This window comes from Stenotrophomonas sp. YJH_SMC_119 (genome assembly GCF_059368315.1).
Genome location: NZ_JCAFRP010000001.1, coordinates 282,163 through 507,853 on the forward strand (window position 1 = coordinate 282,163; position 225,691 = coordinate 507,853).

Annotated in this window: 197 protein-coding genes, 1 tRNA gene and 1 riboswitch (2 of these 199 running past the window's edge); of the genes, 77 read left to right on the plus strand and 121 right to left on the minus strand. The window is 66.8% G+C overall.

Annotation, left to right across the window (positions count from 1 at the left end):
* Nucleotides 1-173, minus strand: partial view of an FtsH protease activity modulator HflK gene (gene hflK / locus AC5P6S_RS01325; protein WP_005414168.1) — the start only. It extends 961 nt beyond the left edge of the window; the window shows 173 of its 1,134 coding nt (coding positions 1-173); the start codon lies at nt 171-173; its stop codon lies beyond the left edge, outside the window.
* 153 nt (nt 174-326) lie between these two features.
* Here hflK and AC5P6S_RS01330 point away from each other — a divergent pair, with 153 nt between their 5' ends.
* Nucleotides 327-1,322: a YhdH/YhfP family quinone oxidoreductase gene (locus AC5P6S_RS01330; RefSeq protein ID WP_099527725.1), complete on the plus strand. Its 996-nt coding sequence runs from the start codon at nt 327-329 to the stop codon at nt 1,320-1,322.
* Between the two features lie 88 nt (nt 1,323-1,410).
* Nucleotides 1,411-1,782, plus strand: coding sequence for a twitching motility response regulator PilH (pilH, locus tag AC5P6S_RS01335; protein WP_005410644.1), 372 nt, complete (start codon nt 1,411-1,413; stop codon nt 1,780-1,782).
* Between the two features lie 88 nt (nt 1,783-1,870).
* On the opposite strand, the gene AC5P6S_RS01340 is transcribed toward pilH, so the two are convergent.
* The gene (locus AC5P6S_RS01340) at nt 1,871-2,764 is read right to left on the minus strand and encodes a DnaJ C-terminal domain-containing protein (RefSeq protein ID WP_005410645.1); all 894 of its coding nucleotides are present in this window, start codon (nt 2,762-2,764) and stop codon (nt 1,871-1,873) included.
* A gap of 259 nt (nt 2,765-3,023) precedes the next feature.
* Here AC5P6S_RS01340 and AC5P6S_RS01345 point away from each other — a divergent pair, with 259 nt between their 5' ends.
* Both AC5P6S_RS01345 and AC5P6S_RS01350 read left to right on the plus strand, forming a co-directional pair.
* On the plus strand, nt 3,024-3,506 hold the full coding sequence (locus AC5P6S_RS01345; RefSeq protein WP_012481002.1) for a peroxiredoxin: 483 nt from the start codon (nt 3,024-3,026) through the stop codon (nt 3,504-3,506).
* A 29-nt stretch (nt 3,507-3,535) separates the two neighbouring features.
* Nucleotides 3,536-4,111 carry a ferritin-like domain-containing protein gene (locus AC5P6S_RS01350; protein ID WP_005410647.1) on the plus strand — a complete coding sequence of 192 codons (576 nt, stop codon included), beginning with the start codon at nt 3,536-3,538 and terminating at the stop codon, nt 4,109-4,111.
* Between the two features lie 72 nt (nt 4,112-4,183).
* Here AC5P6S_RS01350 and pbpC read toward each other — a convergent pair whose 3' ends face one another.
* From pbpC to prpB, 9 genes are all read right to left on the minus strand, one after another.
* On the minus strand, nt 4,184-6,565 hold the full coding sequence (gene pbpC, locus AC5P6S_RS01355) for a penicillin-binding protein 1C (protein WP_049396064.1): 2,382 nt from the start codon (nt 6,563-6,565) through the stop codon (nt 4,184-4,186).
* Nucleotides 6,566-6,629: 64 nt separating this feature from the next.
* On the minus strand, nt 6,630-11,537 hold the full coding sequence (locus tag AC5P6S_RS01360) for an alpha-2-macroglobulin family protein (RefSeq protein WP_495204432.1): 4,908 nt from the start codon (nt 11,535-11,537) through the stop codon (nt 6,630-6,632).
* Between the two features lie 163 nt (nt 11,538-11,700).
* Nucleotides 11,701-13,161 carry a bifunctional 2-methylcitrate dehydratase/aconitate hydratase gene (locus tag AC5P6S_RS01365; protein ID WP_012481005.1) on the minus strand — a complete coding sequence of 487 codons (1,461 nt, stop codon included), beginning with the start codon at nt 13,159-13,161 and terminating at the stop codon, nt 11,701-11,703.
* A gap of 124 nt (nt 13,162-13,285) precedes the next feature.
* A complete protein-coding gene (gene prpF / locus AC5P6S_RS01370) occupies nt 13,286-14,464 on the minus strand; it encodes a 2-methylaconitate cis-trans isomerase PrpF (RefSeq protein ID WP_043034518.1) in 1,179 nt (392 codons plus the stop codon).
* Nucleotides 14,465-14,467: 3 nt separating this feature from the next.
* Nucleotides 14,468-14,830 carry a type II toxin-antitoxin system RelE/ParE family toxin gene (locus tag AC5P6S_RS01375; RefSeq protein WP_005414161.1) on the minus strand — a complete coding sequence of 121 codons (363 nt, stop codon included), beginning with the start codon at nt 14,828-14,830 and terminating at the stop codon, nt 14,468-14,470.
* Nucleotides 14,827-15,069 carry a type II toxin-antitoxin system ParD family antitoxin gene (locus AC5P6S_RS01380; protein WP_005410653.1) on the minus strand — a complete coding sequence of 81 codons (243 nt, stop codon included), beginning with the start codon at nt 15,067-15,069 and terminating at the stop codon, nt 14,827-14,829. Before AC5P6S_RS01380 ends, AC5P6S_RS01375 begins: the two co-directional genes overlap by 4 nt.
* Before the next feature lie 100 nt (nt 15,070-15,169).
* Nucleotides 15,170-17,788 (minus strand): Fe/S-dependent 2-methylisocitrate dehydratase AcnD, encoded by a 2,619-nt coding sequence (gene acnD, locus AC5P6S_RS01385; RefSeq protein ID WP_138970179.1) that lies wholly within the window; start codon nt 17,786-17,788, stop codon nt 15,170-15,172.
* Nucleotides 17,789-17,885: 97 nt separating this feature from the next.
* A complete protein-coding gene (gene prpC / locus AC5P6S_RS01390; RefSeq protein WP_005410655.1) occupies nt 17,886-19,043 on the minus strand; it encodes a bifunctional 2-methylcitrate synthase/citrate synthase in 1,158 nt (385 codons plus the stop codon).
* Nucleotides 19,044-19,079: 36 nt separating this feature from the next.
* Nucleotides 19,080-19,973, minus strand: coding sequence for a methylisocitrate lyase (gene prpB, locus AC5P6S_RS01395; RefSeq protein WP_049396079.1), 894 nt, complete (start codon nt 19,971-19,973; stop codon nt 19,080-19,082).
* A 154-nt stretch (nt 19,974-20,127) separates the two neighbouring features.
* Here prpB and prpR point away from each other — a divergent pair, with 154 nt between their 5' ends.
* Entirely contained in the window at nt 20,128-21,711 is a 1,584-nt protein-coding gene (gene prpR / locus AC5P6S_RS01400) for a propionate catabolism operon regulatory protein PrpR (RefSeq protein ID WP_049396067.1), read from the plus strand.
* Between the two features lie 55 nt (nt 21,712-21,766).
* Here prpR and AC5P6S_RS01405 read toward each other — a convergent pair whose 3' ends face one another.
* Together AC5P6S_RS01405 and pdxH are read right to left on the minus strand one after the other, a co-directional pair.
* Entirely contained in the window at nt 21,767-22,126 is a 360-nt protein-coding gene (locus AC5P6S_RS01405) for a YqfO family protein (RefSeq protein ID WP_049396068.1), read from the minus strand.
* Between the two features lie 9 nt (nt 22,127-22,135).
* Nucleotides 22,136-22,735 carry a pyridoxamine 5'-phosphate oxidase gene (pdxH, locus tag AC5P6S_RS01410; protein WP_495204433.1) on the minus strand — a complete coding sequence of 200 codons (600 nt, stop codon included), beginning with the start codon at nt 22,733-22,735 and terminating at the stop codon, nt 22,136-22,138.
* 40 nt (nt 22,736-22,775) lie between these two features.
* Between pdxH and AC5P6S_RS01415 the strand changes: the two genes are divergently transcribed.
* On the plus strand, nt 22,776-23,603 hold the full coding sequence (locus AC5P6S_RS01415) for a kinase (protein ID WP_495204434.1): 828 nt from the start codon (nt 22,776-22,778) through the stop codon (nt 23,601-23,603).
* Between the two features lie 6 nt (nt 23,604-23,609).
* Here AC5P6S_RS01415 and AC5P6S_RS01420 read toward each other — a convergent pair whose 3' ends face one another.
* A complete protein-coding gene (locus tag AC5P6S_RS01420) occupies nt 23,610-23,813 on the minus strand; it encodes a dodecin family protein (protein ID WP_005410663.1) in 204 nt (67 codons plus the stop codon).
* Between the two features lie 98 nt (nt 23,814-23,911).
* On the opposite strand from AC5P6S_RS01420, the gene AC5P6S_RS01425 reads away from it, so the two are divergent.
* From AC5P6S_RS01425 to mdtD, 5 genes are all read left to right on the plus strand, one after another.
* Nucleotides 23,912-24,454 (plus strand): shikimate kinase, encoded by a 543-nt coding sequence (locus AC5P6S_RS01425; protein WP_012481014.1) that lies wholly within the window; start codon nt 23,912-23,914, stop codon nt 24,452-24,454.
* Nucleotides 24,451-25,563: a 3-dehydroquinate synthase gene (aroB, locus tag AC5P6S_RS01430; RefSeq protein ID WP_043034513.1), complete on the plus strand. Its 1,113-nt coding sequence runs from the start codon at nt 24,451-24,453 to the stop codon at nt 25,561-25,563. Before AC5P6S_RS01425 ends, aroB begins: the two co-directional genes overlap by 4 nt.
* A 101-nt stretch (nt 25,564-25,664) precedes the next feature.
* Complete coding sequence (locus tag AC5P6S_RS01435) at nt 25,665-25,904, plus strand: WGR domain-containing protein (protein WP_005410666.1); 240 nt, start codon at nt 25,665-25,667, stop codon at nt 25,902-25,904.
* Nucleotides 25,905-25,930: 26 nt separating this feature from the next.
* Nucleotides 25,931-27,013: a uroporphyrinogen decarboxylase gene (hemE, locus tag AC5P6S_RS01440; protein ID WP_043034512.1), complete on the plus strand. Its 1,083-nt coding sequence runs from the start codon at nt 25,931-25,933 to the stop codon at nt 27,011-27,013.
* 92 nt (nt 27,014-27,105) lie between these two features.
* Nucleotides 27,106-28,515: a multidrug transporter subunit MdtD gene (mdtD, locus tag AC5P6S_RS01445; RefSeq protein ID WP_005410668.1), complete on the plus strand. Its 1,410-nt coding sequence runs from the start codon at nt 27,106-27,108 to the stop codon at nt 28,513-28,515.
* Nucleotides 28,516-29,030: 515 nt separating this feature from the next.
* Here mdtD and AC5P6S_RS01450 read toward each other — a convergent pair.
* Nucleotides 29,031-32,558, minus strand: a complete 3,528-nt coding sequence (locus AC5P6S_RS01450) for a hybrid sensor histidine kinase/response regulator (RefSeq protein ID WP_032966941.1) — start codon at nt 32,556-32,558, stop codon at nt 29,031-29,033.
* A gap of 94 nt (nt 32,559-32,652) precedes the next feature.
* Complete coding sequence (locus tag AC5P6S_RS01455; RefSeq protein WP_088611228.1) at nt 32,653-36,195, minus strand: sensor histidine kinase; 3,543 nt, start codon at nt 36,193-36,195, stop codon at nt 32,653-32,655.
* A gap of 165 nt (nt 36,196-36,360) precedes the next feature.
* Here AC5P6S_RS01455 and AC5P6S_RS01460 point away from each other — a divergent pair, with 165 nt between their 5' ends.
* Genes AC5P6S_RS01460 through AC5P6S_RS01470 form a run of 3 tightly spaced genes read left to right on the plus strand, consistent with a single transcriptional unit; the run spans nt 36,361 to nt 38,152 of the window.
* Nucleotides 36,361-36,993: a YceI family protein gene (locus AC5P6S_RS01460; protein WP_099562602.1), complete on the plus strand. Its 633-nt coding sequence runs from the start codon at nt 36,361-36,363 to the stop codon at nt 36,991-36,993.
* A gap of 10 nt (nt 36,994-37,003) precedes the next feature.
* The gene (locus AC5P6S_RS01465) at nt 37,004-37,576 is read left to right on the plus strand and encodes a cytochrome b (protein ID WP_049396075.1); all 573 of its coding nucleotides are present in this window, start codon (nt 37,004-37,006) and stop codon (nt 37,574-37,576) included.
* Between the two features lie 3 nt (nt 37,577-37,579).
* A complete protein-coding gene (locus AC5P6S_RS01470) occupies nt 37,580-38,152 on the plus strand; it encodes a YceI family protein (RefSeq protein WP_099562603.1) in 573 nt (190 codons plus the stop codon).
* A gap of 118 nt (nt 38,153-38,270) precedes the next feature.
* Here the strand turns inward: AC5P6S_RS01470 and AC5P6S_RS01475 are convergent, their stop codons facing one another.
* Nucleotides 38,271-38,501, minus strand: a complete 231-nt coding sequence (locus tag AC5P6S_RS01475) for a glutaredoxin family protein (RefSeq protein ID WP_005414144.1) — start codon at nt 38,499-38,501, stop codon at nt 38,271-38,273.
* Nucleotides 38,502-38,601: 100 nt separating this feature from the next.
* Between AC5P6S_RS01475 and AC5P6S_RS01480 the strand changes: the two genes are divergently transcribed.
* Complete coding sequence (locus tag AC5P6S_RS01480; RefSeq protein ID WP_005410675.1) at nt 38,602-39,984, plus strand: L-serine ammonia-lyase; 1,383 nt, start codon at nt 38,602-38,604, stop codon at nt 39,982-39,984.
* Nucleotides 39,985-40,201: 217 nt separating this feature from the next.
* Entirely contained in the window at nt 40,202-41,197 is a 996-nt protein-coding gene (locus AC5P6S_RS01485) for an alpha/beta fold hydrolase (protein WP_012481022.1), read from the plus strand.
* Nucleotides 41,198-41,304: 107 nt separating this feature from the next.
* On the opposite strand, the gene AC5P6S_RS01490 is transcribed toward AC5P6S_RS01485, so the two are convergent.
* From AC5P6S_RS01490 to metX, 3 genes are read right to left on the minus strand one after another with little or no spacing between them, the layout of a single operon-like run.
* A complete protein-coding gene (locus AC5P6S_RS01490) occupies nt 41,305-42,372 on the minus strand; it encodes a homoserine dehydrogenase family protein (protein WP_012481023.1) in 1,068 nt (355 codons plus the stop codon).
* Nucleotides 42,369-43,604 carry an O-succinylhomoserine (thiol)-lyase gene (locus AC5P6S_RS01495; RefSeq protein ID WP_005410678.1) on the minus strand — a complete coding sequence of 412 codons (1,236 nt, stop codon included), beginning with the start codon at nt 43,602-43,604 and terminating at the stop codon, nt 42,369-42,371. The genes AC5P6S_RS01490 and AC5P6S_RS01495 overlap by 4 nt, the downstream gene beginning before the upstream one ends.
* Entirely contained in the window at nt 43,601-44,632 is a 1,032-nt protein-coding gene (gene metX, locus AC5P6S_RS01500; protein ID WP_495204435.1) for a homoserine O-succinyltransferase MetX, read from the minus strand. The genes AC5P6S_RS01495 and metX overlap by 4 nt, the downstream gene beginning before the upstream one ends.
* A 77-nt stretch (nt 44,633-44,709) precedes the next feature.
* Nucleotides 44,710-44,828, minus strand: a riboswitch (SAM riboswitch).
* A gap of 148 nt (nt 44,829-44,976) precedes the next feature.
* Here metX and AC5P6S_RS01505 point away from each other — a divergent pair.
* The 4 genes from AC5P6S_RS01505 (at nt 44,977) to AC5P6S_RS01520 (ending at nt 50,385) form a co-directional block, all read left to right on the plus strand.
* Nucleotides 44,977-45,858 (plus strand): M23 family metallopeptidase, encoded by an 882-nt coding sequence (locus AC5P6S_RS01505; protein ID WP_012481024.1) that lies wholly within the window; start codon nt 44,977-44,979, stop codon nt 45,856-45,858.
* A gap of 66 nt (nt 45,859-45,924) precedes the next feature.
* Nucleotides 45,925-47,529: a peptide chain release factor 3 gene (locus AC5P6S_RS01510; RefSeq protein ID WP_005410681.1), complete on the plus strand. Its 1,605-nt coding sequence runs from the start codon at nt 45,925-45,927 to the stop codon at nt 47,527-47,529.
* Nucleotides 47,530-47,689: 160 nt separating this feature from the next.
* Nucleotides 47,690-48,328, plus strand: coding sequence for a PAQR family membrane homeostasis protein TrhA (trhA, locus tag AC5P6S_RS01515; RefSeq protein WP_005410682.1), 639 nt, complete (start codon nt 47,690-47,692; stop codon nt 48,326-48,328).
* 83 nt (nt 48,329-48,411) lie between these two features.
* Nucleotides 48,412-50,385 carry an AsmA family protein gene (locus AC5P6S_RS01520; protein ID WP_495204436.1) on the plus strand — a complete coding sequence of 658 codons (1,974 nt, stop codon included), beginning with the start codon at nt 48,412-48,414 and terminating at the stop codon, nt 50,383-50,385.
* Nucleotides 50,386-50,836: 451 nt separating this feature from the next.
* Here the strand turns inward: AC5P6S_RS01520 and AC5P6S_RS01525 are convergent, their stop codons facing one another.
* The 3 genes from AC5P6S_RS01525 to mtgA are packed head-to-tail and all read right to left on the minus strand — an operon-like array spanning nt 50,837 to nt 53,043.
* Nucleotides 50,837-51,268, minus strand: coding sequence for a CBS domain-containing protein (locus AC5P6S_RS01525; RefSeq protein WP_005414236.1), 432 nt, complete (start codon nt 51,266-51,268; stop codon nt 50,837-50,839).
* Nucleotides 51,228-52,247 carry a glycosyltransferase family 2 protein gene (locus AC5P6S_RS01530; RefSeq protein WP_005410685.1) on the minus strand — a complete coding sequence of 340 codons (1,020 nt, stop codon included), beginning with the start codon at nt 52,245-52,247 and terminating at the stop codon, nt 51,228-51,230. Before AC5P6S_RS01530 ends, AC5P6S_RS01525 begins: the two co-directional genes overlap by 41 nt.
* A gap of 46 nt (nt 52,248-52,293) precedes the next feature.
* Nucleotides 52,294-53,043, minus strand: coding sequence for a monofunctional biosynthetic peptidoglycan transglycosylase (mtgA, locus tag AC5P6S_RS01535; protein ID WP_005410686.1), 750 nt, complete (start codon nt 53,041-53,043; stop codon nt 52,294-52,296).
* 77 nt (nt 53,044-53,120) lie between these two features.
* On the opposite strand from mtgA, the gene hslO reads away from it, so the two are divergent.
* Nucleotides 53,121-54,014 (plus strand): Hsp33 family molecular chaperone HslO, encoded by an 894-nt coding sequence (gene hslO / locus AC5P6S_RS01540; protein WP_005410687.1) that lies wholly within the window; start codon nt 53,121-53,123, stop codon nt 54,012-54,014.
* A gap of 149 nt (nt 54,015-54,163) precedes the next feature.
* Nucleotides 54,164-54,976, plus strand: a complete 813-nt coding sequence (locus AC5P6S_RS01545) for an XOO1806 family protein (protein ID WP_171974399.1) — start codon at nt 54,164-54,166, stop codon at nt 54,974-54,976.
* A gap of 219 nt (nt 54,977-55,195) precedes the next feature.
* On the opposite strand, the gene AC5P6S_RS01550 is transcribed toward AC5P6S_RS01545, so the two are convergent.
* On the minus strand, nt 55,196-58,153 hold the full coding sequence (locus AC5P6S_RS01550; protein WP_099561700.1) for a TonB-dependent receptor domain-containing protein: 2,958 nt from the start codon (nt 58,151-58,153) through the stop codon (nt 55,196-55,198).
* A 230-nt stretch (nt 58,154-58,383) separates the two neighbouring features.
* Nucleotides 58,384-58,983, minus strand: a complete 600-nt coding sequence (locus AC5P6S_RS01555) for a TetR/AcrR family transcriptional regulator (protein ID WP_005410690.1) — start codon at nt 58,981-58,983, stop codon at nt 58,384-58,386.
* 141 nt (nt 58,984-59,124) lie between these two features.
* Here AC5P6S_RS01555 and AC5P6S_RS01560 point away from each other — a divergent pair, with 141 nt between their 5' ends.
* From AC5P6S_RS01560 to AC5P6S_RS01570, 3 genes are all read left to right on the plus strand, one after another.
* A complete protein-coding gene (locus tag AC5P6S_RS01560) occupies nt 59,125-60,042 on the plus strand; it encodes an alpha/beta fold hydrolase (RefSeq protein ID WP_005410691.1) in 918 nt (305 codons plus the stop codon).
* Nucleotides 60,039-62,516 (plus strand): acyl-CoA dehydrogenase, encoded by a 2,478-nt coding sequence (locus AC5P6S_RS01565; RefSeq protein WP_005410692.1) that lies wholly within the window; start codon nt 60,039-60,041, stop codon nt 62,514-62,516. Before AC5P6S_RS01560 ends, AC5P6S_RS01565 begins: the two co-directional genes overlap by 4 nt.
* A 76-nt stretch (nt 62,517-62,592) precedes the next feature.
* Complete coding sequence (locus AC5P6S_RS01570; RefSeq protein ID WP_414498538.1) at nt 62,593-63,060, plus strand: hotdog fold domain-containing protein; 468 nt, start codon at nt 62,593-62,595, stop codon at nt 63,058-63,060.
* Nucleotides 63,061-63,317: 257 nt separating this feature from the next.
* On the opposite strand, the gene AC5P6S_RS01575 is transcribed toward AC5P6S_RS01570, so the two are convergent.
* Together AC5P6S_RS01575 and AC5P6S_RS01580 are read right to left on the minus strand one after the other, a co-directional pair.
* Nucleotides 63,318-63,668, minus strand: coding sequence for a DUF1304 domain-containing protein (locus AC5P6S_RS01575; protein WP_099527759.1), 351 nt, complete (start codon nt 63,666-63,668; stop codon nt 63,318-63,320).
* A gap of 42 nt (nt 63,669-63,710) precedes the next feature.
* Nucleotides 63,711-65,000: an NTP/NDP exchange transporter gene (locus AC5P6S_RS01580; RefSeq protein WP_181453183.1), complete on the minus strand. Its 1,290-nt coding sequence runs from the start codon at nt 64,998-65,000 to the stop codon at nt 63,711-63,713.
* A gap of 324 nt (nt 65,001-65,324) precedes the next feature.
* Here AC5P6S_RS01580 and AC5P6S_RS01585 point away from each other — a divergent pair, with 324 nt between their 5' ends.
* Nucleotides 65,325-66,725, plus strand: a complete 1,401-nt coding sequence (locus tag AC5P6S_RS01585) for a serine hydrolase domain-containing protein (protein WP_005410697.1) — start codon at nt 65,325-65,327, stop codon at nt 66,723-66,725.
* A 99-nt stretch (nt 66,726-66,824) separates the two neighbouring features.
* Here the strand turns inward: AC5P6S_RS01585 and AC5P6S_RS01590 are convergent, their stop codons facing one another.
* Nucleotides 66,825-67,583: an SDR family NAD(P)-dependent oxidoreductase gene (locus AC5P6S_RS01590; protein WP_076739152.1), complete on the minus strand. Its 759-nt coding sequence runs from the start codon at nt 67,581-67,583 to the stop codon at nt 66,825-66,827.
* A gap of 114 nt (nt 67,584-67,697) precedes the next feature.
* Between AC5P6S_RS01590 and AC5P6S_RS01595 the strand changes: the two genes are divergently transcribed.
* Nucleotides 67,698-68,591, plus strand: coding sequence for a LysR substrate-binding domain-containing protein (locus tag AC5P6S_RS01595; protein ID WP_005414244.1), 894 nt, complete (start codon nt 67,698-67,700; stop codon nt 68,589-68,591).
* 119 nt (nt 68,592-68,710) lie between these two features.
* Here the strand turns inward: AC5P6S_RS01595 and AC5P6S_RS01600 are convergent, their stop codons facing one another.
* From AC5P6S_RS01600 to nudE, 10 genes are all read right to left on the minus strand, one after another.
* The gene (locus tag AC5P6S_RS01600; protein ID WP_005410700.1) at nt 68,711-69,217 is read right to left on the minus strand and encodes a hypothetical protein; all 507 of its coding nucleotides are present in this window, start codon (nt 69,215-69,217) and stop codon (nt 68,711-68,713) included.
* 774 nt (nt 69,218-69,991) lie between these two features.
* On the minus strand, nt 69,992-70,387 hold the full coding sequence (gcvH, locus tag AC5P6S_RS01605; protein ID WP_005410701.1) for a glycine cleavage system protein GcvH: 396 nt from the start codon (nt 70,385-70,387) through the stop codon (nt 69,992-69,994).
* 93 nt (nt 70,388-70,480) lie between these two features.
* Entirely contained in the window at nt 70,481-71,593 is a 1,113-nt protein-coding gene (gene gcvT / locus AC5P6S_RS01610; protein ID WP_024958146.1) for a glycine cleavage system aminomethyltransferase GcvT, read from the minus strand.
* Nucleotides 71,594-71,748: 155 nt separating this feature from the next.
* Nucleotides 71,749-72,189 (minus strand): NfeD family protein, encoded by a 441-nt coding sequence (locus tag AC5P6S_RS01615; protein ID WP_005410703.1) that lies wholly within the window; start codon nt 72,187-72,189, stop codon nt 71,749-71,751.
* Between the two features lies 1 nt (nt 72,190).
* Nucleotides 72,191-73,150, minus strand: coding sequence for an SPFH domain-containing protein (locus AC5P6S_RS01620; RefSeq protein ID WP_059035152.1), 960 nt, complete (start codon nt 73,148-73,150; stop codon nt 72,191-72,193).
* 66 nt (nt 73,151-73,216) lie between these two features.
* A complete protein-coding gene (locus tag AC5P6S_RS01625) occupies nt 73,217-73,519 on the minus strand; it encodes an Mpo1-like protein (protein ID WP_044570725.1) in 303 nt (100 codons plus the stop codon).
* A 125-nt stretch (nt 73,520-73,644) separates the two neighbouring features.
* The gene (locus AC5P6S_RS01630; protein ID WP_060380757.1) at nt 73,645-73,974 is read right to left on the minus strand and encodes a YnfA family protein; all 330 of its coding nucleotides are present in this window, start codon (nt 73,972-73,974) and stop codon (nt 73,645-73,647) included.
* The gene (mazG, locus tag AC5P6S_RS01635) at nt 73,971-74,810 is read right to left on the minus strand and encodes a nucleoside triphosphate pyrophosphohydrolase (protein ID WP_049450690.1); all 840 of its coding nucleotides are present in this window, start codon (nt 74,808-74,810) and stop codon (nt 73,971-73,973) included. The genes AC5P6S_RS01630 and mazG overlap by 4 nt, the downstream gene beginning before the upstream one ends.
* Nucleotides 74,811-74,823: 13 nt before the next feature.
* Nucleotides 74,824-75,627: a 3'(2'),5'-bisphosphate nucleotidase CysQ gene (gene cysQ, locus AC5P6S_RS01640; protein ID WP_005410708.1), complete on the minus strand. Its 804-nt coding sequence runs from the start codon at nt 75,625-75,627 to the stop codon at nt 74,824-74,826.
* The gene (nudE, locus tag AC5P6S_RS01645; protein WP_033833433.1) at nt 75,624-76,187 is read right to left on the minus strand and encodes an ADP compounds hydrolase NudE; all 564 of its coding nucleotides are present in this window, start codon (nt 76,185-76,187) and stop codon (nt 75,624-75,626) included. Before nudE ends, cysQ begins: the two co-directional genes overlap by 4 nt.
* A 77-nt stretch (nt 76,188-76,264) precedes the next feature.
* Here nudE and bioA point away from each other — a divergent pair, with 77 nt between their 5' ends.
* Entirely contained in the window at nt 76,265-77,656 is a 1,392-nt protein-coding gene (gene bioA / locus AC5P6S_RS01650) for an adenosylmethionine--8-amino-7-oxononanoate transaminase (protein WP_033833434.1), read from the plus strand.
* A complete protein-coding gene (locus tag AC5P6S_RS01655) occupies nt 77,647-78,384 on the plus strand; it encodes a 16S rRNA (uracil(1498)-N(3))-methyltransferase (RefSeq protein WP_005414248.1) in 738 nt (245 codons plus the stop codon). Before bioA ends, AC5P6S_RS01655 begins: the two co-directional genes overlap by 10 nt.
* A gap of 102 nt (nt 78,385-78,486) precedes the next feature.
* Here AC5P6S_RS01655 and AC5P6S_RS01660 read toward each other — a convergent pair whose 3' ends face one another.
* From AC5P6S_RS01660 to pilG, 7 genes are all read right to left on the minus strand, one after another.
* Nucleotides 78,487-78,951, minus strand: a complete 465-nt coding sequence (locus AC5P6S_RS01660) for a chemotaxis protein CheW (RefSeq protein ID WP_005410712.1) — start codon at nt 78,949-78,951, stop codon at nt 78,487-78,489.
* Nucleotides 78,948-80,273: a chemotaxis protein CheB gene (locus AC5P6S_RS01665; RefSeq protein WP_043034489.1), complete on the minus strand. Its 1,326-nt coding sequence runs from the start codon at nt 80,271-80,273 to the stop codon at nt 78,948-78,950. Before AC5P6S_RS01665 ends, AC5P6S_RS01660 begins: the two co-directional genes overlap by 4 nt.
* Nucleotides 80,260-86,937 carry an Hpt domain-containing protein gene (locus AC5P6S_RS01670; protein ID WP_495204437.1) on the minus strand — a complete coding sequence of 2,226 codons (6,678 nt, stop codon included), beginning with the start codon at nt 86,935-86,937 and terminating at the stop codon, nt 80,260-80,262. The genes AC5P6S_RS01665 and AC5P6S_RS01670 overlap by 14 nt, the downstream gene beginning before the upstream one ends.
* A 100-nt stretch (nt 86,938-87,037) precedes the next feature.
* The gene (locus AC5P6S_RS01675; RefSeq protein ID WP_005410715.1) at nt 87,038-89,074 is read right to left on the minus strand and encodes a methyl-accepting chemotaxis protein; all 2,037 of its coding nucleotides are present in this window, start codon (nt 89,072-89,074) and stop codon (nt 87,038-87,040) included.
* A 41-nt stretch (nt 89,075-89,115) separates the two neighbouring features.
* Complete coding sequence (locus tag AC5P6S_RS01680; protein ID WP_005410716.1) at nt 89,116-89,646, minus strand: chemotaxis protein CheW; 531 nt, start codon at nt 89,644-89,646, stop codon at nt 89,116-89,118.
* A complete protein-coding gene (locus AC5P6S_RS01685) occupies nt 89,646-90,008 on the minus strand; it encodes a response regulator (protein WP_005410717.1) in 363 nt (120 codons plus the stop codon). The genes AC5P6S_RS01680 and AC5P6S_RS01685 overlap by 1 nt, the downstream gene beginning before the upstream one ends.
* A gap of 18 nt (nt 90,009-90,026) precedes the next feature.
* Nucleotides 90,027-90,428 carry a twitching motility response regulator PilG gene (pilG, locus tag AC5P6S_RS01690; RefSeq protein WP_005418455.1) on the minus strand — a complete coding sequence of 134 codons (402 nt, stop codon included), beginning with the start codon at nt 90,426-90,428 and terminating at the stop codon, nt 90,027-90,029.
* A gap of 240 nt (nt 90,429-90,668) precedes the next feature.
* On the opposite strand from pilG, the gene gshB reads away from it, so the two are divergent.
* On the plus strand, nt 90,669-91,616 hold the full coding sequence (gene gshB, locus AC5P6S_RS01695) for a glutathione synthase (RefSeq protein WP_005410718.1): 948 nt from the start codon (nt 90,669-90,671) through the stop codon (nt 91,614-91,616).
* Entirely contained in the window at nt 91,616-92,500 is an 885-nt protein-coding gene (locus tag AC5P6S_RS01700; RefSeq protein WP_049459282.1) for an energy transducer TonB family protein, read from the plus strand. The genes gshB and AC5P6S_RS01700 overlap by 1 nt, the downstream gene beginning before the upstream one ends.
* A 295-nt stretch (nt 92,501-92,795) precedes the next feature.
* Here AC5P6S_RS01700 and tsaB read toward each other — a convergent pair whose 3' ends face one another.
* The 8 genes from tsaB to AC5P6S_RS01740 all read right to left on the minus strand — a co-directional run bounded on the left by tsaB (nt 92,796) and on the right by AC5P6S_RS01740 (nt 105,053).
* Nucleotides 92,796-93,509 carry a tRNA (adenosine(37)-N6)-threonylcarbamoyltransferase complex dimerization subunit type 1 TsaB gene (tsaB, locus tag AC5P6S_RS01705; RefSeq protein ID WP_012481047.1) on the minus strand — a complete coding sequence of 238 codons (714 nt, stop codon included), beginning with the start codon at nt 93,507-93,509 and terminating at the stop codon, nt 92,796-92,798.
* Between the two features lie 9 nt (nt 93,510-93,518).
* The gene (gene yoaA, locus AC5P6S_RS01710) at nt 93,519-95,567 is read right to left on the minus strand and encodes a DNA repair helicase YoaA (RefSeq protein ID WP_012481048.1); all 2,049 of its coding nucleotides are present in this window, start codon (nt 95,565-95,567) and stop codon (nt 93,519-93,521) included.
* Between the two features lie 592 nt (nt 95,568-96,159).
* Complete coding sequence (locus AC5P6S_RS01715) at nt 96,160-96,696, minus strand: hypothetical protein (protein WP_005414256.1); 537 nt, start codon at nt 96,694-96,696, stop codon at nt 96,160-96,162.
* Nucleotides 96,693-99,131, minus strand: a complete 2,439-nt coding sequence (gene mrcB / locus AC5P6S_RS01720; RefSeq protein ID WP_044571433.1) for a penicillin-binding protein 1B — start codon at nt 99,129-99,131, stop codon at nt 96,693-96,695. The genes AC5P6S_RS01715 and mrcB overlap by 4 nt, the downstream gene beginning before the upstream one ends.
* Before the next feature lie 84 nt (nt 99,132-99,215).
* A complete protein-coding gene (locus AC5P6S_RS01725; RefSeq protein ID WP_012481051.1) occupies nt 99,216-100,268 on the minus strand; it encodes a glycosyltransferase family 2 protein in 1,053 nt (350 codons plus the stop codon).
* A gap of 72 nt (nt 100,269-100,340) precedes the next feature.
* The gene (locus AC5P6S_RS01730) at nt 100,341-101,231 is read right to left on the minus strand and encodes an SDR family oxidoreductase (RefSeq protein ID WP_005414259.1); all 891 of its coding nucleotides are present in this window, start codon (nt 101,229-101,231) and stop codon (nt 100,341-100,343) included.
* Nucleotides 101,232-101,294: 63 nt separating this feature from the next.
* Complete coding sequence (locus AC5P6S_RS01735) at nt 101,295-102,866, minus strand: hypothetical protein (RefSeq protein ID WP_012481053.1); 1,572 nt, start codon at nt 102,864-102,866, stop codon at nt 101,295-101,297.
* A gap of 30 nt (nt 102,867-102,896) precedes the next feature.
* Nucleotides 102,897-105,053, minus strand: coding sequence for a bifunctional (p)ppGpp synthetase/guanosine-3',5'-bis(diphosphate) 3'-pyrophosphohydrolase (locus AC5P6S_RS01740; RefSeq protein WP_012481054.1), 2,157 nt, complete (start codon nt 105,051-105,053; stop codon nt 102,897-102,899).
* A 130-nt stretch (nt 105,054-105,183) separates the two neighbouring features.
* Between AC5P6S_RS01740 and AC5P6S_RS01745 the strand changes: the two genes are divergently transcribed.
* A complete protein-coding gene (locus AC5P6S_RS01745; protein ID WP_005410728.1) occupies nt 105,184-105,720 on the plus strand; it encodes a hypothetical protein in 537 nt (178 codons plus the stop codon).
* Nucleotides 105,721-105,793: 73 nt separating this feature from the next.
* On the opposite strand, the gene hrpA is transcribed toward AC5P6S_RS01745, so the two are convergent.
* Nucleotides 105,794-109,879, minus strand: coding sequence for an ATP-dependent RNA helicase HrpA (hrpA, locus tag AC5P6S_RS01750; RefSeq protein WP_495204438.1), 4,086 nt, complete (start codon nt 109,877-109,879; stop codon nt 105,794-105,796).
* 86 nt (nt 109,880-109,965) lie between these two features.
* On the opposite strand from hrpA, the gene AC5P6S_RS01755 reads away from it, so the two are divergent.
* The 6 genes from AC5P6S_RS01755 (at nt 109,966) to AC5P6S_RS01780 (ending at nt 116,888) form a co-directional block, all read left to right on the plus strand.
* The gene (locus tag AC5P6S_RS01755) at nt 109,966-110,514 is read left to right on the plus strand and encodes a Dps family protein (RefSeq protein ID WP_005410730.1); all 549 of its coding nucleotides are present in this window, start codon (nt 109,966-109,968) and stop codon (nt 110,512-110,514) included.
* A 530-nt stretch (nt 110,515-111,044) separates the two neighbouring features.
* Nucleotides 111,045-112,850 (plus strand): DNA helicase RecQ, encoded by a 1,806-nt coding sequence (gene recQ / locus AC5P6S_RS01760; protein WP_005410733.1) that lies wholly within the window; start codon nt 111,045-111,047, stop codon nt 112,848-112,850.
* A 154-nt stretch (nt 112,851-113,004) separates the two neighbouring features.
* Entirely contained in the window at nt 113,005-113,385 is a 381-nt protein-coding gene (locus tag AC5P6S_RS01765; RefSeq protein WP_044570737.1) for a CopL family metal-binding regulatory protein, read from the plus strand.
* A 75-nt stretch (nt 113,386-113,460) separates the two neighbouring features.
* The gene (locus AC5P6S_RS01770; protein ID WP_495204439.1) at nt 113,461-115,272 is read left to right on the plus strand and encodes a copper resistance system multicopper oxidase; all 1,812 of its coding nucleotides are present in this window, start codon (nt 113,461-113,463) and stop codon (nt 115,270-115,272) included.
* A complete protein-coding gene (locus AC5P6S_RS01775; RefSeq protein WP_495204440.1) occupies nt 115,269-116,294 on the plus strand; it encodes a copper resistance protein B in 1,026 nt (341 codons plus the stop codon). The genes AC5P6S_RS01770 and AC5P6S_RS01775 overlap by 4 nt, the downstream gene beginning before the upstream one ends.
* An 81-nt stretch (nt 116,295-116,375) precedes the next feature.
* Nucleotides 116,376-116,888 carry a GNAT family N-acetyltransferase gene (locus tag AC5P6S_RS01780; protein ID WP_043035097.1) on the plus strand — a complete coding sequence of 171 codons (513 nt, stop codon included), beginning with the start codon at nt 116,376-116,378 and terminating at the stop codon, nt 116,886-116,888.
* Between the two features lie 73 nt (nt 116,889-116,961).
* On the opposite strand, the gene AC5P6S_RS01785 is transcribed toward AC5P6S_RS01780, so the two are convergent.
* On the minus strand, nt 116,962-117,270 hold the full coding sequence (locus tag AC5P6S_RS01785) for a TFIIB-type zinc ribbon-containing protein (RefSeq protein ID WP_043035098.1): 309 nt from the start codon (nt 117,268-117,270) through the stop codon (nt 116,962-116,964).
* Nucleotides 117,271-117,419: 149 nt separating this feature from the next.
* Here AC5P6S_RS01785 and AC5P6S_RS01790 point away from each other — a divergent pair, with 149 nt between their 5' ends.
* Nucleotides 117,420-118,187 carry a CPBP family glutamic-type intramembrane protease gene (locus AC5P6S_RS01790; RefSeq protein ID WP_495204441.1) on the plus strand — a complete coding sequence of 256 codons (768 nt, stop codon included), beginning with the start codon at nt 117,420-117,422 and terminating at the stop codon, nt 118,185-118,187.
* 92 nt (nt 118,188-118,279) lie between these two features.
* On the plus strand, nt 118,280-118,702 hold the full coding sequence (locus tag AC5P6S_RS01795; RefSeq protein ID WP_005414268.1) for a response regulator: 423 nt from the start codon (nt 118,280-118,282) through the stop codon (nt 118,700-118,702).
* A gap of 8 nt (nt 118,703-118,710) precedes the next feature.
* On the opposite strand, the gene AC5P6S_RS01800 is transcribed toward AC5P6S_RS01795, so the two are convergent.
* Nucleotides 118,711-119,649: an alpha/beta hydrolase gene (locus tag AC5P6S_RS01800; protein ID WP_044570750.1), complete on the minus strand. Its 939-nt coding sequence runs from the start codon at nt 119,647-119,649 to the stop codon at nt 118,711-118,713.
* A gap of 82 nt (nt 119,650-119,731) precedes the next feature.
* Nucleotides 119,732-120,586: an alpha/beta hydrolase gene (locus tag AC5P6S_RS01805; RefSeq protein WP_049396254.1), complete on the minus strand. Its 855-nt coding sequence runs from the start codon at nt 120,584-120,586 to the stop codon at nt 119,732-119,734.
* 174 nt (nt 120,587-120,760) lie between these two features.
* Here AC5P6S_RS01805 and AC5P6S_RS01810 point away from each other — a divergent pair, with 174 nt between their 5' ends.
* Entirely contained in the window at nt 120,761-121,099 is a 339-nt protein-coding gene (locus AC5P6S_RS01810; protein WP_012481065.1) for a hypothetical protein, read from the plus strand.
* Between the two features lie 75 nt (nt 121,100-121,174).
* Here the strand turns inward: AC5P6S_RS01810 and AC5P6S_RS01815 are convergent.
* A tRNA-Lys gene (locus tag AC5P6S_RS01815) sits at nt 121,175-121,250 on the minus strand.
* A 178-nt stretch (nt 121,251-121,428) separates the two neighbouring features.
* Here AC5P6S_RS01815 and AC5P6S_RS01820 point away from each other — a divergent pair.
* Nucleotides 121,429-122,385, plus strand: coding sequence for a DUF2268 domain-containing putative Zn-dependent protease (locus tag AC5P6S_RS01820; protein ID WP_235643734.1), 957 nt, complete (start codon nt 121,429-121,431; stop codon nt 122,383-122,385).
* A gap of 187 nt (nt 122,386-122,572) precedes the next feature.
* On the opposite strand, the gene queC is transcribed toward AC5P6S_RS01820, so the two are convergent.
* The 18 genes from queC to aspS form a co-directional block, all read right to left on the minus strand.
* Nucleotides 122,573-123,238 carry a 7-cyano-7-deazaguanine synthase QueC gene (queC, locus tag AC5P6S_RS01825; protein ID WP_012481067.1) on the minus strand — a complete coding sequence of 222 codons (666 nt, stop codon included), beginning with the start codon at nt 123,236-123,238 and terminating at the stop codon, nt 122,573-122,575.
* A 78-nt stretch (nt 123,239-123,316) separates the two neighbouring features.
* Entirely contained in the window at nt 123,317-124,018 is a 702-nt protein-coding gene (gene queE, locus AC5P6S_RS01830; RefSeq protein WP_111117709.1) for a 7-carboxy-7-deazaguanine synthase QueE, read from the minus strand.
* A gap of 139 nt (nt 124,019-124,157) precedes the next feature.
* Nucleotides 124,158-124,976, minus strand: coding sequence for a tol-pal system protein YbgF (ybgF, locus tag AC5P6S_RS01835; protein ID WP_005414274.1), 819 nt, complete (start codon nt 124,974-124,976; stop codon nt 124,158-124,160).
* 3 nt (nt 124,977-124,979) lie between these two features.
* On the minus strand, nt 124,980-125,498 hold the full coding sequence (gene pal / locus AC5P6S_RS01840; RefSeq protein ID WP_005410748.1) for a peptidoglycan-associated lipoprotein Pal: 519 nt from the start codon (nt 125,496-125,498) through the stop codon (nt 124,980-124,982).
* 64 nt (nt 125,499-125,562) lie between these two features.
* On the minus strand, nt 125,563-126,882 hold the full coding sequence (tolB, locus tag AC5P6S_RS01845) for a Tol-Pal system beta propeller repeat protein TolB (protein WP_005418511.1): 1,320 nt from the start codon (nt 126,880-126,882) through the stop codon (nt 125,563-125,565).
* Nucleotides 126,883-127,165: 283 nt separating this feature from the next.
* On the minus strand, nt 127,166-128,221 hold the full coding sequence (gene tolA / locus AC5P6S_RS01850) for a cell envelope integrity protein TolA (protein WP_005410750.1): 1,056 nt from the start codon (nt 128,219-128,221) through the stop codon (nt 127,166-127,168).
* Nucleotides 128,211-128,639: a protein TolR gene (gene tolR, locus AC5P6S_RS01855; protein ID WP_005410751.1), complete on the minus strand. Its 429-nt coding sequence runs from the start codon at nt 128,637-128,639 to the stop codon at nt 128,211-128,213. Before tolR ends, tolA begins: the two co-directional genes overlap by 11 nt.
* A 24-nt stretch (nt 128,640-128,663) precedes the next feature.
* Complete coding sequence (gene tolQ / locus AC5P6S_RS01860; protein WP_005410752.1) at nt 128,664-129,443, minus strand: protein TolQ; 780 nt, start codon at nt 129,441-129,443, stop codon at nt 128,664-128,666.
* 10 nt (nt 129,444-129,453) lie between these two features.
* Nucleotides 129,454-129,885 carry a tol-pal system-associated acyl-CoA thioesterase gene (gene ybgC, locus AC5P6S_RS01865; RefSeq protein WP_012481069.1) on the minus strand — a complete coding sequence of 144 codons (432 nt, stop codon included), beginning with the start codon at nt 129,883-129,885 and terminating at the stop codon, nt 129,454-129,456.
* On the minus strand, nt 129,875-130,915 hold the full coding sequence (ruvB, locus tag AC5P6S_RS01870; RefSeq protein ID WP_005410754.1) for a Holliday junction branch migration DNA helicase RuvB: 1,041 nt from the start codon (nt 130,913-130,915) through the stop codon (nt 129,875-129,877). The genes ybgC and ruvB overlap by 11 nt, the downstream gene beginning before the upstream one ends.
* Before the next feature lie 383 nt (nt 130,916-131,298).
* Nucleotides 131,299-133,218, minus strand: coding sequence for a potassium transporter Kup (locus tag AC5P6S_RS01875; protein ID WP_062605804.1), 1,920 nt, complete (start codon nt 133,216-133,218; stop codon nt 131,299-131,301).
* 49 nt (nt 133,219-133,267) lie between these two features.
* Entirely contained in the window at nt 133,268-133,861 is a 594-nt protein-coding gene (gene ruvA, locus AC5P6S_RS01880) for a Holliday junction branch migration protein RuvA (protein WP_005410756.1), read from the minus strand.
* A gap of 13 nt (nt 133,862-133,874) precedes the next feature.
* Nucleotides 133,875-134,396, minus strand: a complete 522-nt coding sequence (gene ruvC / locus AC5P6S_RS01885; protein WP_005410757.1) for a crossover junction endodeoxyribonuclease RuvC — start codon at nt 134,394-134,396, stop codon at nt 133,875-133,877.
* 105 nt (nt 134,397-134,501) lie between these two features.
* Nucleotides 134,502-135,233 carry a YebC/PmpR family DNA-binding transcriptional regulator gene (locus AC5P6S_RS01890; protein WP_005410758.1) on the minus strand — a complete coding sequence of 244 codons (732 nt, stop codon included), beginning with the start codon at nt 135,231-135,233 and terminating at the stop codon, nt 134,502-134,504.
* A 209-nt stretch (nt 135,234-135,442) separates the two neighbouring features.
* Entirely contained in the window at nt 135,443-136,075 is a 633-nt protein-coding gene (locus tag AC5P6S_RS01895) for an esterase/lipase family protein (RefSeq protein ID WP_049396250.1), read from the minus strand.
* A 75-nt stretch (nt 136,076-136,150) separates the two neighbouring features.
* Nucleotides 136,151-136,672 (minus strand): GNAT family N-acetyltransferase, encoded by a 522-nt coding sequence (locus tag AC5P6S_RS01900; protein WP_005410760.1) that lies wholly within the window; start codon nt 136,670-136,672, stop codon nt 136,151-136,153.
* A gap of 31 nt (nt 136,673-136,703) precedes the next feature.
* Nucleotides 136,704-137,021: a hypothetical protein gene (locus tag AC5P6S_RS01905; RefSeq protein WP_005410761.1), complete on the minus strand. Its 318-nt coding sequence runs from the start codon at nt 137,019-137,021 to the stop codon at nt 136,704-136,706.
* 16 nt (nt 137,022-137,037) lie between these two features.
* Complete coding sequence (aspS, locus tag AC5P6S_RS01910) at nt 137,038-138,789, minus strand: aspartate--tRNA ligase (protein WP_005410762.1); 1,752 nt, start codon at nt 138,787-138,789, stop codon at nt 137,038-137,040.
* 158 nt (nt 138,790-138,947) lie between these two features.
* Here aspS and AC5P6S_RS01915 point away from each other — a divergent pair, with 158 nt between their 5' ends.
* Complete coding sequence (locus tag AC5P6S_RS01915) at nt 138,948-139,691, plus strand: DUF3011 domain-containing protein (protein WP_049403871.1); 744 nt, start codon at nt 138,948-138,950, stop codon at nt 139,689-139,691.
* Between the two features lie 49 nt (nt 139,692-139,740).
* Here the strand turns inward: AC5P6S_RS01915 and AC5P6S_RS01920 are convergent, their stop codons facing one another.
* From AC5P6S_RS01920 to blaL2, 3 genes are all read right to left on the minus strand, one after another.
* Complete coding sequence (locus AC5P6S_RS01920) at nt 139,741-140,382, minus strand: hypothetical protein (RefSeq protein ID WP_005410764.1); 642 nt, start codon at nt 140,380-140,382, stop codon at nt 139,741-139,743.
* 53 nt (nt 140,383-140,435) lie between these two features.
* Nucleotides 140,436-141,650 carry a cation:proton antiporter gene (locus AC5P6S_RS01925; RefSeq protein ID WP_005410765.1) on the minus strand — a complete coding sequence of 405 codons (1,215 nt, stop codon included), beginning with the start codon at nt 141,648-141,650 and terminating at the stop codon, nt 140,436-140,438.
* A gap of 84 nt (nt 141,651-141,734) precedes the next feature.
* Nucleotides 141,735-142,646 carry a L2 family extended-spectrum class A beta-lactamase gene (gene blaL2 / locus AC5P6S_RS01930; protein WP_005414283.1) on the minus strand — a complete coding sequence of 304 codons (912 nt, stop codon included), beginning with the start codon at nt 142,644-142,646 and terminating at the stop codon, nt 141,735-141,737.
* 175 nt (nt 142,647-142,821) lie between these two features.
* On the opposite strand from blaL2, the gene ampR reads away from it, so the two are divergent.
* Nucleotides 142,822-143,688, plus strand: coding sequence for a LysR family transcriptional regulator AmpR (gene ampR / locus AC5P6S_RS01935; RefSeq protein WP_005410767.1), 867 nt, complete (start codon nt 142,822-142,824; stop codon nt 143,686-143,688).
* 78 nt (nt 143,689-143,766) lie between these two features.
* Here the strand turns inward: ampR and AC5P6S_RS01940 are convergent, their stop codons facing one another.
* Nucleotides 143,767-145,632, minus strand: coding sequence for an ABC-F family ATP-binding cassette domain-containing protein (locus tag AC5P6S_RS01940; RefSeq protein WP_005410768.1), 1,866 nt, complete (start codon nt 145,630-145,632; stop codon nt 143,767-143,769).
* A 335-nt stretch (nt 145,633-145,967) separates the two neighbouring features.
* Here AC5P6S_RS01940 and AC5P6S_RS01945 point away from each other — a divergent pair, with 335 nt between their 5' ends.
* Nucleotides 145,968-148,355: a TonB-dependent receptor plug domain-containing protein gene (locus AC5P6S_RS01945; protein ID WP_099561917.1), complete on the plus strand. Its 2,388-nt coding sequence runs from the start codon at nt 145,968-145,970 to the stop codon at nt 148,353-148,355.
* Nucleotides 148,356-148,451: 96 nt separating this feature from the next.
* Here the strand turns inward: AC5P6S_RS01945 and AC5P6S_RS01950 are convergent, their stop codons facing one another.
* The 3 genes from AC5P6S_RS01950 to AC5P6S_RS01960 form a co-directional block, all read right to left on the minus strand.
* The gene (locus AC5P6S_RS01950; protein WP_239669127.1) at nt 148,452-149,303 is read right to left on the minus strand and encodes a hypothetical protein; all 852 of its coding nucleotides are present in this window, start codon (nt 149,301-149,303) and stop codon (nt 148,452-148,454) included.
* Between the two features lie 156 nt (nt 149,304-149,459).
* Nucleotides 149,460-149,957, minus strand: coding sequence for a hypothetical protein (locus tag AC5P6S_RS01955; protein ID WP_049396244.1), 498 nt, complete (start codon nt 149,955-149,957; stop codon nt 149,460-149,462).
* Between the two features lie 43 nt (nt 149,958-150,000).
* A complete protein-coding gene (locus AC5P6S_RS01960) occupies nt 150,001-150,516 on the minus strand; it encodes a hypothetical protein (RefSeq protein ID WP_049396243.1) in 516 nt (171 codons plus the stop codon).
* A gap of 483 nt (nt 150,517-150,999) precedes the next feature.
* Between AC5P6S_RS01960 and ybaL the strand changes: the two genes are divergently transcribed.
* Nucleotides 151,000-152,697 (plus strand): YbaL family putative K(+) efflux transporter, encoded by a 1,698-nt coding sequence (gene ybaL / locus AC5P6S_RS01965; RefSeq protein ID WP_005414286.1) that lies wholly within the window; start codon nt 151,000-151,002, stop codon nt 152,695-152,697.
* Between the two features lie 449 nt (nt 152,698-153,146).
* Here the strand turns inward: ybaL and AC5P6S_RS01970 are convergent, their stop codons facing one another.
* Nucleotides 153,147-154,433, minus strand: coding sequence for an O-acetylhomoserine aminocarboxypropyltransferase/cysteine synthase family protein (locus AC5P6S_RS01970; protein WP_049395423.1), 1,287 nt, complete (start codon nt 154,431-154,433; stop codon nt 153,147-153,149).
* 182 nt (nt 154,434-154,615) lie between these two features.
* Here AC5P6S_RS01970 and AC5P6S_RS01975 point away from each other — a divergent pair, with 182 nt between their 5' ends.
* The 3 genes from AC5P6S_RS01975 to AC5P6S_RS01985 all read left to right on the plus strand — a co-directional run bounded on the left by AC5P6S_RS01975 (nt 154,616) and on the right by AC5P6S_RS01985 (nt 157,580).
* Complete coding sequence (locus AC5P6S_RS01975; protein WP_005414287.1) at nt 154,616-155,353, plus strand: winged helix-turn-helix domain-containing protein; 738 nt, start codon at nt 154,616-154,618, stop codon at nt 155,351-155,353.
* Nucleotides 155,350-156,639: an ATP-binding protein gene (locus tag AC5P6S_RS01980; protein ID WP_049395425.1), complete on the plus strand. Its 1,290-nt coding sequence runs from the start codon at nt 155,350-155,352 to the stop codon at nt 156,637-156,639. The genes AC5P6S_RS01975 and AC5P6S_RS01980 overlap by 4 nt, the downstream gene beginning before the upstream one ends.
* A gap of 140 nt (nt 156,640-156,779) precedes the next feature.
* On the plus strand, nt 156,780-157,580 hold the full coding sequence (locus tag AC5P6S_RS01985; RefSeq protein ID WP_012481079.1) for a MipA/OmpV family protein: 801 nt from the start codon (nt 156,780-156,782) through the stop codon (nt 157,578-157,580).
* A 72-nt stretch (nt 157,581-157,652) separates the two neighbouring features.
* Here the strand turns inward: AC5P6S_RS01985 and clpB are convergent, their stop codons facing one another.
* Nucleotides 157,653-160,238 (minus strand): ATP-dependent chaperone ClpB, encoded by a 2,586-nt coding sequence (clpB, locus tag AC5P6S_RS01990; RefSeq protein ID WP_012481080.1) that lies wholly within the window; start codon nt 160,236-160,238, stop codon nt 157,653-157,655.
* Nucleotides 160,239-160,419: 181 nt separating this feature from the next.
* On the minus strand, nt 160,420-161,241 hold the full coding sequence (locus tag AC5P6S_RS01995; protein ID WP_495204442.1) for a DUF3014 domain-containing protein: 822 nt from the start codon (nt 161,239-161,241) through the stop codon (nt 160,420-160,422).
* A 170-nt stretch (nt 161,242-161,411) separates the two neighbouring features.
* Here AC5P6S_RS01995 and AC5P6S_RS02000 point away from each other — a divergent pair, with 170 nt between their 5' ends.
* On the plus strand, nt 161,412-162,122 hold the full coding sequence (locus AC5P6S_RS02000) for a glutathione S-transferase (protein WP_483723830.1): 711 nt from the start codon (nt 161,412-161,414) through the stop codon (nt 162,120-162,122).
* A 79-nt stretch (nt 162,123-162,201) separates the two neighbouring features.
* Here AC5P6S_RS02000 and AC5P6S_RS02005 read toward each other — a convergent pair whose 3' ends face one another.
* From AC5P6S_RS02005 to AC5P6S_RS02020, 4 genes are all read right to left on the minus strand, one after another.
* Nucleotides 162,202-163,806, minus strand: coding sequence for a SulP family inorganic anion transporter (locus AC5P6S_RS02005; RefSeq protein WP_483723831.1), 1,605 nt, complete (start codon nt 163,804-163,806; stop codon nt 162,202-162,204).
* Between the two features lie 750 nt (nt 163,807-164,556).
* The gene (locus tag AC5P6S_RS02010; RefSeq protein WP_005410779.1) at nt 164,557-166,275 is read right to left on the minus strand and encodes a thiamine pyrophosphate-dependent enzyme; all 1,719 of its coding nucleotides are present in this window, start codon (nt 166,273-166,275) and stop codon (nt 164,557-164,559) included.
* A gap of 129 nt (nt 166,276-166,404) precedes the next feature.
* Complete coding sequence (locus AC5P6S_RS02015) at nt 166,405-167,262, minus strand: SH3 domain-containing protein (protein ID WP_495204443.1); 858 nt, start codon at nt 167,260-167,262, stop codon at nt 166,405-166,407.
* Nucleotides 167,263-167,298: 36 nt separating this feature from the next.
* Nucleotides 167,299-167,781 carry a DUF3574 domain-containing protein gene (locus AC5P6S_RS02020; RefSeq protein WP_010481551.1) on the minus strand — a complete coding sequence of 161 codons (483 nt, stop codon included), beginning with the start codon at nt 167,779-167,781 and terminating at the stop codon, nt 167,299-167,301.
* 215 nt (nt 167,782-167,996) lie between these two features.
* On the opposite strand from AC5P6S_RS02020, the gene AC5P6S_RS02025 reads away from it, so the two are divergent.
* The 4 genes from AC5P6S_RS02025 (at nt 167,997) to otsA (ending at nt 174,609) form a co-directional block, all read left to right on the plus strand.
* On the plus strand, nt 167,997-170,432 hold the full coding sequence (locus AC5P6S_RS02025) for a TonB-dependent receptor plug domain-containing protein (RefSeq protein WP_049395384.1): 2,436 nt from the start codon (nt 167,997-167,999) through the stop codon (nt 170,430-170,432).
* A 236-nt stretch (nt 170,433-170,668) separates the two neighbouring features.
* Nucleotides 170,669-171,427 (plus strand): trehalose-phosphatase, encoded by a 759-nt coding sequence (otsB, locus tag AC5P6S_RS02030; protein WP_010481547.1) that lies wholly within the window; start codon nt 170,669-170,671, stop codon nt 171,425-171,427.
* A 39-nt stretch (nt 171,428-171,466) separates the two neighbouring features.
* Nucleotides 171,467-173,248: a glycoside hydrolase family 15 protein gene (locus AC5P6S_RS02035; RefSeq protein WP_029550881.1), complete on the plus strand. Its 1,782-nt coding sequence runs from the start codon at nt 171,467-171,469 to the stop codon at nt 173,246-173,248.
* Nucleotides 173,245-174,609 (plus strand): alpha,alpha-trehalose-phosphate synthase (UDP-forming), encoded by a 1,365-nt coding sequence (gene otsA / locus AC5P6S_RS02040; protein WP_049413347.1) that lies wholly within the window; start codon nt 173,245-173,247, stop codon nt 174,607-174,609. The genes AC5P6S_RS02035 and otsA overlap by 4 nt, the downstream gene beginning before the upstream one ends.
* Before the next feature lie 72 nt (nt 174,610-174,681).
* Here the strand turns inward: otsA and AC5P6S_RS02045 are convergent, their stop codons facing one another.
* Genes AC5P6S_RS02045 through rluD form a run of 4 tightly spaced genes read right to left on the minus strand, consistent with a single transcriptional unit; the run spans nt 174,682 to nt 177,380 of the window.
* Nucleotides 174,682-175,119, minus strand: coding sequence for a thiol-disulfide oxidoreductase DCC family protein (locus tag AC5P6S_RS02045; protein ID WP_005410786.1), 438 nt, complete (start codon nt 175,117-175,119; stop codon nt 174,682-174,684).
* On the minus strand, nt 175,094-175,618 hold the full coding sequence (locus AC5P6S_RS02050) for a DUF4166 domain-containing protein (protein ID WP_181501397.1): 525 nt from the start codon (nt 175,616-175,618) through the stop codon (nt 175,094-175,096). Before AC5P6S_RS02050 ends, AC5P6S_RS02045 begins: the two co-directional genes overlap by 26 nt.
* Before the next feature lie 2 nt (nt 175,619-175,620).
* Nucleotides 175,621-176,391: a peptidoglycan editing factor PgeF gene (gene pgeF / locus AC5P6S_RS02055; RefSeq protein ID WP_235643453.1), complete on the minus strand. Its 771-nt coding sequence runs from the start codon at nt 176,389-176,391 to the stop codon at nt 175,621-175,623.
* The gene (gene rluD, locus AC5P6S_RS02060) at nt 176,391-177,380 is read right to left on the minus strand and encodes a 23S rRNA pseudouridine(1911/1915/1917) synthase RluD (protein ID WP_099473431.1); all 990 of its coding nucleotides are present in this window, start codon (nt 177,378-177,380) and stop codon (nt 176,391-176,393) included. The genes pgeF and rluD overlap by 1 nt, the downstream gene beginning before the upstream one ends.
* A gap of 113 nt (nt 177,381-177,493) precedes the next feature.
* On the opposite strand from rluD, the gene AC5P6S_RS02065 reads away from it, so the two are divergent.
* Nucleotides 177,494-178,381, plus strand: coding sequence for an outer membrane protein assembly factor BamD (locus AC5P6S_RS02065; protein WP_024956778.1), 888 nt, complete (start codon nt 177,494-177,496; stop codon nt 178,379-178,381).
* A gap of 190 nt (nt 178,382-178,571) precedes the next feature.
* Complete coding sequence (locus AC5P6S_RS02070) at nt 178,572-179,774, plus strand: lipase family protein (protein ID WP_235643454.1); 1,203 nt, start codon at nt 178,572-178,574, stop codon at nt 179,772-179,774.
* A 141-nt stretch (nt 179,775-179,915) separates the two neighbouring features.
* Here the strand turns inward: AC5P6S_RS02070 and AC5P6S_RS02075 are convergent, their stop codons facing one another.
* The 3 genes from AC5P6S_RS02075 to sucC form a co-directional block, all read right to left on the minus strand.
* A complete protein-coding gene (locus tag AC5P6S_RS02075) occupies nt 179,916-181,550 on the minus strand; it encodes an NAD+ synthase (RefSeq protein ID WP_024956776.1) in 1,635 nt (544 codons plus the stop codon).
* A 241-nt stretch (nt 181,551-181,791) separates the two neighbouring features.
* Nucleotides 181,792-182,667, minus strand: coding sequence for a succinate--CoA ligase subunit alpha (gene sucD, locus AC5P6S_RS02080; protein ID WP_005410793.1), 876 nt, complete (start codon nt 182,665-182,667; stop codon nt 181,792-181,794).
* 21 nt (nt 182,668-182,688) lie between these two features.
* The gene (gene sucC, locus AC5P6S_RS02085) at nt 182,689-183,858 is read right to left on the minus strand and encodes an ADP-forming succinate--CoA ligase subunit beta (protein WP_004154430.1); all 1,170 of its coding nucleotides are present in this window, start codon (nt 183,856-183,858) and stop codon (nt 182,689-182,691) included.
* Between the two features lie 357 nt (nt 183,859-184,215).
* On the opposite strand from sucC, the gene AC5P6S_RS02090 reads away from it, so the two are divergent.
* Together AC5P6S_RS02090 and AC5P6S_RS02095 are read left to right on the plus strand one after the other, a co-directional pair.
* Nucleotides 184,216-185,829, plus strand: coding sequence for a sensor histidine kinase (locus AC5P6S_RS02090; protein WP_065183900.1), 1,614 nt, complete (start codon nt 184,216-184,218; stop codon nt 185,827-185,829).
* Nucleotides 185,830-185,889: 60 nt separating this feature from the next.
* Nucleotides 185,890-187,263, plus strand: coding sequence for a sigma-54-dependent transcriptional regulator (locus AC5P6S_RS02095; RefSeq protein ID WP_005410795.1), 1,374 nt, complete (start codon nt 185,890-185,892; stop codon nt 187,261-187,263).
* A gap of 125 nt (nt 187,264-187,388) precedes the next feature.
* Here the strand turns inward: AC5P6S_RS02095 and pilB are convergent, their stop codons facing one another.
* The 3 genes from pilB to AC5P6S_RS02110 all read right to left on the minus strand — a co-directional run bounded on the left by pilB (nt 187,389) and on the right by AC5P6S_RS02110 (nt 190,339).
* The gene (gene pilB, locus AC5P6S_RS02100; protein ID WP_005414305.1) at nt 187,389-189,122 is read right to left on the minus strand and encodes a type IV-A pilus assembly ATPase PilB; all 1,734 of its coding nucleotides are present in this window, start codon (nt 189,120-189,122) and stop codon (nt 187,389-187,391) included.
* Nucleotides 189,123-189,344: 222 nt separating this feature from the next.
* Nucleotides 189,345-189,752: a pilin gene (locus AC5P6S_RS02105; protein ID WP_109337808.1), complete on the minus strand. Its 408-nt coding sequence runs from the start codon at nt 189,750-189,752 to the stop codon at nt 189,345-189,347.
* A gap of 152 nt (nt 189,753-189,904) precedes the next feature.
* On the minus strand, nt 189,905-190,339 hold the full coding sequence (locus AC5P6S_RS02110; RefSeq protein ID WP_109337809.1) for a pilin: 435 nt from the start codon (nt 190,337-190,339) through the stop codon (nt 189,905-189,907).
* 353 nt (nt 190,340-190,692) lie between these two features.
* Here AC5P6S_RS02110 and AC5P6S_RS02115 point away from each other — a divergent pair, with 353 nt between their 5' ends.
* From AC5P6S_RS02115 to coaE, 3 genes are read left to right on the plus strand one after another with little or no spacing between them, the layout of a single operon-like run.
* Nucleotides 190,693-191,952, plus strand: coding sequence for a type II secretion system F family protein (locus AC5P6S_RS02115; protein WP_005410799.1), 1,260 nt, complete (start codon nt 190,693-190,695; stop codon nt 191,950-191,952).
* A gap of 7 nt (nt 191,953-191,959) precedes the next feature.
* Nucleotides 191,960-192,823, plus strand: coding sequence for a prepilin peptidase (locus tag AC5P6S_RS02120; RefSeq protein ID WP_005410800.1), 864 nt, complete (start codon nt 191,960-191,962; stop codon nt 192,821-192,823).
* An 11-nt stretch (nt 192,824-192,834) separates the two neighbouring features.
* Nucleotides 192,835-193,446 (plus strand): dephospho-CoA kinase, encoded by a 612-nt coding sequence (gene coaE, locus AC5P6S_RS02125; protein WP_049452340.1) that lies wholly within the window; start codon nt 192,835-192,837, stop codon nt 193,444-193,446.
* A gap of 192 nt (nt 193,447-193,638) precedes the next feature.
* Here the strand turns inward: coaE and AC5P6S_RS02130 are convergent, their stop codons facing one another.
* From AC5P6S_RS02130 to rimK, 6 genes are all read right to left on the minus strand, one after another.
* Nucleotides 193,639-194,025, minus strand: a complete 387-nt coding sequence (locus tag AC5P6S_RS02130; protein ID WP_005410802.1) for a hypothetical protein — start codon at nt 194,023-194,025, stop codon at nt 193,639-193,641.
* Between the two features lie 482 nt (nt 194,026-194,507).
* Complete coding sequence (locus tag AC5P6S_RS02135) at nt 194,508-195,836, minus strand: sensor histidine kinase (RefSeq protein ID WP_005410803.1); 1,329 nt, start codon at nt 195,834-195,836, stop codon at nt 194,508-194,510.
* A gap of 4 nt (nt 195,837-195,840) precedes the next feature.
* The gene (locus tag AC5P6S_RS02140) at nt 195,841-196,518 is read right to left on the minus strand and encodes a response regulator transcription factor (protein ID WP_005410804.1); all 678 of its coding nucleotides are present in this window, start codon (nt 196,516-196,518) and stop codon (nt 195,841-195,843) included.
* Nucleotides 196,519-196,526: 8 nt separating this feature from the next.
* Entirely contained in the window at nt 196,527-196,997 is a 471-nt protein-coding gene (locus AC5P6S_RS02145) for a hypothetical protein (RefSeq protein ID WP_005410805.1), read from the minus strand.
* Between the two features lie 89 nt (nt 196,998-197,086).
* Nucleotides 197,087-197,563 carry a hypothetical protein gene (locus tag AC5P6S_RS02150; protein ID WP_235643456.1) on the minus strand — a complete coding sequence of 159 codons (477 nt, stop codon included), beginning with the start codon at nt 197,561-197,563 and terminating at the stop codon, nt 197,087-197,089.
* 246 nt (nt 197,564-197,809) lie between these two features.
* Entirely contained in the window at nt 197,810-198,688 is an 879-nt protein-coding gene (gene rimK, locus AC5P6S_RS02155) for a 30S ribosomal protein S6--L-glutamate ligase (RefSeq protein ID WP_062605774.1), read from the minus strand.
* Nucleotides 198,689-198,817: 129 nt separating this feature from the next.
* Between rimK and AC5P6S_RS02160 the strand changes: the two genes are divergently transcribed.
* Nucleotides 198,818-199,255: an acyl-CoA thioesterase gene (locus AC5P6S_RS02160; RefSeq protein WP_005414313.1), complete on the plus strand. Its 438-nt coding sequence runs from the start codon at nt 198,818-198,820 to the stop codon at nt 199,253-199,255.
* Here the strand turns inward: AC5P6S_RS02160 and AC5P6S_RS02165 are convergent, their stop codons facing one another.
* The 11 genes from AC5P6S_RS02165 to AC5P6S_RS02215 all read right to left on the minus strand — a co-directional run bounded on the left by AC5P6S_RS02165 (nt 199,256) and on the right by AC5P6S_RS02215 (nt 209,259).
* A complete protein-coding gene (locus tag AC5P6S_RS02165) occupies nt 199,256-200,410 on the minus strand; it encodes a hypothetical protein (protein WP_065183906.1) in 1,155 nt (384 codons plus the stop codon).
* Nucleotides 200,411-200,484: 74 nt separating this feature from the next.
* Nucleotides 200,485-200,889: a DUF805 domain-containing protein gene (locus AC5P6S_RS02170; RefSeq protein ID WP_043034313.1), complete on the minus strand. Its 405-nt coding sequence runs from the start codon at nt 200,887-200,889 to the stop codon at nt 200,485-200,487.
* A 904-nt stretch (nt 200,890-201,793) separates the two neighbouring features.
* Nucleotides 201,794-202,657 carry a universal stress protein gene (locus tag AC5P6S_RS02175; protein ID WP_495204444.1) on the minus strand — a complete coding sequence of 288 codons (864 nt, stop codon included), beginning with the start codon at nt 202,655-202,657 and terminating at the stop codon, nt 201,794-201,796.
* A gap of 14 nt (nt 202,658-202,671) precedes the next feature.
* The gene (locus AC5P6S_RS02180) at nt 202,672-204,150 is read right to left on the minus strand and encodes a SulP family inorganic anion transporter (protein ID WP_025513230.1); all 1,479 of its coding nucleotides are present in this window, start codon (nt 204,148-204,150) and stop codon (nt 202,672-202,674) included.
* A 303-nt stretch (nt 204,151-204,453) separates the two neighbouring features.
* On the minus strand, nt 204,454-205,656 hold the full coding sequence (chrA, locus tag AC5P6S_RS02185) for a chromate efflux transporter (RefSeq protein ID WP_495204445.1): 1,203 nt from the start codon (nt 205,654-205,656) through the stop codon (nt 204,454-204,456).
* On the minus strand, nt 205,656-206,378 hold the full coding sequence (gene arsH, locus AC5P6S_RS02190) for an arsenical resistance protein ArsH (RefSeq protein WP_495204446.1): 723 nt from the start codon (nt 206,376-206,378) through the stop codon (nt 205,656-205,658). The genes chrA and arsH overlap by 1 nt, the downstream gene beginning before the upstream one ends.
* A complete protein-coding gene (gene arsC, locus AC5P6S_RS02195) occupies nt 206,371-206,793 on the minus strand; it encodes an arsenate reductase (glutaredoxin) (protein ID WP_227364569.1) in 423 nt (140 codons plus the stop codon). Before arsC ends, arsH begins: the two co-directional genes overlap by 8 nt.
* A 13-nt stretch (nt 206,794-206,806) precedes the next feature.
* Nucleotides 206,807-207,844 carry an ACR3 family arsenite efflux transporter gene (gene arsB / locus AC5P6S_RS02200; protein WP_495204482.1) on the minus strand — a complete coding sequence of 346 codons (1,038 nt, stop codon included), beginning with the start codon at nt 207,842-207,844 and terminating at the stop codon, nt 206,807-206,809.
* A 55-nt stretch (nt 207,845-207,899) separates the two neighbouring features.
* Nucleotides 207,900-208,397 (minus strand): arsenate reductase ArsC, encoded by a 498-nt coding sequence (locus AC5P6S_RS02205; protein WP_041104366.1) that lies wholly within the window; start codon nt 208,395-208,397, stop codon nt 207,900-207,902.
* Between the two features lie 4 nt (nt 208,398-208,401).
* Complete coding sequence (locus AC5P6S_RS02210; protein ID WP_032958199.1) at nt 208,402-208,725, minus strand: ArsR/SmtB family transcription factor; 324 nt, start codon at nt 208,723-208,725, stop codon at nt 208,402-208,404.
* A gap of 195 nt (nt 208,726-208,920) precedes the next feature.
* On the minus strand, nt 208,921-209,259 hold the full coding sequence (locus AC5P6S_RS02215; RefSeq protein ID WP_495204447.1) for a hypothetical protein: 339 nt from the start codon (nt 209,257-209,259) through the stop codon (nt 208,921-208,923).
* Here AC5P6S_RS02215 and tnpA point away from each other — a divergent pair.
* From tnpA to tnpC, 3 genes are all read left to right on the plus strand, one after another.
* Nucleotides 209,252-209,647 (plus strand): IS66-like element accessory protein TnpA, encoded by a 396-nt coding sequence (gene tnpA / locus AC5P6S_RS02220; RefSeq protein ID WP_006217728.1) that lies wholly within the window; start codon nt 209,252-209,254, stop codon nt 209,645-209,647. The genes AC5P6S_RS02215 and tnpA overlap by 8 nt on opposite strands.
* On the plus strand, nt 209,644-209,976 hold the full coding sequence (tnpB, locus tag AC5P6S_RS02225) for an IS66 family insertion sequence element accessory protein TnpB (RefSeq protein WP_003121550.1): 333 nt from the start codon (nt 209,644-209,646) through the stop codon (nt 209,974-209,976). Before tnpA ends, tnpB begins: the two co-directional genes overlap by 4 nt.
* Before the next feature lie 76 nt (nt 209,977-210,052).
* Entirely contained in the window at nt 210,053-211,603 is a 1,551-nt protein-coding gene (gene tnpC / locus AC5P6S_RS02230; RefSeq protein WP_031757192.1) for an IS66 family transposase, read from the plus strand.
* A 22-nt stretch (nt 211,604-211,625) separates the two neighbouring features.
* Here the strand turns inward: tnpC and cadR are convergent, their stop codons facing one another.
* Nucleotides 211,626-212,045 (minus strand): Cd(II)/Pb(II)-responsive transcriptional regulator, encoded by a 420-nt coding sequence (cadR, locus tag AC5P6S_RS02235; RefSeq protein ID WP_010791743.1) that lies wholly within the window; start codon nt 212,043-212,045, stop codon nt 211,626-211,628.
* A 55-nt stretch (nt 212,046-212,100) separates the two neighbouring features.
* On the opposite strand from cadR, the gene AC5P6S_RS02240 reads away from it, so the two are divergent.
* Nucleotides 212,101-213,201, plus strand: a complete 1,101-nt coding sequence (locus AC5P6S_RS02240) for a cation efflux transmembrane domain-containing protein (RefSeq protein WP_077446928.1) — start codon at nt 212,101-212,103, stop codon at nt 213,199-213,201.
* A 54-nt stretch (nt 213,202-213,255) separates the two neighbouring features.
* On the opposite strand, the gene AC5P6S_RS02245 is transcribed toward AC5P6S_RS02240, so the two are convergent.
* Both AC5P6S_RS02245 and AC5P6S_RS02250 read right to left on the minus strand, forming a co-directional pair.
* A complete protein-coding gene (locus AC5P6S_RS02245) occupies nt 213,256-213,459 on the minus strand; it encodes a hypothetical protein (RefSeq protein ID WP_495204448.1) in 204 nt (67 codons plus the stop codon).
* Nucleotides 213,456-214,112: a DUF1889 family protein gene (locus AC5P6S_RS02250; RefSeq protein WP_495204449.1), complete on the minus strand. Its 657-nt coding sequence runs from the start codon at nt 214,110-214,112 to the stop codon at nt 213,456-213,458. Before AC5P6S_RS02250 ends, AC5P6S_RS02245 begins: the two co-directional genes overlap by 4 nt.
* Nucleotides 214,113-214,627: 515 nt before the next feature.
* Between AC5P6S_RS02250 and AC5P6S_RS02255 the strand changes: the two genes are divergently transcribed.
* From AC5P6S_RS02255 to AC5P6S_RS02285, 7 genes are all read left to right on the plus strand, one after another.
* On the plus strand, nt 214,628-215,389 hold the full coding sequence (locus AC5P6S_RS02255; RefSeq protein ID WP_257671843.1) for a hypothetical protein: 762 nt from the start codon (nt 214,628-214,630) through the stop codon (nt 215,387-215,389).
* Nucleotides 215,390-215,499: 110 nt separating this feature from the next.
* On the plus strand, nt 215,500-215,718 hold the full coding sequence (locus AC5P6S_RS02260) for an AlpA family transcriptional regulator (protein WP_009461157.1): 219 nt from the start codon (nt 215,500-215,502) through the stop codon (nt 215,716-215,718).
* 41 nt (nt 215,719-215,759) lie between these two features.
* A complete protein-coding gene (locus AC5P6S_RS02265; RefSeq protein ID WP_257671844.1) occupies nt 215,760-216,626 on the plus strand; it encodes a ParA family protein in 867 nt (288 codons plus the stop codon).
* A complete protein-coding gene (locus AC5P6S_RS02270) occupies nt 216,610-216,858 on the plus strand; it encodes a type II toxin-antitoxin system HicA family toxin (RefSeq protein ID WP_257671845.1) in 249 nt (82 codons plus the stop codon). The genes AC5P6S_RS02265 and AC5P6S_RS02270 overlap by 17 nt, the downstream gene beginning before the upstream one ends.
* Nucleotides 216,851-218,488 (plus strand): ParB family protein, encoded by a 1,638-nt coding sequence (locus AC5P6S_RS02275; protein WP_032963678.1) that lies wholly within the window; start codon nt 216,851-216,853, stop codon nt 218,486-218,488. The genes AC5P6S_RS02270 and AC5P6S_RS02275 overlap by 8 nt, the downstream gene beginning before the upstream one ends.
* Before the next feature lie 17 nt (nt 218,489-218,505).
* Complete coding sequence (locus tag AC5P6S_RS02280; protein WP_029578160.1) at nt 218,506-219,066, plus strand: DUF2857 domain-containing protein; 561 nt, start codon at nt 218,506-218,508, stop codon at nt 219,064-219,066.
* Nucleotides 219,067-219,069: 3 nt separating this feature from the next.
* A complete protein-coding gene (locus AC5P6S_RS02285; RefSeq protein WP_134552249.1) occupies nt 219,070-220,263 on the plus strand; it encodes an STY4528 family pathogenicity island replication protein in 1,194 nt (397 codons plus the stop codon).
* 51 nt (nt 220,264-220,314) lie between these two features.
* On the opposite strand, the gene AC5P6S_RS02290 is transcribed toward AC5P6S_RS02285, so the two are convergent.
* Nucleotides 220,315-221,532 (minus strand): phospholipase D family protein, encoded by a 1,218-nt coding sequence (locus tag AC5P6S_RS02290; protein ID WP_150084313.1) that lies wholly within the window; start codon nt 221,530-221,532, stop codon nt 220,315-220,317.
* Nucleotides 221,533-221,769: 237 nt separating this feature from the next.
* On the opposite strand from AC5P6S_RS02290, the gene AC5P6S_RS02295 reads away from it, so the two are divergent.
* The 4 genes from AC5P6S_RS02295 to AC5P6S_RS02310 all read left to right on the plus strand — a co-directional run.
* Nucleotides 221,770-222,558 (plus strand): PFL_4669 family integrating conjugative element protein, encoded by a 789-nt coding sequence (locus AC5P6S_RS02295; RefSeq protein ID WP_320524265.1) that lies wholly within the window; start codon nt 221,770-221,772, stop codon nt 222,556-222,558.
* Nucleotides 222,555-223,103, plus strand: a complete 549-nt coding sequence (locus tag AC5P6S_RS02300; protein ID WP_124136598.1) for a DUF3158 family protein — start codon at nt 222,555-222,557, stop codon at nt 223,101-223,103. The genes AC5P6S_RS02295 and AC5P6S_RS02300 overlap by 4 nt, the downstream gene beginning before the upstream one ends.
* The gene (locus tag AC5P6S_RS02305) at nt 223,100-223,480 is read left to right on the plus strand and encodes a single-stranded DNA-binding protein (protein ID WP_134553408.1); all 381 of its coding nucleotides are present in this window, start codon (nt 223,100-223,102) and stop codon (nt 223,478-223,480) included. Before AC5P6S_RS02300 ends, AC5P6S_RS02305 begins: the two co-directional genes overlap by 4 nt.
* Nucleotides 223,481-223,774: 294 nt before the next feature.
* A protein-coding gene (locus AC5P6S_RS02310; protein WP_320524264.1) for a DNA topoisomerase III crosses the window boundary here: on the plus strand, nt 223,775-225,691 show its 5' portion. Its footprint extends 99 nt past the window's final position; only the first 1,917 of its 2,016 coding nucleotides appear in the window; its start codon is at nt 223,775-223,777; the stop codon falls past the right edge of the window.

Here is a 225,691-nt window from a genome sequence, read left to right on the forward strand (position 1 = left end):
ACCACGGCTGCCACCACCCAACGCACGATGCCGCCGTCGAACAGGTCCTTCAGCGGCCCGGGCAAACCGCCCCAGCCACCACCATTGCCACCGCCGCGTGACCCGAACGGCCCGCGTCGATTGTCCTCGGGGCCTTGTCCGCCCTTGTTGCCGCCGGGTGTATTCCAGGCCATGCACGCTCCATCAAGATTTGGGCTGCGGCGCGGGCCCTTCCCGCACCGCCAGCCGTGAAACCATCACCGATCATACAAGATGGGGCGGATCGGCAGGATCGAAAGGGGGGCAACGGGGTAAGGTGGCGTTTTCCTCGAAGTCAGGCAACGCCGATGGCCCCCACCACCCCGTTCACCGCCTTCCGCATCGAAAACGACGACGCCGGCTACCGCAGCGGCCTGGTCCGGCTCGGGGTCGACGACCTCAACCCCGGCCAGGTGCTGATCCGCGCCCACTGGTCCTCGGTCAACTACAAGGACGCGCTGGCCGGTACTGGAAAAGGGAAGATCCTGCGCCGCTTCCCGCTGGTGGGCGGCATCGATGTGGCCGGCACCGTGGTCGCCAGCACCGACCCGGACTGGCGTGAAGGCGACGCGGTGCTGGCCACCGGCTGCGGCCTCAGCGAGACCCGCGACGGCGGCTACAGCCAGTACGTGCGGCTGGAATCGCGCGCGGTGATCGCCCAGCCGGCCGGGCTGACCCCACGCGAGGCGATGGTGCTGGGCACCGCCGGCTTCACTGCGGCGCTGGCCCTGCTGCGCATGCAGGACAACCGCCAGACCCCGGAACTCGGCCCGCTGGCGGTCACCGGTGCCAGCGGCGGTGTCGGTGCGCTGGCGCTGTCCATCTTCAGCCGTGCCGGCTACAGCGTGCACGCGGTCAGCGGCAAGCCGGACCAGGCAGGATTCCTGCGCAGCATCGGCGCCACCGAGGTACTGCCGCGCGACGCGCTGGCCGACACCGGCGCGCTGCAGTCGGGCCGCTTCGGGGGTGGCCTCGATAATGCCGGAGGCGACATGCTGGCCAGCCTGCTGGCGCAGACCGTGCCCTACGGCAGCGTGGTCAGTGCCGGCCTGGCAGCCAGTCCGACGCTGGACATGACGGTGATGCCGTTCATCCTGCGCGGTGTCTCGCTGCTGGGCGTGTCCTCGGCCAATGCGCCACGCGGACTGCGTGAGGAAGTGTGGTCGCGGCTGGGGAGTGACTGGAAGCCGCAGCACCTGGACCGCATCTGCACCGCCGAAGTCGGCCTCGATGGCCTTCCTGCCGTATTCGAACGGATGCTGGCGGGCGGTTCGCTGGGTCGCACCGTGGTGCGGATCGACTGAACGTCGCAGGCAGGCGACGGACGGCAGACGTGGCCCTCCCGCCGGTAATGGGCCCGCACTACACTGCGGGCATTACATGGGGAACAACATGGCACGCATTCTGATCGTCGACGACTCACCGTCGCAGCTGTTGGGGATACAGCGCATCGTCGAGAAGCTCGGGCACCAGATCCTGACCGCCACCGATGGCGCCGCCGGGGTCGAAACCGCCAAGGCCGAGCTGCCCGACCTGGTCCTGATGGACGTGGTGATGCCCAACCTCAACGGCTTCCAGGCCACCCGTACCCTCGCCCGCGACGAGGCGACCCGGCATATCCCGGTGATCCTGGTGACCACCAAGGACCAGGACACCGACCGCATGTGGGGCATGCGCCAGGGCGCCAAGGCCTACATCACCAAGCCGTTCTCGGAGGACGAGCTGTCCGAGGTGCTGGAGCGCGTGTTCGCGGGCCAGGGCTGAGACGCGCGCGGTAGTGCCGGCCGCTGGCCGGCAACCACCCATCACCGTCCAGGGCAATGAAGTTGCCGGCCAGCGGCAGGCACTACCTTCAAATGGTCTCGCCGAACGCCTTGGCCAGATTGCGGTACGCCTTCTTCTGCGCCTCATCGGTCGCAGCCGGGGCCACGATCTCGATCTCGACGATCTGGTCGCCATCCGGGTTGCCCGGCAGGCCACGCCCGCGCAGGCGCAGCTTGCGGCCGGCATCGGAATCGGCCGGAATCTTCAACTCCACCGCGCCACCCAGGGTCGGCACGCTGATGCTGGTGCCCAGCGCGGCCTGCCACGGCGTGAGCGGCAGCGTATAGAGGATGTTGCGGCCATCGACCTCGAACTGCGGGTGGGCGGCGTATTCCACTTCCAGCAGCAGGTTGCCGCCATGGTTGCCCTGCCCTGCCAGGCGGATCACCTGGCCCGGGCGGATGCCCTTGGGCACGCGCACGTCCAGCTGCTTGCCGTTGACGGTGATGCGCAGGCTGTCGCCGCTGTAGGCCGCTTCCAGTGGCACCGACAGCTTGGCGCGGGTATCGCGGTTGGGCGCATGGCCCTGGCTGCTGAAGCCCGGACCGGCCCCCGCGCCCGCTCCACCGCGCTGGCGCGCGAACAGGCTTTCGAAGAAGTCGCTGAAGCCGCCGTTGGGGCCGCCGCCACCGAACACTTCCTCGAAATTGAAACCACCGGCGCCGCCGTAGTTCGGCGGCACATTGAACTCCTCGCCCGGGCGATAGCCCTGCGCGCGCAGCTGGTCGTAGGCCGCGCGCTTTTCCGGATCACGCAGCGCCTCGTAGGCCTCGTTGACCGCCTTGAACTTGTCTTCGGCCCCAGCCTCCTTGCTGACGTCCGGGTGGTACTTGCGTGCCAGCCGGCGGTAGGCGGTCTTGATCTCCGCCTCGCCCGCGCTCGGTTCCACCCCCAGGGTGGCGTAGTAATCCTTGAATTCCATCCAGCTACCTCGATTCGCTTCGGCCGCGCCGGTGGCGCCGCCCGGGTTCATTCTACGCGCCTGCGAGGCTACGCCGCCCCTCGTGCGGCCCCGGTGAGGCCGACTGATCCTGCGCAATGCGGCTGCCATCCCGGTGCGCCACGCTGTGGCTGGAAGCCCCTGCCACAAAGCCGGAAGATGGGGCCTGCACACCGGGTTTCCAATGTCTTGACGCCCCTGTCCCATCCGGCCCACTAGCCTGCCCCAGCAAGGAGTTCCCATGACCATCCATGTCGGTGACCGCATTCCGGAAGTGACCCTCAAGCGCATCCGCGAGGGCATTGAAACGCTTGATACGCATTCGTTGTTCGATGCGCGCAAGGTGGTGCTGTTCGCCGTGCCCGGCGCGTTCACTCCGACGTGCTCGGCGCGTCACCTTCCCGGCTACGTCGAGAAGTTCGAGGCCTTCCGCCAGCGCGGCATCAACGTCTACTGCATGGCCGTCAACGACCCGTTCGTGATGAAGGCCTGGGCCGCCGACCAGAGCGTGCCCGACGGCCTTCTGATGCTGTCCGACGGCAATGCCGAGCTGACCCGCGCCCTGGGTCTGGAGCTTGATGCGAGCGCGTCGGGCATGGGAATCCGCTCGCGTCGTTTTGCCCTGTACGTCGACGACGGCGTAGTTCGAGAGGCCTGGGTTGAACAGCCCGGCCAGTTCGAAGTGTCTTCGGCCGAGTACGTGCTGGAGCATCTCCCCACCTGATTCCCCACCGCAGAAGGAAACGGCCAGCCATGTCCAGCAAGCCAGCCAAAGCCAGCAAGCCCGCCGCAAACGTTCCTGGCATCAGCGATCGCGCAACCCTGCGCGAGCGCGCCCGCCGCAACCTCGAAGACGGCGCGATCACAGACAGCTACAGCGCTGACCGCGAGGTGGTGATCAAGCTGCTCAACGACGCACTGGCCACCGAGTACGTCTGCGTTCTGCGCTACTACCGGCACTACTTCATGGCCAAGGGCATGCTGGCCGACGCGGTCAAGGCCGAGTTCCTCGAGCATGCACAGCAGGAGCAGGCGCATGCCGGCAAGCTGGCCGAGCGCATCGTCCAGCTGGGCGGCGAGCCGGATCTCAACCCGGATACGCTGACCGCGCGTTCGCACGCCGAATACAAGGAAGGCAGCGACCTGCGCGACATGGTGCGCGAGAACCTGGTGGCCGAACGCATCGCCATCGACAGCTACCGCGAGATGATCAACTTCATCGGCGACCGCGATACCACCACCAAGCGCATCCTTGAAGAGATCCTGGCGCAGGAGGAAGAGCACGCCGACGAATTCGCCGACCTGCTGGATGGGTGGATCGGGGAATAGCGGCCCCGCATACGCCTTGGTAGATGCCCACCCTGGTGGGCGCATGCATCGCGTGCCAACCAAGGTTGGCACCTACCGCAGGACGTTGAACCTTACCTGTGTCCAAGCGCCATCGGCCGCCAGCGCGGTCAAGGTGTGCGCGCCCGGCTCGGCGAACTCGCGCTGCATCAGCTGCGCACCGCGCGTCTGTGCGATCCAGCGTCCATCGAGCAACCAGTCCACCGCCTGCTCGCTGCCCAGCGCGCGCAGCTGCAGGCGTACGCCATGTTCCGAATTCGGCGCGCGCGCCAGCGTGGCGCCATCGTTGAGCCCATCGATGTGCAGCGCAACGCTGGCCTCGCGGCCATCATCACGGCAGTCCGGCGACAGCGCCGGCAGCTGCGAGGCTTCGCGCGTGGCCTTGGACAGCCACGGCGACAGCAACGCTGGCCAGCGCGCGATCTCGCGCGCGACTTCTTCGTGCGGCAAGCGGCAATCGGCTGACACGCGCAGACCGGTACGCGCATCGGCAAGGTAGCGCTGCCGACCCGGTTGCCAGCGCCGTGCCTCGCGTTCGGGGAAGGTCGGTGGTGCCGCGCCTTCCAGCAGATAGGCTGGCATCAGCCGCTGGCAGAGCGCAGCAGGCAGGCCTTCGGCACGCTCACCGGTCGGCCAGCAGATGTCTTCCTGGCTGACGCTGGCCGGCATCGGCGCAGCGGCCGAGTCACCGCGCTGGCGCGGCAGGCTGTCCACCACCTCGAACATCAGCGGCAGCGCGGTCACCGCGCCGTACTGGCCCGGTAGCGGTGTGCCGTCCGGCCGGCCCACCCACACGCCCACGGTGTAATGGCGGGTGCTGCCGATCGCCCACGCATCGCGGTACCCGTAACTGGTGCCGGTCTTCCACGCCACGCGCGGGCGGCCACCGACATCGAACGTCCCGACGCTATACCCCGGCCGCGGATTCGATTCCAGCATCTCGCGCACGATCCAGCTGGCGCCGGGCGAAGCGAGGCGCCGCTCGATCATCGGTTCGTCATCGGTGTAGCGCACGCGCCCGGCGATGCCGTTGCGGTTGAGCGCTGCGAACGCACCGACCAGATCTTCCAGCCGCGCACCGGTGCCGCCCAGGATCAGCGACAGGTTGGGCGTGCTGCCCGGCGGGAAGCGCAGCTGGATGCCGGAGTGCGACAGGCGTGCGGCGAAGCGCGCCGGACCGACCCGCTGCAGCAGATCCACCGAGGGTACGTTGAGTGACAGCCGCAGCGCGCTGGAGGCGCCGATCGGTCCATTGAAGGCCATGTCGAAGTTGCCGGGGCGGTAGCTGCCGAAACTCTGCGGCGCATCGACCAGCAGGCTTTCCGAATGGATCAGGCCATCGTCCAGCGCCATTGCATACAGGAACGGCTTGAGCGTTGAGCCCGGCGAACGCCAGGCCTGCACCATGTCCACGTGGCCGAGCCGCTGGCGGTCACCGAACGCCAGCGTGCCGACATAGGCACGCGCCTGCAGGGTCTGGTTGTCGACCACCAGCAGGGCCGCCGAAGTGCGCTCGGGCAGCGTGGAAAAGTAGCTGGCCACGCGTTCTTCCAGGGTGCGCTGCAGGCCGATGTCGATACTGCTCTGGATGCGTGCCTGGCCCGGATGCGCCGAGTGCAGGCGCTGTGCCAGCAACGCGGCATGCAGCGGCGGCCGCAGCGAGCGTGCGACCACGTTCTCGATGCGCGCATCTTCCACTTCTTCCGCTGTCCACGCGCCCAGCTCGGCCATGCGTGACAGCACCTTGTCGCGTGCCTTCTGCGCCGCTTCCGGATGGCGGTCCGGGCGCAGCCGGCTCGGCGCCTGCGGCAGCACCGCCAGCAACGCGGCCTCGGCATGCGACAGCTGCGCCGCCGGCTTGCCCAGGTAGGCCCAGCTGGCCGCTTCCACGCCCTCGATGGTGCCGCCGTAGGGTGCGCGTTCCAGGTACAGGGCCAGGATCTGCTGCTTGCTCAGGTGCACTTCCAACTGCACCGCACGCAGCATCTGCTTGAGCTTGCCCCAGGGCGTGCGCGTATGCGGATCGAGGATGCGTGCGACCTGCATGGTCAAGGTCGAGCCACCGGACACGATGCGACCACCGCGCAGCAGCTGGCCACTGGCACGCAGGATCGCCAGCGGGTTGATGCCCGGATGGCGCCAGAACCAGCGGTCTTCGTAGGTCAGCAGCGCCTGCAGGTACAGCGGCGAGACGCTGTCGGTCGATGCCGGATAACGCCACACGCCCTCGGCATCGGCGAACGCACGCAGCGGCGTGCCATCGGCAGCCACCACCAGGGTGCTGGTATCGCGCTGCTTCGGCAGCGGCGGCGGGAAGGCGAAATCCAGCACCAGCAGCAGTGCCAGCGTGGCGGCCGTACCCCAGCGCAGCCACGGCCACAGCGGCTGCAGCCGGCGGCGCAGGGCCGCCCGCCGGGTCGTCATCGTGTTCGTCATTGCAGCGTGCCGCATTGGAGCTTGCCAGCTGGACGGGCCGCACCGTCGCGGCCCGTCCGCGCGGTCACGGCTGTACCACCGTGATCGTGGTCGGGTTGCTGCGGCCGACGCCGCGCAGCTGCGGCCGGTACATGTCCTCCACCAGCGGCGGCGGCACCGAGTAGGTACCCGGGGTCACCGCGCGCACCAGGTAGAACACGTTGGCCTTGCTGCCACGCGAGAGCTTCAGCGCGGCCACGTAGCGGTCGTCGCGGAATTCCTCGTGCTTGGTATCGGCGGCTTCACCCCGGTCGCTGATGGTGATGCCATCGACCACCACGTCGGCCCACTGCTTGGCATCGCCCAGGTTGAAGTTCTCGATCTCCAGGCCGGCCGGCAGCAGGTCGGTCAGCAGTGCATCGGGCATCGTGGTGTCGGCGGTGACGGTGACGCGCACGATCAGGGCTTCGCCTTCCTTCAGCGGCCGCGGCGACCACGGCTTGCCATCGGTGCCGTAGTAGCTGCGCTCGACGCCCAGCACGCTGTTGTCCGGTGCCGGCGCGCTACGCGGGATACCGGCCACGTCGATGCTGGCGAACATCGGCGGCTGGCCCTGCGGGGTGAAGCGCACGCCGCTGGCGAGTTCATTTGCACTGAAGTTGCGGCCGAACAGCTTGCGTTCGCCGATGGCTTCGGTGTTGCCACCGATCACCAGTTCACCGGCCACCAGCGCCTTCTGGTTGGCAGCAAGCGCCTTGCCAAGGCGGGCAATCGCTACCTGTTCCTGCGTGCTCAGCCACATCCAGCCGGCATTGCGGCGCGCATCCAGGCCACGGCCGAGGTCAACCGCACGTGCATCCCAGGCCGGCTTGGCCAGCTTGTTTTCGTGGGTCAGCGCGATCATCAGCGCGTCATCACGGATCGCACTGCCGTAGTCGCCGAAGTACGACGGGCGTTCGCTGCTGGACTTGGCGAAGGCCGCCGCCAGCGCGGCCTGGCCGCGCTTGGCATCGCCCTGCAACGACAGCGCCACGCCCAGGTGGACCAGCGACAGGCCGCCGACCGCCTTGCTGCGCTCGTTGTCGTACAGCGTGCGCAGGGTACCCAGCGGCGCACGGTTGACCCGGGCCAGCACGTAGCCCGAGTACGCCTGGTTGGCGAACTTCAGCTTCTCGCGGTCGTCCTGGCCATAGAACTGGTTGCCACCGGACAGCAGATCCTCGCTGAGGCGGTTGAGTGCCTTCTGCAGCACGTTGTCGGGCACGGCGAAGCCGGCGTCCTTGGCATCGAGCAGGAACTCGGTGATGTACGGGGTCAGCCACGGGTTCACGTAGCCGTCGTCACCCCACATCGAGAAGTTGCCATTGGCCACCTGCATCGACGCCAGGCGGCCAAACGCACCTTCCATGCGCTCGCGACGGGTCTTGGCATCCAGCCCGTCGGCACCGAGCATCGACGAAGTGGCCTGGTCCAGGATCAGCGCGGCGTAACCCTTGCTGGTGGTCTGCTCGGCACAGCCGTACGGGTAGTTCAGCGCGCCCTGCAGCGCACTGGCGAACGGGATCGGCGGCAGCGGGCTGACCAGCAGGCGGGCATTCACCGACTCGGCCATCAGGCCATCGGTCAGGCTGTTGTCGAGGCTGACCGCGGCCAACGGATCAAGCGTGCGCACCTGCGAACGCAGCACCTGCGGCCACGCCGCACGCACCGGCAGGTCGTAACGGCGATCGGCCTTGAAGCCGTTGCCGTCCACCCGCACCCGCACCTTGGCCACGCTGTGGCCCTCGCGTGCCGAAAGCGGGAAGCTCAACGTGGTCTTGGCATCGGCATTCAACTGCACGCTGCGGCTGCCTTCGCCCAGGTTCAGCGGTCCCTCGCTTTCCACCTTCACGTTGAACTGGCCCGGCTTGCCGGTGAAGTTCTGCACATCCAGGGTCACGGTGCTGCGGTCGCCCGGGGCGAGCACGCGCGGCATGCTGGCTTCAGCCAGGATCGGCGCGCGCACAACCGTTTCCACGTCGCGCTTGCCGTACTGGTCATCGCTGTAGACCAGTGCCGACACCCGCAGGGTACCGTTGAAGTCCGGCACCTTCAGGCGGATGCGGGCGATGCCCTTGGCATCGAGCTGCACCGGGCCAGAGAACAGGTCCACGGTCTGCACGCGCGCAGTCGGGCGCTTGGCCTGCGGCAACGCCTGCAGCGCCATGTCGCCACCGAACTTCAGCTTGCCGGCACCGCCGTCAAAGCTCTCGATCACCCGGCTGTAGATGTCGTAGGCATCGATGCCGAGGCGACGCTGGGCGAAGAAGTGCGCACCGGCATCGGGCACCGGGAAGCGGGTGATGTTGAGGATGCCCACGTCCACCGCCGAGACCGTGACGTGCGCCATTTTGCCGGCCAGCTGCGGTGCGCTGACCGTCACCGGCAGGTCCTGTTCCGGTCGCATCTGCTTGGGCGCTGCCAGGCCGACGGCCACGGTGCGCCCCTTGCGGTCCATCGGTACGTGCACCACGCCCACCGCACGGGCCGGGGTGATCTTGCTCGGCGCACTGCCGCCGCGGAACACCAGCGCGGTGATGTAGACGTCGTGGCGCTCCCAGTCAGCGGTGACCGGAATCTTGAAGGTCGAACCCGGCTTGGCGTCGATGTCCTGCACGTAGAGCATGCGGTCGGTCTCGACCATCAGGATGCCCTTGCCGGCGTGCGGCGGGGTCACCGTCACCTCTAGCGTGTCGCCTGCCTTGTAGCCGGTCTTGTCCAGGCCCAGCTTGATCTTGTCAGGGCGCGCGTCCAGGCCGCGGTTGTCATCCCCCCAGCTCCAGCCGGCGCGGAACGGGTAACGGCTGGTCAGGCCGGTGGACGGGTCGAACACGTCCACCCGGTACTCACCCCACTCCACCGGGAAATCGAAGGCGACCGCACTGCTGCCGGCATCGACGGTGCGGGTTTCCTTGTTCTCGAAACGACGGGTGAAATCGTAGTCCCAGCGGTTGTCGTTGAAGGTCCAGTGGTAGTCGCGCAGCTCGCGCACCAGAGTGATCTTCAGGCCCTTGGCCGGCTGCGGCGTACCAGCAGCATCCACGCGCATCAATTCGAAGCGCGCGTTGCCGTTGGAATCGGCACCGTCCTCCGGGTTGAACAGCGGGCGTACACCGACCAGGGCGTTGGCCGGCCACATCACCCGCTTCAGGGTACGGGTGACGGTGCGGCCACCGGTTTCATACAGGCTGCCGGACAGCACCACGGCAATCGGCGCCTTGGCCTTGGCCGCCTCTTCCGGCAGCGCCACATCCTCACGCAGCTGGCCGTTGCCCGGCAACGTGGTGTCGATCACGTCCTTGGCCTCGCGCGGCAGCTGCAGGGTCGGGTCACCGAAGAAATAGCCCGGCAGGCCCTCCACCGGCTTCTGTTCGGCGGCCACCGCCATACGTGCCGTGAAGCGGTTGCCATCGGCCGGTGCCCCGTACAGATAGGCACCATTGGCCTGCAGGCGCAGGTCCTCACCCGGCTTCAGCGTCTTCTGCGCGCTGTCCAGGTCCAGCTTCATGCGTTCCGGCAGGAACTCCTCGATGCGCAGGGTCATGCCCTGGATCGCTTCCTTGCTGGCCGGGTCGGTGCGGAACTCGACCTGCCAGCGCCCGGTCGGCGCCTCGGCGGGAATGACCTGCTCGAAGTTGATGTAGCCCTGGTCGCCCGGCTGCAGGCGGGTCTCGCGGAAAGTCTTGCCGTCGGGCTGCTTCAGGCGCAGGAATACCGGCTGCGCCTTGACCGGCTTGCCGTCGTTGTCGCGCAGCAGGGCGGACAGGCGCACGGTCTCGCCCGGGCGGTACAGGTCGCGGCCGGACCAGGCGTAGACGTCGAACCAGGCATTGTCACGGCCGGCCACGGCGAATTCGCTCAGATCCAGCGCCGGCTGGTTGAACGGCAGGAAGCTGGTGTCCTTGCCGGTGCTGGCGACCAGCACGTGGGTGGCATCCAGGGTGTAGTTCAACAGCGCGTTGCCATTGCCATCGGTGCTGCCCTTCAGCACCACCTCGCCCTTGGCATCGAGCACGCGCAGGTCGATGCCCTTCAGCGGCACGCCGTCCTTCAGGCCGGCGGTATGGACGAACAGCTTGTCCTTGTAGGCGCGGGTATGCAGGCCGATGTCGCTGACCGAGAAGAACGCGGTATCGAACTCGCCTTCGTAGTCACCGGTGCGCTTGAGCAGGGCGAAGTACAGGCCCGGCTCCTGCAGGTCCTTGATGTCCTGGGTCGGCAGGTAGGTCAGCACCCGCTCGTTCTTCTTGCCGCCCAGGATGAAGCGGTTGACGTAGACCGGCTCTGCCAGCTTGTTGATCGGGCTGCGCTCGTAGTCGCTGCTCAGCTCCCAGCTGCCGCGGCGGCCACCGCGCTGGTACTGGCTGAAGAAGGTCGGCAGGTCCTTCTCGCGCACGCGCAGGAATTCGACGTCGACCTCCGGCACGTTCACCGAGACCACCGGCAGGCCACGACTGTCCTTGGCCGGCAGCACGCTGCCCTGCGAGGCGAAGCCGACCACCGGCTTCAGCTCGCCGCTGAACACCTTCTGCTTCAGCTCCTTGCCCAGCCGGCTGCCATCGGCGGCCAGCAGGTCCGGCGAGACCACCAGGCTGAACTCCTTGCCGGCCTCGACGAACGGGTAGCGCAGGGTCAGGCCGTCATCGGACAGCGTCCAGCTGCTGTCGTCGGTGCCGACCTTCTCCTCGAAGCGCACCAGCTTGTCGAAATCCTGGGTACCGACCAGCGGGCGCGAGAACTCCAGCGCCAGCGACAGGCCGTCATTCTTCTGGTCCGGGTAGGCACGCAGCAGGGTGAATTCCTTCACCTGCTCGGCCTTGGTGGTGATCGCCTCACCACTGGCCTTGGGCAGCTGCCCGCTGTCATTGCGGCAGCCGGCCAGCCCCAGCAACAGGCCTCCTGCCAGTACCGCCGCCGCCCATCCCCACCGCTTCCGCCGTGCCGGACCGCTCATGTCGTCACTCCTTGATCGAGGCGGCCATTATAGGCAGGCCGCGTCAAGGTGTTGACGCGATTTCGGCAATTGCCCCAGGCGCGGGTAGTGCCGGCCGCTGGCCGGCAACCGGCATGGCAGGTTGGATGGAATTGCCGGCCAGCGGCCGGCACTACCGATCGCCCTAGCCCGGCAGGTACAGGTCCACGTAGTCGGTCACCGGCATTGCCGCCAGCGCCACCGGGTCCAGCGATGCGGCCAGGATGCGCTGCTGCTGGCTGGTCGGGAAGCGGTGGGCCAAGTGCCGGCGGAACTTGTCCATCAGCAGCGGAATGCCTTCCTCGCGACGGCGGGCATGGCCGAGCGGGTACTCCACCAGCACCTCGGGCAGCTCGGTGCCATCGGTGAAGCGCACGCTCAGGCCGTTGGCGATGCTGCGCTTGTCAGGTTCCAGGTAATCGGCGCTGAGCTGCGGGTCTTCATGGCAGGTCATTTTCGCGCGCAGCGCATCGATGCGCGGATCCGCCGCCACATCGTCCTCGTAGTCCTCTGCCACCAGCCGCCCATGCAGCAATGCGATGGCGACCATGTACTGCACGCAGTGGTCGCGGTCGGCCGGGTTATGCAGTGGGCCCTGCTTGTCGATGATGCGGATGCAGGCTTCCTGGGTCCGGATCGCGATGTGCGCAATGTCCTCGACCCGCCGCCCCATCGCACGCAACTGCTGGTGCAGCATGACCGCGGCCTCCACTGCGGTCTGGCCGTGGAACTCGGCCGGGTAGCTGATCTTGAACAGCACGTTCTCCATCACATAGCTGCCTAACGGTCGCCCCAGCGTCAGTGCCTGACCGCGCATGGACACGGCCTCGAAGCCCCAGGTTGGCGCGCTGAGCACGCTGGGATAGCCCATCTCACCACTGGCCGCCATCAAGGCCAGGCGCACGCCACGGCTGGTCGCATCGCCGGCGGCCCAGCTCTTGCGCGAGCCGGTGTTGGGAGCGTGCCGGTAGGTGCGCAGCGCTTGGCCATCGACCCAGGCCAGCGACAGCGCATTGAGCATGCGCTCGCGGTCCAGCCCGAGCAGTTGGGCGACCACGGCAGTGGTGGCCACCTTGACCAGCACCACGTGGTCGAGCCCGACCCGGTTGAAGGAGTTCTGCAGCGCCATCACGCCCTGGATCTCGTGCGCCTTGATCATCGCCAGCAGCACATCGTGCACGGTCGGCGGCGGACGACGCAGGGCCTGCGCGTTGCGTCCCAGCCAATCGCAAACAGCCAAGATGCCGCCGAGATTGTCGGAAGGATGGCCCCACTCGGCAGCCAGCCAGGTGTCGTTGAAATCCAGCCAGCGCACCATTGCGCCGAGATTGAAGGCGGCCTGCACCGGGTCCAGCACGTAGTGCGTGCCCGGCACGCGCGCGCCGTTGACCACGCTGATGCCCGGCACCAGTGGACCGAGCAGCTTGCTGCAGGCCGGGAAAGAAAGTGCCTCCAGTCCGCACCCAAGCGTATCGAGCAGGCAGTGGTGCGCGGTCTGGAACGCCAGCGGTGAGTCGATGCGTGCGTCGCGCACGTAATCGACGATGTCCACCAGCAGCGCATCCCACGCTGCACGCTCGTTGGATGGGGTGTGGCTGTCGGACATCGTCAATCTCCTCGTTGCGGTGCACGGTTGCCCGTGCACCATGCCAACCAAGGTTGGCATCTACCAAAGCAATCGATCTCTGCGGCCCGGTAGTCGCCAACCTTGGTTGGCGTTTACCAACGCATCACTCGGCCGGTACCCGCACCTTGCCTTCCATCAATACGCGGGCGCTGCGGCTCATGATGGCCTTGGTCACTGTCCACTGGCCGTCAACGAGACCTGCCTGTGCACCCACGCGCAACGTGCCCGAGGGATGACCGAACGTCACCGCTTCGCGTTCGCCGCCGCCGGCGGCGCGATTGACCAGCGTGCCCGGGATCGCCGCCGCAGTGCCGATCGCTACGGCGGCGGTACCCATCATCGCGTGGTGCAGCTTGCCCATCGACAACGCGCGCGCATGCAGGTCGATCGCCGAGGCCGGGATGGCCTTGCCACTGGACGACACATAGTCCTGAGCCGGTGCAACGAACGCCACCTTCGGCGTGTGCTGGCGCGTCGCCGCGTCCTCCAGGTTCTTGATCAGACCCATGCGCAAGGCGCCGTAGGCGCGGATCTTCTCGAAGCGCTCCAGCGCTCTCTTGTCCTCGTTGATCGCCGGTTGCAGCTCGATACCGGTGTAGCCGAGGTCGGCGGCGTTGAGGAAGATGGTCGGGATGCCGGCGGTGATCATGGTCACCTCGAAGCTGCCCACGCCGGGCACGTCCAATGTATCGACCAGATTGCCGGTCGGAAACATCGCGCCCGCATCACCGTCATCGGACGGATCGATGAATTCCAGCTGGATCTCGGCCGCCGGGAAGGTCACGCCATCCAGCTCGAAATCGCCGGTCTCCTGCACTTCGCCATCGCGCATCGGCACGTGGGCGATGATGGTCTTGCCGATGTTGGCCTGCCAGATGCGTACGGTGCACAGGCCATCGCGCGGCACCCGGGCCGGATCGATCAGCCCATGGGCGATCGCGAACGGACCCACCGCGGTGCTGAGGTTGCCGCAATTGCCGCTCCAGTCGACGAAGGCGGTATCGATCGAGACCTGGCCGTACAGGTAGTCCACATCGTGGTCCGGCACCGAAGCGGTGGAGATGATCACGCATTTGCTGGTGCTGGACGTTGCACCGCCCATGCCATCGGTCTGCTTGCCATACGGATCGGGCGAGCCGATCACGCGCATCAGCAGCGCATCGCGTGCGGCGCCCGGCACCTGCGCGGCCTCGGGCAGGTCCTGCAGGCGGAAGAACACGCCCTTGCTGGTGCCACCGCGCATGTAGGTGGCGGGAATACGGAGTTGCGGGAGGAAGGTCATGGATCAGTATCCTGGATGCGACGAACCAATATCGGGGTTGAGCTTCTCGTCTTCGAACAGTGCTTCCATGCCCCGCGAAGCATTCCAGATGCGCACGATGGAAACGTGCGCAGGTAGCTCCACGTAGTAGATCAGGTAGCCGTTGAAGCGACGAACCGGATGAAAACGCAACGGCGCTGGCAGCGAGGGCAACAGACCCGCATGCAGTGCGGAACCAGCACCCGGGTGGGCCTCGATCAGCTTTACAACGGATTCCACCGCATCGATGAAGCCGATTTCCAGCACTTCTCCGCCCTGATCTGCATACCAGCCTGCGGCCTGGTCAAGATCTCGAACCGCTGCGGGGGACCAGTGCGAGGGCTTCACTTGCGGTTCCGTGCACGCTCACGCAGCTTGTCAAAGTGATCCGGCGCCAGAGGCGCCGAAGGTCCCGACGCCAGCCCCTCGGCAATCAGCTGCTTGAGCAGTTCTTCGGCCTTGCTGCGCTGGCGCTGGCGGATCAGGTCACGCACATAGTCCGACGTACTGGAGTAGCCGCCTTCGCGCACTTCTTCGTCCACGAACTGCTTGAGCGGATCGGTCAGCGAAATGTTCATGGTGGCCATGAAACTCTCCTTTGGCAGTTTTTGCCAAGCCAGTGTGCGCCCTGCCCTGGGGTCGGACAAGCCCGCCCCCGGCCTCCGGGGGCGGGCATTCAGCCGGCTATCACGCCACCCTGGCCCCTTCCAGGAAGTCCTGGGCGAAGCGCTGCAGCACGCCGCCGGCTTCGTAGATCGCTACTTCCTCGTCGCTGTCCAGACGGCAAGTGACCGGCACCACCACGTCCTGGCCGTCACGGCGGTGGATGACCAGGGTCAGCTCGGCACGCGGGGTACGCTCGCCGATCACGTCAAAGGTCTCGGTGCCATCGATCCCCAGGGTCAGGCGGGTGGTGCCCGGCTTGAACTCCAGCGGCAGCACGCCCATGCCGATCAGGTTGGTGCGGTGGATGCGCTCGAAGCCCTCGGCCACGATCGCCTCCACGCCGGCCAGACGCACGCCCTTTGCGGCCCAGTCACGCGAGCTGCCCTGGCCGTAGTCGGCACCGGCGATGATGATCAGCGGCTGCTTGCGCTCCATGTAGGTCTCGATCGCCTCCCACATGCGCATCACCTTGCCTTCCGGCTCCACGCGCGCCAGCGAACCCTGCTTCACGCTGCCGTCGTCATTGCGCACCATTTCGTTGAACAGCTTCGGATTGGCGAAGGTGGCGCGCTGCGCGGTCAGGTGGTCGCCGCGATGCGTGGCGTAGGAATTGAAGTCCTCTTCCGGCAGGCCCATCTTCGCCAGGTATTCGCCGGCGGCACTGGACGCCAGGATCGCGTTGGACGGCGACAGGTGGTCGGTGGTGATGTTGTCCGGCAGCACCGCCAGCGCGCGCATGCCTGCCAGCGTGCGCTCGCCGGCCAGTGCGCCCTCCCAGTACGGAGGACGGCGGATGTAGGTGCTCTGCGGGCGCCAGTCGTACAGCGGGCTGACCGCGGTGCCGTGCTCCACGCGCACGTTGAACATCGGGTTGTAGACCTTGCGGAACTGCTCGGGCTTCACCGAGGCCTTCACCACCGCGTCGATCTCGGCATCGCTGGGCCAGATGTCCTTCAGGCGCACTTCGTTGCCGTCGGCGTCCACGCCCAGCACGTCCCTCTCGATATCGAAGCGGACGGTGCCGGCGATGGCATAGGCGATCACCAGCGGCGGCGAGGCCAGGAAGGCCTGCCTGGCGTACGGATGGATGCGGCCATCGAAGTTGCGGTTACCCGACAGCACGGCCGTGGAATACAGGTCACGGTCGATGATTTCCTGCTGGATCTTCGGATCCAGCGCACCACTCATGCCATTGCAGGTAGTGCACGCGAAGGCGACGATGCCGAAGCCGAGCTGTTCCAGGTCGGGCAGCAGACCGGATTCTTCCAGGTACAGCTGGACGGCCTTGGAACCCGGCGCCAGCGACGACTTCACCCACGGCTTGCGCTGCAGGCCACGCGCGTTGGCGTTGCGCGCCAGCAGTGCGGCGGCGATCACGTTGCGCGGATTGGAGGTGTTGGTGCAGCTGGTGATGGCCGCGATGATCACCGCGCCATCGGGCATCAGGCCCTGCGCCTGCTCGGCCTTGCCCGCTTCCAGCTTGGCCTCGTCGGCGATGCCGCGCTCGGCCAGCTCGGCAGTGGCCACGCGCTTGTGCGGGTTGGACGGGCCAGCCATGTTGCGCACCACGCTGGACAGGTCGAAGCGCAGCACGCGCTCGTACTGCGCGGTCGCCAGATCGTCGGCCCACAGACCGGTGGTGCGTGCGTAGTTTTCCACCAGCGCTACCTGCGACTCCTCGCGCCCGGTCAGGCGCAGGTAATCGGTGGTCTGCGCGTCGATGTAGAACATCGCGGCGGTGGCCCCGTATTCGGGGCACATGTTGGAGATGGTGGCACGGTCACCGATGGTCAGTGCCGCGGCACCCTCGCCGAAGAATTCAAGCCACGCGCCGACCACGCGTTCCTTGCGCAGGAACTCGGTCAGCGCCAGCACCACGTCGGTGGCGGTGATGCCCGGCTGCGGGCGGCCAGTCAGTTCGACACCGACGGTGTCGGGCAGGCGCATCCACGACGCGCGGCCCAGCATCACGTTCTCCGCTTCCAGACCACCCACACCAATGGCGATCACACCCAGCGCATCCACGTGCGGGGTGTGGCTGTCGGTGCCCACGCAGGTATCCGGGAAGGCCACGCCGTCCTGCACGTAGATCACCGGAGACATCTTCTCCAGGTTGATCTGGTGCATGATGCCGTTGCCCGGCGGAATCACATCCACGTTCTGGAATGCCTGCTTGGTCCAGTCGATGAAGTGGAAACGGTCTTCATTGCGACGATCTTCGATCGCGCGGTTCTTCTCGAACGCCTGCGGATCGAAACCACCGCACTCCACCGCCAGCGAGTGATCGACGATCAGCTGCACCGGCACAACCGGGTTGACCTTGGCCGGGTCACCACCCTTGTCGGCGATCGCATCACGCAGGCCGGCCAGGTCCACCAGCGCGGTCTGGCCGAGGATGTCGTGGCAGACCACGCGCGCCGGGAACCACGGGAAATCGAGGTCGCGACGGCGCTCGATCAGCTGCTTCAGCGAATCGCCGAGCGTGGCCGGATCGCAGCGACGCACCAGGTTCTCGGCCAGCACGCGCGAGGTGTACGGCAGGGTGGCGTAGGCGCCGGGCTGGATCGCATCGACAGCGGCACGCGCGTCGAAATAATCCAGCGCGCTGCCGGGGAGGTTCTTGCGGTAATCGGTATTCATGGGCTGGCGGAGTACTTGGGGCGGGCCGGGTGCCGGCGGTGCGGCGGCGAAAGCACCCGGCCGGCACGCGGCCGGCCGGATGGGTACGGCAGGTGGATCAGACGCGCTTGTCGATGGCGACGAAGTCGCGGTCTTCCGGACCGATGTAGTTGGCGCTCGGGCGGATGATCTTGCCGTCGATACGCTGCTCGACGATGTGCGCGCTCCAGCCGGCGGTGCGGGCGATCACGAACAGGGGAGTGAACATCGCGGTCGGCACGCCCATCATGTGGTAGCTGACGGCGCTGAACCAGTCCAGGTTCGGGAACATCTTCTTGATGTCCCACATCACCGATTCCAGGCGCTCGGCGATGTTGTACATCTTCATGCTCGACTGCTCTTCGGACAGCTCGCGGGCCACGTCCTTGATCACCTTGTTGCGCGGATCAGAGACGGTGTAGACCGGGTGGCCGAAACCGATCACCACTTCCTTGCGCTCGACGCGGGCCTTGATGTCTTCCTCGGCCTCATCGGGACTGTCGTAGCGCTTCTGCACTTCGAACGCCACTTCGTTGGCGCCGCCGTGCTTCGGACCGCGCAGCGCGCCGATGCCACCGCAGATCGCGCTGTACATGTCGCTGCCGGTGCCGGCAATGACGCGGCAGGTGAACGTCGAGGCGTTGAACTCGTGCTCCGCGTACAGGATCAGCGAGGTGTGCATCGCCTTCACCCACGATTCCTGCGGCTTCTCGCCGTGGAGCAGGTGCAGGAAGTGGCCGCCGATCGAGTCATCGTCGGTTTCCACGTCGATGGCACGGCCGTTGTGGCTCCAGTGGTACCAGTACAGCAGCATCGAACCGAGGCAGGCCATCAGCTTGTCGGCGATGTCACGCGCGCCCGGATGGTTGTGGTCGTCCTTCTCCGGCGCCACGCAGCCGAGCACGGACACGCCGGTACGCATCACGTCCATCGGGTGTGCCGACGGCGGAAGCTCTTCCAGCGCCGCCTTCACCGCAGCAGGAATGCCACGCAGCGACTTCAGTTTGGCCTTGTACGAAACCAGCTCGGCGCGGGTCGGCAGCTTGCCGTGCACCAGCAGGTAGGCGATTTCCTCGAACTCGCTGGTGTTGGCCAGGTCCAGGATGTCGTAGCCGCGGTAGTGCAGGTCGTTGCCGCTGCGGCCCACGCTGCACAGCGCGGTGTTGCCGGCGGCGGTGCCGGACAGGGCGACGGACTTCTTCGGCTTGAAGGTCGGGGTTGCGGTCGTATCGTTCATGTTTCCCTCCGAAAACTTGATGGTGCAGGGTACTGCTTATTTCTTGGCGGCGAACAGTGCATCGAGCTGCTGCTCGAAGGCGTGGTAGCCGATGCGGTCGTAGAGTTCTTCGCGGGTCTGCATGGTCTCCACCACGTTGCGCTGGTGGCCATCGCGGCGCACCGCCTGGTAGACGTTCTCGGCGGCCTTGTTGGCAGCGCGGAAGGCCGACAGCGGGAACAGCTGGATCGCAACGCCGGCAGAAGCCAGTTCATCGCGGCTGAACAGCGGGGTGGCGCCGAATTCGGTGATGTTGGCCAGCACCGGCACCTTCACCGCGTCGACGAAGCGGCGATAGGTGTCCAGGTCGTAGGCCGCCTCGGCGAAGATGCCGTCCGCACCGGCCTCGACACAGGCGATGGCGCGCTCGATGGCCTTGTCCACGCCGTCCACCTGGATGGCATCGGTACGCGCGATCAGGAAGAAGTCCGGATCGGTCTTGGCATCGGCAGCCGCCTTCACGCGGTCGACCATTTCACCCTGCGAGACGATTTCCTTGCCCGGGCGGTGACCGCAGCGCTTGGCGCCGACCTGGTCTTCGATGTGGCAGGCGGCCGCGCCGGCCTTGATCAGCGACTTCACGGTGCGCGCGATGTTGAACGCGCTCGGGCCGAAGCCGGTGTCGATGTCGACCATCAACGGCAGGTCGCAGACATCAGTGATGCGGCGCACGTCCACCAGCACGTCTTCCAGGGTGTTGATGCCCAGGTCCGGCAGGCCCAGCGAGCCCGCGGCAACACCGCCGCCGGACAGGTAAATGGCGCTGAAGCCGGCGCGCTTGGCCAGCAGGGCGTGGTTGGCGTTGATCGCGCCGATCACCTGCAGCGGCGATTCGGCAGCCAGCGCCTCACGGAAGCGGGCACCGGCGGAGAAAGGAGTGGAAGCGGTCATGCGGCAATCCAGGTTGAAGTACGGGAAAGAGAGCGCAAGCACCATGCCAAGCTGCAAGCCGTTGATTTAACGGGAATGACGCCCATGCAACAACGAAACATATGAAACATTGAAACAGATGTATCATGAAACATCCCGTCCAACGCGCGCCGCCATGTACCTGCCCCGCTCGCCCCTGCGCCACGCCGATGCCGACCCCAGTCGGCCGGTGATCTGGACCGTCAGCGTCTCGCGGCTGACCGGTCTTCTCGGCGACGTCATTCCCGAGTTCGATCGCCGCGCGCGTATCGAGCAGATCAACCTCGGCTTCGAGGAAGCGGTGGACGTGATCGGCCAGCGCCTGCGCCGCGAGCACTGCGACGTGGTCATCGCCGGCGGCTCCAACGCGGCCTGGCTGCGCAGCCGGCTGGAGCTGCCGCTGGTGCCGATCCAGGCCAACGGCTTCGACCTGATGGAAGCCTTGGCGCGCGCACGGCGGATCGCCGGCCGTATCGGCCTGGTCACCCACGCCAGCGACGTGCCGGTGTTCAGCAACTTCCAGCAGAGCTTCGGCCTGGACATCGAGCATCGCCGCTTCGTCACCCGCGAGGACGCCCGCGACTGCATCGCCGACCTGCGCGCCAACGGCATCGAGGTGATCGTCGGCACCGGCATGGCCATCGACCACGCCGAACAGGCCGGCCTGCCCGGCGTGCTGCTGTACTCGGCAGATTCGGTACGGCAAGCGTTCGAGCACGCGTTGGAACTGACCCAGACCCTGGCCCGCTCCGGCGGCAGCCGGCCCGCGCCGCGCCGCCGTGCCGCACCGCGCAGCGATGCCCACGACCTGCTCGGCGACAGCGAGGCCATGGCACAGGTGCGCGCACAGATCGCGCTGTACGCCCCGCATGACAGCACCGTACTGGTCACCGGCGAAACCGGCACCGGCAAGGAACTGGTGGCGCGCCAGCTGCACGCCGCCAGCGGACGCCGTGGCCGCTTCGTGGCACTGAACTGTGGCGCGATCAGCGAATCGCTGCTGGAAGCGGAGCTGTTCGGCTACAGCGATGGCGCCTTCACCGGCGCACGCCGTGGCGGCCGCGTCGGCCTGGTCGAGGCCGCTGACAGCGGCACCCTGTTCCTGGATGAAATCGGCGAACTGCCGCTGCCACTGCAGACCCGCCTGCTGCGGGTGCTGGAAGAACGCGAGGTACTGCGTGTCGGTGCCACCGAGCCGACCCCGGTCGACCTTCGCGTGGTGGCCGCGACCCTGCAGTCGCTCGAGCAGCGCGTGGCGGCCGGCAGCTTCCGCCGCGACCTGTATTACCGCCTGGCCGCGCTGCGCATCGCCCTGCCCGCACTGCGTGCCCGGCGCGGTGACATCCCGCTGCTGGCGCAGCATTTCTTCCGCCAGCTGCGTGGTATCGACGCGCCACTGGATGCGGAGGCACTGGCGGTGCTGACCACCGCCGAGTGGCCAGGAAACGTGCGCGAATTGCGCAATCTGGTGGATCGGCTGCGCATCCATTGGCAACCCGGTGAAGGGCTGATTGATGCCGCGCGACTGCTGCAGCTGGCACCCGAACTGGTGAATGAGGGCGCCGCTGCGCTACCGGTGGAAAACAACGGCAAGCGGCCGCCGCGTCCGCAGTTGGAAACGCTGTTGCAGGAACACCGCAATGACCGCGAGGGGATGGCGCAGGCGCTGGGGGTATCCCGCACCACCCTGTGGCGCTGGTTGCGCGCTGAAGGCCTGTAGAAGTCGAGCTTGCTCGACTGCTTGTGCGGAAACATCAGTCGAGCATGGCTCGACTCTACAACGGCAGCCCGTCCGCCAACAGCAGCTCGATCTCCTCCACCTGCACCACCGGCACCTGCCACGGGTGATGCGGCGCGATGCCCTGTTCAAAGATGCGCTGCAGCCGCTGCGGATCGCGTGGCAGGCAGAATTCCAGGCGCACGCTGTCGACCACTTCGGTGTGGCCCGCCTCACCCTGCACGGGCGACGCACCCGCGTGCGGCCGGAACTGCTCGAATCCTGGCGCCGACCACCACATGCCATGCTCGTAGTCGCCGGCCGCCAGCGCGTCCACTGCCAGGATGCCCTGCTTCACCGCGTCCAGTGCCGCAGTCGGCACGAACACCACCACGCGGTACAGCGGCAGGCGTTGCATCGGGCGGCCTTACGGGTAAAGCAGGCGCTTGCTCCAGCGCCCTTCGGCACCGGCTTCATAGCACCAGCGTTCGTGCAGGCGGAACTGCGCGCCGTACCAGAACTCGATGCGGTCGGGCACCACGCGCAGGCCACTCCAGCCCTCCGGGCGCGGCACATTCTTGCCCTCGAAGCGGGCTTCGACCTCGGCCACGCGCGCATCGAATTCCTCGCGCGTTGCCAGCGTCTTCGACTGCTGCGAGGCCCACGCGCCAATCTGGCTCATGCGCGGGCGGCTGGCGAAATAGGCATCGGCTTCGGCATCGGCGACCTGCTCGACACGGCCTTCAATGCGCACCTGGATACCGGCTTCGCGCAGGCTGCGCCACAGGAACAACAGCGCGGCCTGCGGATTGGCCTGCAGCTCCTGGCCCTTATGGCTGTTCAGGTGGGTATAGAACACGAAACCACGCTCATCGAACGCCTTCAGCAGCACGGTACGTGCAGAGGGACGCCCGTGCGTATCGGCGGTGGCCACGGTCATCGCGTTCGGCTCGACCTCGCGGCTCTGTTTGGCCTCTTCGAACAGGCCGGCAAACGTGGACAGGGCTTCGGCGTACAGGTCGCTCATGATTGCGTTCTTCTCACACGGATTGGGCTATTGTGGCTGCATGGTCGCTGCTGCGTATATGCCCCAGGTGAAAGGATTCCCCGAAACATTGGCCGAACAGGTGCTGGACGATGCACTGGGCAACGCTGCAGCGGTTCCAGTATTGGCGATCAGCGGCCTGCAGGGGAGCGGCAAATCGACGCTGGCCGCGCAGGTGGTGGCGCGCGCCCAGTCGCGCGGCCTGAACGCCGCCACGCTGTCCATCGATGATGTCTACCTGACCCGCGCACAGCGGCAGCGGCTGGCCCGCCAGGTGCACCCGCTGCTGATCACGCGCGGCCCGCCGGGCACCCATGACCTGCCGTTGGCCCATGCAGTGCTGGACGCCGTGGCCACACGCCAGCCCTTCGCGATGCCACGCTTCGACAAGCTGGCCGATGAACGCCTGCCCGAAGCGCACTGGCCGCAGCTGCAACGACCGCTGGACCTGCTGGTCTTCGAAGGCTGGTTCCTGGGCACCCCCGCGCAGGATGAGGACGCGCTGGACAGCCCGTTGAACGCACTGGAGCGCGAAGCCGACGCCGATGGTCGCTGGCGGCGCTGGTGCAACCAGGCGCTGGCCCGCGACTACCCGGCGCTGTGGCAGCGCTGCGACCGCCTGTGGTTCCTGCAGCCACCGGATTTCTCGGTGGTACCGCGCTGGCGCTGGCAGCAGGAGCAGAACCTGCAGGCCGCGCAGCCGGGCCGGCACGGCATGAGCCGGCCACAGCTGGAGCGCTTCGTGCAGTACTACGAGCGGGTCAGCCGCCAGGCGCTGCATGCCCTGCCCGCCCTGGCCGACCACGTGGTGGTGCTGGACGGCCAGCGACAGGTGCAGGACGTGCGCTGAGCGCGCCTATTCCACCAGGAAGGTCACCCGCAGGTTGACCCGCCATTCGGTGATTTCGCCGCTGCCATTGGTCACCACCTTGGTCTCGTTCACCCAGGCGCCCTGGATGCCCTTGACCGTCTCGGAGACCTTCTTCAGACCGCTGCGCACGGCGTCCTCCACGCTCTTCGGCGAGGAGGCGGTGATTTCGATGACCTTGGCGACCGTCATGGCCTGTACTCCGGTTGGCGCGGGAAACCCCGCAGGAACGCCTACCCTGACGTGAAGGACGTAAAGGCCAGGGCACGGAGGTGTTAGCATCACAGGGCATGAATCCTGCTCCGAACCTGATCCTGATCGGCCCGATGGGCGCCGGCAAAACCTGCATCGGCCGCCGCCTGGCCGAGCGCTTCACGCTGGACTTCGTCGATGTCGACCAGGCCATCGTCGATGCCGCCGGCGCCAGCATCCCGACCATTTTCGAGCACTCCGGCGAAGCCGGCTTCCGCAGCCATGAACGCGAGGCGCTTGCCCGCGTGCTGGAAGGTCGCGGCCAGCTGGTCTCCACCGGCGGCGGCGCGGTGCTGGATCCTGGCAACCGTGCGTTGATCGCCCAGCGCGGCTTCGTGGTCTACCTGCGGGTCAGCGTGAACGCGCAGCTGGAACGCCTGGCCCGCGACAAAGGCAGGCCGCTGCTGCAGCGCCCGGACCGTGAGCAGGTGCTGCACGATCTGGCCGCGCACCGCGACCCGCTGTACCGCGAACTGGCCGACATCACCCTTGATACCGACCCGTACACCGCTGCCGACGCGACCGCCCACCTGGTGGTCAAGCTGGCCACGCAATGGCAGCGCCAGGACCTGACCCCATGACTTCCCCCGCCCTGCTGCAGGTCGCCGTCGGCGGCGACCGCCCTTACTCCATCACCATCGGCGCCGGTGCGCAGGCAGACGGCATCGCGCTGGCCTCGCATGTGCGTGGCCGCCACGTGCTTTTGCTCAGCGACAGCGAAGTGGCCCCGCGCTATCTGGATGCCGTGAAGCAGACCCTTCTGACCGCACGCCCCGACCTGATCGTCGGCGAGCATGTGCTGGCCGCGGGCGAAGCCTCCAAGACGCTGGCCGAATTCGGCCGTGCCATCGAAGCGCTGGCCGCGCTTGGCGCCACCCGCGACGCCTGCGTGTTCGCCCTCGGCGGCGGCGTGGTCGGTGATCTGGCCGGCTTCGCCGCGGCCTGCTGGATGCGCGGCGTGGACTGCGTGCAGCTGCCGACCACCCTGTTGGCGATGGTCGATTCGTCGGTGGGCGGCAAGACTGCGGTCGACATCCCGGCCGGCAAGAACCTGGTCGGCGCGTTCCATCCGCCGCGCGCGGTGATCGCCGATACCCGTGTGCTGGCCACCCTGCCGCCGCGCGAGCTGCGTGCCGGCCTGGCCGAAGTGGTGAAGTACGGCGCGCTGGGTGATGCCGTGTTCTTCGAATGGCTGCAGCAGCATGCCGATGCGCTGCTGGCCGGCGAGGATGCGGTACTGGCCGAAGCCATCGCGCGCAGCTGCCGGCACAAGGCTGCCATCGTCGAGCGTGATCCGTTCGAGAAGGGCGAGCGCGCCCTGCTCAACCTCGGCCATACCTTCGGCCATGCCATCGAGACCGAGCAGGGCTACTCGGCCCCGGGCCGCGATGCACTGAACCACGGCGAAGCGGTCGCGGTGGGCATGGTACTGGCCGCGAAGCTGTCCACTCACCTGGGCCTGGCCGACGATGCCGATCGCGCACGCCTGCAGGCGCTGCTGGAACGGCTCGGCCTGCCGGTGTCGATCCCGGCCGGGCTGGACCCGCAGGCCCTGCTCGGCCGCATGCGGCTGGACAAGAAGAATGTGGCCGGCCGCCTGCGCCTGGTGCTGTGGCGCGGCATGGGCCGCGCCGAAGTGGTGCCGGACGTGGATGAGGCGGCGGTGCTGAAGGTGCTGTCGGCCCGGTAGTGCCGGCCGCTGGCCGGCAACGTCAGCAACGAGGAAGCCGGCCAGCGGCCGGCACGACCGCGTTGCGGCCGGGGTCACCCTGGCCCCGCTACAATCGGCCCATGCACGTCTACCTGCAACATCCCGACGCCGGTGCGCAGGCACCGCGCTTCCTGCGCCTGAGCCTGCAGCCGGACCTGTTCGGCGGCTGGGAGCTGCTGCGCGAGAGCGGCCGCGTCGGCAACCGCTCGCAGCTGCGGCGCGAGCTGTTCCTGCAGGCTGACGAAGCCCGTCATGCCTTCGAGAAGGCCCGCGATGCCGAACTGCATCGCGGCTTCCAGATCCTCTCGCACGGCGACTGACGCCGCTGCCAACTTTCGTCCAAGGAATGCCCATCGTGACCAGCCCTCTCCGCAACGATCGCCTGCTGCGCGCCCTGCGCCGCGAACCGGTGGACTGCACCCCCGTCTGGCTGATGCGCCAGGCCGGCCGCTACCTGCCGGAGTACCGCGCAACCCGGGCCAAGGCCGGCAGCTTCCTGGCCATGGCCAAGAACCCGGAGATCGCCTGCGAAGTCACGCTGCAGCCGCTGCGCCGATTCCCGCTGGACGCAGCCATCCTGTTCTCGGACATCCTCACCATTCCCGATGCGATGGGCCTGGAGCTCTACTTCGTTGAAGGCGAAGGCCCGAAGTTCCGTCATCCGGTGCGTGACGAAGCGGCCATCGCCCGGCTGGCGGTACCGGACATGGAGCAGGACCTGGGCTATGTGATGGACGCAGTGCGCCTGATCCGTCGGGAGCTGGACGGCCAGGTACCGTTGATCGGCTTCTCCGGCAGCCCCTGGACACTGGCCTGCTACATGGTGGAAGGCGGCGGCAGCAAGGATTTCGCGCGCATCAAGGCAATGGCGCTGAACCATCCGCAGGCCCTGCACCGCCTGCTGGAGGTCGCCACCGACGCGGTGATTGCGTACCTGGGCGCGCAGCGCGCGGCCGGTGCGCAGGCGCTGCAGGTGTTCGACACCTGGGGCGGCGTGCTGTCGCCGGCCATGTACCGCGAGTTCTCGCTGCGCTACCTGCAGCGCATCGCCGAGGGCCTGGAGCGCGGCGAAGGCAGCGAGCGCACGCCGCTGATCCTGTTCGGCAAGGGTACCGGCCTGCACCTGGAAGCGCTATCGCAGACCGGCGCCGATGCACTGGGCCTGGACTGGACGCTGGACCTGGACGAGGCGATGCGCCGCACCGGTGGCCGCGTCGCGCTGCAGGGCAACCTCGACCCGACCACGCTGTACGCCTCGCCGGATGCGATCGCCGCAGCCGCAGCGCGGGTGCTCGACACCTACGCCGCCGGCAATGGCGGTTCGCGCGAGGGCCACGTGTTCAACCTCGGCCACGGCATGTCGCCGGACATGGACCCGGCCCACGTGCAGGTGCTGGTCGACGCGGTGCACGCGCACAGCCAGCGCTGAGCATTCGGCATACGGTTGCGGCGCGATGTTGATCGCGCCGTGACCCACAGTGCGCGATCATGGCATCCCCCACGCTGCACCGGCCGCACCCCATGTCCACATCGCCATCGACCTACAACCGCCAGCGCCCCCTGCTGTGGCTGGTGTCCTTGGCGATCTTCATGCAGATGCTGGACTCGACCATCGTCAACACGGCATTGCCGGCGATGGCGGCCAGCCTGGGCGAAAGCCCGCTGCAGATGCAGTCGGTGGTGTTCAGCTACGCGCTGGCGGTGGCCACCTTCATTCCCGCCTCGGGCTGGATCGCTGACCGCTACGGCACCCGTCGCACCTTCCTGGTGGCGATCATTCTGTTCACCCTCGGCTCGCTGGCCTGCGCGCTGGCCCAGCACCTGCACCAGCTGGTCGGTGCGCGCGTGCTGCAGGGCATCGGCGGTGCCATGCTGCTGCCGGTCGGCCGGCTGGCAGTGATGCGATCAGTGCCGCGCGAGGATTTCCTGCGCGCGATGAGCTTCATCGCCATCCCGGCCCTGGTCGGCCCGCTGATCGGCCCCACGCTGGGCGGCTGGCTGGTGGAGATCGCCTCGTGGCACTGGGTGTTCCTGATCAACCTGCCGATCGGCGTGATCGGATTCATCGCCGCGATGAGGATCATGCCCGACCACTACGCCAGCCATCGCACCCGTTTCGACCTGCGTGGCTACATCATGCTGGCCTTCGCGATGGTGGTGCTGTCATTGGCGCTGGACGGCATCTCCGGACTGGGCACGCCACACGCGCTGGTGATGCTGATGACCGTTGCAGGGCTGGCGGCGCTGGTGGGTTACTGGCTGCACGCTGCCAATTCGACGGCGCCGTTGTTCTCGCTGGCGCTGTTCCGCGTACCCAGCTACCGCATCGGCATCCTCGGCAATCTTTTCTCGCGCATCGGCAGCAGCGCCATGCCGATGCTGATCCCGTTGCTGCTGCAGGTCGGCTTGGGCCTGGGCCCAATGAACGCCGGCCTGATGATGGTGCCGGTGGCAGCCGCCGGCATGGTCTCAAAGAAGCTGGCGGTGAAGCTGGTGGAGCGCTACGGCTACCGCCGCGTGCTGATGGTCAACACCGTGCTGGTGGGCCTGGCGATGGCCAGCTTCATCCTGATGACACCCGGCCAGCACCTGGCCTGGCGCCTGTTGCAGCTTGCGTTCTTCGGCGCGGTCAATTCGCTGCAGTTCACCGTGATGAACACCGTGACCCTGCGCGATCTGGACCGTGAGTTCGCCAGTTCCGGCAACAGCCTGCTGTCGATGGTGATGATGCTCGCCGCCGGCTTTGGTGCTGCTGCGGCCGGCAGCCTGCTGGCCGCGTTCGGCAACCACCTGGACAGCAACAGCGCCACCGCCGCGCTGCATGCCACGTTCCTGTGCGTGGGCGCGATCACCCTGACCTCGACGATGATCTTCTGGCAGCTGCCCGATACCAAGCCGGAGCCACGGCAGGTCGAGCACGTTGCGGAGTGAGGGTGGTTCGGCAGGGCCTGCGGCCCTGCACCTGCAGAGGCTTCAAGCCAAGGCAACAGCCGAAGCAAAAGCTGGCGTCCTGCGGGATGGCGGGGTGGATCCGTTTGCGGGAGACGCCGTAAACCCATCCCTGGGGGCTTGGCCGCGGCATCCATGCCGCGGACACTCCCACAACCGGACCCACCCCGCCTTCGACAGAATTCTGCGATCTGCAGTAGATCCACGCCATGCGTGGATGCTTTTCGATCTCAATTCGACATATTCGATCTCGATAGAGATTCATCCACGCATGGCGTGGATCTACCCGATCGCGAAAATCTGTCAGAGGTGGGGCGGTGTGGGCTTGCAGGACCGTTGGCGCCATGGATGGCGCCATCGAGCCCCCATGGACGGGTTTACGGCGTGTCCTGCAAGCCCACACCGCCCCACCACCGACGGAATGCCTGCTTTTGCCGTTGCTGTTGCCTTGGCTTGAAGCCTCTGCAGGTGCAGGGCTGCAAGCCCTGCAATAAACCCTACCTGCCCATGACCCTGGCGATCGCTTCCACCAGCAGCTCACCGGTCACCGGCTTGCGCAGGAAACCACCGATGCCGGCCGCTTCCACCTGCTGCTGCAGGTCTGGATCGGTCCGTGCCGTCACGGCGAGCAGTGGCAGCATGTAGCCCTGGTTGCGCAGGTGCTGGGCCAGCTCGAAGCCGCTCAGGCCCGGCAGGTCCAGATCCAGCAGGCCGACGTCGAAATCCCCTGCGCTGATCTCGCGCAGTGCCGCCAGCGCATGGCCCGCATGCACCACTTCATGGCCGCGCGCACTCAACAGCCCGCGCACCACATCAGCCACGGTTGCATCATCCTCGACCAGCAGCACGCGCAATGGCGGCATGTTGGCCGCATCCTCGCGGTGCACTTCGCCCTCGGACTCTGCATTGGCATCGACCACCAGCGGCAACGGCAGGGTCACGCCAAAACACGTGCCGCGGCCGAGCTGGCTCTCGACCTGGATACGCCCCTGCATCGCCTGCGCCAGTTCGCGGCAGATCGCCAGGCCCAGGCCGCTGCCGCCGTACTGCGCCGCGGTGCGGGCGCCATCGGCCTGCTCGAAGCGGCGGAACAGGCGCTGCTGCTGTTCCTGGCTGATGCCCGGCCCGGTGTCGCGCACTTCGAAATGCAACGCGCGCAGCTCGCCGTCGCTGCGCGCATGCAGGGTGATGGTTCCACGGCTGGTGAACTTGACCGCGTTGGAGAGCAGGTTGAGCAGGATCTGCCTTACCCGCATCGCATCGCCGGTCGCCTGCAGGCCCGGCGGCAACTGGTTGTCGAGGGTGAAGCGCAGACCCTTCTGCGCTGCCAGAGGTCCCATCAGCGCGGCCAGGTCCTGCAGCAGGCAGCTCAGCGCGAACGGCTTGGACTGCAGTTCCAGCCGTCCGGATTCGATCCGTGCCAGGTCCAGTGCATCGTTGACCAGGTGAAGCAGGTGTTCGCCGGCGTGCCGGATCGACTGCGTGTAGCCGCGCTGCTGCGGGTCCAGCGGCGAGGCCAGCAGCAGTTCGCTCATGCCGAGCACACCGGTCATCGGCGTGCGGATTTCGTGGCCGAGATTGGCCAGGAAGCGGGTCTTGGCCGCCGAGGCCTGTTCGGCCAGTTCCTGTTTATGCAGTGCCAGCTGATAGGCATGGCGCCGCTGCAGGCGACGGCGATACAACCAGGCAAACCAACTGGTCAGCAGAAGCGCGATCGAGGCCAGCACCAGCAGCCCGGACAGGCTGCGCCACCACGGTGGCTGTACACGGAATTCCAGGCTCTGCACCCGCGACCAGACATGGTCGGCCGAGCGCGCCTGTACCTCCAGGCGGTAGCTGCCCGGCGGCAGGCGCGAGAACAGGCGCTCACCGGCCGGCCCCACTTCCACCCAATCGGGGTCGTAGCCGGCCAGGCGGTAGCGGTAGCTGTTGGAGGCCGAATCGGCGAATGACAACAGTCGCGCGACGATGCGCAGGTCACGGTCACCATCGGCAATCTGCAAGGGCGTGTCGTGGGTCAGGTCGAGTACCTGCTCGTTGCGGCGGACTTCGACCCGTTCGATCACCAACGGCGCCCGCCGTACCGACGGCCGCACCTGTTCCGGGTCGAACACCACCACGCCGGCCGGGGTACCGGCCACCAGATGGCCATCGCCGGACATCGTCAACGTGTGCTCGCGGAACTCCTGGCTGGGCAGGCCGTCGTGGACGCCGTACAGGCGCACGCTCTGCCCGTCGGCGCCAACCCGGACCAGGCCGCGCGCACTGGTGGCCCAGGCCACGCCCTGTGCGTCGACCACCAGCCCGGAGGCGGAGATTGCCGGGTAGCCCTGCTCCGCGCCGACAACGGCCTGCCGCTCCAACCGGCCCTGGCTCCAGCGGTAGCGCGACAGGCGGCCATCCTCCGACAGCCAGACCTGGCCATCGCGGCCCACGTGCAACGCATGGATCGCCGTCGCCGGCGCGCCCGGCACCGGCTGGAAGCGCTCGCTTTCCGGCAGCCACTGCAGCAGGCCACGGCTACTGGCCAGCCAGATGTGGTCCTGCGGCCCGCATTCCACATCCAGGTTGAGCTGGCCCTGCTGCAGGCCGCGCTGGCCGTTTTCCAGCTGGCGGCGCAGGCGACCGTCGAGGTCACGCTGCTGCAGGCCTGCAGGCAACATCAACCATAGACTGTCGCCGTCACAGGTCATCATCGACTCGATGACCCCTTCCATGGTCGCGTCGGCCCCGGCATCACGGCCCCAGCGACGTAGCTCACGTCGCTTCGGGTCATAGCGCAGCAACGCATCGGTCGAGCCGATCCAGACCTGGCCACGGCGATCCTCGCGTACCGAGGACAGCCAGTACATGCCATTGACCCAGGTGCGGTGCTGCTCGATCTTGCCCGTCCTGGGATCGAACCGGTCCAGCGCGCCGTGGCTGCCGACCGTCCATATGCCGCCATTGCTGGAAGGGCTGGTGCCGAGCACGAAGGCATTGCGCAGCGAACCGGTGTCGTCCTCCAATCGCGACAGCACCGAGAACTGCCACCAGCGCGGCAGCAGATGCCACAGGCCGGCATTGGTACTGGCCAACCAGATGCCGCCTTCGCGGTCCTCGTAGGCGCCCGTCCAGTTCGGCCGCACCGGCCCGCGCGCAACGGCGCTGTACAGCGGAACGGTCTGGTACTGCCCATCCACGGCCCGACCAAGCCCGGTACGGGTATCCAACCAATGCCCGCCCTGTTCATCGCGCAGCATCATGCCGAGCACCTGCTCGCCCGGCGGCAGTTTCCAGGGCGGCGATTCAAAACGCCCGTCGGGGCGACGCACCGTGGCGCCGGCCATCGTACTGATCCACAGGCTGCCATCGGGTTCGCTGGTCAACCCATTGATCAGCAGGCTGGGAATGACGTCGGTGCCGACCCGCTCGAAGTCGGTGCCGGTCCAGCGCGCCACGCCATGCTTTGTGCCGACCCACAGGCTGCCATCGGCCAGCGTAGCCAGGTACGGCACCGAGGCGGCAGGCAGGCTGCGGGGATTGTTGGCCTCGGGCAGGAAACGCTGCAGGCGGTCCTGGCTGTCCAGCCGGTACAGCCCACCTTCGTGGGTGCCGAACCAGATCGCACCGTCCGGCGTGGTCGCCAGGCTCCAGACCGTGTTGGTCCCCATCAACGGCTGGCTGCTGCGGTCGTAGAAATGCAGCTGGCGGCGGTCGGCCGACATCCGTACCAGGCCCGCGTTCTCGGTCCCGATCCAGAGCTGGTTGCGCGCATCGACCAGGACCGTCCAGATGCGGTTGTCGCGCAGGCCATCCTCAGAACGCCAGATCCGGTAGTTGCGCCCGTCGTAACGGGCCAGGCCGTCGTTGGTGGCGATCCACAGGTAGCCATAGCGGTCTTCGGCCATGCGGTTGACGGTATTGGACGGCAGGCCGTCGAATACCGTCACCTGGCGCGGGCTCGGTGGCACCGGCTGCGCGGCAGCGGGTGACAGGCCGCACAGGAGGATCAGCAGCAGCATTGCCGCCCGCAGATACACCACCGATTGCCTCCTCACGCTGCCTGATGATTCCCGCGCCGCGGGCGTCGGCATGGTAAACCGAAAGTCGCGCCGTTCACGCCCGGCGTCGACGTTTTCAAGTTGTGGTCTGTCGTTTGGCGCGAGCCTGGATGATCGCTGCCACCAGCATGTCGCCGGTCACCGGCTTGCGCAGGAAACCATCGAAACCGGCAGCGAGCACCTGCGATTCGGCATACGCATCGGAGCGGGCGGTCACCGCCACCAGTGGCAGTTCGTAGCCCAGGGTGCGCAGCTGGCGGGCGATCGCAGTGCCGTCCAGCGCAGGCAGGTCGAGATCGAGCAGGCCGACATCGAAGCCGTCGGTAGCGATCTCCGACAAAGCCCCCAGGCCATGCAGCACATGCACCACCTCATGGCCGCGGCTGCGCAGCAGGCCGGCGATGACCTCGGCCACGGTGGCATCGTCCTCCACCAGCAGGATGCGCAGTGGCGGCAGCATCGGCAGTGCCGGCGCTTCGCCCGTGGCGGCTGCCTGCCGGGTCCAGGGCAGCGGCAACCGCACCCGGAAACGCGCGCCCTTGCCTGGCTGGCTGTCCACTTCGATGCGCCCGCCCATCGCCACGGCCAGCTCCTGGCAGATCGCCAGGCCCAGCCCGCTTCCACCATAGCGCGAGGCCGTGCGCGGCCCCTCCGCCTGTTCGAATCGGTGGAACAGCCGCTCCTGCTGCTCGGCATTGATACCCGGACCACTGTCGTGCACTTCGAAGCAGAGACCGCCGCCGTTCTCTTCCAGGTGCACGGCCAGGCCGACATGACCGCGCTCGGTGAACTTGATGGCATTGCCCAGCAGGTTGAGCAGGATCTGCCGCACGCGCATCTCGTCGCCACTGATGCTGATCGGGCCGGGCGGATCGTCGCCACGCTGGAAATCCAGCTTGCGCTGTTTGGCCATGGGCTGCATCAGCGCCTGCACCTGGTCGAGCAGTCCGGCCAGGTCGAACGGACGCAGATCCAGCTCCAGTCGACCGGCTTCGATGCGCGCGAGGTCCAGCGCATCGTTGACCAACCGCAGCAGATGGCTGCCGGCCTGCTGGATGGAGCCGGCATAGCTGCGCTGCACCGGGTCCAGCGGTGTGGCCAGCAGCAACTCGCTCATGCCAAGCACGCCGGTCATCGGCGTGCGGACTTCATGCCCCAGCGTGGCCAGGAACCGGCTCTTGGCCTGCGAGGCCTGTTCGGCCAGCTCCTGCTTGTGCACGGTCAGCTGCCATTGCTGGCGACGGCGCAGGCGCGCACGGATCGACCAGACCAGGACGAGCAGCAGCAGCGAACCGATCAGGATGTAGCCGAAGATCGCCATGCCGCTGCGCCACCAGGGTGGCAGCACCTTCACCTGCAGCTGCTGCGAAGGCGTCCATGCACCATTGGCGGTGGCCGCCTGCACTTCGATGACGTAGCTGCCGGTCGGCAGTCGCGACAGCGTGCGCTGGCCGTCGCCGCCCTGCTCCACCCAGTTCTGGTCATACCCGCGTACCCGGAAGCGGTAGCGGTTGCCCTGGGGATTGGCATAAGACAACAACCGTGCATCGATCTGCAGGTCGCGATCATCCGGTCCCAGCAGCAGGGTGCCGGTGTTCGGCAGCGGCTGCCAGCCGCGTGCATCGTCGCGGCGCACGCGCACCTCGGCAATCACCAGCGACGACCCGGGCAGCACCACGTCGTCGGCATTCACGTCGAATGCAACCAGGCCGGTCTGGGCGACGGCCAGAACGCGACCATCAGCATTCACCGCTGGCGGCCGGCTGGTGAACTCGGCATCGGACAGGCCATCGCGTTCATTGAACAACTGCAGGCGTCGTGCTTTCGGGTCCCAGCGCAGCAGGCCGCGCGGCGTGGTCGCCCACACCCGGCCATTGTCGGCCAATGCCAGGCCCCCCATGCTGACCGGCGGCACACCGGCGCTTCCATCAATGCGCTGGATCAGGCGCAGGCTCATGCCATCCCACTGGTAGCGCTCCAGCGCGCCCTGGCGGGCCAGCCACAACTGCTGCGGATCCACCCACACCAGGTCGTAGATCAGCCCGCGCGAGACCCCCGGCACCGCTTCGAAGCGACCGGCCTGCTCACGCCAGATGCCCATGTCGCCCATCACCCATGCCTTGCCATGGGCATCGAAGCGGATCTGCTCGATGGGTGAGTCGGCCGCCTTGCGGAAATCGTCGAGAGGATAGCTGCGCAGCACCCGGCCCTCCGCACTGCGCTGCTGCAGGCCCAGGTTCATCACCGAAAGCCAGACCGTGCCATCGGGTGCCTGCCGCATCAGGTCGATGCGCTGGCGCAGATCGGCGCCTCCACCGATGTGCCAGTCGTGCAGCGCGCGGGTAGCCGGGTCATACACGCTGATGCGGCCGGCACGCCCCAGCCACAGGCGCCCGTCCGACCGCGGCAGTACCGACCACACCGCACCGCTGCCGATCTCGCGGTCGCTGGCCAGCAGGCGCAACGTGCCATGTGCGTCCAGCTGATACACGCCGTGCGCCGAACCCACGTAGTAGTTCTGGCCATCACTGGCCGCGCCCAGCAGGTACTGGCTGTCCAGCGGCTTGCCATCGAGCTGGTTCCAGATCGAGAAGCGGCGCCAGTCCGGCGGGAGGTAGGCCAGTCCCTGGGTCAGCAGGGCGACCCACAATCCGCCCTCATGGTCCTGCAGCAGATCGAGCACACCGCTCTGTGCAGTGAGGAAACCACTGCCGCGGTCGCCGTCGAGCCGCCATAGCGCACTTGCGTCGCCACGCAGCAGGCCATCGGACGTGCCCGCCCAGTAGCCGCCCTGGCGATCGGCCAGCACCAGCGCCGAGCGCAGGCCGGCGCTGTCGCTCCAGCGCGGACGACTGACCCGGTCCTGCGCATCGATGCGGTACAGGCCATCGTTCTGGCTGCCGACCCAGATCGAGCCATCCGGATCGCGGCTCATCCGCAGCACGCTCAATGCGCCCAGCGCGTGCGGTGCCACGGGCTCGAAGTCACGGCCATTCCAGCGTGCGACGCCGGCCTCGGTACCGATCCACAGGCGCCCCCGCGCATCGACCAGGCTGCTGTAGATGGTGTTGCTGGGCAGGCCGTCGGCACGGGCCGGGTCGTGCTTGAAGAAGCGCAGGCTGCCGTCCTCCCCGAACCGGCAGATACCCTGGCTGCTGGTGCCGATCCACAACGCATCACCGGCGTAGGCCAGCGTCCAGAACTGGCCCAGGCACGGACCATTGACCGCATCGAAGGTCTTGAACCGCTCGCGGTCGGCATCCAGGCGGGCCACGCCCTTGCCATTGATGCCCACCCACACACGGTCCAGCGGATCGACCAGCAGGGTCTCGATCTCGTTGCCGGGCAACGAGCCGGGCTGTTCCGGGTCATGTTCCCAGACCCGCAGCGAGCTGCCGTCGTAGCGCACCAGACCGCCATCGGTTGCGGCCCAGACATGGCCCTGGCGGTCCTCGGCCAGCGCCAGCACCATGCGTGAAGGCATGCCTTCGGCGGCACCGAAGCGCCGCAGGCGTGGTGTTTCTGCCATGTCCAGGGCTGCAGCCGCCGTGGCAGACGCCAACAGCAGCAGCCCCGTTGCCGCGATGCCCAGGCACCACAGGCGCCAGCTGCTCGTCATCCTGAACCCCCTGTCCTGTCCCGATTGTCACACAGGGCCGGGGTCATGGCTGCAACAGCCTGTTGCCGGGGGCAGGACCACCACGAACTGTTGCAGCCATGCACGCATCCTTGGCAGGGGCCTGTGCGTATGATCACAGCGTCCCCCTTCCGGAGCCCGCCATCGATGCGTCCCTTCCTGGCCCTGCTGCCGATGCTGCTCGCCACCGCTCCCGCCTGGGCGGATGCAGATACCTATCGCCTCGATCCGGTGCACACGCGTGTGCTGTTCAGCATCGACCACGCGGGCTACTCGCAGGCGATGGGCACGGTCTCCGGCAGTGAGGGCCGGCTGCAGTTCGATCCCGACAACTGGCGCGAAGCCACGCTGGACGTCGAAGTCCCCGTGTCGCGATTGGACCTTGGTGACGCCAAATGGAACCAGGCCACGCTGGCCCGCAGCCTTCTGGATGGCGAGCGTTTCCCGAAGGCACATTTCGTCTCCAGCCGGGTCGAACCGATCGATGCCAGGCGCGCCCACGTGATCGGCACCCTGACCCTGCGCGGGGTCAGCCAGGAGATCACGCTGGACGTGACCCTCAACGCCATCAAGCGCTACCCCCTTCCCCCGTTCCGACGCACCGCCGGTTTTTCCGCCAGCACCACGCTGAGCCGGCGCGCGTTCGGCATCACCGCCTGGCCGGGCGTCATCGGTGATGCAGTACAGCTGAGGATCGAGGCCGAAGCCACCCTCGACCGCAGTGACGCCCCGGGAACTCCCGCTCCCGTTCCACACTCCGACCCCAAGACGGCCCCCTAGAGGACCCTTCATGACCGCCAAGAACACCCCCGCCGCCTGGGGGAGTGTCAGCCAGATCCTGCATTGGTTGATCGCATTGCTGATCCTCGCCCTGGGCGTGGTCGGCCTGACCATGGGCGAACTGCCCAAGACCCCCAAGTATTTCTGGGTCTATACCGCGCACAAATCGATCGGCATCACCGTGCTGGCGCTCGTGCTCTTCCGCCTCGGCTGGCGCCTGTATGCCGGTGCCCCCAAGCCGGTGCCGGGCGTGCCCAGCTGGCAGGAACGCATCGCCAGTGCCACCCACGTGCTGCTCTACGTGCTGATGTTCGCCATCCCGCTGTCGGGCTGGCTGTACGACTCGGCCAGCGGCCTGCGCCCGTTCCGCTGGTTCGGCCTGGTCGACGTGCCCAAGCTGAGCGCTCCCGACCCGCAGGTGGTCGCGGTATCGCATGCCATCCACGAGTACGGCTTCTGGCTGTTGATCGCAGTGGTGCTGGCCCATGCCGGCGCTGCCTTCTACCACCACCTGTTCCAGCGCGATGCGACCTTGTCCCGCATGTTGCCGCGCGGCTGGCTTGCCTCCCCTCAGAAGGACTGACCGATGAACCTGAAACTGACCACTCCGGCCGCCGTGGCCGCCGCCCTGACCGGCATGCTGGCCACCACCCCGGTGTTCGCCGCCGACTACGCACAGGCGCCCGGCGCCGGCTCGATCCTGGTGTTCGCCACCAAGTACGACGGCGAAGTGTTTACCGGCAGCTTCCCGGGCTTTGCCACCAAGCTCAGCTTCGACCCGGCCAATCCTGCCGCCGGTTCGCTGGACGTGGTGATCCCGCTGGCCGGCGCCAAGAGCGGCAACAGCGACCGTGACTCGACCCTGCAGACCGCCGACTTCTTCAATGTTGGCAAGTTCGCCACCGCACGCTACACCGCCAAGGGCTTCCGCGCGGTGGGCAATGACCAGTTCGCCGCCGATGGCACACTGGAACTGCGAGGCGTCAGCAAGCCGGTCACCCTCACCTTCACCTGGAAGCCGGGCACCCAGCCGGTGCTGACCGGCAAGGCCACGGTCAAGCGCCTGGACTTCGGCGTCGGCGGCGGCGACTGGGCCGACACCAAGACCATCCCGGACGAAACCGCGATCAGCACGATCGTGAAGTTCGACGCGAAATAAACCGCCTCTGGTAGTGCCGGCCGCTGGCCGGCATCACCGGGCATGGCAACGCCTCTGGTAGTGCCGGCCGTTGGCCGGCATCACCGGGCATCGCGGGGTTGCCGGCCAACGGCCGGCACTACCGATCGACGGCCAGCCAGGCCTGGACCGTGGCCGCGTCGAACGGCCAGTCCAGCTCACGGTCGCCGCGCTCGTCGCGCAGCACCGGCACCCGCGCGCCGTAGCGCGCTTCCAGCGCAGGCTGGTCATCCAGGAACACCGATTCGAACTCCGGTGCCCGCGCCTTGGCCAGCTCGGCCAGGGCCATGTCGCACAGGTGGCAGTCATCGCGCTGGAACAGGGTCAACACCGGTTTTGCTCCCTCTGCCGAAATGCTGCGCCGCAGCCATGGAAGTGCGGCATGAACCGCTAGAATAGCGGTCTCCTCCGGTACCCGCAGTACGGCAACCATGGCTGTCAGCACGTTCGACGTTTTCAAGATCGGCATTGGCCCGAGCTCCTCGCACACCGTCGGGCCGATGAAGGCCGCCGAGCGATTCATCCATCGCTGGCTGCTCGACCCGGGTCGCCTGAACGAAGTCGCGCGCATCCGCGCCGATGTCTATGGCTCGCTGGCGCTGACCGGCCGCGGCCATGGCACCGACAAGGCGATCCTGCTGGGCCTGGAAGGCCAGCGGCCGAACCTGATCGATCCGGACATCATTCCGGCCACCCTGGAGCGCATCCGCAGCAGCAAGCGCATCCAGCTGATGGGCCAGCACGAGATCGCCTTCGACGAGAAGCGCGACCTCGGCATGAACAAGCGCCAGAAGCTGCCGTACCACACCAACGGCATGCGCTTCACCGCGTACAACGCCGAGGACGAGGTGATCGCCACCCGCGATTACTACTCGGTCGGTGGCGGCTTCGTGGTCAACCAGGATGATGCGGCCGATGACCGTATCGTGCCCGACGAGACCCCGCTGCCCTACCCGTTCAAGAGCGGCGACGAGCTGCTGGCGCAGACCGCGCGCAGCGGCCTGAGCATTGCCCAGCTGATGTTCGAGAACGAGAAGTGCTGGCGCAGCGAAGACGAGATCCGCGCCAACCTGCGCGAGATCTGGAGTGCGATGCAGTCGTGCGTGGCGCGCGGCATCCGCGAGGAAGGCGTGCTGCCGGGTGGCCTGAAGGTCGGCCGTCGTGCACCGGCGCTGTACCGCGAGCTGTCGTCGAAGCCGGAAGCAGCGATGCGCGATCCGCTGACCACGCTGGACTGGGTCAACCTGTACGCGCTGGCGGTGAACGAAGAGAACGCCGCCGGTGGTCGTGTGGTGACTGCGCCGACCAACGGCGCTGCCGGCGTGCTGCCGGCGGTGCTGCATTACTTCGACCGTTTCTGCCCCGGCGCCAACGAACAGCGCGTATTCGACTTCCTGCTGACCTCGGCAGCGATCGGCATCCTGTACAAGGAAAACGCCTCGATCTCCGGCGCCGAAGTGGGCTGCCAGGGCGAAGTGGGCGTGGCCTGCTCGATGGCGGCCGGTGGCCTGGTCGCAGCGCTGGGTGGCAACCCGAGCCAGATCGAGAATGCCGCGGAAATCGGCATGGAACACAACCTCGGCCTGACCTGTGATCCGATCGGCGGGCTGGTGCAGATCCCCTGCATCGAGCGCAATGCGATGGGCGCGGTGAAGGCGATCAATGCCTCGCGCATGGCGATGCGCGGCGACGGCAAGCACAAGGTGTCGCTGGACAAGGTGATCAAGACCATGCGCGATACCGGCCGCGACATGCAGGACAAGTACAAGGAAACCAGCCGCGGTGGCCTGGCGGTGAACGTCATCGAGTGTTGAGGTCGACCGGTCCCGGCGCGATGGCGCCGGGCCACAGGTAGAGTCGACCGTTGGTCGACTATCGCGCGCAGCGCGGGATTTTCGCTCGTTGTGGGGAAGGTAGTCGACTAACAGTCGACTCTACCCAGTCGACTCTACCTCGTCGCCCTTGCTCGGTCGGACGACACCGTCACTGCGTTCCGGTTAGGCTCGGGGCTCCCCTATCCAGGACCGCCCCATGCGCGTGATCGCTGCCGCCCTGCTTGCCTGCCTTCCACTGCCTGCGCTGGCCGCGCCCACTTACGGGCCGCGGCTGGAGGGTTTCGACTACGGCTATCCGGTGAAGACCTTCGCGCTGGAATCGCAGCGGCAGCCGCTGGAAATGGCCTACCTCGACATCGCGCCGAAGAAGGCACCCATCGGCGTGGTGGTGCTGCTGCACGGCAAGAACTTCTGTGCCGCCACCTGGAAGGAATCGATCAAGCCACTGGTTGCCGCCGGCTATCGGGTGATCGCCCCGGACCAGGTGGGCTTCTGCAAATCCAGCAAGCCCGAGCGTTACCAGTATTCGTTCGCGCAGCTGGCCGCCAACACCCATGCCCTGCTGCAACAGCTGCAACTGGGTGATGTCCCGGTGCACCTGGTCGGTCATTCGATGGGCGGCATGCTGGCGGTGCGCTATGCGCTGATGTTCCCGCAGGACCTGCGCAGCCTGTCACTGGTCAACCCGATCGGGCTGGAAGACTGGAAGGCGCTGGGTGTTCCCTGGCGCAGCGTGGACGCGTGGTACGCCGGCGAAATGAACATCAGCTATGACAGCATCCGCCGCTACCAGCTGGACGTGTACTACGACGGAAAATGGAAGCCGGCGTATGAACCGTGGGCACGGATGCAGTCGGGCATGTACGAAGGGCCCGGCAAGCAGGCCGTTGCATGGAGCCAGGCACTGGCCTCGGACATGGTGTTCAACCAGCCGGTGGTCTACGAACTCAAGAATGTTCAGGTGCCAACCACGCTGTTCATCGGCCAGAAGGACCGCACCGCGATCGGTCGCGACCTGGCGCCACCAGCGGTGAAGGCGACGCTGGGCAACTATCCGGTGCTCGGCAAGGCGGCAGCCGCGGCGATTCCCGGCGCGACGCTGATCGAGTTCGCCGAACTGGGCCATTCGCCGCAGGTGCAGGACCCGAAGCAGTTCAACGCGGCGTTGCTGAAGGCATTGAAGGCGCATTGAACGGCAGCCGTCCCCTGTAGAGCCGAGCCCATGCTCGGCTTATCCAGCAGGAGGGGATTTTGCCAGCAGCAGCCGAGCATGGGCTCGGCTCTACAGAAGCAGTGCGATTAGCCGACGATCCGCAGCACGTCATCCAGCAACGCGGCGGCAGTGACTTCCGCGCCCGCGCCCGGGCCCTGGATCAACAACGGCTGGCGGTGATAGCGATCGCTGTGGATGGCCACGCGGTTGTCGGTGCCCGCGCCCTGCGCCAACGGGTGATCGGCAGGCAACTCACGCAGGCCCACCTGCGCACCCTCGCCATCGACACGGCCAACGAAACGCAGCACGCGGCCATTGTCATGCGCCTGCTGCCAGCGCGCCCGCAACGGCGCATCCAGCTGCTCGAGCGCCGCCACCGCATCCTCCAGCGGCAGCGCTGCCAGCGCTTCAGGCACCAGTGAATCCACCTGTACCTGCGACGCATCCAGCGCCAGCCCGCTGCTGCGCGCCAGGATCAGCAGCTTGCGGCGCACGTCTTCACCGGAAAGGTCCAGGCGCGGATCGGGCTCGGTGTAGCCGGCAGCCAGCGCCTCGCGCACCGCCGCCGAGAACGGCGACTGGCCGTCATAACGATGGAACAGCCACGCCAGCGAACCGGACAGCACGCCTTCGATGGCATGGATGTGATCGCCACCGGCCAACAGTGCACGCAGGCTGCTCAACAGCGGCAGGCCCGCGCCCACCGTCGCGCTGTCGCCATAGCGTGCGCCACTGTCGGCACAGCTTTCCGCAATGGCCTGCGCGCGGGCCAGCTGCGCACCACGCCCCAGCTTGTTGGCGGTCACCACATGCACGCCCCGCGCCAGCCACTGCACGTGGCGCGCGGCCACGTCTTCGCTGGCGGTGGCGTCGACCACCACGTCGCCACGCTCCAGTCCTTCGGCACTCGCCCACGGTGGCGAACTCTGACCATCGCGCGGTGCACGCCGTGCCAGTTCCAGCGGCAAGGCCAGGTCACGATCGATCTCCAGCGCAGTGCGTGAATTGGCCAGCCACTGCACGCTGGGCAGTTCCAGCCCACGCGCCCGCAATGCCTGGTAACGCTGTACGAAGGCCGAGCCGACCGTGCCGGTGCCCAGCAGCGCCAGGCGTCCCACGCCCAGAGCAGGAATTTCTGCGGCGAGCGCGCTCATGCATCCACCACCTGTTTGCGGCGCGCAGCCGCATCAATCACCGCTTCGGCACGCTGCAGCGCGGCGCCGAGATCGGCCAACAGGTCACGCTCGGCCTCGATGCCAACCGACAGGCGCAGCAGGCCTTCGCTGATGCCGGCCGCGGCACGCGCTTCGGCGGTCATCGCCGCATGGGTCATGGTGGCGGGATGCGCGATCAGGCTTTCGACGCCGCCCAGCGATTCGGCCAGCGTGAAACAGCGCAGGCCATCGACGAACGCGCGCACCGCCGCGTGCGGATCATCACCCGCGCAGTGCGCCAGTTCGAACGACAGCATCGCGCCGAAGCCACTCTGCTGGCGAGCAGCGATGGAGTGGCCCGGGTGATCAGCCAGACCCGGATAATAGACGCGGCCGACCGCCGGATGCTGGTCCAGCAGCGCAACGATCGACGTGGTGTTCTCCTGATGCACGCGCAGGCGCGCATCCAGCGTGCGCAGGCCGCGCAGGGTCAGGAAGGCATCAAACGGCGAACCCGTCAGGCCCAGCGCGTTGCCCCACCACACCAGCTGCTCATGCAGTGCCGGATCGCGCGCGACGACCGCACCGCCCACCACGTCGCTGTGGCCGTTGATGTACTTGGTGGTGGAATGCAGCACCAGATCCGCACCGAACGACAGTGGTTGCTGCAGGGCCGGCGACAGGAAGGTGTTGTCGACCACAACCAGAGCACCTGCCTTGTGCGCGGCATCGATGACGAAGCGCAGGTCGGTGATGCGCAGCAGCGGATTGGACGGCGTTTCCACCAGCACCAGCTTCGGCTGGGTGGCCAGCGCCTGCGACAGCGCGCGCGGATCGGTCAGGTCGGCGGTGACCAGTTCGAAATGGCCCTTCTTCGCCAGCGCATTGAACAGCCGCCAGCTGCCACCGTACGCGTCGTGCGGCACGACCAGGGTATCGCCCGGCTGAAGCAGCGCGTTCAGCACCAGGTTGATCGCGCCCATGCCGGTGGCGGTGATCACGCCGCCCGCACCGCCTTCCAGCTCGGCCAGCGCTTCACCCAACAGGTCGCGGGTCGGGTTGCCACTGCGCGTGTAGTCGTACTGGCGCTTGTTGCCGAAGCCTTCAAAACTGAAGTTCGACGACAGCACGATCGGCGGCGTGACCGCGCCATGCGCGGTGTCCCGATCGATGCCGGCACGGACGGCGGCAGTGGTGCGGCTACAGGACGGCTCGTTGGCGTGCAGGCTCATGCGGACTCTCCAGAGGTGCGGAAGGCGGTGGCGAGGATCGCGTCGATGCGATCGGTTTCTTTGAGGAAGGCGTCGTGGCCATAGGGCGAGCGCAGCACGCGCAGGCTTCCGCGCGGCCCCAGCCCCTCGACCAGGCTGACCAGGTCGGCCAGCGGCACCAGGCGGTCACCCTCCACCGCGACCACCACGGTCGGCGGCAGGATGGCGGCGGGGTCCACGCGGTGCAGGTCGATCGATTCGGACAGGCGCAGGTAGGCGGTCACCGGCGTGCGCGCGACGTACTGCGCGCCGGCGGCGTCGAGATAGTCCTCGGCGGCGACCCGCACGCGGCCGTTGATCACTTCCGGCGCGGCGTCGAAGCGCTCGCCGAACTCTTCCGGGGTGCGGTAGCTGAGCATGGCGAACTGCCGGGCCAGCGCCAGGCCGTGGTCTTCGCCGCACTGCAGTTGGCCGAGGGCGACGGCGCGGCGCTGCAGTGCGCGCCAGGCCGCGGCATACGGGTGCGGACGATGCGCGCCGCTGGCCAGCACCAGCTGGCGCACCCGGGCTCGATGACGGATCGCGAACTGCTGGCCGACCAGCGCGCCATACGAGTAGCCGACGAAGGCCTTCAGCGTGCGGATACCCAGATGATCCAGCAGCAGTGCCAGCGCATCGGCCTGGTCAGCGGTATCGATCGGCACGTCCAACGCACCGTCGGCCCCGATGAAGTCGAACGCCAGTACGCGCAACTGCTGCGGATCCAGCGTGCGACCACTGCCGACCAGGTCTTCGGCCCAGCCCTTCTCGCTGAACTGTGCGTTGGACGCCACATGGCGATGGGCGGAAATGCCGCCGGCCAGCACCACCACCGGCGCATTGGCCGGGCCGACCCACTCATAGCGCAGGCGCACCGGGCTGGGGCCAGCGTGACGCATCGACAGCACCGCGGCGAACTCACCGCGCTCGGCATGCACGCGGTCTTCGACCGGCACGCTGACGGGGACAAAGGGTTCGGGGCGAACGGCGGTACTGGCAGCGAAGCTCATGGCGGGATCCGGTTGGGGAATCGGCCATCGAGCCTTCGCGGGGCTCGCGTTCGAGATGCACGTGCGGTGCATGGATCGAACCATCTTTCGGTGGACGCCACGGTCCCCGCAGGATTTGGCACCTACGCGAACGCTTTCGCATCCGCGGGCTGCCCCGGCTTCAAAGGGCCTGTCCCTCTGCCGGTCTCGATGGTGAGGCCACGATGCCAGCGCTTCCGGGCGCTGTCAATCCCTTCATGCGGATAAAGCGATGAATATTTTCGCAACAGGTATGCGAGAGGCGTCGCGGTCGCTCCGTTCAGGATCGGGTACAGTCCGGACGGTCCGTTTTCCTGAATCCGCTGATGCCACGCCTGCCCTTGACCTGCCTGCTCCTGCCGCTGCTGGCCAGCGCCTCTGCCGGCGCCAGCGACTGGCGCCAGGGCTGGGGGATGCTGCCGAAGGCGCCTGCCCCCGCCAGCGCGGAGGCGAAGGCCCCCCTTCCAATGGCCCAGCTGCGCCTGCAGTCGATCGGCGAACAGTGGCAGGCCCGGATCGACAACACCCTGGCCGGGCCGTTGCAGATCGAACTGCGCGCCGCCCCTGGGCACCCGGTCGACGGCTTGCCGGTGCAGTCACTGATACAGGGCGACAGCAGCCTGGTCGTCGGCCACCTCCCCGCGCCGGTCAACGGCCGGATGCTGGACCTGCGCCTGCAGTCGGTACCAGGCAACCCCGCCGCACAGGCCGAGGATGTGGCCTACCGCCTGCCCTTCGATGATGCACGCCCGCGGGTGGACCAGGCGCCGCAGGGCCGGTTCAGCCACGACGACGAGGAAAACCGCGACGCGGTCGACTTCGCACTGCCGGAGGGCACGCTGGTGCTGGCCGCGCGCGAGGGCACGGTGATGCAGATCCAGGATGGCTTCCGAGGCAACGGCCAGGACCGCGAACGTGATGGTGCCCGCGCCAACTTCATCCGCGTGCTGCACAGCGACGGCAGCATGGCCCTGTACGGCCACCTGCAGGCCGGCGGCATGCGCGTGCGTCGCGGCCAGGCGGTGGGCGCCGGGCAGCCCATCGGCCTGTCCGGCAACAGCGGCTTCAGCAGCGCACCGCACCTGCACTTCGTGGTGCAGGTCAACCGCGGCATGGGCCTGCGTTCGGTGCCGGCACGCATCTTCGCCGAGCAGGGCCAGCTGCAGTTCGCCCGCCAGGGCGAGGCCGAGGGCGGCATCGGGCGCTGAACGGCCCCGGCCGGTATAATCGGGCGCTTATCTCTTTGAAAAGCGCCCCGGGCGGGCGCCACTGCCATGTCCGAAGTCGCCAACGAAGCGTCGCGTCGCCGCACCTTCGCCATCATTTCCCACCCTGACGCCGGCAAGACCACGCTGACCGAAAAGCTGCTGCTGTTCGGAGGCGCGATCCAGATGGCCGGTTCGGTCAAGGGCCGCAAGGCCGCCCGCCACGCCACCTCCGACTGGATGGCATTGGAAAAGGAACGCGGCATCTCCGTCACCTCTTCGGTGATGCAGTTCCCGTACGAAGACAAGATCGTCAACCTGCTCGACACCCCCGGCCACGCCGACTTCGGCGAGGACACCTACCGCGTGCTGACTGCGGTGGACTCGGCGCTGATGGTGATCGACGTGGCCAAGGGCGTGGAAGAGCGCACCATCAAGCTGATGGAAGTGTGCCGCCTGCGCGATACCCCGATCATGACCTTCATCAACAAGCTCGACCGCGAGGGCAAGGACCCGATCGAGCTGCTGGATGAAGTGGAAACCGTGCTGGGCATCCAGTGCGCGCCGGTCACCTGGCCGATCGGCATGGGCCAGCGCCTGAAGGGCGTGGTCCACCTGCTGACCGGCGAAGTGCACCTGTACGAGCCGGGCCGCAACTTCACCCGCCAGGACTCGACCATCTTCCCGTCCATCGACGCCCCCGGCCTGGCCGAGAAGATCGGTGCACAGATGCTGGCCGACCTGCGCGACGAACTGGAACTGGTGCAGGGTGCCAGCCACCCGTTCGACCTGGAGGCCTACCGCGCCGGCAAGCAGACCCCGGTGTTCTTCGGCTCGGGCGTGAACAACTTCGGCGTGCAGCCGCTGCTGGACTTCTTCGTCGAGCATGCCCCGTCGCCACAGGCACGCTCCACCACCGGCCGCGAGATCGCCCCGGAAGAAAACAAGCTGACCGGCTTCGTGTTCAAGATCCAGGCCAACATGGACCCGCAGCACCGCGACCGCGTCGCGTTCATGCGCGTCTGCTCGGGCCGCTTCAGCGCTGGCATGAAGACCTTCCACGTGCGCACCGGCAAGGAAATGAAGCTGGCCAACGCACTGACCTTCATGGCCAGCGATCGTGAAATCGCCGCCGAAGCCTGGCCGGGCGATGTGATCGGCATCCACAACCACGGCACCATTTCCATCGGCGATACCTTTACCGAAGGCGAAGCGGTCACCTTCACCGGCATCCCCAACTTCGCCCCGGAACTGTTCCGCCGCGCGCGCCTGCGCGATCCGCTCAAGCTCAAGCAGCTGCAGAAGGGACTGGCCCAGCTGTCCGAAGAAGGCGCGACCCAGTTCTTCCGCCCTCTGACCAGCAACGACCTGATCCTGGGTGCGGTGGGTGTGCTTCAGTTCGACGTGGCGGCCTATCGCCTGAAGGACGAGTACGGCGTGGAAGCCACCTTCGAGCCGGTCAGCGTGACCACCGCGCGTTGGGTCCACTGCAGCAACGAGAAGAAGCTGGAAGAGTTCCGCGAGAAGAATGCGCTGAACCTGGCACTGGATGCAGCCGGCCACCTGGTCTACCTGGCACCGACCCGGGTCAACCTGCAGCTGGCGCAGGAACGCTCGCCGGACGTGCGTTTCTCGGCCACCCGCGAAGCGGCCCATACCGTTTCGGTGGGCTGATGCCAAGGGGTCGGATCCCTTTCCGGCAGGAAAGGGCTCTGACCCCAGCCAACGCAAGGCAGGCATTCACCCACCATACGGTGACAGGCGTGCACGCATCGCCCATCGCGGCGATGATAAGGGGGTGCGGGTCCCCCTCCCCGCGAACAATGCCTACGCCATGTCCACGACGTCCATTGCTTCGATCCGTGAAGAAATCGCCAGCGCCCTGACCCATGGCCTGGGCGCGGTATTCGCCCTGGCCGCCAGCGCGGTGTTGATCACCCTGGCTGCGATCTACGGCGACGGCTGGCAGCTGGCCAGCGCGATCGTGTTCGGTATCGCGCTGTTGCTGCTGTACACCGCCTCCACGCTGTACCACGCCATCCAGCATCCGGTCGCCAAGGGCCGGTTGAAGGTATTCGACCACTGCGCGATCTACGTGCTGATCGCGGGCACCTATACCCCGTTCACCCTGATCGGCCTGCGCGGTCCGTGGGGCTGGGGCCTGTTCACCGCGATCTGGGCGCTGGCGCTGGGCGGCGTGGTGTTCAAGCTGTTCTACACCGGCCGTTTCAAGGTGCTCTCAACGGTGATCTACATCGCGATGGGCTGGCTGGTGGTCGTGGCGATCAAGCCGATGTGGGCCTCGATCGATGGCGGCACCCTCACCTGGCTGTTCGCCGGCGGCCTGTCGTACACGCTGGGGACCTACTTCTACCACCGTGAATCGATCCCGTACTCGCATGCCATCTGGCACCTGTTCGTGATCGGCGGCAGCGTCTGCCACTTCGTCGCGGTCACCATGCAGGTGCTGTAAACGGCCGCTCGACGGCGGCGTGTGCACGCCATGCACATGGTCGCTTCGCGCCCTGTCCACGAACAGGGGGCAACCATGGCAGCGTGAATGCTGCCGCCTCCCCTGCCGCAAAGCGCACGCCCCGCTGGCGCCTCCGCCGCCCCGGCCCACGAGGCCGGCGCTGGCTCACGATCCTGGTCTTCCTGCTGGCGGCGATCCTGATACTGCTCGCGTTGTGGGACTGGAACTGGTTCAAGGGTCCGGTGGAGCGCGCGGTGCAGGCACGCACCGGCCGAGTGCTGCACATCGGGAACCTTGATGTCGACCTCGGCCGCACCAGCACGATCCGCGCCGATGCGATCACCTTCGCCAATGCCAGCTGGGCGAAACAACCTGAGATGGCCAGCGCAGACCGCGTCGAGATCGACGTGCGGGTCTGGCCCCTGCTGCGCGGCAGCGTGCAGCTGCCCGAGGTGCGCCTGACCCGGCCGGACGTGCTGCTGGAAACCGCCCCGCGCAAGGGCGAGCCGGGCAACTGGGACTTCCTCGGTGACAGCGCCGGCGGCACAAGCCCGCAGCTCAAACGCCTGCGCATCGACGATGGTCGGCTGCAGTTCATCGATGCACTGGGCCGCACTGACATCCGCGTGGGCGTGCGCAGCGGTCAGCCGAAACAGGCCGATGCCTCGCCGCCGCTGCTGGTGCAGGGCAAAGGCCACTGGCAGGGCAACCCGTTCACCCTGCGCGGTGGAACCGAATCACCGCTGGAACTGACCGACAGCGACCACCCGTTCCGCATCCACCTCGACGGTCGCGCCGGCGCTACCCACGCGGTGGCCAGTGGCACGCTGACCAATCCGTTCCAGCTGCGGGTGTTCGACCTGCAGTTCGCACTCAGCGGGCAGGACCTGTCGGACCTGTACCCGCTGCTCGGCATTGCCATCCCGCCCTCACCGCCCTACGCCTTGGACGGACGGCTGAAGCGCGACCACAACGTCTGGCGCTACGACAGCTTCACCGGCAAGGTCGGTGACAGCGACCTCGCTGGCAACCTGCAGTTCGAGGTGGGACGCGACCGTCCACGGCTGACCGCGACACTGGAATCCAGGCGCCTGGACTTCGATGACCTGGCCGGCTTCGTGGGAGCGCCACCGAAGACCGGCGGCGGCGAAACCGCGAATGCGGAACAAAAGGCACAGGCCGCCCGCATCGCCGCCAGCAGCCGGGTATTGCCCGACACGCCCTACAACCTGGGCAAACTGCGTGCGATGGATGCCGACGTGCGCTGGAAGGCCCACCGCATCAATGCGCCCTCGTTGCCACTGGACGACATGGACGCGCACCTGCTGCTGGATGACGGCGTGCTGCGGCTGGACCCGCTGAACTTCGGCGTGGCCGGCGGCGATATCCGCAGCACGGTCCGCATGGATGCACGCCAGGCGCAGATTCGCACCGCGTTGAAGGCCAGCGTAGGCGGCGTGCAGCTGGGCCAGCTTTTCCCGGATGCGAAGCTGGCCGAGCAGGCCAAGGGCGGCATCGGCGGCGAAGTGGACCTGAGCGGGCGCGGCAACTCGATCGCCGCCATGCTCGGCAGCAGCAGCGGCAAGGTCGGGCTGGCGATGGGCCGTGGCCATGTCGGCAACCTGGTGATGGAACTGGCCGGGCTGGATATCACCGAATCACTGAAGTTCCTGGTGACCGGTGACAAGCAGATTCCGCTGCGCTGCGCCTTCGCCGACTTCGGTGTGCAGGACGGCCTGATGACCAGCCAGGCACTGGCGGTGGACACCACCGATACCATCCTCATCGGCGAAGGCACGGTCAGCCTGCGCGACGAGACCCTGGACCTGCTGCTGAAACCGCGCCCGAAGGACAAGAGCATCCTGGTACTGCGGTCACCGTTGCATATCAGCGGCACGTTCAAGGACCCGTCGTTCCGCCCTGACTTCAAGGCGTTGGGTATTCGCGGCGCGGTGGCCCTGGCACTGGGCAGCATTGCCCCGCCGGCAGCGCTGCTGGCTACGATTGAACTGGGGCCGGGCAAGGATGCCAACTGCGGTGGGCAGTATGCGAAGTAGGGTTACAGCGTTGTTCGCGGCGCCTCCCTTCCCGCGCGTAGAGCCGGAGCAAGGCGACAGGCAGGACACGCCGTAAATACGTCCCTGTAGGCTCGGTCGGCGCATCCATGCGCCTCACGGTCCTGCCTGCCGCCTTGCTCCGGCTCCGGACAGTTTCCTGCGCGCGCGGAACGAGAGCGAAATTCAAAGTCAAAAAAAAAGCAAAGTCAAAAGCTGTTGCCAACCAAGGTTGGCATCTACCAGGAGCGGGGGATCGGCACTGAAACGCACCGCGCTCGCGGGAACGTGTCCAGAGGCGGAGGACCCTGCCCAGCCGCACCCTCCGCCTCCCAACGTATCAGGAAGGCGCTGCTTTGGCTTTGGCTTTGGCTTTGGCTTTAGCTTTGGCTTTGACTTTGGCTTTGAGCTTCGAAAAGCGGGCCGGCGGGCCGCAGGCCCGCCAGCGAAAAACTCATCCCGCCACGATGTACTGCTGCAGCTGATCCAGCTCCCTGCGCTGCGCATCGATCACCGACTTCACCAGGTCGCCAATGGAAATCACCCCCAGCACCTGCGCGCCCTCCACCACCGGCAGGTGGCGGATGCGGTAGTCGGTCACCAGCTGCAGGCAATGCTCCACCTGTTCGCCCGGCGACACCGTCACCACCTGCGTCGTCATGATCTCGGCCACCGCCGTATCGCGCGAAGAACGATCACGCAACACGATCTTGCGCGCGTAATCGCGCTCCGAAAGGATCCCGACCAACCGTGGCCCGTCCATCACCAGGACCGCGCCAATGCCCTTTTCCGCCATCAACCGGATCGCATCGATCACCGCCGCATCCGGCGCGACCGCATGTACTTCAGGAGACTTGCCGTCCAACAGTTGCCGTACCGTGGTCATCTGCCTGCCCTCCGAGGGTGGGTTGCAGAGCCGAGTCTGCCACGGCGGATGCTAGCCACGCGTCAACCAGGTACAACGGCCGCTGCTTGGACTCTTCGTACAGGCGCCCCAGGTACTCACCGATCAGGCCCAGCGCGATCAACTGCACCCCGCCCAGGAACAGGATCACCGCCATCATCGTCGGCCAGCCCGCCACCCGGTCGCCGTACAGCGCGGCCTTGACGATCACCCACATGCCGAACACGAAGGCCACCGCCGCGGTTGCCAGCCCCAGGTAGGTCGCCGCGCGCAGGGGCACGGTCGAGAACCCGGTGATGCCTTCCAGGGCGAAGTTCCACAGCCGCCACAGGCTGAACTTGCTGGTGCCGGCCACGCGTGCGTGGCGGTGGTAGGGCACCGCCACGCGCTTGAAACCCACCCAGCTGAAAAGCCCCTTCATGAAACGATGGCGCTCACGCATCTCGCGCAGCGCACTCAGCGCGCGTGGTGACAGCAGGCGGAAATCCCCGGTGTCGGCCGGGATCGGCGTACGCGAAAGGCGCCCCATCACGCGGTAGAAGATCGCCGCCGTGGCACGCTTGATCCAGGCCTCGCCATCGCGCGCCAGGCGCGTGCCATAGACGTTGTCATGGCCCTCGCGCCAGCGCGCGACGAACTGCGGCACAAGCTCCGGCGGGTCCTGGCCATCGGCATCCAGGATCATCGCCGCCCCTTCGCGCACCAGGTCCAGGCCAGCGGTCAGTGCGGCTTCCTTGCCGAAATTGCGCGACAGCTTCAGCGCGGAGACCCGCGCGTCGGATTGGGCCAGGCGGGCGATCACCTCCCAGGTCCCGTCATGGCTGCCGTCGTCCACGTACAGAATGTGGCCGTCGATGTCGGGCAGCGCGTCGAGCACCGCGCACAACCGCGGATGCAGCAACGGCAGTGCCAGGGCCTCGTTGTAGGCGGCGATGACGAAAGTGAGCCGTTCGCGGGTCATGCCCGGATTGTACGTTGCCGCCGGCCGTAGATCAGGCGGCGCGCGCTCACTCTTCCGAAAGGTACGCGGCCCCGCCCAGCTGCCGTGCCTGGCGCTGGATCCAGGCGGCGCGCCGCTGCACGTACGGCCCTGGCTTTGCGGCGTTGTAGCGCCGCGGTGCCGGCAGCACCGCCGCCAACCGCGCGCTATCGGCCGGGCTCAACCTGGCCGCGTCCTTGCCCCAGAACTTCTGCGCCGCCGCCTGAGCTCCGTACACGCCATCACCGAACTCGGCGATGTTGGCGTACATCTCCAGGATGCGCTCCTTTGGCCACAGCGCTTCGATCAGCACGGTGTACCAGACCTCCAGCCCCTTGCGGATCCAGCTGCGGCCCTGCCAGAGGAACAGGTTCTTGGCCACCTGCTGGCTGATCGTGCTGGCGCCACGCAGTCGCCCGCCCTTGGCATTATGGTCGCGGGCCTTCTCGATCGCCTGCAGATCGAAGCCGTTGTGGTCGGGAAAACGCTGGTCCTCGGCGGCCACCAGCGAAATCGGCAGGCTCGGCGCCATCTGGTCAAGGTCGCGCCACTGGTAATGCAGGCGATAGGACCAATCGGCCTCGCCCAGCGCCTCGCCATAGCGCCACAGCATCACCATGGACACGGGCGGGTCGATGAACCGCAGCACCAGGACCTGCAGGCAGCTGAAAGCAGCCAGCAGCACCGGCAGCCACAGCAGCCGTTTCCAGCGCCAGCGCCTGCGGCGCGGGCCTTCTACGACAGCTTCCACCTTGTGCTGCTCTCCCCCTGCCCCCATTACTGGTGCATCCTTCTTCTATCTGGTTGTCGGCGCATTATCCGGCAACTGCCCCCGTTTACGCGCGATGTGAGCCGATGACCGCCAACTCCGATTCCCTGATCCGCTTCCTGCTCCCCGACGCCGGCGTCCGCGGCGTCCACGTGCACCTGCAGGCCACCTGGCAGGAAATCCTGTCCCACGCCGAGTACCCGGATACCGCCGCCGAACTGCTCGGCGAGGCCTGCGTGGCCTCGGCGCTGTTCACCGGCCATACCAAGATCGATGGACGCCTGTCGATCCAGCTGCGCAGCAGCACTGCCCTGCGCACCCTGTTCGCCGAATGCACCGCCGCCGGCACCCTGCGCGGTATCGCCCAGCTCAGCGAAGGCGGCGACGCGCCGCGCGACCTGTCCAGCCTGGGCGATGACGCGATCCTCGCCATCACCATCGAGAACCCCGGCCTGGACCCGCGTGAACCACAGCGCTACCAGAGCCTGGTCGGACTGACCGCACCGGAACTGGACGAGGCCTTCGAGGACTACTTCCGCCAGTCCGAGCAGCTGCCGACCCGCCTGCTGCTGGCGGCCGACCGCAATGGTGCCGCCGGCCTGCTGCTGCAGAAGCTGCCGGGCGACGAGGGCGACGAGGACGGCTGGGCGCGCGCCAGCGCCCTGTTCGAGACCCTGGGCAAGGCCGAACTGCTGGCCACCCCGGCCGAGCAGCTGCTGCACCGCCTGTTCCACGAAGAGAAGCCGGCGTTGATGGGCGAAAAGCCGCTGTCCTTTGCCTGCTCCTGTTCCCGCGAGCGGGTGGCGGCGATGCTGCAGTCGCTGGGTGAGGAGGAGGCCCGTGCAGCGGCTGCAGACACCGGCGCCGTCGAGGTCCGTTGCGAATTCTGCGGGCGTGAGTATCACTTTCCATTGACGGAGTTCGGCATACTGTTCCACGGCGCCCAGGGGGCTGTACCGGCGCCTGAACGGCTTCAATGAACGGCAGTCTTGTACCTGGGGAGGATCAAGGCTTGTTAAGAATTCATAAACACCCTAGGATCAAGTTCCCGTCCCCACGGGAACTTCCGTTGTCCGTCCTTGTCTGAACTGGTCCGATGCGTACCTTCCTGCGTCTACCGCTGGCCATGATGATCGCCCTTGGCGCGATCACGGGCGTGCATGCGCAGAGCAAGGACACCCGCACCGTGCTGCCGGTATGGAACAAGGGCAGCGGCAAGGTCGAGGCCCTGCTGTACCTGGAGCCGACCGGTGAGCAGGCGGCCGGGGCGCGCTGGCATTTCGGCCGCAACTCGCTGGATGCGGCCTTTGGCCTGTCCTCCGGCGATTCGCTGGGCCTGCTCTGCAGCAGCAGCGGGACCAGCATGAGCGGCCTGGCCAGCCACTGCATGCTGGCCAGCCTCGGCGACGAGGACGACCTCAACAGCCGGCGTTTCACCGGCACCGCCGCATTGAACCGTGGCAGCAGCCGCCTCGGCATCACCGCCGGCACCGGCCGTGAAACCCTGCCGGCATGGCTGGCAGGCCCGAACAAGACCCCTTCGCTGCGCGCCGAGCAGAATGACCTGACCGTGTTCGCGCAGAAGAACATCGGCCGCGAAGGCTTCGTGTCCATCGCCGGCACCTACGCCAAGGCCCGCCTGGTGCCGCTGGCCGACGCCTCGCCGGCCATTGCCGACCGCTGGGACAGCAAGAGCCTGAGCATCGGCGCCGGCTACGGCAATTTCAGCGGCAGCATCATCGGCCGCGTCATCGACGTGCCCGGCAAGCCCGGCAAGTGGGAAGGCCTGGGTATCGGCCTGACCTGGCGCACGCCATGGTCCGGCCAGCTCACCGTGGGCGCCGAGAACGTGATCAGCCGCGGCAAGAATCCGTTCTCGCCACGCAACGAAAGCAACGACGACGGCACCGTGCCGTACGTGCGCTACGAGCAGGACCTGTAAGCTCCCTGCTGCCTCACCGCGACGTTTCCGCGCGCGCTCCCTTCGCCCATCCCCGTAATGACACCTCGCCGCCACCACGCGGCGATGCGCAAGCGCCTGTGCGCGGCCTGGTCCAGCACGGCTGCGCAAAGGCCTGCGCCATCAAGCCTGGCTGCCCCATGAAAAAAGCCACGCCCCTTTCGGGGCGTGGCCATGTCACACGTACATATTACGCCGCGATCAGAAGCGCTGGGTGTACTTCATGTACAGGAAGCGACCGATGTCGAAGCCACCGTAGTAGGAGACGTTCGCGCTCGGCTGGCTGTACATGGTAGGGCCCACGCGGCCGAACACGTTGTTGGCACCCACGGCCACGGTCGCATTCCACGGTGCGTTCCAGCGCAGCTGGACGTCGTTGAACACGGTCGCGCCACGCTGGTTGGTCGCGCTGCCCACCGCCACGCCCTGGTTGTTCGGCGAAGCGTAGTTCGGCAGGTTGCACTCTTCCGGGAACGTCACGGCACTCAGGCACGCTTCCTTCATGCCGGAGAAGTAACGGACGGTCCAGCTGGCGCCGAAGTCACCCATTTCCCAACCCAGGTTCAGGTTCGAACGCACGCGGAAGGCGTAGCCAGCCCAGCCCACGCCGGTGCGGGGGTTCGGGTGGGTGACCGCGTTCTTGGTGGTGACCAGGTCATCACGCGAGGTGTAGGTGCTGGTCCACTGCGCGCTGAAGTTGCCGAAACGATCGGTCGGCAGGCGGTAGCTGACATCCAGGTCGAAGCCTTCCACCTCGCGGTAACCGGCGTTGATGCCGGTGCGCTTGAGGTTGTTGACGATGCCGGTCACCGGGTCACGCGTGAACGCCGAGCAGCGTGCCGCGATGTCGTTGATGTAGCAGTCGTTGAGGATCAGGTTGGCCGTGTCCGAGATGATGGTGTTCTCGACGCGGATTTCCCACCAGTCCAGCGACATGTTGAAGTTCTGGATGAAACCCGGGCTCCAGACGAAGCCCAGGGTCTTGGACGTCGAGGTTTCCGGGGTCAGCTGGTCGTTGGAGCCGGAGACGAAGGCCAGCGGGGTCTGCGACGATGCAGCGGTGGTCGGGGTGAAGCCCTGCTGCTGCTGGCGGAAGTTGGCTGCATTTACGCCGGCCGGCAGTGCGGCGGCGCAACGGGCACGCACCGCAGCGTTGGTGCGCGAAGCACCGTAGACCACGTCGCACGGATCGGTGAAGAAGTCGAACGACTGCGAACCGCCGCTGTACAGGTCGGCGATGGTCGGGGCACGGAAGCCTTCCGCCCAGGTACCGCGGATGAGCAGCGAGTCGATCGGCTTCCACTTGAAGCCGAACTTGCTGTTCAGCGTGGTGCCGAAGGTGTCGTAGTCCGAATGGCGGGTGGCCGCGTTGAGGCTCAGCTCGCGGGCGCCCGGCAGGTCGGCCAGGATCGGCACGTTGAACTCGGCATAGACTTCGTCAACCTTGTAGCCACCACCGGTGGGGAAGTTGGCCAGGCCGGAGGTGTTGCCCGACTGCACCAGCGCGTCCGGGCTGAAGCTGCCGGTTTCCTTGCGGTGCTCGACACCCACGGCGAAGCCCAGGTCGCCGGCAGGCAGGGTGAACAGGCTGCCAGCCAGGTTGGCGGTGACGACCTTGGTGGTGGTCTCGGCGGTGGAGTGCGCGGACGGGAACAGCAGGTTCTGCAGGGCGGTGTTGCCGGTCAATGCGCCGTTGGCACCATTGCTCTGGATGCCGGCATGCAGGAACGGGTTGTACGGCACGCACTGGTTCAGCCCGATCGGGTTGGCCACGGTACCGCACTGCGCCACGCCGCTGCTGTTGATGAAGGACGGACCCACCGCCGCACGCAGCGCGGTCAGGTTGAGGTCGCCGGTGCTGGTCTGGACCAGCTTGTTGTTGTTGTACAGGTAGCCGACATCCCAGTCGAACAGGCGGTCGGAGAACTCGAAGCTGCCTTCCAGGCCGCCGCTGAAGCGGAAGGTGGTCAGCTCGGCGCGGGTGTTGCGCGGCACTTCCGAAGTACGACGCCACCAGTTGGCGATGTCAGCACCCAGCGGATTGAACACACTGCTGGCCGAAATCGGCGAACCGAAGGCCAGTGCGCCGTACGGGTAGCCGGCGATCTGGCGGTTCGAATCGCGGAAGCTGTACAGCATGTTGGTGCGCAGGCGCACGTTGTCGGTCAGGTCGTAGATGCCATCGACGAACACTGCACGGCGTTCCTGCGGGGTACGCAGGTCGGTCTGCAGGTTGGTGTTGGTCTTGTCCTTGGTGGAGAAGCTGTTGACGTTCTGCGCGACGTAGTCGGCCTTGTTGTTCGCGTTGCCACCCTCACGCAGGATCACGCGCACTTCGCGGTTCGGGTTGGATGCGCTGGCGGCCGGATAGGTGACGCCCGGCAGGCCATCGGCCGGACGGCTGACGAAACCGCCGAACTCACCCACGGTGGTCCAACCGAAGTCCGGGTGGTTGGAGCTGCGCGGGAACGCACCGTACGGACGATCGGCCGCCCGCACCTTGTCTTCCTTGGCGTACTCGGCACCGATGGTCAGCGAACCGCGCTCACCCTTCACGCCCATGGTGAAGTCCATGGTGCGGGTGGCACCGTCGCCTTCACTGTACTGGCCGTAGTAGACGCTGCCGGTGGCGCCTTCGAAGTTGGTACGGGTGATGATGTTGATGACGCCGGCGATGGCATCGGAACCGTAGATCGACGAAGCGCCGTCCTTCAGCACTTCGATGCGCTCGATGGCCGAGACCGGCACGGTCGAGATGTCCTGCAGGCCACCGGTGGTGATGCCCAGGCGCTTGCCGTTGAGCAGCACCAGGGTGCGGGTGGCGCCCAGGTCACGCAGGCTGATGTAGGTGCCGCCGACGGCTTCGCCCGAGGACAGCGGCTGGGCACGGCTGATCGGCGGCGTACCCACGGCGCTGATGTTCTGCAGGATGTCAGCGACCGACGAGAAGCCCTGCTTCTCGATGTCAGCGCGGTTGAGGGTCAGGACCGGCTGGGCGGTTTCGACGTCGACGGTACGGATGCGCGAACCGGTGACTTCGATGCGGTCCAGGTTGGTGGCGGTCTGGGCAGACGCCACCCCGGTACCGGCAACGGATGCGGCGCTGGCGGCCAGCGCAACGCACACTGCATCGCGCAGCTTGTTGCTGTTCAACTTCATGGGCTCTCTCTCCATGGATCTTGGGTTGTGTGCTGAGTCCAACCGACGTGCCCCAAAAGGGAGGCACAAAAAACGGCTGGTGACCCGATAGTAGCCACACTTGATCTGGAATTAAAGAGTCGTTAAGAAAATGCCCAAATCGCGTGAAACCAGCCTCACCACGACATACGTTGGCGCATTGAGGTCGCCTGCAAGGCGCATTCGGCACTTGCAGGGCGCCATTCTCCCATTCAGCTGGGAATGAGCGTCTCGATCAGATGCTCGACATAGGCCTCGAAATCCTCGCGGGCCTGCTTGGGTTGCTGCAGCTGCAGCGACAGCTGCAGGAAGCCGACGTAGGCGGCATAGGCCAGGCGCGCGCGATGCCGTGCATCGGTGGAGCTGAGCCCGGCCTGGCGGAACGAAGCAACCAGGTAGTCGAGCCGGCGCTGCGAAACGCGGTCGATCACCGGGCGCACCATCGGGTGGTCCAGCGCCTTCAGCAGTTCGCTGTAGATGATGTGCGGCTGCACTTCGTGCGCCACCATCTGGAACAGCTGGCGCAGGCGCACGCGCGGATCCGGCACGTCCTCCAGGCTGCCGAACACCTGTTCCTGTTCGAACAGTTCCCAGCGTTCCAGCGCCGCCTGCAGCAGTGCATCACGCGAGGGGAAGTGCCAGTAGAAACTGCCCTTGGTCACACCCAGGCGCCGCGCCAACGGTTCCACCGCGACGGCCCCCACACCTTGTTCAGCAATCAGATCGAGAGCGGCCTGGGCCCAGTCTTCGGCACTCAGGCGGCTGTTGCGGCCGGCGCGCGGTTCGCCGGCGGAAGCGTCAGGTTGATTCATGGGCTGATTTAACCATACGCCGGGGTTCGTTGCAGTACGCGGTTGCGGCCGAAACCGTCTCGACGCCCGCCTGGGCACCTGCCGCAGCGCACCATACCGTGCAGTATTGACTTCCCTCACAAGCGATCCATACTAGCAAGTATGGTTACGTCCCCTACTCCCGCTGCGTTCCATGATCTTCGCCTGGAGGCCGCCCATGGCGCACGCCTGGCCGCAACCGCCAGCGACCACGGCCGCCGTGGCCGCGTGTTGTTCGCGCATGGCTTCGGCCAGACCCGGCACGCATGGAACGCCACCGCGCGGGCCCTGTCTGCGGCGGGGCTGCAGACGCTGGCCTACGACGCCCGTGGCCACGGCGATTCGGACTGGAATTCTGCCGAACTGCCCTATCACGGCGAGCAGTTCGCTGATGACCTGATCGTGCTGGCCGGGGAACAGCCACGCCCGCCGGTGCTGGTCGCAGCCTCGATGGGCGGCCTGTTCGGCCTGCTGGCCGAATCGCGCTGGCCGGGCCTGTTCTCGGCGATGGTGCTGGTGGACATCACCCCGCGTTGGGATACCGCCGGTGTTGAACGCATCCTGGCCTTCATGACCGCCCATCCCGACGGCTTTGCCTCGCTCACCCAGGCCGCCGACGTGATCTCGGCCTACATGCCGCACCGTCCGCGCAAATCCGAGCAGTCGCTGCGCGCACTGCTGCGCGAGGACGGCCACGGCCGCTGGCGTTGGCACTGGGACCCGCGCCTGGTGGCCGAACTGGCCCGCGACAGCGAGCAGCACCAGGATGCGCTGGCCGAGGCCGCACGCCAGGTGAAGTGCCCGCTGCTGCTGGTCAGCGGCGGCCGAAGCGACCTGGTCACGCCACAGACCGTGGCCGAATTCCTGGCGTTGGCGCCGCACGCGCGTCATGTACAGCTGCCGCAGGCCACGCACATGGTCGCCGGCGATGACAACGACGCCTTTACCGCTACTGTGTTGGACTATCTGGACGTGTTGCCCGCAGCGGATGCTGCAGCTTCGTCCGCCACAAACGAGCACGTCACCGGAGCACGCTCATGAGCATCGTTCTTCCCTTCCTCGCCCTGCTGCTGGCAGGCGCGTTCGTCGCCTACCACCGCATGCGGCTGGTTACCTGGACGCTGATCAGCGTGGCCCTGCTGGTCGCCTGCTGGTTCATTCCCTACGTCAACCAGACCGCCACGATCGTGGCTGCCGCCGTATTGGCCGTCATCGCCGTGCCGCTGCTGCTGCCGTTCATCCGCAAGCCGCTGCTGACCGGCCCGATGATGAAGGTGTTCCGCAAGGTGCTGCCGCCGCTGTCGCAGACCGAGCGCATCGCGCTGGAAACCGGCTCGGTTGGCTTCGAGGGCGAACTGTTCACCGGTGATCCGGACTGGAACATCCTGCTCAATTACCCCAAGCCGCAGCTGACCGCCGAGGAACAGGCCTTCCTCGATGGCCCGGTCGAAGAGCTGTGCACGATGGTCAACGACTGGGAAATCACCCACGTCCACGCTGACCTGCCGCCGGAGCTGTGGGCCTTCATCAAGAAGAACAAGTTCTTCGGCATGATCATCCCGAAGGAATATGGCGGCCTGGGCTTCTCTGCGCTGGCCCACCACAAGGTGATCCAGAAGCTGGCCTCGGTGTCCTCGGTGGTCAGCTCCACCGTCGGTGTGCCCAACTCGCTGGGCCCGGGTGAACTGCTGGTGCATTACGGCACCCAGGAACAGAAGGACCAGTACCTGCCACGCCTGGCCGATGGCCGCGAAGTGCCCTGCTTCGGCCTGACCGGTCCGTTCGCCGGCTCCGACGCCACCTCGATTCCGGACTACGGCATCGTCTGCAGGGGCGAGTGGAACGGCGAGCAGGTGCTCGGCGTCAAGCTGACCTTCGACAAGCGTTACATCACCCTGGCCCCGGTCGCTTCGCTGATCGGCCTGGCCTTCCGCATGTACGACCCGGATGGTCTGATCGGCGACACCCGCGACATCGGCATCACCCTGGGCCTGCTGCCGCGCGACACCGCCGGCGTTGAAATCGGCCGTCGCCACTTCCCGCTGAACTCGACGTTCCAGAACGGCCCGATCCGCGGCAAGGACGTGTTCATTCCGCTGACCCAGCTGATCGGTGGCGCGGCCATGGCCGGCAAGGGCTGGAACATGCTCAACGAGTGCCTGGCCGTGGGCCGTTCGATCACCCTGCCGTCCACCGCCAGCGGCGGTGCCAAGGCCGGTGCCGCCGTGACCGGCGCCTATGCACGCATCCGCAAGCAGTTCGGTCTGTCGGTCGGCCGCTTCGAAGGCGTGGAAGAAGCGCTGGCCCGCATCGGCGGCAAGGCGTACAAGATCAGCGCGCTGTCGCAGGCCACCGCTGCTGCAGTCGACCGTGGTGACGTGCCGTCGGTACCGTCGGCGATCGCCAAGTACCACTGCACCACCATGAGCCGCGAAGTGATCTCGGACATGATGGACGTGATCGGCGGCAAGGGCATCATCCTGGGGCCGCGCAACTTCGCCGGCCGCAGCTGGCAGGCCGCGCCAATCGCGATCACCGTGGAAGGCGCCAACATCATGACCCGCAGCCTGCTGATCTTCGGCCAGGGTGCGATCCTCTGCCACCCGTGGGTACTGAAGGAAATGAAGGCCGCGCAGGATCCGGATACCCGTGCCGGCCTGCAGGACTTCGACCGCAGCCTGTTCGGCCACATCCGCTTCGGCATCTCCAATGCCGTGCGCTCGTTCTGGTTCGGCCTGACCGGGGCACGCTTCGGTGCCGCCCCGGGTGACGCCTACACCCGCCGCTACTTCCGCAAGCTGGACCGTTACTCGGCCAACCTGGCGCTGATGGCCGACATCTCGATGATGACCCTCGGCGGCAAGCTGAAGTTCAAGGAATCGCTGTCCGGCCGCCTGGGCGACGTGCTGAGCCACGTCTACATGACCAGCGCCATGCTCAAGCGCTACCACGACGAGGGCGCACCGCAGGCCGACCAGCCGCTGCTGGCCTGGGCCTTCCATGACAGCGTGCACAAGATCGAGGAATCGCTGTCGGCGGCCCTGCGCAACTTCCCGATCCGTCCGATCGGCTGGCTGATGTGGGCGCTGATCTTCCCGCTGGGCCGTCGTGCCGAGGCCCCGGGCGACCGCCTGAGCCGCCGCGTCGCCGCCCTGCTGATGGCGCCGAACGAAGCCCGCGACCGCCTGGCCAGTGGCGTGTTCCTGACCCCGTGCGAGAACAACCCGGGTGGCCGCATCAACAGCTACCTGAGCAAGGCGATCATGGCCGAGCCGGTGGAGCGCAAGTTCCTGAAGGCGCTGAAGAGCAAGGGCATCGAGGCGCTGGACTTCAAGAGCCAGCTGGACGAAGCCGTGGCCGAGGGCGTGATCACCCAGGACGAGCGCAGCCTGCTGGAAGAGCTGCGCACGCTGACCCTGGATACGATCACCGTGGACGACTTCGACACCCACGAACTGCGCGCGGCCAGCTACTACGACCGCCAGCACAAGGATCCGCATTCGCAGGCCGCCTGATCGCCCGCGATACGCGTTGCCTTCGACGGCGGGCCTCGGCCCGCCGTCGCTCTATCCGACGACCGGAACACCGACCATGTCCACGCCCCTGCTCTCGCTCTACAACCGCCTGCAGCGCTGGCCCGCCGGCACCTGGCTGTTCTCACGCGCGGTGTGTTTCAAGGCGCCGTACTTCGCCAGCATCGCGCCGCGCATCACCCGCCTGGAACACGGCCGCTGCGAAGGCACGCTGGCCGACCGCCGCAGGGTGCGCAACCACATCGGCACGGTGCACGCGATCGCGATGTGCAACCTGGCCGAACTGACCGCCGGGCTGATGGTCGACGCCTCGCTGCCGAAGGGCATGCGCTGGATTCCGAAGGGGATGCAGGTGCAGTACCTGGCCAAGGCACGGGGCATGCTGCAGGCGGTGGCATTGCCGGCCCAGCCGATCGTGGCCGCTGCCGAGGGCTATGCACTGCCGGTGTCGGTGAGTGTGCGCGACCGCGCGGGGATGGAGGTGTTCAGCGCGGTCATCGACATGTGGATGTCGCCGGCGAAGTAGTGTTCCCGCGAACGGCGCAGCCCCTCGTGGGCGGGCAGTTGGTCGCGGAAAGCGCGGGTTTCCGGTGGGGGCCGAGGGCGGTGGATTCGAGGGGGACGCCGTGAACCCGTCCCTGGGGGCTTGGCCGCGGCATCCATGCCGCGGCCAAGCCCCCAGGGACGGGTTTACGGCGTCCCCTGCCCAGCCCATCCGCCCGGCCAGATCCACGACCCGCATTCCGCGACCAACCCACGAGGGGCTGCGCCGTTGGCTGGGAACTACGCCACCGCGCGAAGAACCAGCGCCACGATCGCCGGCACCGCCTGGATCATGAAAATGCGCCGGCTCACGCTGTAGGCGCCATAGCACCCTGCCACCACCACGCAGGCCAGCGAGAACGTCACCAGCACCGGCTGCCCGATCACCAGCCCCACCACGATGCCTGCTGCCAGGAAGCCGTTGTACAGGCCCTGGTTGGCCGCCAGCACCCGCGTGGTCTCCGCCTTCTCCGGCGTGTTGCGGAAGGTCTTCAGGCCCAGCGGGCTGGTCCACAGGAACATCTCCAGCATCAGGAAATAGACGTGCAGCAGGGCGACGAGCAACGTCAGGGTGAGTGCGATCCAGTACATGGGCAGTTCCTTGGACAGGGATGGGGATCGGGCCCCGGAAAATCAGCGGTCGCGCGGCAGTTTCTTTTCTTCGCGCAGTACACCGAACGCGGCTGCGGTCATGCACGCGGCCACCAGCATGCCGCCGATGAACACCACGTGCGAGCCGAACAATGACAGGCCCTTGTGCACCCAGGTGAAGCTCAGGTCGGCACCACGGTAGACCACGGTGTCGATGGCCGCACCGGCCTTGTAGCGCCATTGGCGGTCCACGCGGGTGTAGATGGTTTCGCGTGCCGGCTTGAAGAGCGAGAACTCACTGGCCCGGGTCAGCACCTGCACCACCGCCACCATCATCGGCAGCGGCGATGCGGCCAGCACCGAGAATCCGATCAGGATGGCGAATGCGGGAATCAGCAGGGCCGGGGCTATGCCGTGGCGCGACAACAGCCAGCGGGTCAGACTCAACTGCAACAGAAGCGTCAGCGCGTTCACCGCCAGGTCGATGCGCGAGAAGAACGCGGTGCTGGCAGCCGGGTCGTTGAAGGCCGCGCGCACGATGCTGGCCTGCTGGTTGTACAACAGGGTGCCCACGCCCACGCCAAACACCACCAGCACCGCCAGCCAGCGCAGCAGCGGCTCGCGCACGATCAGCTTCAGGCCATCCAGCACGCTGCCGCCCATCGGCTTCTCGCCCGAGACCAGCTGCTGCTCGCGTTCGCGCAGCACCGCCCAGTGCCGCAACCGCCAGATGCAGAACAAGCAGACAATCAGGAAACCCGCAGACACCAGCATCAGGTTGGCGATGCCCACACGCTGTGCCAGCGCGCTGGTGATGACCGGGCCAAGGAACGCGCCGACGGTGCCGGCCGCGCCGATGTAGCCGTAATACGCCCGCGCCTGCGCGTTGGAGAACACGTCGGCCATGAAGCTCCAGAACACCGCCACCGCGAACAGGTTGAAGACCATCACCCAGAGGAAGAAGGCCATGCCCCGCCCTGGCACGTGACTGTCGAACATCATGTAGAAGCCAAGCAGGGTGACGATGAAGAAGCCATACACCGCCGGCAGGAACACCCGCCGCGGGAAGCGGCTGACCAGCCAGCCGTACACCGGCTGCAGCACCAGCATGATCACGAACACGCAGGAGAACAGGAACTGCAGGACGAAGTCCTTCAGCGCGATGTCATGGCTGGCGAACCAGGCGATCAGCATCGGCGGGAACACCGTTTCCAGGTCCGCCGAGGCGGCCATGGCTTCACGCACCGGACGCAACACGTAGTAGCCGCTGAGGAGGCAGAAGAAGTACAGGAACGACCACCACAGCGCCGGGGACTCGCGCAGTGCCGCCATCAGCCCCTGCAGCGGGCCTTTCCCTCGTACCGCGCTCACGCGGCGTCCCTCGCCAGATGACGGCGGTTGGACAGCGGCATGGCAGGCTCCGGGGCGGTGAAGCGCGTACGTTATCCAATGCACTGCAACATCGCCAGCAGGTAGCCGTTTGAAGGCCGCAACGCGGTGTCATGACCGGGTCCGGATGACACGTTCCGATACACGCTTTCGAGGCGTCAAAATCCCAACTTTTTCAACGAGATGCGCATTCATCTTCGCTTTGTTTGTGCACAGAGGAAAAGCGGCGCTAGAATCGCCATCAGCAGTCGCGCACGGGTCCCACCGATGAAAAAGAACAGCCTGCGTCGTCCGATCCGTTCGGCGGCCACCGGTTTGCTGGGCATGTTGATGCCTGTTGCCTTGTCCACCACCGCGCAGACCCCGCCGCCGTTGCCGCCGATGCCGGCCAACATCGAGTCCGCTGCGGCCACCGCCGTTGCCCACACCCAGCCGGCGGCCTACCGTACCGGGCTGGTGCCGCAGGTGCAGGCGCCCGCCGCAGGCTTCAACGTCGCCAATATCGAATCGATGGCGCAGCAGCTCACCTATGGCGAGCGCGTGCCGGGCATGGCCGTGGCCATCGTGCAGGGCGGCCGCATCCTCAGCGCGCGCGGCTATGGCGTCACTGACGTCAACAATCCGCTGCCGGTCGATGCGCACACCGTGTTCCGCCTGGCGTCGCTGTCCAAGGCCTTCGCCGGCACCATGGCCGGCCTGCTGGTCAACGACGGCACGCTGCGCTGGGACAGCAAGGTCACCGACTATGTGCCGGGCTTCCGTCTCAACTCGCCCGAAGCCACCGACCGCCTGACCGTGGCCGATGTGCTCAGCCATCGCGTCGGCCTGCCGTACAACGCCTACGACCGCGACATCGAAGGCAACGCCGAGTACTACGCGCTGACCCAGAAGCTGGCCAACACCAGCCTGAAGTGCCTGCCGGGCGACTGCTACGCCTACCAGAACGTGGCCTTCAGCCTGATCGGCGACGTCGTCTATGCCGCCTCCGGCAGCTTCTACGAGCAGTCGGTCGAGCGCCGCATCTTCAAGCCGCTGGGCATGAACGATGCCAGCCTCGGCCTGGCCGGCATCCAGGCCAGCTCGCGCTGGGCGCGTCCGCACGTGCGCAGCCGCAACGGTTGGGTGTCGCTGACACCGAAGCCGACCTACTACCGTGTTGCCCCGGCGGCTGGCGTCAACGCCAGCGCCAGCGACATGGCGCAGTGGCTGCTGGCGCACACCGGCCATCGCCCCGATGTGCTGCCGGCACCGCTGCTGGCCACCCTGCACTCGAGCCTGATCAACACCCCCGGCGAGATGCGTTCGGGCTGGCGCCGCGAGCGCCTGCACTCGGCCGGCTACGCGCTGGGCTGGCGCACCTTCGACTACGCCGGCCACGACGTGGTGTTCCATGCCGGTGCCGTACAGGGCTACCGCGGCCTGGTCGCGCTGGTGCCGGAACGCGATCTCGGCATCGCCATCATGTGGAATGGCGAGAGCGGCCTGCCCAGCGGCCTGCTGCCGACCGTGCTCGATTCCGCGCTCGGCCTGCCGGCACAGCGCTGGCTGGATGTGGACACCGACTTCGGCAGCGACAACCTGATGGCCGAAGGTGCAAGCCCGGCGCAGCAGGACAAGCGCAAGGGCAAGGGCGCTTCCAGCAACCGCGCGGTGGCGTCGCCGCGCTGATCAGGCGGGCGCGACCGTGAGCATGAAGGGCGGCCTGCAGGCCGCCCTTTTTGTTGGCTGTTGTGGAATCGAGCCGCGCTCGACTCTACAAACGGAGGGCTAATGCGCGAAGTAGTGCATGCCGCCGTCCACCGGAATCACCGCACCGGTGATGTAACCGGCCAGCGGCGAGGCGAGGAATGCCACCAGCGGCGCCACTTCTTCCGGCTCACCGAAGCGCCCGATCGGGATGTTACTGGCGATGAACGCGCGTCGGCTTTCCTCGGTGGGATGCAGGCGGTCCAGGATCTGCGGGCTGTTGATCCGACCCGGCGCAATGGCATTCACCGTGATGCCCTGCCCGGCCACCTCCGACGACAGCCCCTTGCTCCACAGATGCAGCGCTGCTTTCGCCGCGGTGGCGGCATTCACCGAACGGGGCTCCATCGAACCGCTGAAGTTGATCACCCGCCCCCATCCCTGCGCCTGCATCGCCGGCAGCAGTGCCTGGGTCAGCCGTCGTGCGGCAGAGAAGTTCAGCGCCAATGCCTCCTCCCAGATCGAGTCGGCTGCATCGACGGTCGTTGGCCGCGAACCGCCAGCCGCGTTGACCAGGATGTCCACCCGCTGCAACGCCGCCAGCGACGCGTCAGCAATGCGTCGCACGTCCCCGGCGTCAGTGACATCGCCCAGCAGGATGATCGGCGCGGGTGCGCCCGCCGCTTCGATCCCTGCCGCCAGCGCCTGCAGCGGTGCCTGCCGCCGTGACGAGATGGCAACACGTACGCCCTGCGCGGCCAGTTGCCTGGCGACAGCGGCACCGATGCCACTGCCCGCCCCGGTGACCAGCGCTGTGCGTCCCTCAAGATTCAAATCCATCGTGTTCTCCTTTCAGCACGGCCGGTGGATCCGGCCCCTGCAGTGCATGCTGTTTGATCACCCGTGATTGATAAACTCCGCAAAAGTTTCAGCATTCAACACCCGGAGTGTCAGATGAACCTGCTGGAAAGCATGCAGGTCTACGTGCTGATCGTGGACAAGGGCAGCCTCAGCGCTGCGGCGGCAGCACTGGCCATCTCCCCGACGATGGCCGGCAAGCACCTGCGTGCGTTGGAGGCGCGGCTGGGCATGCAGTTGCTCAGTCGTACCACCCGGCGCCAGCACATGACGCCGTTCGGGGAGGACTACTACGCCCGCTGCCGGGAGATCCTGCGGCTGGTGGAGGAAACCGATGCTCAGGCCCAGTACCAGCACCTGGCACCTGCAGGCACGCTGCGCATCAGCGCGCCGGTGATCTTCGGCACGCATGCGCTGGTACCGGCGTTGGCCGATTACATGGCGCGCTACCCCGACGTGCGTGTCGACGCGGTGCTGACCGACCGCGTGGTCGACCTCGCAGAGGAGGGTTTCGAAGCAGCCCTGCGCATCGGCACGCTGGCCGACAGCAGCGTGCTGGTGGCACGTGCATTGGCACCGTATCGCTTGATGATGTGCGCCTCGCCCGGATACCTCGCCCGGCACGGTACGCCCTCCGACCTGCTGGCGCTTGCCCGGCACCAATGCCTGTCCTTCGAACCCAGCGCGCTGGCGCAGTGGCTGCAGGCCGATGCTGGCGGGCTCGGCCATGTGCCCACAGGTCGACTGCAGATCAACAACGGCGAAGCGCTGCGTACAGCGGCGCTGCATGGGCTGGGCATCGTGCTGCAATCGGCACTGCTTCTGGCCGCGGATGTCGAGGCTGGGCGGCTGGTGCAGCTGTTTCCCGAACACGGCCACGCGGGGCGGCCGATGCACGTGGTCTACGCCCACGACCGCTACCCCTCGACCCGCCTGCGCAGCTTCATCGATTTCCTGGTGGAGCGCTTTCCACCGGCGCCGCACCGCTAGCATCGACCGTCAGCAAGGCGGTCGAGCATGGCTCGACGCTACCAATGGCCCCATAAAAAAACCCCCTCCCCGCTGGGCAGCCAGGGAAGGGGTTTCAGGATGCGGCTATCGGGAAGTACTTAGATCAGCGGCGCCGGGGTTGCCGGCAGAGCGACCGGAGCGGCCTTCTTCTTGCGGGCGGCCGGCTTGCGCTTGGCAACCTTCTTCGCTGCCTTCTTCGGGGCAGCCTTCTTGGTGGCCTTCTTCGCGGTCTTCTTCACTGCCTTCTTGGCGGTCTTCTTGACGGCCTTCTTGGCAGTCGCCTTCTTCGCGACCTTCTTGGCCGGCTTGCGGGCCGTTGCCTTCTTGGCAGTCTTCTTGGTGGCCTTCTTGGCTACCTTCTTGACGGCCTTCTTCGCGGTCTTCTTGGCAGGAGACTTCTTGGCTACCTTCTTCGCCGCCTTCTTCACTGCCTTCTTCGCAGTGGCCTTCTTGGCGACCTTCTTCGCAGCCTTCTTCACTGCCTTCTTGGCGGTCGCCTTCTTCGCGACCTTCTTCACTGCCTTCTTGGCAGCGGCCTTCTTCGCGACCTTCTTCACCGCCTTCTTGGCGGCGGGCTTTTTCTTCGCAGCTTTCTTGGTTGCCATGGGATGGCTCCTCGTCAGTGATAGGGAGTTGAAACGCCCAGGTGGATCAAACCCGCGGATGCTGCGTGCGGGGACCGCCGGCGCGTCAAGCGCGCCGTTACGGATGCGGCAATGCCCGCCTCGATCGGCGGAGCGGGCATCGGAACGGGAGGTGCCTTGCATTTCTCCGGGGGAAGCGGGGCCATGTCCACCGTCATCTGGGTCGCGGTGGTCTTGAAGGGGCTGCTTCGCATCGGACGATTGATTCTGCGCACTCGGTTTGGCAGGCAAGGTCTGCTGAGGCGAAACCTAATCACGGTTTTTTTTACTGTCAACAACCCCCGCGAAAAATTTTCACATCCGCGCCATCCGCGGTGTTGCCTGCACGGTCGCGACGCTCCGCCCTCGACGACCAACGAAGCACCACGCACGCGCGTTGCCTGCAGCAACAACAACGCAAGCGTTGAACAAAAACCACTTGAAATAGGCACTCTGCGCAGATGCATGCATGTTGGCGGCCACTGCATGCACGCAGCGCCGGCACCGGCCGGCGCCGGCATCAGCGCCAGCACAACGGCACCGCAACGGGGGGCGAAAAGTTTTCACATCCGGACGCGTCGGCGCGGGGCGGAAACGCGGATTTGCGCAAAACTGCGCACGCCCCTCGGTACCGTTCGCGGGTCTGCTGATGCCGCGTCGAGGGCGCGCAGCAAACCCTGCGTCATGAGCCGACGTACTCGCCAAAACAAAAACGGCCACCCGAAGGTGGCCGTTGCAGAACCCGGAAACGACGACTCAGTGGTCGTCGTTCTCCAGGGCTTCGGCGTACGCGTCCGGGTCCAGCAGCTCGTTGACCTCTTCAGCGTTGGTCAGTTCGACCACGAACATCCAACCTTCGCCGTAGGCATCTTCGTTGATGGTTTCCGGCTTGTCGGACAGGGCCGAGTTGACCTCGACAACCTTGCCGCTGATCGGGCTGTAGACGTCCGAGGCGGCCTTCACCGACTCGACGACGGCGATCTGTTCGCCGGCCTTGGCGTCGGCGCCGACTTCCGGCAGTTCGACGTAGACCAGGTCACCCAGCAGGCCCTGGGCATGGTCGGAAATACCGACGGTGACGCGGCCATTGCCTTCGACACGGGCCCACTCATGGGACTTGAGGAACTTGAGGTCGCCGGGGATCTCGCTCATGGGACTGCTCCAGAGATATGCAGGGGTGGAAAAAACGGGGCTAGTGTAACCAACCGGCCGCCACTGCTGTCAGTGACGACCGGCATGTCCGGATCAGGCGTCGGCGAGCACGCCGGGCTGGGCCTGGCCTTCGCGCACGAACGGGAACTTGACCACGCGCACCGGCACCTGCCGGCCGCGGATGTCGACGGTGACCTCGCCGAGTTCACCGGCGGGCACGCGGGCAAAAGCGATGCCCTTGGCCAGGGTCGGCGAGAAGGTGCCGGACAGGATCTCGCCCTGGCCGCCAGCGGTGGTCACCGCCTGGCCGTGGCGCAGCACGCCCTTCTCGTCCATCACCAGGCCGATCATCTGGCGTGCTGTGCCGGCAGCCTTCTGCGCTTCCAGCGCGTCGCGACCGATGAAGTCGCGGCCTTCGTCCAGCGACACCGTCCAGGCCAGCGCCGCTTCGTACGGGCTGATCTCTTCGTCCATGTCCTGGCCGTACAGGTTCATGCCGGCTTCCAGGCGCAACGTGTCGCGTGCGCCGAGACCGGCCGGCTTCACGCCCGCCGCCAGCAGGCGGTTCCAGAACGCGACCACCGCGTCCTGCGGCAGCAGGATTTCGAAGCCGTCTTCGCCGGTGTAACCGGTGCGGGCGACGAACAGCTCGACGCCGTCGTCGGACTGCACCTGCAGGGCGGCGAAGCGGCCCAGCTTGGTCAGCGCCTCGCGCTCGGATTCGCGGGCCAGGCCGATCACGATCGCGCGCGCCTGCGGGCCCTGCACGGCCAGGATGGCCAGGTCCGGGCGCTGCTCGACGCTGACGCCGAACGGCGCGGCCTGCTCGCGCAGCCAGGCCAGGTCCTTTTCGCGGGTGGAGGCGTTGACCACCATGCGGAAGAAATCGTCGCCCAGGTAGTAGACGATCAGGTCGTCGATGACGCCGCCGCGCGGATTCAGCATGCACGAGTACAGCGCCTTGCCCGGCACCTTCAGCTTGTCGACCGAGTTGGCCAGCAGGCGGCGCAGGAACGGCTTGACCTGGTCACCGCGCAGGTCGACCACGGTCATGTGGCTGACGTCGAACACACCCGACTCGCGACGCACCAGGTGGTGCTCGTCCAGCTGCGAGCCGTAGTGGATGGGCATGTCCCAACCCCCGAAATCGACCATCTTGGCGCCAAGGGCGCGGTGGGTATCGTTGAGCAGCGTCTTCTGGGTCATGACCGGGTCCGGCAGCAGAGGAAACAAGAATCCCCATTATCCCAGATCGGTCGCCCGCAGGCGTGCCGCAGCGCAGCGGCCATCTGCAAGCACACCTCATGCGACCGCGCCCGCTGGCCTTGACGACCCGCGGACGCGGCCAAACCACCGCAGCCTCAGCCCTGGGCCACCGCCTCGACCACCAGCACCGTGCCCTGCACGCTGCGCACCCGCACCCACGTACCTGCAGGCAACTCCGGGCCGCTGACCTGCCAGTACGCGTCGTCGATGCTGACCCGGCCCTGCCCACCAACGATACCCTGCTGCAACGGCACCACCCGTCCGACCAGTTGTTCGGCGCGGCGGTTGAGCAACGGTGCATCGCTGGGTCGCGCCCTTGCCTTGCCCCAGCGCCGGTAGCACTGGATCGAGACAACGCTCAGCACGACGAAGGCAACGACCTGCCACAGCAATGGAATGCCGCTGAACACCGCAACCAGTACGAACACCGCCGCCGCGCCAATGCCGATCCACAGCATGAACGCCCCGGGCGCCAACGCCTCGGCGGCAAACAGCAGCAGCGCCAGCGCGCCCCAACCGACGACTTCCCAGCGCATGTCAGCCTCCGAGCGGCGGCGGCCGCTTGCCGGCGGCCTTGATGTCCTGGCTGGCCAGCGCCTGCTTCGCCAGTTCGGCCACGCCGGCGATCGAACCGATCACGCCACTGGCCTCCATCGGCATCAGCACCAGCTTCTGGTTCGGCGAACTGGCCAGCTCCTTGAACGCTTCCACGTACTTCTGCGCAACAAAGTAGTTGATCGCCTGCACGTCGCCCTCGGCAATCGCCGCCGACACCACCTTGGTCGCCATCGCTTCGGCCTCGGCCAGGCGCTCGCGCGCCTCGGCATCGCGGAACGCAGCTTCGCGACGGCCTTCGGCCTCCAGCACGGTGGCCTGCTTTTCGCCATCGGCGCGCAGGATCTCCGACTGGCGGGAACCCTCTGCCTCTAGGATCTGCGCGCGCTTCTCGCGCTCGGCCTTCATCTGCCGCGCCATCGCGTCCAGCAGGTCGCGTGGTGGCTGGATGTCGCGGATCTCGATGCGGTTGACCTTCACACCCCACGGGTTGGTGGCATGGTCGACCACGCTCAGCAGCTGGGCATTGATCACCTCGCGCTGGCTGAGCGATTCATCCAGGTCCATCGAACCGATCACGGTACGGATGTTGGTCTGCACCAGGGCGATCATCGCCACTTCCAGGTTGGCCACCTCATAGGCAGCCTTGGCGGCATCCAGTACCTGGAAGAACACCACGCCGTCCACGCGCACGGCGGCGTTGTCCTTGGTGATCACTTCCTGGCTGGGTACATCCAGCACCTGCTCCATCATGTTCACCTTGCGCCCGACCCCGTACACGATCGGAATCAGGAAGTGCAGGCCGGGGGTCATGGTGTGCGTGTAGCGCCCGAAGCGCTCGACGGTCCACTCGTAGCCCTGGGGCACCATCCGTACCGCCTTGAACAGGATCACCACGGCCACGAAGGCCAGCACCACGGTAAAGAACATGGTCGGGAACATCTTGCTTTCCTTATCTATGACGTCCAGGCCCCAGCATAGCGCGTGAAGGCCGCATGCACAGCGGAGCTACCAGGGCATGCGCCCGCGCAGGATGTCGGCGAACATCACCCAGTCGCCCATGAACGAGTACAGCGGGTGCTGGAAGGTGGCCGGGCGGTTCTTCTCGAAGAAGAAATGGCCAACCCAGGCGAAGCCGTAACCGCAGAACAGGGCAGCCAGCAGCAGCACCGGCTGCCCACGCAGGATCGCCGCCGCGACCAGCAGCAGTACCCCGCAGCTGCCGATGAAGTGCAGCCGGCGCGATACCGGGTGGCGATGCTCGCTGAGGTAGAACGGATAGAACTCGCGGAAGCTGGCGAAGCGGGACATGCGCGTGCTCCGGGAACCAGGGGCGTCGCCATCATGCACCATCGCTGACCTTGTGGCGCCGAGCCGTGCCCGGCTTGCGCGCGCCAGCGCGGTCGGAAGGAGGCGCAGCCACGCATGGCCCGGCGCTACCCTGATGAGGTGCGCGGCCCGAACATGATCACCGCCATGCCGGCCAGGCACAGCGCAGCGCCCAGCAGGTCCCAGCGGCTGGGGCGGATGCCGTCGACCAGCCATAACCAGAACAGCGCGGTGCCGATGTACACGCCACCGTAGGCGGCATAGACCCGTCCACTGGCGGTCGGGTGCAGGGTCAGCAGCCAGGCGAACAGGGCCAGGCTGGCGGCCGCCGGCAGCAGCAGCCAGATGCTGCCGCCCTTGCGCAGCCACAACCACGGCAGGTAGCAGCCAACGATCTCGGCCAGCGCCGTCAGCAGGAACAGGCCGAGTGTCTTCACGCCTTCTCCGCCGCCTTGGCGTGCTGCCACAACGCTTCCTGCGCATCCAGGCCCATCGCAGCCAGCGCCCCACCCTGCGCGTCGGCCTGCGCTTCCATCGCGCGGAAGCGGCGTTCGAATTTGTGGTTGGCCCCGCGCAGCGCCGCACCCAGGTCGATGTCGGCATGGCGCGCCAGGTTGGCGCAGACGAACAGCAGGTCGCCCAGTTCTTCCTGCAGCCGCGCCTTGTTGCCGGCGATATCGCCGCGTTCGAACTCCTCGCGCAGTTCCTGCAGTTCCTCGGCCGCCTTGTCCAGCACCGGTAACGGGCCGGGCCAGTCGAAGCCGACCTTGGCCGCACGCGACTGCAGCTTCACCGCCCGCTGCCATTCCGGCAGCCCGCGCGAAATGCCGGCCAGCGCGGAGGTGTCCTGCTCGCCCTTGGCGGCACGCTCGGCACGCTTGATCGCATCCCAGTTGCGCGTCACGCCGTCGGCATCGTCGACGCTCACGTCGGCGAACACGTGCGGGTGACGGCGCTGCATCTTGTCGCTGATCGCGCGTGCGACCTCGGCGAAGGCAAAGGCCCCCTGCTCTTCGGCCATGCGCGCATGGAACACCACCTGCAGCAGCAGGTCGCCCAGCTCGTCACAGAGATCGTCGAGATCGCCACGGTCGATCGCATCGGCCACCTCGTAGGCTTCCTCGATGGTGTACGGCGCGATGGTTGCGAAGTTCTGCTCCAGATCCCACGGGCAGCCGCCCTGCGGGTCACGCAGGCGCGCCATGATCGCCAGCAGGCGCTCCAGCTCGTGGGCGGCGGCGCTGCCGGTGGTGGGGGTGTCGTGCGCGCTCATGCGGCCTCCAGGGTCAGTCGGACAACCAGTCGCGCCACGGCAGGCTGGTATCACCAAGGGCAATGAAATCGCCGTTCAACAGGGTTTCGCGGCGGTTGTAGCGGAACGGCTTGCCGGTCGCAGCCGACAGTACCGCACCGCCGGCGGCGTGCAGTACGCACTGGCCGGCGGCGGTATCCCATTCGGAGGTCGGGCCCAGCCGCGGATAGACATCCAGGCCACCTTCGGCGATCCGGCAGAATTTCAGCGACGAGCCCTGCGCGATGGTCTCGATGCGGCCCATCCTCGCCAGCAGCGCCTCGGTTTCCGGTGAGCGGTGCGAGCGGCTGGCGGCGACGCGCAGCGGGGCGGTGGCCGGCGTGCGGGTACGCAGCACGGTGTCGTGCAGGCCCTGCCGGCGATAGGCCAGCTCGCCACGCATGGCATGCCAGACGATGCCGGTGACCGGGGCCAACACCACGCCGAAGGCAGGTGCGCCCTGGTAGATCAGCGCGATGTTGACGCTGAACTCGCCATTGCGCTTGACGAACTCGCGGGTGCCGTCGAGCGGATCCACCAGCCAGTACGCGCCCCAGTGGCGGCGGTGCTCCCACGGCACCTGCGCCGATTCCTCCGACAGGATCGGCAGGTCCGGGGTCAGCTGGCGCAGGCCCAGTTCGATGACCTGGTTGGCGGCCAGGTCGGCGGCGGTGACCGGGCTGTCGTCGTCCTTGATCTGCACCTCGAAGCCATCGGCGTACACCTGCATGATGGCCTGTCCGGCTTCCTGGGCGATGGCGATGGCGGTCTCGCGCAGGTCCGTGGTCAGTTTGATCATCGCGTTCCCTGCAGCCACTGGCGAGCGATGAACAGCGCCGCCAGCGAGCGTCCCTCGGAGAAGTCCTCGCGCAGCATCAGCTGGTCCAGTTCGGCCAGCTTCCACGGCACCACCTCCAGTTCTTCCGGCTCGTCGCCGGCCAGCTTTTCCGGATACAGGTCGCGTGCCACCACCAGCCACGACTGGTGGCTCATGTAGGTGGGGGCCAGGGTCATCGCGCGCAGCACGTCGACCCGGCGTGCACCGTACCCGGCCTCTTCCTTCAGCTCGCGGTCGGCGGCCTGCCCGGGGGTTTCGCCGGCGTCGATCCGGCCCTTGACCAGGCCCAGTTCATAGCGGTGCATGCCGGCGGCGTATTCACGCACCAGCAGCACCGTCTCGTCGTCGAGCATCGGCACCACCACCACCGCACCATGGCCACGGCTGACCAGGCGTTCGAAGCGGCGGCGTTCACCGTTGGAGAACTCCAGGTCCAGGTGCTGGCGCTGGAAGGGGCCGTTCTCCTCATCGGTGATCCGATGGATGATCGGCAAGCGCCGGCCGGCACGGTCATCGTTCATGCGGAATCTCCGCGGCGGCCGGCGCCAGCGCCGGGGCCGATAGAATGTGCAGGCAGCAACATGTTCATGAGCCCGAAATGCTAGCAGACCCAACCCCCTCCCCGCTGGCCCAGCACTGGCGGCAACGCGACCTGCAGGTGCTGTGGCATCCGTGCACGCAGATGCGTGAGCACCCGCACACCCTGCCGCTGGTGCCGATCGCCCGTGGTGAAGGCGCATGGCTGATCGACCACGACGGCAACCGCTATCTGGACGCCGTCAGCAGCTGGTGGACCAATCTGTTCGGCCATGCCGAGCCGCGCATCGGCGGCGCCATCGCGGCGCAGGCCGGGCAGCTGGAACAGGTGATGCTGGCTGGCTTCGGCCATGAGCCGGCGATCACCCTGGCCGAGCGCCTGCTGGCGCTGGCGCCACGCCAGCCCGGCCGCGAGCCGCTGGCCAAGGTGTTCTATGCCGACAACGGCTCGGCCGGCGTTGAAGTCGCGCTGAAGATGGCCTTCCAGTACTTCCAGAACCGCGGCGAGCCGCGGCGCACGCGCTTCATCGCGCTGGAGAACGGTTACCACGGCGAGACCCTTGGAGCGCTGGCGATGGCGGACATTCCGCTGTACCGCCGCGTCTACGCGCCGCTGCTGGCCGAAGGCCTGTTCGCGCCCTCGCCCGATGCCTACCTGGCCGAGCCGGGCCAGAGTGCGGCTGATCGCGCACGCCAGGCCGCTGATGGTCTGGCCACCCTGTTTGACCAGCATCCCGGCGAGATCTGCGCGGTGATCCTGGAGCCGCGCCTGCAGTGCGCCGGCGGCATGCGCATGCATGACCCGGTGTACCTGCAGCGGGTGCGCGAACTGTGTGATGCGCACGGCGCATTCATGATCGCCGACGAGATCGCCACAGGCTTCGGCCGCACCGGCACCCTGTTCGCCTGCGAGCAGGCCGGGGTGATGCCGGACCTGATGTGCCTGTCCAAGGGCCTGACCGGCGGCTTCCTGCCGCTGGCCGCGGTGCTGGCCACGCAGGCGCTGTACGACGCCTTCCTTGATGACTCGCGCGAGCGCGCCTTCCTGCATTCGCACAGTTACACCGGCAACCCGCTGGCCTGTGCGGCTGCGCTGGCGACGCTGGACATCTTCCGCGACGACGATGTGATCGCCCGCAACCGTGGCATCGCCTCGGTGATGGGCGCGCTGGCTGCGCCATTGAGCGACCATCCGCACGTGGCCGACGTCCGCCAGGCCGGCATGGTGGTGGCCTTCGAGCTGTCGCGTGATGGCAACAAGCGCACGCCGTTCGATCCAGCGCTGCGACTGGGCCTGCACGCCTACAAGGCTGCGCTGAAACGTGGCGTGGTGCTGCGTCCGCTGGGCGACGTGCTGTACTGGATGCCACCCTACTGCGTGGATGACGAACAACTGGAGCTGCTGGCACATACCACGCTGGCGGCGATTGACGAGGCGATTGCATGCGCGTGACCCGCTGCCCCATCGACCTGGCGCTGCACAGCGGCCAGACCGTGACCCTGCCGGAAGAGACGGCCAACCATCTGGTGCGGGTGATGCGCCTGCGCGAGGGTGATACCTGCGTGCTGTTCAACGGCGATGGCCACGACTACAGCGCCACGCTGACCGCCGCCGGCAAGCGCGAGGTGCAGGTGCGCATCGATGCGGTGCAGGCGGTGGACAACGAATCGCCGCTGGCGATCACTCTGCTGCAGGGCATTGCCCGAGGCGAGAAGATGGACCTGATCCTGCAGAAGGCCACCGAGCTGGGCGTGAGCGCCATCGTTCCGGTGAATGCCGAGCGCACCGAAGTGAAGCTGGATGCCGCGCGCGCGGAGAAGCGCGTAGCGCACTGGAACAACGTGGTGACCTCGGCCTGCGGCCAGTCCGGGCGCGCGCGCATTCCGCAGGTTGGATCGCCGGTGTCACTGGCGCAGGCGGCGGCGACGCTGCCGGCCGATACGCTGCGGCTGACGCTGGACCCGCACGGTGCCCATCGACTGTCGACGCTCGACGCGGCGCCGACGGGCGGCATCGTGATCGCGATCGGCCCGGAAGGCGGCTGGTCGCCGCGCGACCGGGATCAGCTGGCAGCGGCAGGATTCCAGGGCCTGCAGCTCGGCCCGCGCATCCTGCGCACGGAGACGGCCGGCCTGGCCGCGATCGCGGCATTGCAGGCGCGGTTGGGCGACCTGGGGTGAGGTTGATTGGTGGTAGTGCCGGCCGCTGGCCGGCATCCAAGGGATCACGAGGTTGCCGGCCAGCGGCCGGCACTACCGGGAACCCGACCGGCGGATTGCCGATCAGGCCGCCAGCGAATCCAGCGCGGCTTCCAGCGCATCCAGGTTCGGCAGCAGCGCGCTCTGCTCACCCAGCAGCACGCGCATGTGCACGATCTGCGGCAGGGTTTCCTCGGAAGCATCGGCCAGCAGGCCATCGCGCGGCACCGAGATCAACTGCGGGAAATTCTGCGTCAGCAGCGCGTAGTACGGGCGCTGCGCGTTGCCGCTGAGGGCCTTCAGCACGACGACCTTGTTGTGGCCGCCCACGGCTTCCTCGCCCAGGCCGGAAAGGCGCGCGAACGACACCAGCGGCACCTGCCAGCCGTGCCAGCCGATTTCGCCGACCAGCCAGCGCGGGGCGTCGGAAACCGGCTGCACCGGCACCCGCGACATCATTTCGGCCACGGTGGCATTGGGCAGCAGCACGCGCTCGTTGCCGGCCTGGATCAGGACGCCGCGGATTTCGTCATTGCTGGCATAGCTCATGGTGCCTCTCCGTTATCATCTTCCACGCCCCAGCGCGCGGCGATGGCCTGCGCCAGTTCCTGTGGCTCACCCGCCACCATGCCAGCGGCGACCACCGCCGTGGCTGCGGCAGGGTCATAGCAGCCCTCGCCGACCTGCCCGGCCACCCAGGCACCGGCGGCGGCCAGATCCAGCGCCGGACCCACATGCGCAAGGTCGGCGCCGCTGAGCAGGACCAGCGCAGTGTGGTCGGCCGGCAGCCCGGCAATCGAAATGCCTTGCGCGTCGCTGACGAAATGCAGGCCGTCGCTGGCGGCCTGCACGCCGATGTCATCGGCCAGCACATGCACTTCACCGGGTGTTGCACGCTGGCCGGCTTCGGCCAGCTGCACCGGCAACGGCGACACGCGTGCCATCTGCTTGACCAGGTTGCCGTAGCGGCCACCGTCCAGGCGCATGTGCACCAGCACCGGCACGCTCAGCGACGACGGCAGCGCACCGAGCAGGCGGCGCAGCGCATCCGGGCCACCAATGCCGGCCAGCACCAGCAGCGAGCCGGCACGTGCGCCCGCAGGCGCCGCAGTGTCCAGGTCCACCAGGCTGAGGTGATCGGTATCGAAGGACGGCAGCGGGGCTTCCATCGCGGCGCTGTACCCGGTGGCTGCGGGCGCGTCTGCTACGTCCTCGACCAGCGACCACGCGGTGTGGTCGAAGGACACCGGCGGCGTTGCCGGTGTGGCAACCGGCTGCATCGGCACTGTCTCCAGCGGCTCCGGCACCACCGGCTGCAGCGCGGCCAGTGCCTGCTCCAGCGCGATCGGTTCGTGCAGGTGCGCCGGTGGCGCATACAGGCTGTCCGCCGGCACCTCGTCGGCCCAGCTCAATGCCTGGTCCAGATGCGGCTGGAGCGCTTCTTCCCGTGGTGCCGGCGGTGGTGCCGGGTGACCCGGTTCCAGCTGCAGGGCGGGTTCGTCTTCCGCACCCGGCGGCAGCACCTGCTGGTGGCCGTGCAGCTTGGCGGCCAGGTGGCGGCCCCAGCGCTGTGCCTCCCAGCCATCACGGCGCGCCGCCAGCTCGGCTTCGTCGAAGACCAAGGTCAGGCCTGGTGCGGACAGCACCGCTTCAAGCCGCTCCAGAGCATCCTCGATGGCCGCTTCCAGCGCGATCACCACGAACTGTGGACGCGCGTCCTGCAGCAGCTGCGGCTCCAGGCCGTTGGGGTCGTCTTCCAGCACCAGCTGCACATCGGCATGCGACAACGCCTCGCGCAGGCGCTCGCGCGCTGCGCCAGGACGGGCCAGCAGGGCGACGGCCGGGGCCGCCTGGGCTTCACTCACGGACACGGGCGATCCCCAGCAGGTCGTACACGTTACGCATCAGGTCCAGCTCCTGGTACGGCTTGCCCAGGTAGCGCTGCACGCCGATCTCGAAGGCGCGCTGGCGGTGCTTGTCGCCGCTGCGCGAGGTGATCATCACGATCGGCACGTCCTTGTAGCGGGGGTCGGCGCGCATCGCGGTGGCCAGCTCGTAACCATCCATGCGCGGCATCTCGATGTCCAGCAGCATCAGGTCGGGCACGCGTTCTTCCAGGCGCTCCAGTGCTTCCACGCCGTCGCGGGCGACGCTGACCTCGAAGTTGTGGCGTTCGAGGATGCGCCCGGTCACCTTGCGCATGGTCAGCGAATCGTCCACCACCATCACCAGCGGCACCTGTCGCTCCTGGCGCGGTGCGTTGGCCAGCACAGGCAGCGTCGGGTTGGCGAGGAAGCGGCGCACCAGCGGCGCTACGTCCAGGATCACCACCACGCGGCCATCGCCGGTGATGGTTGCACCGTAGATGCCCGGCACCGACGCGATCTGCAGGCCGACCGGCTTGACCACGATTTCGCGGTTGCCCAGCACCTGGTCGATCGCCACGGCGGCACGCAGGTCACCAGCACGGACCAGCAGCAGCGGTACCTGGTCCTGGCCATCGGCACGCGCCGGGGCCTGCCCGACCAGGCTGCCGAGGTCGTACAGCGGATAGTCCTCGCCGCTGTAGCGATAGCTGCTGTCGGCCGCTTCGAAACGCTCGCGCGACAGGCGGCCGATGCCACTGACCGATGCGACCGGCACCGCAAAGGTGGTTTCGCCGATCTGCACGAACACCGCCTGGGTGACCGCCAGCGTCTGCGGCAGGCGCAGGGTGAAGCGCACGCCCTGGCCACGCACTGACTGGATATCGACCGAACCGCCCAGCTGGCGCACTTCGTTGCGTACCACGTCCATGCCCACGCCACGGCCGGCCAGCTGGCTGACCTGGTCGGCGGTGGTGAAACCAGAGGCGAAGATCAGGTTGTCCAGTTCCTGCTCGTTCGGCTGCGCATCGGCAGCCAGCAGGCCACGGTCGATGGCGCGGCGGCGGATCGCCTCGCGGTCCAGGCCGGCGCCGTCGTCGGCCACTTCCAGCACGATTTCCGAGCCTTCGCGGTGCAGCCGGATGGCGATCTCGCCCTCCTCCGGCTTGCCGGCGGCGCGGCGCTGTTCCGGCGCTTCCAGACCATGCGCCACGGAGTTGCGCAGCATGTGTTCCAGCGGCGCGACCATGCGGTCGAGGACGTTGCGGTCCAGTTCGCCGTGGGTACCTTCCAGGGTCAGGTGGACCTGCTTGCCGGTATCCATGCCGGACTGGCGGACCACGCGGCGCAGGCGCGGCACCAGACCGTCGAACGGCACCATGCGCGCGCGCATCAGGCCATCCTGCAGTTCCGAGCTGACGCGCGACTGCTGCTGCAGCAGGGAGTCGTACTGGCGCGACAGATCGTCCAGGACGCCCTGCAGGCCACCAAGGTCGGCGGCGGACTCGTTCAGCGCACGGCTGAGCTGCTGCAGGGTGGAGAAACGGTCCAGTTCCAGCGGATCGAACTTCTGGTCCGCCTGGTCCTGCTCGCGCTGGTAGCGGGCGACGATCTGCGCCTCGGTTTCCAGGTCAAGTCGGCGCAGCTGGTCGCGCAGTCGCGCATTGGTGCGCTCCAGTTCGGCCATGGCACCACGGAAGGCACCCAGCTGCTGTTCCAGACGCGAGCGATAGATCGCCACTTCACCGGCATGGTTGACCAGGCGGTCGAGCAGGTCGGCGCGCACCCGCACCTGCTCCTGCTGCGGACGCGCCAGCGGATCTTCGTCGGCCACGCCTTCGGCCGGCAGTGGTGCCGACAGCGGGGCATCGGCCGGCGTCGTCAGCGGGCCCACAGCCTGTGCCGGCACGGCCTCGGCCTCGCTGGCCGCACGCGGGGACGCAGCGGCCGCCGCGATATCGGTGGTGGTGCGGACCTCGAAGGCCTCCACCAGGTCCTGTGCAGGCGCCACCACGCGGTGGGCACCGGTCCGCGTCAGCAGCTGGTGCAGGCGGTCGAAGCCGCGCTCCAGCAGCTGCACGTCGCGGCGATCAATCTCGGTGCGGCCGGCCGCCACGGCTTCCAGCAGGGATTCGATGCTGTGGCCAAGGTCGCCGATGGCATTGATGCCGGCCATGCGTGCGCCACCCTTCAGGGTATGCAGGTCACGCTGCAGGCCGGCCAGCACCTCGCGATCCTGCGGCGCATTGCGAAGCTCGCTGATCAGGCCATCGCAGTGGTCGAGCAGGTCCTTGCCTTCCTCGACGAAGATGTCGACCAGTTCGCGGTCGTACACACTGAAGTCGAGCGCATCGGCGCCATCCGCGGTGTCTTCCAGGGTGGAGGCTTCATCGTGGAGCGGCGCCCGCTCCCCGGCGTCGGCCTCGGCAGGTTCGGCATCGGTGTTGGCCGTGCCCTGCCCCGGCGCTTCTTCCAGTTCGAAGAACCGCACCGGCTCGGCGGTGGCCTGCAGTGCTTCGGCAGCGCTCGCCTCGTTCACCGTCGCCGGGGACGGCTGATCGGCGCTCTCTCCTTCGCCGACCGCCGCCTCCCCGCCGACGTCCGCATCCTCGGCAAAGGCTTCCGCCTCGCCCGGCGCGAGTTCGCTGGCCTGGAGGCCGAGCACGGGCCATTGCCCGTCGTCGTCCAGGGTCTGCTCTTCTTCGATCACGTGCAGGCCGGCCTCGAGCGCGGCTGCCAGCGTGACCGGTTCTGCAAAACCCGGCGCAGCCATTTCATCCTGCAGGCTCGACAGCCCGCTGTCGAGTGGCAGTGCAGCAGCGGCGTCAATGACGCTGTCATCGCCACTGCCCGAATCAAAGGACAACGGCGTATTCAGGTCGATCGCGTCAACTTCCGCAGGCACCGGCCACTCTTCCGCGTCGCGGTCATCCACCGGCAGCGCACTGGCGTCGAGGTAGGGCGACAGATCGTCGGCCATGGTCAGATCAGCGTCGTCGACCGTCGCGATCGTGGGCACGGCATCTGCTTCGGCCACTTCGACAACAGGCGCACTCTCGACCGGCTGGATCGATTCAATCGCGCCGGTGTCCGCCACGGCAGGTTCACCTTCGCCCGGCACCGACGGCCAGCCGGCGTCGAAGTAACGCGAAAGATCGTCGCTGGCGGTCAGCTCGCCCACGTCCAGGCCGCTGTCGGCCGCGATGTCCAGCGTCTGCGGGTCGGTTGCAGCTGGAACCGGTTCCAGCGCATCTTCGGCAAGCGGCTGCGGCTCGGCAATGAGATCGGGCGCCACATCGAAAGCGGACGCCATGCTGGTTTCGTCCAGCGTGTCCAGCCCGGCCAGCGGCGCTTCGGCTTCGGATGCCCGCCCGACATCGGGCGCCAGCGCGATGCCCTCTTCATCCTCGTCCTCCAGCCCGACCATCGGCCAGCGCGCTTCCGGCAGTTCACCGGCCAGCGCCTGCAGGCGCTGTACCAGCGCTTCCTGTGGCGTGATGCGCGGCTGCTCGGCCTGCAGCGCTTCCATGGTCGCGGTGATCGCCTGCGCGGTCGCATCCAGCGCGGCCACGCCCTCGTCGCCCGGCACCACGTCTGCAGCCAGCGCGCGCTTGATGTAGGACTCGGCACCGCCGGTAACGGCAGTGATTTCCGGCACTTCGGTCATCGCGAAGGCGCCGTTCATGGTGTGCACCGCGCGCAACAGCGCGTCGCTGACCGGCTGCGGCGCCTGCTGTGCCAAGCGCAGCCAGTCCTGCAGGGTCGCCTGGTGGACTTCCACTTCGGCTTCCAGGATCTCGCGCAGCACGCTGTCGATGTTGGCCGGCGTGCCCAATGCTTCGGGCGCCGGGTCCGCATCGGCTTCAGCCTGCACCGACGCCATTGCTTCGGCTTCGAGGATGCGGCTGATCTCGTCCTCGCCATCGGCTTCGACCACCGGTGCGGCGGGAGCGGCCGCAACCGGCAGCGGTACGTAATAGGTTTCCTCACCCGCGCCGACGCGATCGGCAATGGCCTGCATCGCCTGCAGGTCCACGCTGATCCGCTGGCCATGACGCAACGCGGCGTTCAGCTGCGGCAGCGCGGCATGCGCGTTGTCGACCATGGCCAGCACGGCTGGCGTCGCCGGGCGGCTGCCGTCGAGCACGCGGTTGAGCATGCCCTCGATCTTCCACGCAAATTCGCCCAGGGTGCGTGCACCGACCAGTCGGCCACTGCCCTTGAGCGTATGGAAGATGCGGCGGATGGGACGCAGACGGTCCATGTTGTCCGGCTGCATGCGCCATGCCGGCAGCAACGTTCCGAGGTTGGCCAGTTCGTCGTCGAACTCTTCCAGGAACACCTCGCGGATGTCCTCGTCGATGTTCTCGGCATCGTCGTCGAAGCCGGCCTCGAAGCCGGCGTCTGCATCTTCCGCGCTGCCCACGGCGACCGGCGCTTCCGCATCGGCCGGCGTCGGGGTCGCCTGCGGATTGAAGTCCGCGGCGGCAGCGCTCAGCTCGGCAAAGAACTGCGCGTCGGCTTCGCTGAAATCAATCGGTGCGATGGTGTCGATGTCGATCATCGACACCGCCGCTGCCGGCACATCGGCAAGCGGTGCGGGCGCTTGCACCGGCACATCCACGGGGGTGATGTCCGGCTCTGCGGCAGCCGGGCTCTCTTCCACCACCGCAGGGGCAGCGGCATCGACGCTCTCCAGCGACGGATGCAGCCCGGCAGCGTCCTCCAGCGACAATGCCTCCATCGCATGCAGCGACAACACGTCGTCGGCATTGTCCAGCGCATCGGCATCGAAACGGAACACGACGTCGTCACTTGCAGAAACCGCGTCATGTTCGGCGGCCACCGGGTCGAACCCCGGTGCGGCATGCGCGCCGGTCTCGATGGACAGCGAGGCGTCGGCGGCGTCCTCTACGTCCAGGCCGGTTGTCGCATCGGACTGCACTGGCAGAGCCGCCTCCGACAGCGTCCAATGGGCGGCGGCGCCCTGCCCTGCATCGAGCTGTTCGAAACTGACCGGATCGAAGCTGGCAAACGTCGGACTGCGCTCATCGTCCGCTGGAGCGAGCGGATCGGCCTCAGGATGGAACGGTGCCAGATCCCATTGCGGGACCTCGGGTGCAGGTGCACTGGAGGCGGCAAAGACCAGCGGTGCATCCGACTCGTCACGCAGCGACAGCGGCGCGGAGGCGACGGATCCCAGCCCACCGAACATCAAGCTGTTGTCCGCCGCTGCCGGCGAAGGCGTGGCCGGTGGCGGATCGAAGGTGAAGTCCGGCAGCGGTACCGGCACCTCACCGGGTGCCGGCGCGGCCGACTGTACCGGGACCTCGATGTGCTCTGGCTGCAGTGCCTCGCCCTGCAGCACGACCGGCTCACGCTCGATCGACTGTGGCACGGACGCTGCCGGCTCAGCCGCATCGTGGTCCGGCAACGGCCAGTAGCGCAGCGCCTCAAGGCTGCTGCGGGTGATGTCGAGGATGTCCTCGCGACCCGGACGACGGTCGCGCAGGGCTTCCAGGTAGTACTCCAGGCTGGCCATGGCGTCGGCCAGCGTGTCCAGCTGGCGGCCACTCGGCACGCGCTGGCGACCGATCAGCTCGGCTTCGATGTACTGCTGCACACCGCGCAGGTAATCGGCGGCGGTACCCAGGTCGAGCATGCGCAGCGCACCGGACACATCGCCCAGCAGGCGCGGCACGTCGTGCAGCTCGGCATGGTTCCAGCTGGTTTCAATGAACGCGACGAAGTGCTCGCGCGCGGCGGCGAAGTTGGCGATGGCCTCGTGCGCCAGCACCTCTACCGTGCGCCGGTTCTCCACTGCGCTCGGATCGTCCTGGCCACTGCCGCCGGCGCCCAGATGGGCGACCTGGTCATCCAGCGACGCATCCACGTAGAGCAGCGCCCCGGCGATATCCAGCAGCAGGTTTTCGTCGATCTGCTGGCGGCCCTCGACCACGCCACGCAGGGCATCACGTTGCTGCACGACCACGCCGCGGGCCACGCCCAGGCCCATCATGCCCAGCGTATCGGCGACCGCACCGAGCTCGTTGGCCTGGGTCTGCAGCTGCTCCGGCGCACCGCCGGTACGCAGGTGCAGGTCCAGCGCATCCTTGATGCGCAGCAGTTCTTCCTTCACTGCACTGCCCACGGTATCGAGCAGCTCGCGGTTGCGCCCGCTCAGGCTGCCACGGGCATGGTCCAGCTCGGCCTCGGTGGCGGTGATGCTGTCCGGTGCGAATGCCAGCAGCACGCTGTCATGCACGCCCTCTTCGCCACGTGCGGCACGGATCTCGTTCAGCAGCGGCATCAGCACGATCGGGATGTCACGGTGACCGTTCTGCAGGCGCTCCAGGTAATCGGGCAGCAGCACGCTGCCACGCATCAGGGTCGCGCAGGCTTCATCCCGATCGGCCACGCCACCGGCGCCGATGGCATTGGCCAGCTGCTCCAGCTCCTCGGCCACCATGGCCGGGGCGTACAGCTCGACCATGCGCAGGGTGCCCTGTACCTGGTGCAGGTAGCCGGCGCAGATGCGCATGCGGCTGGCGTCGGTCGGGTCTTCCGCGTAGTACTCGACTTCGTTGCGCACCTGGCGCAGGGTCTCGTCCAGCTCGGGCTTGACCCAGCCCAGCGCTGCGTGGCTCATCGCATCGCGCAGACTGCTCATGGACGCGCTCCGTTCGCCGCCGCGCGGAAGCCGCGCGAGTTCTGGCGTGGGGAATGGAAATGCTTCATCGACTGGTTCCTTGCTCGCCGCCCTGCCCGCGTCACGCCGGCAGCTTGAAGTCGGCGACCGAACGACGCAGGTCGGCCGCCAGCTGCGCGAGGTGGCCGATCGATTCGGCGGTCTGCCCGGCACCCTGCGAGGTCTGGCCGGTGATCTGCCGGATCACGCCCATGGTGCGGGTGATGTCCGAGGCCGCAGCCGACTGCTGCTGGGCGGCGATGGAGATGTTCTTGATGAGGGTGTTCAGTGCATTGGACACGCGCTCGATCTCGGTCAGCGCGGTGCCGGCGTCCTCGGCCAGGCGTGCACCGGACACCACTTCGGCGGTGGTCTGTTCCATCGAGGTGACCGCTTCGTTGGTATCGGCCTGAATGGCCTGCACCAGGTTCTCGATGCGTCGGGTCGCGCCGGAGGTACGTTCTGCCAGGCGCTGCACTTCGTCGGCCACGACCGCGAAACCGCGGCCCGCTTCACCTGCCGAGGCCGCCTGGACCGCTGCGTTCAACGCCAGGATGTTGGTCTGTTCGGAAATGTCGTTGATCAGTTCCACGATCGAGCCGATTTCCTGCGACGACTCACCCAGGCGCTTGATGCGCTTGGAGGTTTCCTGGATCTGGTCACGGATCTGGTCCATGCCCTGGATGGTCTCGCGCACCACGCCGGCACCTTCGGCGGCGATCACCACCGAACGTTGTGCCACGTCGGCCGACTCGGCCGAGTTGCGCGACACCTGTTCGATGCTCGCCGCGATTTCGCCGATGCGGTCCGACGCCGAGGTGATCTGGTTGGCCTGGTGGCCCGCCGCCTCTGCCAGCTGCATGGCGGTGGCCTGGGTTTCCTGGGTGGACAGCGCGACCTTGGCCGAGGTGTCGTTGATGGTGGTCACCAGGTGGCGCAGCTCGTCGACGGCGTAATTGATCGCGTCGGCGATGGCGCCGGTCATGTCCTCGGTCACCGAGGCCTTCACCGTCAGGTCGCCCTCACCCAGCGAGGAGATTTCGTCCAGCAGCCGCATGATCGCCTGCTGGTTGCGGCTGTTGAATTCCACCTGGGTCTGGTAACGCAGTTCCTGCTCGCGCGAGCGGCTGCGCACGTTGGTGGAAACGAAGCCGATGATCGCGATCAGCGACAGCGCACCGGACACCACACCGATCCAGAAGTTCGGGAACAGGCGGGTGTCAGACACCGAGCCGAACGAGGAGAACGCGTCGAACAGCTTGCGGCTGTCATCCAGCATGTGGGCCGAACCCTGGCCCAGCGCGGTGGCGGCGGACTGCGCCGCGAACAGCTGGCGCGAGCTGGCCAGGATCGCGTCAGCGTCCTGCTTCATCGCTTCCCACTTCTGCTGAGACTGCTCCAGTGCGGCGACGGCGGCGGCACCGCGCACGGCGGTGATGCCCAGTTCCTCGTTGCCGTTGCGCAGGCCGTCGAGCACCTGCGAGAACACGGTGATGTCGCGTGCCAGTGCATCGCCGGACGTCGCTGCGGCGCTGCCACCGGCACGCATTTCGGTTACACGGCGGGCCATCGAGCCAGCCACCACGACCTGCTGCAGTGCGCTGTACACCTGCGACGACGGCGCGCCGGAGGCCGACATCGCACGCACCAGCTCGTTCAGCTGGGCCTGCAGGCCCGGCACCGCGCCGGTGAAGTTGTTGGCATTGCCGGCCAGCGCCAGCACCGCCGGTTCGCTGGCGACCAGCTGCCCGGCCTGCTTGCCCAGCGGCGCCCAGGTCTCGCCCAGGGTGGCGATGGCACCGGACACGCCCGGCTCCTTGCCGTAGCGCCCCTGCAGTGTCGACACGTTCTGTTCGATCGCGTTGCGGGTCGCCTTGAAAGCGGTGAACGCCTGCGCGTTGCCGCCCACCGCGTCACGGCCCTGGTTGGCCAGCTGCTGCGACAGCACCTGCAGGTCGGCCGCCTTGGAACCGGCATCGGCCAGGCGACTGCCCTGCCAGGTGGCGACGCCGGTGTTGACGCCGAACAGGATCATCGATGCCAGCAGCAGGAACAGCCAGAGGTTGCTGCCGCCCAGCCGCAGCTTGCCGGTCTTGGTGGCGTCCGAAGCAGTACTCATCGTTCAACCTCGATCTTCAATGCAGGGGGCGATGCCCGGCCTCAGGCCGCGGCTTGCCGGAATTCAGGGGTACGCGACAGCAGCGAGAGGGAGAACACGCCCCAGTCGTGGCCGTCGGCGTGGAAGGCGCGATCGACGAAGTGGCCGTAGCGCCCTTCGGCCAGCGTGCCGGCCGCGATCTGCTGGTCCAGTTCAAAGCTGCGCTGGCCGAACAGTTCATCGATGGTCAGGGCGACGTCGCCGCCGGCCTGGCGCATGATCAGCACGCGCTGGCCTTCCTGCTGCACGGTACGCGTGCCTTCCAGGAAGTACTTCAGGTCGACCACCGGGAACAGGTTGCCGCGCAGATTGCCCACGCCCAGCAGCCACGGCTGCGCGCACGGCACCGGGGTCACCGGCGGCATCGGCACGATTTCCACCACTTCGCGGAAATCGGACACCAGCCGGCGCTGGCCGACGCGGTAACCCACGCCACGCCAGAGGTCCTGGGCGAACTGCCGCTCGGGCAGCTGCACCGCGTGGGCCAGGCTGCGCCGTTCGTAGGCTTCGAGAATGTCGAAGGGCGAGCGCATCAGGCCACCAGTTCGTTGATCCGCGCGATCAGTTCATCCTCGCGCGGCGGCTTGACGATGTAATCGGCCGCGCCCTGGCGCAGGCCCCAGGCCTTGTCGGTTTCCATCGCCTTGGTGCTGACGATGATCACCGGGATGTGCTTGATCGCCGCATCACGGGCCATCGCGCGGGTGGCCTGGAAGCCGCTCATGCCGGGCAGGACCACGTCCATCAGCACCAGCTGCGGCACCTGGTCGCGGACCAGCTGCAGTCCATCCTCGGCATTGTCCGCCTCCAGCACCTCGTGGCCGGCACGGCGCAGCCACTGGGTGAACACCGCGCGGTCGGTCGGTGAATCCTCGATCAGAACGATACGAGCCATTGTGCCTTTCCCCCCTGGTCAGGCGTTGACGTATGTGCGGATGGCACCCAGCAGTTCTTCACGCGTGAAAGGCTTCGTCAGGTACTGCTCCGAGCCGACGATGCGTCCCCGCGCCTTGTCGAACAGGCCATCCTTGGACGAGAGCATGATGACCGGGGTCGCCTTGAACAGCTGGTTGCCCTTGATCAGCGCACAGGTCTGGTACCCGTCCAGGCGCGGCATCATGATGTCGACGAAGATGATCTGCGGCTGCTGGTCTGCGATCTTCGCAAGCGCTTCGAAGCCGTCGGTGGCGGTGACCACCTCGCAGCCTTCGCGCTTGAGCAGCGTTTCCGCAGTCCTGCGGATGGTCTTCGAATCATCGATGACCATCACCCGGAGTCCTGCGAGTTCCCCGCCCGCAGTCGTGTTTTCAGTCATTGCCTATCCCCAAGCGCACGGCCCGATCTCTGGCGGGGGCCGCTACGAAAGCGTATCTATATCGCACTTTCCGCGCCCGCTTCAAGGCCGCCCCATGGCGCGGGGCATGGCACCCTCCTGAACGTGACGGGTTTCGCAATGCGTGCGCGACCGCCGGGCGGACGCTGCGTTGCAGGACGGCGGGGAGGCGCGCGAGCGGCGTTGCCGCTACCATCAACGCCTTGCCTGACAGGTGCGCCCATGCCGTTGAACGTCATCGTGGTGATGGATCCCATCGCCCACATCAAGATCGCCAAGGACACCACCTTCGCCATGCTGCTGGAAGCCCAGCGCCGCGGCCATGCCCTGCACTACGTGCGCCCGGGCGGCCTGGCCCTGGAGGGTGGCGTAGCGGTGGCCCAGACCGCGCCGCTGCAGGTGCGCGACGACCCGGCCGGCTGGTATGAGCTGGGCGCGTTCAGCCGCACCGAGTTCGGCCCCGGCCAGATCGTGCTGATGCGCAAGGACCCGCCGGTCGACGCCGAATACATCTACGACACCCAGGTGCTGGACGTGGCCGCAGCGGCTGGCGCCTGCGTGGTCAACAACCCGCAGGGCCTGCGCGACTACAACGAGAAGCTGGCCGCGCTGCTGTTCCCGCAGTGCTGTCCGCCGACCCTGGTCAGCCGCGACGCGAAGGTCTTGAAGGCCTTTGCGCTGGAGCACGGCCAGGCCGTGCTGAAGCCGCTGGACGGCATGGGCGGCCGCTCGATCTTCCGCAGCGGCCAGGGCGATCCGAATCTGAACGTGATCCTGGAAACCCTGACCGACGGCGGCCGCAAGCTGGCGCTGGCCCAGAAGTTCATTCCCGACATCACCGCCGGCGACAAGCGCATCCTGCTGGTCGATGGCGAACCGGTCGACTACTGCCTGGCGCGCATCCCGCAGGGTGATGAATTCCGTGGCAACCTGGCCGCCGGCGGCCGCGGCGAAGGCCGCCCGCTGAGCGAGCGCGACCGCTGGATCGCCGCCCAGGTCGGCCCGGAGATGAAGCGCCGCGGCATGCGCTTCGTCGGCCTGGACGTGATCGGCGATTACCTGACCGAGGTCAACGTGACCAGCCCGACCTGCGTGCGCGAACTGGACGCGCAGTACGGCCTGAACATCGCCGGCACCCTGTTCGACGCACTCGAGGCCGGCCTGCGCTGATGTCTGCCGCACCTGCCGTCCTGCCCCCGCCGCCGCGCGAAGCGCAACGGCTGGGGGCGACCATCGCGCTGTCGGTGCTGGTCCACGCCCTGCTGATCCTGGGCGTGGGCTTCGCCGTGAAGGGCGATGCGCCGCTGGTGCCGACACTGGAAGTCATCTTCAGCCAGACCCGCACCGCGCTGACCCCGAAGCAGGCCGATTTCCTGGCCGCGGCCAACCAGGAAGGCGGTGGCGAGCACGACCGCGCACAGCGTCCGCGCGACAGCCAGGCCGGCATCGTGCCGCAGGCCCAGTCCGGAATCAGCCCGGTTCCACAGCAGCAGCAATCGGCCGCTCCGGTTCCGCCGCCACAGGCACGGGTGGTCAGCAGCCGCAATGGCGAAGAGGTGGTGGCGCAGGCGCAGTCCCGCCCCACGCCGGATCAGCCCGAACCGGATGCGCCCTTGAGCGCACGCGAACAGCGCGACGTGGAGATGGCGCGGCTGGCTGCCGAAGTACATCTGCGCTCGGCGCAGTACGCCAAGCGCCCGAACCGCAAGTTCGTGTCGGCCAGCACGCGTGAGTATGCCTATGCCAATTACCTGCGCGCCTGGGTCGACCGTGCCGAGAAGGTAGGCAACCTGAATTACCCGGATGAGGCGCGGCAGCGCCGCCTCGGCGGCCAGGTGGTGATCAGCGTGGGCGTGCGCCGCGATGGCAGCGTGGAGAGCAGCCGGATCCTGCGTTCGAGCGGTACGCCGTTGCTGGATGAGGCCGCCCTGCGGGTGGTGCAGCTGGCGCAGCCGTTCCCGCCGTTGCCGAAGACCGAGGATGAGATCGACATCCTGCAGGTTACCCGTACGTGGGTGTTCCTGCCGGGCGGCACCCTGCACGACGACCGGTAGGGTTTTGTTGCCCGGGCCTGCGGCCCGGGACCCGCTGGAGGCAACAGCAACAACTGAAGCAACAGCAACAGCGGCGGTTGGGCTGTGGGTTTGGCGGGGCGGTGTGGGCTTGCAGGACACGCCGTAAACCCATCCCTGGGGGCTCGATGGCGCCTTGCTCGTGTGCGCTGTCCTGCGCACACGAGCAAGCGGCGACCGAGCTTACAGGGACGTACTTGCAGCGCCCCCTGCGCAGCCCACCCGCCCGGCCAAACCACGGCTTTTGATCTACGCGACCAATCCCGCCACGAGGGGCTCAGCCGTTGGCCTTCGCCTTCGCCTCGCGCGCGGCCTGCTGCTCGACCAGGGTCAGCGCCACATTGTCACGCAGGTACGCCGGCTCGACCTTCTCCGGTGCAATGGCTTCGCCGCGAGCGAACGCCGGCACCGCCAGTGCCAACACATCCGACGCCCGCGGCAGCGCCGTCGCATCAAAGCCGCGCAGGCCGGTGCCCAGCTGGGTCACCAGTGCCCCCTCGGCTGCACCGAAACCGGTGCCGACACCGTAGGCCGACATCCCTTCCGGCAGCGCAACTGCAGCGGGTGCGCACACGCGCTCGGCATCACGTGCCACCGGCAGGCCGTCTACACGCTCGAAGCGCGCGACGTACAACTCCCCCATCCGTGCGTCGATCGCCGACAGGATCTGCGTTTCGTCCGCCGGTGCCCGCAGCGCCAGCACCTGCAGTGTCGAGACCGGCAGCAACGGCCGATCCAGTGCCAGCGCAATGCCTTGCGCGATGGCGATCGCCAGGCGAACGCCGGTGAACGCACCCGGGCCGCGGCTGAGCGCGATACCGTCCAGCTGGCGGCGGCTGATGCCGGCTTCGGCCAGCAGCGCCTCCGCCCACGGCAGGCTCAGTTCGGCATGCCGGCGCGGGGCGATCTCGAAGCGTTCCAGCACCTGCCCATCGACATGCAGGGCAACGGAACAGGCTTCGGTGGCGGTTTCAAAGGCGAGCAGTTTCATCGGATCGGGTCAGAACAGGGGGAACGTGGCACCGGGCGCCGGCTCGGGGCCGGTCGCAACGGCGGCCGGAGCAGCCGCACCATCGGCCACGGGCGCCCATTGTGGCGTAAAGAAGGCCTGCACATCGGCCAGACTGCGGGTACGGCGGAATGGCGGCAGTGAATCGAGGAAGACCCGGCCATAGCCACGGTTGAGCAGGCGCGGGTCGCACAATACCAACACACCACGGTCGCTCTCACTGCGGATCAGGCGACCGACGCCCTGTTTCAGCGCAATCACCGCCTGCGGCAGCTGCTCATCGCGGAACGGATTGCCACCCTGGCTGCGGATCGCCTCCAGCCGTGCCTCGTACACCGGATCGTCCGGTGCCGCGAACGGCAGCTTGTCGATCATCACCACGCTCAGCGCCTCGCCCACCACGTCCACGCCCTCGCGGAAACTGGCCGAGCCCAGCAGCACGCCATTGCCCGATTCGCGGAAGCGCTGCAACAGCGTCGCGCGCGGCGCCTCGCCCTGCACGAACAACGGCCATGGCCCATCACGCAGTGCCTCGGCGGCCTCGCGCAATGCACGGTGCGAGGCAAACAGCAGGAATGCCCTGCCCTGCGACGCCTGCAACACCGGCCGCAGGGTCTGGATCAACGCAGTACCGAAGCCCCGCGCAGCCGGATCAGGCAGGCCTTCGGGCAGGTAGCACAGCGCCTGCTCCGGCCAATTGAACGGGCTTGGCTGGACCAGCGTGTGTGGATCGTCCAGGCCCAGGCGGGTGGCGATGTGGTCGAAGCCACCGCCCACGGTCAGCGTCGCCGAGGTGAAGATCCATGCCGCGCGACTGCGTTCGCGATGCTCACGCAACGGGCCGGACACATCCATCGGCGTGCGCTGGCAGCGAAAACCACGTGGCGTGAGCTCGTACCAGAGCACATCAGCGGCAGTGGCGGTTTCCGCCGGGTCGGTATCGAAATCGAGGGCAGGTTCGTCATCGCCCAGCCAGCGGCTGAGCCGCGAGACCGCCTCGCGCGCCCGCGCATGGCAGGCATCCAGGCCCGCCGCGGCTTCGCGCAGCGGCTGCAGTGCCTGCTCCAGCGTCACCAACCCCGCCATCACCGTATCGAATCCATCGCGCACCTGCGGCATCGCCAACGCGCGCCATTGCGTGCCACGCGGCGGCAGTCCCTCCATCGCCGAACGCAGGGCCAGCAGCGCCTGCTGCAACTGGTCGACCGGTTCCTGCAGCGCCGACTGCGCGCCGCCGACGCCACGCGCTTCGGCCAGGCAGTCGCGGCCCAGTTCCTGCCACGGGCGCATGCCGAAACCTTCGCCGAAGAACTGCGCGGCCAATTCGGGCAGCTGGTGTGCCTCGTCGATGACGAAGGCCTGCGCCCCCGGCAGCAGTTCACCGAAACCGTCCTGCTTCAGGGCCAGATCGGCCAGCAGCAGGTGATGGTTGACCACCACCACATCGGCCGCCTGCGCACGCTGCCGCGCGCGCACCACGAAGCAGTCATCCCAGAACGGGCAGTCGGTACCCAGGCAGTTGTCGACAGTGGAAGTGACCATCGGCAGCAGCGGCGAATCATCGGCCAGGCCTTCCAGTTCGGCGATGTCACCGAACTCCGAACGACCGGACCAGGCCAGGATGCGCTGGAACTGCGCCGCCTGTTCGGGGCTGGAAAAACGCGGCTCGCCGCGCGCCTGCTGCAGGCGATAGCGGCACAGGTAGTTCGCGCGCCCCTTCAGCAGCGCACTGCGCAGGCCGACACCAAGTGCCTGACGCACCCGTGGCAGATCGCGGTGGTAGAGCTGGTCCTGCAGCGCGCGGGTTCCGGTGGAAATGATGGTACGCAACCCGGACAGCAGCACCGGCACCAGATAGGCAAAGGTCTTGCCAGTGCCGGTACCGGCCTCGGCCAGCAGCAGGTCACGCTGCTGCAGCGCATCGGCGATGGCTTCGGTCAGGTGCAGCTGTGCCGGACGCGGGACGAAGGCATCCAGGTGCGAGGCGAGCGCGCCGCCGTCGCTGAGGGCTTCGCGGCTGGCATGGACAAGGTCGGACATCAGAGGGAAAGGATACCCGGCCGGGCGCTGCCCGGCACCCGTTTCAAGCCGGAGCACCAGCAACAGCAACAGCGGTGTTCATGGCTCTGGGTTGTACTGGGGACTGGCGGGGGACTGTGGGTTTGCGGGGACGCCGTAAACCCGTCCCTGGGGGCTTGGCCGCGGCATCCATGCCGCGGACACCCCGCAAACCCACAGTCCCCGCCTTCGACAGTTTCCCGGTGACGGAGGGACGTGCTTCGCAAAGTCGAGCTTGCTCGACTGCCCTTTCAGAAGCGGTGGGTGGAACGGAAACAAGAAGGGGTCGGAGCCGTTTTCCTGCGAAAAACGGATCCGACCCCACAACGAGTGCGCGCAGCGCGCGACCCGCTTTTGATTTTCTTTTTCTCTTCCGTGGCTGGCAGCACACGGAAACTGTCAGAGGTCGGGCGGGGCGGGTTCGCGGGGGTGTCCGCGGCATGGATGCCGCGGCCAAGCCCCCAAGGACGGGTTTACGGCGTCCCCCGCGAACCCACCCCACCCGGCCAAGCGCGGCTTTTGCTTTACGCGGCCAAGCAGCCAGCCACGAGGGGCTGCGCCGTTGGCTGGAAACTCAGTACCGCTTGATCCCCGGCACCGTGCAGCCCTCAATCTGCGCATGCGCCGACACCGCATTCTCCTTCTCGCCCCGCGCCAGGCGCGACTGCTCGATCGTCGCCCAATGCCGGCGGCACAGCGGCCCTGTCTTCGAGCCCAGGTCGACCGCCTTGCGCGCAAACGCCTCCGCCTGTGCCCACTGCCCCTGCAGCAGCGCCAGCTCGGCGCGCTCCTGCAGCACCGCCGGGTCACCGGCGACGATTTCCAGCGCGTGGTCCAGGCTGCTGGCGGCACCGGCCAGATCGTTGGCCTGGCGTTGTGCCTGCGCGGTCACCCGCAGATCTTCCACCTGCGAATCACGCAACGGCTGCACCGACAGCTCCTTGTCATCCGGGCCAGCGGCTGCGTCAACTGCGGCCAGGCGCTGCGCCGGCGTGGTGGTATCGACCGGTTTGACCACCGGCGGCGCACTGCTCACGCAGGCGGCCAGGGCCAGGCTGAGGCCGGTCAGGGCCAGGGGCTGCAGCAGGGATCGCATGTTCATCGGCATCATCGGCTCGGGGGAGGAGTGGCGGCGGCGGGCGTCGCGGCAGGTTCGGCAGGCGCTTCCGGCTTGCGGTCCAGGCCGAACCAGCTGCGCCAGCCGCCACCCTCGCCTTCGGCCTCGCCCTGCCCGTCCGGCGACACCGCCGGTGCACAGGGCGCATAGGCCGGCGCATAGCCGACCACGAACGGGAAGCGGCGCGCTCCCGGGCAGCCCTCGTCGGTCGTGTTGAGGCCGCTGGCGGCCACCGACTGCCAGTCCAGGCCCTTGTTGCTGACCCGCAGCGGCGCACTGGGAAGACGCTGGAAGATGCCCGACCAGACCCGCATCGCGCCGGTGGCACCGTACAGGCCAGCCTGCTCGTTCTGGTCGTTGCCGATCCAGATCACCGCCAGGTGATCCCCGGTGTAACCGGCATACCAGCTGTCACGACCATCGTTGGTGGTACCGGTCTTGCCGGCCGGCTGCAGGCGGCTGAGGCCATCGGCGTTGAGCCGCTGCGCGGTGCCGCTGGCAACCACCTGCTGCAGGCCGACACTGATCAGGTTGGCGGCAATCGAATCGCCTTCCTGGGCCGGTGCCGGGGTCTTGTCGTAACGCTTGAGCAGCTTGCCCTGCGGATCGAGCACGCCACGCACCGCATGCAATGGCTGGATTTCGCCACCGGACGCGAGGAACTGGTACAGCTGTGCCATCGCGTAAGGGCTCTGGTCGGTCGAACCGAGGATCACCGCCGGATTCGCTTCGGCCTTGATGCCGGCCAGCACGTGGATCAGCTGGGTCACACGCTCGGGGCCGACCTGCATGCCCACGCGCACCGTGGCCTGGTTGTAGGAATGCGCCAGCGCGTCGATCAGGCGCACGGTGCCGTGGCTGCGGTTGTCCGCGTTGCCCGGGCTCCAGTTGCGGCCACGGCCGAGCTGCACCGTCACCGGCGAATCGTCGACCCAGCTGGCCAGCGAGTAGCGGTCCGGCTGCGCCAGCGCCAGCAGGTACACGAACGGCTTCAACAGCGAGCCGACCGGGCGCTGTGCTTCGATCGCTCGATTGAACCCCACCTCGGACACCTCACGGCTGCCGATCACCGCCAACACGTCACCGTTGTGCACGTCGGTCAGCACCATGCCGGCCTGCAGTTCGGGACGGCGCTTGCTTTCCAGCGACTTGATGGTGCGGGTCACCGCGCCTTCGGCATAGGCCTGCGCAGACGGCGACATGCCGGTCATCACGCTCAGGCCGGCGCCCTGCAGCGCCGATTCCGGATAGTCATGGCCGAGCTGGCGGCGAACCAGGTCCACATAGGCCGGGAAGCGGTTGGCCGCCACCAGGCCCGGCGTCTTGGGCACGCCCAGCGGCGCCTTCAACGCACGCTGGTACTCGGCATCGTCGATCAGCGTCGCCTCATGCAGCTTGCCCAGCACGAAATTACGGCGATCCAGCGCGCGTTCCGGGTTGCGCCGCGGATCGTAGTAGGACGGGCCCTTGACCAGGCCGATCAGCAGCGCGATCTGCTCGGTTTCCAGCGATTGCAGGTCACGGCCGAACCAGAACTCGGCGCCGGAAGACATGCCGTGGATGGCCTGGCTGCCGCGCTGCCCCAGGTACACCTGGTTGAGATAGGCCTCGAAGATGGTGCGCTTGTCGTAGCGCGCCTCCATGATCAGCGCGTACAGCACTTCGTTGAATTTGCGGGTGACCGTCTGTTCCTTGCCGATCCCGAGCAGGCCGCTGCGGGCCAGCTGCTGGGTCAGCGTGGACGCCCCCTGGCGACTCTGGCCACCGGAACGGACCGTCACCCACACCGCGCGCGCGATGCCGGACAGATCGATGCCGTGGTGACGGTTGAAGTCCTTGTCCTCCACCGCCTGCAGGCCGGTCACCAGCAGGTCCGGCGCCTCGTCCATGCGGATCAGGCGGCGTTCTTCCTGCTTCTGCCCGTACAGGGTGGCAATACGCGCCGGGTCCAGGCGCGCAGCCTTCAGCGCCTTGCGGTTGTCGGCATCACGCAGCGACGCGACCGCACCGTCTGCCAGCGACAGTTCCAGCCGACGCGGTGCGACGCGGCCATCCACATCGTTGTAGCCACGGCTGGAAATGACAAAGCGCCCGCCGTTCACCGCATAGGTCGCCGGCTCCTTGCCCTGCCCGTCATCGCGGTAGGCGGATGCGGCGAGTTCGGTCTTCAGGGTCGCCGCGTCCATCGCCTTGCCGGGTGTGAGCACCAGCGGCCGCGCATATACCCGGGTCGGGATCTGCCAGCGCAGTTCACCGAAGCGCTGGGTCACCTGTTGGTTCAGGTACAGCGTATAAGGGATCAGGAAGCCCAATCCCAACGCGACCGCAGCCATGCTCCAGGTGATCAGGCGACGCCGCCACAGCGGGCTGTCGTCCTGCTGGTCGTCGTCGAAATCGTCGATGTCGTCGGAATCGTAGCGTCGGGGCACGGGCATGCAGGCAGGTAGGGTCTGGCGAGTCTAACGCAGGCGCCGCGGTGGCTGGCAGGCGATGGCCCGCGGTTTCACTGCAGTTCAAGCAGCGCGCGGCGCCCGCCACCCGGCCCACGCGCCCGCAAACGCTGCCCAGCCCCCTTTCCAGCCGCCCCCCGCCAGGCAGACGTTGGCCAGGCGTGCGATCAACCGCGGCGCATCATGGGCGATCCAGCCTGCCGGCACATCCACGCGGCGATACAGCTGCAGGCGCGACCAGGCCATGCGCCAGGCGAGCGCGTGAAGTCCCTGGAAGCGCTCCGGCGCCACCACCACGCCGCGGCGCCCCAGCAGATCGGCCAGAGCCAGCAGGCGCCCGGCCGTGCGCTGGCGCGCCTGGGAATCGAACAGATCGAGATGGCGCAGGCGTTGCAGGAAACCGCGGCGACTGGCACCGATCTGGTTGTTGCCATGCTGCCGGTAGTCGATGGTCGGTTCGGCCAGCATGTCCAATCCTCCACGCAGCGATGCGTGGACCGCCAGCCATTCGTCGTGGCTCCAGCCCGGCGGGACCGGCAGCGATCCGGCCAGCAGCCCGCGGCGCAGCGCACAGGTGGCACCGGTGATGAAGTTGCGCAGCAGGATCGCGTCGATCGCAAGGCCCGAGCGTTCCAGCTCGACCTCGGCCGGATGGACCACCAGTACCTCCAGCAGCCGCTGGCCAAGCGGCGCGCCCTGCGCGTCCACCAGCCATGCATCGCTGTGCAGCAACAACAGGCCCTGATCGGCGTGGAAGCGCTCCACATAGCGGCGGACACGCCCCGCATGCCAGACATCATCCTGGTCGCACAGGAACAGGATGTCGGCCTGGCAACGCATCAGTGCATCGGCGAAATTGCGCACATAGCCGAGATTGCGCGCGTGCTGGACGATCTCGACACGGATGCCCAGCGCCTGTGCACGCGGCACGAAGGCCTGCAGCAGCTGCAGCGTCTGGTCGCTGGAACCGTCATCGCCGATCATGACTTCGTTCACCGGAAGATCCTGGTCGAGGATGCTGTCCAGCTGCGCCTGCAGGTAGCGCGCACCGTTGTAGGTGCACAGCGCGACGCCAATGCGCTCGGCAGGGGCCGATCGGGATGGCGCGTCAGGCATCGAACGTACTCGCGGAAACAAGGGCCGGGGGATGGTAGCAGAGCCCCCAAAGAGGATGGATACGGTGGCTGGCTAGCCGTTGCCGGGATACGCAGCGATCCGCTGCACGGCCTGGGCCGCGCTCATCGGTCGCCACGTGTCCGCGTCGGGCTGGAACGGCCGCGGATGTACGTCCAGCAGCGCCTGCAGCGGGCCATTGTCCGCAATCAGATCCTGCTGCAGGCGTGACACCGGACCACGCGCCCGCGGCAGCACCGCGGCCAGGCCCCGCAGTGCCGCGCCCGGCAACGGCAGCGCCAATGTCGGCTGTGCCAGGCTGGCGTGCACGCGGCGGAACATCGCGTGATAGGGCAGGCGCTCGCCACCGCCGATTTCCAGCACCCGTGCCGACGCTGCACCGGTGGCGATGCAGGCCACCACGGCGCGGGCGATATCGTCGGCATGCACCGGTTGGCGCAGGCCTCCCACCAGCGGAATCGGAAACAGGCGCAGACGCAGCGCACGCTGCACGATCGGGGTGATGCTGCGGTCGATGCCGGCCCCATAGATCAGGGTCGGCCGCAGGATCGTCCAGCCCATGCCAAGACGCTCGGCCTGCGCGATCAGGCCCGCTTCGCCCCGCTGCAGCATCGCCACGACGTCCTGCTCGTCGGCCTGCTCGGAATTCTGCTTGCTCAGCACGCTCATCGAACTGGTGGCGATGACCTGCCGCGCGGGGGCCGCCGTCTGCCGCGACAACCACTGCGCCAATGCTTCAAGGGGGCCGAAGCTGGCAATCGCCTGCCAGTCCGGAGACGGCACGCTGTCCAGCGCAGCTGCCAGGTCCCCGCACAGCCACTGCACGCCGTCCTGTGCCGGTTGCGGTTGCCGGCTCACCGCCTGTACCCGCCCATGCGCCTGCACCAGGCGCGGCAGCAGGAACCGGCCGATCTGGCTGGTGGCTCCGGAAACAAGGACGGTCATCGGCACTCCGTGGGGATGTTGCGAGGGGTGGCTACTATAGCGGTCCCTCCGGCAGCGGCGGGCTCAGGGCGACGACACCCCGATGTCGCGCAGGCGCTGCCGCAACTGCTGGTACTCGCTGCTGGAAGGGCCGACGCCAAGCTCGCCCGCCTGCTGGAGCGCACGTTCGGCAAAGGCGACATCTCCGTTGCCCAATCGTTCGCTGCCAATCGCAATCCAACGCTGCGCGAGGCGCTGGCGGGCCGCAGGCAGGCCGCCAGCGGTGGGAGACAACGTCTGCCAGGCCTGCAGGCAGGCACCTGCAGCCTGCACCCGGTTCTGCCGGAGGTTGTCGTCGAAGCAACGGCGACTGGCAGGCAGCAGGCGCGCGGCCGCGGCCTTCACCCGTGAATCGCGCGGTGCCAGCGCCTGTGCTTCGCGAAGGGCATCGAATGCGCTGTGCCCCGGCGGGCTGATCCATTGGCCTGCGCGCTCGGCGCGTTCGATCCGGCGCAGGTGATCGCGCAGCTCGCGTTCACGCTGCGCGTTGCTCACTGCGGGCTGCTGCAGTGCCTCCCGGGCCTGCCGTGCACGCTGCAGGCGCTGCACCAGTTGCTGTCGTGCCGCCTGCGAAGCGCCCAGTGCTTCGGCCAGCACGGCATCACGCAGCGCCGCCTCGAACTGGAAATCGTCGGCCTGGATCTGGCTTCGCGCCAGCACCGCCTGCAGCACCTGCTCGCGGCCCCGCTGGGCAGTGGGATCGTCCGGCGCCACCGCCAGCACGGCCAGGAACCCCTTTGCGGCACGTTCCAGCTGCTGTCGCTGAAGTGCGCGCTGTGCCTGCCGCAAGCGCTCGTCGACCGCCCGTGCCAGGGCCTCCTGGCTCGCGGGAAGATCGGCGTGGCCTGCATCGAACAGGCGCGCGCGCTGCAACGTCGCAGCGGCTTCAGCCAGTTCCCCGCGTCCGGCCAGCGCGCGCGCGTGCTGCAGCAGATCGCTCAGTGCATCCTCGCGCCCCTCCAGAGCGGGCAGGTTGTCCGGCTGCAGTGCCAGGATGCGCTGGAATAGCGGCAACGCACTGCTGTCGCCATCGTCCAGCCGGCCGGCCGCGAACGCATTGCGGGCCTGGGCCAGCAACGCGCCGATACCGGCGCCGGCGCTACGCCGCGCCTGCAGTTGGCGGGCCACGGCGTCGGCGTCGCCCTGCGGCACCTGCAGCTCGCGGGCCAGCGCCAGTGACTGCGCGCTGCCCTCCAGATCGTCGCCCTGCAGCTTGTCGCGGGCCTGCTGCAATGCTGCCGCGGCGGTTCGTGCAAGGCCCTGGCGCGCCTGCGGCCGATCGCCATCCAGTGCCAGCACCGCCTGGTAGCGCTCCCGCGCACCACTGCCGTCGGCCGCACTCAGCCGGCCGGCGGCGAGCGCACGATCGCCTTCGACCAGCAGCTGTTCGATCTGCGGCTCGTCCCAGAACCAGTCGGCCAGCGGCTTGCGCAGCAGCACAAGCAGCACGAACACCGCCAGCGCCGCGACCAGCGCCCATCGCCAGACCCGCCGCGCATGACGTGCCTGCAGCCACCACCAGCGGCCTTCGCGGCGGACGCGATCCAGCGCAGGGTGTTCAGCGCCATGCGGGCGATGCGGGGGCTCGCGTTCCATGCGTGCAGGGTAGCCGGGGCGGCGTGAAGCTCAGCCGAGGCGACGCGCTTCGCTCACGCCCGGCAGCGCGTCCAGCTTGCCCAGCAGGTTCGACAACTGGTCGTAGTCGCTGACCTTCAGCCTCAGGCGCAGATGGGCACGGCCACTGTTGCGCACGTTGTCACTGTGGATGTCGAGCACGTAGGCGTCTTCCTGGGCGATCAGGTTGGTGATGTCCTTCAGCAGCCAGCGGCGGTCGACCGCATCGACCACCACGTCCACCTCGTAGCCGCCCCCGGCCTGGCCCCATTCCACCGGCAGGATGCGCTGCGGGCTGGTGGCCGCCAGCCGGGCCAGCGCGGCACAGTCTGCCCGGTGCACGGTGACACCACGGCTACGGGTGAGGTAGCCGACGATCGGTTCGCCAGCCACCGGCTGGCAGCAGCGCGCCAGCTGCACCAGCAGATTGCCCACGCCCTGCACCGTGAACTTGGACTTGCCCAGGTTCTCGCGGCGGGCGGTCGGGCGCGGAAGCGCCGGCGCAGGGGCCGGCTGGCTGGCCGCGCGCTCTGCCTCCAGCAGCGTACGGCTGACCTGGTTCGGGCCGGTGTCGCCCAGCGCCACCTGGATGTAGAGGTCGTCAACGCTGTCGGCATGGAACTTCTTCGCCGCCACCGCCAGATCCGAATGCTGCAGCCCCAGACGCTTCAGCTCGCGCTCGAGCAGTTCGCGCCCGGCCTGCACGTTGCGCGCGCGGTCCAGCTTGTGGAACCAGCTGCGCACCTTTTCGCGCGAGCGGTTGCTGGCCAGGAAGCCCAGCGCGGGCATCAGCCAGTCGCGGCGGGGGTCGGCCTCCTTGCCGGTGAGGATCTCGACACGGTCGCCGCTGCGCAGGCGATAGGTCAGCGGCACGATGCGGCCATTGACCTTGGCGCCGCGGCAGCGGTGGCCCACCATCGTATGTACCTGGTAGGCGAAATCGAGCGGCGTGGCCCCCTGGGGCAGGTCCAGCACCTCGTCCTTCGGGCTGAGCGCATAGACCCGGTCCTCGGTCAGCTCGGCGTCGAGTGCCCCGGCCAGTTCATTGCCCTGCCCGTCCTGCGCCTGCTCCAGCAGCTGGCGCATCCAGGTGATCTTGCGATCGAACGACTTTTCCGCGCCCTTGCCGCCTTCCTTGTACTTCCAGTGCGCGGCCACGCCCAGCTCGGCCTGGGAATGCATCTCGTGGGTGCGGATCTGCACTTCGATCGTGCGCCCTTCCGGGCCGACCACGGCGGTGTGCAGCGAACGGTAGTCGTTGGCCTTCGGGCGTGCGATGTAATCGTCGAACTCGCTCGGCACCGGGGCCCACAGCGCATGCACCACACCCAGCGCGGCGTAGCAGGCGGCGACGTCGTCGACCATCACCCGCACCGCGCGGATGTCGTACAGCTGGTCGAACGCCAGCCGTTTCTTCTGCATCTTCCGCCAGATGCTGTAGATGTGCTTGGGGCGGCCACTCACTTCGGCATGGATGCCCTGTGCGGCCAGCTCGCGCGACAGCTGTTTCTTCACGTTCTGCACGTAGCGCTCGCGCGCCACGCGGGTTTCGTCGACTTCGCGCGCGATGCGGCGGTAGGTTTCCGGCTCCAGGTGGCGGAACGCCAGGTCCTCCAGCTCCCACTTCAGCTGCCAGATGCCCAACCGGTTGGCCAGCGGCGCGTGTATGTCGCGGGTCAGCTGCGCCATCGCCCGGCGCTGCTCGTCGTCCAGCTTGTCGGCAGCGCGCATTCTCGCCAGCTGCCGGGCCAGCAGGATCGGCACCACGCGCAGGTCGCGGATGATCGCCAGCAGCAGGCGGCGCAGGCCCTCGCTGTTGCGCCCGGCCTCGCGGCCAGCATGCAGCGCCCAGACCGGATCGGCGGCGTCCTGGCCGTCGAGCAGGCCGATCACCGCCGCCTTGTGGTTGCCCAGCGGCAGCTGGTCCAGGCTGGCGCGCAGGCCGGGCAGGTCGAACAAGAGCGCGGCAACCACCGCGCCTTCGTCGGCCGAGAGCATCGACAGTGCATCGAGGGTATCGCCCAGCACCGACCAGCTGGCGCGCATCTGGTGGTCGCACTCCGGTGCTTCCCAGTGTTCGCGCAGGGCCTGGCGCAGCGGAGCGGGCAGCACCGCGGCGGAGGGACGGTTCAACAAGGCATCCAGGCCGGGGACAGAAGCGCGGTTCACAGCATCGAGCAGGCAAGACAGAGGTTCCTACACTAGCGCCGGCGCCGTTCAGGGACAATCACCGCAGCCACCATCACCCGGCATGAAGACATGCCGCTACACTCGCCGGCAAACCCAGGAGAGTTCCGCCATGCCCTCGATCGCCCCACGTTTCCGTCCACGGCTGCTGGCCTGCGCCGCACTGCTGCTGTCCCTGTCGGCGCCTGCGCTGGCCCAGCGCGTGGTGGACGGTGACCTGCAGCAGCAGATGTCGCCGACCGAATTCAAGGCGGCCGGCCTGGACAAGCTGAGCGCGCAGGAACTGGCCACGCTCAACCGCTGGCTGCAGGGCAAGGTTGAAGCGGCGACGACCCAGGCTGTGGCAGCGGTACGCGAAGAAGCCCGCGAACAGGGCCGCCAGGAAGTGATCGTGAAGAACCGCGGGTTCTTCGATTTCGGCAGCAGCGAGCCGATCACCGGCGTGCTGCAGGGCGAGTTCCGTGGCTTCGGCAAGGGCCGCGTCTACGTGCTGGACAACGGCCAGGAATGGGAGCAGACCGACAGCACCAGCGTGGTCGGCGTGCGCAAGCAATCGCCCAAGGTCAGCATCAAGCCCGGCGTGATGGGCGTGTGGTACATGAAGGTGGAAGGCGTGAACAGCCAGCCCAAGGTGCGCCGCTCCAAGTAGTGGATCCACGCCACGCGTGGATGACCTCCCACCGTACCCCGCCGGTCATCGTCCGGCGGGGTCGGGTTGGGGGTTACGAGGCCTGGCGCAGTGCCGTCACCCGCTGCGCCAGCTTCTTCGCCGAAATGCCGGTACGTGCCCCCAGCTCCTGCGCGAACAGTGACACCCGCAGCTCTTCCAGATCCCAGCGCAGCGCCTGCCATTGCGGGCGATCGCGCAGGCCCTGCTGCTCTGCCGTTTCCAGCGCTTCCAGGAACGGATGCAGTTCCAGCATGCGTGCCTGGTCACGTGGCGGATCACGCTTGGCGCGTTCGCTGCGCAGGATCATCGCCTTCAGGTAGCGCGGATACTGCGCCAGCGCGTCGGCCGGCGTATCGCGCAGGAAACCGGGGTGGATCAGCCCGGAAAGCTGCGCTTCCATGTCGTCCAGGTTGCCGCGTGCCCAACCCATCAACGGTGCTTCCAGCATCGGCTTCAGTTCCGCCACCAGCGCCAGGATGGTTTCGGCCAGTTTCAGCCGCGACATGGCCTCGCCGAACAGGGCCTTGGCCGCATGCTCACGGCGCTGTTCGAAGGCCGCCGCATCGCGGATGTCTTCCAGGCCCTCCGCCAACACCGCGTTCATCGCCGCATCCACCAGGTCTCCGCGCAGGCGCTCCTGCGACTCGATCGCCGCATACAACAGGCCGGTCTTGGCGCCCACCGGCAGCTGCTTGCGCGCCTGCTTGATCTTCTCGGCCAGGGCGATCTCCAGCAGCCGGCGCACGCCCAGCGGGTGAGCCTCCTGTGCCTGCTGCCGATCGGCGAAGATGCGCAGCGCCACGCTGTCACCCTCGTCCAGCAACGCCGGATAGGCCGGAACGCCGGCTTCACCGGGTACCTGCAGCGGTATCGGCATGGCCGGGAACGTGCGCAGGCCATCGGCCGCCATCTCGCGGCCAGCGCGTGCAGCGAAGGCATCGCCGGCACGACCGCCGAATTTCGCGCGCAGTGCGTCCAGATCACGCGAAGTGGCCAGCACCTTGCCCTGCTCGTCGCGCAGCCGCAGGTTCATGTGCAGGTGCGGCTCGATCGAACCGGGCTCGAAATCGAGCGCGGTCACGGTGGCACCGGTTGCACGTGACAGGAAACGCGCCAGTTCGCCGGTGATGGCATCGGCGCTGGGCTGCGGAAACGCCTCGTAGAACGCGCGGCCGAAGTCCGGCGCCGGCACGTAGTTGCGGCGCATTGCCTTGGGCAGGCTGCGGATCAGTGCCGAGGCCTTGTCGGCGACGAAGCCCGGCGCCAGCCAGCCCAGCTGCACCGGGTCCAATGCATTGAGCAGGTGCAGCGGCACGTCCAGGGTCACGCCGTCATCGTCGGCACCCGGCTCGAAGCGGTAGTGCAGCGGCAACCGCGCCTGGCCCAGCGCCAGGTATTTCGGGTAGCGCTCCTGCTCACTGCCCTCTCCGGGCAGCAAGTCTGCGAGCGACCAGTGCAGGGTCTTGCGCTGTTCCGGCGCCAGCCCCTTCCACCAGGCATCCAGGCCCGCAGCCGAATGGATCTGCGGCGGCACCCGGTCCAGGTACCAGCGCGCCTGCCAGTCCTCGTCGGCGACGATGCCGGCGCGACGCAGCTTGGCTTCCTCCTCGCGGGCGACCTCCAGCACTTTCTGGTTGTCGGCCACGAAACTGGCGCGGGTGTTGATCTCGCCGGTCACCAATGCCTGGCGCACGAAGATGTCATGTGCCTCGCCCGGCTCGATGCGGCCGTAATGCACCGGCTTCTTCGGCGCCAGCACCAGGCCGAACAGGCTGATCTGCTCGGAGGCCAGCACCTGTCCCTGCGCGCGCGACCAGTGCGGATCGAAGTGCTTGCGCAGCAGCAAGTGCGGCAGCTCGGCAATCACCCAGTCCGGTTCGATCGCGGCCAGGGTCATGCCCCACACTTTCTGCGTATCCAGCAGATTGGCCACCAGCAGCCACGGCGGCGGCCGCTTGGACAGCGCCGAACCCGGGAACGGCAGGAAGCGGCGCTGGCGTGGCGCCTGGAAATCGCCCTTCTCGGTGCGGTGGCCGATCTGCGTCGGCAGGCCCGCCACCAGCGCCCGGTGCAGGGTCTGGTAGGCAGCGGCGCGCACGCGTTCGCTGAAACCGCCGCCAACCGGCGCCTGTTCCTTCTGCGCGCGCACGGCCACCGGCGCCGGTGCAGTCTCCGCCTTGCCTTCGCGGGCCAGGCGCGCGGCGCGGTGCAGCTGGCCCCGGGTGGCTTTCACCGCCGCCGCGTCATCACGCGCCGGTGCCGGCGCACTGCTGCCGGCCAGCAACGGCGCCATCGACGCCTCGCTGGCCTCCTCCTTCCAGCCCAGTTCCTCGCACAGCAGCCGCAGCTGGCGATGCAGCTCGCGCCACTCGCGCATGCGCAGGAAGCCGAGGAAATGACGTCCGCACCAGTCGCGCAGCTTGGACTGGGTCAGGTCTTCATGGGCCTGCCGGTAGGCATCCCACAGGCGCAGCACGCCAACGAACTCGGAGCGGCCATCGGCGAACTGCGCGTGCGCGCTGTCGGCCGCACCACGCGCTTCGGGTGGGCGTTCGCGCGGGTCCTGGATGCCCAGGAACGAGGCGATCACCAGCATCGGCCGCAGGCAGCCTGCGGCCTGCGCGGCCACCAGCATGCGCGCAAGCTTCACGTCCACCGGCAGGCGTGCCATCTGCTTGCCGATGGTGGTCATGCGCCGCTCGGCGTCGATCGCGCCCAGTTCGGTCAGTTGCTGCCAGCCATCGGCCACCGCACGCTCGTCCGGTGCCTCCAGGAACGGGAATTCCTCGATCCGGCCCAGGCCCAGCTGCAGCATGCGCAGGATCACCCCAGCCAGGCTGGAGCGGCGGATTTCCGGATCGGTGAATTCGGGCCGCGCCTGGAAATCGGCTTCGGCGTACAGGCGGTAACAGATGCCCTCGGCAATACGGCCACAGCGACCTTTGCGCTGGTTGGCGCTGGCCTGCGAGATCGGCTCGATGTGCAGGCGGTCCAGCTTGTTGCGCGGGCTGTAGCGCTTGACGCGGGCGAAGCCCGGATCGACCACGTAACGGATGCGCGGCACCGTCAGCGAGGTTTCCGCCACGTTGGTGGCCAGCACGATGCGCCGGTTCGGCCCGGGGTTGAACACCCGGTCCTGGTCCTGGTTGGACAGGCGGGCGTACAGCGGCAGCACCTCGGTATTACGGTACTTGCGCCGCTCCAGCGACTGGTGCGCATCGCGGATCTCGCGCTCGCCCGGCAGGAAGATCAGTACGTCGCCGCGCGCATCCAGGCGGGTGATCTCGTCAATGGCCGACACGATGGCGTCGTTGACGGTGCGTTCGCCCTGGTCTTCGCCCTCGCCTTCCAGCGCGCGGTAGCGCACTTCCACCGGATAGGTACGGCCTTCGACGCTGATCACCGGCGCATTGTCGAAATGCTGGGCGAAGCGTTCGGTGTCGATGGTGGCCGAGGTGACGATCAGCTTCAGGTCCGGCCGCTTGCGCAGCAGCTGCTTCAGGTAGCCCAGCAGGAAATCGATGTTGAGGCTGCGTTCGTGCGCCTCGTCGACGATGATCGTGTCGTAGTTCGACAGCCAGCGGTCACTGGCGATCTCCGCCAGCAGAATGCCGTCGGTCATGAACTTGATGCGGCTGTCTTCGCTGACCTTGTCATTGAAGCGCACCTGGTAGCCGACCAGCTGGCCCAGTTCACTCTGCAGTTCCTGTGCGACACGGCTGGCCACCGCACGTGCGGCAATCCGTCGCGGCTGGGTGCAGCCGATCATGCCGGCCTGGCCACGGCCGGCGGCCAGGCACAGTTTCGGCAGCTGGGTGGTCTTGCCCGAGCCGGTTTCACCGGCGATCACCACCACCTGATGTTCGCGGATCAGCCCGATGATGGCGTCGGCTTCACGCGCAATCGGCAGCTGCGGGTCCAGAGTAATGGACGGCTGCTGTTGCGCCCGCACCTGCCGGCGCTGCACCGACGCCTGCAAGGCCTGCTCGAAGGTGGCGGCCAGTGCCGCATCCTGTGGCTTGGCCTGGCAACGCGAGAGCATCCCCAGCAAACGGCCCCGGTCGCGGCTCATGGCGCCGTCGATGGCGGCACGCTGTTGGCGCAGGCGGGGCGATGGATTTTTATCGATAGAGTTCATCAATCGGTTCGTTCAAAACTTTGAAAGCGACCAGTCATCACGACCGGTTTATTGTGAAGGCCAACGATTCCACAAGGAGGAACCCCATGGCGAAGACCAAGAGCACGACCAAGGCCAAGACCGGCAAGCAGAAGCTTGCTGCGGCGGCACCGTCGGCACCGAACATCGATATCGGGATCACCCAGGGCGACCGCAAGAAGATCGCCGACGGTCTGTCGCGCTTCCAGGCCGATGCGTTCACGCTCTACCTGAAGACGCACAACTTCCACTGGAACGTGACCGGGTCGATGTTCAACTCGCTGCACACCATGTTCGAGACGCAGTACACCGAGCAGTGGGCGGCACTGGACGACGTGGCCGAGCGCATCCGCGCGCTGGGCTTCAATGCCCCGGGCTCCTACCGGGAATTCGCTGCGCTGACCTCGATCGCCGAGGAACCGGGCCTGACCGACAGTGCGGACTGGCGTGAAATGGTACGCCAGTTGGTGGTCGCCAACGAAGCGGTCTGCCGTACGGCACGTGAAGTGCTGGAGGTGGCGGCCAAGGGTGACGACGCCCCGACCGAGGATCTGATGACCCAGCGGCTGCAGACCCACGAGAAGTACGCCTGGATGCTGCGTTCTCTGCTCCAGTAAGAGTTGGGGGGCTCGGCAGGGCTGCGCCCTGCACCCGCCGAGGCAACGGCAACGTCAAAAGCTGGCTATCTGTGGGCTGGCGGGGTGGGTCCGGTGGCAGGGGACGCCGTAAACCCGTCCTTGGGGGCTTGGCCGCGGCATCCATGCCGCGGACACCCCTGCCACCGGACCCACCCCGCCTTCGACAGTTTTCCGCGATCTGCTGGAACAGCGTCCGCTCTGGTAGGTGTCGACCTTGGTCGACACGGATGAATTCATTCGATATCTGACAGAGGTGTCGACCAAGGTCGACACCCACCAACGGCCGCGGGAAACTGTCGAAGGTGGGGCGGTGTCGGATTGCGGGGTGTCAGCCGCATGGATGCGGCTGCCAAGCCTACGCGGACGTACTTGCGGCGTCCCCGCACTCCGACACCGCCCCACCAAACCACGAATCACCCCAGAGCCGGCTGTTGCCTTTGACGTTGCTCTGGCTTGTAGCAGGTGCAGGGCGCAGCCCTGCCGCCGCCTCCGGGAGGTAAACTAGCCGGATGGCTTCCCGTCCCGCGCACGACCTGCTCCAACGCGTCTTTGGTTACGACGATTTCCGTGGTCCGCAGCAGGACATCGTGGAGCATGTGGCTGCCGGTCATGATGCCCTGGTACTGATGCCCACCGGCGGTGGCAAGTCGCTGTGCTACCAGGTCCCGGCCCTGCTGCGTGACGGATGTGGCATCGTCATCTCGCCGCTGATCGCGCTGATGCAGGACCAGGTCGAAGCCCTGCGCCAGCTCGGCGTGCGTGCCGAGTACCTGAATTCAACCCTGGATGCCGAGACCGCCGGCCGCGTCGAGCGCGAACTGCTCGCGGGTGAGCTGGACATGCTCTATGTCGCTCCCGAGCGGCTGCTGACCGGCCGCTTCCTGTCGCTGCTGTCGCGCAGCCAGATCGCCCTGTTCGCCATCGACGAAGCCCACTGCGTGTCGCAGTGGGGCCACGACTTCCGCCCGGAATACCGCCAGCTGACCGTACTGCACGAGCGCTGGCCGCAGATTCCGCGGATCGCGCTCACCGCCACCGCCGACCCGCCGACCCAGCGCGAGATCGCCGAGCGCCTCGACCTGCAGGAAGCACGCCACTTCGTCAGCTCCTTCGACCGCCCCAACATCCGCTACACCGTGGTGCAGAAGGACAACGCGCGCAAGCAGCTGACCGATTTCCTGCGCGGCCACCGTGGCGAGGCCGGCATCGTCTACTGCATGTCGCGGCGCAAGGTCGAGGAGACCGCTGAATTCCTCTGCGGCCAGGGCTTCAACGCCCTGCCCTACCACGCCGGCCTGCCGCCGGAAGTGCGCGCGAACAACCAGCGCCGCTTCCTGCGCGAGGACGGCATCGTCATGTGCGCCACCATCGCCTTCGGCATGGGCATCGACAAGCCGGACGTGCGCTTTGTCGCGCATACCGACCTGCCCAAGTCGATGGAAGGCTACTACCAGGAAACCGGCCGCGCTGGTCGTGATGGCGAAGCTGCCGAGGCCTGGCTGTGCTACGGCCTGGGCGACGTGGTACTGCTCAAGCAGATGATCGAACAATCCGAGGCCGGCGAAGAACGCAAGCAGCTGGAGCGGGGCAAGCTCGATCACCTGCTGGGCTACTGCGAATCCATGCAGTGCCGCCGCCAGGTGCTGCTGGCCGGTTTCGGCGAGACCTATCCCCAGCCGTGCGGCAACTGCGACAACTGCCTGACGCCGCCGGCCTCGTGGGACGCGACCATTCCGGCGCAGAAGGCACTGAGCTGTGTCTACCGCACCGGCCAGCGCTTCGGCGTCGGCCACCTGATCGACGTCCTGCGTGGCAGCGAGAACGAGAAGGTGAAGCAGCAGGGCCACGACAAGCTCAGCACCTACGCCATCGGCCGCGATCTGGATGCGCGCACCTGGCGCAGCGTGTTCCGCCAGCTGGTCGCCGCCAGCCTGCTGGAAGTGGACAGCGAGGGCCACGGTGGCCTGCGCCTGACCGATGCCAGCCGTGACGTGCTGACCGGCCGCCGCCAGATCAGCATGCGCCGCGACCCGGCCAGCAGCACCAGCGGACGCGAGCGCAGCGCGCAGCGCACCGGGTTGTCGGTACTGCCGCAGGACCTGGCACTGTTCAACGCCCTGCGCGGCCTGCGTGCCGAACTGGCGCGCGAACAGAACGTGCCTGCCTTCGTGATCTTCCACGACAGCACCCTGCGCAACATCGCCGAGCAGCGCCCGACCAGCCTGGATGAACTGGCCCGGGTCGGCGGCATCGGCGGCACCAAGCTGAGCCGCTACGGCCCGCGCCTGGTCGAGATCGTGCGCGAAGAAGGCTGACGCCGCGCTCCCTGTAGCACCGAGCCCACGCTCGGCTGCCGTGGCCGCAGAAGCAGCCGAGCGCGGGTTCGGCTCTACATTGGTGCAGGTCCAACCTTGAACCGACCATTCAGCCGGAAGTGCATCCACGGCCGCTTGCGGCTAGATTAGCGCCATGTCCCTCGCCTCGACCCTGCTCCGTGTCGTGCTCATGCTCAGCCTGCTGCTCAACGGGCTGAACGCGGCCATGGCCAGCGGTCACGAGGAAATGGGCCGGATGACCCACGCGGCAGCCGCCCTTGAAGGCGGCAATGCCGACTGCCACCACCACGCCGCCATGCAGGCCGATCAGGCCCCGCAGGCCAAGGCCCCCGCCCACGACGCCCACTGCCAGATCAAGGACTGCGTGCGCAGCTGCGCCCAGCACCCGCTGCTGGTGGTGCAGGCGTTGCCGTTCATGGCCGGCCCGGCGTTGTCGCTGGCACCGCAGCCGATGCCGGCCACCGGCCGCCCGTCGCCGCCGCTGCCGCCGATCTCACGCCCTCCCATCGGCTGATTCCACACGTACTGTGCGCCCTGCGCACCGGGGCCGGCGGCCTGCCGGCGTCTTTCCGTGTCTGGAGTCTCCACCATGAATACCCGCAATCTCCCCGGTCCGGGCGCTGTGCCCATGCCGTCGCGCCGCCTGTTCGTGCAGGGCCTGGCCGCCGGTGGCGTGGTCGCCGGCATCGCCGCTGTCGGCGTGCCGCAACGCGCGCTCGCCGCCGCCACTGCCGCCCCACGGCTGGCCGGTGCCCCCGCCGTGCTCAGCGATACCCGCATCGAACTGGCCATCGGCGAATCGCTGGCCAATTTCACCGGCCGCACCCGCCCGGCGATCACCGTCAACGGCTCGTTGCCGGCCCCGATCCTGCGCTGGCGCGAAGGCCAGACCGTGGACCTGTTCGTGCGCAACACGCTGGAACGCCACCCGACCTCCATCCACTGGCACGGCATCCTGCTGCCGGCCAACATGGACGGCGTGCCGGGCCTGAGCTTCAACGGCATCGGCCCCGGCGAAACCTACCACTACCACTTCCAGCTGAAGCAGTCGGGCACCTACTGGTACCACAGCCACTCGATGTTCCAGGAACAGGCCGGCCTGTACGGCGCGCTGATCATCGACCCGGCCGAACCGGCGCCGTACCACCACGACCGCGAGCACGTGATCATGCTGTCGGACTGGACCGACATGGATCCGGGCGCGCTGTTCCGGCGCATGAAGAAGCTGGCCGAGCACGACAACTACTACAAGCGCACCCTGCCCGACTTCCTGCGCGACGCGAAACGCGACGGTTGGTCCGCGGCGCTGTCCGACCGTGGCATGTGGGGCCGGATGCGGATGACGCCCACCGATATCTCCGATATCAACGCGCATACCTACACCTACCTGATGAACGGCACCGCCCCGGCCGGCAACTGGACCGGCCTGTTCCGCAGTGGCGAAAAGGTGCTGCTGCGCTTCATCAACGGCGGGTCGATGACCTACTTCGACGTGCGCATCCCCGGTTTGAAGATGACCGTGGTGGCCGCTGACGGCCAGTACATCCACCCGGTCAGCATCGACGAATTCCGCATCGCTCCCGCCGAAACCTACGACGTGCTGGTCGAACCCACCGGCCAGGATGCGTTCACCATTTTCTGCCAGGACATGGGTCGCACCGGCTACGCCGCCGGCACGCTGGCGGTACGCTACGGGCTGCAGGCACCGATTCCCGCGCGCGACCCACGCCCGTTGCTGACGATGAGCGACATGGGGCACGACATGGGCAGTGGTGGCCACGGCGGCCACGACATGGCCGCGATGAAGAGCACGGAAGGTAGCTGCGGCGCCAGCATGGGCCACGGTGCGCACGGCGGCGGCGGTACCGCCAGCAAGGTACCGAAGCATCCGGCCAGCGAGCGCAACAACCCGCTGATGGACATGCAGAGTTCGGCCACCGAGCCGAAGCTGGACGACCCTGGCATCGGCCTGCGCGACAACGGCCGCCAGGTGCTGACCTACGGCGCGATGCGCAGCCTGTTCGAAGACCCGGATGGCCGCGAGCCGAGCCGCGAGATCGAGCTGCACCTAACCGGCCACATGGAGAAATTCTCGTGGTCGTTCGATGGCGTCCCGTTCGCCAGCGCCGAGCCGCTGCGGCTGAACTACGGCGAGCGCATGCGCATCGTGCTGGTCAACGACACCATGATGCAGCACCCGATCCACCTGCACGGCGTGTGGAGCGATCTGGAAAACGCGCAAGGTGAGTTCCAGGTCCGCAAGCACACCATCGACATGCCGCCGGGCACCCGCCGCAGCTATCGCGTGCGCGCCGATGCACTCGGCCGCTGGGCCTACCACTGCCATCTGCTGTACCACATGGAAGCGGGCATGATGCGCGAAGTGAGGATCGAAGAATGAGCCGCTCACTGCTTTCCCCCAGCCTGCTGGCCCTGGGCCTCGCCGCCGCGTTGCCGGTGTTCGCGCAGTCGCACGCCGGCCATGACATGGGCGCGATGAACGTGCCTGCGAAGAGCGCGAAGACCCCTGCCGAACCGGTCGATCATTCAAAGATGGATCATTCGGAGATGGACATGTGTGCGGCGGATCAGGCCGGCATGGACCACCCCACGATGGACCACTCGAAGATGGACCATGGCTCGATGCAGCCAGCGGCGATGGACCATTCGCAGATGGACCACGGGGCGATGGGCCACGGCACGCCTGCACCCACCGAACCGCGCGAACCGATCCCGGTCCCGACCGATGCCGACCGCGCCGCCGCCTTCCCGCCGATCGCGCACGGTGCGATGGAACACGCGCCGGAGATCAACAGCCTGCTGCTGATCGACCGGCTTGAGCATTGGGATGGCAAGAGCAGCAACGGCCAGGCATGGGAGGCCACCGGCTGGGTCGGCGGCAACATCAACCGCATGTGGCTGCGCACCGATGGCGAACGCAGCCGCGGCCGCACCGAATCGTCGTCACTGGAAGCACTGTATGGTCGCAGCGTGTCGCCGTGGTGGGACGTGCTGGTCGGCGTGCGCCAGGACTTCCGCCCGTCCGACTCGCGCACATGGGCGGCCATCGGCATCCAGGGTCTGGCGCCGTACAAGTTCGAAAGCTCGGCCACGCTGTACATGGGCTCCGGCGGCCAGGTGCTGGCCAAGGCTGAGGTCGAGTACGACGTGCTGTTGACCAACCGATTGATCCTGCAGCCGCTGCTGGAAGCTACCGTTGCGGCCAAGGACGAGCAGGAGTACGGCATCGGCCGTGGCCTGAACAAGGTAGAGGCCGGCCTGCGCCTGCGCTACGAGTTCAGCCGTCGCTTCGCGCCGTACATCGGCATCAGCCACGAACGTACGTTTGGCGACACCGCCGACTATGCCGGTGACCACGCGCGCGACACGCGTTGGGTGGCGGGCGTGCGCATGTGGTTCTGAGCAGCGGTTCGTGAGCAATGGCCAGCCCCGGCAGCCGCCGGGGCCGGCTACACTGCGCCACGCTCCATTGCAGGCACCGCCATGTCGTTGCAGATCCGCCGCGCCACCCTTGCCGATGTCGACGCGCTGTCGGCGATCGCCATCGCCACGTACAACGAAACCTGGGGCGACTCCTATCCGCCGCAGGAGCTGCACGATTTCCTGCAGGCGCACTACAGCAGCGAACCGCAGCGCATCGAACTGTCCGACCCACGCAGTGCCATCTGGCTGTTGCTGGACGGTGACGCCGTGGTCGGCTACCTGGCCGCGGGTGCCAACACCTTGCCGCACACGGATGCATGCGAGGGTGACATCGAACTGAAGCGGTTCTACATCCTGGCCGCACACCAGAACGGCGGACATGGTGCACGCATGATGGACGCGTTCATGGCGTGGCTGGACCAGCCGCAGCGCCGCACCCTGTGGGTGGGCGTGTGGGAAGAGAATTTCGGCGCGCAGCGCTTCTACGCGCGCTATGGCTGCAGCAAGGTTGGCGAGTACGACTTCATCGTCGGTGACACGCACGACCGCGAGTTCATCCTGCGGCGGCCGTGATCACGCGCCCCATGTAGAGTGAAGCTTGCTCGACTGTTAGCGCCAAAAGTCGAGCATGGCTCGACGCTACAAACTAGAAATCGAACAACTCCGACAGGAAGCTGTCCTTCTTCTTTTTCCTGTAGCCGTGTCCCCGGTTGTCCTCGTAGCGCTGGCCGAGGTGGCGGGTATCACGGTGCATCACCGGTGGCGGCGCGGACGTCGGCTGAGCCTGCACGGGCGCTGGCGGAGGTACTGCAGCACCGGCGCCCGCACGTTCGATGATCTTGTCCAGCTCGCCACGATCCAGCCACACACCGCGGCAACTCGGGCAGTAATCAATCTCGATGCCATGGCGTTCGGCCATCTGCAGCGTCTGGGTCTTGCACACGGGGCACAGCATCGGCATTGCTCCTGTCGGTCTGGTTTCGACTGTACCTGCACCGCGATGACTGTGCGGCAACGCATGACCGATGGCACAGGGACTTCCGGCGTGTGCCCACATGCGTACCGCGGGGCACACTGCGCCCTTGTTCCGCAGGGAATGCGTACATGACCGTGTTGTCCCGCCTGCCCACCACCGCACGCCTGTTGCTGGTGCTGCTGGGCGTCGGCCTTGGCCTGAACCTGCGCGATATCGCCGCGGCCATCGGCACACCGATTCCCGCACTGCCCTTCCCCTATGGCGGCAGCCTGTTGGACAACGCGCTGGCGGTACTGGCGGCACTGCTGCTGGCCGCGCTGCTGCGGCCCCGTGACATGGGCCTGCTGGCCAGCCTGGGGCTGCGCGGCAACGGCTGGAGCGGCCCCATGTGGGTGCTGCTGGCCAGCCTGCCGTGCTGGCTGGGCCTGGCGCTGCTCGGAACACCGAACAGGGCACTGAATGCACTGGATGCCGCCATGCTGGCGGTGCTGTTCCCGCTGGCCGAGGAAGTGCTCTTCCGCGGCCTGGGCTTCGTGCTGCTGGTAAAGATCGTGCGCGGCCCCTGGCCATGGCTTGCACTGCCGCAGGCGCTGTTGTTCGGCATGGTGCACTGGCTCGGCTTCGGCGGGTTCGACGGTGGCGGCATCGCGCTGTTCGTCGGCGCGGTGATCGCCCTGGGCGGCTTCATCTTCGCCTGGCTCGACCACCTTGACGGCAACACGCTCTGGTGCGGCCTGGTCCTGCATGTTTCGATGAACCTGGCCTGGAATGTGTTCAGCCTCGATGACGCCCTCGCATTGGGCTGGCAGGCCACCAGCCTGCGCATCGGCACCGCCCTGCTCGCGGTCGCGGTGCTGGCCTGGCACGTGCGGCTCCGGCGCCAGAGAGGCCTGTAACGCCCGCTTAGCTTGCCGTGCACGTCGGGATCACTACCGGCTTGCGCATACTTGCGCGCCTTTTCACCGTTGCTGTCCGGAGTTGTCGCGTCATGTTGCTGTCCAAGCGCCACGTTGAACCCCGCGTCCTGCTTATCGAGGACGCCGAGGAAACCCGCGAACTGAGCCGGCTGGCGCTGGAAAGCCAGGCCTGCCACGTAGTGGGCGTGAGCTCTGCCGAAGCGGCGCTGGGCCTGCTGGCCGCCGGTGAGCGTTTCGACCTGCTGTTCACCGACGTGAATCTGGGCGCGATCAGTGGCATTGAAGCCGCCAACCGGGTCCGTGGCCTGTATCCCCAGCTGCCGATCCTGGTGACGTCGGGCATGGACCAGCACCAGGTGCTGCCGCAGCTGCGCGACGGCATCCATTTCCTGCCCAAGCCGTACAACATGAGCGAGCTGCTCGACGCCATCCGGCTGTGCTTCCGGCACGCCGATGTGGGCGTGTTGACCGGGCCGGATGCACAGGCGGCCTGAGGCATTCATCAACCGCTGCTGTACGGTCCGGTACCCGGGAACACCTTCAGCAGTGCGCGGGTGATCATGTCCGGGTAGACGGTGAAGTGATCCTCGTCATCGATCACCATGTTCTCCACCTTCAACGATCGCCCGCTGCTGCGCAGCTGCTCGGCGAATTCGGCGTTGTGGCGCAGCATGTCGTTGCGGGTGAAGTAACGCGGTTCGGGCTTGACCGTTTCAAAGCTGCCCACCGACAGCACCACCGTGGTCGACTGCGCCGGCGCCTTGGCTTCGGCCTGCATGCGCGGCACCCGATGGTCGTCGAACCACAGCGATGGGCTGGACAGGATGTAGGTGCGGAACATGTCCGGGCGCGTGGTCAGCACATAGGCGCCGAACAGGCCACCATAGGAATGACCCGCATAGGCACGCCGCGCCGGATCGGTGCGGTAGCGCGCATCGATCATCGGCAGTACCTGCCCAGCGAGGAAATCGCGGTAGTGCGCCGCGCCGCCGTAGCTGACGTCATCGCTGTAATCACGCGGATCGGTACGCGCCGGGTCGCTGGGCGTGTAATCGCGCGAGCGGCTCTGCTTGGAGGTCAGGCCTTCCTGCGGCGGCAGCCCGACCAGGATGAAATCCTCGATGTTGACGCCCTTCTGCCCGACCATGTTGCGCACGCTGCGCACCAGCGGGAAGCTGTACAGCGCATCGGTCACGTACAGCACCGGGTAGTGCTTTTCCGGATGCGCCGCATAGTCGGCCGGCAGCGCCACCCAGACCGGATAGTCGCGGCCGACCGGGTCGTGCACGCGCAGCGCTTCGGTGTCCGGCAGCACCACACCCGGCGTGGCAGTCGGCGCACTGTCCTTCGCTTCACTCTGCATTGCGGGCGGCGCCACCGACATCGCACAGCCACTCACGGCCAGGCAGGCCGCCACACTCCATCCACGCACACGCTGCATCCACACGCTCCCGTTGCGGGCGGCGCACCCGATGGCGCCGCTGCCGCATCGTTGCATGGTGTGCAGGCGGGTACCAGTGCGGTCAGGGCGAGGCCGGCGGCGGCGCCGGGAACAGCGTGCGCAGCGCCTGCAACGCGGCCGGATGATAGATCGTGGCGTGGGTTTCCTCCGGCAACGGCAGGTACTTCACCAGCGGCGACGGCGACGCCTGCTGCAGCAGCGTGGCCAACTGTGCGGCAGAGGCCGCCAGCTCCGGCTGACCACTGCTGGCCAGGAACACGCGCGGCTGCGCACGCGTCACCGCCGGCAGCTGTCTGGCCGCCCCGGCCAGCATTGCACCACGGTTCCACCACAGGCTGGGGTCCAACGCGATATAGCTGTTGAACAGCGTAGGCTCCTGCAGCAGCGTCTCGACCACGAACAGGCCGGCCAGCGACTCGCCGATCAGCGCGCGCTCCTCGGTGGTCGGGTAACGCTGGCGCACCTGCGGCATCAGTTCATCGCGCAGGAAGGTACGGTAGGCCGCCGAGCCGCCGATGCGCGGTGCGATCTTCTGGTCCTGCGGGTCCTTGCTGGGGCCGGTCATGTCGCGGCGGCGCTCGGTGTTCTCGATGCCAACCAGCAGGAACGGACGCATGCTGCCGTTGCCGCTGAGCACCTGCACCAGCCCGGCCACATGCAGGAAGTCCTCGCCGATGCCGCCGTCGGGCATGTAGAGCACCGGTAGCGGTGCCTTCGGGTCCCGCCCCCACGGCTGCGGGCGGTAGACGTTGATACGACGGGTCTCGCCCAGCGCCTTCGACTCGATGGTGAAGGTCTCGCCGATGACCAGCGGCGTGGCGGCGGCGGGCGACGCGGATTCGGCGGCCATCAGCGGCGCGGCGGAGACGACGGACAACAACAGCGACAGCGACAGCGACAGCACGATCAGACGCATGGGACGGCCCATCCTGGGAAAGATGCCGAGCATAGACCGCCGGAGGCACTGTCGTTCGCGGCACTTTGCCGATCTGCCGGAACTGGAGCACCATGGAGCCGGTGATGGTCATGCAACGGGCACCTTGGCTCAAGGACTGGTCGCCGCCACGCTCATATCCACAAGGAGGTTCCCATGTTGAGTGTATTGATCGCCACCACCCTTGCCGCCGCCTCACCGCAGTCCAGCAGCACTCCGCCAGCATCCGCAGCGTATGCGGACTGCCTGCTCGCCCACCTCCAACCGGGATTGTCCGACCACGCGATCCCGCTGCTGCAGCAGGCCTGCGTCGCGAAGTATCCGGAGAGCTACGTCGCATATTCAGAACTGGAACGCCGGATCAGCGCGCAGCGCCGGGCTGACTTTGACGCGGCTCAAGCGGAAGCCGTGCGTTCCGCGAATGCGGCAGCGACGGCCGCACAGCAAGCTGCCGACGCGGCGGCCGCAAAAGCCAAGGGAATGCGGGCGAACTAGAGGCCACGGACCAGGGCAACAAAAAAGGCACCGCATTACGGTGCCTTTCTGAATGACCTGGGTCATTGGATGCAATGGTGGGCCGTGAAGGATTCGAACCTTCGACCAAAAGATTAAAAGTCTTCTGCTCTACCGACTGAGCTAACGGCCCATTGCACTGCCCCAGCCTTTCGGCGGGGTGGGCATTCTACCCTACTTTACCGGGCCGGGTGAAACCCTGGTGCGTCGAGGTTGCCGGCCAGCGGCCGGCACTACCCGATCTGGTGAGCCCGCTTAAACCTTCTGGGCCTCACGCGCATCCCAGCTGTGATTCCTGCCCGGAGCCACGGATGCGCCTGCCCTTCTGCCTCATTGCCGCCCTGTTGCTGCCCTGTGCGGCACTGGCCGCCCCATCCCAGGTCGTCACCGACGACATCGGCCGCTTCTGGGCCACTTATGACGCTGTGCGCGCCGAGCCCGACGTTGAACGCCAGGTCGCACTGGTGCAGGAGCGCTACATCGATCCAGGCAGCCCCGGCCTGCATGCGCTGATGCAGGTCCGTAACTACACCGCCCGCGAATACGCCGAGGCCATGCGTGCGTGGCCGCGCTTCTGGACGTCGGTACGCCCATTGACCGCCAACGCGCAGCAGGCCAGCGCCACACTGGAACGGGACCTGGCCGCCTTCCGCACGCTCTACCCCGCCCTGCGCCCGGCCACCATCACCTATGCCGTGGGCGTGCTGCGTACTGGCGGGACCACGCTGGGTGACAAGGTACTGATCGGTGCGGAGATGGCGCTGGGCGATGAGCGCGTGGACGTGAGCGAGTTGCCGGCGAAAATGCGCGATCGCCTGCGGATCTTCTATGACAGCCGTCCGGGGGCGAACAACGCGCAGAACAACCTGCACGAGTACGTGCATACCCAGCAGCGCGAGACTACCGGCAGCCTGGCGCAGTACGCGGTGCGCGAAGGCGTGGCGGAGTATGTGGCCGAACGGCTGAGCGGGCGTCGGCTGGCGTTGCCGCTGTACAGCTACGGGCCCGCGCACGAAGCGGAAATCCGCACGCGTTTCGTCGCTGAAATGGACGGCGGGGATCTGGACAACTGGCTGTACAACAGCGCCCGTAATCCGTTCGGGGTGGGTGATGTGGGGTACTACGCCGGCTACCGCATCGCGCAGGAGTACATGCGCCAGCAAGCCGACGAGAAAGCCGGTGTCGCGCGGATGATCGAGCTGGACTATGCCGATCCGAAGGCGGTGCGGATGTTTATTGAAGCGTCGGGGTGGCTGCGGCAGCGGTAGCGCCGGGCCATGCCTGGCGGGTCAGGGAGTGCGAACCAACGGTTCGCACCCACCAGAGTCAGACCTACCCGGCGGGTCGGGGAGTGCGAACCAAGGTTCGCACCCACCGAGGAGCAGTTCGCACCCACCATCTGGGAATTCACACCCATCAGGGAAGCCGGCCAGCGGCCGGCACTACCAGGGGCGATCAGGCGTACAGCGTCGGGTCCGGCACGCCGGCTTCGGCGAAGCCCTGCGCGCGCAGGCGGCAGGCATCACAGTGGCCGCAGGCGGCGCCGTTGGCGTCGGCGTTGTAGCAGGACACGGTCAGGCCGAAGTCCACGCCCAGGCGCACGCCTTCGCTGACGATCTGGCCCTTGCTGAGGAACTGCAGCGGCGCGTGTACCTTGATGCCCGCACCTTCCACGCCCGACTTGGTGGCCAGGTTGGCCAGCGCCTGGAACGCGGCCACGAACTCGGGGCGGCAGTCCGGATAGCCGGAATAATCCACGGCGTTGACGCCGCAGAAGATGTCGTTGGCACCGAGCACTTCGGCCCAGCCGAGGGCCAGCGACAGCATGATGGTGTTGCGCGCCGGTACGTAGGTGACCGGAATGCCGGCACCGCCGGCCTCGGGCACGTCGATGTCGTCGGTCAGTGCCGAGCCGCCGATGCTGCGCAGGTCCACGTCCACGATCTTGTGCGCGACCACGCCCTGGGCCTTGGCCACGCGGGCGGCAGCATCCAGTTCGGAGGTATGGCGCTGGCCGTAGCGCACGCTCAGGGCATGCACGGCGAAGCCCTGTTCCTGGGCCATGGCGATGACGGCGGCTGAATCCATGCCGCCGGAGAGAAGCACGACTGCCTTCTTCATGGGTAAAACATCCGGTTGGGAGGGGAAAGCCAGCACGCTGTCCCGCGCCGGAGCTACATCAGGGAACGCCGCGCGGGCTCATCGGCCCGGCTCGTCGTTCCACAGGATTTTATGCAACTGCATCTGGAAGCGCACCGGCAGGCGGTCTTCGACGATCCAGTCGGCCAGCTGCCGCGCGGTGATCTCGCCCTTGCTGGGCGAGAAGAACACGGTGCAGCGCTTCACCAGCTCGTGCTCGGCGACCAGGGCCTTGGCCCAGTCGTAGTCCCCGCGGCTGCAGATGACGAACTTGATCTGGTCGCGTGCGGTCAGCAGCGGCAGGTTTTCCCAGCGGTTGCGCGCCACTTCGGCAGACCCCGGGGTCTTGATGTCGACCACGCGCGATACACGCGGGTCCACCGCGCTGACGTCCAGCGCGCCGGAGGTTTCCAGCGAGACGTCCATGCCGGCGTCGCACAGCTTCTGCAGCAGCACCAGGCAGCGTTTCTGCGCCAGCGGCTCGCCGCCGGTCACGCAGACGTGGCGCACGCCCTGGGCCAACACCTCGGCCACGATGTCGTCGATGTCCCACCAGGTGCCGCCATGGAAGGCATAGGCCGTATCGCAGTACTGGCAGCGCAGCGGGCAGCCGGTCAGGCGCACGAACACGGTCGGCCAGCCGGCGGTATCGGCTTCGCCCTGCAGCGAGGTGAAGATCTCGGTGATCTTCAGGCGCGGCAGCGGCGACTGCACGATGTCGCTGGGGGTGGCGACGGCGTTGGACGGGGTAACGGCGGTCATGGCAAACAATTCTTCATGGGACGGGCGACCGATTTATCGGCGCCGGAAACGAAAGCAGCCGAGCATGGGCTCGGCTCTACAGGAGGCTGCCGGAAATCAGCCCGGCGCCAGGGTACGCATTGTACGCCCGGTCAGCGGATCAACGGATCTGCTTGCCGAGGCGGATGGACTGCAGCCGATCCTGGGCGGTGCGCGCGGCGTCCGAGCCCGGGTACTGCGCCACGACGCTCTCCAGCGTCTGCTGGGCCTGGTCGACCTTGCCCTCGCCATACTGCGAGAGGCCAACCTTGAGCAGGCCGCCAGCGGCCTTGTCGTGGGTCGGATAGCGCGCGAGCAGTTCACGGAACTGGGTCTCGGCCATCGGGAAATTGCGGGTGGCGTAGTAGCTCTCGCCCAACCAGTACAGCGCGTTCGGCGCGTAGACGCCGTTCGGATACAGCTGCAGGAAGCTCAGGAAAAGCTGCGCCGAATCATCGTACTTGCCGGCCTTCAGCGAGTCGAAGGCGACGTTGTAGGAGGTGCGCTCGTCGCCGGTGGCGGCAAGGCTGCCGGCATCACCATGGACGGAAGGCGGCCGCTCGGAAGTGGCCGCCGCTGCGGGCTTTGCCGGGGCCGGTGCGGCCTTCGGCGCGCTCGCCGGAACGGGCGGCAGGGCCGGGGCCGCATTGCCCCCTTCCAACCGGTTCAGGCGGCTGTCCAGATCCAGGTACTGGTCCTGGGCGGACTGCTTGAGCTGGGCGTTGTCGTGCTGCAACTGCTCGATCGAGGCCTGCAGGCTGGTGACCTGCTGCCGCAGCTGGTTGATCTGGTTCAACAGGTCCTGGTTGGCACTGTTGTTGTACATCTGCTGCTCGAGCGCGCCGACACGGTCAGCCAGGCTCTGTCGCTGTGCATGCGCCGGTGCGGCAGCCACGAGGGCTGCCGCAACGACCAGCATCAGTTTGATGCCAATGCGCATGGATTACTGCGCGGTGTAGACGATTTCGACGCGACGGTTCTGCGACCAGCAGGACTCGTTCGACTCGGTGCAGACCGGACGCTCTTCACCGTAGGAAACGACGGTCAGCTGCGAAGCCGAGCCACCGTTGGCCTGCAGGGCCGAGTTGACGCCGTTGCCACGACGCTCACCCAGGGCCTGGTTGTACGCGCGCGAACCGCGCTCGTCGGTGTGACCCTGCAGGGTGATGCGCGAGGACGGACGGTCACGCAGGTACTTGGCGTGGCACGCCATGATGGCCTGGAATTCCGGCTTCACGTCTTCCTTGTCCAGGTCGAAGTAGACAACGCGCTGGCGCAGGCAAGCGTCGGTATCCAGGTCGCCCGGGCCGTACAGGCCCGAGGTCGACGGACCGGTCGGGGTGGTGGTCGAGGTGCCGGTGTCGACCGGGGCTGCCGGCTCTTCCTTCACCTTCTTCGAGCAACCGGCCAGGACGGCCACAGACAGCAGGGAAACAAGCAGAACGCGGGTGGACTTGTTCATGGCGATACCTTTGTGGCTCCTAGGCCGATGAGGGGTTCAAGACAACGAAAATATTAACACTCTTTTAGCGCTGGGTACGGTATGGGGACCATGCCGGCTCGCGCACATCACCATCGGCCAGGACCAGGCGCTGGCGAACCCGCGCATCGGCCGAGACGGCATACAACACACCACGGCCACCTTCGCGGGCGGCGTACAACACCATGCTCGCGTTGGGCGCAAAGCTCGGCGATTCATCCAGCGAGCCCGGGGACAGCGTGCTCCAGCGCGGCGAACCCAGCGAGCTGTCCATCATCGCGATCTTGTAGCTGTTGCCCGAGCCCTGGGCGACGGCGATCTTCTTGCCGTCGTAGGACACCGAGGGCTTGGCATTGTAGTTGCCCTGGAAGGTCACGCGCTCGGCGCTGCCGCCGCCCGCGCCGACCTTGTAGACCTGCGGACGGCCGCCGCGGTCGGAGGTGAAGTACACCGCGCTGCCGTCCGGCGCCCAGGTCGGCTCGGTATCGATGGCGAAGTGGTTGGTCAGCTGGGTCAGCTGCTTGCTGCCCAGGTCCATCACGTAGATTTCCGGGTTGCCCGAACGCGACAGGGTCAGGGCCAGCTTGCGGCCGTCCGGCGAGAACGCCGGGGCGCTGTTGATGCCGCGGAAGCTGGTGACGAGCTCACGCGCGCCGGTACCGATGTTCTGGATGTAGATGGCCGAATTGCCACGCTCGAAGCTGACGTAGGCCAGCTTGCTGCCATCCGGGCTCCACGACGGCGACAGCAGCGGCTCGGCCGAACGCACGATGGTCTGCGGATTGAAGCCATCGGAGTCGGCCACCATCAGCGCGTAGCGCATGGCGTCGCCCTTGCCGCTGGCGGTCACGTAGGCGATGCGGGTCCAGAAGGCGCCGCGCACACCGGTGATCTTTTCGTAGATGGCGTCGGCCATCTGGTGGGCAACGTCGCGCATGGCGTTGCCACGGGCGGTCATCGCCAGGCCCAGCAGGCGCTCGCCCTTGGGTACGTCGAACAGTTCGTACTCGACGCGGTAGGCGCCGGCACCGGCGTCGAGCACGCGGCCGACCACGATGTAGTTCTGCTTCAGCGCGCGCCAGGTGGCGAACTGGATGTCGCCGCCGCGCACCGGCTTCTCGACGATCTGCGCTTCGGGCAGCGTACGGAACTGGCCCGAACGCTCCAGGTCGGCACGGACCACGCCGGCGACGTCGGTCTGCGGTGCAGCCGACGACCCCTGGTAAGGCATCGGCACGATGGTGATCGGCAGCGCGGAAGCATTGCCGCCGATGATGTCGATATCCAGCCCCTTCTGCTGCGCGACGGCAGCAAAGGGCAGCAACAGGGCCGCAAACACGGCAAGCCAGCGAGGCATCTTTTTCATGGAGCGCTCAATAGGGGGAAACCGGAACGAGGGATAACAAAGCGGCAGTGAACCGCTTCGCAATCATGAACCAAGGGTACGTGAATTCCGGGTCAGTTCCAGCCCGTCCTCTCACGCACCGTTAACGTCGTGGCTAACATCGCGCCCATGTGCCCCGTCACGCCGCCCTGCGGGGCGGTGTCCGACAGCAGCCCACAGCCTGCCCGGCCGAGACCTGGCCTGCCAGAGGCAAGCGCGACATCCGTGGACGCGGGCAGCGGAGAGCCACCCTGCCCTGCCCGCCTCAGCGATCCTGGGCGGTGAAGGTGAAGTTGAGCGTGCGTGCGAACACCGACTCGAAGCCGCGGTACGGCAGCGGCTGCGCGTTGAGCACGGCGGCCTCGATCGAGCGCTTGCCGGCCTCGTCGTACGGGCAGTTCGGGCTGACCTTGGCCTGCATCACCGTACCACCCGGAATCTGGGTGATGGTGATCTGGCAGCGCTGGCCCAACGGCACCGTATCCGGGCGCACCCACTGCGACAGCACCTTGGCCTGGATGGCGGCTGCGTACTTGGCCGAAAGGTCGTCGCTGTTGCCACCGCCACCGGCGGCCGGCTGCGAGGCACCACTGGAACCGGCAGCGGCACTGCCGGCGGCATTGCGCGCGGCGGCCACCTGGCGCAGCTTCTGCTCGGCCAGCTTGGCTTCCTTCTCGGCCTGCTCGCGGCGGGCACGGATCTCGGCGATCTTCTTCTGCTTCTCGGCCTCGGCCTTGTCAGCGGCCACGCGCTCCTGCTCGGCCTGCTTCTTCTTCTCGTCCGCTTCCTGCTGCTTGGCCAGGCGCAGCTTCTGCTCGGCTTCCTCCTGGCGCTTGCGTTCGGTCAGGTCGATCTGTTCCTGGCGGCGCTTGGCTTCCTGTTCCTGCTTGGCCTTCTCCTGGGAGATGGCCAGCGCACTCACCGCTTCCTGATCCTTGGTATCCGGCTGCGCGACACGCTCCTGCGCCTGTTGCTGCTGCGGCGTGGGGGCGTCCTGTGGGCGCGGTTCCGGGATCGGCTGCGGCGGCGGAATGGTGTCTTCCGGCACCGGGATGGGCTCGGCCACCGGCGGCGGCAGGTCTTCCAGCTTTTCCGACTGGCGCAGGGCCTGGCGCGCAGCGGAGGCCTCCGACGCGGACAGCGCCAGGCTGGCCTCGACCGACGGATCGCCGGCGGCGGCGTCGGTGTTGCGCTCGGGCGACCAGAACCAGGCCACGATGAAGACCAGCGCGACCAGCAGGTGCACCAGCAACGCCAATGCCAGGGGCAGGCCCCAGCCGGGTTCGCGCTGATGCGGGGGTGGCAGGGCGTCAGCGTGCATCGGTGGCCAGGCCTACCTTGTCTACCTTGGCGCGCTTGATCACATCCATCGCGGCAATGACCTTTTCATAGGCCACGGCACGGTCGGCGGCGACGATCACGCGCACGCCCTTGTCCTGGGCGGCGATGCCGGCCAGGCGGCCTTCCAGTTCCTCGGCCGACACGGCGGTCGGTTCCTTGGCATCGGGCAGCTTCAGGCTGAGCTGGCCGTCCTGGCGCACCGAGACGATCACCGGGTCCTGCTTGCTCTCCAGCGCCTTGGCGTTGGACTGCGGCAGGTCGACGTCGAAGCTCAGGGTGAGCAGCGGCGCGGTGACCATGAAGATGATCAGCAGCACCAGCATGACGTCGATGTAGGGAACGACGTTGATTTCCGATTTCAGCTTGCGGCGCTTGCGGCGACCGATGGCAGCGGACATGGCTTGGACTCCCGGGTCAGGCGCTTACTCGTCGCCAGCGCTCTGGCGCTGCAGGATGGAGCTGAACTCTTCGGCAAAGGTCTCGAACCGCACCGACATGCGCTCAACGCGCGTGGTGAAGCGGTTGTAGGCCCACACCGCCGGGATCGCCACGAACAGGCCGATGGCGGTAGCGAACAGTGCCTCGGAGATGCCCGGCGCGACGGCGGCGATGCCGGCCTGCGCACCACTGCTGATCATGTCGTGCATGGTCACCATGATGCCGAACACGGTGCCGACCAGGCCCACGTACGGCGCGGTCGAACCGATGTTGGCCAGCAGTTCCAGGTTGCGCTCGAGCTGGTCCACTTCGCGGGTATAGGTGGTGCGCATCGCGCGCTGCGCGCCTTCCAGCTGTGCGCGGCCATCCAGGCGGCGCTTGTCACGCAGGCGGGTGTATTCGCGGAACCCTGCTTCGAAGATGGCTTCCAGGCCGGTCACGCTGCGGCTGCGGTCGGTGGCCGCGCTGTACAGCTTGCCCAGGTCCGCGCCGGACCAGAAGCGGTTCTCGAACTCGTCGGCTTCGCGGGTGGCCTGCTTGAACACGCGGGCCTTGCGGAAAATGATCACCCAGCTGACGAACGAGCCGACCAGCAGCAGCAGCACGATGATCTTCACCGGCAGGCTGGCCTTGGCCATCAGTTCGAGGTAGTTGATGCCGCCGCCGGTGGTGGCCTGGGCAAGGGTCTGTGTCGCGGCGTTGCTGACGTCGGCCGGCAGTGCCTCGGTGACCGTGGCCTGCAGGGCCAGGAGCGTTGCGATCATCCGTTGTTCCTCAGTGTTCGGATTCGGGGTGGAGGTGGGGTTGCAGCACGGCAAGGACGGCCTCGTCCATGCCACGCGGGCGGAAACTGGCCGCGTCCAGTGCGGCGATGCGGACCTGGGCCGACAGCAGCAATTCGCCGTCGCGCAGGATCTGCTGGTCGAAGACCATGCTGGCCTTCTTCAGCTGGACCAGACGGGCGCTCACCTGCAGGGTGTCATCCAGCCGTGCCGGCCTGATGAAATCCATCTGCATCGAGCGCACCGCGAAGATCATCCCGTGCTCGGCGCGCATGCGCTCCTGGCCGTAGCCGAGCGAACGCATCCATTCGGTCCGGGCCCGTTCCATGAAGGCCACGTAGCGGGCGTGGTAGACCACCCCGCCAGCGTCGGTATCTTCCCAGTAAATGCGTGTCGGCCAACTGAATAGTGGCTCAACCGACATCGGGAACCTCCGCGAACAGGTCCTGCGGCGGGTTCTTCGGCTTCAGACCCATGTGCCGGTAGGCTTTGTGGGTGGCCATGCGGCCACGCGCGGTACGCACCAGGAAGCCCTGCTGGATCAGGTACGGCTCGACCACGTCTTCCAGGGTGCCACGCTCTTCGGACAGCGCCGCGGCCAGCGATTCGATGCCGACCGGGCCACCATCGAAGTAGTCGACCATGGTCTTGAGCAGGCGCCGGTCAAGCTCGTCGAAGCCTTCCGGGTCGACCTTGAGCATCTTCATCGCGGCCTGGGCTACGGGCTCGTCGATGTGGCCACCGGCCTTGACCTGCGCGTAATCGCGCACGCGTCGGAGCAGGCGGTTGGCGATACGCGGGGTACCACGCGCGCGGCGCGCGATCTCCCCTGCCCCATCGGCGGTGCAGTCGATGCCGAGGATGCTGGCGGAGCGGCGCACGATACGGGTCAGTTCCTCGACGCTGTAGAACTCCAGGCGCTGGACGATGCCGAAGCGGTCGCGCAGCGGCGCGGTCAGCAGGCCGGCGCGGGTGGTGGCGCCGATCAGGGTGAACGGCGGCAGGTCGATCTTGATCGAGCGGGCGGCGGGGCCCTCGCCGATCATGATGTCGATCTGGAAATCTTCCATCGCCGGGTACAGCACTTCCTCGACCACCGGCGACAGGCGATGGATCTCGTCGATGAACAGAACGTCGTGCGGCTGCAGGTTGGTCAGCAGCGCAGCCAGGTCGCCGGCCTTTTCGATCACCGGGCCGGAGGTCACGCGCAGGGCCACGCCCAGTTCGTTGGCGATGACATGGCTGAGGGTGGTCTTGCCCAGGCCCGGCGGCCCGAAGATCAGTACGTGGTCGAGCGCGTCGCCACGCCCCTTGGCCGCCTGGATGTAGATTTCCATCTGCTCGCGCACCGGCACCTGGCCGAGGTAGTCGGCAAGGCGCTTGGGGCGGATGCTGGCGTCGGCGGCGTCATCCTCGCGGGTGGCGCCGGCGCCGATGATGCGGTCGTCGGTCATGTGCTGATTATGCGGCAAAAGTACGGGTTTCGGCCGGGCTGCGCCCGGCACCCGCAGAGGCAACTGCAACAGCAACTGCCGGAGCAACAGCCAAAGCTGGCTTCCTGGGGGATGGCGGGGTGGGTCCGCTTGCGGGGGACGCTGCAAGTACGTCCATGTAAGCTCGGTCGCCGCATCCATGCGGCTCACGCCCCCCGCAACCGGACCCACCCCGCCTTCGACAGATCTGCGCAATCTGCCGGAATGGCATGGCCTGTTCTTGGTGGGTGTCGACCTTGGTCGACACGGTAGATCCACACCGTGCGTGGATGGCGCTGGATGGAACGAACCGAACTCGGGGTCAGAGCCCTTTTCCTGCGGAAAAGGGATCCGACCCCGCGCGGTCAGATCTCCACCTGCGCGCCGAGTTCCACCAGGCGGTTGCCCGGAATCCGGAAGAAGCCGGTCGCGGGCGCGGCATTCCGGTGCATCAGCGCGAACAGCTTGTCGCGCCAGATCGGCATGCCGCGGTTGGCGGTGGCCACAATGGTTTCGCGGCTGGCGAAGAAGGTGGTGTCCATCGGGTCGAAATAGATGCCACCGTGGTCACACGAGCGCATCAGCGCCAGCGGCACGTCCGGGGTTTCCATGAAACCGAAGCGCACATAGACCCGGTAGAACTCGTCGCCCACCGATTCGATCTTCAGCCGCTGCCCTTCCATCGCATAGGGAATGGGCAGGGTTTCCACGTGCAGGAACACGTTGCGCTCGTGCAGCACCTTGTTGTGCTTGAGGTTGTGCATCAGCGCGTGCGGGGCCACGGTCGGGTCGGCGGTGAGGAACACCGCAGTGCCCGGCACGCGTACCGGCGGTGCCAGCATCAGGCCCGGCAGGAAGGTGTCCAGGCGGATGCCGTCCTTGCGGATCTCATCACGCAGCAGCTCGCGGCCACGCCGCCAGGTGCGCATCATGGTGAACAGGAAGATGCCCAGCACCACCGGGAACCAGGCGCCCTGCAGCAGCTTGGCGCCGTTGGCGATGACGAAGCCGAGATCGATGATGAAGAACACCACGCACAGCGGCAGCAGCCAGCCACGCGACTTCGGCCACAGCGAACGTGCCACCACGGCCAGCAGCAGGGTGTCGATCAGCATCGTGGCCGACACCGAGATGCCGTAGGCCACGGCCAGGTTGGACGAACTGCGGAACGCCAGCACCAGGCCGAACACCATCACCGCGATGCCCCAGTTGATGCCCGGGATGTAGATCTGGCCGATGGTGTCGTGCGAGGTGTGCTTGATGCGCATGCGCGGGATGTAGCCCAGCTGCATGGCCTGGCGCGAGACCGAGAACGCGCCGGTGATGACCGACTGCGAGGCGATCACCGCCGCCATGGTGGCCAGGATGATCATCGGGTACAGCGCCCACGAGGGCACCGCCTCGAAGAACGGGTTCTTCAGGGCCTCGGGGTGGTTGAGCACCAGTGCGCCCTGCCCCAGGTAGTTCAGCACCAGGCACGGCAGCACGAAGAAGTACCAGGCGTGGCGGATCGGGCGCAGGCCGAAGTGGCCCATGTCCGCATACAGCGCTTCGCCGCCGGTCACCGCCAGCACCACTGCACCGAGAATGAAGATGCCGTGCCAGCCGTGCTCCATGAAGAAGCGGATGCCCCACCACGGGTTGAAGGCCTTCAGCACCTCGGGCGCATCGACAATGTTGTAGATGCCGATCACCGCCAGCGATACGAACCAGATCGCCATGATCGGGCCGAACGCCTTGCCGATCTTCTCGGTACCGAAGCGTTGCGCGGCGAACACTGCCAGCAGCACCACCAGGGTGACCGGCACGATGAAGACATGCAGTCCGGGTGCGGCCACCTCCAGGCCTTCGACCGCACTGAGCACGGACATGGCCGGGGTGATCACGCCGTCGCCGAAGAACAGCGAGGCGCCGAAGATGCCGAGGATGCCCACCACATAAGCCGAGCGCGAGCCATTGCGCAGCGTGCGCTGGGTCAACGCCATCAGCGCCATGATGCCGCCCTCGCCATCATTGTCGGCGCGCATGATGATGGTGACGTACTTCAGGGTCACCACCAGGTTCAGCGCCCAGAAAGCCAGCGACAGCACGCCCAGCACGGTATCGTGGTCGCTGTTGAGCCCGTAGTGCGGCGAGAACGCCTCCTTCAGGGTGTACAGCGGGCTGGTACCGATATCGCCGAAGACCACGCCGATCGCACCGATGACCAGCGCCAGTCCTCCAGCGGAGGGGGCGTGGCCATGGCCGCCGGGGGCGGCTGCGTGCGGGGTTTGACTGCTGGACATGGGACTCCTGGCGAAGCTCAGGCGGTTTGTTGAAGGAAAGGAAGGCGGATCAACGCAGCGCCGACTGCAGCGCCTTGCGGATCACGGTGGCCACTTCGTCGCCTTCATTGAAGGCATCACGGGCCATGCGCGCGGCTTCGGCCGGCTTGTAGCCCAGCTGCTGCAGGGCCACGGTGGCGTCGGACAGCGGATCGGCCGGGGCCGGGCCGCTGCCGGTGGGCAGCGCGCCGCCGGCACCGAACTGGGCCGCGCGGTCACGCAGCTCCAGCACCATGCGCTCGGCGGTCTTCTTGCCGATGCCCGGAATGCGGGTCAGCGCGGTGATGTCACCGGCCTGGACCATGCGCGCAAACTCCTCGACGGTGACGCCGGACAGCACGGCCAGCGCGATCTTCGCGCCGATGCCACTGACCTTCTGCACGTCGCGGAACAGGCGCCGCTCACCTTCACGCAGGAAGCCGTACAGCGAGACGCTGTCTTCCTTCTGCGAGTAGTGGGTGTACAGGGTGACCTCGCGGCCGAGCTCGGGCAGGTCGTAGAAGGTGCTCATCGGCGCCTCCAGTTCGTAGCCCACTCCGTTCACGTCCACCACCAGCCACGGCGGCGCCTTGTAGGCGACGATGCCGCGCAGTCGACCGATCATTGCGTGCAGCTCCTCATTTGCGGCCCCATGCCTGGCGGGCACTGAGCCCCAGGCGGTTGGCCGTCGCCCTTACGTGGGCATGGGTGATCGCCACCGCCAACGCGTCGGCCGCGTCGGCCTGCAGCTTGATTTTCAGGTTGAGCATGAGCCCGACCATGTGTTGAACCTGTTGCTTTTCGGCGCCACCGCGCCCGACGACCGCCAGCTTGATCTCGCTGGCAGCATATTCGTGCACCGGCAGGTCGCGCAGCACCACCGCCGAGATCGCCGCGCCACGGGCCTGGCCCAGCTTCAATGCCGAATCGGGGTTGCGGGCCATGAACACGCGTTCGATGGCCACTTCCTGCGGCTCATACTCGCGGCACAGGTCGGCCAGGCCCAGCACCAGCAGCTTCATGCGCTGCGGGAAGTCGTCAGCGCCCAGCAGCACCAGCGGCTGGTGGTGCACGTAGCTGACGCGGCCGGTGGCATCGACATCAATGATGCCGACCCCGGTCCGCTGCGAACCGGGGTCGATGCCGAGGATGCGGGTCATGCTGCACTCCTGGCGGGGCGGAACGGAATGCGCTGGCAGGCGTATGGGCTCATGACTGTCCGCGGTGACCGTTCAACGGCCCGCGCCCAGGCCGTCGAAGACGGCTCAGGCGTAGGCGTCGGCGCCGAGTTCGGCGTTGGAATACACGTCCTGCACGTCGTCCAGGTCTTCCAGCATGTCCAGCAGCTTCTTGACCTGCAGGGCGACCTCGCCCTCGACCTTGATGTCGTTGTCGGCGCGGAAGGTGATCTCGGCGTGGTCGGCGACATGGCCAGCGGCGGCCATCGCGTCCTTGACTGCGCTGAACGCGTCAGGGCTGGTGACCACATCGATCGAGCCATCGTCCGGATAGACCACGATGTCATCAGCGCCGGCCTCGATGGCCGCCTCGGTGATGGCTTCCTCGTCGGCACCCGGGGCGAAGCTGAGCACGCCCAGGCGCTTGAACATGAAGGCCACCGAGCCTTCGGTGCCCATGTTGCCGCCGCACTTGCTGAACGCATGGCGGACATCGGCCACGGTGCGCACGCGGTTGTCGGTCAGGCAGTCGACGATCACGGCCACGCCACCCGGGGCATAGCCTTCGTAGCGGATTTCCTCGTAGTCGACGCCTTCCAGTTCACCGGTGGCCTTCTTGATGGCGCGCTCGATCACGTCCTTGGACATGTTCACGGCCAGGCCCTTGTCCACCGCCACGCGCAGGCGCGGGTTGTTGTTGGGGTCGCCTCCACCGCCGCGCGCGGCAACGCCGATCTCGCGGATGATCTTGGTGAAAATCTTGCCGCGCTTCGCGTCGGACGCGTTCTTGCGGGCTTCGATGGAGGGGCCTCTACCCATGGGTGCTACCGTCTGGCTGCTTCAGGATCAAGGCGCGGATTCTACCTGATCGGGGACGGCAACCGTGTCTAGGGCGGAGAGATGCCGTCGGGCATGGCCCGGCGAAGCGCGTGCGAACCAACGGTTCGCACCCACCGAGGTAGTCCGGTCGCACCCACCAGGGCAGGACGGTTCGCACCCACCGAGCCAGGGCGGTCGCCCCTACCAGATTACGCGGCGGCGGCGTCGCGGCTGTGGTCGAACTGGCCGTGGCGCAGGAAATGCGCGGTCTGCCGCGCGGCATCGGGCGACACGACCAGGCCGCTGTGGCTGGTGCGCACCACGCAATGGTCGGCCAGGCCCGGCAGGCGGGTCTCGGCCAATGCCACGGTGCCGTCGGAGGCATCGTCGATGGCGCCCAGCAGGCTGCCCAGCCCATGCGGCACCGAACCGGCGATCAGCCCGACCTCGGCCTTGCCCTGCCAGTCCGGCAGGCCGTCCAGCAGCAGCTCGCTGCTGCGCCCCAGCGCCAGGCCCCAGCCATGATCGGACAACGAGCGCGCGGTGCCACTGCCGCGCAGCGGCGAGCCCAGGCAGACCACGCGCTGCACCGGCAGCTGCGGATTGCGCCGCAGCGCTTCCAGCGCCAGCAGCCCGCCCAGGCTGTGGCCGACCAAACTCAGCGGGCCGGCGTCGGCCAGCCGCTCCAGCAGCTGCGGTACGGCCACGTCCGGGCCACCGAACACCGAGGAATAACCAAACGCGTGCACCTGGAAGCCGCGCGCGCGCAGGCGCCAGGCCAGCGGTCCGACCCAGGCGCGGGCATTCCAGATGCCATGCAGCAGCAATACGGGGGGAGTCATGCAAACAGCCTGGCGGTCAGCGGGGCAGGAACGTACGGTGATTGAACACGCGCGCGCAGCAAGCGGCAGTGAACATCAGGCCGCGCGCGGTGCGCGGCGCAGGATGAATTCGAGATCGTTCGTGTCGCCCACCGGGAACAGGTATTCGCCGGCCTTCTCGAAACCGTAGCGGGCGTAGAAGCGCTGTGCGCCGAAGTTCTCCGACCACACGCCCAACCACAGGGTGCGCGGGCCCTCGTGTTCCAGCCAGGCCAGCGCGGTTTCCAGCAGGCGGCTGCCCCAGCCGCAGCTTTGCTGCGTCTTGATCAGGTACAGGCGCTTGAGTTCGCCGTCACCGGGCTTCACGTCCGGGTGCGGCAGGCCACAGGGACCGGCGGCGGCATGGCCGACCGCCTCCCCGTCCAGCTCCAGTAGCCACACCGCGTAATCCGGGTGGGCCAGGATCACGCGCTGGCGCTCGACCGTGTAGGCCTCCTCAAGGAAGGCCTGCAGGTCCTGCGGCGGATACAGATGGCCGAAGGTTTCGGTGAACGTGCGGGCAGCCAGCGCCGACAGGGTCGGCGCGTCGTCCACGGTGGCGCGGCGGATGGAATACATGCAGCAAGTTGACGTCAGCGCGAAGGGACGGTCAAGCCTTTTCCGACGATTCCGCTTCTTCGTCTTCCTCGTCCTCTTCCTCGTATTCCTCTTCGTCCTCGTCTTCTTCGCCTTCCTCGTCCTCGTCGTACTCTTCCTCTTCGTCGTCCTCGTAATCCTCGACGCCGAAGTCTTCTCCATCCCAACGGCCTTCGCCGTCGGCGACGAAGGTCAGGGCCATCGCGGCCGGGTTGGTACCGACGCGGACCAGCCAACCGCCGAACACGCGTGCACGCTCGGTGACCAGGTTGGCCTCGGAGCCTTCATTGCCCAGCTTTTCCCACTCCAGCGAAAACGCAAACTCGGTCATTGCCTGGATCTCCTGATCAGTTGGTCTTGGGGCGAACCTGGATGTGCACTTCGGCCAGCTGCGCGTCGACGATCGGCGACGGCGCGTCGGTCATCAGATCCTGTGCACCAGTGGTCTTCGGGAACGGGATGACGTCGCGGATCGACTCGGTGCCGGCCATCAGCGCGGCGATGCGGTCGATGCCGAAGGCGATGCCACCGTGCGGCGGCGCGCCGTAGTTCAGCGCGTCGAGCAGGAAGCCGAACTTGGCACGGGCTTCTTCGGCACCGATGCCCAGCAGCTCGAACACCGCGCTCTGCATGTCCGGACGGTGGATACGGATCGAACCGCCGCCGATCTCATTGCCGTTGAGCACCATGTCGTAGCCGCGCGAAACGGCGGTGCGGGCATTGGCGCGCAGGTCGGCGATGTCGTCCACGGCCGGTGCGGTGAAGGGGTGATGCAGGGCGACGTAGCGCTGTTCTTCCTCGTCCCACTCGAACATCGGGAAGTCGGTGACCCACAGCGGCGCCCAGCCGTCGGCGACCAGGCCGAAGTCCTTGCCGGCCTTCAGGCGCAGCGCGCCCATGAAGTCGGAGACCTTGTTGTAGCCGCCGGCACCGAAGAATACGATGTCGCCGTTGCCGGCGCCGACGTGGGCCACCAGCGCGGCGAAGGATTCCTCGCTGAAGAACTTCTGGATCGGCGAGCTGATTTCGCCGTTGTCGGCGATCTTGATGTAGGCCAGGCCCTTGGCGCCGTACTTGGCGGCATGCGCGGCGTATTCGTCGATCTGCTTGCGCGACAGCGACGCACCGCCCGGGATGCGCAGCGCAGCGACGCGGCCCTCGGCATCATTGGCCGGGCCGGTGAACACCGGGAACTCGCTGTCCTTGACCAGTTCGGCCACGTCCACCAGCTCCAGCGCGATGCGCAGGTCCGGCTTGTCCGAGCCGTAGCGGCGCATGGCCTCGGCCCAGGTCATGCGCGGGAAGCTGGCATCCAGCTGCACGTCCACCACTTCCTTGAAGATGGCGCGGATCATGTCCTCGACGAAATCCTGCACGTCGCGCTCGCGGACGAAGGCGAATTCCATGTCCAGCTGGGTGAACTCCAGCTGGCGATCGGCACGCAGGGCCTCGTCGCGGAAGCAGCGCGCGATCTGGTAGTAGCGGTCAAAGCCGGCCACCATCAGGATCTGCTTGAACAGCTGCGGGCTCTGCGGCAGGGCGTAGAACTCGCCGGGGTGCATGCGCGCCGGCACCAGGAAGTCGCGTGCGCCTTCCGGGGTGGCCTTGGTCAGGATCGGGGTTTCGATGTCCTGGAAGCCCTTTTCGTCCAGGTGGCGGCGCAGCGCCTGCACCAGCTTGATGCGGGTGCGCTGCATGCGCTGCATTTCCGGGCGGCGCAGGTCCAGGTAGCGGTACTTCAGGCGGGTTTCCTCGCCCGGGTTCTCATGGGCGTGGAACGGCAGCGGCGCAGCCTTGTTCAGCACGGTGATGGCGGTGGCGATCACTTCCACCTTGCCGGTGCGCATCTTGTCGTTCACCGCGTGGCGGGCACGCACGACGCCTTCCACCTGCAGCACATCCTCGTAGCCCAGCGACGCGGCCACCGCGAACACTTCGGCATTGTCGACCTCCACCGTCACCTGCACGATGCCTTCATGATCGCGGAGATCGATGAAGCAGACGCCGCCCTGGTTACGGGCCACGTCGGTCCAGCCGGCGAGGGTGACAGTCTGGCCAATCAGGGTCTCGTCGACCAGGCCGCAGAAGTGGGTACGCATGGGGGGAAGCTCCGCTGGAGAACGCCGGCACCGGATGGGGGCCGGAAAGCCTCGTATTCTGCGGCCGAGGCCCCGGCTGGGGCAAATCCGGCCAGTCACACCGGCTTGATCGTCCCCCTCCCTATAGTCGGGCACCTGCCACCGTATGGGATGCCGCCATGAAACCGCTGTCCCTGGCCAGCCTGGCCGTGACCCTCAGCCTGGGTGCGCTGGGCACCCTTGCCCTGCCCGCTCCGTCCGCCTCTGCGCAGAACGGGGTGATCCGCTGCGAAAGCCAGAGCAACCGCGAACGGGTCTGCAACACCGGCTGGCGCGGCGCGCAGCTGGTCCGTCAGTTGTCTGGCAGCCCCTGCGAGGAAGGGCGCTCCTGGGGCAGCCGCAATGGCAGCATCTGGGTCACCAATGGTTGCCGCGCCGAGTTCGTCGAGGCCCGTGGTGGCTGGGGCGGCGGCAATGGCGGTGGCTGGGGAGGCAACAACGGTCGCCCAGGCGAGACCATCCGCTGCGAAAGCCAGAACAACCGCGAGCGCAGCTGCCCGGTCGGCTGGCGCAATGCCCGCCTGGTCCGCCAGTTGTCCGGCAGCCCTTGCGACGAGGGCCGTACCTGGGGTGTGCGCAACGGCGCGGTATGGGTCAGCAATGGCTGCCGCGCCGAATTCGCCGAGGCCCGCGGCTGGGGCGGTGGCGGTGGCGGCTGGGGCGGTGGCAACAGCAACTATTCCGTCACCTGCAGCAGCAACAACAACCGCTCGCAGACCTGCGACTGGGATGAGCGCCAGGGCCGGCCGGTGCTGCAGCAGCAGCTGTCGGGCAGCGCCTGCCAGGAAGGCCGCAGCTGGGGTTATTCGCGTGGCCAGGTGTGGGTGAGCAACGGCTGCCGGGCGCGCTTCGGCACGCGGTGAGTGCAGGGTCGGGGTCAGAGCCCTCCGCAGGAGGGATCCGACCCCGGGATCACGGTGCGGGTGCTGTGTCGTCGCCCCACGGTGGCGGTGGCAGGTCGACCGGCTTGCTCAGGTCGAACTGCACGCGGAAGCGGCGGCCGTCCGGGCGCGTCAGTTCGTAGACGAACGTCTGGTCCGGATCGATCTCCATCGCCCAGGTGTTGTGCGTGGAAGCCAGCATGTCGGCACGGCGGAACATCGCCACCGAATCGGCATCGGCAGGGAACTGCTGGCGCTCGGCGGTGCCCGGCGGCGTGCTGTCGCCACCGTACAGGGTGATCGCGTCGGGGCTGCCGTCTTCGTGGCGATGGTCGTGCTTCAGCCGCAGCCCGTTCGGCGTGCGGGTCAGCACCCAGGTCCGCGAGTGGTCATCACCGACATGGAACGGGATGCGCAGCTCGTGCGCCGGGTCGGCGCAGCCGCGCACATGCATGACCAGGCGCTGCCCGGCGAACGGATCCTTGGCGGTCGGTGCAGGCGTGTCCTCCACCACCTTGCCGACGTAGGCCTGGCCGCAATGTGCGGCGATGGCGGCCATGAACGCATCGGCCGGTGCGGTCGCCAGATCGTGGGCGACCGTATCGGAGCGCTGCGTGCACGCAGCGAGGCTGAGCAGGAGGGCGGCGGTAGTGGCAACGGCAATCGGTCTCATGCCCCAACCCTAACGGCCATGGACGATGGGCGCAAACCGCGCGCCAGTCCCGCTCAGCGCTCGGCAGACGGTGCTGCCGGCAGTGCTTCGGTCGCCGCCACCGGTGCGGCCTCGCCCTCGCCGGCCGGCTCCTGCTCCACCGGATCAACGTCAAACGGTGTACGGAACACCAGCGACGGCAACAGCGTGGTCAGCGCCGCGTACAGCAGCAGCGCACCGAACAGCACCGCCGGAATCTGGAAGCGCTCACGCATGATCGCCGCCAGCACCAGGGTGAAGATCAGCGTCGGTGCCAGCGCCAGCGAAACCCGCAGGCTGCTGCGGAAGCTCTCGCCGAACATCACCCGGCGCTGCAGCCAGACCACGCCGATGCGCAGCGGCAGCACCACCAGGGTGATCACGATGCCCAGCCCCAGCGCCTCGAAGCTCAGCGCTTCGGCGGGCACCTTGGTGCCGGCGTTGAAGAAGTAGAACGGCACGAAGAACGAGGCGAACAGGCGCAGCGCGTGCAGGTTCTCGTGCGAGGCCAGCAGCGGCATGCGCTGGTGCAGCAGGCGCGCGACCAGGCCGGCGATGAACGCGCCAACCAGGTAGTACACGCCCAGCAGGTAGGTGATGTAGGCCGCCACCATGCCGACCATCACCAGCAGCGAGAATTCCGAGCCCGGCGCGTGCGGTGCCACCCAGCGGCCCAGCGCGATGAACAGCAGCGGCAGGCCGATCATCATCGCCAGCAGTGCCAGGCTGGACAACGCCATGTGCCCTGGGTCACCGGCCTGCAGCACGATGAACAACGCCGCCAGCGCCAGCAGTTCGCCGGCGATGGCCTTGCTGGTCACCCAGAACCGCTCGTCTTCGCTGAGGCCAAGCCGCGACAGCGAGTCCATGATGAAGCCCGTGGACGGCGTCAGCAGCGCCAGCGCCAGCAGGCCGGCGGCCTGCCACGGCAGCCCCGCATAACGCCAGGCCAGCCAGCCCACGCCGAACAGCGTGCCGGTACGGATCACCAGGTGCGCCAGCAGCGGCCACATGCCACGGCGCAGCGCCTGCAGGTCCACTTCCAGGCCGGCGAACAGGAACAGCGAGGAAATGCCCAGCGTGGCCAGCAGGCCGATCACCGCATCATGGGCCTGGTCGCCCAGCCAGAGCATGCCGATGATGCCGAACAGCAGGCAGGTCAGCGGCGCGGGCAGGCTGAAACGCTGCAGCGCGCGCGGGATCACCAGCAGCGCGAAGATCAGCAGCAGGTAGATCAGTTCATGGCTCATGGGGACTTCCGTGTGGTTCGAACGCGCGCAGGATGCGCGCGCCGAACCGATCCGGCAAGCCACGTTTGAATGACCCCGGTTACCTCATCCGATCAACCGGTCGGCAATCCGCCCCACCTGTGCCAGCACGCTAGCGCGTTGCTCGTAGCTGATCGCACCTGCCTGCAGATAAGCCGTCAGCACCCACGGGGCGCCCCCGGCTACGGGCCACAGCACGGCGATGTCGTTGCGCGCGTCTTCACCATTGCTGCCGGTCTTGTCACCCACGCGCCAGCGCTTGCCCAGGCCCGCGCGCAGGCAGGCGTCGCCGGTTTCGTTGTCGATCAGCCAGTCGGCCAGCTGCTGCCGCGAAGCCGGTTGCAGTACCTCGCCCAACACCACGCGCTGCAGGGTCGCGGCCATCGCCGCCGGCGTGGTGGTGTCGCGCGGGTCGCCCTTGGCAAAGCTGTTCAGCTCCGGCTCCAGGCGGTCACTGCGGCTCACCGTGTCGCCGCTGGCGCGCAGGAACGCGGTCACTGCGGGCGGGCCACCGACCACGCCGAACAGCAGGTTGGCGGCGGTGTTGTCGCTGGTGATGATCGTGGCACGGCACAGGTCGCGCACGGTCATGTCCTTGCCGGCGTGGCGGCGGGTGACCGGTGCATGCGAGAGCAGATCGGCCTCGCCCACCGGCACGCGCCTGTCCAGCAATGCCGGCATGCGTTCGGCCTGGCTGAGCACGGTGGCCGCCAGCATGCTCTTGAAGGTGCTGCACATCGGGAAGCGCTCGTCCTGGCGATGACTGATGCGGCGACCGCTGGCAGTGTCCAGCAGGGTCACGCCGAGGCGTCCGGCGCAGGCCTTTTCCAGCGCGGCGAAATCACTGGCGGCGGTGATGGCGGCATCGGTGGGTGCGTTGGCGGTGGCCTTGCCCGCTGCACGTGCCAGCAGCGGCAAGGCAAGCGAGGAAGCCACGGCGGCACCACTGAACTGCAGGAATCGGCGACGGGCGAGCATGCGGGTTCTCCTGGGGGACCGCTCGATTATTGAAGCCTTGATCGGGGGCGACCAGCGCAAAAAATCTGCGAGAGACATTAGTTCAATTAATGTCTGACGCATTCAACCCCTTAATTTTCCGAAATGTTTCGTTGAAGCGTTAGGATCATCCATCACTCCAGCTCACGACTCGACGATGCTGCACCCTACCCTGCCACTGAACGCGCTGCGCGCCTTCGAGGCCGCCGCCCGCCACCAGAACTTCACCCGTGCCGCGCTGGAGCTGTGTGTCAGCCAGGCCGCACTGAGCCACCAGATCCGTGGACTGGAGGACCGGCTCGGCATCCGCCTGTTCCATCGCCTCCCGCGCGGCGTGGCGCTCACCGATGAAGGCGCGGCCCTGTATCCGGTGCTCAACGAATCGTTCGAGCGCATCTCCGCCAGCATCGCGCGTTACACCGGCGGACCTGCGCGTGAAGTGCTGACCCTGGGCGTGGTCGGCACCTTCGCCACCGGCTGGCTGCTTCCACGGCTGGCCGCGTTCGAGGCAGCGCACCCGGACATCGAGCTGCGCCTGCAGACCCACAACAACCGCATCGACCTGGCCGGAGAAGGGCTGGACCTGGCGATCCGCTTTGGTGATGGCGACTGGCAGGGCCAGGCGTGCACGGCGATCCTCGACGCGCCGTTTGCACCGCTGTGCGCACCGGCGCTGGCGCGGCGCCTGAAACAGCCACGCGACCTGGGCACGCTGCCGCTGCTTCGTTCCTACCGCAGCGACGAATGGCCGCGCTGGCTGCAGGCGGCCGGGGTCAGCGGCGTGGAAGCGCGCGGGCCGGTATTCGATTCCTCGTTGACGGTCGCGATGGCGGCCGCCGGTGGCGCCGGTGTGGCCTTGCTGCCGCTGCGCATGTTCGAGCAGGAACTGGCCGAGGGTCGCCTGCTGCAGCCGTTCAGCACCACGCTGGAGCTGGGGCGCTACTGGCTGACGCGGCTGCGATCGCGTGCCGAACGTGAGCCGGCCAGGCGCTTCCGCGAATGGCTGCAGGCACAGGGCGGGTAGGCAGTGCCGGCCGCTGGCCGGCAATCCCTTGATCGTTGTGGGCGCATCGCGCTGCCGGCCAGCGGCCGGCACTACCGGTCAGGACTCGAGCAGTTCCATCCAGGCGGCTTCGGCCTTTTCCAGCTGCGCGGCGGCGGTTTCGCGATCGCGGCCAAGCACGGCCATGCGCGTGGCATCGGCGTAGTTGGCCGGGTCGGCCAGCTGGCGGTCCAGCTCGGCCAGGGCACCTTCCAGCTCGGCCACCTTGGCTTCAGCGGCGGCCAGCTTGTGCGGGTTCACCGGCTTCTTCTGCACCACCTGCGCCACCGGGGTGGTCTTGACCACCACCGGCTCTTCCACCTGTTCCATGCGCGCCTTGGTGCCCTGCGCCTGCGGGCGGGTACGCAGCCACGCGGCGTAGGCATCCAGGTCGCCATCGAACGGCTCGACCACGCCATCGGCCACGCGCCAGTAGGTATCGCAGACCAGGCCGATCAGATGGCGGTCGTGCGAGACCATCACGATCGCGCCTTCGAAGGTGGCCAATGCTTCGGCCAGCGCTTCGCGCATTTCCAGGTCAAGGTGGTTGGTCGGTTCGTCCAGCAGCAGCACGTTTGGCTGCTGCCAGGCGATCAGCGCCAGCGCCAGGCGTGCGCGCTCGCCACCGGAGAAGCCATCGACCGGCTCGAACGCGCGGTCACCCGGGAAGTTCCACTTGCCGAGGAAGTCGCGGAACGACTGGTTCGGTGCGTCCGGGGCGATCTCGCGGAAGTGCTCCATCGGCGACTGGCCTTCGTGCAGCGACTCCACCGTGTGCTGGGCAAAGTAGCCGATCTTCAGGTCCGGGTGCGCCATGCGCTCGCCGACGATCGGCGCCAGCTCGCCCACCAGGGTCTTCACCAGGGTGGTCTTGCCGGCACCGTTCGGGCCGAGCAGGCCAATGCGCTGGCCCGCTTCCAGACCGAAGCCGACGTTGTGCAGGATCACTGCGTCCTTGCCGTAGCCGGCCTCGACATGGTTCAGGCGGATCAGCGAGAACGGCAGCTTGGCCGGCGGCGCGAACTCGATACGGAACTCGCGCTCGGCGCGCACTGCTTCGGTACCGGCCAGCTTGGCCAGGCGCTTCATGCGGCTTTGCGCCTGCGCGGCCTTGCTGGCCTGTGCCTTGAAGCGGTCGATGAAGCTCTGCAGGTGGGCGCGCTCGGCCTGTTCCTTCTCGTGCGCGATCTGCTGCTGGCGCAGCTGTTCGGCGCGCTGGCGCTCGAAATCGGTATAACCGCCCGGGTAGAGCTTGGCGCCGCCGCCGTGCAGGTGCAGGGTGTGGGTGGCCACGTTGTCGAGGAACTCACGGTCATGCGAGATCAACAGCAGGGTGCCGGGGTACTTCAGCAGCCACTGCTCCAGCCAGTACACCGCGTCCAGGTCCAGGTGGTTGGTCGGTTCGTCCAGCAGCAGCAGGTCACTGGGCATCATCAGCGCGCGGGCCAGGTTCAGGCGTACGCGCCAGCCGCCGGAGAACGAGGACACCGCGCGGTGGTGGGTCTCGGCCGGGAAACCGAGGCCGTGCAGCAGCTTGCCGGCGCGCGCTTCGGCGTCGTAGGCCCCCATCTCGGCCATCTTCGTGTGCGCGTTGGCCACCGCCTCCCAGTCTTCGCGCGCGGTTGCTTCAGCCTCTTCAGCCAGCACCGCAGCCACATCGGTATCCCCGCCCAGCACAAAGCTCAGCGCCGGGTCCGGCAGCGACGGGGTTTCCTGGGCCACGCTGGCGATACGGACCTTGCCGGGCAGGTCGACGTCACCCTTGTCGGCCTCCAGCTCGCCCTTCACCGCCGCGAACAGGCTGGACTTGCCAGCACCGTTGCGGCCGACCACGCCCACCCGGTAACCGGCGTGCAGGGTCAGGTCGACATTGGACAACAGCAGCCGCTCGCCGCGGCGCAAGGCGAAATTACGAAGGGAGATCATCGGGGGAGGGGTCCATATAACCGGATGGAATGTGCTGGTGAGCACTGTTCCTGCGACGTAATTCTAGCGTTAACGAATACTTGACGCGCCCCGGGATGCGCGGCGGCAGGCCAACTCTCTCCCTCGTCGGCCCCGCGCAGCCCCCGGGCCCCACCTCCCGCCGCTGCCCTCTGCCGCTAAATGGTTGCTGCTGCAACGTTTTTTCCTGTTGCAACCATTTGACAGGCACTGAATATCCCGTTAATTCCTGCCTTGCGCACCGCAACAACCGCCGTCCGCCTCACCCCCGTGATGTCGATTCCGGTGCCACCCCCGCCAACCGGAGCCCCATCCCGATGACCCGCAAGACCAGCCTGATCGCCGCCGCCGTCGCTGTCGCACTCGGTGGCTCTCCGTTCGTTGCCGCTGCCCAGCAGGCCGGCACCGCCGCCAACACCCTGGACACGGTGATCGTCACCGGCACCCGCGTGGCCGACCGCACCGTCGCCGAATCGCAGTCGCCGATCGACATCATCACCCCTGAAGTGCTGCAGTCCACCGGCACCAGTGAACTGGCCACCGCACTGTCGCGCGCCCTGCCCTCGCTGAACTTCCCGCGCCCGGCCTTGACCGACGGCACCAGTGGCGTGCGCCCGGCGCAGCTGCGCGGCCTGTCGCCGGACCAGGTGCTGGTGCTGGTCAACGGCAAGCGCCGCCACACCTCGGCGATGATCAACGTCAACGGCAGCATCGGCCGTGGCTCGTCGGCGGTGGACATCAATGCGATTCCGATCGCCGCCATCGAGCGTGTGGAAGTGCTGCGCGACGGTGCGTCGGCACAGTACGGCTCGGACGCCATTGCAGGCGTCATCAACATCGTGCTCAAGGGCAGCGGCCGTGGCGGCAGCCTGGCCGTGGACTACGGCCAGTACTCGGCCGGTGACGGCAACAAGTACCAGCTCTCCGGCGATACCGGCGTCGAGTTCGGCAACGGCCGTGGTCGCGTGCACGTGGCTGGCCAGATCAGCCAGCAGGACGAGAGCAACCGCGCCAGCCCGTACCGCGGCGCCGCCCCGAACACCGGCAACTTCCCCAGCATCGGCCAGAAGACCTTCATCGTCGGCGACCCGCGCGTGGATGCCACCGCCGCGTCGGCCAACGCCAGCTTCGACTTCAGCGACCACGTGACCGGCTACGCCAGCGCGCTGCTCAGCAACCGCGACATCACCTCGTTCGCGTTCTACCGTTCGCGCAACCACAGCGGGCAGAGCGCGCTGCTGGCGCAGACCTACCCCGACGGCTTCGTGCCGGAGATCAACCAGTATTCGAAGGACCGCTCGCTGGTGGCCGGGGTCAAGGGCAACACCGACAACGGCTGGACCTGGGACCTGAGCCTGAACCACGGTGAGAACACCCTCGACTTCCACACCCGCAACAGCATCAACTACAGCCTCGGCGCAACCAGCCCGCGCTCGTTCTACGACGGCACGCTGAAATACCAGCAGGACATCTTCAATGCCGACCTGACCAAGTCGCTGGACTGGGGCCTGGCCTACCCGGTCACGCTGTCCTTCGGTGGTGAGTACCGCAAGGAAAAGTGGGACCAGAACCCGGGCGAACTGAACTCGTACACCGGCAGTGGCGCGCAGGGCTTCGCGGGCTTCACCCCGACCAATGAAGTGCATGCGGACCGCCACAACTACGCGGTCTATGCTGGCCTGGAAGCGGACCTGACCGAGAAGTTCTCGGCCGGCATCACCGGCCGCTACGAGGACTACTCGGACTTCGGCGACCGCTTCTCCGGCAAGCTGTCGGCGCGCTATGCATTCACCGACAAGGTCGCGCTGCGGGCCACCGCCTCCAGTGGCTTCCGTGCACCGTCGCTGGCGCAGCAGGGCTACCAGGCGGTCACCAGCCAGTTCCTCAATGGCGTATTCGTCGAGCGTGGCACCTTCCCGACCACCAGCCCGGCCGCGCAGGCGCTGGGCGCCTCGCCGCTGAAGGCCGAGACCTCCACCTCCTACAGCCTGGGCCTGGTGCTGCAGCCGGTCGACCGCCTGTATATCACCGTCGACGCCTACCAGATCGACATCGATGACCGCATCGCATTGTCGTCCAGCATCACCACCAACGCGGCCACCAGCGCGCTGCTGGGCACCCTGGGCCTGCCGCAGGTGACCGCGTTCTCCTACTTCACCAACGGCCTGGATACGCGCACCCGTGGCGTCGACTTCGTGTCCAGCTATACGGTGCCGTTCAACGCCAGCAGCCTGGAGCTGACCGCTGCGTACAGCTACAACGACACCGAAGTGCGCCGCGTTGGCGGCACCCCGGCGGTGTTCGGAACGCTGGGCCTGACCCAGTCGCTGATCGGTCGCGACGAAATTGGCCGCATCGAGGACAGCTACCCGCGCGACAAGGCGATCCTGAGCGGCACCTGGCGTTCGGACCACTGGGAACTGGGCCTGGCCGCCACCCGCTACGGCAAATTCACCGTGCGCAACTCGGCCACCGCGCTGCGTGACCAGACCTACGGCGATGCATGGGTGGTGGATGCCTCGGCCAGCTACAAGCCGAGCAGCAACTGGACCCTGACCGTGGGCGCCGACAACCTGCTGGACAAGTACCCGGACCGCACCGAAGACCTGCAGAACTCGACCTTCGGCATGCTGCCCTACAGCAACTACTCGCCGTTCGGCTTCAACGGCGCGTATGTGTACGGGCGGATCAAGTACACCTGGTAAGGGGTAGAGCCGGCTGCTGGCCGGCGTACCCTCGCCACATCTCTCACACCCGCCGGAATGATCCGGCGGGTGTTTTGTTATGTGCTGCGAGCAAGATCAGCCGCGCGGCTGGCAATTGGACGTGCGATGACCTTCTGCAATCACACGGACAGACTCAAGACAGTTATCCAGACTGTCAAAATTCACGTTCACTTGAAGACCAGGGAGCATCCAGCTCGCGCTGCCAAATGTCTGTTCATCGTGCCAACGACTGGCCCTTTGGCCAATGCGCTCTTCGAGAATGGACGGCGGATCATCGAACTGAAGACCGAATGGCAGCGACCCAGCCCAGGCTCTTGAGTTTCCCAATCGATCGCGGATGAAACTGATACCCGTGCATACCGGATGGCCACCGGGCGTGCCCCGCTTGCTGTCGAAGTAAAGGATGAAGCCATGCTCGTCGGCTCTATCGACGACCTCCCTGCTCGACTCCGCCATCAGACTCGCAAGACCAAACTCCCGGAACACTGCCCGGAAATCAGCATCCTCGGTCGATCTGCCGAGGACAGCGAGCACCTGCTCCGCTGAAGGGTACTCGCACGTTGCCGGTGCGCAAGCCAACGGACGCATGGGAATTCCCAAGCTGATATCAAAGATCCCACACGCTCCTGCCTGCTTGATGCATCCAGCCTGATACGTCAGACGAATGCGGTAGTCAGGCAACCACCACGCGTCACGCCTGCCGGCGTGCAAGCTATCCCCAAAGCCCGCCGTGGCGAGCCTTTCGCGAGCGGTCGTCCTGTCGTCCTCCCATTGCAGGCCAAACGGCAGATCGCCTTCGTACCTGCGCATGACATCCGGAATGCCGGCTGTCACCGCAACGTTGGTGAAGATCAGCTCACCGCTCTTGCCGTGCGAAGCAACGGATCGCCCGTTCCAGTAGTTGCGCTCGCTGAAAGAGAACAGCATGCCCCGCGCGCTCACACGCAGAATCGCCTCGTACGGGCATTTTGCAGGACGGGCCAGCTCTGGCCTTCGCCTGACGCCAAGCGATTGCAGCATCGTTGAGACGGCTGGGTCAGTGGCGCTTCTGCCAAACAGCGCCGTTATCACCTGTAGGTCCATTCATTCCTCTGGTGGAAGCCCCAGGCTGACGCAACGGATTGCCCTTTCACCGTCGTAGTCGACAGCCAGCTCCAGCTTTCCGAGCATCCATGCGTCGACATTACCAGACAGACCAAACACCATTGGCGCCCCCAGATCGGCAGATACGTCCGACCTGATCTGGTCCCTGGACATCAGGAAGTTCAGGCCGAAAGGCATCGGCCCTTCATACTGGGTGCCGGTGTCATTTCGCCAGCCCCAGAAGATCACGTCGGTGAGCATCCAGGGGCCATCATCGATGTCGTGATAGGCGGTCTCTGAGACCAGACCGGCATCCTTGAATTCAAGCTGCAGTCCAGCAGCGTCATCTGCCCAGATCCGGTGACCACTGACACCCATGCGGTAATCATCCAGATTCTTAAGCTGGATTCCGATCCTCGAAAATATGGTTTCGAGCTCCTGCGATTCTGAATCGCTGCCGATCGCAGCGATGAACTCTTCAATGGCTGGATGATTCATCAAGGTCCCTTGTCCATACGGGCGAGAAGCACACACGCCGCGCTTACGCCCGGCGATCAGGACGGTCCACCGGAATGCCAACGGAGGCGCAGCGAATCGAATCTCCGGGACCAGAAAAATCCACCGCAAGCTCCAGACCGCTGACCCACCAGATATCCACTTCTCCAGAAAAGCCCATCTCGACAGCGTTCCCTGCACCCAAAGCGCCAAGTCGGTCCCTGATATGTGGACGCGGCATGGAAAAGCTCAGTCCGTGGGGTAGAGATCCAGCGTAGGCCCGCTTGTTTTTCCTGACTCCCCAGAAGATCGCGTCGGTCAGCACCCATGGGCCATCGTCCAAATCGTGATATGGAATGTCCTTCAGCAGGCCGATGTCCTTGAATTCCAACTGCAGCGAACCCTCGCTGTCGGTCCATATTCGCCTTCCGGCCAAGTTGAACGGATAGCGACGGAAGTCGACCTCGCCGATTTCCAGTTCAAGGAGCAACCGGGAAATGGAAGCAGAACTCGTGTCCTGGCCTACCGCCTGAATCACTACGTCAATGTCGGGAAGCTTCATGCGGTCATCCACCCGTGCAGTCTGAAGAGAGCAGGCCCCGCCTGGTTGGCAAGCAGAAGGGGCAATGAGCACATGGTGACGCGTGCGGGGCTCGGGAAAACTTCGGCCAGACCTCAGGCGTCCTGCCCAGAACGCGCGCCACCAGAATGACTTCCCACCCTCGTATGTCGTTGGATCGACTGAAAACCTTGGCGCACAGGGGCAAAGAGTCCTGCGATGGCACCGCCGCGTATCGAACCCATCCCCCTTCCCGTGCCTTTCTCGGGTGGCGTCGGCCTGGCTCCGGTTCACGGTCCAGAGGAACGGGTCACCCCAATTAGGTCCGATCCCGACAGCGCCACCCTCGATCGCCCTGCACACGCCAGGTCGGACGCCGACCACTGATGGCTCCGCCCACGCAACGATCCGATACGCTGGCCGGGTTTGCCGTATGTGGCCGCATCGGTGAAAATCGGGCATCCCCCCGATTTCCTGCGAGTGCCGATGCACCATGACACCGACCTGATCAACATCGTGGCCGTTGGCCTGGGGCTCGCCTTCATCTTCGGCGCGCTGGCCAACAAGCTCCGCTTGTCTCCCCTGGTCGGTTACCTGGTTGCTGGCATCTGCGTAGGTCCGTTCACCCCCGGCTTCGTCGCCGACCAGGCGCTGGCCAACCAGCTGGCCGAACTGGGCGTGATGCTGCTGATGTTCGGTGTCGGCCTGCACTTCTCGCTGAAGGACCTGATGGCGGTCAAGGCCATCGCCATTCCCGGTGCCATTGGGCAGATCGCAGTGGCCACCCTGCTCGGCTGGGGCGTGGCCTCGCTGATGGGCTGGCCGGCCATCCATGGCGTCATCTTCGGTTTCTCGCTGGCCACCGCCAGCACCGTGGTGCTGCTACGGGCGATGGAAGAACGCCGCCTGCTGGAGACGATGCGCGGCAAGATCGCGGTCGGCTGGCTGATCGTCGAAGACCTGGCCTGCGTGCTGGCACTGGTGATGATGCCGGTGATGGCCGGCGTGTTCGGCCCCGACGCGGCCAAGGAATCGCACTCGCTGGGCAGCGTGCTGGCCGACATCGGCTGGACCTTCGTGCAGCTGGGCCTGTTCGTGGCGGTGATGCTGGTGGTCGGGCGCCGGGTCATCCCGTGGATCCTGGAACGCATCGCCGGTACCGGTTCGCGTGAGCTGTTCACCCTGTCCGTGCTGGCGATCGCGCTGGGCGTGGCGTTCGGCTCGGCGATGCTGTTCGGCGTCTCGTTCGCGCTGGGCGCGTTCTTTGCCGGCATGCTGCTCAACGAATCGGAGCTGAGCCACAAGGCCGCGCATGATTCGCTGCCGCTGCGCGATGCGTTCGCGGTGTTGTTCTTTGTGTCGGTCGGCATGCTGTTCGACCCCAACATCATCGTGCAGCACCCGTGGCAGGTGCTGGCCACGGTGCTGATCATCATGTTCGGCAAGTCGGCCGCCGCGTTCTTCATCGTGCGTGCGTTCGGCCACCCGACCAGCACCGCGCTGACCATCTCGGCCAGCCTGGCGCAGATCGGCGAGTTCGCCTTCATCATCGCCGGCCTCGGCGTGGCGCTGCAGATCCTGCCGAAGGAGGGCCAGTCGCTGGTGCTGGCCGGTGCGCTGGTGTCGATCATGCTCAACCCGCTGGTGTTCGGCCTGCTCGACCGTTGGCAGGCCAAGCAGGAGCAGTCTCCGCAGGTACCCGAGCCGCCCGAAGCGATCGGCCCGTCGCGCGACCTGCATGACCACGCCATCGTGATCGGCTATGGCCGGGTCGGCAGCGAACTGGCACAGGTGCTGCGCGACCGTGGCGTGCCGGTGCTGGTGATCGATGACAACAAGGAACACGTCGAGCAGGCGCACGCCAAGGGCCTGGCGGCGATCCGCGGCAGTGCCGCTGCCGACCGGGTGCTGGCCGAGGCCCATCCGGAACGCGCGAAGATCGCGGTGCTGGCGATTCCGCAGCCGCTGGAAGCCGGTGAGGCACTGGCCAAGCTGCGGGCGATCAACCCGGATCTGACCCTGCTGGCGCGTGCGCACAGCGACGCGGAAGTGAAGCACCTGCTGGAACACGGTGCGGATGGCACGGTAATGGCCGAACGTGAGCTGGCGTATTCGCTGGCGGAGATGGTGATGGCCACGCCGCCGTATCGCGGGTTGGGCCAGCACAGTATTCCGGTGGTGTGAGGGGTGTGCGTGCGGCAGGGCTCGCAGCCCTGCACCTGCTGAAGCAACTTCAACTGCAACGGCAAAAGCAGGCCTTCCGTGGGATGGCGGGGTGGGTCCGGTGGCGGGAGACGCCGTAAACCCTTCCATGGGGGCTTGGCCGCGGCATCCATGCCGCGGACACTCCCGCCACCGGACCCACCCCGCCTTCGACAGATTCCTGCGATCTGCCGGAACGGCGTCCTGCTCTGGTAGGTGTCGACCTTGGTCGACACGGCGGTGCATGGGGTCAGATCCATTTTCCACAGGAAAACGGATCTGACCCCGGAAACAAAAAAATCCCCGGTCGACCCGCATCGACCGGGGATCTGGATCGCCACGTTGCCACGCCTTGGAGAGGCAGTTCCACCGTAGCGCATCGCGGCACCGGTGGTGATCGCCTGTAGCGATGACGACCAAGCGTGTGGCTATCAGGCGCCGGCCAGGGCCTGCTCCAGGTCGGCACGCAGGTCGCCGATATGTTCGATGCCGATCGACAGCCGCACGGTGTCTTCACTGACGCCGGCCTTGGCCAGCTCCGCCGCATCCAACTGGCGGTGGGTGGTCGAGGCGGGATGGGTGGCCAGTGACTTCGCATCGCCCAGGTTGACCAGGCGGGTGAACAATTTCAGCGCGTCAAGGAAACGTGCGCCTGCCTCGCGCCCGCCCGGCAGGCCGAAGGTCAGCACGCCCGAGCCGTGCCCACCCAGATAGCGCTGCGCGGCGGCGTGCTCGGGATCGTCGGCCAGCCCGGCATAGCGCACCCACGCCACCTTTGCGTGTGACTTCAGGAACTGCGCGACGGCCAGTGCGTTGGCGTTGATGCGTTCCATGCGCAGGGCCAGGGTCTCGATGCCCTGCAGGATCAGGAACGCATTGAACGGCGACAACGCAGCGCCGGTATTGCGCAGCGGCACCACCCGCGCCCGGCCGATGTAGGCCGCTGGCCCCAGGGCTTCGGTATAGACCACGCCGTGGTAGCTGGGGTCGGGCTGGTTGAGCCGCGCGAAGCGTTGGGGCTGTGCGGTCCAGTCGAAGCGGCCGGAATCGATGATCGCGCCGCCGAGGCTGGTGCCGTGGCCGCCCAGGTACTTGGTCAGCGAATGCACCACGATGTCGGCGCCGTGCTCGAATGGGCGCAGCAGGAACGGCGTGGCCACGGTGTTGTCGACGATCAGGGGCACGCCAGCGGCGTGCGCGACCTCCGCAATCGCAGCGATGTCGGTGACGTTGCCGCGCGGGTTGCCGATCGATTCGACGAACACCGCCTTGGTGCGCTCGTCGATCAGCGCGGCGAACGCAGAAGGATCAGCCGGATCAGCAAAGCGCGCCTGGATGCCGTACTGCGGCAGGGTGTGCGCCAGCAGGTTGAAGCTGCCGCCATACAACGCGCTGGAGGCGACGATGTTGTCGCCGGCCTCTGCAATGGTCTGGATGGCATAGGTGATCGCCGCCTGCCCCGAGGCCAGCGCCAGCGCGCCGATGCCACCTTCCAGCGCGGCCAGGCGCTGCTCCAGCACGTCGGTGGTGGGATTCATGATGCGTGTGTAGATGTTGCCCGGCACCTTCAGGTCGAACAGGTCGGCGCCATGCTGGGTGTCATCGAAGGCATACGCCACCGTCTGGTAGATCGGCACCGCCACCGCGCGGGTGGTCGGGTCGGGACGGTAGCCGCCGTGCACGGCCAGGGTTTCCAGTTGCCACTGCGGGTCGCTCATTGCGCCAGGCTCCATCCGGGGAAACCGCCACCATAGGCCAGCCGTCGCCCGCCGCTGAAAGCTGCTGGCGATGACGTCCATACCGGGGGTTATCAGGTTGGCCGCGATTCAGGCAGCGGTCACGGAGCGTTGATAGGCTTCGCCGCCGGGCGCTCCTGCCCGGGCACGGAGGCCCCACGCGCATGCAGCCATCCCCCTGGACACCCACCGCCAACGGCACCCCGACCCAGGTCTTGTTGGTGGAGGACGACCGTCGCCTGGCCGAGCTGGTCAGCGACTATCTCCACGAACATGGTTTCGCCGTGCAGCATGTGGCACGCGGTGACCTTGCCGGCGCGGCCTGCCGCCAGCATGCGCCCGAGCTGGTGGTACTGGACCTGATGCTGCCCGGCCTCGGCGGCATCGACGTGTGCCGGCAGATCCGCAGCTTCTCCGACGTGCCGATCCTGATGCTGACCGCCTGCGAAGACGACATCGAGCAGGTGCTGGGCCTGGAATCGGGCGCCGATGACTATGTGCACAAACCGATCGAGCCGCGCCTGCTGCTGGCCCGCCTGCGCGCCCTGCTGCGCCGCCGTCATGGCAGCAGCAACACCGGTACACCCAGCCGTCTGATGCATGGCGAACTGCTGATCGACCGCATGCAGCGCGAAGTGCACCTGCACGGTCAACCGGTCGAGCTGGGCACCACGGAATTCGAGATCCTGTGGCTGCTGGCCAGCCAGCCGGGGCAGATCCTGTCGCGCGACCAGATCCTGCAGGCGGTGCGCGGCATCGGCTTTGACGGCCTGGACCGCAGTGTCGATGTCAGCATCGGCAAGCTGCGCCGCAAGCTCGGTGATGATGCGCGCGAACCGCGGCGGATCAAGACCGTGTGGGGCCGTGGCTACCAGTTCAATCCGTCGGCCTGGACGGCATGAAGCGGCTGTTCCTGTGGTTGTGGTTTATCACGGGTGCCTGCTTCCTGGTGTCGGTGTTCTTCCTCAACCACATCCTGGACGGCATCTACACGCCCGTGCAGGATCGCGTCTTCGTCCAGCAGGTGCGTGGTCAGGTGTACGCCCTGCGCAGTGGCCTGGCCGGCCTGGATGCCGACCAGCAGCGTGAGCGCCTGAAGCAGTGGCAGCCACACTACGGCATCGCCCTGACCCTGCTCGACAAACCTCCCGCACTCGACGCGCAGGAACAGGTGGCCGTGAAGGCCGATGGTTTCATCGTGCGCGATCAATACCAGCAGGTCCTGCTGCCCATCGAGGGCAGCGATGGCCGCTGGCTGCACCTGCGCCTGCCTGGCGCGGTGCAGATGACGACGTACATGACCATCGCCGCCTACCTCAGCATCCTGCTGCTGGTGGGCGCCAGCCTGTACGCGTGGGTGCGCCTGCTCTGGCGCGACCTGGAAGCGCTGCGCCGGCATGCCGACCGCATCGGTTCGGGCGATCTGCAGGCACGTGCGCAGGTCTCGCCACGCTCGCAGATCCGGGTCATCGTCGACCACTCCAACCGCATGGCGGCACGCGTGGCCGAACTGGTGCAGCGCCAGCGCGACCTGACCCATGCGATCTCGCACGAGCTGCGCACGCCGATCGCGCGCGTGGCCTTCGGCCTGGACCTGATGCAGGACAGCGATGACCGCGAACGCCGCGAACGGCTGGCGCGGGGCCTGCACGGTGACCTGGCCGAGCTCAACCGGCTGGTCAGCGAACTGCTGGCTTACGAACGGCTGGAGCATCCCAGCGAGGGCGAACCGATGCAACGCATCGAAGCCAACGACTGGCTGCAGGCCTGCCTGGCCGATGCGCGCCGTGATGCCGAACGTGCCGGCGTGATACTGCGCGTGCAGCCCAGCGCGTTGCCGCGGGTGGATGCCGAACCACGCCTGCTGCAGCTGGCACTCAGCAATCTGGTGGGCAATGCGCTGCGCCATGCGCGTTCGCAGGTGGAAGTCTCGCTGGTCGGTGTCAGCGGCCGCGCCTGCCTGCGTGTGGATGACGACGGTCCCGGCATTGCCGAAGCCGATCGCGAGAAGGTGATGCGCCCGTTCACCCGCCTGGACGACAGCCGCAGCCGCGATACCGGGGGCTTCGGCCTGGGCCTGGCCATCGTCAGCCGCATTGCCGTCCGCCACGGCGGCGAGCTTCGCATCAGCCGCGCCACGTTGGGCGGCGCGCGCATGGAAATGCACTGGCCGCTGGCTGCCAGCTGAACGCCCCTGGGCGCGATTACAGTTGATTACAACTCCCGCACAACTGCGGACGGATCGGTCGCCGGCGTATCGCCACGCTAGCGACCCTGCAGCACTCGCCGGATGCGCGTGCTGCCTTCCTCCCATTGTCGAGAGTTTCCATGTCCCAGCTTCGCCGTTCCCCCGCCCTGCTCTGCCTGGCCCTGTTGCCGCTGTTCGCCGCACCGATCGCCCACGCCAAGGATGACCACTGGACCTTCGAGGTCGCTGCCGGCGGTGGCGTGGCGCCGCGCTACAGCGGCAGCGAGGAGTATCGTGCGACGCCGTCGTTGTCCTTTGATGTCACCTCGCCGGGTGGATGGTTTCTGGGCACCAGTGGCATTGGCTGGGGCACCTCCATCGGCGAGCACACCCGCGTGCGCGCGTATGTCGGCGCCAGCGGCATCCGCAAGGAAAAGGACTCGCTGCTCGGCGGTTCCGACTTCCTGCGCGGCATGGGTGATATCGATGCCCGTCCCCTGGTCGGCGTCTCGGCTGGTTATACGCTGGGCGAAGCCGTGCTGAGCGGCTCCTGGCAGTTCACCCGCAAGGACGAGGACAAGGCCGAGAACGGCCTGGCCACCCAGCAGATCCATCTGAACCTGAGCATGCCGCTGTTCGACCTGGCCGGCGGCGTGATCAGCGGCAGCGTGTCCACCGACTACGGCAACCGCGGCTACATGCAGACCTGGTACGGCGTCAGCCCGGAACAGGCGGCGCGTACCGGCTTTGCCGAGCACAAGCCAAAGGCCGGCCTGGTCAGTGCCGGTGTCGGCCTGAAGTGGAGCCACCGCGTGGGCCGCAACGGCAACTGGTACATCTCGGCCGAAGGCACGCGCCTGCTCGGTGATGCCGCCGACAGCCCGATCGTGCAGAAGGCGAACCAGTTCGGCTTGATGAGCGGCTATACGCACCGCTTCTGAGTGAGCGCCGGGCATGGCCCGGCCCACTTCGCAGGAAACGGGGCGCTGCGGCCAGGCGGCGCCCCGTGTGAATCACGCTTTGGCGAACACCAGGCGGCCGCCGTCGTTTCCGACTTCGATGGTATCGCCGTTGACGAAAGCACCCGACAGGATCTGCTGTGCCAGCGGATTCTCCAGCTGCGACTGGATTGCACGCTTCAACGGGCGCGCGCCATAGACCGGATCGAAGCCGACGTTGCCGAGCAGGTCGAACGCCGCATCGGAGACCGCCAGCTTCAACCCGCGCTCGGCCAGCCGCTTCTCAAGCCCACGCATCTGGATGCGCGCGATCTGCTTGATCTGCTGCTTGTCCAGCGGGTGGAACACCACGATGTCGTCCAGGCGGTTGATGAACTCCGGACGGAAGTGCGCCTGTACCACGCCCATCACCGCCGCCTTCATCTGCGTGTAGGCCTCCGGACTGTCGTCGGCGCTCATGTCCTGGATCTGGTGCGAGCCCAGGTTCGAGGTCATCACGATGACAGTGTTGCGGAAGTCCACGGTACGGCCCTGTCCATCGGTCAGGCGGCCATCGTCCAGCACCTGCAGCAGGATGTTGAACACATCCGGATGCGCCTTCTCCACTTCGTCCAGCAGTATCAGCGAGTACGGACGGCGACGCACGGCCTCGGTCAGGTAGCCACCTTCCTCGTAGCCGACGTAGCCCGGAGGCGCGCCGATCAGGCGGGCCACACTGTGCTTCTCCATGAATTCGCTCATGTCGATGCGGATCATCGCGTCGGCACTGTCGAACAGGAATTCGGCCAGCGACTTGCACAGCTCGGTCTTGCCGACACCGGTCGGGCCGAGGAACAGGAACGAGCCGGCCGGGCGATTCGGATCGGACAGGCCCGCACGCGAACGGCGCACGGCATCGGAGACGACCTTGATCGCTTCTTCCTGGCCGACCACGCGGTTGTGCAGCACCTCTTCCATGCGCAACAGCTTGTCGCGCTCGCCTTCGAGCATCTTGTTGACCGGGATGCCGGTCCAGCGCGATACGACCTCGGCGATCTCCTCGTCGGTCACGCGGTCCTGCACCAGCTTGAAGTCCTTGTGCTCGGCCTCCTGGGCCGCGGCCAGCTGCTTTTCCAGCTGCGGCAGCAGCCCGTACTGGATCTCGCTCATCTTGGCGAAATCCTGGCGGCGCTGCGCGGCCTCCAGCTCCAGCTTGGCCTGCTCGACCTGTTCCTTGATCTTGGTCGCGCCCTGCAGCGCGGCCTTCTCCGACTTCCAGATTTCATTGAGGTCGGAGAACTCGCGCTCCAGCCCGTCGATGTCGTTTTCCAGGTCGGCCAGGCGCTGCCGCGAGGCTTCGTCCTTCTCCTTCTTCAGCATCTCGCGCTGGATCTTCAGCTGGATCACCCGGCGCTCAAGGCGGTCCAGCTCTTCCGGCTTGGAGTCGATCTCCATGCGCAGTCGCGAGGCGGCTTCGTCCATCAGGTCGATGGCCTTGTCCGGCAGCTGGCGGTCGGTGATGTAGCGGTTGGACAACGTCGCAGCCGCGACGATGGCCGGATCGGTGATCTCCACGCCGTGGTGCACGGCGTACTTTTCCTTCAGGCCGCGCAGGATCGCGATGGTGTCCTCCACCGACGGCTCGCCCACGAACACCTTCTGGAAACGACGCTCCAGCGCAGCATCCTTCTCGATGTACTTGCGGTATTCGTCCAGCGTGGTGGCGCCGATGCAGTGCAGCTCGCCGCGTGCCAGCGCTGGCTTCAGCATGTTGCCGGCATCCATCGCGCCATCGGCCTTGCCGGCGCCGACCATGGTGTGCAGTTCGTCGATGAACAGGATGATCTGGCCTTCGTTCTTGGCCAGGTCGTTGAGCACGCCCTTCAGGCGCTCCTCGAATTCGCCGCGGAACTTGGCCCCGGCAATCAGCGCGCCCATGTCCAGCGACAGCACGCGCTTGCCGCGCAGGCCTTCGGGCACTTCGTCGTTGATGATGCGCTGGGCCAGCCCTTCCACGATCGCGGTCTTGCCCACGCCGGGTTCGCCGATCAGCACCGGGTTGTTCTTGGTCCGGCGCTGCAGCACCTGGATGGTGCGGCGGATTTCCTCGTCACGGCCGATCACCGGGTCGAGCTTGCCGCTCTCGGCACGCGCGGTCAGGTCGATGGTGTATTTCTCCAGCGCCTGGCGCTGTTCCTCGGCATTCTCCGACTGCACGTTCTCGCCGCCGCGCAGCTTGTCGATCGCCGCCTGCAGGCGGGTCTTGTCGGCACCGGCGGCGCGCAGCGCCATGCCCAGCGTGCCGCCGTCGTCCAGCGCCGCCAGCACGAACCACTCGCTGGCAATGAAGGCATCCCCGTGCTGCTGGGCCAGCTTGTCGGTCTGGTTCAGCAGGCGCCCCAGGTCGTTGCCCATCGAGACGTTGCCAGCCTGGCCGGACACCTTCGGCAGCGCATCCAGCGCCTCGGTCAGGCGCTCGCGCAGCACCGGCACGTTCACCCCGGCCTGGGCCAGCAGCGGACGCGTGCTGCCGCCCTGCTGGTCCAGCAGCGCGCTGAACAGGTGAACGGGTTCGATGATGCTGTTGTCGCGGCCCACGGCCAGCGACTGTGCGTCTGCCAGCGCCTGCTGGAAACGCGAGGTGAGCTTGTCCATCCGCATTGCGAATCCTCATCGGTCATCAGGGCCGGCCCGCGCCGGCGATGCTGGAAAGATGCGGTTGCCCCACCCGGTTTCAAGGGTGGCTGCGACTGCACCCCGAGGCCAGTCAGGCTTCGGCCAGCATGCCGGAACCGGTGTGGTCGGCGCGTTGATCCCGATCAGTTCCACGCGGTGAACGGGCTCAGCGGGTGATCGCGCTGCGGATCGCCCGCAGCTGCTGCTTGACCGCCCGCGCCTGGGCGGCATCCATCCGCAGCAGCGCCTTCTGCCCGATCGAGCGCGACTGCAGGGTGGGATCGACAAAGCGGTAGCGGCCGCGTTCATCGCGCTGTACCACTGGGGGCTGGGCCAGTTCCGGGGTGTCCAGCAGGTGGTCGATCACCGCGACCAGGCGGTCGTTGAAGTACCCGTCGGGCCGGCCCAGGTCCACATAGGCCTGCTGGATCAGCGGATAGAAGCGCTTGTAGGCGGTGGCCGTTGCCGCCGGGTCCAGCGCGGTGAAGGCCTGCACGTAGGGCGCGTAGCGCGCCGCGTTGCTGGCGGCGATGCGTTCGCCGCCCTCGGCGGGTTCGACCTGCAGGTTGCCCGGCAGCGGCCGCGCGGCCAGCGCAGTCGGCGGCACGCTGGGCTTGTCCAGGTTGTCGACCTGGGTGACCAGGCGCTGGATCAGATGATCGCGCAGCAGCAGGGTCAGTGGCCCCTCGCCCTGGAGCAACTGGCTCAATGCACCCCAGGCGGCCGTATCGCTGTCAGCCAGCTTGGGCAGCGCCGGATCGGCGGCGGCCTCGGTATCCAGCGGATGCTTGATCGCGGGCGGTGCTGGCGCGGGTTCCGCGGCCGCCTGCGGTTGTGGCGGCGCGCCGGTACTGGCGGGGGTTGATTGCACCGGCACCGAAACACCGTCTGCCAGGCGCTTCAGCTGATCGCGGAACAGCCAACCACCGGCACCACCGATCACCACCACGCCCAACACCCAGGGCCATACCGCCTTTCCACTCTGCATGATGCAGCACCTCGTTTCACACGCATGATGAAGGTGTGACCCCACCGATTGCAGCCGGTTCCCCGCCTGTTCCGCTGCCGTTCGGGTTGAGGCCTGCAGCAAGGCCGTGCTCACACTTGCTTTGCATGCAGCGCGCGAGGCTGTGAGCCTTGTTCTGTGGAGGCACTGCCATGCAGTACGCGCTGTATTACTGGACCGGCATCCAGGGCCGTGGCGAGTTCGTGCGGCTTGCGCTGGAGGATGCCGGTGCCGACTACATCGACATGGCGCGGGAGCACGGCGATGCGGTGATGCAGCCGTTTCTCGATGGCGGCAGTGAAGGTGCGCAGCCCTTCGCGCCGCCATTCCTGAAGGCGGGTCGCCAGGTCATTGCACAGGTCGCAGCGATCCTGGATTTTCTCGGCCCGACGCTGGACCTGGTGCCGCAGGCGGCCTCACGGCGGGTGCAGGCGCTGCAGTTGCAGCTGACCATCGCTGATCTGGTAGCCGAGGTGCACGACACCCACCATCCGATCGCCGCATCGAAGTACTACGAAGAGCAGAAGAGCGAAGCCAAGGCACGGGCCGCCTCCCTGCGTGGCGAACGGCTACCGAAGTTCCTCGGCTACTTCGAGCAGGTGCTGGCTGCCAATGGTGGCCGCCACGCACTGCGCGAACATTCGTATGTGGATCTGTCGCTGTTCCAGCTGCTGAGCGGGCTGGACTACATGTTCCCACGCCGGATGCAGGCACTGGCGCCGACCCTGCCCCTGCTGCGTGCGCTGCAGGAGCGGATGGCCAAGCGGCCGAACATCGCCGCCTATCTGGCCTCGGAGCGGCGGTTGCCGTTCAACACCAACGGTATCTTCCGCCACTACCCGGAACTGGATGGAGAGCGGTAGTGCCGGCCGCTGGCCGGCAGCTGCACGATCCGACCGAAGCCCTTGAGGATGCCGGCCAGCGGCCGGCACTACCGTTGGGTCAGTTGTTTTCACCCAGCGGCTGCACCGGCTGCTTCTGCAGCGAAAGCAACCCCAGCAGCAACGCCAGTGCCACGTAGGCACCAGCGAACTGCCAGCTGATGATGCGCGCCAGGCCGTCCAGCTCCCACGGCAGGTAGATGCCACCACGCGGATCCACCGAGTGGATCAGGCCGAACAGGGTCAGCACCGCAGCCACCAGCAGGAAGCCGCAGGCACGGCACAGGCGGCCATCGACCATCGCCGCCACCGCCGAAATCCACAGCATCGAGGTGATGATGAAGCCGTTGCCGAGGGTGAAGATCACCGCCAGCTCGGGCAGGCCATGGCCGTCGAGCTTGGTCAGCAGCGGCGGCAGCTGGTCCGGCGCGATCCAGCCGGGTGCCTTGATCGCCAGCAGGTACGCCACCGACGGCAGGAAACCGAACACCATCGCACCGGTGTGGTGACGCGGCGTGGCCTGGAAGGCCTGGGTAGTGATATCGATGGCCACGTACACGATGATCGGTGCCAGCACCGCCAGCGGCAGCCACTGCACCAGCCCGGAGATGATGCCGAGCATGCCGCCGATGCCGACGAACAGGCCGGTCAGCAGCGTATAGCCGCTGCGCGCACCCATGTGCTTGTACGCCGGCTGGCCGATGTAGGGCGTGGTCTGCGCCACGCCGCCACAGACGCCGGCCACCAGCGTGGCCACCGCTTCCACCAGCAGGATGTCGCGGGTGCGGTAGTCGTCGCCGGCTGCGCGCGCGCTTTCAGAGACGTTGATGCCGCCGACCACCATCAGCAGACCGAACGGCAGCAGCAGCGGCAGGTAGGTCATCGCGGTGGGCAGGCCGTCGAGGAAGCCCAGTGTCGGCAGCGGCAGCACCGCCTGCGGCGGCACCCACTCCGGTACATGGAAGCCGGGTGCGCCCAGCCCGGCCAGGCCGAGGCCGTAATACAGCACGGTGCCGAACACGAAGGCCAGCAGCACGCCCGGGCCACGCACCGGCAGCTTGCCCTTGGCAATCAGCACGTACAGCAGCAAACCGAGCGTGGTGAAGCCGACCAGCGGCGAGCGCAGCGTTTCCAGCAGCGGCAGCAGGCCCATCAGCACCAGCGCGATGCCGGCGATGGAACCCAGCAGCGCGGCTCGCGGCAGCGCGCGGGTGACCGCTTCGCCGAAGAACGACAGCACGAACTTGAGCACGCCCATGATGACCAGCGCGGCCATGCCCAGCTGCCAAGTGGCGATGCCCGCAGCATGCGGGTCCATGCCCTGCTGCTTGAACGCGAGGAAGGCCGGGCCGAGCACCAGCAGCGCCATGCCGATGCTGGTCGGTGCATCCAGACCGAGCGGCATGGCGGTGACGTCGTCGCGGCCGGTACGCGCGGCCAGCCGGCGCGCCATCAGGGTGTACAGCAGGTTGCCGACCAGCACGCCGAAGGCGGTGCCGGGGAACATGCGGCCGAACACCACGTCGGCGGGAAACTGGAAGATCCCGACCAGGGCCATGGCGATGAAGCCGAGGATGGAGAGGTTGTCGACGACCAGGCCGAAGAAGCCGTTGAAGTCACCGGCGACGAACCAGCGACGCGGTGCGGCGGAAGCGGGAGCGGACATGGAAGGGGCGGTGGGGGTGGGGACCGCCGATGGTAGGCCCAGCGGGGCCAGCGTGCCAATTCCGTCGCGGAATGATGGGTTCCAGCCAACGGCCGAGCCCCTCGTGGCTGGGTTGGTCGCGGACGGCGGACCTCAGGGGGTGGGCCGGGCGGGTAGGCTGCGCAGGGGGCGCTGCAAGTACGTCCCTGTAAGCTCGGTCGCCGCATCCATGCGGCTCACGCCCCTGCGCAGCCTACCCGCCCGGCCCCTGACAGTTTCCTGCGCGTGCCAGCCACGGAAGAGAATCAAAAGATCAAAAGCAAAGGCACGCTCTCGTTGTAGCGCCGAGCCCATGCTCGGCTGCTGTACGCGAGGCCTCTGAGCCGAGCATGGCCAGGCTCTACAGAAGATCATTCCGATCATTCATTCGTTCATCCACGCATGGCGTGGATCTACCGTGTCGACCAAGGTCGACACCCATCAGGCACCGGCCATGCCATTCCGACAGATCGCAGAAATCTGTCGAAGGCGGGGTGGGTCCGGTTGCGGGGGTGTCCGCGGCACGGATGCCGCGGCCAAGCCCCCAGGGACGGGTTTACGGCGTCCCCCGCAACCGGACCCGCCCTGCCATCCCACGGAATGCCCGCTGTTGCTGTTGCTTCGGTTGTTGCTGTTGCTTCGGTTGTTGCTGTTGCTTCGGTTGTTGCTGTTGCTTCGGCTGTTGCATTGGCCTCTGCGGGTGCAGGGCGCAGCCCTGCATCGACCACCCCCTCACTTCTTCAGGAAGTTGTCCACCAGCAGATGCTTCACGTCGTCGAAGCGGCCGTTCAATACCGCCTTGGCTGCATACAGCGCGGTACCAGCCACCTGCTTGGCCTCGATCTGCGGCGGCATCACCAGCTCGGCGCGGCTGGTATGCACGTCCAGCAGCGCCGGGCCACGCTGCGACAGGAAATCCTGCACCGCTTCTTCCAGATCCTCGCTGCGCGTCACCGTGCGGCCGTGGAAGCCGATCACTTCGGCAAGGCGGCCAAAATCCGGGTTCTTCAGGTCGGTGTAGTTGTCCAGCAGGCCTTCCACCTTCTGCTCCAGCTCGACGAAGTTCAGCGAGCCATTGTTGAACACCACCACCTTGATCGGCAGGTTCTCCTGCACGGCCGTCAGCAGGTCGCCCAGCAGCATCGCCAGGCCGCCATCGCCGGACAGCGAAATCACCTGCCGGCCGGGGAACGCCTTCTGCAGGCCCAGTGCCTGCGGCATTGCATTGGCCATCGTGCCGTGCAGCAGGCTGGTCAGCGTGCGGCGGCGACCGTTGACGCGGATATGCCGCAGCACCCAGACCATCGGCGAGCCGCCGTCAGCGGTGAACAGCGCATCGTCGCTGGCGTACTTCGACAGCAGCGCGGTCAGATGCTGCGGGTGGATCAGCTCGCCCTCGCCCGGCTGTTCTTCCTGCTCGCGCTTCTTCAGCGCCTTGTCGCGACGTTCGATACATTCGTCCAGGAAACTGCTGTCCTCGCGCGGCGGCAACATCGGCAGCAAGGCATCCAGCGTCGGTGCGATATCACCGACCACGCCCAGGTTCACCGGGTGGCGGCGGCCGAGATGGCTGCCATCGCGGTCGACCTGGATGATCGTGGCCTTGTCCGGGTAGAACTGGCCCCAGGCGAAGTCGGCGCCGAGCAGCAGCAGCGTGTCGCACTCCATCAGCGTGTGGAAGCCGGATTCGATGCCGAAGATGCCGGTCATGCCCATGTTGTACGGGTTGTCCGGCTCGACGAAGTCCTTGGCGCGAGAGGTGTGCGCGATCGGTGCCTGCAGGCGCCGGGCCAGTTCCAGCAGCTGTGCGTGCGCACCCTGGCAACCGGCGCCGGCGTAGATGCCGATGCGCTTGCCCTGCCCCAGCAACTCGGCGATGCGCTGCAGCTCAGCATCCGACGGGCGCAGCACCGGCTGGGTGTAATGCACCGAGAACGGCACATCGTGCTTCACTTCGGCCTGGCTGATATCGGCGGGCAGGATCACCACCGCCACGCCACGGCGGCTGATCGCGGCCTGGCAGGCCAGGGTGACCACGCGACGCGCCTGCTCGGCGCTGTGCACCTGCTCGCAGAACACCGAACAACTGGCGTACACCGCCTTGAAGTCCACTTCCTGTGGGAATTCCATGCCCAGCTCGCTGGTCACCACCTGGCTGGCGATCAGCACCATCGGCGCGCGGTTGCGGTTGCTCTCGAACACGCCATTGATGAAATGCAGGCTGCCGGGGCCGCAGGAGCCGGCGCAGGCGGTCAGTTCGCCGCTCACCAGCGAATCGGCGCCTGCGGCAAAGGCTGCTACTTCCTCATGCCGCACATGCACCCATGCGATCTCGCTGCCATGCATCGCATCGGTCACATGGTTGAGCGTATCGCCCACGATGCCGTAGCAACGGCGGACACCGGCCTGCTGCAGGGCGTCCACCACGATTTCGGCCACACGCTTGCTCATCGGATACATCCTCGAACGGGGGAACATCCGAGGCTAGACCCGATGAAGTGATGCCTCCGCAAAAAAGGGACGGAGGGAATCAAGTCGTATGTGCCGCAAACGACTTGATTCCCTCCGTCCCCTTTTTCTTCAATCGTTGACGTTGATCCAGCCTTCCACCGCGCCCTGCTTCGGGTTGCGGTAGCGCAGCTTCACCCAGCCGTCCTGTTCATCCAGCAGTTCCACGCGATCACCCTGCACCAGGTAGCGTTTGGTGCTGGACGCGCCGGGTCGGTCGAACAGGAACAGGCGCGCGGGTACCACGGTGGCCTGCTGCCCCTGCAACGGCCCGTCCGGCGGTGCGCCCAGGCCATCGGCGATGGCACTTTCCAGCACACGGCCGGCCGGATCATACGTGCGCCAGACCGCCAACGGGCCCTGCTCGTCGGTCTGTTCCCACTGCAGCGCGGCGTTCAAGGTATCGCCCAGCATCAGCACGCTCTCAGAGCGGTACAGATGGAGCTTCGCGCCTGCAAACCGGTACTGGTCGGTGTACCACATCGGGCCACTGCGGCAGCTGCTGGTCAGGGTTCGATTGGCAGCATCCACGCTCAACCCCATCAGGTCACCGCAACTGTCCTTGCCGTGAGTGTCGGCCTGCAGCGCGCGGAACCCCGCACTGGCCGGATCGAACCGGTACACCGTCACCGCTTCGTTGACCATGCCCACCGAGGCGCGTGCGACCAGTTCCGGGTAGCCATCGAAATCGACATCTTCGAGCGACCATCGCGAACTGCCATCGGCATCCGCCACGCCCTCAAGCGTCTGGCGCTTGCCCGACGGTGACAGCTGCACGGCGATGCTGCCGTCCTGCTGCGGATCGGCATGCGTCTGCACATGCGCGGCCACCTGGAACCGCAGCGTTTCGCCGTCGTCGCCACTTGCCTGCGCCGACGGTGCCAGCACTCCCGCCAGCACCAGGCCCAGCACGCATTCCCTGTAATTCATCATTGCTCCCTGCGACACCGCGGCGGCACCTTCAACTCAGAACGATACCTCGACCGGCTGCCGCGACCACAGCACCGATTGATGCTTGGTCTGCTGCTTCCACGCCAGGCGGATCGCTTCGATGTCGGCGCGGCGCTGCGGGGTGTCCTCGTGCAGCACCACCAGCACCTTGGTGCGCAGGCGGTTGGGCGCGGCATCACCGCGGAACAGCCATTGGCCATAGGCATCGAACACGGTCAGGCCATCCGGGAAGCGCGGAGTGACTTCCTTGTCCAGGAAGGTGCGCCACTGCGCCTCGCTGATGGTATCGGCCTGCGGGCGGTTGCCGGCGCCCTGCTCCTCGCCCACGCCGAAATACAGCTCGCTGCGCACCCAGCCGTGGCCGGCGGACGGGCGTGCAGCATCGCCCTTCAGTTCGGCGGTGGTGGCCGTGGCATAGGCGCTGGGCGCCTGCGAGGACAGGCTGGCGCAGCCACTGGTGGCCAGCAGCACGGCGAAGACGAGGCCAAGGTGTTTCATCGGTACAGCTCCGGGGAAGGGGGACAAGGCGAGCCGGCAGCGTACAGCGCCACCGGCCCGGCGTGCTGATGCCAGCAGGGCATCAACTCATGCCGGACCGGCAGGGGCTTGCATCGGCACCGGTCATCACGCGAAGATAATATATCGCTTCATCCGGATGGATGTAAGTGAAACCATCTCCCCCCTTCCCCGTCGTCGTTGTTGCTGGAGCCCCCATGTCCGTCCGCCTGCCCGCGTCGCCGCTCGGCCTCGCCATCGCCCTCGCGCTTTCCTCCGCCGCCGTCCCGGCCCTGGCCCAGGACGCCACCAACCTGGACACGGTGATCGTCACCGGCACCCGTGCCGCCGACCGCACCGTGCTCGAATCCACCTCGCCGGTGGATGTGCTCACCGCCGAGGACATCCGCAAGGCCGGCGTGGTCAACGGCGAGCTGGGCAGCGCGCTGCAGGCGCTGTTGCCGTCGTTCAACTTCCCGCGCCAGTCCAACTCCGGTGGCGCCGACCATGTGCGCGCCGCACAGTTGCGCGGCCTGTCGCCGGACCAGGTGCTGGTGCTGGTCAATGGCAAGCGCCGCCACCACACCGCGCTGGTCAACACCGACAGCAAGATCGGCAAGGGCACCACCCCGGTTGATTTCAATTCGATCCCGGTCAGCGCGATCAAGCGCATCGAAGTACTGCGTGATGGCGCTGGTGCGCTGTATGGCTCGGATGCGGTGGCCGGTGTGATCAACGTGATACTCGACAACGGCGGCGACGGTGGCGAGATCGAGGCCAGCTACGGTGCCAACCACACCGACCTCAAGCCGATCGGGCGTACCCTCACCGACGGCCAGACCGGCAACATCAGCGCCAAGGTCGGCACCTCGCTGGGCGAGGACGGCGGCTTCCTGCGCGTCGGCCTGGAATACAAGCACCGCAACGGCACCAACCGTGCCGGCTTCGACCAGATTCCGCCGTGGGACCAGACCCCGGGCAACCTGGCGCTGCAGGGCAAGCGCAACTATGTGCTGGGCGATGGCAAGAGCAAGGACATCAACCTGTGGCTGAACACCGAGATCCCGGTGGGCCAGACCTCGACATTCTATGCATTCGGCACCTTCAACCAGCGCGATACCGAAGGCGCAAACTACTTCCGCTACCCCGATGGCGATGCCAACTGGAAGCAGGTCTATCCGAATGGATACCGGCCGATCTCCGAGGGCGAGAACCGCGACGTGCAGGCCGTGGCCGGTGTACGCGGGCAGTGGGGCGAATGGAGCTACGACGGCAGCCTGGACTACGGCCAGAACGACTTCACCTACCGCCTGCGTGATTCGCTCAACGCCTCGCTGGGCCCGACCAGCCCGACCCGCTTCAAGACCGCCGATTACGAATACGCGCAGACCGTGGGCAACCTCGACCTGAGCCGCGTGTTCACCCAGAGCGACAGCATCAGCCACACGCTCGGCCTGGGCGTGGAAGCACGCCACGAGCGCTACCAGACCCGTCCCGGCGACCCGGCCAGCTATGCGGCCGGCCCGTACACCGACCGCCCGACCGGTTCGCAGGCCGGTGGCGGCCTGACCCCGCAGGACGCGGCCACCCTGTCGCGCGATGTCGCCAGCGCCTACGCCAGCCTGTCCAGTCAGTTCGGCGAGAAGTTCTCCACCGATCTGGCCGCGCGCTACGAGCACAACGACGACTTCGGCGGTGAACTGACCGGCAAACTCGGCCTGCGCTATGAGTTCACCCCGGCGTTCGCGCTGCGCGGTGCCATCTCCAACAACTTCCGTGCGCCGTCGCTGGCACAGATCGGCTACGAATCCACCTCCACCGGCTACAACGCTGGCGGCCAGCTGGTGCAGGGCCGCCTGTTGTCGGTCAACAACCCGATCGCGCGTGGCCTCGGTGCGCAGAACCTGAAGCCGGAGAAGTCGATCAATACCTCGCTGGGCTTCACCAGCCGAATTGGCGAGCACTTCGACCTGTCACTGGACTTCTTCCAGATCGACATCGACGACCGCATCGCGCTGTCGGAGAGCATCACTGGCGACGCACTGACCGACTATGTGGCCGCCAACTACGGCGTCAGTGGCCTGCAGAGCGCCAGCTTCTTCGTCAACGCCGCCGACACCCGCACCCGCGGCGCCGAACTGGTGAGCAACTGGCGCCAGTCGCTGGGCGATGGCCAGCTGCTGCTGACCGGCACCTACGCCTACACCAAGACCACGCTGAAGAACGTGCTGGCTACGCCGGCACAGCTGCGTGCACTGAATCCGGACTACGTGCTGTTTGGCATCGAAGAAACCAACACGCTTACCGATGCCACGCCGCGTACCCGCGGCAGCTTCTCGGCCGCATGGAGCAACGACCACTGGTCGCTGAGCACCCGTGTGAACCGCTACGGCAGCGCCACCCGCGTGTTCAACTTCGGTGACGGCTACATCCCGCGCCAGACCTACCAGGCCGAGTGGCAGCTGGATGCGGAGGTCGAATACCGCATCACTCCGCGCTGGAGCGTGGCCATCGGCGGCCAGAACCTGACCGACAACTACCCGGATCGATCCAACAGCGATATCCACTACTTCGGCAACCTGCCGTATGACGTGCTGTCGCCGATCGGCAGCAACGGCGCGTACTACTACGGCCGCGTCCGCTATACGTTCTGATCGCATTGGGTAGGTGCGGACCGTTGGTCCGCACGACACGGTAGTGCCGGCCGCTGGCCGGCAACTTCGTGATCCGGGTGCGGATCTGCTTTGGGTGGGTGCGGACCGTTGGTCCGCACTGTTTGAGCTGGATGCAGGCTGACCTGCCGTGCCGACCAACGGTCGGCACCCACCGAAGCAAGGCCGTAGCCTGCCCTCGACCCCGCGTACACGCCCACGCTGGCAAGCTGGGCGTCATGGCTGAACCGCTCCCCCTGCGTCCGCCACCGCCATTGCTGGACGACGCCTGTGCGTTGTTCCTCGATGTCGACGGCACCCTGATCGAATTCGCTGCGCGCCCGGATGCCGTGCAGCTGCTGCCGGATGTGCGTGAAGCCATCGGCCGCATCAGCGACCGCCTGGAAGGTGCCGTGGCACTGGTCAGTGGTCGCCCGCTTGAACAGCTGGATCAACTGTTCGCTCCCCTGCAACTGCCTGCCGCTGGCCTGCACGGCCATGAACTGCGTGGCCAGGATGGTCGTGTGCTGCGTGACGAACACGATGACGACACCGCCGAGTGGCTGCACGCACTGCACCAGCAGGCGATGCGCTTCGCCCACGGCCATCCCGGCGTGCTGGTGGAAGACAAGGGCGTCGGCCTGGCCCTGCACTGGCGCGGCGCGCCGCATGCCGCCAGCGATGTCCGCGCCTTCGCCGACCGCCACGTGCGTGGCCGTGCCAGCTACCGCCTGCAACCTGGCGACCATGTGGTCGAGTTCGTGCCTGTCGGCACCGACAAGGGCCGTGCCGTGCGCCGGATGATGCAGTACCTGCCCTTCCGCGGCCGCCTGCCGGTGTTCCTCGGTGACGACCTCACCGATGAATTCGGCTTCGACGCCGCCAACGTCCAGCATGGCTGGAGCGTGCTGGTGGGCGAGCGGGAACCGAGCAAGGCGGTGTTCGCGCTGCCCGACATACGCAGCGTGCACGCCTGGCTGCGTGAGAATGCCTATTGACCCGGCCACCCCACGGCCGCAACCGAGATGTACCGCGTGATGACCCAACCCGATCTTGATCTGGGCGTGGTCGGCAACGGCAGCTTCGGCGCCCTGGTCGACAAACGTGCCCGCGTTGTCTGGAGCTGCCTGCCCACCTTCGACGGCGACCCCACCTTCTGTGCCCTGCTCGGTCCCAACCAGCAGACCGGTGGCGACTTCGCCATCGAGCTGGAGGACTTCGCGAGCAGCGAGCAGGAATACCTGACCAACACCGCGATCCTGCGCACCGTCCTGCGCGACGCGCACGGTGGCGAACTGGAAATCCTCGATTTCGCCCCGCGCTGGCGCCAGAACGACCGTTTCTACCGGCCGGTCAGCCTGATCCGCCAGGTGCGTCCGCTGGCCGGCAGCCCGCGCATCACCGTGCGTGCGCGACCGCTGGCGGACTGGGGCGCACGCGTGCCGGAGTCCACCTGGGGCAGCAACCACGTGCGCTGGATCCTGCCCGAGCATGTGCTGCGGTTGACCACCGATGTACCGGTGCGCTTCGTGCGCGACGGTCTGCCGTTCGTACTCAACCATCCCATCCACCTGATCCTGGGCGTGGATGAATCGCTCAACCGCTCGATCAGTGGCTATGTGCAGGAAGCCTTCCAACGCACCCGCGACTACTGGCGCGAATGGGTGCGTTACCTGTCCATTCCGCTGGAATGGCAGGACGCGGTGATCCGCAGTGCGATCACCCTGAAGCTGTGCCAGTACGAGGACAGCGGCGCGATCATCGCGGCAATGACCACCTCCATTCCGGAAGCCCCGGGCAGCGTGCGCAACTGGGACTACCGTTACTGCTGGCTGCGTGATGCCGCTTTCGTGGTGCGGGCGCTGAACCGCCTCGGCGCAACACGCACGATGGAGCAGTTCCTCGGCTACATCTTCAACCTGGCCACCACCGACGGCACGCTGCAGCCGCTGTATGGCATCGGCTTCGAAGCCAAGCTGGACGAGGACGAAGTACCCAGCCTGTCCGGCTACCGTGGCATGGGCCCGGTGCGACGCGGCAACCTGGCCTGGGTGCAGCGCCAGCACGATGTCTACGGCAGCGTGGTGCTGGCGTCCACGCAGCTGTTCTTCGACCGGCGCCTGCAGGACCCGGGTGATGCGCACACCTTCGCCCGCCTGGAGCCCCTGGGCGAACAGGCGTTCGCCCTGCATGACGTACCCGATGCCGGCCTGTGGGAATTCCGCGGCCGCACCGAAGTGCATACCTATACCAGCGCGATGTGCTGGGCCGCGTGCGACCGCCTGTGCAAGATCGCCGTGCGCCTGAAGCGTGATGACCGCGCCCGCTACTGGCGCGAGCGCGCCGACACCATCCACGCGCGCATCATGGCCGAATCCTGGAGCGAGGAGCTGGGCCACTTCACCGATACCTTCGGTGGCCATCGGCTGGATGCCTCGCTGCTGCTGCTGGCCGATATCGGCTTCATCGACGCGCTGGATGCGCGCTTCATTGCCACCGTCGATGCCATCGGCCGCGACCTCAAGCATGGCAATTCGCTGTACCGCTATGTCGCGCCGGATGACTTCGGCGAGCCGGAAACCAGCTTCACCATCTGCACCTTCTGGTACATCGATGCGCTGGCGGCAATCGGGCGCATGGACGAAGCACGCGAGATGTTCGAGCTGCTGCTGAAGCAGCGAAACCATCTGGGCCTGCTGTCGGAGGATCTGGCCTTCGACAGTGGCGAGGCCTGGGGCAATTTCCCGCAGACCTATTCGCACGTCGGCCTGATCACCGCCGCGATGCGCCTGTCGCGGTCCTGGCAGGAGGCATCGTGAGTCGTCTGGTCGTGGTATCAAACCGTGTGGCCGTGCCCGGCGAGAACCGCGCAGGCGGCTTGGCGGTCGGCCTGCTGGCCGCCCTGAAGGAGCGCGGCGGCCTGTGGTTCGGCTGGAGCGGCAAGACCGTAAAGGAAGGCAGCGGCACGCTGCACCGGCAGAAGGACGGTGACATCGACTACGTCACCATGGACCTGAGCAAGCGCGAAGTCGATGGCTACTACAATGGTTTCGCCAACCGCACGCTGTGGCCACTGCTGCACTTCCGGCTGGACCTGGTCGACTACGACCGCGGCACCCGCGAGACCTACCACAAGGTCAATGCGCTGTTCGCCGACAAGCTCGCGCCATTGCTGCGAGAGGATGACATCGTCTGGATCCACGACTACCACCTGATCCCGCTCGGCGCACTGCTGCGCGAGCGCGGCATCGGCTGCCGCATCGGCTTCTTCCTGCACATCCCGATGCCGTCGGCCGACCTGCTGCAGGCGATGCCCGACCACCTGCGGCTGTTCTCTGCGCTGTATGCCTACGATCTGGTCGGCTTCCAGACCCAGCGCGACGCTGATCGCTTCCAGACCTACCTGCGCCTGTTCGGCGGCGGCCGCGTACTCGACAACGGCGAGCTGGAAGCACCGGGCGGGCGCCGCTTCCGTGCCGCTGCCTTCCCGATCGGCATCGACACCGAGCTGATCGCACGGCAGGCCGGCACCGCCGCCACCAAGGCCGCGGTAAAGAACCTGCGCAACAGCCTGCGTGATCGCCAGCTGGCGATCGGCGTGGATCGCCTGGATTACTCCAAGGGCCTGCCCGAGCGCTTCCTCGGCTTCGAGCGCTATCTTGAGCGCCACCCGGACCAGCGCGGCTCGCTGACCTACCTGCAGATCGCGCCGGTCTCGCGCGGCGATGTCACCGAGTACCGGCAGCTGCGCAGCCAGCTGGAACAGATCGCCGGCCACATCAACGGTGGCCACGCCGAGCCGGACTGGACGCCGCTGCGCTACGTCAACCAGAACTTCACCCATGCCACCCTCACCGGCTTCTACCGGGCGGCGGCGGTCGGCCTGGTCACGCCGCTGCGCGACGGCATGAACCTGGTGGCCAAGGAGTACGTGGCCTCGCAGGACCCGGAGGATCCCGGCGTGCTGGTGCTGTCACTGCTGGCCGGCGCTGCCGACGAACTGAAGCAGGCGCTGCTGGTGAACCCACATGATCTGGACGGCGTGGCCGACGCCATCGCCACGGCAGCGACGATGTCGCTGAGCAGGCGCAAGGAGCGCTGGCACGCGATGATGGAACATCTGCGTACCTACGACATCAACCACTGGCGCCGCAGCTATCTGGACGCGCTGGAAGGTTGAGGAAAAAAGGGGACGGAGGGGATCAAGGCAGTTGTGCACAGACGCCTTGATCCCCTCCGTCCCCTTTTTCCTTCAATCCAGGAATCGCGCTGCCTGCTCCGGTGCGGGCAGATGACAGGCGTCGTGCCGTCCGAACCAGCGGTAGCGGTTGCGCGCCAGCACGCGGTACGCGGCATCACGCCAGCCGCGCGGCACTGCCCGTAGTACGCCGGTCAGGCGCCAGGCGCCGCCCAGCCCCGCCAGCACGCGGAGGATCGCATCGGTATCGGTCCAGGCACCCTGCGCGTCCAGCAGCAGGAACGACATCGGGTCCTGCGGGTCCAGCCCGTGCGCGCGCAACATCGCGCTGCCCTGCTGCCCCTGCATCGCCGCAAAGCGGTAGCGCCCCGCGCGGTCGAAACGCAGCAGGAAGCGCACCCAGCGGTTGCACAGCGCGCATACGCCATCGAATACGATCACCGCGCTCCCCGCCTCGGCGGCGGCCTCACTGCGGTTCGAGCCAACCTTCATAGCGGATCAGGGCTCCCGCCCAGGGCAGCGTCACATCGACCAGGAAAGTGTACCGCTCACCCTGCCAGGCTTCGCGGCAACGCACGCCACCAAACCAGCGCCTCGGCAACGGCAGCAACCCGAACGCCCAGACCCGGCGCACCGACCAGTCGATGCCACCCTCGCGGGCCTGCAGATCAAACTCGAAGCGCACCGCGCCCAACTGCTCGCGCAGGCATCCCTCGTGCGCCCACAGCCGCGACACCATCGGCCAGCGGCCAAAACGCCGCGCCCACTGCTCGCCCTGCCCGTGTGCACTGAACGCCACTTCGGTCGGCAACGCTCCACCGTCCTTCGGCAGCCGCGCCAACGCGGCCAGCAGCGGCACCAGCCAGTGCCGCCCCCTCACGATATGCGCCTGCCCCACGTAGCGGCAGGGCAACGGCGCGGCATGCAACGCCTGCACCGGCGCGGCCAGGGTGACGAAGGCCGGCCCCAGCACGCGCGCGAACAGCGGCAAGGTCAGGGCGCGATCCAGGCCAGCGTCGCCATGCGCCCGGTGCGACGGTCGCGCCGGTGCGAATACAGGTCCGGATCGGCCATGGTCGACACCGTGCCGCCATGGACCTGCGCCGGGTCCATGCCCGCCGCCTGCAACCGCTGCCGCGCCAGCGCGAACAGGTCCACCTTCCAGTGGCCCGCGCGGGTGGCCACGAACGCCGCCTCGGCGGCCGGATCATGGCCGACGAAGGCGTGGTAGACCTCCTCGCCGATCTCGTAGTCGGCCGGTCCGGCGGCCGGGCCCAGCCAGGCCCGCAGCTGCGCCGGCGGCGTCTGCATGGCGGCCACGGTGGCCTCCAGCATGCCGTCGGCCAGGCCACGCCAGCCTGCGTGGGCCGCGCCCGCCTCACTGCCATCGGCGGCGGCAAACACCACCGGCAGGCAGTCGGCAGTCAGGATCGCCAGCACCACGCCCGGCACCGAAGTCACTGCGGCATCGGCCACCGGCTCGCTTGCGCCGGGCACCGGCGGCGCGGTGAAGCGCAGCACGGTGCTGCTGTGCACCTGGCGCAGCCAGTGCGGTGTCGAGGGCAGCCCCAGCCCCTGCTGCAGCAGCTGGCGGTTGTGCTCTACGTTGGCTGGGTTATCACCGTCGGCCGCGTGCCGGTTGCCCAGGTTGAACTGCGCGAACGGCACTGGAGAGATGCCCGCGCCGTGCCGACGCGTGGTCAGCGCATGGACGCCCGGAGGCGCCGGCCAGTCCGCCTGCAGCACCGGCAGCACGGCGGCCATCACCAGCGGTCCCGCTCGCGCGCGGCGAAGGCCTCGCTGTCTTCGCGCAGCACCTTCATCAGGTGCAGCATGTCCTCCGGCACCGGCGCGGTGTTGCGCACCGGCTCACCGGTGATCGGGTGCGTGAACTCCAGGGTTTCGGCGTGCAGGGCCTGGCGCCTGAAGCCACGCAGCGCGGCCACCAGCTCATCGCTGGCCCCCTTGGGCAGCTTCAGCGCACCGCCGTACAGCGGGTCACCGATGATCGGATGGCGCACATGCGCCATGTGCACGCGGATCTGGTGGGTACGGCCGGTTTCCAGGCGGCACTCCAGCGCGGTGTGCGCACGGAAGCGCTCGCGCAGGCGGTAGTGGGTGATCGCTTCCTTGCCGTCCTCGCGCACCGCCATCTTCAGGCGGTCGCGCGGGTGGCGGTCGATCGGGGCATCGGCGGTACCGCCGGCCACCAGCGCACCCATCACGATGGCCAGGTACTGGCGGTGCACGTCGCGTGCGGCCAGCTGCTCGACCAGCGCGGTCTGCGCTTCCAGGGTCTTGGCCACCACCATCACGCCACTGGTGTCCTTGTCCAGGCGGTGCACGATGCCCGCGCGCGGCAGCACCGCCACCGACGGGTCGCGGAACAGCAGGGCGTTGACCAGGGTGCCGCTGTGGTTGCCCGCGCCCGGGTGCACCACCAGGCCGACCGGCTTGTTGATCACCAGCAGGTGCTCGTCCTCGAACAGCACGTCCAGCGGGATGTCCTCCGGCTGGGCGTCGGTCTGGGTTTCCAGCACCACGTTGAGGGTCACCACCTCGCCACCGCGCAGCGGATCGCGCGGGCGCACCTGGGCGCCGTCCAGCAGGACCTCCCCGGCCTTGATCCACTCGGTCAGGCGCGAACGCGAGTATTCGGGGAACAGTTCGGCCACCACGGCGTCGAAACGGCGGCCGGCAGCGGTGTCGGGGACGATGGCCTGGCGGGCCGATTCAGAGGGTTGTTCAGACATGGCAGGGGGCATTCTTTGAAATTTTGGGGTCCCGGCGGCCGGTTTCAGTCGCTGGACAGGACACTAGGCTATCATCGACCCTTCGTATTCCAGCCGCGTCCCGCCTCGACCTCATGATCCGACGCTCCTCCATGCTCTCCGCGCCCGTCCGCCTCACCGCCCTGCTGCTGGTGCTGGTCATCGCCGCCACCGGCTGCCACCGTGGCGCCAAGAAGGGCGATCGCCCCGATGAAGGGACGCCGGTCGAACAGTTGTACGAGAAGAGCCACAAGCTGATGCAGGGTGGCAACTGGAGCGGGGCTGAAACCAGCTTCCGCCGCCTCGTGGCCCAGTATCCGTACGGCCCGTATACCGAACAGGCGATGATCGAAACCGCCTACGCGCAGTACAAGGCCGGCAAGCACGACGATGCAGTGTCCAGCATCGACCGCTTCATCCGTACCTACCCGACCCATCGCAACATCGCGTACCTGTACTACCTGCGCGGCCTGGCCAACTCCAACCGCAGTACGGTTTTCCTGCGTCGCGTATGGTCGCTGGATGCCAGCCGCCGCGATCTGTCCACGCCGCACCAGGCGTATTCGGACTTCAACATCGTGGTGGACCGTTACCCGAACAGCCGCTACGCCGCCGATGCGCGCCAGCGCATGCTGGAGCTGCGTGACGTGTTCGCCCAGCATGAGCTGGACAACGCCCTGTACTACATGCGCCGCGGCGCCTGGGTCTCGGCCGCCGGCCGCGCCAACTACCTGCTGGAAACCTATCCGCAGAGCGCGTTCCAGTACGATGCCGTCGCCGTCCTGGCCGATTCCTACACCCACCTGGGCAACAAGACCCTGGCCGACGACGCCCGCCGCGTCCTGCAGCTGAACCAGCCGGACCACCCGTGGCTGGAAGGCAAGTGGCCGAAGTACCCGTGGATGATCCGCAAGCTGAACCCGTTCGCTGGCGAAAAGTCCGCCAGCACCGGCCAGCGCAACGCGCGACTGGAAAAGAAGTAAAAGAAGGCCCCGAAAGGGGCCTTTTCTTTGTCGGCAGATCCACGCCATGCGTGGAGGGTTCGTGCGCCCATGGACCACGACACTAGGAATTCTACGAATCCCCGGCGGATGCGACGCCGGTCCCAATCGGCGTAGGCGAGGCCCTCCACACTGCGGCGCAACGGCCATCCCGGCCGTGAAGGAGCGCCCCATGACCCCACCACCCCGTCGTTTCCGCCCCCTCGCCTGCCTCCTCGCCACTGCCCTGCTGGCGCTGTCCTCGGGCCCCGTGGCGGCTGCCTCACCCGCACCGGGCGATCTGCTGTCTGCTGCCCCCTATCGCGCGTCATGGGTGCCGTCCAAGGCCGCGCAGGCCTACAAGCTGCACTACCGCACCCCGGATCATCGCGGCCAGCTGGCCGAAGGCACCGGCCTGCTGTACCTGCCCGCCGGCGCGGCGCCTGCAGGCGGCTGGCCGGTGGTGTCCTGGGCACATGGCACCCAGGGCATCGCGGATCGCTGTGCGCCCTCGGTGTCCGGCCCCTACCAACCCGAACGCGACGGCCGCTTCCTCGATCAGTTCCTGGCACAGGGCTATGCGGTGGTTGCTGCGGACTACCAGGGCCTCGGCGGTCCAGGTGACCATGCCTATCTGCATGTGCGCACTGCCGCGCGCAATGCCATCGACCTCGTCAAAGCCAGCCGCCAGTATCTGGGCACCGCAACGCTGTCGCCGCGCTGGGTCTCGGTCGGCCATTCGCAGGGTGGTGCCGCCGCGCTCACTGCCGGGCATCTGGCGCCCACCTATGCTGGCCCGTCGCTGCACTACCGCGGCAGCTTCACCACCGGCACGCCCACCGCCGTCGAGCTGACCGCACTGGTGATGAAGCCGGACAACCGCACCGCCAATCCTGGCGCGCTCAACGCGTATCACGCGTATCTGCTCGACGGTCTGCTGCAGGTTGCGCCGCAGATCGACCGCGTCCTCAGCGACACCGGCCGCACCCGCGTGGCAGTGGCACGCGAGCAGTGCCTGGGCGAACTGGCCACCACGCTGGACGGCGCGGATACCGGCAGCATGTTCACCGCACCGCTGACCAGCGTGCCGGGCATCTGGGCCGTGCTGTACGACTATCTCGGCGTACCGCGCCGCGGTTTCAGCCAACCGCTGATGCTGGGCCACGGCAGCGAGGACCGCGACGTCCCCTATCTGACCACCCTGCTGTATGCCGCAGGCCTGGCGCTGCGCGGCGAGCCGGTAGCGTTCCGGCGCTACCCGGTCGACCATCGCGGCACGCTGGACGCGGCGGCGGCGGATGGCCTGGCGTTTGTGCGTGCACGGCTTGAAGACGGCCACTTCAACGACGCTGCGGAAACCGCCGGCCTCGAACAGCTGCTCGACGACGCCCGGTAGATCCACGCCATGCGTGGATGCGCGGGATACGGGTTGCCGGCCAGCGGCCGGCACTACCAAAGGCAGTAGATCCGCGCCATGCGTGGATACGCGGGGTACGGGTTGCCGGCCAGCGGCCGGCACTACCTGCCAACGGCTACCTCAACCCTTGTAGCCGTTGCTGATCGGGTAGCGACGCTCGCGACCGAAAGCGCGGCGCGACACCTTCGGGCCTGGCGCGGCCTGGTGCCGCTTCCACTCGCTGATGCGCACCAGGCGCAGCACGCGGTCGACCACGGCCGCGTCATAACCGGCGGCAACGATCTCCGTGCGCGACTGCTCCTGGTCGATGTAGCGGTACAGGATGCCGTCCAGCACGTCATAGGCCGGCAGCGAGTCCTGGTCCAGCTGGTTCTCGCGCAGTTCGGCCGACGGCGGGCGGCTGATCACCGCCGGCGGGATCACCGGCGCACCGCCCACGGTATTGCGCCACTTGGACAGGCCGAACACCTCGGTCTTGTACAGGTCCTTCAACGGCGCGTAGCCACCGCACATGTCGCCATAGATGGTGGCATACCCGACGGCGTACTCGCTCTTGTTGCCGGTGGTCAGCAGCAGCCCTCCGAACTTGTTGGCCAGCGCCATCAGGATCACGCCACGGCTGCGCGACTGCAGGTTCTCTTCGGTCACGTCCGGCGCAGTGCCTTCGAACATCGGCGCCAGCGATTCCATCAGGCCCTTGAACGCCGGCTCGATCGAGACCGCTTCCAGCTTCACGCCCAGTGCCTGACACTGCTCGGCGGCCAGGTCGTTGGACATGCCGGCGGTGTAGCGCGACGGCAGGCGCACAGCGGTGACGTTCTCGGCGCCGAGCGCGTCGACCGCCAGCGCCAGTACCAGCGCCGAATCGATGCCACCGGACAGGCCCAGCCAGACCTTCTTGAAACCGTTCTTGCGGCAGTAGTCCTGGATGCCACGGGTCACCGCGCGCCAGGCCAGCGCGTCCATGCTCTCGTCGCCGTCGTCCATCCACACGTGCGGCATGAAGCGACGCGTTTGGCCGTCGTACTCCACCACCAGCCACTGGTCGACGAAGGCGGCGGCGGCGGGGTGCACCGTGCCATCACCATCGGCCACCACCGAGGCGCCATCAAACACCAGCGCATCCTGGCCACCAACCACATTGAGATAGGCAATCGCTGCCCCGCTCTCGCGGGTGCGTGCGGCCAGCACCGCATCGCGCTGGGCGTGCTTGCCGCGCTCGTACGGCGAGGCATTGGGTACCACCACCAGCTGCGCGCCGGCGCGCACGGTGTCGGCCAGCGGCTCGGCGAACCACAGGTCCTCGCAGATCAGCAAACCCACCGGAATGCCGTTGACCTCGAAGACGCAGCTGCCACCGTCCGGATCAACATCGAAGTAGCGGCGTTCGTCGAACACGGCGTAATTGGGCAGCTCACGCTTGCGGTAGGTCTGCTCGACCAGGCCATCGCGCAGCACGCTGGCGGCGTTGTAGACCACCGCGCCAGCCGCCTGCGGCCAGCCGACCACCGCCGTGATGCCGCGGCAGGCACCGGCGATGCGCATCATTGCCTGCTCGCACTCGTACAGGAAGCCCGGGCGCAGCAGCAGGTCTTCCGGCGGATAACCGCTCACCGCCAGCTCGGGGAACATCACCAGCTCGGCGCCGTACTCGTCGCGCGCCTGGCCGATCATCTCGATGATGCGCTCGGTGTTGCCGGCGACGTCGCCGACCGGGAAGTCGAACTGCGCCATCGCGATGCGGATCGAAGCCATGGGAATCCAGCCTGTGGTTGCAATGCCGCCATTGTAGCGCTGCGCCATGCGCGCGCCGGGCGCGCTCGCTGCGTGGACAGCCCCGGCTCAGTAGATCCACGCCATGCGTGGATGAGCTTGCCGGGATGGCCAGGGCGCCAGACGCAGAAAGGCCGCCCGGAGGCGGCCTTTCTGTTTTGCAGCAGCCGGTGGGAAGAGCAGTCGACTAACAGTCGACTCTACAATCCCCCGCCCAGCGGTCTTACTTGACCAGCTTGGCGATGGCAGCGCCCAGGTCGCCCGGCGAGCGGACGGTGACAACACCGGCCGCTTCCATGGCGGCGAACTTGCCTTCGGCAGTGCCCTTGCCGCCCGAGGCGATCGCACCGGCGTGGCCCATGCGCTTGCCGGCCGGAGCCGACGCACCGGCGATGAAACCGACGACCGGCTTCTTCACGTGGTTCTTGATGTACTCGGCGCCGGCTTCTTCGGCGTCGCCGCCGATTTCGCCAACCATGATGATGCCTTCGGTCTGCGGGTCTTCGTTGAACAGCTTCAGGCAGTCGACGAAGTTCAGGCCGTTGATCGGGTCACCGCCGATGCCGATGCAGGTGGACTGGCCCAGGCCGACTTCGGTGGTCTGCTTGACCGCTTCATAGGTCAGGGTGCCCGAACGCGACACGATGCCGATCTTGCCCGGCTGGTGGATGTGGCCCGGCATGATGCCGATCTTGCACTCACCCGGGGTGATGACGCCCGGGCAGTTCGGCCCGATCAGCACGGTGTCCGGATGCGAACGGGTCAGCACGTTCTTGACGCGCAGCATGTCCAGCACCGGGATGCCTTCGGTGATGCAGACGATGACCTTGATGCCGGCAGCAGCGGCTTCCAGGATCGCGTCAGCCGCGTACGGCGGCGGCACGTAGATGACCGAGGCGTTGGCGCCGGTGCTCTGCACGGCGTCGGCAACGGTGTTGAAGACCGGCAGGTCGATATGGGTGGTGCCACCCTTGCCCGGGGTCACGCCGCCGACAACCTGGGTGCCGTACTCGATCATCTGAGTGGCGTGGAAGGTGCCCTGCTGGCCGGTGAAGCCCTGCACGATCACCTTGGTGTTCTTGTTGATCAAAACAGACATTGGAATTCCTTGGTGTCGGTATCAGGCGGCGTTCTTGACAGCTTCAACGATCTTCTTGGCGCCATCGTTGATGTTGTCAGCCGGGATGATGGCCATGCCGCTGTCACGCAGCAGCTGCTTGCCTTCTTCCACGTTGGTGCCTTCCAGGCGCACCACGACCGGAACCTTGACGCCCACTTCCTTCACGGCGGCGATGATGCCTTCGGCAATCATGTCGCAGCGGACGATGCCGCCGAAGATGTTGACGAAAATGCCTTCGACCTTGTCCGAGGACAGGATCAGCTTGAAGGCTTCGATGACGCGCTGCTTGTTGGCACCGCCGCCCACGTCCAGGAAGTTCGCCGGCTCGCCGCCGTTGAGCTTGATGACGTCCATGGTGGCCATGGCCAGGCCGGCGCCGTTCACCATGCAGCCGATGTTGCCGTCCATGGTGACGTAGTTGATGTCCAGTTCCGAAGCGATCACTTCGGTCGGATCTTCCTGGGTCTTGTCGCGCATGGCGACCAGGGCCTTCTGGCGGAACGCGGCGTTGTCGTCGCTGTCGAACTTGCCGTCCAGCGCGTACAGGTTGCCGTCGTCCAGGATGGCCAGCGGGTTGATTTCAACCAGGGCCAGGTCCTTTTCGTTGAACAGGCGGTACAGGTTCACCATGATGCTGGCGAACTGGCCGGCCTGCTTGGCGGTCAGGCCCAGCTTGAAGCCGAAATCGCGGCCGTGGTAACCCTGCACGCCTTCGACGAAGTCGACGTTCAGCGAGTGGATCAGCTCCGGGGTTTCAGCAGCGACCTGCTCGATCTCCACGCCGCCTTCCGAAGAGGCGATGTAGGTGATGGTCTTGGTGCCACGGTCGACCAGCACCGACAGGTACAGTTCCTTGACGATCTCGCCGGCGGTGGTCACCAGCACCAGGTTGACCGGCAGTTCAACGCCAGCGGTCTGGTAGGTGGCCATCTTGGTGCCGAGCATCTTGGCCGCAGCGGCCTTCACGTCGTCGGTGGTCTTGCAGAACTTGACGCCGCCAGCCTTGCCGCGGCCGCCAGCGTGGATCTGCGCCTTGACCATCCAGGGGCCCTGGCCCAGGGAGTTGGCAGCGGCAACCGCTTCGTCCGGGGTCGCAGCGACCTTGCCGGCCGGGACCGGGATGCCGTACTCGGCAAGCAGTTGTTTTGACTGGTATTCGTGGAAATTCATGCGTCACCGTGGGAATAGGAACGACCGCACGCAATTCCTCAGGGCCCCGGCGGGGCGCCGGCATGGACCGCGGCGGGCCCACTATTGTGGCCGAGCCGGCGCCGGGGCGCAAAGAAGTCTGTACAAAACGCCAGACGCGGGCAGATTTCCACCGTCATTCAGGCAGTTGCACCCGGGCCGGGGCTGGCCACCGGTGTCCGCAACGGGCCAAATGCGCGATCCGGACCACTTCGGCGGCGCCCGGCCGGGGGCCCTATACTGCCCTTCGCAAACGCGACGTGCCGGCCCGGCTTCAGGGGACGCCGGACAGGCCCGCCGCAGAATCCAGACCCAGGCAGCCAGAAGGGGAGTTCCGGCGTGTCACCCAGTGCTTCATTGATTGACCGCATCGAATCGATTCCGCGGCGTGAACTGTATTTCTTCGCGCTGTACCGGGTGCTGATCGCTACGGTCATTGCCGCCCTGCTCTACAGCCCGTTGTCGGCCATGGTCGGCGAAGCCCACCACCCGCGGCTGGCCGATGTCGTTGCGGTCATCTACCTGGCCCTGGCGCTGCTGGCCCTGGTGGTCGGCCGCAACGAACGCTGGCTGCGCCCGATCGTGGTCAGTGGCGTGCTGGTGGATATCGTGGCTGCCACCCTGCTGTCGCACGCCCTGCCCGGCGCCAGCGCCGGTATCTCGATGTCGCTGCTGTTCAACATCGCCGCCGCCGCCACTCTGCTGCCGCTCAGCCTGGGGCTGGGCCTGGCGCTGGCCGCCAGCCTGGCCACCGGCGTCGAGTACACCTGGAAGCTGCTGGAAGGCGGCGACCCCACCCGCACCCTCGCCGAACTGGCGATGTTCGCTACCAGCTACCTGGCGCTGGCCTTCATCAGCTTCCAGGTGGGCAACCGCGCCCGCCGCAACCAGCAGCTGGCCAACCAGCGCGGCGATGAAGTCGCCAACCTGTTCCAGATCAACGAACTGATCATCCGCCGCATGCGCACCGGCGTGCTGGTGGTGGACGCCGACAACCGCATCACCCTGGCCAACGAAGCCGCCTCGATGCTGCTGGGCGACAACGACGGCAACGGCGAAAGCGGGCGCCTGGACCTGGCCAGTGCCGCACCGGAACTGGCGCGCCGGCTGCAGCGCTGGCGCAATGGCTGGGCACAGGACGAACTGCCGCTGCAGCTCAACCCCGACCAGCCGGAAGTGCAGCCGCGCTTTGCCCGCCTGCTGGCCGGCAGCGACCTTGCGCTGGTGTTCCTGGACGATTCCAGCGTGGTCTCGCGCCGCGCCGAATCGCTCACTCTGTCGGCCATGGGCCGCTTCTCGGCCAGCCTGGCCCACGAGATCCGCAATCCGCTGGCGGCGATCAACTATGCCGTGCAGCTGCTCGAGGAAGGCACCGGCTTCAACGAGAGCGACCGCCGCCTGCTGCAGATCATCCGCCAGCAGTGCCAGCGCACCAACGGCATCGTCGAGAGCGTGCTGGGGTTGGCTCGGCGCGAACGCGCCACGCCGGAGAACGTGGACCTGGTCGCCTTCGTGCGCCGCTTCGTGCTGGAGTACAAGCAGGGCCAGACCCTGGAGACCGACAGCATCGAACCGATCATCAGCGACACATCGGTGATGGCCCAGGTCGACGCCAAGCATCTCTACCAGGTGCTGACCGTGCTGGTGCACAACGCACTGAAGTACGGCCGCATCGGCCAGCAGCCTGCACGGGTGCGGCTGCGCGTGGCCCAGCACGAACGCAGCGCGGTGATCGACGTGATGGACCGTGGCCCGGGTATCCCGGAGAGCGTGGCCGCGCAGCTGTTCCGGCCCTTCTTCACCACGTCCGAGCATGGCACGGGACTGGGCCTGTACATCGCGCGCGAGCTGTGCAGGGCCAACCAGGCCCGCCTGGACTACATCGCGGTGCCGGCCGGTGGCTCCTGCTTCCGCCTGGTGCTGCCCGGTCCACATACCCTGCTGCCGAGCTGATCCCCATTCTGTGCGTCAAACATTTGTCGCTTCCAGCCCCCTCGTTTATCTTTCACGCCCATGAATGAAACCCGCAGCGCCCTCGTCGTCGACGACGAACGCGACATCCGCGAACTGCTGGTGCTGACCCTCGGCCGCATGGGGCTGCGCATCAGTACCGCCGCCAACCTGGCCGAGGCACGTGAGCTGCTGGCCAGCAATCCGTACGACCTGTGCATCACCGACATGCGCCTGCCCGATGGCAACGGCATCGAACTGGTCAGCGAGATCGCCCAGCACTACCCGCGCACGCCGGTGGCGATGATCACCGCATTCGGCAGCATGGATCTCGCCGTGGAGGCACTGAAGGCCGGTGCGTTCGATTTCGTCAGCAAGCCGGTGGACATCTCGGTGCTGCGCGGACTGGTCAAGCACGCGCTGGAACTCAACAACGCCGAGCGCCCCGCACCGGGCCCCAACGCCGAACAGGGCGGGCGCCTGCTGGGCCACTCGCAGGCCATGGATGTGCTGCGCACCACCATCGGCAAGGTCGCGCGCAGCCAGGCGCCGGTCTACATCCTCGGCGAGTCGGGCGTCGGCAAGGAGCTGGTTGCACGCACCATCCATGCCCAGGGCGCGCGCGCGGCCGGCCCGTTCGTGCCGGTCAACTGCGGTGCCATTCCCGGCGAGCTGATGGAGAGCGAATTCTTCGGCCACCGCAAGGGCAGTTTCAGCGGCGCACACGCTGACAAGCCTGGCCTGTTCCAGGCTGCGCACGGCGGCACCCTGTTCCTGGACGAAGTGGCTGAACTGCCGCTGCAGATGCAGGTGAAGCTGCTGCGCGCGATCCAGGAAAAGTCGGTGCGCGCGGTGGGCGCGGCCAACGAGGAGCCGGTGGATGTCCGCATCCTCTCGGCCACCCACAAGGACCTGGCCGAGCTGGTCGAGGACGGGCGCTTCCGCCACGACCTGTACTACCGCATCAACGTGATCGAACTGAAGGTGCCGCCACTGCGCGAACGCCGCCAGGACCTGCCCGAACTGGCCGCGGCCGTGCTGGCCCGCCTGGCCCGCAGCCACGGCCGCGCCACCCCGCTGCTGGCGCCCTCGGCGCTGGAAGCACTGGCGCAGTACGCGTTCCCGGGCAATGTGCGCGAGCTGGAAAACATCCTGGAGCGTGCGCTGGCCCTGGCCGAAGAAGACTGCATCGGCGCCGATGACCTGCGCCTGCCGCAGCACGCGCCGCGTGCTCCCGGCAGTGCGGCGCCCGCCGAAGCCGTGGCCGACCTGCAGCCGGGCAGTGCCGCCCTGCCCTCCTACATCGAGCAGCTCGAGCGCAGCGCCATCCAGCGTGCGCTGGAAGAGAACCGCTGGAACAAGACCCGTACCGCCGCGCAGCTGGGCATCACCTTCCGTGCGCTGCGCTACAAGCTGAAGAAGCTGGGGATGGAGTAAACCCGGGGTCGGATCCCTTTCCAAAGGAAAGGGCTCTGACCCGGCGCGTACCACCAACCTGGTAGTGCCGGCCGCTGGCCGGCAACCTCCTGCATCGCGTCATCCACGCATGGCGTGGATCTACCTCAATCCTTGGTGACGCGGTTGATCTCGGCCAGGCTGGTGATGCCCGCCGCCGCCTTCTTCAATGCCGACTGGCGCAGGTCATTCACCCCGATCTGCTGCGCCGCCTCGGCAATCTGCAGCGCGTTGCCACCGGCCAGCACGATGGTGGCGATCTCATCGGTCATCGGCATGACCTGGTAGACGCCGGTCCGGCCCTTGTAGCCCTCGGTGCATTCGTCGCAGCCCACGGCCTCGTACAGCTCGATGCCCGCATCCAGCTGCGCCTGGGTGAAGCCTTCGGCCAGCAGCGCATGTTCGGGCAGGCTGGACGGACGCTTGCAGTTGCCGCACAGGCGGCGCGCCAGGCGCTGGGCGATCACCAGCGTCACCGAGCTGGTGATGTTGTAGGGCGCGATACCCATGTTCATCAGGCGCGCGATGGTCTGCGGCGCATCGTTGGTATGCAGCGTGGACAGCACCATGTGGCCGGTCTGCGCGGCCTTGATCGCGATCTCCGCCGTTTCCAGGTCGCGGATTTCGCCGACCATGATGATGTCCGGGTCCTGTCGCAGGAACGAGCGCAGCGCCGCGGCGAAGGTCATGCCGCGCTTGTTGTTCTGTTGTACCTGGTTGACGCCGGGCAGGCGGATTTCCACCGGGTCTTCGGCAGTGGAGATGTTGCGCGTCTCGTCGTTGAGGATGCCCAGCGCGGTATACAGCGACACGGTCTTGCCCGAACCGGTCGGGCCGGTCACCAGCACCATGCCGTACGGCTTGTGGATGGCATCCAGGAACAGCTTCTGCTGGTCCGGCTCGTAACCCAGCTTGTCGATGCCCAGCTTGGCCGCGCTGCCATCGAGGATACGCAGCACCACCTTCTCGCCGAACAGGGTCGGCAGCGTGCTGACGCGGAAGTCGATCTGCTTGGTCTTGGACAGGTTGAGCTTGATGCGGCCGTCCTGCGGGACGCGCTTCTCGGCGATGTCCAGCTGTGCCATCACCTTCAGGCGCGCGGCGATGCGCTGGTTCAGCTTCACCGGTGCGCGCGCCACCATCTTCAGCAGGCCGTCGATGCGCAGGCGCACGCGGTAATCGTCTTCGTAGGGCTCGAAGTGGATGTCCGAGGCGCCCTTGCGGATCGCATCGACCAGCACCTTGTTGACGAACTTCACCACCGGGGTGTCGTCACCCTTGGCGTCGATGCCGGAATCGCCGCCGGTGGCGCCGAGATCCTCGTCGCCGGCCGCCACGTCCAGGTTGCCCATGCCATCGTCATCGCCACCCAGGGCATCGCCGAGGGTGTCATGGCTGGCGTGCCACTGTTCCAGCGTGCGCCGGATCTGGTCCTCGTCGACCAGGATCGGCTCGACCACCAGGTTGGTATGGAACTTGATCTCGTCCAGCGAGTGGGTCGGGTTGCTGGTGCCGACGAACAGCTTGCCACCGCGCTTGAACAGCGGCAGCACGTTGTGCTTGCGCAGCAGCTCCTCGCTGACCAGGCTCATCGCGTTCTGGCTGGCGTCGAAAGTGGACACGTCGAACAGCGGCATGCCGAACTCGACCGCGTTGGCGGCGGCCAGCTGCGAGGCATTGACCAGCTTGTTCTGCGCGAACCACGTCGGCAGCGGCTGGCGCGCGGCGGCGGCCTTGGCCATGGCGTCGCGGGCGGTGGCCTCGTCCAGGGCCCCGTCCTGCACCAGGCGACGGGCCAGGCCGGTGATGCCGACAAGATTGGCGGTGGTGACAGCGTTCATATGAATCCTTGGCTCATGGGGTCATGCCATGCCGTGCTTCTTGCACGGACACCGCACGGGGCAGCAGAACCCGCCGCGACCCAATGGCCACCGGCATCGCCAATCCATGAGCAACACTGCCTTGCCCGGCACTCCCGGCCCGGCAGGCACGATCCTGACTCCCCCGGGGATGATAGCCCCGTCAAGGGGCAGCCAGCATCCCACCGGAGCGCTGAAGTGTGATCAGCAGCCGGTCGGGCGATAGCGCGCTTCGAACGCGCTGCCATCGCAGCTCCAGATGCCCTCGGCCGAGCGGCGCAGGATCAGGTCCTTGCCTTCCAGCACGCTGTGACCCTTCAGGGTGCAGCTGATGTGGCCGACACCGGAGTCGCTGAGTTCGGCTTCGACGTTGGAGCAGTGGGCGTTCTGGGCGACACCGATGTAGTTCGGTGTGACCAGGCTGGCCGAACGGCCCTCATTGACGAGGATTTCCACCTTGGTCTTGCCCGGCGTGATGTCGGCCAGTGCGGCGGTCAGCTGCGTGCGTACGACGTAGGGCTGGAACGCCACCGTCGCGATCGCCGCCAGGATGGCGATGATAGCCACCACGATCATCAGTTCGATGAGCGCGAAGCCCTTCTGCGTGTTCATGACTCCCCCTGATTGATCCAGCAATCCCCATTGCTGCATACCGACCGTGTTTCGCAGCCCGGTCAGCACAAGGCCCGCCGAAGCGGGCCTTGTGTTTTCTCTGTTGAGAGCGGTGGAAGCAACAGCGCCACCACGCGACTCAGCTGAGCATATTACTTGGTGCAACCCTTCGGAATGAACTTGGCGTCCATCACGGTTACGACGCAGGAGAAGCCACCCGGAGTGGTGATCGCACCGGAGGCATCCGTCACGGTATTGGTGTACTTCAGCGCCAAAGTGGAACCGGCACCGATGCGGCTACCCGGCTCACGGATGGTGCAGGTCATGCCATCCTTGTCCACAGCGATGGTTTCGCAGCTACCGGTTTCTTCAGCCTGGAAGCCAGCAGTAACCGGCGTCGGATCGCGGCCCGCGCTCTTTTCCATCTCGAACTGGGTCTTGTGCGAAGCCAGGTCGGCCAGCGCAGCGGTGACCTTCGACTTGGCGGTGTAGTCCTGGTATGCCGGCAGCGCGATGGCGGCCAGGATGGCGATGATCGCGACGACGATCATCAGTTCGATAAGGGTGAAGCCCTTCTGGTTCTTCATTTGGTACATCCCCAAGATAGTGGTGGTTGAGTTCAGTGCACGGGATCGGACCGGACAGCGCCGGTTGAGCGGGCCCCATGCCCTGCGGGTGGATCAACGCAGGTTGCGTGCCAACCCCGGCACGCCTCCCCCTGGATTTCCCCGCGCCCATGATGGCAGCAATTTCGCGGATGGGAACCCCCCGCTTCCGAATCTGCGATGGACGCGGCAATGTGACGCAGTACGTCACCTTTGGTCGGCACCCGGCACGAAATCGCACGCTGGGCCCCCTGCCAACTGCCCATCCGGCCTTGAACCCGCTACCATCGATGGCTAGTTACCCGCCTGGGGATGGCGGGTCTTGGGGAGCCAACATGTCTGTCAGTCGCAGTGCGATCAAGAAAGAGCCGGTGGCGCGCGCCACCATGGAACTGCAGCCGTTTGTCTGGGTGGGGACCGACAAGCGGGGCGTGAAGATGAAGGGCGAGCAGCTGGCCAAGAACGCCAACCTGCTGCGCGCCGAGCTGCGCCGCCAGGGCATCAACCCGGGCCAGGTCAAGCCCAAGCCGAAGCCGCTGTTCGGCGCCTCCGGCAGCCCGGTCAAGCCCAAGGACATCGCCTTCTTCAGCCGGCAGATGGCCACGATGATGAAATCCGGCGTGCCGATCGTGTCGGCGCTGGACATCATCGCCAGCGGGCACAAGAACCCACGGATGAAGAAACTGGTTGACACCATCCGCACCGACATCGAGGGCGGTTCCTCGATGTACGAAGCAGTCAGCAAGCACCCGGTGCAGTTCGACGAGCTGTACCGCAACCTGGTGCGGGCCGGCGAAGGCGCCGGCGTGCTGGAAACCGTGCTGGACACGGTGGCCACCTACAAGGAGAACATCGAAGCGCTGAAGGGCAAGATCAAGAAAGCGCTGTTCTACCCGATCATGGTGGTCGTGGTGGCCATGCTGGTCAGCGGCATCATGCTGGTGTTCGTGGTCCCGCAGTTCGAGGACGTGTTCAAGAGCTTTGGTGCCGAGCTGCCCGCCTTCACCCAGATGGTGGTGAACCTCTCGCGGTTCATGGTGTCGTGGTGGTGGCTGATATTCCTGATCGTGGTGGGCTCCGCTGTCGGTGCGATCATGGCCTACAAGCGCTCGCCGAAGATGCAGCATGCGATGGACCGGTTCGTGCTGAAGGTGCCGGTGATCGGGCAGATCATGCACAACAGCGCCATCGCCCGCTTCTCGCGCACCACCGCGGTGACCTTCAAGGCCGGCGTGCCGCTGGTGGAGGCGCTGGGCATCGTGGCCGGTGCTACCGGCAACACCGTGTACGAAGAGGCGGTGCTGCGCATGCGCGACGACGTCTCGGTGGGTTACCCGGTGAACATGTCGATGAAGCAGACCAACCTGTTCCCGCACATGGTCATCCAGATGACCGGCATCGGCGAAGAGGCTGGTGCGCTGGACGCCATGCTGTTCAAGGTGGCCGAGTACTATGAGCAGGAGGTCAACAATTCGGTGGATGCCCTGAGCAGCCTGCTGGAACCGATGATCATGGTGTTCATTGGTACCATTGTGGGCGGCATGGTGATTGCCATGTACCTTCCCATCTTCAAACTCGGCGCCGTCGTCGGATAACACATACATGGCTTTTCTCGACCAGCATCCTGGCCTCGGCTACCCCGCCGCGGCCGCCTTCGGACTGCTGCTGGGCAGTTTCCTGAACGTCGTCATCCTGCGCCTGCCCAAGCGGCTGGAATGGCAGTGGAAGCGCGATGCGCGCGAAGTCCTGGAGGAACCGGACTTCTATGAGCCGCCCCCACCGGGGATCGTGGTCGAGCCGTCGCACTGCCCGCACTGCAAGCACAAGCTGAGCTGGTACGAGAACATCCCGCTGTTCAGCTGGATCATCCAGGGCGGCAAGTGCCGCCACTGCAAGGCACCGATCTCGCTGCAGTACCCGCTGGTGGAGGCGCTGACCTCACTGCTGGTGGTGGCCTGCGTCTGGCAGTTCGGCTTCGGCTGGCAGGGTTTCGGCGCCATCGTGCTGACCTGCTTCCTGATCGCGCTGTCCGGCATCGATCTGCGCACCCAGCTGCTGCCCGACCAGCTCACCCTGCCGCTGATGTGGCTGGGGCTGATAGGCAGCATCGACAACCTGTACATGCCGGCCAAGCCCGCCCTGGTGGGCGCGGCGGTGGGCTATCTGTCGCTGTGGACGGTCTGGTGGCTGTTCAAGCAGCTGACCGGCAAGGAGGGCATGGGCCACGGCGACTTCAAACTGCTGGCAGCGCTGGGCGCCTGGTGTGGCCTGAAGGGCATCCTGCCGATCATCCTGCTGTCGTCGGTGCTGGGCGCCATCATCGGCTCGATCTGGCTGTACAGCCGGGGCCGTGACCGCGCCACGCCAATTCCGTTCGGCCCTTACCTGGCCATTGCCGGCTGGTTGTACTTCATGTGGGGTGCGCCGCTGGTGGAGCAGTACATGGTGATGAGCGGGCTGCGCTGAGGGGAGGCCCCATGAGCCGCTATGTGGTTGGCCTGACCGGTGGCATCGCCTCGGGCAAGAGTGAAGTGACCCGGCGCTTCGAAGCGCTGGGCATCGTGGTGGCCGACGCCGACCTGGCCGCCCGGGCCGTGGTGGCTGCCGACAGCCCGGCGCTGGCCCGCATTGCCGAGCGTTTCGGCGCCGACATGCTGCTGGCCGACGGCAACCTGGACCGGGCCCGCCTGCGCGCCCACGTCTTTGCCGATCCGGCCGAGCGGACGGCGCTGGAAGCCATCACCCACCCGGCCATCCGCCTGCTGATGCAACAGCAGTGCGAGCAGGCTGAGAGCCCCTATGCGATTGCCGCCATTCCGCTGCTGACCGAGGTGGGCGGGCGGAAGGCTTACCCTTGGTTGGACCGGGTATTGCTGGTGGATGCACCGGAAGCCGTGCAGCATGCCCGGCTGATGCAGCGCGATGGCATTGATGCTGCGCTGGCCGACCGGATGATTGCTGCGCAGGCCAGCCGTGCGCAGCGCTTGGCACTGGCCGATGACGTAGTGGTCAATGATGGGCAGCCGGAGGACCTGCAGGTGCAGGTGGAACAGCTGCATGCGCGGTATCTGGGCTTGGCCGGGGCTTGAGGCCTGGTTGCCGGCCAGCGGCCGGCACTACCAAAGCGCATCCACGCGTGGCGTGGATCTACTGGCCGATTCGATTGCCGGCCAGCGGCCGGCACTACCGAAGCGCATCCATGCGTGACGTGGATCTACTGGCCGATTCGATTGCCGGCCAGCGGCCGGCACTACCAAAGCGCATCCATGCGTGACGTGGATCTACTCCAGCTGCTGGCGGGCGTAGCGGGCCAGTTCGCGGGCGCCCAACAGCAGGCCGTCGACCACATCGGGATTGAGCTGCTGGCGGGCGCCACCCTGCTCCCGCGCGATTTCGGCAGCGTGCAGCAGCTGGATCAGGGTATTCAGGCCGGCAAGCGTGCGGCTGAGACCAGCCATCGTGGCGGCCTGCGCCGGGCTGGCCCCCTGCACATCCAGCCGCTGGCCGTCGGCGGCGTCGCGGCCATCCATGCGCGCCAGCAGGGCGGGCAGCAGGTCCCTGGGGTCATCCAGCAGAACTTCGACCCGCTCGGCGACGTCGGCAGGCAGCAGATGGGCGGCATCGCCGATCAGGGCGTGCAACTGGGGGAACAGCGGGCGGGTGGACATGATGAAGCTCCTCGCAGACGGCAGGCCACCTGCAGATGCAAGGTGGCGGACGGTGCGGGTTGGCGTACCGGACAACTCCCAGATGGATGGAAACTCCGGCGGATTCCTGGGAATCCCCACGCACCGCCCGCCATGAAGCGAGCACAGTGCATTGTCCGCGATGCCGCGCGAGGCATCGGAAGTTTTCCATCTGACAGTTGATTTCAGGACGCCAATCCCGGCCAAGGCACCTACCCCGGCCAGGTCATCAGGCCATCACCGCGCACGGCGATCTGTAAGGAAATTCCCAAGTGCGGCGCGGGCTTGCCAATGCGTGCGTTGGAACACGCGCCGGGCGCGGCAGCGATCACGGTGGTGTCGTGTCGGGCCTGTGATGCGATGTCCGCGTGCGGGGGATTCAGTGTCACAAGCGACACAGGGCGTGATGCAAGGTCGGCAGGGTCCGTGCCGACCAAGGTCGGCACCCACCAAAGCAGGGCTGCTTACAACGGCTTCGGCGAGAACGTCAGGGTGGCGATCACGCCACGCTCGCCACCGGGACGCACGCTCACCTGCCAGCCGTACAGGTCGCACAGACGGCTGACGATCGACAGGCCGATGCCGCCGCCCTGCGAATGACCAGCGTGCGTGCCGCGGTAGCCACGCTGGAACAGCTTGGCCGCATCTTCCTCGCTCAGGCCCGGGCCGCTGTCGGTCACCGACACCGAATTGGCGCCCACGAAGACGCGTACTTCGCCATCCTGCGAGTACTTCACCGCGTTGCCGATCAGGTTGCCCAACGCCACCGACAGCGCCGCCTCGGGTGCATCGATCACCAGGTTGCGCTCGCCTTCCAGCAGCAGCTCCAGCGGCTTGCCACCCAGCTGCGCGCGGTGCGCATCCAGCAGCTGCTCGGCCACGCGGGCCACGTTGCTGGTGCCCTGCCCGCGCTCGTTGCGCGACAGCAGCAGCAGTGCGCCGATCAGGTCGCTGCACTGCTGCTCGGCACGCTGGATACGCTGCAGGCGCTGCAGCACCTTCTCGTCCAGGCCGGGCCGGGTCAGCAGCAGCTCGGTGGCACCGCGGATCACTGCCAGCGGCGTGCGCAGTTCATGGCTGACGTCTGCATTGAACTCGCGATCGCGCTGCACCACTTCGGTCAGCCGCGAGGAATAGTCGTCCAGCGCCTGTGCCAGCTGCCCCACCTCGTCATCGGGAAAGCGCGGCGCCAAGGGCTCGGGCTCACTGGTACCGCCACGGTACGCACGCAGCCGCGCGGCCAGGTCCGACACCGGCTTCATCACCTTCGACGCCGACCACCAGCCCAGCACCAGCGACAGCACGCTGAACACCAGCACCGACAACACCAGCGCGCGGTTGAGCTGCTTGCCGCCGCGCACGCTGTCGGTCATGTCATAGGCGAGGAAGAACCAGGCGTCGTCGGCCTTACGTACCGCAAGCTTGTAGGCATACGGCTGCCCCTGCTCGTCGGTGCCACTGAGGTTGTAATTGCCGTTCTGCAGGTCGGCCCACTGCGGCCACGACTCGCGGGCCTTGTCGAACTTGTCAGCCGAGTAGGCGTACGCCCGGATCTGCTGCACGGGCACTGCCGGATTGCGCCCCGGATGCTCGTAGAAGCGCCGCGCATACTCTTCGATGTTGTGGTTGATCACGTCTTCCACCAACTGGTTTTCCACCCGCATGCGGGCCCAGTTGGTGGCGAACGCGAACAGTGTCGTCAGGCAGAAGCCCAACAACACGAACGAGACGATGATGCGGCTGCGCAGGCGCCGCCGGTATGGCGTGCGCCGGCGCTCCCCCTTGGCTGCCACGGAATCAGGCTTCCGGGGTGGCGATGCGGTATCCGATGCCATGGCGGGTCTGGATCAGCGGCACTTCAAACGGCTTGTCGACCACCGCACGCAGGCCATGGATATGCACGCGCAGCGAATCCGAATCAGGCAGTTCCTCGCCCCACACGCGGGTTTCCAGCTCCTGGCGGGTCACCACCGCCGGTGCCGCTTCCATCAGCGCCTGCAGGATCTTCAGCGCAGTGGGGTTGAGCTGCAGCAGCTTGCCCTGGCGGCGCACTTCCAGCGTATCCAGGTTGTATTCCAGGTCGCCGGTTTCCAGCACGCGGGTCTGCACGCCCTTGCCGCGGCGCGACAGGGCGTTCAGACGCACTTCCACTTCCTGCAGCGCGAACGGCTTGATCAGGTAGTCATCGGCACCGGAATCGAAGCCGGCCAGCTTGTTGTCCAGCGAATCGCGGGCCGTCAGCATCAGCACCGGGGTCTGCTTGCGCGCTTCATTGCGCAGCTTGCGGCAGACTTCGATGCCGTCCATGCCTGGCAGGTTGAGATCCAGCACGATCGCGTCGAACTCGTGCACCACAGCCAGATGCAGGCCGGTGACCCCGTCAGCCGCGAAGTCCACCGTATGCCCCCGGTCCTCCAGATAGTCGCCCAGGTTGGCCGCAATGTCGCTGTTGTCTTCGATTACCAGGATTCTCACTGTCACCTCTAATTGACTGTACTGCCGGCGCGCATGACCTGCCTCATGTCCTGCTGTGCCCGTTCCTTCTGCCGAGCGCGCTCGGCAACGGTCATGCACTGCGTCGTGGTCCGGTTGGAACCGATGGGCTTTTCACGTTGGCATATTAGACGACTATCTTCACGCGCCTGTGTCAAAACCGTGTTCACGACCTGCTGATCGTTGAAGACCTGGGTTTGCACCGGTTCAGGCATGGAATCGCGTGCCGGGTACTGCTCCACCGCTGCGCGCATGCGTGCCAGGGCGTCGTTGACGCGGGTGCGCTCGTCCTGCTTGAGTTCCGAATAGGTTTCGCCGTCCTTGAGCTCCACCTCGATACGCGCGATCTGCTGCTGCAGCGGCTGGCCGGGCACGAACACGTCCTTGCCCCTGGATGCCGATGCGGTACTGACCAGGGCGAGTCCTGACAACAGGACGGCCGACATCAAAGCCTGTTTCATGGCAAACAAATCCTTGTCTGTGGCGAATCCCGACTCTATTCGCACCCCCTTCACGCCAGCAAGTGCCAATGGTCGGGGCAGCGGAAGCCCTACCGCGAGCTGGCAGGGTTGAAGTTGTTGAAGGTGCGCTGGTCGTTCAACAGCGCCTTGCCCTTTTCCTCGATCCGGCGGCGTTCGGCCACTGTCAGGCAGCGGCTTTTGGGCATGTTGCTGCCGGTACTGCGCATGTGCTGGCAGATCTGCCGGCTGTCCTCGTGGGCGCGGGTGAGCAGGGTATTGATCCGCTCCTGGTCGTTGAAGACCTCCCCCTGCACCTGCGGCGGCAGTTCCTGCACGCTCTGGTGGCCGCCCATCCGCGCGGTGATCCGGGCCAGCGCTTCGCGCACGGTGCTGCGGTCATCAGCGGAAATCTCGCTGTAATCGCCATCATCCAGGGCTTTTTCGACCTGGCGCACCTGCTCGGCCACCGGCGACTGCCGGTCCATCTGCACAACGGATTTCTCCGGCTTGGCCGCAGCAGATCCGGCCAGGCCCAGCAACAACGCGATCATCGTGATGCGGTACATCGCCAGCCTCCGATCCATCCAGGAACGATGGGGGCCACTCTACGGCCGTCACGCCACCTCCACAAGGGACAGCGGGCAGGCATAAAAAAGACCCAGGCGGTGCCCCCGCCTGGGTCTGAAGTTGTATCCCGATACCGATCCTGCTGAGAGGCAGAGCTGCGGTTCGCTGAAGCCTACGCGTGGGCCGATTAAAGGCTTGTTAAAGCCGGCCTCATCCGCCCGTGAGAATCTCAAGCCGCTGAATAATCAGGGTTTTTTAAGCCTCTCGACGTGCTCGATGATGCGCGTGGCCACGTCCACCCCGCACGCAGCCTCGATCCCTTCCAGCCCCGGCGTTGAATTGACCTCCAGCACCAGCGGGCCGCGCGCGGAGCGGATCAGGTCCACCCCGCACACCGACAGTCCCAGTGCCTTGGCCGACCGCACCGCCACCTGCTGCTCGGCACGGCTGGCCTTGGCCGCCACCGCCGTACCCCCGGCATGCAGGTTGGAGCGGAAGTCACCTTCCGGCGCCTGCCGCTGCATCGAGGCAACCACCTGGTCACCGACCACGAAGCAGCGCAGGTCTGCGCCCTTGGCCTCGCCGATGAATTCCTGCATCAGGAAATTGGCGTACAACCCGCGCAGGGCTTCGACAATGCCGCGCGAGGCGCTGGCCTTCTCGGTAAGGATCACGCCGCGCCCCTGGGTACCCTCGTTGAGCTTCACCACATGCGGCGGTGGGCCCAGCATGGACAACAGGTCGACGGTGTCGTCGGGGTTGTCGCCGAACACAGTAACCGGCATGTCGATGCCCTTGGCCGCCAGCAGCTGGTGTGCGCGCAGCTTGTCGCGCGAGCGCAGGATCGCGTCGGACGGATTCGGGGTGCGTGCACCCATCAGTTCGAACTGGCGCAGCACGGCCGTGCCATAGCGGGTGATCGAGGCACCGATGCGCGGGATGACCATGTCCACGCCGGTCATCGGCCGGCCCTTGTAATGCATCGAAAAGCCATCGGCGGCAATGCGCATGTAGCAGCGCAGCGGATCGAGGATGCGCACGGTGTGGCCGCGCGCGCGCGCCGCCTCGACCAGCCGGCGGGTGGAATACAGGGAACTGTTGCGGGACAGGATGGCGAGCTTCATCGCGGCAGGATCGGGCGGCAGGCGCGCAGCATAGCGCGGGCGTGTGGCGGGTGGATGATGCCCTGCGGCGTGGCTTGCTCCGGCGCAGGCGGCACACTGCGGGGGCAGGCCAGACCGCAAGGAAACCCGATGTCGATCACCGTATTCCCGCGCTTCTCCGAAGTGGATGTACTCGGCCACGTCACCAACACCGCCCTGCCCGTCTGGTTCGAGGAAGGCCGCCAGGAGATCTTCCGGCATTTCAGCCGCGAGGCCAGCATGCGCGACCTGGCACTGATCCTGCGCCGCTACGAGATCGACTTCCTGCAGCAGATACAGGCGGGACACGAAGTGCGCATCGAGACCCGGATCGAGAGCATTGGCCGCTCCTCGCTGTCGATCGTGCAGCAGGCGTTCCAGTTCGAGGCCCTGGTAGCCAGCGGCCGCTGCGTGATGGTTCATTTCGACTACACGGCCAACGCCTCGCGCGAGATCGATGCGGAGCAGCGCCAGGCGTTGTCGGGGCTGTTCACCGAGGAATATGCACAGTCGCTGCGGGAAACGAGCGCGCGCGCCGCCGAGGCCTGATCAGCGCGAGGGAAGGCGCAGCCTGAAGCGCCCATCCCGGGCGCGCAGCGCCAACCCGGTTTCCCGCCATTCCACAGGCAGCTCCAAGGCTGTGTGGCGCGTGGGGTATCGATGGACGGCATCGAACTCCCAGCGTTCCTCATAGGCTTCGCACTGCAGTGTGCCGTCATCGTCAGCATCGATCACATTGATCCAGGCCATGCTCCGGGCCTTGCCGAAGCCCCCTATCGCATGACGGGCAAAGGCTTGCCAACGACCCTGCCAGCAGACAAGCCACACGCCCTCGATGGGTCGCAGGTTCTCATCAAGCACACTGCCGGCCACCACCAGGCAGCGTCCCGACGGGCTTGCGATCACGGTCTCCAGATCACAGGCATGGCGACCACTGGAGGTCTCGTCAAGGTAAAGGGCATACGGGCAGATGCACGCGAACAGGGCCGGATGCGCAGTCACGCGCAGATCATCGGGAAGCAGCGGGACCGCGCGCAGCACCCGGGCATCAGGCAGGACGTGCCTCAGCTCCCGCGGCCATCCGGCGGCCAGCGCCGGATGTCCGTGCTCCAACCATAGGCCTCGGCAGGAATGCAGCTGGGTCACGCCGCCGGACTGGCTGCGCAGCCACGCCGCCGCCCCCGCCTCCCCATCGGTCTGCAGGCGCTCGCCCAGCTGCTGCCGGAACTGGCCGGGATCAGCCGCAAGCACCTGCACCGTCTTTTGGCGCTCGTCGTAGACGATCACTGCTTCGCATCGATCAACATACCCGCTGGCCAGGCGCAGCGCGCCTCCCGGCAGGTCCTGCCATTCACCACTGGCATCACGACTGCCTCCAGTGGATACGCTTTCGACGATGGCGCCATCGCGCAGCATCTGCGTGCTGTACGCCGGTCCGCCCATGCCCAGCTCGCCCCAATCCAACAGCACATCATGTGCGGGCGGCCGTTCGGCAAAGGGCTTCATCGATCGCGAGCGCAGTCGTGAGCCGCCCACGGCATTGCCGACCAGATCGATTCGCTGCAGCGCGCCCCCCAACGCAAGGCACACGGCAAGGCCGACAATCACTCCCAGAGGCGACCACCAGGCCACACAGACGGCGACCAGGGCCAGGAACGGCAACCACTGGGTGTAGCGCCGCAGGGCGGTTCGATCAAGGGACATGCGGATGAGAGAGGCGCCCCAGCGAACCGTCGACGTCTTCAATGCCGATCCGATCGATTGCGGCCGATGCCGGTTCAAGCATCCTGCGCTCCTGGAACTGCGCCAAATCGATTCTCTTCCTCGCTCCCGGGAAGCAGCATGACCGGAAAGAGGACGAACACCCCCAAGGGAATGAACGCGATCACGGTGTACCAGCCTGACTCGTCGATATCGTGCAATCTCCTCACGGTCAGGGCCAGCATCGGAGGCAGGAAGACGAAGACAGCGCAGACGGTCATGACCCATCCCACCTTCCACAGGCTCTCGGACGTTTCCCAATCCAATGACAGGTACCCGACCAGCCAGTAACCGCGATCCATCACGCTGTAGCTCACCGCCATCACGAACCCGGCCAGCAGCGAATACGACCAGAACTCCCGCCGGTCGGATCGTCCGGAAAAATCAAAGCATCGCCTGATGGGCACAAGTGCAGCGATCATTCACGCTCCGGGCAATGGATGTTGGGCGTCAACAGCTGACGATCTTCTAGCATTGCGAAGCCAAGCATCAACTGAACCCCGCAGCTCGACCGGGCCCGGGAGGCCACAGCAGCAGCTGCAGCAGGGCAGTTCCTGTCCTGCAGGCTCTGCGCAAGGATGCATTCGGACACGACCGATCCGGCCAAGGGATGTTTGCGAAGCGACGTCCAGCCCTGGCATTCACCGGGCATCTCGACCGGGATCCATGCGCGGAAAAGCGGGGTGCGGATATCGCGGAGCGTCTGCCTGATGCAGACCGCTGGAGACATGGAGCGGGTGAAGGGAACATCACGCCGCACTCAACCCGTTGACTGATAACGAGTTTCTTCCATGAGCGCCATGGAATTGGACCAGATTATGTACCAGCCCCACCTGCCCGGCAATCCGGGATCGTCTGCCATCGCCCAGCAACGCCCATGTACAGCCACAAGGGTCATGTTCAGACGCGCCTACAGGCCGAGGCTGTGTTTCGCTGCTCCGACGTTTGGAACGTACTCCACACCAACGTCCTCCAGATCGGCAGCGATTCCATCTTGAAGACGTCGGGTTCTCGGCACGTAGTCCTCCTTCGTCTTCGACGAGGCGGACACGATCGGCGCCGACAGCCTGCCTTGTCCCCTGAATCCTCCAGCCTTGTGGACCTGCGTGCACCTCTTTCTCCAAATGTCGAGGGAGTGCAGTGGGCACGGTCTTGCAGTTGCCTTCCCCGTAGCGCGGCGTTCTCGCCGTCATAGGCGGCGAACGCTTGTGCGGGCTGGCATCCTGGTGCTCCCACCTGGTGATCCCAAACTGCTTGCGCCGTGCCGAGTCCTGAATGCTTGGGGCATTCCGCCCGACACATTCTCAAGGATGAAGACGTACCAGACTATCGAAGCAAGAGCGTTGGAACCCGCGACGAACGCAGCAACTCAGTCGTCTTGCTACCGAACAGCAGACTGCGAACCGGCGAATGCCCGAACGCGCCCATGATCAGTATGTCGATGGCCTGCTCGCGCACCGTTCGGGCAATGACGTCCTGTGCGTCGCCCGCGGCCAGCGAAACCGTCACCTCGAAGCCTGCGGCCTGGAGGGTGTCCCTCGCCCAGTCCAGAGACTTCGGGACGTTTTCGCGGTGCTTGCCCGACATCAGCAGCAGGATGGGCAGGCCGCGCAACAGCGGACTGCCCGCCACCATTTCGACGCCGCGGCGCGTGACGGCGCCGCCATCGAAGGCGATCATCACCCGCTCGGGCGCCTTGAAGTCCTCGGTCACGGTCAGGATGGGCCGGTTCAGCGCACGCACCAGATGCTCGACGTGGTGGCCCAACTCGTGCTGCGCCTTCTCGGCGCCTGCCCCGCGTCGGCCCAGCACCAGCAGGCGCACGCCTTGCGATTGCTCCACCACGGTTTCTTCCAGCGCGCCGTGACGCTGGCGCACATCGACCCGCATTGCGCCGGCAGCCAGAGCTCGCTCGCGCAACCGATTCAGGAACAGCCGGCCGTGCTCCCGCGCGCCCTTGGCGCGTGCTTCATCTTCGGCCGACAGTTGGGCCAGCAGGCCTTCCTGGGCGTCAATGCCGATGGCGCCGCTGTGGTCATTGCCCGAGGCCCGTTCCGGGTGGCTGTCGATGACATGCAGGAACTCCAGGGGCGCCATCATGCGCCAGGCCGCCCATGCGGCGTAGTCGGCCACATGATCCGCATATCGGGATTGATCTACGCAGGCCAGTACCTTGTTTTCGTTTTTCATGGTCCGTTCCTTTCTCAATGGCCCGCAAGCATGTCGGCGGCGCCGTCCTTGTCGTGGACGGCGAACTTGTCCACCATCGTGGCGCTGGCTTCGTTCAGGCCGATCACTTCCACCTCCGTGCCTTCTCGCCGGAACTTGATGACCACCTTGTCCAGCGCGCTCACCGCGGTGATGTCCCAAAAATGGGCGCGGCTGACGTCAATGCGCACCTTGTCGATCACTTCCTTGTAGTCGAAGGCGTTGGTGAAACGCTCGGCCGAGGCAAAGAACACCTGGCCGGTGATGGTGTAGGTGCGCATGCGGCCTTCGTCCTCGGTGCGCGAGGACGCATGGAAGATGCGGCCCACCTTGTGCGCGAAGAAGAAGCCCGACAGCAGCACGCCGACCAGCACGCCTTTGGCCAGATCGTGGGTGCCCACCGTCATGGCGACGGTCGCCAGCATCACCACACTGGAACTCTTGGGGTGCTCGCGCAGGTTGCGAAACGAGGCCCAGTTGAAGGTGCCGATGGACACCATGATCATCACCGCGACCAGCGCGGCCATCGGGATGCGTGCCACCCAGTCGCCGATGAACACCACCATCAGCAGCAGGAACACACCGGCGGCGAGCGTGGACAAACGGCCCCGGCCGCCCGATTTCACGTTGATGACCGACTGGCCGATCATGGCGCAGCCCGCCATGCCGCCGAGAAATCCGGTGGCGATGTTCGCCACGCCCTGACCCACGCATTCGCGGTTCTTGTTGCTGTTCGTGTCGGTCAGGTCATCGACGATGGAGGCCGTCATCATGGATTCCAGCAGGCCCACCACCGCCAGGGTGGCCGACACCGGGAAGATGATCTTGAGCGTCTCCAGGTTCAGCGGCACTTCAGGCAGCAGGAACACCGGCAGGCTGTCGGGCAATTGACCCATGTCGCCCACGGTGCGAATGTCTAGGCCCAAGAAGATCGCCACGGCGGTCAGCACCACGATGGCCACGAGCGGGGACGGTACGGCCTTGGTGACATACGGAAAAAGGTAGATGATGCCCAGACCCGCTGCCGTCATGGCATAGACGTGCCAAGTCACGTTTGTCAGCTCGGGCAACTGGGCCATGAAGATCAGGATGGCCAGCGCGTTGACGAAGCCGGTGATGACCGAGCGCGAGACGAAGCGCATCAGCGCGCCCAGCTTGAGCCAGCCCGCGACGATCTGGAGCACGCCGGTCAACACGGTGGCGGCCAACAAATATTGCAGGCCGTGCTCCTTGACCAGCGTGACCATGACCAGGGCCATGGCGCCCGTGGCGGCCGAGATCATGCCGGGCCGTCCACCGGCGAAGGCGATGATCGTGGCGATGCTGAAGGAGGCGTACAGCCCGACCTTGGGATCGACACCGGCGATGATGGAAAAAGCGATGGCTTCGGGAATCAGCGCCAGCGCGACGACGATGCCTGCGAGCAGGTCGTTGCGGACGTTGGACAGCCAGTCCTGGCGAAAGGACTTGATCATTGTTCTATTCCGAGAGAGGACTCAGCCACGGGCTGGAACGGACACAAGCGCGAATGCGTCTTTCCGAACCCGGAATAGAAAGCCGTCCCTAAGCAAAAAAAGGGGACGGCAAGACGCAGTCAAACGGACGCGCAGCCTCGTGCGAGCAAGAAATGAGGAGGGAAAAGCTGGCTCGCAGCGAGAATGAGACTTACACCGGTGGGAACTCCAATTGACTGCGGACAGAGGCGAAGCCCCTCATTTTAAAGGAGTTGCAGGCCAAAAGCGAAAACGCCCACCCGGAGGCCGACCGGGCAGCTCCCATCAACGGGCCAAGACCCAGCCGGCGGCCGATGCCAGGACAACGACCAGAACCGGCGGCGCCTTGCCGATCACCAGCAAGCCGAATGCCGCGAGCGCGAGCCCAAAATCCGCCCGATTCTGGATCGCACTGGTCCACACCGGGTCGTACAGCGCCGATAGCAGGATGCCCACCACCCCCGCGTTGATGCCCGCCATCGTGGTCTGAATGCCCTGGCGATGACGAAGGCTCTCCCAGAACGGCAGTGCACCCACGAGCACCAGCAAGGCCGGCAGGAAAACCACCCCCAGCAGCGCCAGTCCGCCCCACCAGCCGTGCAGCGGCCCCTGGGCCACCGCGCCCAGATAGGCCGCGAAAGTGAACAGCGGCCCCGGCACCGCCTGGGCGGCGCCGTAGCCAGCCAGAAAGTCGGCGTTGCTGACGGCGCCACTGGGCACCACGGTGGCTTGCAACAGCGGCAGCACGATGTGGCCCCCACCAAAGACCAGCGCGCCGGCGCGGTACACGCCTTCGAGCAGGGCCAGGACGGATGATCCGCTGGCCGCCGTCCACAGCGGCAGGCCGACCAGGGGCAAGGCGAACAGCAGCAAGGCCACGACGCCGAGCTTGCGTGAGACAGGATAGGCATGGGGCTGGCCGCCGGCCGGCTGCGACAGCTTCAGTGCCCAGCGGCCCAGCAGGCCCGCGACGACGATGGCGATGACCTGTCCCGTAGCCGATGGCAGGAACAGGGTCAGCAACGCGGCCAGAATCGCCAGCGCGGCACGCGGGCGATCCGGGCAAAGTGACTTGGCCATGCCCCATACCGCTTGCGCCACGACGGCCACGGCGACGACCTTCAGCCCGTGCACCCAGCCCGATGCGGCCAGCCCTTGGTACTGGGCGATGCCGAAGGCGAACAGGATCAGCGCGATGGCCGACGGCAAGGTGAATCCCGCCCAGGCGGCCAGCAAGCCGGACCAGCCCGCACGCCCAAGGCCCAGCGCCATGCCGACCTGGCTGCTGGCCGGGCCTGGAAGGAACTGGCACAGGGCGACCAGATCGGAGTAGCCGCGGTCGTCCAGCCAGCGGCGGCGTTCGACGAACTCCGTGCGGAAATAGCCCAGATGCGCGATCGGCCCGCCAAAGGAGGTCAGCCCCAGCCGCAGGAACACCAGAAAAACCCGCCAGGCGCTGTCGCGCTCTGCGGTGGTGGGTACTGTCATCAAATAGCCTCTTGCTTCATGCGCTTGGACAGCGCCTCGGCGCTCTCCTTGCGCTCGCTGTAGCGGTCCACGAGGTACGGCGCTACATCGCGCGTGAGGAGCGTGAACTTCATCAACTCTTCCATCACGTCCACGATGCGGTCGTAATAGGCCGAAGGCTTCATGCGCCCGGCGTCGTCGAATTCCTGCCATGCCTTGGCAACCGAGGACTGGTTGGGGATGGTCAGCATGCGCATCCAGCGCCCCAGCACGCGCATCTGGTTCACGGCGTTGAAGGACTGCGAGCCGCCCGAGACCTGCATCACCGCCAGCGTCTTGCCCTGAGTCGGGCGCACCGCGCCGACCGACAGCGGAATCCAGTCGATCTGGGTTTTCATGAGGCCGGTCATCGCGCCGTGGCGCTCGGGCGAGCACCACACCATGCCTTCGGCCCATTGTGTGAGCGCATGCAGTTCCTGGACCTTGGGATGATCGCCCGGGGCATCGTCCACCAGCGGCAGGCCCGAGGGATTGAACATCCGCGTCTCGCCGCCGAGCGCGCGCAGGATGCGCGCCGCTTCCTCGGCGGCCAGGCGGCTGTACGAACGCTCCCGCAACGAGCCATAGAGCAGCAGAAAGCGCGGTGCATGGCTGCCGCGCTCGGGCGGCAGCAGCCGCGCTACATCCGGTTCCTGAAACAGCGTTGTGTCGATGTTGGGTAGGTCAAGTCGCGCTTCAGACACGGCGGCCCTCCGCGTCGATCACCGGCTCACCGTCTTCCTTGTTGAACGCGCCGCGCTGGGGCTGCGGCAGGATGTCCAGTACTGTTTCCGAAGGGCGGCACAGGCGCGTGCCCAGCGGCGTGACCACGATGGGTCGGTTGATGAGAATGGGGTGCTGCTCGATGAAATCGAGCAACTGCTCATCCGTCCACTTTGGATCGCCCAGGCCGAGTTCGGCATAGGGGGTGCCTTTTTCGCGCAGCACGTCGCGCACGCCAAGGCCCGCATCGGCCAGCAGCTTGACCAGCGTGGCGCGATCGGGTGGCGTCTTCAGGTACTCGATAACCGCGGGCTCTTCGCCGCTGTTGCGGATCAGCGCCAGCGTGTTGCGCGACGTGCCGCAGGCGGGATTGTGGTAGATCGTGATGGTGCTCATGGGCATGTCGTGGTTATCGGGTTGATGGGTTCGGGTCGCCTTCGTACCAGCCGCGAGACCGGTTGACGACACGCACGACCAGCAGCATGACGGGCACTTCGATCAGCACGCCGACCACGGTGGCCAGCGCTGCGCCTGACTGGAAGCCGAACAGGCTGATAGCTGCCGCCACGGCCAGCTCGAAGAAGTTGGACGCGCCGATCAGTGCCGAAGGACAGGCGATGTTGTGCTTCTCACCCACCTTGCGATTGAGCCAGTAGGCCAGCCCGGAGTTGAAGAACACCTGGATGAGGATCGGCACGGCCAGCATGGCGATGACCAGCGGCTGCTGCAGGATGGCCTGGCCCTGGAAGGCGAACAACAGCACCAGCGTGAGCAGCAGTGCCGCGATGGACAGTGGGCCGATACGCTCCAGGGCGCGATCGAACGCGGCCTGGCCTCGCAGCAGCAAGGCGCGACGCCAGACCTGCGCGAGGATGACGGGGATGACGATGTAGAGCGCCACCGACACCAGCAGCGTATCCCACGGCACGGTGATGGCCGACAGGCCCAGCAGCAGACCGACGATGGGGGCAAAGGCGAACACCATGATGGTGTCGTTCAGCGCCACCTGCGACAGCGTGAACACCGGATCGCCGCCCGTGAGCCGGCTCCAGACGAAGACCATGGCCGTGCAGGGCGCGGCGGCCAGCAGTATCAGGCCGGCGACATAGCTGTCGAGCTGGTCGGCGGGCAGCGCATCGGCGAAGACGTGGCGGATGAAGACCCACGCCAGCAGCGCCATTGAGAACGGCTTGACCGCCCAATTGATGAACAGCGTGACGCCGATGCCACGCCAGTGCTGCTTGACCTGGCCCAGCGCGCCGAAGTCCACCTTGAGCAGCATGGGAATGATCATGACCCAGATCAGCAGGCCCACCGGCAGGTTGACCTGGGCCACTTCCATATGGCCGATGGCCTGGAACACGCCGGACGCGAATTGGCCCAGCGCAATGCCAACAACGATGCACAGGAGAACCCACACCGTCAGATAGCGTTCGAACACGCTCATGGTCGGGGTGGCCGGCATGGAGCGGGCCGTTTCAGTCGCTGCGGTCATGGGCGCCTCACTGCTTGCCGATGTCGCGCAGTTCGTGCTGCAAGGACATGGCGTCCAGGCGCTGCAGCGGCAGCGACAGGAACAGCTCGATGCGGCGGCGCAGGGTCAATGCGGCGTCCTTGAAGGCCTTGACTTGTTGCTCTTCGGAGCCTTCGACCGCTGCGGGATCGGGCACGCCCCAATGAGCGGACACCGGCTTGCCTGGCCAGAGCGGGCACGCCTCGCCGGCGGCGTTGTCGCAGACGGTGAAGATGAAATCGAATACCGGAGCGCCTGGTGCCACGAACTCGTCCCAGCTCTTGCTGCGGTAGCCTGCCGTCGGCATGTGCAGCCGCTCCAGCGTAGCGAGTGCCAGCGGATGCACCTCTCCCTTGGGGTGGCTGCCCGCCGAGTACGCGTGAAAGCGCCCCTTGCCCAGTCCGTTGAGGATGCCTTCGGCGAGGATCGAACGGGCCGAGTTGCCCGTGCAGATGAACAGTGCGTTGTAGGTGGTGTCGGTGGTCATGGCATCAGCAGTCGCAGTGGGAGGATTCGGTGACCTCGCACACGCCGCCCTGGCAGCAGTGTTCGGTCAGGTAGCCGAGCAGTCCGTTCATCTGGAAAAAGTCGGCGCGATAGATGAGGTTGCGGCCCTGCTGCTCGATGGTGACGAGGCCGGCATGGGCCAGCTCCTTCAGGTGAAAGGACAGCGTGTTGCGGGCCACGTCCAGTTGCTCGGCCAGCACGCTGGGCGTCCGCCCTTCGGGGCCGGCGATGACCAGGGCGCGGAACACGCGCAGGCGCTGGGCATGGGCCAGGGCACTCAGGGCGCAAACGGCTTGATCTTCTTTCATAGTTCGATATTACAACATTTATTGAATTAATGAGCAAATGCAAGGCAAACCGCCCAGCGTCTCGGCGTTCCACCGCCGGGTTCGCGGGCCGCGCCCCGCGCTTCGTGCTGAATCGCAGCCATTCGGCATTGACCCCGCCCGCAATGGAACGCTTGCCGCTCTATGACTTGCCGGCGAATCGATGACATTCGCCCGTCATTCTTTGTTGATCTGAAAGAAGACCCGTACCGTCTGGCGTGATGCCTCATCGTTGCCCGTCGAGGCGGCATCGCCGCGCCCGGTGCCACCCGAACCGCGTCTGCTGAAAGACCATCGGCGTCCGACATGCGGGTGATGCATTCCCTGGGCACCGTAGGCCAAGGCCACTTCATGGATACGTTGAGCTTGTGCCCGGAACCTTGCCAAAGCGTTTCGAGCCTCTACCTCGACGCCAGCGACATGAGCAGCAAGTTCGATGGTCACCTGTTCGTAAGCGTCCGGCAATCCCATCTTGAGATAGACCCAGTGTCGAGGCATCGTGTGCACGATGAACATCACGCACACTATGGCGAACGACACGATCGCCCAGCGCCCCAAGCGGCACTACTACTCCCCGGAACTTAAAGGCCAGATCGTGGCCGAATGCCAGGTCTCCGGCGCGTCAGTGGCCGGCGTAGCGCTTGCACACGGAATCAACGCCAACATCGTTCATCGCTGGATGCGCGAGCAAGCAGACTCCCTGTTGCCAGCGCCCCGGAATGAGTTCGTTGCGCTGAATCTGCCTCCACCAGTTGAACAGCTCCCAGCAACCGAGACCAGCTCGCCGCCCGTGTCGCGTGCGATTCGCGTTGATGTTCGGCGCAGCGCCAGCGTAGTCACCGTGAACTGGCCCCTGGAAGATGCAGCGTCATGTGCAGCGTGGCTGCGCGACTGGCTCCGATGATCCGCATTGATGCGCTGTGGCTCTCCACCGAGCCGCTGGACATGCGAGCAGGCACCGAGACGGCGCTCGCCCGGGTAGTGGCTGTCTTTGGCGCAGCGCGCCCACACCACGCCTATCTGTTCGCCAATCGACGAGCCAACCGCATGAAGGTGCTGGTGCACGACGGCATCGGTGTCTGGCTGGCGGCCCGGCGCCTGAATAGCGGCAAGTTCGTCTGGCCGCGCGATGCCGCCACCACCGCCACACTCAGCCGAACGCAGTTCGATGCGCTCGTGCTGGGCCTGCCCTGGAAGAACGTCGGCGAGGCTGGAGTCATCACTGTACTTTGAGTGCTCCGGTCGTTGGCCAGGCAATCAGCGCTTGCACCGATGCGCGAATGTGATGTTAGCCGCATCATCTTCTCCCGTGATCACCGCAGACCACCTTGACACCCTGGAGCCGCAGCAGATGCGAGCGGCCCTGCTGTCGTTGATGGGTGAGCTGGCCGAGCGAGACGGCGTGATCGCACGCCAGGGCCAAGAGGCGGTCTTCAAGCAGGCGCAGATCGACAAGCTCACGCACGAGAACGCACTGCTCAAGCGCATGAAGTTCGCCGCACAGTCGGAGCGCTTCAGCGCCGAGCAGAAGAGCCTGCTCGATGAATCGCTGGATGAGGACCTGCAGGCGGTGGCCGATGAGATCGAGCAGGCCACGCCGCCAGTGGCAGGCCGCCAAGACAAGCAAGTCCCCAAACGCGCACCCCTGCCGGCCAACCTGTCGCGGCGCGAGATCCGCCACGAGCCCGAGTCCACCACCTGCGCCTGCGGTTGCCAGATGAAGCGCATCGGCGAGGACGTGGCCGAGAAGCTGGACTACGCGCCCGGCGTGTTCACGGTGGAGCGCCACATCCGGGGCAAGTGGGCCTGTGCCCAGTGCGAGACGATTCACCAGGTGCCTGTCGATCCTCACATCATCGACAAAGGCATCCCTACCACTGGGCTACTGGCGCAAGTGCTGGTGGCCAAGTACGCCGACCACCTGCCGCTGTACCGCCAGGAAGCGATCTTCGGCCGCGCCGGCCTAGCCATCCCCCGCTCCACGCTGGCGCAATGGGTGGGCTCGTGTGGCGTGCAGTTGCAGCCACTGGTTGACGCCATGAGGACAGAGCTGCTGCAGCGCCGCGTGCTGCATGCCGACGAGACGCCGGTGTCCATGCTCAAGCCGGGCAACGGCAAGGCGCACCGGGCGTACCTATGGGCCTATGCCACGGGCGCCTTCGAGAACATCAAGGCGGTCGTCTACGACTTCTGCGAATCGCGCTCGGGCGAACACGCCCGGCGCTTCCTGGGCGACTGGAGAGGCAGCCTCACCTGTGACGACTTCAGCGGCTACAAGGCCTTGATCGCAAGTGGTGTGACCGAGGTCGGCTGCCTGGCGCACGCGCGGCGCAAGTTCTTCGATTTGCACGCGGCGAACCAAAGCCAGATCGCCGAGGTCGCGCTGCAGCAGTTCGCGCGGGTCTACGAGATCGAGCGTGAGGTCAAGGAGATTGCGACCGATCAGCGCCAAACCATCCGGCAACAACAAACGAAGCCGCTGCTTGATGCCTTGCACCAGTGGATGGTGCTGCAACGCCAGAAGGTGCCGGAAGGCTCGGCAAGCGCCAAAGCGCTGGACTACAGCTTGCGGCGCTGGGAGGCTTTGACCCGGTTCGTCGATGACGGACAGCTGCCCGTGGACAACAACTGGATCGAGAACCAGATTCGGCCGATTGCCATTGGCCGCAACAACTGGCTCTTTGCGGGCAGCCTACGAGCTGGTCAGAGGGCAGCAGCCGTCATGACGCTCATCCAGTCAGCACGACTCAATGGGCATGATCCCTATGCGTATCTCAAGGACGTTTTGGCTCGCTTGCCGACGCAACGGGTTAGCCTGGTTCACGAGTTGCTACCGCATCGTTGGTTCGCACCGAGCTGAATGTCGTTATTTGAGGCTCCGCTCAGCGAACGGTTGGCCAGCTTGCCCCAGTGGCGCTGCGCAGCGATTCAAGTGCACCGCAATCGCCAACGCATACCCCTCCCGCACAGGTACTGCGGATGGCACGCAGTTGCTTGCGCAGCGCCTGCAACTCGGCGATTCGCTGCTCTACCAAGCGCATTTGATCGTCTAGCAAGGCATTGACCTCGTCGCAGGACATGGCGGGGTCGTCCTGCAACTGCAGCAGAGCCCGGATATCGTCGTGCGACATGTCCAGCGAGCGGCACCGAACGATGAAGGCCAACCTGTCGACATGCTGTTGGCCATATTGCCGATAGTTGTTGGCGGCCCGCAGGGGCGCCTGCAGAAGGCCCTCTGCTTCATAAAAGCGCACCGCGGGAACGGAGCACCCTGCCAATGACGATAGTTCACCGATTTTCATATTTGCCTACCTACCGCTTGACTCTACAGCTACTTGAGGGTTTCTAATACGGGACATGAGTACATGTCAAAGCAGTAGCTGCTCGAGCAGTTGCAATTCGCAGACGGTCGACGAGGCCCCAAGCGCCATTGCTTCCGTGGAGAGCACATTTTCAGTTCCGGGAATGGACTGCCCCTCCGAGGAGAACCTCATTCGCATGGCGCTGGGTGGTCTGACCGGGGTTGGGCCGATGACCTTCGATCTGGCCCATCGGCAGCTCCGGGTGGTGCACTCGGGCGAGCCCGCCAGGATCGCCCAGAAGCTGACGCCCCTGAACTTGGGTGCGGTTCTGCTGACAAGCGAGAGGCGCACCGAAGGCGGGCAGTGGAAGACGCGTTTCTCCGTGCCGAAGATGGATTGCCCGTCGGAGGAGAATCTCATTCGGATGGCGCTGGCCGATGCGTCGGCTGTTGCGGCACTGGACTTCGATCTGAAGGACCGTGTACTCACCGTGCAGCATGGGGGAAGTACGCAAGAGCTGCTGGGCCGTCTCATCCCTCTCAACCTCGGCGCGCAAGTGTTGGACAGCGTGCAAAGCGACGAGTCTACGGCCCCAGACGCAGAGGGGAATGCCTCTGAGGCTCGGACCTTAAAGCTGCTGCTCGCTATCAACGGTGCGATGTTTGTCTTTGAGTTGATCGTTGGCCTGATCGCCCAGTCCACAGGTCTCATAGCGGACTCGCTTGACATGTTCGCCGATGCGGCGGTCTACGGACTGGCGCTCTATGCGGTGGGCCGCGCCGCCGCCTTGAAGATGAAGGCAGCGCACATCGCTGGTTGGTTGCAAGTCGTGCTTGCGCTTGGCGCGCTTTTGGAGGTCGTTCGGCGGGCAGTTGTGGGAAGTGAGCCGGCGTCCATGCTCATGATGAGTATCGGGCTGGTCGCATTGATCGCCAACGTCACCTGCCTGGTGCTGATCGCCAAGAAGCGGGATCGGGGCGCCCACATGACGGCAAGCTACATTTTTTCTGCGAATGATGTGATCGCAAACGCGGGGGTGATAGTCGCTGGTGTTTTGGTCGCTTGGACGGGCTCCTCGTACCCTGACCTCGTGATTGGCGCAGTCATTGCGCTGATAGTGCTCAGCGGTGCCCGGCGCATCCTGAACCTCCGATAGCCAATCTAGCGGCATCCCACACCGATGCCTAGCCAAGGTGGGATGGCCGGCCGCTTACACCTGTTCTGCCATCAGAACTATCAGATCGGAGCCGGCCTCGGCTGCCGCAAGCAAGGCAAGCCCGGCGTTGGCATCGTGTGCTACCGCTGTTTCGCGCGTGATGTCACGGATGACGTCAAGGACGGTGCATGTATCCACGCACAACACAGGCGCGTTTAAAGCAGCCAAGTCGTCAATGACTGAAGTATTCAGGCTCATGTATGCGACTGGTCATACTGTTCAAGCAGTCCGAGTGCGAATTCATAGTCGATGGCCAAGTCCTGCGCCCGCCCTGCGGACCAGGCCTCCACCTCGACAAGCCACCGTGCCAATTGGTCACTATCCAGTCGTTTCGATGCACGGTGCGCAGCAATCAGGAACGCGTACCAGCGCTCCCTGTCCATGGGATGGGCCGCACCTGTGGATTTATTGGCGAGCCGCGAGAAGCGCCGCAGGGCTGCTGCCGGTTCGGCATCCAGCCAATCCTCAAGAGTCTGGTTGGGAGAGGTCAGTTCGACGCCGAAACCGCCGGCCCGGGACGCCGGTTCCGCGACTTGGGCGACGAAGTCGCGAAGAATCGCGTTGTACTTGTCAATACAAAGCTCACCGACGTTTCGCGGCACGATATTGGAAACCTTGTAGCCATCAGGCTCTTGCCACAGCACCAGAGCCGATTCATCGACGTCGTCGAATGCAGATCGTACAAGCACGATCACATCGTCGTCGCCCAAGTGTTGCTTGAGGTCTTCTTCCCGCTCAGCGTCGTGACGCCAAGAGCCACCAACCTGCGCGAGGATGCCATTGCGCATTGCGGTTGCTGTCTTGCCCCTGAGGTGAAGATGCTGGAAGACCGTGATCGGCTTTTCTGTCATGTCGGTTGCCCGCAATAGAACTGTTGATGTTCTGAGACTTGTCGGTGAATCGATGGCATTCGCCTGTCATTCTTTCTTGATCTGAACGAAGACCCGTGCCGTCTGGCTCGAAGCCTCATCGTTGCCCGTCGAGACGGCGTCGCCGCGCCTGGTGCCACCCGAACCGCGTCTGCTGAAAGACCCTCGGCGTCTGACATGCGGGTGATGCCCAGACTTGAAAGCACGTAGACCGAATGCGTCTTTCGCCGCGATGGCATCTGTAGCAAAACCTCACCACCAAGCCTCCCCGCCTCGGGCGAGAAACATCTTGAAGCATACCGCCACGCAGAGGCTCGGTGTTGGTGGACAAGGTGCCACATCGACTGGTTGCTGGGGTGAGCATTGCAGCCATTCGCCGTCACTACAACCTTTCCACAGGCCAAGTCGCCACCGCTCCGCGCCGCGAAGGTGTGGATGGCGTCGACCAGACCACGAGAAAAGCCGATGTCCTGAACCCGTTCACCAGGGAGTAGCCCATGAGAAAGTCATCTTCTTCCGGCGCCCAAGCCAAGGTCTTCTATCGTCCGATCGAGGCGGCCATCCAGTGGGCGGGACTGTCACGCTTCGAGCGCCGTATCCTTGATATTGCCGAAGGGATGAACCGGCTGCCGGAGCACGCTGCGCTGGCGCGCTGGCCACAGCTTCGCCTGAACGCGGAACGGATCTACGACGCACTGGTGCATCTCGACCTTCCCTACGGCAAGGATGGCCTCACGAGCAACGATCCCGCCTTGCTCGATGATCCTGGCCTCACGATCCGCCACGTCGATCTGAAGACTTGGATGATCCGTTTCTATCCCGACCAGCGACCGGCATTCCTGTTCGATGCCTTCGAGCGTCACCTGCATCCGGCCGTCAGTGTCGATGCCGTGCAGGCACTGGTCATGGATCGCGAGGCGTTGAAGCTCCAGCTTGCCGACAAGGTGCAGGCCTGGGACGCGCTCTATGAGCAGTTCCAGACGCTCAGCCAGGAGCACCAGGCGCGCACGGAGCGCGAGAAGCGATCCGGGATGCCGGGCGCCCGCAGTGAATCCACCTACCTGAACATCGTTGGCGGTCTTCTGACCCTGCTGTTGGGCAAGTCACCCAATGGCGTTCCCTATTCGTCTTTCGAGACGCTGGAATCGGTCATCAATGCGCTGGTTGCCCATTACGGCGACAAATCCGGAATCAGCGAGCGAACGCTGTGGGCGAAGTTTTCGGCAGCCAAGCGTCATCTCGCTACCCAGGACCGCTGACTGCAAGTGCAGACGGCGTGTCTGCACTTGCGGTGACCGCGCGGGAACCGCGCTATTGAATACGGGGCACTTCCATCACCGCCGCTACACAGCGCCAAGGAGTGTCCCTCGTGACTGCCCAGACCATCGCCACCGCGACGCCGAACGAACACCGCATCCTGCGCCGCGCGGAAGTCGAGGCCAAGACCGGCTTCAAACGCGCCCACATCTACAACCTGATCAAGGAGGGCAAGTTTCCTAAGCCCCTGCGCCTCGGGGTACGCGCCATCGGATGGGATTCGGTGGAGATCGATCAGTGGATCACCGATCGACTCAGGGAACGGGCATGAGCCCGCGCTCCCCCGGAATCCCTTCCACGAGGAGTCGCACCATGCAGGTGGTATCCATCATTTCGACCAAGGGTGGCGTCGGCAAGACGACCACCGCAGCGAACCTGGGCGGTTTCATCGCCGATGCGGGACTGCGCGTGCTGCTGCTGGACTTGGACGTACAGCCCACCTTGTCGAGCTACTTCACGCTCAGCACGCGTGCGCCTGCCGGCATCTACGAGATGCTGGCCTTCAACGAGCAGCGCATCGAGCAATTGGCTTCGCAGACTGCTGTGGCGGGTCTCGACCTGGTGGTGTCGAACGACCACCGCGGCGAACTGAACACACTGTTGCTGCACGCGCCCGACGGTCGGCTGCGTCTGCGTCACCTGCTCCCCGCGCTGGCGTCGCACTACGACCTGCTGCTGATCGATACCCAGGGCGCGCGCAGTGTGCTGCTGGAGATGGCAGTACTGGCCTCCAATCTGGCGCTGTCACCGGTGACGCCGGAAATCCTGGCGGCGCGTGAACTGAGGCGCGGCACGCTGCAGCTGATAGAGGACATCGCTCCGTATCGGCACCTCGGCATCGAGCCACCGCCGCTGCGCTTGCTCATCAACCGTGTGCATCCGGTTTCGTCGAACGCCCGACTGATCCAGCAGGCCCTGCGACAAGTGTTCCAGGCGCACGCTGGCATACAGGTCCTGAACACCGACGTTCCGGCCATTGAAGCCTACCCACGTGCCGCAACACGGGGGCTGCCAGTGCATCGCGTCGAGTACCGGCAACCAGTGGGCCGTACTGCGCCTGCGGCGTTGGAGACGATGCGTGCGCTGGCTGGCGAGCTGTTCCCGGCATGGCGGGAGCGCTTTGCATGCGTTTCCGGCAGAGGCCGCGCAGGGGGAGCCAGTCATGGCGAACGCGCATGAACTGGCCCGCGGCCATGCGCGGCTGCGCGCGCTGATCGAGTTCGCGCTGGACGAAGGTTGGCACGTGAAACGCACGCGCGGCGGGCACCTGATGTTCACCAAGCCCGGCTGCGCCGTGATCTATACCAGCTCGACTGCGAGCGATCACCGCGCTAGTCGAAACGCACGCGCGCAGCTTCGCCGCGCCGATCGACAGGCACTGACGGCATCTCGGGAGAGCAGCGATGGCTGATCCGACGCCGCAGGACATGGCCACCAAGCTGCTGGCCAAGGGCTTCGAACGCAACGGTCCTTCGGCCGCGGCGTTGACCGACCCCATCGCCGACACACCGATGGTGGTGACACTGGACGAGCTGCGCCCCTATGAACATGACCCACGCGTGACGCGCAACCCGGCCTACGAGGAAATCAAGACCTCGATCCGCGAGCGCGGGCTGGACGCACCGCCCGCGATCACGCGCCGGCCGGGCGAGGCGCACTACATCATCAGGAACGGTGGCAATACGCGGCTGGCGATCCTGCGCGAATTGTGGAGCGAAACCAAGGAAGAACGCTTCTTCCGCATCGCGTGCCTGTTCCGCCCGTGGCCGGCGCGCGGCGAAATCGTGGCGCTGACCGGGCATCTGGCCGAGAACGAGCTGCGTGGCGGGCTGACCTTCATCGAGCGGGCGTTGGGCATCGAGAAGGCGCGCGAGTTCTACGAGCAGGAAAGCGGCCAGGCACTGTCGCAGAGCGAACTCGCGCGGCGGCTGACTGCCGACGGTTATCCGGTGCCGCAGTCGCACATCAGCCGCATGAACGATGCGGTGCGCTACCTGCTGCCGGCGATCCCGACGCTGTTGTACGGCGGACTGGGCCGGCATCAGGTGGACCGGCTCGCGGTGCTGCGCAAGGCGTGCGAGCGCACCTGGGAGCGGCGTGCGCTGGGCCGCACCGTGGCCGTGGACTTCGCCACCTTGTTTCAGGACGTGCTGACGCAGTTCGACACACAACCGGACGACTTCTCGCCACAGCGGGTGCAGGACGAACTGGTGGGCCAGATGGCCGAGCTGCTGGAGGCGGACTACGACACGCTGGCGCTGGAGATCGACGACAGCGAAAGCCGCCAGCGTGCGCTGACCAGCGAACCGGCGCCTGTCGTGCCTGCTGCTCCTTCCGCACCGGTCTCCGCGCCTCAGCAGCCACCCGTGTCGTCCGGTCCGCGCGACACCACGCCGGTCTCGCCTGCGGCGTCAGCAGCGCCACCGCCTGCATCGCCCGAAGCGCCGCAGGACCAGCACGGACAACGCGACGAGCGCCTGCAAGGGCACATCGTGACACCGGCACCGACCACCGAGCGCCTGCAGTCCATCCAGCGGATGGTCGCCGACCAGCTCGGCGACAAGCTGCCCGACTTCGAGGCCGATGCGCTGCGTGCGATCCCCGTGCAGGCGGGCGGGCTCTATCCCATCTCGGACGTCTGGTACATCGAGCCGAGCTTGGACGTGCCGGATCGCCTGCGTGTGCACATCGCGCAGTTCGCGCGCGAAATCGGCGAGGAAGCGGCGGTCGCCGACCACATCGAGGCCAGCGTCGGCGGCATCGGCTTCGTCTGCGCGGCGCCGGTTGTGGGCCAGGCGAAGGCGCTGCCGGCGTTCGCGCGGGCGGTGCTGACCCTGCTGCATGTGCTGAGTGCGGCGCCGCCCTCCGCGAACGGAGTGGACCGCGCGCGGCTGGCCGACGAGCTGGCTGCGCTGCTGCATGGCCATGGCGGCTCGGCTACACGCCTGAGCGATGCTGCGCTGGTGAAGCTGTTCCGTCTGCTGCGCCTGGCGCGCCGGCTGCTGGATCTGGAAGCCGGCGTAGCGAGCCAGGATTCCTGAGCGCAGGAGGCTTCCGCATGTCGGCACCGCACCCACTCAACCAAGCCGTGATCGCCCAGGCCCTGCATGACTTGCGCAACGGCCAGTTGCGCCGCTGCAAGGCCATGGGCTTCGGCGAGGAAGAGCTGGATGCGCTGAAGCACCCCGAACTCGTGAGCATGCTGGTGAATGCCACGGTATCGTGGTGTTCGGTGTCGGTGAACCGGGATGTGTTGAAGCGGCTGCTGAGCCAGATGCACGACGTGGAGCGGGAGATCGCCACGGTGGACCGCATGCTGCGCCTGGGAGCGAGCACGGAGATGGTCAGCAAGTTCTACGGCCTCACGCATCAGGAAGTGGCGCTGCGCCGCGACATCCTTGGGCTGCCCAAGCGCAAGGGCCGGCATCCGGTGCTCGACGAGGCACAGGACGTGACCTTGTGGGAGCGCTGGAAGGCCGGCGTCACCGAGCGCCATATCGCCCTGTCCGACGACATGGCGATGCTGGCGCTGACCATGGACCTGGCCGAGGCGTTGAGCCTGCCGATGTCGGTGGTGTGGGCGGCGATACGGAACTGGATCGACCAGGGGCTGGTGTAGGCCATGACCACGGGCGGCGCACCACGGCGCGAAGGCCCCGTTGCGCTGTCCGCGCTCTTCGACGAGGCCCTGCAGCACCTGCAGCCAGCGCAGGGAACGGCGCCGGCCGCCGACGGTTTCCTCTACAGCGGCAACCGGCACGAGAGCGTGCCGCGCGCGCTGTTCCTCGACCGGCGCCTGACGCCGCTGGAGCGCAATGCCTGGCAGGTGTTCCGCCTGCAGCTCAACGACGACGGCGTGACCGCCTTTCCCACCTACGACCAACTCCGCCCCTATCTGGCGTCCATGCCCTGTGCGGCGCAAGCCTCGCACGAGACCGTGGCGCGCGCCTTGACGCTGCTGCGGCTGACGCGCTGGCTCAGCCTGGTGCGGCGGCGGCGCGATCCCAAGACCGGCCGCATCCAGGGGAACCTCTACGTGCTGCACGACGAACCGCTGTCGCCCTTCGAGGCGATGCAGCTCGACCCCGACTATCTGGGCCTGGTGAGCCAAGCGCTCACGCACGCGGCGAAGGCGGTGCAGGTCGTGGGCATGAACACGCTGCGGGAGATCGCTGAAGACCCGCTGCTCAGCGGGCGCACGCTGCCGACCCGCTTGCAGGTGCTCGCGCAGCGCATGGTGCGGCATGGCTGGACGACGCCAGGTTATCCACAGGAGGGTGCGGACCACGAATCCGAAGAAGGCCAGGAAGCCCTGCTTCGGAATGGCGCACGCCCGTCTTCGGAATCCGAAGCAGGGCCGAAACCCGCGCCGGACGGCTCTCTTCGGATTCCGAAGGAGGACCGTACAGTACGTAATGATCGTATAAATGAAGTACGTACAGTACCGCGCGCGAGGGCCTTGCAGAACCTGCGGCTGCCGGAGCGTTTCCTGCGCTTGAAGGACGAACAGCAGGCCGGCGCGCTGGTGGCGCTGCAGCAGGTGGACGAAGCGCAGCGGCAGGCCGTTCTCGACGAGTGGGCGGCACGCTGCCACAACAGCGCGGTGCGCAACCCGGCCGGCTACCTGTTCGGCATCATCCAGAAGGCGATCCGCGGAGAGTTCAAGGCGTGGGCGGGCACCGACGCAGCAGCGCCGCTCGCGCCGCGAGCTGCGGGGCCCGCGTCATCGTCGTCGCCTTCGGCCTCCCGCCCAGCCGACCCCGAGGTGGCGCGCGCCTACCTCGCACGGCTGCGTTCAGCCTTGCGCGATCCCTGAGCTATCCCCAGGGGATAGACGGAACAGGTCGCCTTCCGTGGGGTGATCCGGTCAGGTCGCGGCTTCGTCTTCTTCCGTTTCCCGCCAATAGGCGTAGTTGAACAGTGCATCCAGCTCCGTGAAGTCGTCCAGGCCCAACGATCGTCTGACCGTATCGGCATGCCCGCAGTACCTTGCGTAGCTTTCCGCACTGACGTTCTGCTTGGTTGGATGCAGTGGGTAGTCCCGGATGCCGGCGAGCGCCAGTCCCGACACCGCGTTCTGGTTCATCACGGCGAACCGCTTGTTGTCCAGCGCGTGCAGAATCTCAGTCAGCAGGTTGATGCCTGCTCCGGTGATGGCGCCGAAATGTCCATGTAGAACGGTAAACGCTTCGGCAGGCGAGAGGTTGCGCCGGTCAAGGATGTCCGCCACTGCGGCCACGAACTGCCCTGGGTGGTTGGCGATCCGGCTCTTGCTGCGGTGCAGCCCGCCGGAATGGAACAGGCCGATCAGCGCGTCGTAGTTACTCGGAAAGTCCCGCCTGGCATTGCTGCTCAGGGCCGCCAGCTCTGCCAGCCTGCGCCTTGCCTGGCGCAGGTTTCCCTTGCGGCCGTTCTTCTGCGCAGTGAATCCATGCGCTGAATCGTCGCTTTTCATCAGCTCCAGGAGGTCGGCCAGGATCGTGAAGTCCGACCCCTTGGTTCGGCTCGCCTTCTGGGCGCGCTTCTTGGCCACCTTCCGGCAAGTGTCGTGGATGATGTATTCCCGCTCGTAGGCATCAATCCGGGGCTTGGTCGCTGGCACGAGAATCCTGTCCGCGACCAGCGCATCGAGGTGTCGCGTGACAGATGCCATCAGCGCGCCGCTCGCGTCGTCGATGAGGGCCGATGCCTCGTAGTTTCCGTAGAAGCCTCCGTGGGTGAGGTTGGCCGAGCCGACGATCACCGAGCATTGCTTGCCATTCTGGAAGGCGTAGATCTTCGGGTGGAAGGTGTCGCTGGCGTTGCTGAGGTACAGGACGAGCGCGTGCTTCTCGGCGAGCGCAAAGAGCTGTCGGAGTGCTTCGGGTTCGGTCAGGTAGAAGTCCAGACCTATCGCAAACCTGGCCTTCAATCCGCTTTCCAGCGCCTTGCGCAAGGGCTTCAACAAGTCGCCGAGGGCCGAGGTCTTCGCGAACGCCACCAGGCATTCCAGGCGTTCCGCCCGCTTCAGCAGCTTCTCGACCACGTGGCCGTGCCCGTGCTCTTCCTCGTTCAACAGCAACTGAACGGCTTTCCCATCCTGCATGTTTTCCCCTCGTTCTTCTGCGCAGCAACCCCAGGTGCGATGCGCCCCCAGTCATTGTCATGGTTCAAGCCCCGACATCAAGCATTGGTGGCTCAAGACCTATCCCCAGGGGATAGCCGGCACACACAGCCTTCCGTGCGGAACAAACCGGGCGCGCATGGGCTGCGGTTTGTTGACTGACGGCCTTCCGGCCGATGCCGATGCTGGCGACTCGCCCCTTCACCGCGAGTCGCTCCCATGGCCAACGAACGCACACAACCCCTGCAACTGAATCTCGGATCGCTGCGCAGCGCGATGTCGCTGACGCTGCACACGCACCACGCCTCGCGCATCTGGCACGGCCGCGCGCCGACCGAGGGGCGCCCAGGCATCATCGGTCTCAACGGCTTCATCGGCGCCATGAACAAGATGAAGCGCGGCGCCGAGCAGGACGACCCCTACTCGGACTGGTGGATGCTGCGGATCGAGGACAAGCTCGCCGACACCAAGACCCGTCTGCAGACCCTGCGCGAACAGGTGGATCAGGCCTTGGCCGACGTGCCAGCGGCGCTGTCCCTGGGCGAGAACATGAACATGCAGCCGGTTAAGCTGCCGCTGTTCGTGAACGCCCAGCTCGGCTTCATGGCGGTGTACCTGCTGGCCGACTACGACGACCTGGCACGCAAACTCATCCTGGCGCACCACACGGCGCTGATCGACCGCAGCACCTTGGAGCGCTGGCTCAATGATGGTGCGCACGCGCTGCGCAGCCTGTTCTCACTGGCCCAGCAGTACCGCTACTCGGGCACGACGCGCGACGACTTCGCGGCGAAGAACGCCGCGGCGCGAGCGGCGCTGGAGAAGTTCGGCGAGCTGCCGCAGGACGTGCTGGAAGGCACGCGCCGCTCGCGTTTCGCGCCACCCATCGCGCGGCGGACGACCAAGCCCGGCACGCCGCCTGCTGCGCCCGCCATCAAGCCCGATACGCCGGCTCCCACGGGTGGCGCAGCCGATGGTGCGACGGGCAATGAGGGTGCTGGCGCATGACAGCATCGCCCCCCATCAGCCACTCCACGCGCTTCGTGGCGCTGGAACAGGCGGACTTCCAGCGGCTGGAACACGCAGGCTACCTAAAAGGCCTTTTACAGCCCTTTAAGGGTAAGGGGAGTCTGGAGACCTGGGCCAGCCAGTGCGCAGCGCTGCGCGACGGCGTGATTGGCCTGGCGCAGCGGCGCGTGCTGCCCCAGGCGCGCGCCTATCCCTTCAGCCTGCTCGACGTGCAACTGGCCCAGCAGGCCACTGGCGCAGGGACGACCTTCCTGCGCTGGCGCAACCTCGACCGTTCCTCCATGGGCGTGGCGTTGTGGGAGGCCCTGCTGGCCAACCCCGCGACGCCGGCCTCGCTGATCGACGAGCTGTACGCGATCGAACTGCAGCGCATCGTGCTGAACATGCAGATCAGCCTGACCCACAGCATCGCTCGCCAAGCCCTGGAATGCGCCAACAAGGCCGCGCAGGCCGAAGCGGCTTACCTGCGGCGCGTCCACGGGCATACCGCGTCCGTTCCACCCACCACCAAGGAGTCACCATGAGCACGCACTTCGTCGGCGAGGGCAACATCGGTTCTGCGCCGGACTACCGCGAATTTCCGAACGGCAACGACGAGCCGCGCCGGCTGCTGCGCCTGAACGTCTACTTCGACAATCCAGTGCCGACGAAGGACGGCTACGAAGACCGCGGCGGCTATTGGGCGCCCGTGGAGCTGTGGCACCGCGACGCCGAGCACTGGAAGACGCTGTACCAGAAAGGCATGCGGGTGCTGGTCGAGGGCCGCACCGTGCGCGACGAATGGGAGGACGCCGACGAGAACGAGCGCGTGACTTTCAAGGTCGAGGCGCGGCGCGTGGGCATCCTGCCGTACCGCATCGAGTCGGTGGCGCTCAGCGCCAAGCCGGCCGGCGGACAGTAATTCGCCCATCGCCGTTCCCCCGAGGGCGGCTGTAGCAACCGTCATACGCCCGCGATGCACCAGCGAGCTATCCCCAGGGGATAGTTCCAAGGTCGTCCACAGCGTCCCAGCCGCGCTCCCGAAACGACGCTCTTGCTGTGCCAGCTCCTGCGGTCTATGCGCACCGCTGCGGCAACGGACCGCCTGCCGATCACAAAGCGGTGTCTGCACCAATCAGCTTCCTTGCTGACGGTATCTCCTGGCCCCGCCAAGCTGACGCCCATCCGATGAACCGCACATTTCCAAGGAGGCTTCATGCGCGTGTTCCTGTGCGAGAAGCCGTCCCAGGGCAAGGACATCGCCCGTGTGCTGGGTGCCAGTCAACGCGGTAATGGCTGCTACAGCGGCGCGGGTGTCGTCGTGACCTGGTGCATCGGTCATCTGGTGGAGGCGGTTCCACCCGAAGGCTACGGTGAGCAATACAAGCGCTGGGCCATCGAGCAACTGCCCATTCTTCCTGAGCGTTGGCGTGTCGAGCCCAAGGCGGCGACCGCAGCGCAATTCAAGATCGTGCAGCAGCTCGTCGCCAAGGCGGGCGAGCTGGTGATTGCGACCGACGCCGACCGCGAGGGCGAGATGATCGCCCGTGAGATCATCGAGCTATGCGGCTACTGCGGGCCGATTCAGCGTCTGTGGCTGTCGGCGCTCAACGATGCGTCCATCCGCAAGGCGCTGGGTGCGCTCAAGCCGTCCGCCGAGACGCTGCCGCTGTACTACTCGGCCCTGGCCCGCTCGCGTGCCGACTGGCTGATCGGCATGAACCTGAGCCGGCTGTTTACGCTTCTAGGTCGGCAGGCCGGCTACACCGGCGTGCTGTCGGTGGGGCGCGTGCAGACGCCGACGCTGAAGTTGGTGGTGGATCGTGATCGCGAGATCGCGCGCTTCGTCTCTGTGCCGTATTGGGCCGTGGACGTGCTGCTATCCCATGCCGGCCGGTCCTTCACCGCGAGCTGGATACCGCCCGAAGGCAGCACGGATGCAGCGGGTCGCTGCCTTCAGCAGCCGGTGGCGCAGCAGGCTGCGGATTGCATTCGCGCCGCACGCGATGCGCAGGTCGTGTCAGTGGACACCGAGCGCGTGCGCGAGGCACCGCCGCTGCCGTTCGACCTGGGCACGCTGCAGGAGGTGTGCTCCAAGCAGTTGGGCCTCGACGTGCAGGAGACGCTGGACATTGCCCAGGCGCTGTACGAGACGCACAAGGCGACAACGTACCCGCGCTCCGATTCGGGCTACCTGCCCGAGAGCATGCTGGCCGAGGTGCCGACCGTACTCGACAGCCTGGTCAAGACCGACCCCAGCCTGCGGCCGCTGATCGAGCGCCTGGATCGCCAACAGCGTTCGCGTGCGTGGAACGACGGCAAGGTATCGGCTCACCACGGCATCATCCCGACGCTGGAGCCCGCCAACCTGTCGGCCATGAACGAGAAGGAGCTGGCCGCCTACCGGCTGATCCGCGCCCATTACCTCGCGCAGCTCCTCCCGCACCATGAGTTCGACCGGACGGTGGCGCAGTTCTCGTGCGGCAGTCAGTCGCTGGTGGCCGTGGGCAAGCAGATCGCCGTCATCGGCTGGCGTGAGGTGCTGGCGACGCCGGGGCCGGACGATGCCGGTGGCGAGGATGCGCAGCGCAGCCAGGTGCTGCCCGCCCTGCATGCGGGCCTGTCCTGCCCGGTCGGAAAGGTGGATCTCAAGGCGCTGAAGACGCTGCCGCCCAAACCCTACACGCAGGGCGAGCTGATCAAGGCCATGAAGACCGTCGCCAAGTTCGTGACCGACCCGCGCCTGAAACAGAAGCTGCGAGATACCACCGGCATCGGCACCGAGGCGACACGCGCCAACATCATCAACGGTCTGATCGGTCGCGGCTACCTGGTCAAGAAAGGCCGCGCCGTCCGCGCTTCCGACGCGGCATTCACGCTCATCGACGCGGTGCCCTCGGCCATCGCCGACCCCGGCACCACGGCGGTGTGGGAGCAGGCGCTCGACATGATCGAGGCCGGCCAGATGGCGCTGGACACCTTCATCGAGAAGCAGTCCGTGTGGGTCGGCCAGCTCGTGCAGCAGTATCGCGGCGCAACGCTCTCGCTCAAGCTGCCGCCGGCGCCGGCCTGCCCGCAGTGCGGCGCACCGATGCAGCAGCGCACGGGCAAGAGCGGCGCGTTCTGGTCCTGC

What these genes read in the sequence shown, in the direction of transcription:
- AC5P6S_RS01330 (WP_099527725.1), top strand. Translation starts at nt 327, where the DNA reads ATGGCCCCCACCACCCCGTTCACCGCCTTCCGCATCGAAAACGACGAC.
- pilH (WP_005410644.1), top strand. Translation starts at nt 1,411, where the DNA reads ATGGCACGCATTCTGATCGTCGACGACTCACCGTCGCAGCTGTTGGGG.
- AC5P6S_RS01340 (WP_005410645.1), bottom strand. Translation starts at nt 2,764, where the DNA reads ATGGAATTCAAGGATTACTACGCCACCCTGGGGGTGGAACCGAGCGCG.
- AC5P6S_RS01345 (WP_012481002.1), top strand. Translation starts at nt 3,024, where the DNA reads ATGACCATCCATGTCGGTGACCGCATTCCGGAAGTGACCCTCAAGCGC.
- AC5P6S_RS01350 (WP_005410647.1), top strand. Translation starts at nt 3,536, where the DNA reads ATGTCCAGCAAGCCAGCCAAAGCCAGCAAGCCCGCCGCAAACGTTCCT.
- pbpC (WP_049396064.1), bottom strand. Translation starts at nt 6,565, where the DNA reads ATGACGAACACGATGACGACCCGGCGGGCGGCCCTGCGCCGCCGGCTG.
- AC5P6S_RS01360 (WP_495204432.1), bottom strand. Translation starts at nt 11,537, where the DNA reads ATGAGCGGTCCGGCACGGCGGAAGCGGTGGGGATGGGCGGCGGCGGTA.
- AC5P6S_RS01365 (WP_012481005.1), bottom strand. Translation starts at nt 13,161, where the DNA reads ATGTCCGACAGCCACACCCCATCCAACGAGCGTGCAGCGTGGGATGCG.
- prpF (WP_043034518.1), bottom strand. Translation starts at nt 14,464, where the DNA reads ATGACCTTCCTCCCGCAACTCCGTATTCCCGCCACCTACATGCGCGGT.
- AC5P6S_RS01380 (WP_005410653.1), bottom strand. Translation starts at nt 15,069, where the DNA reads ATGGCCACCATGAACATTTCGCTGACCGATCCGCTCAAGCAGTTCGTG.
- acnD (WP_138970179.1), bottom strand. Translation starts at nt 17,788, where the DNA reads ATGAATACCGATTACCGCAAGAACCTCCCCGGCAGCGCGCTGGATTAT.
- prpC (WP_005410655.1), bottom strand. Translation starts at nt 19,043, where the DNA reads ATGAACGATACGACCGCAACCCCGACCTTCAAGCCGAAGAAGTCCGTC.
- prpB (WP_049396079.1), bottom strand. Translation starts at nt 19,973, where the DNA reads ATGACCGCTTCCACTCCTTTCTCCGCCGGTGCCCGCTTCCGTGAGGCG.
- prpR (WP_049396067.1), top strand. Translation starts at nt 20,128, where the DNA reads ATGTACCTGCCCCGCTCGCCCCTGCGCCACGCCGATGCCGACCCCAGT.
- AC5P6S_RS01405 (WP_049396068.1), bottom strand. Translation starts at nt 22,126, where the DNA reads ATGCAACGCCTGCCGCTGTACCGCGTGGTGGTGTTCGTGCCGACTGCG.
- pdxH (WP_495204433.1), bottom strand. Translation starts at nt 22,735, where the DNA reads ATGAGCGACCTGTACGCCGAAGCCCTGTCCACGTTTGCCGGCCTGTTC.
- AC5P6S_RS01415 (WP_495204434.1), top strand. Translation starts at nt 22,776, where the DNA reads ATGGTCGCTGCTGCGTATATGCCCCAGGTGAAAGGATTCCCCGAAACA.
- AC5P6S_RS01420 (WP_005410663.1), bottom strand. Translation starts at nt 23,813, where the DNA reads ATGACGGTCGCCAAGGTCATCGAAATCACCGCCTCCTCGCCGAAGAGC.
- AC5P6S_RS01425 (WP_012481014.1), top strand. Translation starts at nt 23,912, where the DNA reads ATGAATCCTGCTCCGAACCTGATCCTGATCGGCCCGATGGGCGCCGGC.
- aroB (WP_043034513.1), top strand. Translation starts at nt 24,451, where the DNA reads ATGACTTCCCCCGCCCTGCTGCAGGTCGCCGTCGGCGGCGACCGCCCT.
- AC5P6S_RS01435 (WP_005410666.1), top strand. Translation starts at nt 25,665, where the DNA reads ATGCACGTCTACCTGCAACATCCCGACGCCGGTGCGCAGGCACCGCGC.
- hemE (WP_043034512.1), top strand. Translation starts at nt 25,931, where the DNA reads ATGCCCATCGTGACCAGCCCTCTCCGCAACGATCGCCTGCTGCGCGCC.
- mdtD (WP_005410668.1), top strand. Translation starts at nt 27,106, where the DNA reads ATGTCCACATCGCCATCGACCTACAACCGCCAGCGCCCCCTGCTGTGG.
- AC5P6S_RS01455 (WP_088611228.1), bottom strand. Translation starts at nt 36,195, where the DNA reads ATGACGAGCAGCTGGCGCCTGTGGTGCCTGGGCATCGCGGCAACGGGG.
- AC5P6S_RS01460 (WP_099562602.1), top strand. Translation starts at nt 36,361, where the DNA reads ATGCGTCCCTTCCTGGCCCTGCTGCCGATGCTGCTCGCCACCGCTCCC.
- AC5P6S_RS01465 (WP_049396075.1), top strand. Translation starts at nt 37,004, where the DNA reads ATGACCGCCAAGAACACCCCCGCCGCCTGGGGGAGTGTCAGCCAGATC.
- AC5P6S_RS01470 (WP_099562603.1), top strand. Translation starts at nt 37,580, where the DNA reads ATGAACCTGAAACTGACCACTCCGGCCGCCGTGGCCGCCGCCCTGACC.
- AC5P6S_RS01480 (WP_005410675.1), top strand. Translation starts at nt 38,602, where the DNA reads ATGGCTGTCAGCACGTTCGACGTTTTCAAGATCGGCATTGGCCCGAGC.
- AC5P6S_RS01485 (WP_012481022.1), top strand. Translation starts at nt 40,202, where the DNA reads ATGCGCGTGATCGCTGCCGCCCTGCTTGCCTGCCTTCCACTGCCTGCG.
- AC5P6S_RS01490 (WP_012481023.1), bottom strand. Translation starts at nt 42,372, where the DNA reads ATGAGCGCGCTCGCCGCAGAAATTCCTGCTCTGGGCGTGGGACGCCTG.
- AC5P6S_RS01495 (WP_005410678.1), bottom strand. Translation starts at nt 43,604, where the DNA reads ATGAGCCTGCACGCCAACGAGCCGTCCTGTAGCCGCACCACTGCCGCC.
- metX (WP_495204435.1), bottom strand. Translation starts at nt 44,632, where the DNA reads ATGAGCTTCGCTGCCAGTACCGCCGTTCGCCCCGAACCCTTTGTCCCC.
- AC5P6S_RS01505 (WP_012481024.1), top strand. Translation starts at nt 44,977, where the DNA reads ATGCCACGCCTGCCCTTGACCTGCCTGCTCCTGCCGCTGCTGGCCAGC.
- AC5P6S_RS01510 (WP_005410681.1), top strand. Translation starts at nt 45,925, where the DNA reads ATGTCCGAAGTCGCCAACGAAGCGTCGCGTCGCCGCACCTTCGCCATC.
- trhA (WP_005410682.1), top strand. Translation starts at nt 47,690, where the DNA reads ATGTCCACGACGTCCATTGCTTCGATCCGTGAAGAAATCGCCAGCGCC.
- AC5P6S_RS01525 (WP_005414236.1), bottom strand. Translation starts at nt 51,268, where the DNA reads ATGACCACGGTACGGCAACTGTTGGACGGCAAGTCTCCTGAAGTACAT.
- AC5P6S_RS01530 (WP_005410685.1), bottom strand. Translation starts at nt 52,247, where the DNA reads ATGACCCGCGAACGGCTCACTTTCGTCATCGCCGCCTACAACGAGGCC.
- mtgA (WP_005410686.1), bottom strand. Translation starts at nt 53,043, where the DNA reads ATGGGGGCAGGGGGAGAGCAGCACAAGGTGGAAGCTGTCGTAGAAGGC.
- hslO (WP_005410687.1), top strand. Translation starts at nt 53,121, where the DNA reads ATGACCGCCAACTCCGATTCCCTGATCCGCTTCCTGCTCCCCGACGCC.
- AC5P6S_RS01545 (WP_171974399.1), top strand. Translation starts at nt 54,164, where the DNA reads ATGATCGCCCTTGGCGCGATCACGGGCGTGCATGCGCAGAGCAAGGAC.
- AC5P6S_RS01550 (WP_099561700.1), bottom strand. Translation starts at nt 58,153, where the DNA reads ATGAAGTTGAACAGCAACAAGCTGCGCGATGCAGTGTGCGTTGCGCTG.
- AC5P6S_RS01555 (WP_005410690.1), bottom strand. Translation starts at nt 58,983, where the DNA reads ATGAATCAACCTGACGCTTCCGCCGGCGAACCGCGCGCCGGCCGCAAC.
- AC5P6S_RS01560 (WP_005410691.1), top strand. Translation starts at nt 59,125, where the DNA reads ATGGTTACGTCCCCTACTCCCGCTGCGTTCCATGATCTTCGCCTGGAG.
- AC5P6S_RS01565 (WP_005410692.1), top strand. Translation starts at nt 60,039, where the DNA reads ATGAGCATCGTTCTTCCCTTCCTCGCCCTGCTGCTGGCAGGCGCGTTC.
- AC5P6S_RS01570 (WP_414498538.1), top strand. Translation starts at nt 62,593, where the DNA reads ATGTCCACGCCCCTGCTCTCGCTCTACAACCGCCTGCAGCGCTGGCCC.
- AC5P6S_RS01575 (WP_099527759.1), bottom strand. Translation starts at nt 63,668, where the DNA reads ATGTACTGGATCGCACTCACCCTGACGTTGCTCGTCGCCCTGCTGCAC.
- AC5P6S_RS01580 (WP_181453183.1), bottom strand. Translation starts at nt 65,000, where the DNA reads ATGGCGGCACTGCGCGAGTCCCCGGCGCTGTGGTGGTCGTTCCTGTAC.
- AC5P6S_RS01585 (WP_005410697.1), top strand. Translation starts at nt 65,325, where the DNA reads ATGAAAAAGAACAGCCTGCGTCGTCCGATCCGTTCGGCGGCCACCGGT.
- AC5P6S_RS01590 (WP_076739152.1), bottom strand. Translation starts at nt 67,583, where the DNA reads ATGGATTTGAATCTTGAGGGACGCACAGCGCTGGTCACCGGGGCGGGC.
- AC5P6S_RS01595 (WP_005414244.1), top strand. Translation starts at nt 67,698, where the DNA reads ATGAACCTGCTGGAAAGCATGCAGGTCTACGTGCTGATCGTGGACAAG.
- AC5P6S_RS01600 (WP_005410700.1), bottom strand. Translation starts at nt 69,217, where the DNA reads ATGGCAACCAAGAAAGCTGCGAAGAAAAAGCCCGCCGCCAAGAAGGCG.
- gcvH (WP_005410701.1), bottom strand. Translation starts at nt 70,387, where the DNA reads ATGAGCGAGATCCCCGGCGACCTCAAGTTCCTCAAGTCCCATGAGTGG.
- gcvT (WP_024958146.1), bottom strand. Translation starts at nt 71,593, where the DNA reads ATGACCCAGAAGACGCTGCTCAACGATACCCACCGCGCCCTTGGCGCC.
- AC5P6S_RS01615 (WP_005410703.1), bottom strand. Translation starts at nt 72,189, where the DNA reads ATGCGCTGGGAAGTCGTCGGTTGGGGCGCGCTGGCGCTGCTGCTGTTT.
- AC5P6S_RS01620 (WP_059035152.1), bottom strand. Translation starts at nt 73,150, where the DNA reads ATGTTCCCGACCATGTTCTTTACCGTGGTGCTGGCCTTCGTGGCCGTG.
- AC5P6S_RS01625 (WP_044570725.1), bottom strand. Translation starts at nt 73,519, where the DNA reads ATGTCCCGCTTCGCCAGCTTCCGCGAGTTCTATCCGTTCTACCTCAGC.
- mazG (WP_049450690.1), bottom strand. Translation starts at nt 74,810, where the DNA reads ATGAGCGCGCACGACACCCCCACCACCGGCAGCGCCGCCGCCCACGAG.
- cysQ (WP_005410708.1), bottom strand. Translation starts at nt 75,627, where the DNA reads ATGATCAAACTGACCACGGACCTGCGCGAGACCGCCATCGCCATCGCC.
- nudE (WP_033833433.1), bottom strand. Translation starts at nt 76,187, where the DNA reads ATGAACGATGACCGTGCCGGCCGGCGCTTGCCGATCATCCATCGGATC.
- bioA (WP_033833434.1), top strand. Translation starts at nt 76,265, where the DNA reads ATGCTAGCAGACCCAACCCCCTCCCCGCTGGCCCAGCACTGGCGGCAA.
- AC5P6S_RS01655 (WP_005414248.1), top strand. Translation starts at nt 77,647, where the DNA reads ATGCGCGTGACCCGCTGCCCCATCGACCTGGCGCTGCACAGCGGCCAG.
- AC5P6S_RS01660 (WP_005410712.1), bottom strand. Translation starts at nt 78,951, where the DNA reads ATGAGCTATGCCAGCAATGACGAAATCCGCGGCGTCCTGATCCAGGCC.
- AC5P6S_RS01670 (WP_495204437.1), bottom strand. Translation starts at nt 86,937, where the DNA reads ATGAGCAGTCTGCGCGATGCGATGAGCCACGCAGCGCTGGGCTGGGTC.
- AC5P6S_RS01675 (WP_005410715.1), bottom strand. Translation starts at nt 89,074, where the DNA reads ATGAGTACTGCTTCGGACGCCACCAAGACCGGCAAGCTGCGGCTGGGC.
- AC5P6S_RS01680 (WP_005410716.1), bottom strand. Translation starts at nt 89,646, where the DNA reads ATGCGCTCGCCCTTCGACATTCTCGAAGCCTACGAACGGCGCAGCCTG.
- AC5P6S_RS01685 (WP_005410717.1), bottom strand. Translation starts at nt 90,008, where the DNA reads ATGGCTCGTATCGTTCTGATCGAGGATTCACCGACCGACCGCGCGGTG.
- pilG (WP_005418455.1), bottom strand. Translation starts at nt 90,428, where the DNA reads ATGACTGAAAACACGACTGCGGGCGGGGAACTCGCAGGACTCCGGGTG.
- gshB (WP_005410718.1), top strand. Translation starts at nt 90,669, where the DNA reads ATGCCGTTGAACGTCATCGTGGTGATGGATCCCATCGCCCACATCAAG.
- AC5P6S_RS01700 (WP_049459282.1), top strand. Translation starts at nt 91,616, where the DNA reads ATGTCTGCCGCACCTGCCGTCCTGCCCCCGCCGCCGCGCGAAGCGCAA.
- tsaB (WP_012481047.1), bottom strand. Translation starts at nt 93,509, where the DNA reads ATGAAACTGCTCGCCTTTGAAACCGCCACCGAAGCCTGTTCCGTTGCC.
- yoaA (WP_012481048.1), bottom strand. Translation starts at nt 95,567, where the DNA reads ATGTCCGACCTTGTCCATGCCAGCCGCGAAGCCCTCAGCGACGGCGGC.
- AC5P6S_RS01715 (WP_005414256.1), bottom strand. Translation starts at nt 96,696, where the DNA reads ATGATGCCGATGAACATGCGATCCCTGCTGCAGCCCCTGGCCCTGACC.
- AC5P6S_RS01725 (WP_012481051.1), bottom strand. Translation starts at nt 100,268, where the DNA reads ATGCCTGACGCGCCATCCCGATCGGCCCCTGCCGAGCGCATTGGCGTC.
- AC5P6S_RS01730 (WP_005414259.1), bottom strand. Translation starts at nt 101,231, where the DNA reads ATGACCGTCCTTGTTTCCGGAGCCACCAGCCAGATCGGCCGGTTCCTG.
- AC5P6S_RS01735 (WP_012481053.1), bottom strand. Translation starts at nt 102,866, where the DNA reads ATGGAACGCGAGCCCCCGCATCGCCCGCATGGCGCTGAACACCCTGCG.
- AC5P6S_RS01745 (WP_005410728.1), top strand. Translation starts at nt 105,184, where the DNA reads ATGCCCTCGATCGCCCCACGTTTCCGTCCACGGCTGCTGGCCTGCGCC.
- hrpA (WP_495204438.1), bottom strand. Translation starts at nt 109,879, where the DNA reads ATGAACTCTATCGATAAAAATCCATCGCCCCGCCTGCGCCAACAGCGT.
- AC5P6S_RS01755 (WP_005410730.1), top strand. Translation starts at nt 109,966, where the DNA reads ATGGCGAAGACCAAGAGCACGACCAAGGCCAAGACCGGCAAGCAGAAG.
- recQ (WP_005410733.1), top strand. Translation starts at nt 111,045, where the DNA reads ATGGCTTCCCGTCCCGCGCACGACCTGCTCCAACGCGTCTTTGGTTAC.
- AC5P6S_RS01765 (WP_044570737.1), top strand. Translation starts at nt 113,005, where the DNA reads ATGTCCCTCGCCTCGACCCTGCTCCGTGTCGTGCTCATGCTCAGCCTG.
- AC5P6S_RS01770 (WP_495204439.1), top strand. Translation starts at nt 113,461, where the DNA reads ATGAATACCCGCAATCTCCCCGGTCCGGGCGCTGTGCCCATGCCGTCG.
- AC5P6S_RS01775 (WP_495204440.1), top strand. Translation starts at nt 115,269, where the DNA reads ATGAGCCGCTCACTGCTTTCCCCCAGCCTGCTGGCCCTGGGCCTCGCC.
- AC5P6S_RS01780 (WP_043035097.1), top strand. Translation starts at nt 116,376, where the DNA reads ATGTCGTTGCAGATCCGCCGCGCCACCCTTGCCGATGTCGACGCGCTG.
- AC5P6S_RS01785 (WP_043035098.1), bottom strand. Translation starts at nt 117,270, where the DNA reads ATGCTGTGCCCCGTGTGCAAGACCCAGACGCTGCAGATGGCCGAACGC.
- AC5P6S_RS01790 (WP_495204441.1), top strand. Translation starts at nt 117,420, where the DNA reads ATGACCGTGTTGTCCCGCCTGCCCACCACCGCACGCCTGTTGCTGGTG.
- AC5P6S_RS01795 (WP_005414268.1), top strand. Translation starts at nt 118,280, where the DNA reads ATGTTGCTGTCCAAGCGCCACGTTGAACCCCGCGTCCTGCTTATCGAG.
- AC5P6S_RS01800 (WP_044570750.1), bottom strand. Translation starts at nt 119,649, where the DNA reads ATGCAGCGTGTGCGTGGATGGAGTGTGGCGGCCTGCCTGGCCGTGAGT.
- AC5P6S_RS01805 (WP_049396254.1), bottom strand. Translation starts at nt 120,586, where the DNA reads ATGCGTCTGATCGTGCTGTCGCTGTCGCTGTCGCTGTTGTTGTCCGTC.
- AC5P6S_RS01810 (WP_012481065.1), top strand. Translation starts at nt 120,761, where the DNA reads ATGTTGAGTGTATTGATCGCCACCACCCTTGCCGCCGCCTCACCGCAG.
- AC5P6S_RS01820 (WP_235643734.1), top strand. Translation starts at nt 121,429, where the DNA reads ATGCGCCTGCCCTTCTGCCTCATTGCCGCCCTGTTGCTGCCCTGTGCG.
- queC (WP_012481067.1), bottom strand. Translation starts at nt 123,238, where the DNA reads ATGAAGAAGGCAGTCGTGCTTCTCTCCGGCGGCATGGATTCAGCCGCC.
- queE (WP_111117709.1), bottom strand. Translation starts at nt 124,018, where the DNA reads ATGACCGCCGTTACCCCGTCCAACGCCGTCGCCACCCCCAGCGACATC.
- ybgF (WP_005414274.1), bottom strand. Translation starts at nt 124,976, where the DNA reads ATGCGCATTGGCATCAAACTGATGCTGGTCGTTGCGGCAGCCCTCGTG.
- pal (WP_005410748.1), bottom strand. Translation starts at nt 125,498, where the DNA reads ATGAACAAGTCCACCCGCGTTCTGCTTGTTTCCCTGCTGTCTGTGGCC.
- tolB (WP_005418511.1), bottom strand. Translation starts at nt 126,882, where the DNA reads ATGAAAAAGATGCCTCGCTGGCTTGCCGTGTTTGCGGCCCTGTTGCTG.
- tolA (WP_005410750.1), bottom strand. Translation starts at nt 128,221, where the DNA reads ATGCACGCTGACGCCCTGCCACCCCCGCATCAGCGCGAACCCGGCTGG.
- tolR (WP_005410751.1), bottom strand. Translation starts at nt 128,639, where the DNA reads ATGTCCGCTGCCATCGGTCGCCGCAAGCGCCGCAAGCTGAAATCGGAA.
- tolQ (WP_005410752.1), bottom strand. Translation starts at nt 129,443, where the DNA reads ATGATCGCAACGCTCCTGGCCCTGCAGGCCACGGTCACCGAGGCACTG.
- ybgC (WP_012481069.1), bottom strand. Translation starts at nt 129,885, where the DNA reads ATGTCGGTTGAGCCACTATTCAGTTGGCCGACACGCATTTACTGGGAA.
- ruvB (WP_005410754.1), bottom strand. Translation starts at nt 130,915, where the DNA reads ATGACCGACGACCGCATCATCGGCGCCGGCGCCACCCGCGAGGATGAC.
- AC5P6S_RS01875 (WP_062605804.1), bottom strand. Translation starts at nt 133,218, where the DNA reads ATGTCCAGCAGTCAAACCCCGCACGCAGCCGCCCCCGGCGGCCATGGC.
- ruvA (WP_005410756.1), bottom strand. Translation starts at nt 133,861, where the DNA reads ATGATCGGTCGACTGCGCGGCATCGTCGCCTACAAGGCGCCGCCGTGG.
- ruvC (WP_005410757.1), bottom strand. Translation starts at nt 134,396, where the DNA reads ATGACCCGCATCCTCGGCATCGACCCCGGTTCGCAGCGGACCGGGGTC.
- AC5P6S_RS01890 (WP_005410758.1), bottom strand. Translation starts at nt 135,233, where the DNA reads ATGGGTAGAGGCCCCTCCATCGAAGCCCGCAAGAACGCGTCCGACGCG.
- AC5P6S_RS01895 (WP_049396250.1), bottom strand. Translation starts at nt 136,075, where the DNA reads ATGACTCCCCCCGTATTGCTGCTGCATGGCATCTGGAATGCCCGCGCC.
- AC5P6S_RS01900 (WP_005410760.1), bottom strand. Translation starts at nt 136,672, where the DNA reads ATGTATTCCATCCGCCGCGCCACCGTGGACGACGCGCCGACCCTGTCG.
- AC5P6S_RS01905 (WP_005410761.1), bottom strand. Translation starts at nt 137,021, where the DNA reads ATGACCGAGTTTGCGTTTTCGCTGGAGTGGGAAAAGCTGGGCAATGAA.
- aspS (WP_005410762.1), bottom strand. Translation starts at nt 138,789, where the DNA reads ATGCGTACCCACTTCTGCGGCCTGGTCGACGAGACCCTGATTGGCCAG.
- AC5P6S_RS01915 (WP_049403871.1), top strand. Translation starts at nt 138,948, where the DNA reads ATGAAACCGCTGTCCCTGGCCAGCCTGGCCGTGACCCTCAGCCTGGGT.
- AC5P6S_RS01920 (WP_005410764.1), bottom strand. Translation starts at nt 140,382, where the DNA reads ATGAGACCGATTGCCGTTGCCACTACCGCCGCCCTCCTGCTCAGCCTC.
- AC5P6S_RS01925 (WP_005410765.1), bottom strand. Translation starts at nt 141,650, where the DNA reads ATGAGCCATGAACTGATCTACCTGCTGCTGATCTTCGCGCTGCTGGTG.
- blaL2 (WP_005414283.1), bottom strand. Translation starts at nt 142,646, where the DNA reads ATGCTCGCCCGTCGCCGATTCCTGCAGTTCAGTGGTGCCGCCGTGGCT.
- ampR (WP_005410767.1), top strand. Translation starts at nt 142,822, where the DNA reads ATGCTGCACCCTACCCTGCCACTGAACGCGCTGCGCGCCTTCGAGGCC.
- AC5P6S_RS01940 (WP_005410768.1), bottom strand. Translation starts at nt 145,632, where the DNA reads ATGATCTCCCTTCGTAATTTCGCCTTGCGCCGCGGCGAGCGGCTGCTG.
- AC5P6S_RS01945 (WP_099561917.1), top strand. Translation starts at nt 145,968, where the DNA reads ATGACCCGCAAGACCAGCCTGATCGCCGCCGCCGTCGCTGTCGCACTC.
- AC5P6S_RS01950 (WP_239669127.1), bottom strand. Translation starts at nt 149,303, where the DNA reads ATGCTGTTCTCTTTCAGCGAGCGCAACTACTGGAACGGGCGATCCGTT.
- AC5P6S_RS01955 (WP_049396244.1), bottom strand. Translation starts at nt 149,957, where the DNA reads ATGAATCATCCAGCCATTGAAGAGTTCATCGCTGCGATCGGCAGCGAT.
- AC5P6S_RS01960 (WP_049396243.1), bottom strand. Translation starts at nt 150,516, where the DNA reads ATGAAGCTTCCCGACATTGACGTAGTGATTCAGGCGGTAGGCCAGGAC.
- ybaL (WP_005414286.1), top strand. Translation starts at nt 151,000, where the DNA reads ATGCACCATGACACCGACCTGATCAACATCGTGGCCGTTGGCCTGGGG.
- AC5P6S_RS01970 (WP_049395423.1), bottom strand. Translation starts at nt 154,433, where the DNA reads ATGAGCGACCCGCAGTGGCAACTGGAAACCCTGGCCGTGCACGGCGGC.
- AC5P6S_RS01975 (WP_005414287.1), top strand. Translation starts at nt 154,616, where the DNA reads ATGCAGCCATCCCCCTGGACACCCACCGCCAACGGCACCCCGACCCAG.
- AC5P6S_RS01980 (WP_049395425.1), top strand. Translation starts at nt 155,350, where the DNA reads ATGAAGCGGCTGTTCCTGTGGTTGTGGTTTATCACGGGTGCCTGCTTC.
- AC5P6S_RS01985 (WP_012481079.1), top strand. Translation starts at nt 156,780, where the DNA reads ATGTCCCAGCTTCGCCGTTCCCCCGCCCTGCTCTGCCTGGCCCTGTTG.
- clpB (WP_012481080.1), bottom strand. Translation starts at nt 160,238, where the DNA reads ATGCGGATGGACAAGCTCACCTCGCGTTTCCAGCAGGCGCTGGCAGAC.
- AC5P6S_RS01995 (WP_495204442.1), bottom strand. Translation starts at nt 161,241, where the DNA reads ATGCAGAGTGGAAAGGCGGTATGGCCCTGGGTGTTGGGCGTGGTGGTG.
- AC5P6S_RS02000 (WP_483723830.1), top strand. Translation starts at nt 161,412, where the DNA reads ATGCAGTACGCGCTGTATTACTGGACCGGCATCCAGGGCCGTGGCGAG.
- AC5P6S_RS02005 (WP_483723831.1), bottom strand. Translation starts at nt 163,806, where the DNA reads ATGTCCGCTCCCGCTTCCGCCGCACCGCGTCGCTGGTTCGTCGCCGGT.
- AC5P6S_RS02010 (WP_005410779.1), bottom strand. Translation starts at nt 166,275, where the DNA reads ATGAGCAAGCGTGTGGCCGAAATCGTGGTGGACGCCCTGCAGCAGGCC.
- AC5P6S_RS02015 (WP_495204443.1), bottom strand. Translation starts at nt 167,262, where the DNA reads ATGAATTACAGGGAATGCGTGCTGGGCCTGGTGCTGGCGGGAGTGCTG.
- AC5P6S_RS02020 (WP_010481551.1), bottom strand. Translation starts at nt 167,781, where the DNA reads ATGAAACACCTTGGCCTCGTCTTCGCCGTGCTGCTGGCCACCAGTGGC.
- AC5P6S_RS02025 (WP_049395384.1), top strand. Translation starts at nt 167,997, where the DNA reads ATGTCCGTCCGCCTGCCCGCGTCGCCGCTCGGCCTCGCCATCGCCCTC.
- otsB (WP_010481547.1), top strand. Translation starts at nt 170,669, where the DNA reads ATGGCTGAACCGCTCCCCCTGCGTCCGCCACCGCCATTGCTGGACGAC.
- AC5P6S_RS02035 (WP_029550881.1), top strand. Translation starts at nt 171,467, where the DNA reads ATGACCCAACCCGATCTTGATCTGGGCGTGGTCGGCAACGGCAGCTTC.
- AC5P6S_RS02045 (WP_005410786.1), bottom strand. Translation starts at nt 175,119, where the DNA reads ATGAAGGTTGGCTCGAACCGCAGTGAGGCCGCCGCCGAGGCGGGGAGC.
- pgeF (WP_235643453.1), bottom strand. Translation starts at nt 176,391, where the DNA reads ATGGCCGCCGTGCTGCCGGTGCTGCAGGCGGACTGGCCGGCGCCTCCG.
- rluD (WP_099473431.1), bottom strand. Translation starts at nt 177,380, where the DNA reads ATGTCTGAACAACCCTCTGAATCGGCCCGCCAGGCCATCGTCCCCGAC.
- AC5P6S_RS02065 (WP_024956778.1), top strand. Translation starts at nt 177,494, where the DNA reads ATGATCCGACGCTCCTCCATGCTCTCCGCGCCCGTCCGCCTCACCGCC.
- AC5P6S_RS02070 (WP_235643454.1), top strand. Translation starts at nt 178,572, where the DNA reads ATGACCCCACCACCCCGTCGTTTCCGCCCCCTCGCCTGCCTCCTCGCC.
- AC5P6S_RS02075 (WP_024956776.1), bottom strand. Translation starts at nt 181,550, where the DNA reads ATGGCTTCGATCCGCATCGCGATGGCGCAGTTCGACTTCCCGGTCGGC.
- sucD (WP_005410793.1), bottom strand. Translation starts at nt 182,667, where the DNA reads ATGTCTGTTTTGATCAACAAGAACACCAAGGTGATCGTGCAGGGCTTC.
- sucC (WP_004154430.1), bottom strand. Translation starts at nt 183,858, where the DNA reads ATGAATTTCCACGAATACCAGTCAAAACAACTGCTTGCCGAGTACGGC.
- AC5P6S_RS02095 (WP_005410795.1), top strand. Translation starts at nt 185,890, where the DNA reads ATGAATGAAACCCGCAGCGCCCTCGTCGTCGACGACGAACGCGACATC.
- pilB (WP_005414305.1), bottom strand. Translation starts at nt 189,122, where the DNA reads ATGAACGCTGTCACCACCGCCAATCTTGTCGGCATCACCGGCCTGGCC.
- AC5P6S_RS02105 (WP_109337808.1), bottom strand. Translation starts at nt 189,752, where the DNA reads ATGAACACGCAGAAGGGCTTCGCGCTCATCGAACTGATGATCGTGGTG.
- AC5P6S_RS02110 (WP_109337809.1), bottom strand. Translation starts at nt 190,339, where the DNA reads ATGAAGAACCAGAAGGGCTTCACCCTTATCGAACTGATGATCGTCGTC.
- AC5P6S_RS02115 (WP_005410799.1), top strand. Translation starts at nt 190,693, where the DNA reads ATGTCTGTCAGTCGCAGTGCGATCAAGAAAGAGCCGGTGGCGCGCGCC.
- AC5P6S_RS02120 (WP_005410800.1), top strand. Translation starts at nt 191,960, where the DNA reads ATGGCTTTTCTCGACCAGCATCCTGGCCTCGGCTACCCCGCCGCGGCC.
- coaE (WP_049452340.1), top strand. Translation starts at nt 192,835, where the DNA reads ATGAGCCGCTATGTGGTTGGCCTGACCGGTGGCATCGCCTCGGGCAAG.
- AC5P6S_RS02130 (WP_005410802.1), bottom strand. Translation starts at nt 194,025, where the DNA reads ATGTCCACCCGCCCGCTGTTCCCCCAGTTGCACGCCCTGATCGGCGAT.
- AC5P6S_RS02145 (WP_005410805.1), bottom strand. Translation starts at nt 196,997, where the DNA reads ATGAAACAGGCTTTGATGTCGGCCGTCCTGTTGTCAGGACTCGCCCTG.
- AC5P6S_RS02150 (WP_235643456.1), bottom strand. Translation starts at nt 197,563, where the DNA reads ATGTACCGCATCACGATGATCGCGTTGTTGCTGGGCCTGGCCGGATCT.
- rimK (WP_062605774.1), bottom strand. Translation starts at nt 198,688, where the DNA reads ATGAAGCTCGCCATCCTGTCCCGCAACAGTTCCCTGTATTCCACCCGC.
- AC5P6S_RS02160 (WP_005414313.1), top strand. Translation starts at nt 198,818, where the DNA reads ATGTCGATCACCGTATTCCCGCGCTTCTCCGAAGTGGATGTACTCGGC.
- AC5P6S_RS02165 (WP_065183906.1), bottom strand. Translation starts at nt 200,410, where the DNA reads ATGTCCCTTGATCGAACCGCCCTGCGGCGCTACACCCAGTGGTTGCCG.
- AC5P6S_RS02170 (WP_043034313.1), bottom strand. Translation starts at nt 200,889, where the DNA reads ATGATCGCTGCACTTGTGCCCATCAGGCGATGCTTTGATTTTTCCGGA.
- AC5P6S_RS02175 (WP_495204444.1), bottom strand. Translation starts at nt 202,657, where the DNA reads ATGAAAAACGAAAACAAGGTACTGGCCTGCGTAGATCAATCCCGATAT.
- AC5P6S_RS02180 (WP_025513230.1), bottom strand. Translation starts at nt 204,150, where the DNA reads ATGATCAAGTCCTTTCGCCAGGACTGGCTGTCCAACGTCCGCAACGAC.
- chrA (WP_495204445.1), bottom strand. Translation starts at nt 205,656, where the DNA reads ATGACAGTACCCACCACCGCAGAGCGCGACAGCGCCTGGCGGGTTTTT.
- arsC (WP_227364569.1), bottom strand. Translation starts at nt 206,793, where the DNA reads ATGAGCACCATCACGATCTACCACAATCCCGCCTGCGGCACGTCGCGC.
- arsB (WP_495204482.1), bottom strand. Translation starts at nt 207,844, where the DNA reads ATGAGCGTGTTCGAACGCTATCTGACGGTGTGGGTTCTCCTGTGCATC.
- AC5P6S_RS02205 (WP_041104366.1), bottom strand. Translation starts at nt 208,397, where the DNA reads ATGACCACCGACACCACCTACAACGCACTGTTCATCTGCACGGGCAAC.
- AC5P6S_RS02210 (WP_032958199.1), bottom strand. Translation starts at nt 208,725, where the DNA reads ATGAAAGAAGATCAAGCCGTTTGCGCCCTGAGTGCCCTGGCCCATGCC.
- tnpA (WP_006217728.1), top strand. Translation starts at nt 209,252, where the DNA reads ATGAACATCACGCACACTATGGCGAACGACACGATCGCCCAGCGCCCC.
- AC5P6S_RS02215 (WP_495204447.1), bottom strand. Translation starts at nt 209,259, where the DNA reads ATGTTCATCGTGCACACGATGCCTCGACACTGGGTCTATCTCAAGATG.
- tnpB (WP_003121550.1), top strand. Translation starts at nt 209,644, where the DNA reads ATGATCCGCATTGATGCGCTGTGGCTCTCCACCGAGCCGCTGGACATG.
- cadR (WP_010791743.1), bottom strand. Translation starts at nt 212,045, where the DNA reads ATGAAAATCGGTGAACTATCGTCATTGGCAGGGTGCTCCGTTCCCGCG.
- AC5P6S_RS02240 (WP_077446928.1), top strand. Translation starts at nt 212,101, where the DNA reads ATGAGTACATGTCAAAGCAGTAGCTGCTCGAGCAGTTGCAATTCGCAG.
- AC5P6S_RS02245 (WP_495204448.1), bottom strand. Translation starts at nt 213,459, where the DNA reads ATGAGCCTGAATACTTCAGTCATTGACGACTTGGCTGCTTTAAACGCG.
- AC5P6S_RS02250 (WP_495204449.1), bottom strand. Translation starts at nt 214,112, where the DNA reads ATGACAGAAAAGCCGATCACGGTCTTCCAGCATCTTCACCTCAGGGGC.
- AC5P6S_RS02255 (WP_257671843.1), top strand. Translation starts at nt 214,628, where the DNA reads ATGAGAAAGTCATCTTCTTCCGGCGCCCAAGCCAAGGTCTTCTATCGT.
- AC5P6S_RS02265 (WP_257671844.1), top strand. Translation starts at nt 215,760, where the DNA reads ATGCAGGTGGTATCCATCATTTCGACCAAGGGTGGCGTCGGCAAGACG.
- AC5P6S_RS02270 (WP_257671845.1), top strand. Translation starts at nt 216,610, where the DNA reads ATGGCGAACGCGCATGAACTGGCCCGCGGCCATGCGCGGCTGCGCGCG.
- AC5P6S_RS02275 (WP_032963678.1), top strand. Translation starts at nt 216,851, where the DNA reads ATGGCTGATCCGACGCCGCAGGACATGGCCACCAAGCTGCTGGCCAAG.
- AC5P6S_RS02280 (WP_029578160.1), top strand. Translation starts at nt 218,506, where the DNA reads ATGTCGGCACCGCACCCACTCAACCAAGCCGTGATCGCCCAGGCCCTG.
- AC5P6S_RS02285 (WP_134552249.1), top strand. Translation starts at nt 219,070, where the DNA reads ATGACCACGGGCGGCGCACCACGGCGCGAAGGCCCCGTTGCGCTGTCC.
- AC5P6S_RS02290 (WP_150084313.1), bottom strand. Translation starts at nt 221,532, where the DNA reads ATGCAGGATGGGAAAGCCGTTCAGTTGCTGTTGAACGAGGAAGAGCAC.
- AC5P6S_RS02295 (WP_320524265.1), top strand. Translation starts at nt 221,770, where the DNA reads ATGGCCAACGAACGCACACAACCCCTGCAACTGAATCTCGGATCGCTG.
- AC5P6S_RS02300 (WP_124136598.1), top strand. Translation starts at nt 222,555, where the DNA reads ATGACAGCATCGCCCCCCATCAGCCACTCCACGCGCTTCGTGGCGCTG.
- AC5P6S_RS02305 (WP_134553408.1), top strand. Translation starts at nt 223,100, where the DNA reads ATGAGCACGCACTTCGTCGGCGAGGGCAACATCGGTTCTGCGCCGGAC.